The sequence below is a fragment of the Streptomyces aquilus genome (genome assembly GCF_003955715.1).
GTDB classification, from domain to species: Bacteria; Actinomycetota; Actinomycetes; order Streptomycetales; family Streptomycetaceae; genus Streptomyces; species Streptomyces aquilus.
Genome location: NZ_CP034463.1, coordinates 2,449,464 through 2,677,728, shown reverse-complemented (window position 1 = coordinate 2,677,728; position 228,265 = coordinate 2,449,464). Strand labels below are relative to the sequence as shown.

Below are 228,265 nucleotides of genomic sequence, written 5' to 3'. Positions count from 1 at the left end.
CCTCGTTGTCCATCTGCGCGTCCCGCTGAACCCAGGACCAGCCCTCGCCCATCTTGTGCCAGTCGACGGACCCGCCCTCGCCGGAGGCGCCCAGCACCCGCAGCGCGTTCTCCTCGCCGACCTTCCACTTCGCCGACTTGACGAACTGGAACACCCCGATGGGCCACCCCTGGTTCCAGGCCCGCAGCGCCAGCCCGAACGCGGCGGTGGACTTCCCCTTCCCGATCCCGGTGTGCACGACCACCAGCGGACGATTACGACGCTGACGCGTGGTCAGACCGTCGTCCGGCACCACACTCGGCTGCCCCTGCGGCATTACGCGGCCCTCCTCTGTACGTCCTTGACCAGCCCGGCGATGGAGTCGGCCCGCAACTCGTCGAGCGTCACCGCCGTACCCCCCAGCTCACCCGCCAACTGCCCGGCGAGCCCCAGCCGCACGGGCCCGGACTCGCAGTCGACGACGACGGAGGCGACCCCGTCGGCGGCGAACAACCGCGCCGCCCGCTGCGACAGCGCGACCGGCTCGGGCCCACCCGTGGCCCGCCCGTCGGTCACCACGACCACCAGCGCCCGCCGCGCCGGGTCCCGCAACCGCTCGACCCGCAGCACCTCGTGCGCCTTCAGCAGCCCGGCGGCGAGCGGCGTACGCCCACCCGTCGGCAACGACTCCAACCGGGCCGCGGCGGCGTCCACGGACGACGTCGGCGGCAACGCCACCTCACTCGCCGTCCCCCGGAACGTCACCAGCCCCACCTTGTCCCGCCGCTGATACGCGTCCAGCAGCAGCGACAGCACGGCACCCTTCACGGCACCCATCCGTTGCCGGGCGGCCATCGACCCGGAGGCGTCCACGACGAACAGCACGAGGTTGCCCTCCCGCCCCTCCCGCGTCGCCTGCCGCAGATCGTCCCGGCGCAGTACGAGCCCCGGCCCGGACCGGCCACGCGCCCGCTGATGCGGGGCCGCCGCCTGCACGGTGGCCGCCAGATGCAGCTTGGCGAGCGCACCCCGAGGACGCCGCGCCCCCGTGGTCCGCCCGTGCTCGGTCCGCGCCCGCGAACGCCGCCCGGCGGCACCGTCCCCGAGCCCCGGCACGCTGAGCACCTTGGTACGGAACGGCTCCGCAGCCCGTACGGCGGACTGCTCGCCGCCACCGGCACCGCCGGCCTGCGGCTCTCCGCCCTCCCCGGCCTCGGGCTGCGCCGCGCCCCCGGAGTCACCCTGCGACCCGTCGTCCGGCGCCGGCTGCCCGCCACCCCCGCCGGGCCCGTCCGGGTCGGGATCGTCCTCGCCCTCGCCGCTGAACTCCTCCAGCGTCTGGTCGAGCTTGTCCTCGTCAAGTCCCGGCGCGTCGAAGGGATTACGGCGCCTGCGATGCGGCAGCGCGAGCAGCGCGGCCTGCCGTACGTCCTCGGCGAGCACGTCGGTCCGCCCGGCCCAGGCGGCCAGCGCGGTGGCGGTACGCGCCATGACGATGTCGGCCCGCATGCCGTCCACCTCGAACGCGGCACAGGTCGCCGCGATCTGCCGCAGCGCCCCGTCCCCGAGTCGCACCGACGGCAGCAACTCCCGCGCCGCGACGACCCGTTGCCGTACGGCGGTCTCCTCGTCGGCCCAACGCGCCGCGAAACCCGCCGGATCGTCGTCGTACGCGAGCCGCCGCCGTACGACCTCCACCCGCTGGTCGGGCTCCCGCGAGGCGGCCACCTCGACGGTCAGCCCGAACCGGTCCAGCAACTGCGGGCGCAGTTCACCCTCTTCGGGGTTCATGGTCCCGACGAGCAGGAACTTCGAGGCATGCCGCACGGACACGCCCTCGCGCTCCACGTACGAGGCGCCCATCGCGGCGGCGTCGAGCAGCAGGTCGACGAGATGGTCATGGAGAAGATTGACCTCGTCGACGTAGAGAATCCCGCGGTGCGCGTCGGCCAGCAGGCCGGGCTCGAAGGCCTTCACGCCCTCCGCGAGCGCCCGCTCGATGTCGAGGGCGCCGACGAGCCGGTCCTCGGAGGCGCCGACGGGGAGTTCGACCATGCGGGAGGGGCGCGACGTGCCGGGACCGGGCTCGTGCGGGCCGTCCGGGCAGTCGGGGTCGGGGCGGGCCGGGTCGCAGGAGAAGCGGCAGCCGGCGACGACGTCGACCGCGGGCAGCAGCGCCGAAAGCGCCCGCACCGCCGTCGACTTGGCCGTGCCCTTCTCACCACGCACCAGCACACCGCCGACCGCCGGTGACACGGCGTTGAGCAGCAGCGCGAGCCGCAGATCGTCCTGGCCGACAACGGCCGTGAAGGGGAAGGGGGTGGTCACTGGTCGTCGCCCTCCAGGTCGCCTTCGAGCTCCAGGTACGTGGCGCGCAGCCGCTCCAGGGTGTCCGCGTCCGGCTCCGCCCACAGTCCGCGCTCGGCGGCCTCCAGGAGCCGCTCGGTGATGCCGCGCAGCGCCCATGGGTTGGACTTCTTCATGAAGTCCTGGTTCTCCGGGTCGAAGACGTACTCCGCGCTGAGCTTCTCGTACATCCAGTCGTCGACCACGCCCGCCGTGGCGTCGTAGCCGAACAGGTAGTCCACGGTCGCCGCCATCTCGAAGGCGCCCTTGTAGCCGTGCCGGCGCATGGCCGCCATCCAGCGGGGGTTCACGACACGCGCCCGGAACACCCGGTGCGTCTCCTCGCCCAGCGTGCGGGTCCTCACCTGGTCCGGGGTGGCCGAATCGCCCACGTACGCCTCGGGGTTGGCGCCCGTGAGGTGGCGCACCATCGCGACCATGCCACCGTGGTACTGGAAGTAGTCGTCGGCGTCGACGAGGTCGTGCTCGCGGGTGTCGACGTTCTTCGCGGCCACGTTGATCCGCTTGAACGCCGTCTCCATGTCCCCGCGCGCCGCCCGCCCGTCCAGCCCGCGTCCGTAGGCGTAACCGCCCCACACCGCGTACACCTCGGCGAGGTCCGCGTCGGAGCGCCAGTTGCGGGCGTCGATCAGCGGCAGCAGACCGGCGCCGTACGCGCCCGGCTTGGAGCCGAAGATGCGGGCCGTCGCGCGCCGCCGGTCACCGTGCTCGGCGGTGTCCTCGTCGGCGTGCGCCTTCACGAAGTTGCGCTCGGCGGGCTCGTCCAGCTCGGCCACCTTCCGCACCGCGTCGTCGATCAGCGCGACCACGTGCGGGAACGCGTCCCGGAAGAACCCGGAGATGCGGACGGTGACGTCGATGCGCGGCCGCCCCAGCTCCTCCAGCCCGATGATCTCGAACCCGGTCACGCGGCGCGAGGCCTCGTCCCACACCGGGCGGCAGCCCAGCAGCGCCAGGATCTCGGCGATGTCGTCGCCCTGGGTGCGCATCGCGGACGTGCCCCACACCGTCAGGCCGACGGACTTCGGGTACTCGCCGGTGTCGGCCAGGTACCGCTGGACGAGCGAGTCGGCGAGCGCCTGTCCGACCTCCCAACTCAGCCGGGAGGGAATGGCCTTGGGGTCGACCGAGTAGAAGTTCCGCCCGGTCGGCAGGACGTTGACCAGACCGCGCGTGGGCGAACCGGACGGGCCCGCCGGGACGTAACCGCCGTCGAGCGCCTTGAGGATGTGGTCGATCTCGTCCGTGGTGCGGGCGAGCCGCGGCACCACCTCGGTGCAGGCGAACTCCAACACGGCGACCCCGTCCGGGAGTTCGACCCCCAGGACGCCCCGCAGCACGGCCGGGGCGACCGCGACGTCCCAGTCCCGTGCCTCCATGCCCTCCGCGACCCGTCGGCAGAGCTGCTCCAGCAGGTCGATCGCGTCGGCGGCGCTCCGGGCCGGACCCTCGACCAGCTCCGTCAGCTCAACCGGCACCTTCACCGGCGCGCCCGGCTCGGCGAGCAACTCCTTCTCCACCAGTCCGAAATGGGCCGCGAAGGAAGCCCGGAGCCCCGGCAGCGCGTTCGCCTGCCCGCCCCACACCTGCGAGGCCCGCAGCACGGCGAGCACGAGGTTGACCCGCGCCTCACCGACCGGCCCGCCGCCGAGGATGTGCAGCCCGTCGCGGATCTGCACGTCCTTGATCTCGCACAGATAGCCGTCGATGTGCATGACGAACTCATCGAAGTCGTCGTCGTCCGGCTGGTCCTCGACATGCAGGTCGTGGTGGAGCTCGGCCGCCTTGACCAGCGTCCAGATCTGCGCCCGCACAGCCGGCGCTTTCGTCGGGTCCAGGTCCGAGACGAGCGCGTACTCGTCGAGGAGCTGCTCCAGCTTGGCGAGATCCCCGTAGGTGTCGGCACGTGCCATCGGCGGCACGAGGTGGTCGACGACGGTGGCGTGCCCGCGGCGCTTGGCCTGGGTGCCCTCACCGGGGTCGTTGACGATGAACGGGTAGATCAGCGGCAGGTCACCCAGCACCGCGTCCGGCGCACAACCCCCGCTCAGCCCGAGGCCCTTGCCCGGCAGCCACTCCATCGTGCCGTGCTTGCCCATGTGGACGATCGCGTCGGCGCCGAACGAGTTCTCCAGCCAGCGGTAGGCGGCCATGTAGTGGTGCGACGGCGGCATGTCGGGGTCGTGGTAGATCGCGATCGGGTTCTCCCCGAAGCCACGCGGCGGCTGGATCATCACGACGACGTTCCCGAACTGGAGCGAGGCGAGCACGATGTCGTCCCCGTCGACGTAGAGGCTGCCGGGCGGCTCGCCCCACGCCTCCAGCATGCCGTCCCGCAGCTCCGGGTCCAGCTTGTCGAACCACGCCCGGTAGTCGGCCAGCGGCACCCGCGCGGGCGCGGCGGCCAGCTGCTCCTCGGTGAGCCATTCCACGTCGTGGCCACCGGCGTTGATGAGCCGGTGGATCAACTCGTCGCCGCCGGACGGATATTCGGTGAGCGAGTACCCCGCCCGCTTGAGGGCGTCCAGCACCCGCACCGCCGAGGCGGGCGTGTCGAGGCCGACCGCGTTGCCGACCCGGGAGTGCTTGGTCGGGTACGCGGTGAAGACCAGCGCGAGCTTCTTCTCGGCGTTCGGCTTGTGCCGCAACCGCGCGTGCCGTACGGCGATCCCGGCGACGCGCCCGGCCCGCTCGGGGTCGGCGACGTACACGGGGACGTCGTCCGGTCCCTGTTCCTTGAAGGAGAACGGAACGGTGATGATCCGCCCGTCGAACTCGGGGATCGCCACCTGCATCGCCGCGTCCATGGGGGAGAGGGCGGCGTCGGACTCGTCCCAGGCCGCCTTGGACGACGTGAGGCAAAGCCCTTGCAGCACCGGCACGTTGAGCTCGGCGAGCGCACCGATGTCCCAGGCCTCCTCGTCGCCGCCCGCCGACGCCTGCGAGGCGTGCGTGCCGCCGGCGGCGAGGACGGTGGCGACGAGGGCGTCGGTCCGGCCGAGGATCTCGTACAGCCCGGCGTCGGCCCCGCGCAGCGAACCGCAGTACACGGGAAGGGCGTTGGCGCCGCGCGCCTCGATCGCGTCACAGAGGGTGTCCACGAAGGCGGTGTTGCCGCTGAGTTCATGGGCCCGGTAGAAGAGCACGCCGACGGTCGGACGGCCCTCGACGACGGCACGGTCGCCGTGGACGCCGTACTCCGGCATCTTCTGCGGCTCCAGGAACCCCTCACCGGTCAGCAGCACGGTGTCGGACAGGAACCGGGCCAGCTCGGTGAGGTTGCCGGGGCCGCCCTCGACGAGGTACTTCAGCGCCTCCGCGACCACACCGGCCGGCACCGACGACTCGGCCATCAACTCGGCGTCGGGCACGGCCTCGCCGCCAAGGAGCACGGTCGGCACACCGGACGCCCTCAGTGCGGCCAGCCCGTCCTCCCAGGCCCGCTTGCCACCGAGCAGCCGTACGACGGCGATGTCGGAGCCCTGGATCAGCCCCGGCAGCTCCGCGGAGACGTCCACGCGGGTCGGGTTGCCGATCCGGTAGTCCGCACCCGAGGCGGCCCGCGCCGCCAACAGGTCCGTGTCGGCGGTCGACAACAACAACACAGTGCTCATGCGGGCGCTCCCGGTGGAATGAAAGGCAGTCCTTGCGGCGCGCCCGACTCGATGAGCCGCCAGAGCGCGTCGGTGTCCGCGTGCTGTTCGATGAGGTCGCCGAGCCGGTCGAGCTGCTCCTCGCGCAGCGCGGCGAACGAGGTGTCGGGCGCCGGCACGAACCGGCGGCCCGCGGCGGCGGCCACCTGGCGGAGGAAGGCCCGCCGGAAGCCGTCCGACTCCAGCGAGCCGTGCCAGTGGGTGCCCCAGGTCTGGCCGACGCGGCAGCCGTCCAGGAAGGGGACGCCGCCGCTGACGTCGGCGACCCCGTGATGGATCTCGTATCCGTCGACGTGCTCGCCGAGGGCTTCTCCGGTGGGCCGGGTGAGGGTCTTCTCCCGGGCGAACCGCACCCGGACGGGCAGCACGCCGAGGCCGTCGACAGCTCCTGCCCGCGATTCGACCTCGTCCTCGATGTGTGCGCCGAGGACCTGGAAGCCGCCGCAGATGCCGAGGATCGGCCGCCCTTCCGCGGCCCTTCTGACGAGCGCGGCGGCCAGCCCCCGCTCCCGCAGCCACTCCAGGGCCCGCACCGTCCCGCGCGTCCCCGGGATCACCACGAGATCGGCGTCGGAGAGCTCCTCCGGCCGGTCCACGAACCGCACGACGACACCGGGTTCGGCGGCGAGGGCGTCGACGTCGGTGAAGTTGGACATCAGCGGAACGGCACAGACGGCGACCCGCAGCACGTCCTCGCCGACCGGAGGGCTCACCGCGGACTCCCGGACGGTCCCGCGCAACGACACCCGCAGCCCGTCCTCCTCGTCGATCCCGAGCCCGTGCCGGAACGGCAGCACGCCGTACGTGCGCCGCCCGGTGAGCCCGTGGAGCATGTCGAGCCCGGGTTCGAGAAGGGAGACGTCTCCCCGGAACTTGTTGACGAGGAACCCGGCGACCAGCTTCTGGTCCTCTTCGGAGAGCAGCGCGACGGTCCCGAAGAAGGAGGCGAAGACACCACCCCGGTCGATGTCGCCGACCACCAGCACCGGAAGCCCCGCATTGCGGGCGATCCCCATGTTGACGATGTCGGTCCGGCGCAGATTGATCTCGGCCGGGCTGCCGGCCCCCTCACAGATCACCGCGTCATACGTGCCCCGCAGTTCGGCCAGACAGTCGAGCACGGTCCCGAGCAGCTTCTGCTGCCGCCCGCCGTGATACCCGCGCGCGCTCATCTCGCCGACGGGCTTGCCCATCAGCACGACCTGGCTGCTCTGCTCCCCACCGGGCTTGAGCAGCACGGGATTCATGAGCGCGGTCGGCTCGACCCGACAGGCCTGCGCCTGCATGGCCTGAGCCCGCCCGATCTCCGCGCCCTCCCGCGTCACGAACGAATTGAGGGACATGTTCTGCGCCTTGAAGGGCGCGACCTTGACCCCCTGCCGCACCAGCCACCGGCAGATCCCGGCGGTGACGACGCTCTTGCCGGCGTCGGAGGTGGTCCCGGCGACGAGCAGCCCGCCCCCACTCATGAGGCACGCCCCTTCCGCAGAGCCCGCACGGCGACCGAGGCGCCGAGCGCGAGCAGCCCGACGCGCCGGGACAGCCGTACGGCGCGCTCGATGTCGTACGAGGCGACGGCGCGCCCTTGGGTGTTGAGGACGGGCCGGTGCTCGACCCGCCCCGCGTAGGACAGGGTCCCGCCCAGCCGCACCCCGAGGGCCCCGGCGAAGGATGCCTCGACGGGCCCGGCGTTGGGGCTGGGATGCTTGGCGGCGTCCTCCCGCCAGGCGCGCACGGCACCGCGAGGGGCACCACCGGCGGCCGTGGCGAGTACGGCGGTCAGCCGCGCCCCCGGCCACCCGGCGACGTCGTCCAGCCGGGCCGAGGCCCACCCGAACCGCCGGTACCGCTCGGACTTGTGCCCGACCATGGCGTCGAGGGTGTTGACGGCCCGGAACCCGAGCAGCCCCGGCACGCCACCGACCGCTCCCCACACCAGCGCACCGACCACGGCATCGGAGGTGTTCTCGGCGACGGACTCGACGACGGCCCGGGCGATCCCGTCGGCGTCGAGGGCCTGCGGATCGCGCCCGCACAGATGCGGCAGTCGAGCACGAGCGCCCTCGACATCACCGGCCTCCAGGGCTCGTCCGATACCCCGCGCCTCCCGCGCGAGCGAGGTCCCCCCGACGACGGCCCAGGTGGCGGCGCCGGTCAGTACGACGGAGGCGGTACGGGAAGGACGTACGACCCTCTGCGCGAGGGCACCCAGCCCCACGGCACCCCCGACACACACGGCGGTGTGCAGCGCACCCCATCCCCGGTGATCTCGCCACAGCACCTTCTCCACGGCACCGGCGGCCCGTCCGAACGCGGCGACCGGATGCCCCCGGCGCGGATCACCGAGCAGCAGATCCCCGACGAGCCCGGCGGCGGCGCCGTACGCGAAGACGCGATCGGCACGCATCGGCTCAGCCGGCCGTGGGGTCGGGCAGCGACCTGGTGCGGTACCTCAAACGGCAGGCGAGCATGGCGACATGTCCTCACTCAGGGTGTCCACGCCCTGGTTCGACGAGACCGGCGGTGGGAGTTCCTGGCTCCCGGGGCTACCTACCCCGGTGACAGTGGCGGGACCGCGCCGGATTCACACCGGACTTCCTCCCTGGCCGCCGTACTTGGCCCCGGCAGTCCACCACGGGCCCGGAAGAGCCGTCAACTCGCTGTTGACCTGCGAGAGCGGAGTGTGCAGAACCCCACATCGCGGGGCGGGCGAGCACGGAACACGGGGGCCCGGAGCCCGCCTGGAACGCGAGAACGCCCCGTCCCGGAAACCCCTTTGAGGGGACCCCGGAACAGGGCGTGACTCGTCGCGGCGGGTGTTACGCCACGATCAGATAGATCCCGTACCCCACAGCCGCCGCACACGCGGCGAAGCAGGCGTACGCGCCGGTCACGGCGAGGGCGGCCGAGCCGCCCGCGGCCGAGGCCCGCTCCTGGCGGGAGAGGCCCATGATGCCGAGGGTGAAGAGGGCCACGAGGGCGACGGTGACGACGAGGCTGACGCCGAAGACGGAGCCCAGTGCTTGCCAGTCGATCTTCATGTTGCTTGCTTTCCTTCGTCGCTGAGGCTCAGACCGCGGCGGCCGGCGGTACGGCCGGCTCCGTGGTGGCCGCTGCCGGGGCGGGGATCGTGGCGGTCAGGTCGTCCGCCACCGGGCCCGCCGGGGGCGGAGTCACGGCCGCGATCGCCGTGGTGACCACACCGGCCGGCTCGTCGGTGTCGTTGACGTTCGACGCGTCCACGACCTCGCGGCGCGAGATCTTCCAGATGGCCGCGCTGGAGGCGATCAGGAAGACCGCGACGAGCGCCGTGCCCCAGTCGCCGAGGTCGCACACGGACTCGGCCAGCGCACCCACCAGGGCGGCCGCCGGGAGCGTGAGACCCCACGCCACGAACATCCGCGTCGCCGTCGACCAGCGGACCACGCCGCCCTTGCGGCCGAGGCCCGCGCCCATCACCGAACCGGAGACGGAGTGCGTGGTGGAGAGGGAGAAGCCGAGGTGCGAGGAGGCCAGGATGACCGTCGCCGCGCTGGTCTGGGCGGCGAAGCCCTGCTGCGGCTGGAGGTCGGTCAGGCCCTTGCCCATCGTGCGGATGATGCGCCAGCCGCCCAGGTACGTGCCGAGCGCGATGGCCAGACCGGCGGAGAGGATGACCCAGGTGGGCGGGTCGGAGTCGGGCGCGACGGCGCCGCCGGCGACGAGGGCGAGGGTGATGATGCCCATCGTCTTCTGCGCGTCGTTCGTGCCGTGGGCGAGGGACACCAGGCCGGCCGAGGCGATCTGGCCCGCGCGGAAGCCCTTGGCGGCCGACTTGCCGTCCGCCTTCTTGCCGAGGGAGTAGGAGAGCCGCGTGGCCAGCATGGCCGCGATGCCCGCGACCAGCGGGGCCGCGATCGCCGGGATCAGGACCTTGGTGACCAGGACGTCACCGTGGACCGCGCCCGTGCCCGCCGAAGCGATGGTGGCGCCTATCAGACCGCCCATGAGGGCGTGCGAGGAGCTGGAGGGGAGTCCGACCAGCCAGGTCAGCAGGTTCCAGAGGATCGCGCCCACCAGGGCCGCGAAGATCACCTCTGGACGTATGCCGCTCTCGTCGACGAGACCCTTGGAGATCGTGTTGGCGACCTCCACGGAGAGGAAGGCGCCCACAAGGTTGAGCGCGGCGGACATGGCCACCGCGACCTTGGGCTTGAGCGCACCGGTCGAGATGGTCGTGGCCATCGCGTTGGCGGTGTCGTGAAAACCGTTCGTGAAATCGAACGCGAGTGCGGTTACCACCACAATCGCGAGGATCAGCGAGAAGTTTTCCATTTACCCAGGCAATCGTTCGAGCGTCATTGGCTCGTTGAACGTAGGTAACCAGGGTGAACGGAAGATGAACTGAGGCGGGCCGCACGGTGTCCGGAACCGAGGGTTTTCCCTCCGATGTCGCCGACGTCCGCCGCACGGCCCGTGCGCCGCACGGTCACGAGCCCCGGGCGAACTTCTTCAGCTGTGCCGCGGAGCCGTTGAAGAGATTCTGATCACCCGGCAGGCTGCCGCTGTTGTCGTACTGCCAGATCGTCCAGTACGACCATCCGCGCGGCAGCGCTCCGGCGTCCGCGGTGTTGTAACGGGCCACCCACAGCGCGTGGTTCCGGGCGAAGGAAGCGCTGCCGCCGGTGCAGACGTTCCACCAGTGGGCGGTCGTGTAGATCACCGGACGCCGGCCGGTGAGCCGCTTGACCTCGCTGCTGAAGGACTTGATCCAGCTGACCATCGCGGCCTTCTTCAGGCCGTAGCACCGGTGCTTGCCGTCGTACGGGTTGTATTCGATGTCGAGCGCCGGCGGCAGGGTCCAGCCGTCCGCGCTCCAGCCGCCGCCGTGGTTCACGAAGTACTGTGCCTGCGCCTTGCCCGACGACTTGTTCGGCAGCGCGAAGTGGTACGCCCCGCGGAGGAGTCCCGCGTCGCGCGATCCGGTGTACTGCTGGTCGAAGTACGGGTTGAGATAGGTCCGGCCCTCGGTCGCCTTGACGTAGACGAACCTGGCGCCCTTGTTCTTCGCGCTCTGCCAGTCGACGTCCTTCTGGTGCGAGGAGACGTCGTGCCCCTTCGGCTTGCCCGCCGCCGCGGCCGGTAACTCGGCCAGTGCGGTTCCCGAGAGGGTGAGCGCGGCCACGGAGGCCGCGAGGACGCGGGCGCGGTGGCGGGACGGTTTGCGATCACGAGCCATATTTCCCCCCGGAATGGCGACGTGCACGACAAATCAGGCAGCGAGATTACTGGAAGATCAGGGAACGCTCGGTGATGTCTGGCCAAGCTGCGCAAGAGGGGGATGTATCCGTATATGCGCACTTCCGGACGCTATGCCTCCGCCCTAAAGTGACCCGGCCCGGCGGTGCGCCGGAGCCCCGCCTGGCAGGATCGCGACATGGCTGAGCAGCGGCAGGAGCAGCGGGACGGACGGGACGCCGGGGAGGACGCGCGGACCGTGGGCGAACCGTGGGGGCGCGGTGTGCGCGAGGAGGAGGCCCGCGCCTGGGAGCGCCTCGTCGCCACCGCCCGCCGCACCGTCACCGACGGACTCGTCGTCGGCACCTCCGGCAACGTCTCCGTCCGCGTCGGCGACACCGTGCTGGTCACGCCGTCGGGAGTGCCGTACGACCGGCTGACACCGGACGACGTCACCGGCGTCGACCTCGACGGGCGGCAGGTCCTCGGCACGCTGGTCCCGACCAGCGAGTTGCCCATGCATCTCGCCGTCCACCGCTCCACCGACGCCCGCGCCGTCGTCCACACCCACGCCGTCCACGCGACGGCCGTCTCCACGCTCGTGCCGGAGCTCCCCGCGGTCCACTACATGTCCGGCGCGCTCGGCGGCGCCGTCCGGGTTGCCCCGTATGCGACGTACGGCACCGAGGAGTTGGCCGAGAACATGCTCCACGCCCTCGCCGACCGCACCGCCTGCCTCCTCCAGAACCACGGCACGATCGCCTACGGCGACACCCTCGACCAGGCCTTCGACCGCACCGCCCAGCTGGAGTGGATGTGCCACCTGTGGCTGACGGCATCCTCGGTGCCGGGCCTGACCCCGAGCCTGCTGTCCCCGGAACAGGTCGCCGAGGCGGGGGAGAAGCTGCGGGGGTACGGCCAGCGCCGCTGACGGACGACCGCCCTGGACATCGACGGCTCCTGAGCCCCATGGCGATTACGCCCGGTACGAGGGGCCCGACCGCGAGCCCGCCCGCCTACGACGGCGCTCCGCCGGGACGGCGCCCGGCCCCAACGGCGCCCCGTCCGGGACGCCATTCCGCGGTGACGGCACCTCATCCGGGACGCCACTCCGCCGCGACGGCACCCCGCCCGACGGCCTCCCGCCCTCACGTCGCCCCGCCCCCACGGGCGGCCCGCCCTCACAGCGCCCCGCCACAGCGCCCCGGCCCGACGCCCCGACCCCGCCCGCGCCGCCGGCAACGCGCCCCCGCTCGCCTCGGACGTCACCCTCACCCGCCCTCCCACTGGCCCCCGCCCCGCTCCACCCGGACACTGGACGGGTGCGCACTGTCAAAGCGGCGGCCGCCGCCGTCACCGTGGCCCTGGCCGCCGGAGCCGCGAGCGTCGCCGCCGGGCGGCTCGCCAGCGATGCCGCTCTCAAGGCGCCCCCGGGCCGGCCCCTGCCCAGCGAACCCCGGCTCACCGTGCACGCCACGGCCGCCGGCCAGATCGCCCTGACCCGCGACCTCGCCGCCCTGCGCCCCGGCACGTACGGCCTCGCGGGCGACGACGTCCACGCGGTCGTCGGCCCCGTCCTCGGCACCGCGTCCCACTCCGCCGACACCGTCGTACGCCGTCTCGAACGCGTCACGCACGGCACCCTCGAACCCGGCGCCAAGGTGTGGTTCACCCCCCAGCTCCACACCGGCGACCCACGCTCCGCCCTCGGCCTCGACCACGCCGACGTCGAGATCCCCGGCGAACTCGGCACCCTGCCCGCGTGGTCCGTGCCCGGCGTCCGCGACACCTGGGTCATCGCCGTCCACGGCCTCGGCACCACCCGCGAACTCTCCATGAACGTCATGCAGTTCCTCGTCGACCGGCGCTTCCCGGTGCTCGCCCTCGGCTACCGCGGTGACCTCGGCGCCCCCCGGCAGCCCGACGGCCTCAACCACCTCGGCGAGACCGAGTGGCGCGACCTGGACGCCGCGATCCGCCACGCCCTGCGCAACGGCGCCCGGAACGTCGTCCTGCTCGGCTGGTCCACCGGCGCCACCATGGCCCTGCGCGCCGCCGCCCACTCCGGCGTCCGCGAGCGCATCAGGGGCCTGATCCTGGACTCCCCGGTGCTCAGCTGGGAGACCACCCTGCGCGCCCTCGCCTCGGCCCGCCGCACCCCGGGCGCCCTGCTGCCCCTCGCCGTCCGTGCCGCCCAGGGCCGCACCGGACTGCACGGCGACCGCCTCGCCGAAGCCGTCGACCCCGACCTGCTCAAGGTGCCCACCCTGATCCTGCACGGCCCGGACGACACCGTCGCCCCCTGGGCCCTCTCCCGCCGCCTCGCCGCCACCCGCCCCGACCTCGTCGCCCTCCACACCGTCCCGCAGGCCCCGCACGGAGCCATGTGGAACGCCGACCCGGCGGGCTACGAAGAGGCGCTCCGCCGTTTCCTGACACCGCTGATGTAACGGTGTCCGCCACCGGTCGCGAAGGTTCCGTTTAAGGCCGTACCACTGGCCTGATCCCGGTCCCCGACCGCCCGCCGCGACCTGTGCGTTGGCCATCCCCGTAGCCCGCCGTTACATTCCGTTTGGGTTTTCGGACCGTCAACCGGAAGACTGCACCCGTGACGTCCCGTATCCCGCGCGACTCCAGGCTTCGACTCGTCCGCACGCGACCCCTGGCCGCCGCCCCCCGAGCGATGAACCAGCGGCGCTCGCGCCGCCCCGCACCCCGCCCCCCGGAGGGCACCCCGGCACAGGCCGAGTTGGCCAGAATGGCTCGCTCCGGCCTCGCCGGCGCGGCCCGCGTCGCCCACTGGGCCGACGCCGCCCTGGGCCCCGGCCGGGACGGCGGCCGAGCCGACGGCAAGGCCACCCTCTCCGACGAGACCGCCGAACGGGCCGCCGCCGACCTGGGCCTGACCCCGGCTCAGATCCGCGCCGACTGGGACACCGCCCGCCTCGCCGGCCTCGTCGAGGTGCACGGCGACAGCGCCCGCCCCGGCTGGCGCCTGCGCGCCTGGGACCGCGACGACAGCGCCGTCCTGCGCGGCTGGGTCGCCCTCTTCGACGCCTGGTCGCTGGCCTATCCCGAACCCGCGGACCACGAGCCCGCCGCCGTCGCCGAGGTCGTCTCGGCCATGCCGCAGGTGCTCTCCTTCCTCCAGCTCTCCGCCGGCCCCGTGCCCGTGGAACAGCTCCTGGACCTCCTGGAGCAGCGCGTCACCGAGCTGCGCACCGAGCGCTGCGAGATCCCCTACGGCCCGCAGCCCGACCCCGCCACCCAGCCCCAGCCGCAGCCCGCGGACGCCCCCCTCGAACCGCTCCTCGACTGGGCGCTGCACGCCCTGGCCTCCGTCGGTGCCCTCACCTACGGCGACGGCCAGGCCACGCTCACCCCGCTGGGCAGCTGGGCGGTGTGGGTCAAGCTGGAGCAGATCTGCGTCGCCGCGCAGAGCCCCGCCGGCAACATCGAGGTGGTCGCCGAGGAGATGCTCCGCGGCTGCGCCCAGCTGCGTCCCAACGCCGCCCGTGCCGAGTACCGGGCCTGGCTCGCCGCCCGTCCCGTCGGCAGCGCCGTCACCGAACTCCTCGACGCCGCCCGCGGCGAGGACGCCCTGCTGCGCGGCCTCGCCTTCGAGGCGCTGCGTGTCGTCGGCGCCCCCGCCGAGCCCGACGTCCGCGCCGTGGCCGACGAGCCGACGCTGCGGCCGTACGCCCTGCTGTGGCTCGCCGAGCACGACGGCCACGACCCGGAGGACGCCCACGAGGTGCTCACCCGGGAGGAGGCCACCTGGCTGTGGGTCGACACCGCGGCCGCCGTCGCCGACCACGGCGAGGCCCCCCTGCTGGTGCGGCACCTGGAGTCCGCGGTGCAGCCGACCGTGCCCATGCTGCTCGACGAGGTGCGGGCCGTCGGCCACCCCCGCACCGTCCAGGTCCTGGTCGCCCTCGCCGCCGCCCACCCCGACCCCGCCCTGGCCAAGGCGGTCCGACGGGCCGCCTTCCAGGTACACACGGGCCGGAGCTAGGAAGAGAGGGAAGAGGGGCCTAGCCGCCTATCTCCGGCGTATAGGTCCCGAAGCTCCAGATGTTGCCCTCGACGTCCCGGGCCATGTAGTCCCGCGCTCCGTAGTCCTGGTCCGTCGGGGGCATCAGGATCTCCGCGCCCTGCTCCACGGCGTGCCGGTGGTGTGCGTCGACGTCTGCCACGGCGACGTACACCCCGGTCGTGCCCGCGTCCTTCATCGCCGCGTCGAAGAGACCGCCGCGGCCCTTGGAGCCGACCATCACCGCGCCGTTGCCCTGCACCAGCTCGGCGTGCAGCACCGAGCCGTCCTCACCCTCGTACACCGACAGCTCGGTGAAGCCGAACGCCTCCGTCAGCTGCCGGATCGCCGCCTTGGCGTCCGCGTACAGCAGCGTCGGATAGATGCTGGGCCGCCCACCGCTCGTGCCTGCCATGCCGATCACTCCCTCGTGATCAAATGCTGGAAATCTGACTCACGACCAGTCTTGCAGCGACCACCGACAACGGTCCCTGACCAGCGAGAATCCCCAAGAGGGCAGCTCAGCTGAAGGTGTTGCACCGCGCCATGTCCCCGCTCTCGTACCCCGTCCGGAACCACTGCTGCCGCTGCTCCGCCGACCCGTGCGTCCACGACTCCGGCGTCACCCGTCCCTGGAACCGCTCCTGGATCCGGTCGTCGCCCACGGCCGCCGCCGCGTCCAGACCGTCGGTGATGTCGGCGGCGGTGAGGCTGGTGATCAGGGGGCGCCCGGTCGACTCGTCCTTCGTGGTGGTCGCGTGGTGCGCCCACACCCCGGCGTAGCAGTCCGCCTGGAGCTCGACCCTGACCGCGTTGCTGTTCGCGCCCGTGCGCCCGTCCTGGGACCGGCTGAGCGTGCCCATCAGGTCCTGCACGTGATGCCCGTACTCGTGCGCGACGACGTAGGCCTGCGCGAAGGCGCCGCCGCTCGCGCCGAACTTCGACCGCAGCTCGTCGAAGAAGCCGAGGTCCAGATAGACCTTCCGGTCGCCGGGGCAGTAGAACGGCCCGACCGCGGAGGTCGCCGACCCGCACGCCGTACCGACCCGCTGACTGAAGAAGACGGTGGGGGAGCGGGAGTACGAGCCGCTGCGCCGCGCGAACTCCTGGTCCCAGTAGTCCTGCACGCTGTTGACGACCGCGACCATCCGGCAGTCGTCCCGGGTGTTGGCGTCCTGCCCGGTACGGCAGGACTGCTGGACCTGCGCGAGGCCGGAGGCCGTGGCGGCGGGCTGGTCACCGCCGGTGTCGGAGAGTCCCAGCTGGTCGGGTCCCACCCCCAGGAACAGCCCCAGCAGCAGCGCGATCAGCCCGGCGATGCCCCCGCCGACGGTCGCCCTGCCTCCGGGGATGCGGCTGCCGCGCACGTCCTGGACCTCGGAGGTGTCCAGTCTGGCGTCGTCGTCGAACTGCATGCCGTCATCGTGATCCACGGCTCCGGCACCCGCACCCGGAGCGGACCGCGGACCTCGAACACCCGCACCCAGAAAAAGTGCTTGCACGCCCCCGTTAGACTTGGCCCATGGCCATTCTCCTCGCGCATTAGACGGCGGGAACGTCCTCAGCCGCCCACAACCGTCATACACACGCCCTGGAGTCTGTCCGTGATCTCCGCCACCGGTATCGAGCTGCGCGCCGGCGCCCGAGTCCTCATCGAGTCCGCCACCTTCCGTGTCGCCAAGGGCGACCGCATCGGCCTGGTCGGCCGCAACGGCGCCGGGAAGACCACCCTCACCAAGTGCCTCGCCGGTGAGGGCATCCCCGCCGCCGGCCAGATCACCCGCTCCGGCGAGGTCGGCTACCTCCCGCAGGACCCCCGCACCGGCGACCTCGACGTCCTCGCCCGCGACCGCATCCTCTCCGCGCGCGGTCTCGACGTACTGATCCGCAAGATGCGCGAGAACGAACAGCGCATCGCCAACGGCCAGGGCGCCACCCGCGAGAAGGCGCTCAAGCAGTACGAGCGCCAGGAGACGGAGTTCCTCACCAAGGGCGGGTACGCCGCCGAGGCCGAGGCCGCCACCATCGCCGCCGCGCTGAACCTGCCCGACCGGGTGCTCGGCCAGCCGCTGCACACCCTCTCCGGCGGTCAGCGCCGCCGTATCGAGCTGGCCCGCATCCTGTTCTCGGACGCGGACACGCTGCTCCTCGACGAGCCCACGAACCACCTCGACGCCGACTCGATCGTCTGGCTGCGCGACTACCTCAAGACCTACCGCGGCGGCTTCATCGTGATCTCCCACGACGTCGACCTGGTCGAGACGGTCGTCAACAAGGTCTTCTACCTGGACGCCAACCGCGCCCAGATCGACGTCTACAACATGGGCTGGAAGCTCTACCAGCAGCAGCGCGAGGCCGACGAGAAGCGCAGGAAGCGCGAGCGGCAGAACGCCGAGAAGAAGGCTGCCGCCCTGCACTCGCAGGCCGACAAGATGCGCGCCAAGGCCACCAAGACGGTCGCCGCGCAGAACATGGCCAAGCGCGCCGACCGGCTGCTCGCCGGGCTGGAGGCGGTCCGGGTCTCCGACAAGGTCGCCAAGCTCCGCTTCCCGGAGCCGGCGCCCTGCGGCAAGACCCCGCTGACCGCCGAGGGACTGTCGAAGTCCTACGGCTCGCTGGAGATCTTCACCGACGTCGACCTGGCGATCGACAAGGGATCGAGGGTGGTCATCCTCGGGCTCAACGGCGCGGGCAAGACGACCCTGCTGCGGCTGCTCGCCGGCGCCGAGCAGCCGGACACCGGTGCCGTCGTCCCCGGCCACGGCCTGAAGATCGGCTACTACGCCCAGGAGCACGAGACCCTGGACCCGGACCGCACGGTCCTGGAGAACATGCGCTCGGCCGCCCCCGACATGGACCTCGTCGAGGTCCGCAAGGTGCTCGGCTCCTTCCTGTTCTCCGGCGACGACGTCGACAAGCCCGCAGGCGTCCTCTCCGGTGGTGAGAAGACCCGTCTCGCCCTCGCCACCCTGGTGGTCTCGTCGGCGAACGTGCTGCTCCTGGACGAGCCCACCAACAACCTCGACCCCGCCAGCCGCGAGGAGATCCTCGGCGCGCTGCGGACCTACAAGGGCGCCGTCGTCCTGGTCACCCACGACGAGGGCGCCGTCGAGGCGCTCCAGCCGGAGCGGATCATTCTGCTGCCGGACGGCGTCGAGGACCTGTGGGGCGCCGACTACGCGGATCTGGTCGCCCTGGCTTGATCGAATGCGTGATCCACGGCGTATGGATCATTCGGCTTACCGGTGATCCATCATCTGTGTGAGATCTCCTCGTACCGGGGTGTGTCCTACATCCATTTCGCGGCCGATCCCTTTGTCGACAAGGGGTCGGCCGTCGCACGTCTCTGACCTGCCCGTTCACAAATGAACCCGTTCGGCGGTACGAACGCGCCGACGTGGAATCCCAGATTCCGCATGTGGGGATGCGCTCCTGTCGTCACAACCTTGTCTTACGGACCTTGCCGAATGGGTGGCCAGGAAGCCCGGGAGGGGTGATCATGAGGAGACCAGAGCGCACTTCCCATGAGGAGGCACGGGTGGCCGAGACTCTGAAGAAGGGCAGCCGGGTGACCGGCGCCGCGCGCGACAAGCTCGCGGCAGACCTGAAGAAGAAGTACGACTCCGGTGCGAGCATTCGGGCGCTGGCCGAAGAGACCGGCCGCTCGTATGGCTTCGTACACCGGATGCTCAGCGAGTCGGGCGTCACGCTTCGTGGGCGTGGCGGCGCGACCCGGGGCAAGAAGGCCGCGTCGTCCTGATTCCGGGCGGCCCCTCGGCTTCGATGGTGGCCACCCGGTCGGTCGGCTGACCGTCCGGGTGGTTACTGTGCAGTCACTTAGCCGTGCCGTGTGGCACGGCGGATGACCGCACTCATCGGAGGCGCCCCATGGGCCAGGAACTCGTTCCCCTGCTCGACAAGGACGGCGTACGGCTCACCGTCGAGGACACCCTCGCCACGGTGACGCTGACCAACCCGGCCAAGCTCAACGCGCAGAGCCCCGCTCTGTGGCGGTCGCTCGCCGAGGCGGGTCGGCTGGTGCCGGGCTCCGTCCGGGTCGTCGTGCTGCGCGGCGAGGGCAAGTCCTTCTCCGCGGGGCTCGACCGGCAGATGTTCACGCCGGAGGGGATCGAGGGCGAGCCGTCGTTCATCGACCTCGCCCGCAGTGGTGACGCCGAACTCGACGCCGCCATCGCGGAGTTCCAGGAGGGCTTCACCTGGTGGCGGCGGAGCGACGTCGTGTCCATCGCCGCCGTCCAGGGGCATGCCATCGGGGCGGGCTTCCAGCTCGCGCTCGCCTGCGACCTTCGCGTCGTCGCCGACGACGTGCAGTTCGCCATGCGCGAGACCGGTCTGGGCCTGGTCCCGGACCTCACGGGCACCCACCCGCTCGTCTCGCTCGTCGGCTACGCCCGTGCGCTGGAGATCTGCGCCACCGGGCGCTTCGTCCTGGCCGAGGAAGCCGTCAACACCGGCCTGGCCAACATCGCCGTCCCCCGGGACCAGCTCGACGACGCCGTACGCGACCTCGCCGGCGCCCTGCTGGCCGCGCCGCGGGACGCCGTCATCGAGACCAAGGCGCTGCTCCGCGGCGCCCAGGACCGCACCTACGACGAGCAGCGCGCCGCCGAGCGCGCCGCACAGGCACGCCGACTGCGCGACCTGGCCGGCATCGGCGAGTGACCGTCACCCGAAAGTGTGACCACCTCGTGGTGACCTACACCGTCACCCGACCGCGGTGACACCTCATGGCGAGCCACACCGTCATCCGACCGCGGTGACCACCTCGTGGTGACCCACACCGTCATCCGACCGCGGTGACCACCTCGTGGTGACCCACACCGTCACCCGACCGCGGTGACCAGCACCGCCACCGTCGGATGACCGGGGAGCGCCTTCCCCACCCGCTCGCGGACCGCCCGGGCCACGTCCAGCGCCCGGTGGTCCGCGTCGACCGCGACCTCCACCCGGACGTGGCCTCGCGGCAGGGCCGCCTCGCTCCGCACCGCCTGCCCCAGCGCGGCGGTGATCCCCGTGACGCCGGGCACCGCGAGGGCGGCGGCCGCCGCGGGATCGTCGGCCACCACGGCCGACGGCGGCTCGGGCTGCCGTACCGCGGCGGCCTCCGGCTCCTCGTCCAGCAGCGCCGTCACCGTCAGGTCGACCTCCGCCACCACCAGCCCCAGCAGCTCCGTGGCTGCGGTCGCCAGGCCCGTCCGCAGCCGGTCCGCCGTCGTCGGCAGCGGCTCCCGCGCGGTCGCCGCGAACTGCGCCGAGATCCGCAACGGCCCCGGCGGCAGGGCGCTCGGCGGTGGCGGTACGACGGGCTCGTGCGCCGCCGCCGGATCGGCGAGCGCGATCCGCAGCGACTCCAGGCGCACGCCGCGCACCCCCCGTACCGCACGCCGCAGCACCGCCTCGGCCGCCTCCTCCGCGATCCACGCACCGTCGCGCGCGCCCCCCAAAGGCAGCAGCCTGCCGAGGCCGAGCTGATGCCGTACGGACTGTGTCCACCGGTCGGTCATTGCTCCAGCCTGCCCCATCTCCGGCGCGCGTGGACGCAACCCCACTTACGGTGGTGGAAGGACGACGATCGAAAGGGATGTACGGCGATGACAGAGCAGACGCAGACTCCCGACGTAGAGACCGCCACGCAGCCCCGCAAGGCCGTCAAGCGCGGCGGCGGTGACCCGGCGACCCGAGGACGGACCACCATCGCCGACGGGGTCGTGGAGAAGATCGCCGGGATGGCCGCCCGGGACGTCCTCGGCGTGCACGCCATGGGCAGTGGGCTCTCCCGCACCTTCGGGGCCGTCCGCGACCGGGTGCCCGGCGGCTCGAAATCCGTGACACGCGGCGTGAAGGCCGAGGTCGGCGAGGTGCAGACCGCGCTCGACCTGGAGATCGTCGTCGACTACGGCGTGTCGATCTCCGACGTGGCCCGGGCCGTCCGGGAGAACGTCATCGCGGCCGTGGAGCGGATGACCGGCCTGGAGGTCGTCGAGGTCAACATCGCGGTCAGCGACGTGAAACTGCCCGAGGAAGAGGACGACGAGCCGGAGCCCCGGATCCAGTGAAGGGTCTCCGAACGGCTGAGGGGAGTGCGGCATGAGCATGGCCGTGGTCGGCATGATCGCCGGTATGGCGCTGGGCTTCGCCGGGTACTTCGGCGGGTTCGGGGCCTTTCTGCTGGTGGCGGCCCTGGGCGCGATCGGGTTCGTCGTCGGCCGCTTCATGGAGGGAGACCTGGAGATCGGCGACTTCTTCCGCACCCGTGACGAACGCCGCGACCGGCGGGGACCCAGATGACCGCCGAGGCCGGTGAGCTGCACAGGCCCCTGACCGTCGTACCGCCCGGCGAACGCGGTGCGACGCGGATCGCCGACCGGGTCGTGGCGAAGATCGCCTCGCAGGCGGCGCGCGAGGTGATCGGGGAGGTCCCGGACGAGGCCGCGCCCGCGCACGCCACCGTGGTGGTCCACCACGACACGGCGCGCGTCCACGTCCACCTCGAACTCGGCTACCCCACCGACATCGGCGCCCGTTGCGCCCGGGTGCGTCGACATGTGGTGGAGCGGGTACGCGCGTTGGTGGGAATGGAGGTGTCGGAGGTCGCGGTCCAGGTCGAGCGGCTGCATCTGACCCCGGCGCACGGCGCGGCACAGGGGAGGACGCGATGAGCGAGCCCCAGGGCTCCGAGGGCACGACGCAACGACTGCCGGTTCTGGAGAAGCCGACCGAACCGGACCCCGCACCACCACCACCGGTCCTCGAAGGCAGCGGCGGCAGCGGCCGTTTCTGGTCGCCCCGGCGCGTCCCCGCGGCCGTCGCCGCGGTGCTGCTCCTCGGCGTCGCCGGACTCTTCCTCTACGACATCGCGGCCGTCCGCGCCGGACAGCCGGCCATGCGCTGGCGCCGCGAACTGGCGACCCAGCTCGCCGAGCGGACCCTGGACGACACCTGGGTCCTCGTCGGCGCCGGCGTCGCCGCCGCCCTCGGCCTCTGGCTGATCGTCCTCGCCGCCACCCCCGGCCTGCGCGGCGTCCTGCCCATGCGGCGCACCCACGCCGACGTACGGGCCGGCCTGTACCGCGAGGCCGCCGCCCTGGTCCTGCGCGACCGGGCCGTCGAGGTCGCCGGTGTGCAGTCGGTGCGGGTCCGGCTGTCCCGCGCCAAGGCCGACGTCAGCGCGGTCGCGCACTTCCGTGAACTGGACGACGTACACGCCGACCTGGACGCCGTGCTCGGCGACGCGATCCGGGGGCTGGGGCTGGCCCGGCCGCCGTCGCTGTCGCTGCACGTGCGGCGGCCCGGGAAGAAGGGGTGAGGGCCGTGCTCAGGGTCGTCAATCGGGTGCTGCTGGGCCTGATCGGGCTGGTGCTGGTCGTCGTGGGCGGCGCGGTGCTGGCCGTGGGGCTGGGCGCGAACCCGCCCTCCTGGTGGATCCACGACAGCCGTCACGACGTACTCCTCGACACCGCCGAACGCACCCGCTGGCGGGACGCCGGCTGGTGGTGGCCGACGGTCCTCGGCGTGCTCGCGCTTCTCGTGCTGCTCGCCCTGTGGTGGCTGGTCGCGAACCTGCGCCGGCACCGCCTCACCGAGGTCCTGATCGACACCGGCGACGGCGAGGGCGCGCTCCTGCGCGGCCGGGCGCTGGAAGGCGTACTGGCCGACGAGGCCACGCGGTTGGACGGCGTCTCCCAGGCCCACGTGCATCTGACGGGCCGGCGCGACGCCCCGGAGACCCGCGTACGGCTCCTGCTGGAACCGCACGTGGACCCCGGGACGGCACTGAGCCACCTGACGACGGAGGCCCTGACGCACGCGAGGAACTCGGCGGGCCTGGAGTCTCTGCCGGCGGAGGTCCGCATGAAGGCGGTCAAGCATCGTGCAGAGAGGGTGAGTTAAGGCTTTTAGGGGCGCGGGGAACTGCGCGATCAACCCCCACCGGCCCGCACTCAAAAGCCGTGCCGCATCCCCCCGTCAACAGGCAGCATGATGCCGGTCAAATAGGAAGCCGCAGGGGAGAGCAAGAACGCCGCCGTACGCCCGAACTCCTCCGGCGTCCCGTACCGCCGCAACGGAATCCGCGCCTCATTGGCGGCACGGGTGGCCTCCGGATCCGCGGACAGCCCATCCAGCTCACGCACGCGATCCGTGTCGATACGCGACGGCAGCAGGCCTACGACGCGAATCCCGCGCGGCCCCAGCTCGTCCGCGATCGACTTCGCGAACCCGGCGAGCCCCGGCCGCAGCCCGTTGGAGATGGTCAGCCCCGGGATCGGCTCGTGCACCGAGCCCGACAGCACGAACCCGATGACACCCCCGGCCTCCAGCTCCTCCGCCGCCGCGCGCGCGAGCCGTACCGCACCCAGGAAGACCGACTCGAACGCGCTGGTCCACTGCTCGTCCGTGTTGTCCGCGACGAAGCCCGGCGCCGGCCCGCCCACGCTGATCAGGATGCCGTCGAAGCCGCCGAAGCTCTCCCGCGCGGCCGCGATCAGGCGGGCCGGAGCCTCCGGGTCGGCGTTGTCGACGGCCAGCCCGATGGCGTTCGGCCCCAGCTCGGCCGCCGCGTCGGCGACCCGCTTCTCGTCCCGCCCGGTCAGTACCACCTTCGCCCCGTCGGCGACCAGCTCGCGCGCGGACGCGTTGCCGAGACCGCGGGTGGCCCCGGTGACGACGTACACCCGGTCCTTCAGTCCAAGATCCATGGCCCCTATCCTGCCTCCTCGTCCCCGAACAGGGCGAGGGCGGTGTTCACCAGTCCGATGTGGCTGAACGCCTGCGGGAAGTTGCCGAGGTGGCAGTCGTGCGCCGGGTCGTACTCCTCGGACAGCAGCCCCACGTCGTTGGCCAGCCCCACGAGTCGCTCGAACAGCTCACGGGCCTCCTTCGTGCGGCCCGTCATGTGCAGGGCGTCCGCCAGCCAGAACGAGCAGACCAGGAACGTGCCCTCGTCGCCCGGCAGCCCGTCGACCGTCGTGCCGTCGGTGCTGTACCGGCGCAGGAAGCCGCCGTGGCCCAGCTCCTCGCGGATCGCGTCGACGGTGCCGATCACGCGCGGATCGTCGGGCGGCAGGAAGCCGACCCGGGGGATGAGGAGCAGGGAGGCGTCGAGCTCGCTCGAACCGTAAGCCTGGGTGAAGGTGTTGCGCTCGGCGTCGAAGCCCTTCTCGCACACCTCGCGGTGCACCTCGTCGCGCATCTTCCGCCAGCCGTCGAGGTCGCCGTGCAGCACGGGGTTGTCCTCCAGGGCGCGGACGGCCCGGTCGGCGGCCACCCACACCATCACCTTGGAGTGGACGAACTGACGGCGCCCGCCGCGCACCTCCCACAGCCCTTCGTCGGGCTGCCGCCACGCTCCGCGCAGGAAATCCATCAGGGCGCACTGGAGGGACCAGATGTGCGGCTTGGTGGACAGCCCCGAACTCCGGGCCAGCGAGAGGGAGTCCATGACCTCGCCGTACACGTCCAGCTGGAGCTGTTTCACGGCCTCGTTGCCGATCCGTACCGGCGCCGAGCCGTGGAAGCCGGTGAGCCACGGCAGTTCGAACTCGGGCAGCCGCCGCTCGCCCGCGACGCCGTACATGATCTGAAGGTCCGCCGGATCGCCCGCGACCGCGCGCAGCAGCCAGTCGCGCCAGGCCTCGGCCTCCTCGTGGTACCCCGCCGACAGCAGCGCGCCGAGGGTGAGCGTGGAGTCGCGCAGCCAGCAGTACCGGTAGTCCCAGTTGCGTACGCCGCCCAGCTCCTCCGGCAGCGAGGTGGTGGCCGCGGCGACGATGCCGCCGGTCGGGGCGTAGGTGAGGGCCTTGAGCGTGATCAGGGAGCGCAGGACGATGTCCTTGTAGGGGCCGTCGTAGCGGCAGCGGTCCGACCACGCCTGCCAGTCCTCGACGCTGGCGCGCAGGGCGTCGAGCGGGTCGGTCTGCGGCGGGCGCGGCTCGTGCGAGGGGTGCCAGGTGAGGACGAACGACACCTTCTCGCCCTTCTTGACGGTGAACTCCGAGTGCGTGCAGAAGTCCTCGCCCCAGGTGCGCACCTCGGGTTCGCTGCGCAGCCACACCGAGTCCGGGCCGGCGACGGCGACCCGGTGCCCGTCGGTCCTGCGCATCCACGGCATGATCGAGCCGTAGTCGAAACGCAGCCGGAGCGTGCTGCGGACGGTGACCTCGCCGCTGAGGCCCTCGATGACGCGTACGAGGTCGGGGGCGCGGTCGCGCTGGGGCATCAGGTCGGTGACCCGCACCGAGCCGGTGTCGGTCTCCCAGTCGGTGTCCAGCACGAGGGTGCCGGGACGGTAGGCGCGGCGGGCGCACCGGTCCGGGCCGTCGCGGGGCGCGATGCGCCAGTGTCCGTTCTCCTCGTCGCCGAGCAGCCGGGCGAAGCAGGCGGCCGAGTCGAAGCGGGGCAGGCACAGCCAGTCGACGCTGCCGTCCTTGCCGACCAGGGCCGCCGTCTGTTCGTCGCCGATGAGGGCGTAGTCCTCGATACGGGGGTGCACGGGATGCGGGTTCCCGGAGGGGTGGCAGGACAATCCGGGGTGGAGCCGCCCGAGTGATTTCGAACGGCCGGCCTCAGACCGCGGCCGGTTCCGTCTCCTCCGACTCCGCGCCCGACTCCTTCTCCGCCTTCTCCCGGCGGTCCCGCGTCTCGCGCCGCACCAGCACGACCCAGCCGATCGGCACGGCCGCGGCGAACAGCCACCACTGGTAGGCGTACGCGAAGTTCAGCGCGGCGTTCTCCATGCCGGGCTTGCTGCCCATCAGCTCCGGGATGTCGCCCTTGGGCTCGGGCGCGGTCTGGGCGATGTAGCCGCCGAGGACGTCGGCGCCGAGCCGCTTCGCCTCCTGCGCGCTGTTGATCAGCATGATCTGGCGGTCGGGCAGGCCCTTGAGGTCCTTGATGCCGCTCGCCTCGGTCGTCTCGTCGGGCATCAGCCGCCCGGTGACCGTGATCTCGCCGCGCGGGGGAGCGGGGATCTTCGGGAACGCGGTCTGGCTCGGGCCGTCCGCTGCGATCCAGCCCCGGTTGACCAGCAGCACCTTGCCGTCGTTCAGGACGAACGGGGTCAGGACGTGGTAGCCGACCTCGTCGTCGGAGTTGGTGCGGCGGCGGACGACGACCTCGTGGTCGGTGTCGAACCGACCCTTCGCGGTCACCGAGTGGTACCGCTCCTTGCTGGTCACGGTGTGCCCCGGGGACGTCAGCGTCTCCACGGGCACCGGCTTCGCGTCCAGCGCGTCGGAGACCAGCTGGTTGCGGGCGGTGCGCTCGTCGTAGCGGTGCATCTGCCAGATGCCCAGCCTGATCATCGTGGGGATGAGAAGGAGGGCGACCAGCGTGAGGATCACCCACTGCCGGGACAACAGGAAGCGGTACACCCCACGACGGTACAACTCGGGCCGTGGGGTGTTCGCACAGGGGTGTGCCGGATCCGGTCGACCCGGTGGTCAGACCCGGTCGACGATGCCCACCTTCCCCTCCGCGCGGGCGCAGTGCGCCCCGCAGAACCAGTGGCCCTCGACCTCGACGCCCTGGCCGATGATCTGGACCCGGCAGTGCTCGCAGATCGGGGCCATGCGGTGGATCGCGCAGGAGAAGCAGTCGAAGACGTGGACCGCGCCCTGGGCGTGCACCTCGAAGGTCATGCCGTAGTTGTTGCCGCAAACTTCGCAAGTCGCCATGCGCCACAGGGTGAGCTGTCCGTACGGCGCGGGCGAGCGGGCGGCGGGCGAGTCGCGGCGCAATCACCCGTCCGTACGGTCGTCTCTCCGACGCCGGTGCCACGCGTGCGTGCGATCAGTTTTCCGACGCCGGTGCCACGCGTGCGTACGGTCAGCCTTCCGACGCCGGTGCCACGTTCCCCAGGAGTTGGCCGAACGCCGCCTCGTCGACGACCGGGGTGCCGTACTGCCGGGCCTTGACGACCTTCGACGTGCCCGAGTCGGGGTCGTTGGTGACGAGGAGGCTGGTCAGGCGGGAGATGCTTGTGGCGACGTGCAGCCCGGCCTCGATCGCGCGGTCCTCCAGCAGGTCGCGCTCGGTCGAGGTGTCCCCGGAGAACGCGACCCGCATGCCCTGCTTGAGCGGTTTGCCCTCTTCGTAACGCCCCGGGTTGGGATAGGGGCATGCGGGCCTTTTGCGTGCCGGGCGCCAACTGGTCGGCCGATAGCTGCTGTAGCCGCCGTACCCACCGCCACCGCCAACGCCGCCGCTACTGCCCTGCTGCCGGGGCACCGCCCGGTCCGTCCACTCCGTCAGCGGCCGGCACTCGTGCAACGGCAGCCGGATGCTCCGCGAGGCCGCCGCCCGGAGGCTCGGCCGGAACGCCTCCGCCAGCACGCGCGCGTCGTCGAGCGCGTGGTGCGCACGCTGCTGGACGACGCCGAAGTGGGCGGCCAGCGACTCCAGCTTGTGGTTGGGCAGCGGCAGCGCCAGCTCCTTGGACAGCGCGATGGTGCACAGCCGCTGCCGCACCGGCGCCTCGCGCTCCGCGCGCGCGTACTCCCGGGCGATCATCTGCCAGTCGAAGACCGCGTTGTGCGCGACGAGCACCCGGCCCTCCAGCCTCGCCGAGAACTCCTCGGCGATGTCCTGGAACAGGGGCGCGCCCTCCAGCACGTCGCTCGTCAGACCATGGATCCACACCGGGCCCGGGTCGCGCTCCGGGTTGACCAGCGTGTACCAGTGGTCCTCGACCTCACCGCGCGCGTCCAGCCGGTAGACGGCCGCGGAGATTATCCGGTCGTCGCGGGCCAGTCCCGTGGTCTCCACGTCAACGACCGCGTATCCCTTCGGATACGCGGCCGGCCACTGGGTGGGGGAGGACGCTTCGGCGGTACGGTCTTCGAGCATGGTCCCTGAGGATACGGGCCCCCACTGACAGTCCCGCGCCCACCCGCCCCGCAACCCTGTTCCGGTGCCGGGCACTTCAGTGCTCTTCCAGCGGGCCTCGAATCCTCAGCCCAGCGCCGCCACCAGATCCCCCGCCGCCAGCGCTTCGAGCCCGCAGCCGTCGACCGGCCCCGGCAGCAGCCGGTACGCCGACCCGGTCGCGCCCGCCGGTGCCACGCCCCCGTGCACGAGCGCGAGGAACACGTGCCGGTGTGACGCGGCTTCACCCGCGAGGGCGTCGGCCGTCTCGGAGGGTTGCCGCGCCTGGGGCGGTTCGAGGTCGCGCACGCGCGCGGCGAACGCGGTGTCCGCCTCTCCTTCGTGCCGCCGGTAGCGCCACAGTTCGTCCACGGCGCGCGGATGCGGTGCGCGCCGTATCACCGCGACCTCGTCGCCGCGCGCGGCCGCCCGCCACACCGCCAGGTCCCACAGGGTCGTTCGGCCCGACGCGAAGTACTGGTGCAGGTCCTGGGCGACCCGGCCGAGGTCGGCGCCGTGCCGGTACAGGCTGTGGAAGCCCTCGTCGGCCGGGAGGTGGAGATCGGTCCACAGGAACGTACGGCGGTCGAGGTCGACCAGCATCGGGACGTGGATGCGCGAGTCGCCCACCAGGTCGTAGCGCTGACGGACCGTACGCGGGTCGTACGACGCGTTCCGGTCCTCCTCGGCCGCGGAAGGCAGCGCCATGAAGCCGGCGAAGGCGTCCAGGAGCTCGTCGAACGCGATGTCGTTGAAGCTGAAGACGACCGGCAGGGCGTAGCGCACACCGCGTTCCGCGAGTGCGGCCAGGTCGAGGTCCACGTACTCGGTCGCCCCGTCCGGCGCGGGCGCCGACACCAGGTCGCCGGAGTGGACGGCCGAGCGGCCCTCATGGACGAGGTTCGTGTAGTCGCACAGGCCCGCGAAGTTCCACTCGGCGTCGTACATCGCCACCGACAGGTCCAGGTCCACGCGCTGCTTGGCGGGCTCCATCCAGTGCAGGAAGAGCCGCAGCACCTGGCCCTCGGGCAGGGGTTGCGTGCTGCCGCGCGGGACGGTGACGAGGGCCTTGCTGGCGGCGGTCTCGGCGGCGGGCACCGCGAGGCCGGTGAGCGCCGAGTCGAGCACGGACAGGTCGAGACGGGGCGCGTCATGCCGGCCGAGGCGTCGCAGTGCCTCCGCCTCCAGCAGGTCGCAGACCGCGTCCGTCACCTTCGGCGACAGCGGCACGCGCGTGTCGTCGATCGTGAACGAGTGCGTCACCTGACCGCGCGGGAAGAACACCCGCCGCCCGCCCGGGAGATGGCGGATGCGCATCCGCCCGAGCACGGCGAGCAGCGGCCCGGGGCCGGCCTTGGGCAGCACCCGGCGCAGTACGTCGCCGAGCTCCTGCGGCAGCACGTCGAGTTCGCGCAGCCGCAGCAGATGGTCGAGGCGGCGCAGCAGCTCGCCGGGGCGCTGGGCGAGCAGGTCGAGGGCGGCCTCGAAGTCGCCTTCCTGTAGCGCCTGTTCGACGCGTGCCGCCCAGGTGGCGGGCTTGACACGGATGCCGACCGTCCGCGCGCCGACGGTCTGCTCAGCGCCCGTCCCCGCTCCTGCTGGGGCGGGTTGTTCCGTGGCCGTCCGCGCGCCGACGGTCTGCTCAGCGCCCGTCCCCGCTGCGGCGGTCCGTGCAGTGGCGGTCTGTTCCGTGGCCGTCTGCGCGCTGGCGGTGTGTTCGCCGCCCGCCGCCCCCGCTTCTGCGGTCTGTTCCGCGGCCGTCCCCGCCGCATCGCACCGTGTCACCCGTACCGCGTCGGGATGCTCCGCGGCCGTTCGCAGCAGCGCCTCGCCGAGGGCGCCCTCGGAGACGTCCGTGGCGCGCAGGACCGCGAAGGCGAGCGCGGCCTTCGGGTGGCGCGCGTGCTGCTCGTACGGGTGCAGGATCTCGGCAGCGCGCTTCCAGGCGCCCGGGTGCCGCAGCACGTCCTCGACCAGTGACGGCATCGCCAGCCCGTCGAGGATGCCGAGCAGCCGGCGCCGCAGCGCGCGCGGGACCGAGCGCATGCGCGGCGGCTTCAGCAGGTCCCCGTCGCCGCCGGACCACACGCACAGCAGCCGCAGTACGTCCGTCGCGGTCGTCAGCTGCGTGTCGAGCAGCTCGGTGGCCGTCACGCGCGTGTGCCGGTCGAGCAGCAGCATGCCGAGGGCCAGCGCCTTGGTCTGGCGCACCGGGATGTCCTGGGGGAACCAGCCCAGGTCGGCCGGTGCGTGCGCCAGCAGGATCTTCACGTCGTCGCGGTCCTGCGGCGGCAGCGGGGTCCGCCGGGCCAGCAGCCGCAGCAGCGCCCGCACCGCGTCCGCCCGGGAGTCCTTGCCGAGCGCGAGCAACTTCAGCGGGCCCACGGCGACTTCACGCGCGTGAAGCGGTGGAGCGGGCTTCAGGAAGGGGTCGTCGCGGTCGATCCGGCGGTGGCAGATCGGGCAGCCCGCGTAGTCCGCGCCGTCCCAGCACTCCCGGCACACCAGATGCGCGCACGGGGACACGGGGTGCACGCTGCCGACCGTGCCGCACAGCACGCACGGCTGCTTCGGCCACTGGAGCAACAGCGTGAAGACCCGGTCGACGAACAGCTGGAAGGTGTCGTCAGGAACCGAGGCCGGGAAGCTGCGGAACATCGGCATGTGGGTGCGGTCCGCGCCCAGTTCGGCGTCGATGTGCCGGACGAGCTGCTTGCCCGCGTCCGCGAGCCCGGCGGGCCCCAGCCAGGCGAGCGCCGCGTGCAGCTCCGCCGTCGGCGCGAATCCCCGGTCCAGCAGCTCGGCTTCGAGCGCGACGAGCCCTGGCGCCGTCGACGGGTCGCCCGGGCGCGGCCCGGCCTGGTCGACGTAGACGGTACGGAGGCGGCGGAGCAGCACGGACGACAGTACGGACAAGCGGAGGCCCCCTGGGGGAAGGTGGAGAGAAGTCTCAGAGGCGGGGACGGAGAGTGGGCGCGCTGTCGTTGTCATAGGAAAGAGAGAAGGAAGCACGCGGCGGAGCCGTCCCCGCGATCACGACTGTAGGAGGACGGTGGCGGCGGGCGCCACCCATTTATTTCCGGGCGGATTCTTCTTGCTTCCGTGCGGCTTCCTCGCCGTCGAGCAGCGACTGCGTGAGGGCGCGTACGGACCTCACGAACAGCCGTTCCTCGTCGACGGGACGGGCGAAGGCGCGGGCGAGCGCGGGGTCGTCGTAGCGGTCCTCGGTGGGCTGCTGCGCGGGCGCCCGTTCACGATTGCGCTCCACGAGGACGAAGCCCACGACCTGGAACTGCACGGCCCGCACCGCCTCCGCCGCGCGGGCACCCCGCAGCCCGGCCGCGTGCACCTCGCGCACCAGCGCCTGCTGCGCGGGCAGGAACATCCGCTCGGTCAGGCCGCGTTCGTGGACCATCGCGACGAGATGCGGATGCTCGCGCAGCCGCCGGCGCAGGATGCGGGCCACGGACACGACCCGCTCGGCCGGGGTGCGCCCGGCGGGCCTGATCTCGCCGAGCTCGGCCACGGTCCGCCGTACGAGGGCGTCCAGCAGGGACTCGCGGTTGCCGACGTGCCAGTAGATCGAGGTGACGGCGGTGCCCAGCTCGGCGGCGAGCTTGCGCATCGTCAGCGCCTCGGGGCCGTGCTGCTTCACCAGGTTCGCGGCCGTGTCCAGGACGTCGTCCCTGGTGAGCGACGCTCTCGCCATGGTGCCCCCAAGTCCCGTGCGTGCACGCGTATTTACCCCGCGGAGGGTCTGCTGTAACTGTGTTACAGGTGACGGCCCATCAGAAGAAGGGCGGTACGGCATGGCACGCGTACGGTACGGCGCGCGGACCGAGGCGGAGATCGCCGCCGCGCGCACCGCGAGCGCGCGGCTTCCCGACATCTGGTCCACCGGGGTGGTGGCCGTCTGGGAGACCGACCCGGACGCGGTCGCGGCGGTCCTGCCGCCGCCCCTGAAGCCCTCGGCCCGGCCGCTGGCCCGGGTCAACATCAGCAAGGTCGACCTGCCCGGATACCCGCTCGGCGCGGGCTCGTTCGCGGTCGCGGCGGCCCATGACGGCGTCGACGGCTGGTACCCCCTGGTCATGCCGATGACCCACGAGCGCGCCCTGATCGGCGGCCGCGAGGTGTTCGGCGAGCCCAAGAAGCTCGGCGAGGTCGTCGTGGAGCGTGAGGGCCTGGTCGTCCGTGCCTTCCTCGCCCGGCACGGCATCGCCTTCGTGGAGGTGCGCGGCGCGGTCGCCGGTGCGCTGCCGCTGCCGGAGCCCGCCCAGAAGACGGACTTCTACTTCAAGTTCCTTCCCGCGGTGGACGGTTCGGGCTTCGACGGCGACCCGGTCCTCGTGCACTGTCTGCGCAACGAGAAGGTGCGCCGCCTGGAGCGGATCACCGGCGACGTCGTGCTGCGCGAGTCGATGTACGACCCGGTGGCCGACCTGCCGGTGCGCAGGCTGGTGGAGATCACCATCGGCGAGAAGACCAGCGACCAGCGCGGCAAGGTCGTCGAACGGGTGGACGCGCGGGCGTTGCTGCCGTACGTCCATCAGCGCTACGACGATCCGGCCCAGGTGCTGGACGGCCCGCCCGAGGGGAGCACCTGATGGATCTTCTTCCGGGTCAGGTCGCCGTCGTCACCGGTGCCGCGAGCGGTGTCGGTCTCGCGATGGCCCGCCGGTTCGCCGCCGAGGGGCTGAAGGTCGTCCTCGCCGACGTCGAGCGACCGGCGCTGGACGCGGCCGTCACGGCGCTCCGCGCGGACGGGGCCGACGTGCACGCGCGCGTGGTGGACGTCGGCGAGCGCGAACAGGTAATGGAGCTGGCCGACTTCGCCTACGAGACGTACGGCGCCGTCCATGTGCTGTGCAACAACGCCGGGGTGGGTTCGGGCGCCGAGGGCCGGATGTGGGAGCACGAACCGAACGACTGGAAGTGGGCGTTCTCCGTCAATGTGTGGGGCGTCTTCCATGGTGTCCAGGCATTCGTTCCCCACATGATCAAGTCGGGTCAACCCGGTCATGTGGTCAATACATCCTCCGGTGACGGCGGCATCGCCCCGCTCCCCACCGCCTCCGTCTACGCCGTCACCAAGGCGGCCGTGGTGACGATGACCGAGTCCCTGTACGCCCATCTGAAGGCCGAGCACGCGCGCGTGGGCGCCTCGGTGCTCTTCCCGGGACCGCACATGCTCCGCACCGGCCTGTGGGAGTCGCACCGCAACCGCCCCGAGCGGTACGCCAAGGAGCGGCCCCGCAGGACGCCGTACCGCAGCCTCGACCAATGGGAGGCCGCGATGAGGGAAGCGGGCCGGGAGGTGCGCTTCACGCCGGTCGAGGAGGTCGCCGAGACCGTCGTCGACGGCATCCGCGCGGACCGCTTCTGGATGCTGCCGCCGAGCGAGCACAGCGACGCGCAGATACGCGCGCGTGCCCGGTCGATGCTGGACCGCGCGAACCCGGCGTACCTGGAGAACTTCATTCTCGACTGAGGGGGTCGACGTGACCGACCAGGAGCCCTATCTGATCATCTCCTCCGACTGCCACGCCGGGCTGCCCACCGAGGAGTACCGGCCCTATCTGGACGCCCGTTTCCACCGGGACTTCGACGACTTCCTCGCCGGGCGCGAGCGGCGGCGGGAGGAGATGACCCGGCTCGGCATCCGCAACGAGGCGTTCGCGACCAAGTGGTTCCAGGACAACGAGGAGGGTCTGCGCGGCGGTTGGGACACCGCGCAGCGGCTCAAGGAGCTGGACGGCGACGGGGTGGCCGCCGAGGTCGTCTTCCCGGACGCCGACGCGGTCGACAGCCAGACGGCGGCGCCCTTCGGGGTGGGCCTCGGGCTCTCCGGCGACCAGGACCCGGAGCTGGGCATGGCCGGCGCGCAGGCGCACAACCGCTGGCTGGCCGACTTCGTGTCCGAACACCCCGAACGGCACTGCGGGGTCGCCCTGTTGCCGGTCACGGCCCCGACCGAGCGGGTCGTCGCCGAGGTGTACCGCGCCAAGGAGTCCGGCCTCGGCGCCCTGATGATCCCGTCCATGTGGGTCGACAAGGAGCCGTACCACGACCGCCGTTACGACCCGGTGTGGGCGGCGGCCGCCGAGTGCGCGATGCCGGTGCTCACCCACTCGGGAGCGGCCCCGCGCCACGAGTACGGCGACCACCTGGGCATCTACGTCAGCGAGGTGACCTGGTGGCCCGCCCGGCCGCTGTGGTTCCTGCTCTGGTCCGGCGTCTTCGAACGCCACCCCGGGCTCAGGTTCGGTGTCGCGGAGTCGGGCTGCTGGTGGCTGCCGAACCTGCTGTGGTTCATGGACCGCCTCTACCTCGGCGCGCACGGCGGCAAGAAGCTCTCCCCGTTCCAGGAACTGAAGCGCCCGCCGCACGAGTACCTCGACCGGCAGGTCTTCGTCTGCGCCACCAACACCAAGCGCCGCGAACTCGCCCAGCGTTACGAGATCGGCGTCGACAACATCCTGTGGGGCAGCGACTTCCCGCACCCCGAGGGCACCTGGCCCGACACGCGCGCGTGGCTGCGGCGCACCTTCCACGACATCCCGGTCGCGGAGACCCGCCGCATGCTGGGCCTCGCCGCGGCCGACGCCTTCGGCTTCGACGTCCGGAAGTTGACCCCGCTCGCCCACCGCATCGGCCCCACCCCCGCCGACCTCGGCCAGAGTGCCGACCAGACGGCCGTGGAGGCGTCCTGGGCGCGCTCGCGCGAGGTGGGCCGGCACTGGCTGACCGACCACGACTTCCCTGTCCTGGGGGCATCCTCATGACCGACCGCTACACGGTGATCTCGGCCGACTGCCACGCGGGCGCCGACCTGCTCGACTACCGGCCCTACCTGGAGAAGCGGTACCACGACGAGTTCGACGCGTGGGCGGCGACATACGTCAACCCGTACGAGGACCTGCTGGCCGACACCGCCGACCGGAACTGGAACTCCGAGCGGCGGCTCGCGGAGCTGGAGGCGGACGGGATCGTCGCGGAGGTGGTGTTCCCGAACACGGTCCCGCCGTTCTTCCCGTCGGGCTCGCTCATGGCGCCCGCGCCCACCGCGGAGGACTTCGAGCGCCGCTGGGCCGGTCTGCGCGCCCACAACCGCTGGCTCGCGGACTTCTGCACCGCCGCGCCCGGTCGCCGCGCGGGTGTCTTCCAGATCCTCCTCAACGACGTCGAGGAGGCCGTCAAGGAGGTCCGGTCGGCCGCCGAAGCGGGCCTGAAGGGCGGCCTCCTGCTCCCCGGCACCCCGCCGGGCTCGGGCCTGCCCGAGCTGTACTCGTCGGCGTACGACCCGCTCTGGGCGGTCTGCGCGGAACTCGGCGTCCCCGTCAACCACCACGCGGGATCGGCGTCCCCGCCGCTCGGCGACGAACCGGCCGCCCGCGCGGTCTTCATGGTCGAGACGACCTGGTTCTCGCACCGCGCGCTGTGGCACCTCGTCTTCGGAGGCGCCTTCCGACGCCACCCGGAGCTGAGGCTGGTCCTCACCGAACAGGGCTCGGGCTGGATACCCGGCGTGCTGGAGATGCTGGACTACTACCACGGTCGCCTGGTCGCGGCGGCGACGAGGGCCTCCACCGCGGAGTCCAAGTTCGGCGCCGGACTCGCCGCCCGCATGGGCGCCGCGCCCTCACAGGTCTGGCGCGACAACTGCTTCGTCGGCGCCAGCTTCATGCGCCCGCACGAGGTGCCGCTGCGGGACCGGATCGGCGTCGACAAGATCATGTGGGGCAGCGACTACCCCCACGACGAGGGCACCTACCCGTACACGCGCGAAGGTCTGCGCAACGCCTACGCGCGCGTGCCACGCGACGAGGTCGCGGCGATGATCGGCGGCAACGCCGCGCGCGTGTACGGCTTCGACCTCGACCTCCTCGACCCGATCGCGGCGAAGGTGGGACCGACGGTGGAGGAGATCGCCGAGCCGCTGGGCGAGCCGCCGGCGGACGCGACCAGCCCGGCGTTCGCGAAGGGGGCGTCGGTACGCGTCTGGTGACACGTACGGTGCCATCCTCGCCTCTGTGACCGAACCCACGCATGACGAGACCCATGGCGGCGCCCTCGGAGCACGGCTCAACTGGCTGCGGGCCGCCGTCCTGGGCGCCAACGACGGCATCGTGTCCACCGCGGGCCTCGTCGTCGGCGTGGCCGGCGCCACCGACGACCGCTCCGCCCTGCTGACGGCGGGCCTGGCCGGACTGCTCGCCGGGTCGATGTCCATGGCGGCCGGCGAGTACGTGTCCGTCTCCACCCAGCGCGACTCGGAGAAGGCGGCCCTGGCGCTGGAGAAGCGGGAACTGCGCGAGCAGCCGGAGGCCGAACTGGAGGAGCTCACCGGGCTGCTGGAGGAACGCGGGCTGTCCCGGGAGGTGGCCCGCGAGGCCGCCGAGCAGCTCACCGCGCGGGACGCCCTGCGCGCCCACGCACGCGTGGAGCTGGGCATCGACCCCGACCAGCTGACCAACCCCTGGCACGCCGCCTGGGCGAGTTTCCTGGCGTTCACGGCGGGCGCCCTGCTCCCGCTCCTGGCGATGGTCCTGCCCCCGGCCGGCTGGCGCCTCGCGGTGACCGTGGTCTCCGTCCTCGCCGCCCTCGTCCTCACCGGCTGGAGCAGCGCCCGCCTCGGCGCGGCCGACCCGGGCAGGGCGATGCTGCGGAACGTGGCGGGCGGCGCGCTGGCCATGGGCGTCACCTACGCGGCGGGGACGCTGCTGGGCGCGGCCGGAGTCTGAAACCGCCCGTGCAGACTTTGGCGGAGATCACCAACAAGTAAGCGCGTACCGCCGGTAATACTTGTGAGTAACAACGTCTGGTCGCGGCCGACCAGCGGTTCTACGGTGCCCTCATGCCGAACCTGCCCGATGTCGTGCTGTGGTCGATACCCGCCTTCGTGCTGCTCACCGTGGTCGAGATGATCAGCGTGCGCGTCCACCCGGACGAGGACGCCGCCGGATACGAGACGAAGGATGCCGCGACCAGTGTCGGCATGGGCCTGGGAAGCCTCGTCTTCGACTTCCTGTGGAAGATCCCGATCGTCGCGGTCTACACCGCGGTCTACGAACTCACGCCCCTGCGCGTCCCGGTGCTGTGGTGGACCGTCCCGCTGATGCTGCTCGCGCAGGACTTCTTCTACTACTGGTCCCACCGCGGCCACCACGTCATCCGCATCCTGTGGGCCTGCCACGTCGTCCACCACTCCAGCGAGAAGTTCAACCTCACCACCGCCCTGCGGCAGCCCTGGACCTCGCTGACGGTCTGGCCGTTCTACGTGCCGCTCATCGCCGCTGGTGTGCATCCGGCCGCCCTCGCGTTCTGCTCCTCGGCGAACCTCGTCTACCAGTTCTGGATCCACACCGAGCGCATCGACAAGATGCCCCGGTGGTTCGAGTTCGTCCTCAACACGCCCTCCCACCACCGGGTCCACCACGCCTCGCAGGGCGGTTACCTGGACCGCAACTTCGGCGGCATCCTCATCGTCTGGGACCGACTCTTCGGCTCGTTCGTCGCCGAGACCGACCGGCCTGTCTACGGGTTGACCAAGAACATCAACACGTTCAACCCGATCAAGGTCGCCACCCACGAGTACATGTCGATCGCCAAGGACATCAAGGCGGCCCGAAGGTGGCGTGATCGTGCCGGGATCCTCTTCCGGGGTCCGGGATGGAAACCCGCTACCGCCGCGGAGCCGGCCAAGGAGATCATCGCCGCGTGACACGCCTCCTCCTCAGGGCCTTCGCCCTCGCCGCCGCCGTGGACCTCGTCTCCCTGGCCGCCGGGTGGGACATCGGGCACATGGTCGCCAAGCCGCTCCTGATGCCGCTCCTGGCCGCGTACGCGGCCTCCAGGGGCGCTCCCCGCCTCCTGATCGCCGCGCTGCTCCTCGGCTGGGGCGGCGACGTCCTGCTCCTCTTCGACGCCGATCCGGCCTTCCTCGCGGGGATGGCCTCCTTCGCGGCCGGACACGTCTGCTACATCGTCCTGTTCCAGAAGTACGGCACGGACATCGCGACGGTACGCGCGCGGGGCGGGTTCCTCGCCGTCATCTACGTCGTCGTGCTGGCGACCACGATCCAGTCCCTCTGGCCGGACCTCCCCGCCGACCTGCGCGTCCCCGTCGCCGGCTACAGCGTCCTGCTCACGGTCATGGCGTACCTCGCCGCCGCCCGCATGGGCCGTGTGGCCGGGATCGGCGGTGTGCTCTTCGTCCTCTCCGACACGCTCATCGCGAGCGGAGTCGCCGACTGGGACCAGCTGCCGCGCCCCGACCTGTGGATCATGCTCACCTATGTCGCCGCGCAGTCCCTGCTGGTCACCGGCGCACTCGGCGAGCGACGGCTGCCCGGGGCGGCGTACGGTGAAGTGCGCTCGACCACCCCCTGAGCGCACGTACCACCCCAGACGAGAAGGACCCTCGCCATGCGCGCCACCACCATCCACGCCCCCTTCGACATGCGCGTGGAGGACGTGCCCGACCCGGTCGTGCAGCTGCCCACCGACGCCGTGGTGCGCGTGCTGCGCGCCTGCATCTGCGGCAGCGACCTGTGGGCGTACCGCGGGCAGGCCACCCGGCAGCCGGGGCAGCGCATCGGGCACGAGTTCCTCGGCATCGTCGAGGAGACGGGCTCCGAGGTGGGCACCGTACGGCGCGGAGACCTGGTCGTCGCGCCCTTCATGTGGTCCGACGGCGTCTGCGACTACTGCCGCGAGGGCCTGAACACCTCCTGCGAGCACGGCGGCTTCTGGGGCTCGGTCGGCTACGACGGCGGCCAGGGCGAGGCCGTGCGCGTGCCCTTCGCCGACGGCACCCTCGTGCAGCTGCCCAAGGAGGCGGCTTCCGACGACCACCTCCTGTCCGCCCTGCTGACCCTGTCCGACGTCCTGGGCACCGGCCACCACGCCGCTCTCGGCGCCGGTGCCCGCGCGGGTGCCACGGTCGCCGTCGTCGGTGACGGGGCCGTCGGCCTGTGCGCGGTCCTCGCCGCCAAGCGGCTGGGCGCCGAGCGGATCATCGCGCTGGGCCGCCACGAGGCCCGCACCGACATCGCCCGCCGCTTCGGCGCCACCGACGTCGTCGCCGAGCGCGGCGACGCGGCCGTCGAGGCCGTCCGTGAACTCACCGGCGGCCAGGGCGCGCACGCCGTCGTCGAGGCCGTCGGCACCGAGCAGTCCATGCGCACGGCGGTCGGCATCGCCCGCGACGGCGGCACCGTCGGCTGGGTCGGCGTCCCGCACGGCAGCGGTACGGGCCTCGACCTGGGCGTCATGTTCGACCGGAACATCGCGCTGCGCGGCGGCGTCGCGCCGGTCCGCGCGTACATCCCCGAGCTGCTGCCCGACATCCTGGACGGCAGCATCGACCCGTCGCCCGTCTTCGACCTGACCGTCGGCATGGAGGGCGTACCGGCCGGCTACAAGGCGATGGACGAGCGCACGGCGTTGAAGGTCCTGGTCACCGGCTGAGATTCCGGCACGACCTGGGGTCCGTCATGCGGACCCGAGTCACCGCCTGAGGTCCGTCGCGCGGACCCGAGGCTCACCAGCGGATCGGCACCGGCAGCGCCGTCAGCAGTCCCGACACCACGACCACCACGCCCAGCAGGGCGACCTCCGCCCGCGCGGGGGAGCAGGCGGTCAGCGGGTCGGGCGCCCGGCGCAGCCGGAGCCGCGCCCACAGGGCGAGCGCGGCGACCGCGACAACCAGCAGCACCTTGGCGAGCAGCACGCGCCCGTACGCGGTCGACGTCAACTGGTCCAGGACGGTCTCCGGCGGCATCCGGCGCAGAGTGCTCCACACCCCGGTCGCCGTGATCGCGGCCAGCAGCACCGCGGCCACGCGCGCGTAGAGCCCCAGCAGGGCCGAGCCCGCCTCCGACGGCCCCCACCCCCGGAGCGTCCGCAGCGCGTACAGCAGCCCGCCCACCCACAGCGCCGCACAGGTCAGATGAACGAGCGTCAGCCCCGACCCGACCAGCGGACCGTGCTCGGTCGGCGGATGGGCCCGCAGCGCCTCCGCCACCACGACCGCGGCCAGCGGCCAGGCCTGGGAGGCCGGGCGGGCCGAACGGGCGCACAGCCCCGCCACGAGGAACGCGTTGACCTCGACGAGCGCGAGCTTGCCGTCCCGGGAGTCGTACAGGCCGCCCACGTCGATCTCGGCGAGGCTGTGCGGCACGAGGTTCCCGGTCGCCACGACCGAGGCCAGCCCCAGGGCGGCCACGAAACCGGCGCCCGCCGCGTACACGGCCCAACTGCGGGGCATGGTCCGGGGAGCGCCGGGCACCGCGCGGGCCAGCCGGTTCACGAACAGCTCGCCCACCGGAACGCACAGTGCGGCGAACAGCACCGCCCGCAGCAGCGCGATGCCGCCGTCACCGGGCGCCGCGGCCTCCCCGGTGCCGTGCAGCGCGGCGGACGGCCCGAGCAGGGGTATCAGGGCCCCGAGGGCCACCAGGACGAGAACGGCGACGGCACGACCGGTGCCGGTCCGCCGCGGCAGCGGTCCGCCGGCGTCCGGCGTCCCGGTGCTGGGTCTTATCAAGGTCACCTCAAGATCTTCACCAGCCGTCGCAGAACAGGGCAAGTCAAGAAAAACAACTGGCGCTACGCCATTCCGCCCAGGAGTACGTTTTCCGGCCGCCCACCGCTCACACCCACCGCGCGGGGTCGGCACCCCAGGGCCCCGGCGGCCGCGCCCAGTCGCCCGGCCCGCCGACGAAGGACACCGGCGACCGGGCGTACCGCAGCCGCCCGACGCCGCTGTCGGCCTCGGCGAGCCAGGCGTCCGGGCCGTCGTAGGTGGCCGACGCGCCCTGCCCAGCGGTCTCCTGCGTGTCCACACCCGTCGCGCCGAGCCCCCCGAGCCACCCGGCGGACCCGTCCGGGACCCCCTCCATCAGCCACTGCGCCGTCCGGGCCAGCGCCAGCCGCACGAACCGGCTGCCACCGTCGTACGACTGCTCGCGCACCGCCCGCAGTACCTCCGCCGCCAGCAGATACCCCGTCCCGTGGTCCAGCGCCTGCGCAGGCAGTGCGCCGGGTTGCTCCAGCGACCCCTCGACCGCCGCGATCCCGGTCGCCACCTGCACCAGGCTGTCGAAACCCCGCCGCTCGCTCCACGGCCCGTACGCGCCCCATGCCGACAGCTGTGCCACGACGATCCCCGGCCGCCGCTCGGCGAGCGCCTCCGCCGACAGCCCGAACCGGTCGAGGGCGCCGGGCCGGTACCCGGTGACGACCACGTCGGCCACCGCGAGCAACTCCTCGAAGGCACCCCGGTCAGCCGTCAGGTCCAGCGTCGCGGAGCGCTTCCCGAAGCCGGTGTCGGCGTGCTGGTCCGGGAGCTCGGGCATCCGGGGCGGATCGATGCGCAGGACGTCGGCGCCCAGCAGGGCGAACGTGCGCGTGGCGACCGGTCCCGCGATGACCCGGGTCAGGTCCAGGACCCGCAGTCCGGCGGCGGGCAGCAGGGGAGTGCCGTCGATCGGCGCGAGCCCGCGCGCGGGGGCGGAGTCGAGCCGCTCGCGCTCCACGAGCGGCCGTCTGGCCAGCTCCACCGCCTGTTCGTGGACCGCCCACTCCTCGGGCGTCCGCAGGGCGACGGCGAGGCCCCCGGCCGCGTACACGGCGTCCTCGACCTCCAGGGCGGACCGCTCGGCGAACGCCGCCTCCAGGGAATCGGCCGGTCCCATCACCTTGAGCAGCCGCTCCCGGTGATGCGGGTAGTTGGCGTGGGTGCGCACCCATCCGTCGGCGGTCCGCCAGAACCTCGACAAGGGCGCGAAGTTGACCGGAGCCCGACCATTGATCAACAGATGCCGCTCACTCGTGAACGCGGTGGCGACGGCCCCGTCGTCCACCCACACCTCCGGCACCGTGTCGAGCCCGGCCCTCAACGCCGCCAGCTCAGCGGCGGCCCGCGCACACGCGTCGACGCAGGCGTGCGCCAGCTCCCGTACGGGAAGCCGCGCCTGAAGAGCACCCTCACGCACCACGTCAGTCATGACTTCACTATGCAGTATTGATTCAATCAACCTGTGATCAACTCATGACGCGGCGGACCACCAGAGCCGCACCTCCTTGCGCACGTCGCTGGGCCGCAGCTCCCAGCCCTGAGCGAGGGCGACCTGGGCGACGTACCAGCCGCCGACGCCGCGGTAGTCGCGCACCGGTATCGCGCACTCGACCGGAGGCCGCGGCTTACCGGGCTTGCGCGGGACAGAGGCTCGCTTGGTCCAGCGACCGACCCTTTTCTCCACCCGCGCCCTGTAGTAGGCGGTGTCGCCCTCATGTCGCAGCTCCGGCCAACTCACGCACCAGGAGGGCCATTTCGCCAGCGGGTCCAGCACCCGGTCCATGGCCTTGAACAAGCCCTGTTCGTACGAGGTGCTGAGCACGGTGATGATCTCCGTGACCAGCCCGACGACCAGGAAGGCCGCCAGGGCCGCGAGCCACAGCACGATCTGCACAGGGGTGTACAGGACCGTGAGAACGAATCGGGCTGTCAACTGCCCCTTGGACCTGGACCGTTCAGGCGCCCACGTCGCGGGATCTTCGTACACATCCATGGCCGTAGATCATCCCCCACACGCAAAGGGGCCGGGGACCCGGTCCCCGACCCCTTCACGCACGCGTGCCCTTACTTGGTGACCGCGTCCAGTGCGTCAGCCGTACCCCAGCCGTAGAAGCCGTTGTAGTTCTTCGGCCCCTCGCACACCGCGTCGACCTTGCCGTCGCCGTCGATGTCGTACGGGTCGGTGCACGGCGTGGCGTCGGCCTCCGCGTACAGCAGGGCCTTCACCAGGGCCGGAGGGGCCTTCGGGTGCGTCGACTTGATGAGCGCCGCCACGCCCGCGACATGCGGCGTGGCCATCGACGTACCGGCCATGTAGCCCCAGCCGCCGCCCGGCAGCGTGCCCAGGATCAGGCCGCTGGTGGCCGGCGGGGCGGGGGTCTGGAAGCGGGTCGAGTCGCCGCCCGGAGCGGCGATGTCGATGACGCCCAGACCGTGGTTGGAGAAGGACGACTTGACGCCCTTCGCGCCGGTCGCCGCGACCGTCACGACACCCGGCAGCTGGGTCGGGATGTCGTAGCACTCGGAGGGGTCGATGACCCGGTCCGAGGGCGTGGCGTCGTTGGGGGAGACCGGGTCGGTGATCTCGTCGGCGGCGAGGTCGTAGTTCTCGTTGCCGGCCGCCGCGACGTTGACGGCGCCCTTCTTCTCCGCGTACCGCGAGGCCCGCGAGACGGCGTCGACGAGCGCCTTCTGGTCCGGGTCGTTCTTGCAGTTGAAGTACCACGGGTCGGTGTAATAGCTGTTGTTCGTGACGTCGACGCCGTGCTCGGCCGCCCACACGAAGCCGCAGACCACGGCCTCCGTGTAGAAGTAGCCGGCCGTCGTGGACACCTTGATGCCGGACACCTTCACGCCGGGCGCGACACCCGTCATGCCCACGCCGTTCTTGGCGGCCGCTATCTCACCGGCGACGTGCGTGCCGTGCGGGCTCTCGCCCGTGGTCGGCCGCCACGCCCCGTCGGTCGTGTCGGGCTTGCCCGTCACGCAGTTGACCGACGCGGACCGGTCGAAGTTCGGCGCGATGTCCGGGTGGGTGTCGTCGACGCCGGTGTCGATCACGGCGACCGTCACCTTGCTGCTGCCGAGCGACTTCTCGTGCGCCTTGTCCGCCTTGATGGCGGGCAGGTCCCACTGCAACGGCTCCAGCGGGTCCTGCCCCTCGGCGGCCTGGACGGCCGCGAGGTCCTCGGCGTCGAGCATCTTCGGGGTGCCCACGTCGGTCGTCGACTGGGCGGGCAGCGGCGCGTTGCGCGTGTTGCCGGCCGACTGGACCCCGGGCACGGTGCGCAGGATCTTCGCGAAGTCGGGGTTCGCCGAGTGGACGACGACGACGCCTATCTGGTCGTACGACGTCAGGATCGTGCCGCCGGCGTCGGCTATCGCCTTCTTCACGTGCTTCGAAGGCCCGTGCCCGGGGCTGACGTTGACGACATAGCTGAGCGCTGTCGCCTCGGCGGCCGGGGACTCCTCCGCCGCCGACGCCGTGACGTTCGGCAGGAACGCGAGAGCCGTCGCCATGGCCATCCCGACCGGGACGGCCATCACACGGCGGAAGCGCGGGTGAGGCGCTGTCATTCAGGATCTCCAGTTCGTTCGCGGTACCAGCGGTACGAGCGGACCGTGCGGGTGCTGTGCTGCGGACCGTGCGGGTGCTGTACGGGGCTGCCCGGCCGCGGTTACTTGACCGCGCGCAGCGCGTTCACGATGCCGAAGCCGTAGAACCCGTTGACCCGCTTGCCGCCCACGCAGGTCGCGTCCTGCGTGCCGTCGCCGTCCTGGTCGTAGGAGGCGGGGCAGCCCGGGTTGTCGGCCTGCGCCTTCATCAGCGCCTGGAGCTGCGCCGGAGTCGCCCACGGATGCGTCGACTTCAGCAGCGCGGCGACACCCGCGGCGTGCGGGGACGCCATCGAGGTGCCCTGGAGGAATCCGTACGAGTTGTTCGGCAGCGTCGACAGGATGCGGCCGTTCTTCGACGGGGTGTCCGGGATCTGGTAGAGCCGGTCGCCGCCCGGGGCCGCGATGTCGACGACGCCGTAACCGTACGACGAGTAGTACGACTTGAGGTTGTTGACGCCCGTCGCGCTGACCGTGACGACACCCGGCAGCATGGTCGGCACGTCGAAGCACTCGTGCGGGTCGACGGTGCGGGTGACCGGCGTGGAGTCGTCGGGGCTGGAGTCGTCGACGAGGGCGTCGGAGTCGAGGTCGTCGTTGGAGTTGCCCGCCGACGCCAGGTTGAGCGTGCCCTTGTGTTGAGCGTAGAGGGACGCTCTGTTGACCGAATCAACAATGGCCCGCTGGTCGGGGTCGTCAAGGCAGTTGTACAGCCATGGATCAACGTAGTAGCTATTGTTCGTGATCTCCACGCCGTGGTCGGCGGCGAACACGAACGCGCAGACGACGCTCTCCGGGTAGAAGAGACCGTTGCTCGGGTCGGTCACATTGATGGCCGCGACCTTCACACCGGGCGCGACACCGGCGACACCGATGCCGTTGCGGGCGGCGGCGATCTCACCGGCCACGTGGGTGCCGTGGTAGTCGTCCGCGGTGTACGGCCGCCAGGCGCCCTCGGTGGTGTCGGGGACACCGCCGTCGCAGTTGGCGGACTGGGACGCGGAGAAGTTCGGGGCGATGTCCGGGTGGGTGTCGTCGACGCCGGTGTCGATCACGGCGACGGTGACCTTCTTGCTGCCCGGGTTGATCTGCGCGGCCTTGTCGGCGCCGATCGCCCGCAGGTCCCACTGGTCGGCCTCGAGAGGCTCGCTCCCGGCCTCGGCGGCCGAGGCCTTCTCGACCTTCTCGGCCTGCTCCTTGGTGAGCGGCTGCACCGCGCCCTCGTCCGTGGTGCCGGCCGGAGTCAGCGCCGAGGTGCGGGTCGCGCCCGCCGACTGCACGCCGCGGACCTTGCGTATCTGGGGCCCGAAGTCGGGGTTGGCGGAGTGGACGACGATCACGCCGATCTTGTCGTACGTGATGACGACCGTGCCGCCGGCCGCCGCGATCGCCTTCTTGACCGACGCGATCGTGTAACGGTCCACCTTGGTGTTGACGACGTACGACAGGTTCGGTGCGTCCGCTGTCTGCGCGGTGGGCTCCGCGTAGGGGGCGGCCGACGCGGCCGCCGGCAGGAAGCCGAGCGAGGCGGTCAGCGAGAGCACGACGGGTACGGCAAGGGCGAGCCGACGTCTGGAACGCAGACGGGACATGGGGTCTCCACATCATCCGGAAACGAAACCGCCCGAGACACAGGTGGTGCTCGGGCAGGTACATGACGGGTGGTGCAGGCCCGAAGTTATCTCTCGCAGTCACTGGCCAGCAATGACCTTCCCGAGATGACTTCAAGAAGAAGCAAACCCAGTTGAACCGGTCCTCGCGTGCCGCCGTGACCTTGGGCAGGGAGCACGAGGACGATCGAGCCCCCTGACGAACCGCGAGGAACAGAGCCGCCCATGTCCGTCGTACCGAACCCGTCCCCCACCCCCGAACAGCCCCCGTCCGCCGTGGCAACAGCGCCCGCAACGCGAGGAGACTCCGTGGCTACCGACGCACCGCCCCCCTCGACAGAGCAACACAAACTCCCCAGCACCGAGGAGTTCACCGCGGTGCAGCAGAGCGCGGAGTTCGGTGAACTGCGCCGCTCCTACCGCAACTTCGCCTTCCCCCTGACCGTCGGCTTCATCGCCTGGTACCTGCTGTACGTCCTGCTGTCGAACTTCGCGGGCGACTTCATGGGCACCAAGCTGTTCGGCAACATCAACGTCGCCTTCGTGTTCGGCCTCGCCCAGTTCATCACCACGTTCCTCATCGCCTGGTGGTACTCGCGGCACGCCGCCGCGAAGCTCGACCCCAAGGCCGAGGCGATCAAGTCCCGGATGGAGGGCGGCGCATGAGCCCCGCGATCACCCTGGCCGCAGGCGAGGCCAGCGAGCACCGGCCGCTGATCATCAGCCTGTTCGCCGTCTTCGTCCTCGCGACCCTCGTCATCACCGTCTGGGCGGGCCGCCAGACCAAGGACGCCGCCGACTTCTACGCCGGCGGCCGCCAGTTCAGCGCCTTCCAGAACGGCCTCGCGGTCTCCGGCGACTACATGTCGGCCGCGTCCTTCCTCGGCATCGCCGGCGCCATCGCGCTGTTCGGCTACGACGGCTTCCTGTACTCCATCGGCTTCCTGGTCGCCTGGCTCGTCGCCCTGCTGCTGGTCGCCGAACCGCTCAGGAACTCCGGCCGCTACACGATGGGCGACGTCCTGGCGTACCGCATGCGCCAGCGCCCGGTCCGCACCGCGGCCGGCACCTCCACGATCGTCGTCTCGATCTTCTACCTGCTCGCGCAGATGGCCGGCGCCGGCGTCCTCGTCTCGCTGCTGCTCGGCATCACCTCCGACGCGGGCAAGATCGGCATCGTCGCCCTCGTCGGCCTCCTGATGATCGTGTACGTCTCCATCGGCGGCATGAAGGGCACCACCTGGGTCCAGATGGTCAAGGCGGTGCTGCTGATCAGCGGCACCATTCTGATCACGTTCCTGGTGCTGCTGAAGTTCGACTTCAACATCTCCGACCTGCTCGGCAAGGCCGCCGAGAACAGCGGCAAGGGCACCGCCTTCCTGGAGCCCGGCCTCCAGTACGGCGCGACCGGCACCTCCAAGCTGGACTTCATCTCGCTCGGCATCGCCCTGGTCCTCGGCACCGCCGGCCTGCCGCACATCCTGATCCGCTTCTACACGGTGCCCAACGCCAAGGCCGCCCGGAAGTCCGTGAACTGGGCCATCGGCATCATCGGCGGCTTCTACCTGATGACCATCGCCCTCGGCTTCGGCGCCGCGGCCCTGATCTCGCAGGACGAGATCATCGAGTCCAACCCGTCCGGCAACACGGCGGCGCCACTCCTCGCGCTCCATCTGGGCGGCGTCGACTCGGCGTGGGGCGCGATCCTGCTGGCCACGATCTCCGCGGTGGCCTTCGCGACGATCCTCGCGGTGGTGGCGGGTCTGACCCTCGCCTCCTCGTCCTCGTTCGCGCACGACATCTACGCCAACGTCATCCGCAAGGGCAAGGCGTCCGGCAAGGAAGAGGTCCGCGCGGCCCGCTGGGCGACCGTCTTCATCGGCATCGTCTCCATCGGCCTGGGCGCCCTCGCCCGCGACCTCAACGTGGCCGGCCTGGTCGCGCTGGCGTTCGCGGTCGCCGCGTCCGCCAACCTGCCGACGATCCTCTACAGCCTGTTCTGGAAGCGGTTCACCACCCAGGGCGCCCTGTGGTCGATCTACGGCGGTCTGATCGTCGCCACCGGCCTGGTGCTGTTCTCCCCGGTGGTCTCCGGCGACCCGAAGGCGATGTTCCCGGACGTCGACTTCGCCTACTTCCCGCTGAAGAACCCGGGCATCATCTCCATCCCGTTCGGCTTCCTCATGGGCTTCCTGGGCACCGTCCTGTCCAAGGAGGAGCCCGACGCCGGCAAGTACGCGGAGCTGGAGGTCCGGTCCCTGACCGGCACCGGCGCCCACTGAGTCCCCCTGGGGCGATCCTCCGAGCGGCCGCGTCGTAGTTCCCTACGACGCGGCCGCGTCGTACCTCGTGGGATCGGGCACTGTCGATGTCAGTGCGGTCACGTAGGCTCGCAAGTGACGGAAAATGAATGATCCGCGATGATCCGCAGTGTTCCGCGACGAGGGAGGGGGCCCACGTGCTCATCGACACCTACGGCCGGCAGGCCACCGACCTGCGCGTGTCACTGACCGACCGGTGCAATCTGCGCTGTACGTACTGCATGCCCGAAGAGGGCCTCCAGTGGCTGGCCAAGCCCGACCTCCTCACGGACGACGAGATCGTCCGCCTGATCGACATCGCGGTCACCTCCCTCGGTATCGAGGAGGTCCGCTTCACCGGCGGCGAGCCGCTGCTGCGCCCGGGCCTGGTCGGCATCGTGGAGCGCGTCGCGGCCCTCGCACCCCGCCCCCAGATGTCGCTGACGACCAACGGCATCGGCCTCAAGCGCACCGCGGCGGCCCTGAAGGCCGCGGGCCTGGACCGGGTCAACGTCTCCCTCGACACCCTCCGCCCGGACGTCTTCAAGACCCTCACCCGCCGGGACCGCCACAAGGACGTCATCGAGGGCCTGTACGCCGCCCGCGAGGCCGGCCTGACCCCGGTGAAGGTCAACTCGGTCCTGATGCCGGGGCTCAACGAGGACGAGGCCCCCGACCTCCTCGCCTGGGCCGTCGAGCACGACTACGAACTGCGCTTCATCGAGCAGATGCCCCTGGACGCCCAGCACGGCTGGAAGCGCGACGGCATGATCACGGCAGGGGACATCCTCACCTCCCTGCGCACCCGCTTCGAGCTCACCGAGGAAGGCTCGGAGAAGCGCGGCTCGGCCCCGGCGGAGCGCTGGATCGTCGACGGCGGCCCGCACGTGGTGGGTGTCATCGCCTCGGTCACCCGCCCGTTCTGCGCGGCTTGCGACCGCACCCGCCTCACGGCCGACGGCCAGATCCGCACCTGCCTGTTCGCCCAGGAGGAGACGGACCTCCGCGCGGCCCTGCGCTCGGGCGCCCCGGACGAGGAGATAGCGAGCATCTGGCGGACGGCGATGTGGGGCAAGAAGGCGGGCGCGGGCCTGGACGACCCTACGTTCGTCCAGCCGGACCGACCGATGTCGGCGATCGGCGGCTAGGCGCCTTCGGGGGCTTCCCATTCCTTCAGAAGGACCACGTCCTTCAAGAACCCCCGCACTCCGAGGAACTGGGACAGATGCTCCCGATGCTCCTCACACGCCAGCCAGGTCTTCCTGCGCTCCGGCGTGTGGATCTTCGGGTTGTTCCACGCGAGCACCCACACCGCGTCGGCCCGGCACCCCTTCGCCGAACAGATCGGCGCGGTCTCTTCACTCACTGGTCCGTCTCACAAACTGCGCTGAACAAGGCGACGCCGAGCAGCCACGGGGGGAGCTGCCCGGCGTCGGTCTGTCGCTCCGACGGGGGATGCGGAGCGCGTAGGAAGTATGTCACGGGTAACCCGCCGCCCGGCACTGGAACAACATGATTGATCTGAGCTTTTCTTGAGCTTGGTCCGGAGGTGACGTCCGGTTGCGGGCCCTCCGCCGAGCGTCACATCCGCTCGTGAGGCTCGCTCCGCACACCCGCCGCCGGACCGCTCGCGGCGTCTTCCGGGACGGGTTCCGCGAAGGGTGCGTCGGCCCGCGGCGGAGAGATCATCGGACGCAGCGGAGCAGCCACGAAGGTGGACGGCAGACCCGGCGCGTTCTCCCGCCCCGCGTTCGCGATCACCACCGCGATGTAGGGAAGCAGCGCCCCCAGCACCAACGCGACGATCGCGACGTGCCGTTCGACGTTCCACAGGGTGGCCGCGAGGATCACCGACAGCGTGCGCACCGCCATCGAGATCACGTACCGCCGCTGCCGGCCGCGCACGTCCTCCTGGAGGCCCGCACGGGCTCCGGTGATCCGGAACACCTGGGCGCCGCCTGCATGCTGCTTCCGCATCACATTCCACCATCCGCCCGCATCGGACTCTCCCCGGCCCGTTCCCACTCCGCTCCCGGCACGAGAACCGGGCCCGGACACGTCCTACGTTACGCCGCACCTGCGACGCCTACGAGACCGGGGCACCTCTCACGAAGGCGAACGACCTGCGCTTCGACACGTACGGGCGCCTCGACATGCGGCGTACGGCGCATGGGCCGACACTGACGGTAATGCTCACGTCGAGCCGTACAAGGAGGCAGCCATGGGCTGGTTGTGGGCGATCATCGTGGGATTCGTCCTGGGCCTGATCGCGAAGGCGATCATCCCGGGCAAGCAGCACAGTCCGCTCTGGCTGACGACCATCTTCGGCATGCTGGGCGCCCTCGTCGGCAACGCCATCGCCCGCTGGGCGGGCGTCGACGCCACCTCCGGCATCGACTGGAGCCGCCACGCCTTCCAGCTGATCGCCGCGATCATCATCGTGGGCGTGGGCGACATGCTGTACATGGCGACGCTGGGCAAGCGCAAACAGCAGGCGTGACAGGACAGCGCGTACGACGAAGGGGGCGGCTCTCTCGATGAGAGCCGCCCCCTTCGTGCCGACTACGCTCCGGTCACCTCGACCGCCGCCAGGTTCTTCTTCCCGCGCCGCAGCACCAGCCACCGTCCGTGGAGCAGGTCCTCCTTGGCGGGCACCGCGTCCTCGGCCGCGACCTTGACGTTGTTCACGTAGGCCCCGCCCTCCTTCACGGTCCGCCGCGCCGCCGACTTGCTGGCCACGAGACCGACCTCGGCGAACAGGTCCACGACGAGACCGAGCTCGGCGACCTGGATGTGCGGCACCTCGGACAGCGCCGCCGCCAGCGTCTTGTCGTCCAGCTCCGCCAGCTCGCCCTGACCGAAGAGGGCCTTGGACGCGGCGATCACGGCCGCCGTCTGGTCGGCGCCGTGCACCAGCGTCGTCAGCTCCTCGGCCAGCGCGCGCTGGGCGGCACGGGCCTGAGGACGCTCCTCGGTCGCCTTCTCCAGCTCCTCGATCTCCGCACGGGACTTGAAGCTGAAGATCCGCAGGAACTTGGAGACATCCCGGTCGTCCGCGTTCAGCCAGAACTGGTAGAAGGCGTACGGCGTGGTCATCTCGGGGTCGAGCCAGACCGTGCCGGACTCCGTCTTGCCGAACTTGGTGCCGTCGGCCTTGGTGATCAGCGGAGTGCCCAGCGCGTGCACCACGGCCTCCGGCTCGACCCGATGGATCAGGTCGGTGCCCGAGGTGAGGTTGCCCCACTGGTCGCTGCCGCCGGTCTGGAGCGTGCAGCCGTAGCGCCGGTACAGCTCCAGGAAGTCCATGCCCTGGAGGATCTGGTAGCTGAACTCGGTGTAGCTGATGCCCGCGTCGGAGTTGAGCCGCCGGGAGACGGCCTCCTTCGCGATCATCTTGTTGACCCGGAAGTGCTTGCCGACGTCCCGCAGGAACTCGATGGCCGACAGGCCCTGCGTCCAGTCCAGGTTGTTCACCATGACCGCGGCGTTCGGCCCCTCGAAGTCCAGCAGCGGGGCGATCTGCGCGCGCAGCCGCTCGACCCACTGGGCGACGATGTCCGGGGCGTTGAGCGTGCGCTCGGAGTTCGGCTTCGGGTCACCGATCAGACCCGTCGCACCACCGACCAGGCCCAGGGGACGGTTGCCCGCGTCCTGGATCCGGCGCATCGTCAGGATCTGCACGAGGTTGCCGAGGTGCAGGCTGGGCGCGGTCGGGTCGAAGCCGCAATAGAACGTGACGGGACCGTCCGCGAACGCCTTGCGCAATGCGTCCTCGTCAGTGGAGAGGGCGATCAGCCCACGCCACTTCAGCTCGTCGACGATGTCCGTCACGGTTCTCGCGTCTCCTTGATGATCTTCGGGCAGCCGAGTGACTACCGGCTACGAGGTTATACGCCCCGACTGACAGAGCTCATATTGAAGTCCGGCACCCGCAGGGCCGGCATCGCAGCCCTAGTGAACCAGTCGCTCCACTCCCTCGGCAGCGTCTTTTCCGTGCGCCCGGCCTCGGTGGCCCGGCCCAGCAGATCCACGGGCGACTCGTTGAACCGGAAGTTGTTGACCTCGCCGGTCACCTCGCCGTTCTCGACGAGATAGACGCCGTCCCGGGTCAGCCCGGTCAGCAGCAGGGTCGCCGGATCGACCTCGCGGATGTACCACAGGCAGGTCAGCAGCAGCCCGCGCTCGGTGTTCGCGACCATCTCCTCCAGGGACCGGTCGTCGCCGCCGTCGAGGATCAGGTTGTCGATGCCCGGCGCCACCGGCAGCCCGGTCAGCCCGGCGCTGTGCCGGCTGGTGAGCAGGTTGCTCAGCTCGCCCTCGCGCATCCACTCGGTGGCCGTCAGCGGCAGCCCGTTGTCGAACACCGAGGAGTCCCCGCCGGAGGAGTGCGCGAGCACGAACGGCGCGGACTCCAGACCCGGCTCGTTCGGGTCGCTGCGCAGCGTCAGCGGCAGGTCGGTGAGCTTCTCGCCGAGCCGGGTCCGGGTGTCGCCGCCCGGCTTGGAGAACACCGTGCGGCCCTCGAACGCGTCCCGGCCCGACGCCGACCACATCTGGTAGATGAGCAGGTCCGCGACGGCGGTCGGCGGCAGCAGCGTCTCGTACCGCCCGGCGGGCAGGTCGTGCTTGCGCTCGGCCCAGCCCAGGCGTACGGCGAGCTCGGCGTCCAGCGCGGCCGGGTCGACGTCCTTGAAGTCCCGCGTGGAGCGGCCCGCCCACGCCGAGCGCGTACGGTCCGGGGATTTCGCGTTCAGCTCGAGCGTGCCGTTGGGCTGGTCGTGACGCAGTCGAAGACCGGTGGAGGTGCCGAGGTAGCTGGAGACCAGCTCGTGGTTGGCGAAACCGTACAGTTCCCGGCCGCCCGCACGCGCGCGTGCGAAGGACTCACCGAGCGCCGGGGCGAAGTCCGCGAAGACGGCGGAGGACGTCTCGGCGGGCGCGTCCGTGAAGTCGGGGGAGGCCGGTACGGCCGTCACGAGCGGCTGCGCGTCCTCGGCGGGCGCGGCCCCGCGCGCGGCGGCCTCCGCGGCCCGCACCAGCGACTCCAGCTCGTCCACGGTGACGGCGGCCCGGGAGACGACACCCGAGGCGGTGCCCTCCTTGCCGTCGACGGTCGCGATGACGGTGAGCGTGCGCCCGCGCGTGACGCCGTTGGTGGTGAGCGCGTTGCCGGCCCAGCGCAGGTTGGCCGTGGACTGCTCGTCGGCGATGACGACACAGCCGTCCGCGCGGGACAGCTCCAGGGCGCGCTCGACGATCTCGTGCGGCTTGTTCGTACGAGAGCTCATCGACCGGCCTCCTGGGTGGTGTTCAGAATGTTGACGCCCTTGAAGAGGGCCGACGGGCAGCCGTGCGACACGGCGGCGACCTGGCCCGGCTGGGCCTTGCCGCAGTTGAAGGCGCCCCCGAGGACGTAGGTCTGCGGGCCGCCGACGGCGGCCATGGAGCCCCAGAAGTCGGTGGTGGTCGCCTGGTAGGCGACGTCCCGCAGCTGGCCGGCGATCCGGCCGTTCTCGATCTTGAAGAAGCGCTGGCCGGTGAACTGGAAGTTGTAGCGCTGCATGTCGATGGACCAGGAGCGGTCGCCGACGACGTAGATGCCGCGGTCGACGCCGCCGATCAGGTCCTCGGTCGACATGCCGGCCGGGTCGGGCCGCAGGGACACGTTGGCCATGCGCTGCACCGGCACATGGCCGGGGGAGTCGGCGAACGCGCAGCCGTTGGAGCGCTCGAAGCCGGTCAGCTTCGCGATGCGCCGGTCCAGCTGGTAGCCGACGAGCGTGCCGTCCTTCACCAGGTCCCAGGACTGGCCCTCGACGCCCTCGTCGTCGTACCCGATGGTCGCCAGGCCGTGCTCGGCGGTGCGGTCACCGGTGACGTTCATCAGGTCGGAGCCGTAGCGCAGCTTGCCGAGCTGGTCGAAAGTGGCGAAGGAGGTACCGGCGTAGGCGGCCTCGTAACCGAGGGCGCGGTCCAGCTCGGTGGCGTGGCCGATGGACTCGTGGATGGTCAGCCACAGGTTGGACGGGTCGACGACCAGGTCGTACACCCCGGACTCGACACTCGGCGCCCGCATCTTCTCGGCGAGCAGCTCGGGGATCTGGGCCAGCTCGCTGTCCCAGTCCCAACCGGTGCCGGTGAGGTACTCCCAGCCCCGGCCGACCGGCGGCGCGATGGTCCGCATCGAGTCGAACTCGCCGCTCGACTCGTCGACCGACACCGCGGTCAGCGCCGGGTGCAGCCGCACCCGCTGCTGGGTGGTCACGGTCCCGGCGGTGTCGGCGTAGAACTTGTTCTCATGGACGGTGAGCAGCGAGGCGTCGACGTGGTTGACCCCGTTCGCCGCCAGCAGCCGCGCGCTCCACTCCGCGAGCAGCCCGGCCTTCTCCTCGTCGGGCACGGTGAACGGATCGATCTCGTACGACGAGATCCACGTCTTCTCGGCGTGCACCGGCTCGTCGGCCAGCTCGACCCGCTCGTCGGAACCGGCCGCCTTGATCACCTGGGCGGACAGCTTCGCCATGGCCACCGCCTGCGAGGCGACCCGTGCCGCCGCGTCCATGGTCAGATCGACGCCGGACGCGAATCCCCAGGTCCCACCGTGCACGACCCGCACCGCGTACCCGAGGTCGGTGGTGTCCGAGGACCCGGCGGGCTTGGCGTCCCGCAGCCGCCAGGACGCGCTGCGCACCCGCTCGAACCGGAAGTCCGCGTGCTCGGCACCCAGCGCACGCGCGCGTGCCAGCGCGGCGTCGGCGAGGGCGCGTAGCGGAAGCGCTGTGAAGGCTTCGTCGATGGTATGAGGCACCGAGGTATCTCCCTGCTGTCGTGACCTGTGGACTCCGATCATGTCGCGTGGGCGGGTCCAGGGACCATACGTTTCCGACCGGAGCGCGCGTCCTTCTGTAGAGACCCGACAGTGAGTCCCCTTAGCCACTGTCGCTGCCCGATTGTCCGCCGGAGGCCGGGGACCGATAGATTTCCCAGGAAGCCGCCTGTCATCCAGGTGTTCGGGCGGGTATTCAGACCGCTATCGAAAGGGTGATCCGTTGAGCCGCTCGGTTCTCGTCACCGGAGGCAACCGGGGCATCGGCCTCGCCATTGCCCGCGCTTTCGCCGACGCCGGCGACAAGGTCGCGATCACGTACCGCTCGGGCGAGCCACCGGCCGGCTTCCTCGCCGTCAAGTGCGACATCACCGACACCGAACAGGTGGAGCAGGCCTACAAGGAGATCGAGGCCGAGCACGGCCCGGTCGAGGTCCTGGTCGCCAACGCCGGCATCACCAAGGACACGCTCCTGATGCGGATGTCCGAGGAGGACTTCACGTCCGTCCTCGACACCAACCTCACCGGCACCTTCCGCGTCGTCAAGCGTGCCAACCGCGGCATGCTGCGCGCCAAGAAGGGCCGCGTCGTCCTGATCTCGTCGGTCGTCGGGCTGTACGGCGGTCCGGGGCAGGCCAACTACGCCGCCTCCAAGGCCGCCTTGGTCGGTTTCGCGCGCTCGCTCGCGCGGGAGCTCGGCTCGCGCAACATCACGTTCAACGTCGTCGCCCCCGGCTTCGTCGACACCGACATGACCAAGGTGCTCACCGAAGAGCAGCGCGCGAACATCGTGCAGTCCGTGCCGCTCGGCCGTTACGCGCAGCCGGAGGAGATCGCCGCGACGGTGCGGTTCCTCGCCTCCGACGACGCCTCGTACATCACTGGAGCCGTCATCCCGGTTGACGGCGGACTGGGAATGGGTCACTGACACCATGGCTGGAATCCTCGAGGGCAAGAAGATCCTCATCACCGGTGTGCTGATGGAGTCCTCCATCGCCTTCCACACCGCCAAGCTGGCCCAGGAGCAGGGCGCGGAGATCATCCTCACCGCGTGGCCGCGGCCGACCCTCACCGAGCGCATCGCCAAGAAGCTGCCTCAGCCGGAGAAGGTCAAGGTCCTGGAGCTCGACGTCTCCAACGACGAGCACCTCGCCCGCCTGGAGAGCCAGGTCCGTGAGCACCTGGGCGACAAGCTCGACGGTGTCGTGCACTCCATCGGCTTCGCGCCGCAGGACGCGCTCGGCGGCAACTTCCTGAACACGCCGTTCGAGTCCGTGGCCACCGCCATGCACGTCTCCGCCTTCTCCCTGAAGTCGCTGACCATGGCGCTGCTGCCGCTGATGACCGAGGGCGGCTCCGTCGTCGGCCTCACCTTCGACGCGCAGTTCGCCTGGCCCCAGTACGACTGGATGGGCCCCGCCAAGGCCGCCCTGGAGGCCACCAACCGCTACATGGCGCGTGACCTCGGCAAGCACGACATCCGCTGCAACCTGATCTCGGCCGGTCCGATCGGCTCCATGGCCGCCAAGTCCATCCCGGGCTTCGCCGAGCTGGCGGCCGTCTGGGACAGCCGCTCCCCGCTGGAGTGGAAGCTGGAGGACCCGGAGCCGGCCGGCAAGGGCGTCGTCGCCCTGCTGAGCGACTGGTTCCCGAAGACCACCGGCGAGATCGTCCACGTCGACGGCGGTCTGCACGCCATCGGTGCATGATCTTTCCTACGGTGTGAGGGCCCGCGTTCTCCGGAACGCGGGCCCTCACCCGTTCGGCCCACCCGGCCGGGCGGGCGGGCGGCACAACTGGGCACTCTGGATTACGCGTTCACCGCTTCCCTCCCCAGCACGGCCGAGGAGGTCCCCTTGTGCGCCTGTCCCGCAGCCTGGCCCCGATAGCCGTCGCAGCCGTTCTGCTGATGTCCCTGCCGCACGAAGCGTCGCCCCACGCGCGCGAGGACACCGCACCGGACCTGTTCGGCGCCGCGTGCTACAGCAAGATCACCGGCTCCCGTGTGACCGCCTACTGCCACAACCCCTACCCCGACGTCGACCTGGTCCGGCTGCACATCGAGTGCGACCGCTGGTGGGACGTGGACAGCGACGGCGCCCCCGTGGAGGCCGGGCCCGCGCAGACCGTACGGCTCGACGGCCGCTGCTGGAAGGAAGTCCGTTCGGTGTGGGTCAGCCACCAGAAGAAGTGATCGGTGTGGGTCAGCCGCCAGAAGAAGTGAACAGCCCCGGCCGGCACTGGAACGGATAGCCCGCCGCCTGCGCCGCGGCAGCCTCCGCGTCGCCCGCGCGGATCGCGTCCACCACCCCCGAGTGGTCCAGATACGACTCCGGCGTCATCTCCTCGCCGACGTCGTCGCGCAGCCAGTCCCGCAGCACCTCTCCCAGATCCGCGTACATCGCCGTCATGACGTCGTTGTGGGACGCCGACACCACCGCCAGGTGGAAAGTCGCGTCCGCCGCCACGAAGGCCTCCTTGTCCCGCGCCTCCCAGGCCTCCTCACGGCGTACGAGGAGCGCGTCCAGCTGCTTGAGGTCCTTCTCCGTACGCCGCCCGGCGGCCAGCTTCGCGGCGGACGACTCCAGCGTGGAACGCAGCTCGGCGATGTGCCGGGGGTCGGCGTCGGCGAACCGGCGCTGCATCACCCCGGCCAGCTCACTGGTCGCCACGACGTACGTGCCGGAGCCCTGGCGGATGTCCAGCAGGCCGTTGTGCGCGAGCGCGCGGACGGCCTCACGGACCGTGTTGCGGGCCACCCCGAGCTGCTCGACCAGCTCCGGCTCGGTCGGGATGCGCGAGCCGACCGGCCACTCACCGGTGGTGATCTGCTGCCGCAGCGCGGCGATGACCTGCTCGGACAGCGCCGATCGACGGGGATGGCTCAGAGGCATGGCACACCTTCGCACGGGACGGGCGCCGGGAGACGCCCGGGGGATGGACAACCAATCATCCAATGATTCTATGATGGACGGCATGGCAAGCGAGGAAACCCGGACGACGACGTCCCCGCACATACGAAGCTCGGCGACCGGCGAGACTCCCGAACCGTCCACGCGCGCGTGGACGACACGACTGCTCGTGCTCGGCATCGTGCTGGCCGCCGTCAACCTCCGTCCCGCCATCACCAGCCTCGGCGCCCTCTTGGAGGAGGTCCGCGACGGACTCGGCATGAGCGGCAGCGTCGCCGGGATCCTCACCTCCGTGCCCCCGCTGTGCTTCGCCGTCTTCGGCGTCATGGCCCCACGCCTCGCCCGCCGCTTCGGCCCGGGCGCGGTCGTCTGCGCCGGCATGGCCGCCATCACCGCGGGCCTGCTGATCCGGCCCTACGTCGGTGGCACCGCCGGCTTCCTGGCCGCCAGCGCCCTCGCCCTCATGGGCATCGCCGTCAGCAACGTCCTGATGCCGGTCATCGTCAAGCGCTGGTTCCCCGACCGGGTCGGCTCCATGACCGGCCTGTACTCGATGGCCCTGGCCCTCGGCACCGCCACGGCCGCCGCGGCGACCGTGCCGGTGACCGACCTGCTGGGCGGCAGCTGGCAGACCGGGCTCGCGGTGTGGGCGGGCCTGGCCGCCGTCGCCGTACTGCCGTGGCTCCCGTTCGTACGGCAGCGGGACGGTGCACGGCAGGACGACGGCGTACGGCAGCAGGGCGGCGCACGGCAGGACGACGGCGTACGGCAGGAGGGCGGTGCACGGCAGGACGACGGCGTACGGCAGGAGGGCGGCGCACGGCAGCAGGGGGCGGCACCCGCCGGGCAGGCGTCCGCGCGTGAGGCGCAGCCCGCGCTGCGGATCACCCGGAGCCGCACCGCCTGGGCGCTCGCCGTCTTCTTCGGCCTCCAGGCCACCGCCGCCTACATCACGATGGGCTGGATGCCGCAGATCTTCCGGGACGCGGGCGTGCCCGCGAGCACGGCGGGACTGCTGCTGGCCGTCACGATGGTGATGGGCGTACCGCTCGCCTTCGTCATCCCGCGCGTGGCCACCCGGCTGCCGCAGCAGGGCCCGATCGTGCTCGTGCTCGGCGTCTGCGGCCTCGTGGGCTACGCCGGGCTGTACCTCGCGCCCGCCGCCGGAGCCTGGGCCTGGGCCCTGCTCCTCGGCATCTCCAACTGCTCCTTCCCGCTGGCCCTCACCATGGTCGGGATGCGGGCCAGAAGCGGTGCGGGCGTCGCCCAGCTGTCCGCCTTCGCGCAGAGCACCGGCTACCTCATCTCCATCCCCGGGCCGCTCCTCGTCGGCGTGCTCTACCAGCACAGCGGCGGCTGGGGGCTGCCGATCGCCCTCATGGCCGGGCTGATGATCCCGCAGATGGTCGTCGGCGTGCTGGCCGGACGCGATCGCACGGTCGAGGAGGAGGCGGTCCGCTGACGCCACCCCCACGGGGTTGCCGGCGGACGGGGGTGCGAGACTTGCCGCATGCCAGTGCTCGACCCGAACCCCCAGAACGGCCAGAAGAAGATGCTGCTCGTCTTCGGCTCGTTCCTCGCCATCTTCGTGATCATCGCCGTCATCGCGACGATCGCCTCGCCCTGAACCCGTCCGCCTCCCGGGGGCAGGGGTGGGGTTATCCCCCCGTCCCCTAGGGGGTGTGTCTCAGGGGCAACTGGGTGGATCACCGGATGGGTTGGGGGCCGCCGGATCCGTACCTTCGAGATGTGGCCGCGACCGAGCGGACCACCGGCCCACTCGGAGAGACGCGGAGGCACCCATGTCGGCCCCATCGCACACCCCGCCCCACCCGGCGACCCGGGGTCGCGCCGACATCCGGCTGCCCTGGTGGGCCCTCGCCCTGCCGACGCTCGCCTTCATCACCCTGCTCGCCCTGATACTCAACCCGGCCGACGCACAGGCCGCCGCGGGCGACCCGGCGATCACCCATCTCTTCGAGCGCATACAGCAGCTGGCCGCGCGCTGACCGGCCCGGATTCCCCGGCCCGCGGTGATCGTCAGGCACCGTCGCGGCCGCCTGTCAACTCCCTGCGCCCCATGGCCTGTTTCATGCGAAGCTGGGTCCCATGAGCGTCGCAGAACCCCGCAGGATTGTCCTTTTCCGGCATGCGAAAGCCGACTGGCCACAGGTGTCCGACCATGAGCGACCGCTTGCCGAGCGGGGACGCATGGACGCGGCCGTGGCAGGGCGGAAGCTGGCCGACTCCGACATCACCCTCGACCTGGCCCTGTGCTCCACAGCGATCCGGACCCGTGAGACATGGAAGCTCGCCGTGCACGAACTCGCGCACCGGCCGAAAACCGTCTATGAGGAGCGGGTCTACGAGGCCTCTCCCGGCGAGCTCATCGCCGTGCTCAACGAGACCCCGGACGACTCCCAGAACGTCGTCCTGATCGGCCACAACCCCGGGGTGCAGGGTCTCGCCGAGATCCTGGCGGGCTCGGCCGAGGGCGACGCCCGCGAGCGGATGAGCCGCCGCGGCTTCCCCGCCGCCGCGTTCGCGGTCCTGTCCTTCACCGGTTCCTGGAAGAGCCTGGAGCCGGGTGTGGCCACCCTCCTCGACTACTGGGCACCGTCGGAATGATCCCCGCCGAGTCATGACGGCGAGGGCCCGGCACCGCGGAGGTGCCGGGCCCTCGCCGGATGATCCGGAGGTGTCGGACGGTCCGGAGGTGTCAGAGCAGCTCGTCGTGGATGTCCGCCGCCTCGACCTCTTCGCGGGTGACGCCGAGCAGGTAGAGGACCGTGTCCAGGAACGGCACGTTCACCGCGGTGTGCGCGGCCTCCCGCACCACCGGCTTGGCGTTGAAGGCGACGCCGAGGCCGGCCGCGTTCAGCATGTCCAGGTCGTTGGCCCCGTCGCCGATGGCCACGGTCTGCGACAGCGGCACCCCCGCCTCGGCGGCGAACCGGCGCAGCAGCCGCGCCTTCCCGGCCCGGTCCACGATCTCGCCGGTGACCCGCCCGGTCAGCTTGCCGTCGACGATCTCCAGGGTGTTGGCCTGGGCGAAGTCCAGCCCGAGCCGTTCCTTCAGATCGTCGGTGACCTGGGTGAACCCGCCGGAGACGACGCCGACTTGGTAACCGAGGCGCTTGAGGGTGCGGATGAGGGTGCGGGCGCCGGGCGTCAGCCGTACCTCGCTGCGCACCTTCTCGACGACGGACGCGTCCAGCCCCTCCAGGAGGGCCACGCGCGCGTGCAGGGACTGCTCGAAGTCCAGCTCCCCGCGCATCGCGGCCGCCGTCACCTCGGCGACCTTGTCCTCGCAGCCGGCGTGCGCCGCGAAGAGCTCGATGACCTCGTCCTGGATGAGGGTGGAGTCCACGTCCATGACGACGAGCCGCTGAGCGCGCCGGTGCAGGCCCGCCGCGACGACGGCGACGTCCACGCCGAGTGCGGCGGCGTCGGTCACCAGCGCGGTGCGCAGCGGCGCGGTCTCGACACCGGACACCGCGAACTCCACGGCCGTCACCGGGTACTTGGCGAGCCGGAAGATACGGTCGATGTTGCCGCCGGCCTTGGTGATCCGGGCCGCGATCGCGGCCGTGGCCTCCGCGGTGAGCGGGTGGCCGAGCACGGTGACCAGGGAGCGGCCGAGGCCACGGGGGCGGTTGTCACCGAGGCCGGAGATGATCTCCGCCTGCATCTTCACCGACTCCGCCCAGCTGTGGACGGTCGACCGCAGATCGCCCTCGAGCCCGCGCGGCGGCTCGGTCACGAGCGCGCACAGCACCATCCGGCCACGGGTGACGACCTGCTCGATGTCGACGACGTCGACCGAGTAGGCGGCGAGGGTGTCGAAGAGACCGGCCGTGATGCCCGGCTTGTCCTTGCCGAAGATCTTGACGAGAAGAGTGGGTACGTCGGAGGTCTGCGAAGCGCTCATGGTGTACCCACCGTATCCGGCACGCAGTGCCTTCCGCCCCTGAGGTCCGCCTGGCGGACAGGGAACACTCGGTGTCCTTCAGGTGGAGCGGATCTTACGCACCGCCTCACGCCCCTCGCGGAGTCACCTCCGCCCCTTGGGCCTGCCGGGCGGGGGAGGAGGCGGGGGCGGCGGAGGCGGCGGCGGTGCCCCCTCACCGGGCGCCGACGGCGGTTTCCGCGAGGGCGGCGGCTGCATCGGCCGCACCATGGTGGGCGCGCCGTACACGTCGTCCCCGGCGGGGGGCGACTCGTCGCCAGGGTTCCCGTCGTCGGACCTGCGCGAGTCATCGGGCCGACCACCGGCCTGCCCCCGGTCACCGGCCCACCCGCCAGGCTGACCGGCGTCACCGCCGGGCTCGCCGGGACGGGGGCGTCCCCGTCCGGGCGGTGAGCCGTACTGCGGTCGTGAGCCTTCGGGTGGTGAGCCGTAGTGGGGTTGCGAGGCTTCGGGTGGTGAGCCGTGCTGGGGTTGTGAGGCTCCGGGCGGTGAGCTGTATGGCGGCCGCGACCCTCCTGGCGGGGCGTCGGCCACACCTGCTCCCCGCGCGTCGGGCGGCCGTGCGTCCTCCGGGCCTCGCAGCTCCTCCGGTACGCGCAGGTACGGATTGGTGTCGGGATTCGGCGGCCGATACGACGGCGTACCCGGCACATACGGCCCAGCCTCCCCGGAGGCTCCGCCCTGCCCCGCCCCAGAAGCCGAGGCCTCACCCGACCCCGCCCCGGAAGCCGCCCCCCGACCCGCGCCAGAACCCGAAGCCCCACCCCACCCCGGATGCGAACCCCCACCCTGACCCGCGGGCGCAGCCCCGCCTTCACCGGCGTACGGCCCGGCCCCGCCTTCACCGGCGTACGGCCCGGCCTCATCTCCGCGCGACCGCGCCCCGCCCTTACCGGCATAAGGCGCGGCCTCGCCTTCACGCGACCAAGGCTCGGCCTGACCTTCACGCGGCCACGCCCCCGCCTCCCCCTCACGCGACCACGCCCCACCCGCACCGGCCCCCACCGCCCCGGCGCCGCCGCTCACCCCCGAGACTCCGCCCTCACCCGCATACGGCCCAGCCCAGGAGCCGCCCCCCTGCGGCCCAGCCCAAGATCCGGCCCCCTGCGGCCCACCCCCCGACTGCCCGGCATACGCCCCCGGCCCACTGCCCGAACCCACCGTGACCCCAGAGCCACCCCCACCGCCCGAATCCCACGGGACCCCAGCGCCACCCCCGCCCCCCGAACCCCCCGCAACCCCCGCCAAGTCACCCAGTGCCAACGCAGCCGCCCGCTGCCCAGCCGCCCCCGTCGCCCTGGCCAGCAAGGCCCCCGCTGCGCCCGCGCCCGCGCCCCACAGGGCGCCCAGGAGCAGGGCCATGCCGAGGTGGCCGTGGAGTTCGATGCCGGCGCCGAACGCGTCGAAGCCCAGGACCGACAGCGAGGCGTCCACAGACACCTCCGTCAGCCAGGCCAGCAACGGCAGCGCCAACGCCGTCACCAAGCCCAACCGCAGCGCACAGCGCCCGGCGAAGCCGAGGGCGCCCGGATCACGTACGTACGAGGCATCCGCGCCCGAACCCGCAGCCGCTTCCTTCACCACCACCCCGACCGGCGTCCGCACCGCCGCCAGAACCCCCGCCAGCAGCATCATCACGGCCGCCGCGACCGCCAACAGCCAGACCCGGCCGTCGAGTTCGGCGAGGCGGGAGAGGGAGACGGACTCGTCGCGTTCGGAGCTGAGCAGGTCGTCCAGGGGGGCGGGGAGGAAAGCGGTCAGGGGGCCCGTCGCGCGGCCGTCCCACGGGACGAACAGGCCGATCGGGATGCCCAGCCAGGTGCCGTTGGGCGTGCCCAGCAGGGCCGCGCCCGCGATCCGCTTCGGGTGGCCGTCGCCGATCGCCGCGTACGCCGCCGCCGCGAGCCCCGCCGCGACCGCGACCAGCAGCACGGTGACGAGGGCCGACACCGCTGGGCGGACCATCCGGTGCAGGGCTTCCCAGCCGCGCGGCAACGGCGTACGGCGGGACGCCAGCAGGGCGATCAGCAGGATGCCCGCCGACCAGCCCAGCCCGCCCAGCAGCGTCGGCACCGTGTCCACCGTGAAGCCGACCGCCGCCTTCGCGTCGACCAGGTTGCCGATCTTGTCCGGCAGCAGCCCTCCGATGTCCCCGACGTCACCGAGCCCGGGGATCTTCAGGCCGCCGCCCCCGCCCCCGCCCCCGCCACCGGGCAGCTTGTCGAGCCCGAGCGCGCCGCCGTCGATCGTGATGACGTCGTGCCCCGCCCAGGCCAGCCCACCCAGCGTGGCCACGAAGAGGACGACCACCGCGCCCGCGCGCGCGAGGAGTTCGCCCGGTGCGATCACAACTCCCGCCGACCGCAGGGACCGTAGGAAGAACCATGACAAAAGGAGCGCGCCGACCAGGCTCACCCCCAGTGGCGTGATCTCGATGGCGGTCGCCGCCTCCGCGCCGGTCAGTCCGAATGCGGACACATCGCCCGACGGCGTCACCGAACCACCCGCCCCAAGCGCCACCACCGCCGCGGTCATCGGGCCCAGCGAGGCCGTCGCGTCCGCGCCCAGCAGATGCAGCCCGAGCGCCGCGACACCGGCCATGCCGATCAACGCCCAGCTCACGGCGACGATCGCGGTCAGCAGGATGTCTCCCCATGGCAGCTTCGCGCCGTACTTCGTGGTCTCGACGTGCGTGGACGCACTCATGGCAGACCCCCCGATCCGCGGCGCGGCGATTACCGCGCATGTCCCCCTCGCGTGGATTACCACTCTCCGGGTCGGTTTCAACCCCGTCAACGGGACGGGTCGATGCGTACGTACGTGGTCTTCACAAGGCCCGACTTTCGGTCAGGGGGCCGAGCCTGAAATAGTTCCCGACGATGTTCGACATCCCTAGACTCCCTGTGTTGGGGGTAACTCGGGGGACTACTCATGGGGCATGGAGTGCCGGAACTCGTACTGGAATTGAATGGACGTACCTGGACGCTCGACCCGTCCAGGCCCTACACCCTCGGACGCGATCCGCAGGGTGACATCGTGCTGGACGACGCCAGGGTGTCCTGGCGTCACGCCACGATCAGCTGGAGCGGCCGCAGTTGGGTCATCGAGGACCACGGCTCGACCAACGGCACCTTCGTGCAGGGCCAGCGGATCCACCAGCTGGAGATCGGCCCTGGCACGGCGGTGCATCTCGGCAACGCGACCGACGGACCGCGCGTGAGCGTCTCCGGCGCCGCGGTGGCTGTCACGCCGCAGCCCCAGCAGCAGCCGTACGCCGCGCAGGGCGCCGGCCCGGGCTGGGCCCAGGCGCCCCAGCAGCAGGCGCCTCACCAGCAGCCACCGGCGCAGCAGGCACCGCAGGCCGGCTGGCAGCAGCCGCAGCAGCCCGCCGCGAACATCCCGCCGCAGCAGGGCGGACCCGGCGTCGGCGCGGGGGCGCCGCCGGTCTACGGTGACCGCAGCCCGACCACGTTCCACCAGTTCTCGATCGGCCGCGTCATGCGCATCGGTCGTGCCCTGGAGAACGAACTGGTCGTCTCCGACCTCCAGGTCTCCCGTCTGCACGCCGAGTTCCGCTCGACGCCCGACGGCCGCATGGAGATCCGCGACCTGGGCTCGCACAACGGCACGTACGTCAACGGCCAGCCGATCGCCAAGGGCGGCTCGCAGCTGCTCGGTCCGGCGGACATCGTCGGTGTCGGTCACTCGACGTTCCGTATCGTCGGCGACCGGCTCGAGGAGTTCGTCGACACCGGTGAGGTCTCCTTCTCGGCCCGGCACCTGACGGTCACGGTCGACGGCGGCAAGCAGATCCTCAAGGACGTCTCCTTCGGCGTCCCGGAGAAGTCGCTGATCGCGGTCATCGGACCGTCCGGTTCCGGCAAGTCGACGCTGCTCAAGGCGCTGACGGGTTACCGGCCCGCCAACCAGGGCGACGTCCTCTACGACAACCGGAACCTCTACAAGCAGTTCGCCGAGCTGCGTCAGCGCATCGGTCTGGTCCCGCAGGACGACATCCTGCACAAGGAGCTGACCGTCAAGAAGGCCCTCAAGTACGCGGCCAAGCTCCGCTTCCCCGCCGACACCACCGGCGCCGAGCGCGAGGCCCGTATCGACGAGGTGCTGCGCGAGCTGAAGCTGGACATCCACAAGGAGAAGAAGGTCACCTCCCTCTCCGGCGGCCAGCGCAAGCGCGTCTCGGTGGCCCTGGAGCTCCTCACCAAGCCGTCGCTGATCTTCCTGGACGAGCCCACCTCGGGCCTCGACCCGGGCATGGACCGCGACGTCATGCAGCTGCTGCGCGGCCTCGCCGACGACGGCCGCACGGTCCTCGTCGTCACCCACTCGGTGGCCGAGCTGGCGATCTGCGACAAGCTCCTCGTGATGGCTCCCGGCGGTGCGGTCGCCTACTTCGGCCCGCCCGAGGAGGCGCTGAACTTCTTCGGCTACGACAGCTGGGCCGACGTCTTCTCCGCCTTCGAGAACTACCGCGACTACGACTGGGCCGGACGCTGGAAGGGCTCGCAGCACTACCAGATGTACGCCGCGGACATCGACGCCGTTGCGCCGCAGTCCGTACAGATGCCGCCGATGCAGGCGATGAAGCCGCCGAAGCCACAGGGCTGGATGTCGCAGTTCGGCACGCTGGTGCGCCGCTATGTGTCGGTGATCGCCTCCGACAAGGGCTTCCTGGCCCTGTCGATCATCCTGCCGCTCGTCCTCGGCTCGGTGAGCCTGCTCATCGACTCCGGCAAGGACCTGCTGGTCAACACGGAGATCAATCCGAGCACCGGCAAGCCCGTCGCCAACGGCACGGCCCTGACGGTGCTGCTGATCCTCGCGGTGGGCGCCTGCTTCGCCGGCGCCGCGAACTCCGTCCGTGAGCTGATCAAGGAACGGGTCATCTACGAGCGCGAGCGGGCCACCGGCCTGTCCCGCTCGGCGTACCTGATGTCCAAGGTCTTCGTGCTCGGCCTGGTCACCATGCTCCAGGGGCTGCTGGTCGGCATCATCGGCTTCTCCAGCCGCACCATCCCGGACAAGGGCCTGATCTTCGGCAGCCAGATCCTGCTGGAACTGTGCATCCCGATCATGGCGCTGGGCTTCACCGCGATGATGTTCGGCCTGATAATCTCGGCCCTGGTGAAGACCGCCGAGAAGACCATGCCGCTGCTGGTCATGTTCGCGATCGTCCAGGTCGTCTTCACCGGCTGCCTGTTCCCGCTGGCCAACTCGGTGGGCGTCAACCAGCTGTCCTACCTGATGCCGTCGCGCTGGGCGGTCGCCGCCGCGGGCGCCACGCTCGACTTCAACAAGATCAGCCCGCCGGCAAAGGGCGACAGCGACGACCCGCTATGGGCCCACAGCGTCGGCGCCTGGGGCATGGACATGGTCGCCCTGATCGTCCTCGGCGTGATCTGCGGCTTCCTCGTGGCCCGCTTCCTGCGCCGCCACGAGCCGGAGGTCATGCGCAAGTAGTCGCGGTCGTACGACGCCGAAGGGCGGCACCCCGTCAGATGGGTGCCGCCCTTCGGCGTGCTCGAGCGATGCGGCGAGCAGCGGTGTACGAGAGGTCCGCGCGGCCTCAGTACGCGCTGTTCACGTTGTCGATCGAGCCGTACTTGTCGGCCGCGTAGTTCGCGGAGGCGACGATGTTGGCGACCGGGTCGTACTGGCTCCAGGACGTGCCCGCGACGTGGTACGCGTCGAAGGTCGGCTTGATGATCTGCAGCAGACCGATCGACGGGGTGCCGTTGATCGCGTTGATGTCCCAGTTGTTGATGGCGCTCGGGTTGCCCGAGGACTCCCGCATGATGTTGCGGTACAGACCGTTGTACGTACCGGGGATGCCCTTGTCGTCCATGATGTCGAGGGCGTGCTTGATCCAGCCGTCGAGGTTGTTGGCGTAGGCCTTGGGGGCGGCCTTGACCGTGGCACGCTTGGCGGACCGGCTCGCGGCCTCCTTCGCCTTGCGCTCCTGGGCGGCCTTCTGCGCGGCCTTCTTCTTGGCGGCGGCCTCGGCGGCAGCCTTCTTCTTCGCCGCGGCCTCCACGGCGTCCTTCTTCGCGGCGGCGGCCTCGGCGGCCTGCGCCTGCAGGCTGGTCGCGGCGAGCTGCTCGCTGACGCCGGACTGGAGGTCCTTCAGCTGCTCGGAGCTGTAGGCGACCTTGGCCGAGGAGGCGGCCTCGCTCGTGGTCGTGTCCGCGTTGCTGGGCACCGCGGAGAACGCGAGGGCGGCGGCGCCGAGCGTGGCGACACCGGCGATGGCGATCTTGTGGCGCTTCGTCAGCGCGCGACTATGACCACGGGTGGGGTTCTGCGACATGCGAGTGGACCTCTTCGAATAGCGCGGAGTCGCTCTGCGTCCTTGCGGCACAAACGCCGCGGGCGGAACCCGCGGCGCTGAGCGACGGCAGCCATTCTTAGCGGCCGCAAAAATGTGTGGCAAAGGTGTGACGTACGATCCTGGATAGTGGATCAGGGAAGGGCAAAACGGGACAGACAGGAACGTCTGTCCCGCTCACCGCGCACCTGTTTATCTCCTATTGACCTTCGTACGTGATGTGCGCCCTATGCGCGGGCTCACATCGGACCCGTAACAGTCTCACCGGCAGTTGCTGAAGCAATGCTCTGCGTGAGGTCCCCTGTCCCGGCCTCCTCCGGGAGGAGGAGATGCACGTCCCCGAACTCGTGCCACAGGTAGAGCCCGCGCACCGCCTCCTCGTAACCGCGCTCGACCGCCGCCGTTCCGGCCACCGCCCGGAGCATCAGCAGATGCGAGGCCTCCGGCTCGTGCAGCCCGGTCAGCAGCCCGTCCACGACCCGCACACCGCGCTCCGGGGTCACCACGAGGTCGGTCCACCCTTCACGCGCGCGTACGACCCCGTCGGCACCGGCCGCCGACTCCACGGCCCGCACCGCGGTCGTCCCCACGGCGACGACCCGGCCGTCCCCCGCCTTCACCGCGTTGATCAGCCGCGCCGACGCCTCCGGCACCGCGAACCGCTCCGGATACGGCGGCTCGTGCGCCTCCGCCGACGCCACGCCCGTGTGCAGGGTGATCGGCGCGAACCGCACCCCCCGGCTCACCAGCTCCGCCACCAGCCGCGCCGTGAAGGGCCGCGCCGCGCTCGGCATCTCCGCACTGCCGGCCCCGCCGGGCTGCGGCAGCGCGAACACCGTCTGATACGCGGACAGCGGCTGGTCGCGCTCCGTGTAGGAGTAACGGATCGGCCGCCCGTACTCCCGCAGCAGCCCGGGGACCCCCGCCCCGGCCACCCGCGCCCACCACAGCCGCTCGCCCCGCGCGCTCAGCGGCTCCTCCAACGTCAGCCGCACCCCCTCGGGCAACCGCACCTCCGTCCCCGCGGGCCCTCCCGCACGCGCGCGCGTGGTGCCCCGCCCGTCGGGCTCCCGCAGCTCGACCGCCCAGCGGCCGTCGTCCCCGCGCGTGGAGAAGTGCACCACCACGCGCGCGTGCCCGATCCGCCCGTCCACGGCCGCCGCCAGCGTCGGTGAGGTGTTCACGACCAGCAGGTCACCGGCCCGCAGCAGACACGGCAGCCCCGCAAACGCGTGATGCGACACCTCCGTACCGCGTGACACCAGCAGCCGTACGGCGTCCCGGTCCAGGCCCGGGCCGCGCTGCTCGGCGGGGACACGGGCCGACAGCTCCTCCGGGACACGCAGCGCCAGGGTCACCGTGCCTCCAGCAGCGCGCCGGCCGTGTACCGGCCGCTTGCCGGACGCCGGTCGAGGAGCCGCATGAAGGCGGGGGCGATGTCCGCGGGCGCCGGCGTCCCCGACAGGTCCTCGTCGGGCTCGGCGGCGGCCAGCATGTCGGTGCGCATGCCGCCCGGATCGACCCACCAGACCCGCAGCGCCGGCTCCTCGACCGCCAGCACCGCCGACAGCTGGTCCAGCGCCGCCTTCGTCGCCCCGTACGCCCCCCAGGTCCGGTACGCCTCCGCGCCCGCGTCCGAGCTCACGTTGACGACCGCGCCCGAGGGAGCCACGCGCAGCTCGGGCAGCGCCTCCTGGAGCAGCCCCAGCGGCGCCACGACGTTGACCTCCAGGGCCGTGCGGAAGCCGTCCAGGGAGTGCTCGCCGAGCGGCACCAAGGGCTCGGCGCCCAGCACCCCGGCGTTGTTCACCAGCAGATCGAGACCGCCGAGCTCCCGCGCCCCCGCCACCAGCGCGGCCCGGTGCCCGGCGTCCGTGACGTCGCCCGGCAGCGCCGTCACGCGCGTGCCGTACGCCCCGACGTCGGCCGCCGTCTTCCGCAGCACTTCGGCGTTCCTGGCGTCGAGCACCAGATCCCAGCCCCGCGCGGCCAGCGCCTCGGCGAGCGCCCGCCCCAGCCCCCGCGAGGCCCCCGTGATGATCGCTACCGGCATGACACGTCCCCTCGTCGTCACTTGTCGTGGCCTCAACGTAGGAACGCGACGGCCCCGCGCGCGTCGGACGCGGGTCGCGAACAGGTGGGGCCCTTCGCCCTAAGCCCCCGGTCCGGGCCCTTGGCCCTAGGCCCACCGCCCTAGGCAGCCGCCGCCACAGGTCGGATACGGACTGTCACACCCCGCCGGTACCGTGAGGGCATGAGTCAAGGCCCCAGGTCCGGTCTGGCCGCGGTGAGCTCCGCGTTGCTGGCCATGAGCAGGCATCTGGAGGTGCGCGACGTCCTCAAGACGATCGTCGCCTCGGCCCGCGAGCTGCTCGACGCGCAGTACGCCGCCCTCGGCGTCCCCGACGACCACGGCGGCTTCGCCCAGTTCGTCGTCGACGGCGTCAGCGACCAGCAGTGGAAGGCCATCGGCCCGCTCCCCAGGCAGCACGGCATCCTCGCCGCGATGCTCCGGGAGGCCAAGGTCGAGCGCCTCGCGGACGTCCGCAAGGACCCCCGCTTCGAGGGCTGGCCCTCGGCCCACCCCGACATGTCCGACTTCCTGGGCCTGCCGATCAGAGACGGCGACGACGTCATCGGCGCCCTCTTCCTCGCCAACAAGAACTGCCCGAAGCCGGACGGCAGTTGCGGCTTCACCGCCGAGGACGAGGAACTCCTCTCCATCCTCGCCCAGCACGCCGCCATCGCCCTCACCAACGCCCGCCTGTACGAGCGCAGCCGCGAACTGACCATCGCCGAGGAACGCTCCCGGCTGGCCCACGAACTGCACGACGCGGTCGCCCAGAAGCTGTTCTCCCTGCGCCTGACCGCCCAGGCCGCCGCCGCCCTCGTCGACCGCGACCCCGCACGGGCCAAGGGCGAGCTGCACCAGGTCGCCGTCCTCGCCGCCGAGGCCGCCGACGAACTGCGCGCCGCCGTGGTCGAGCTGCGCCCCGCCGCCCTCGACGAGGACGGTCTCGTCGCCACCCTCCGCACCCAGATCCAGGTCCTCGACCGTGCCCACACCGCGCGCGTGACCTTCGACAGCTGCGGAGTGCGCGCCCTGCCCGCCGCGCAGGAGGAAGCCCTTCTGCGCGTCGCCCAGGAGGCCCTGCACAACGCCCTGCGGCACTCTGGGGCCGACCACGTCGACGTGACCCTGGCCCGCCGCGGCAGCGGAGCGGTCCTGCGCGTCACCGACGACGGCAGCGGCTTCGACCCGACGCAGACCCGCCGCGCGGGACGCCACCTCGGCCTGGTCTCCATGCGGGACCGGGCGAGCGGGGTCGGCGGCGCGCTGACCGTGGAATCGGCGCCCGGCAAGGGCACCACGATCGAGATGGAGGTCCCTGGTGGCTGACGCAATCAAGGTGCTGCTCGTCGACGACCACCAGGTGGTCCGCCGCGGCCTGCGCACGTTCCTCGAAGTACAGGACGACATAGAGGTCGTCGGCGAGGCCTCGGACGGCGCCGAGGGCGTCGCCCGCGCCGAGGAGCTGAAGCCCGACGTCGTTCTCATGGACGTCAAGATGCCCGGCATGGACGGCGTCGAGGCGCTGCGCAGGCTCCGGGAACTGAACAACCCCGCGCGCGTGCTCATCGTCACCAGCTTCACCGAGCAGCGCACGGTGATCCCGGCCCTGCGCGCCGGAGCCGCCGGCTACGTCTACAAGGACGTCGACCCCGACGCCCTCGCCGGCGCCATCCGCTCCGTCCACGCCGGCCACATCCTGCTCCAGCCCGAGGTCGCGGGCGCCCTGCTCTCCCAGGAGGAGGCCAACTCCGGGCAGGGCCGGGCGGGTTCGCTCACGGAGCGGGAGCGCGAGGTGCTCGGCCTGATCGCCGACGGCCGCTCCAACCGCGAGATCGCCCGCGCCCTCGTCCTCTCCGAGAAGACGGTCAAGACCCACGTCTCGAACATCCTGATGAAACTCGACCTGGCGGACCGCACCCAGGCCGCGCTGTGGGCGGTACGTCATGGAGTGACCGGTTGATCCACCACGCGGTCGGCAATACGGAGGGTTCCGCTCCGGAGTGAGATTCATACCGTCGTGGGAATGTCACCCGGACGGCGCATCCTTCGTGGATCTCCACCGTTCTCCAGTGCGTGCTGCGGCGACTGCCGCGGCGATCACCAGGAGGGCTCAGAAGTGAAGAACCTGAAGAAGGCAGCGGCCGTGACGATGGTGGCCGGCGGACTGATCGCCGCCGGTGCCGGGATGGCCTCCGCCACCGACGCGCACGCCGACGGCAAGGCCGTGGGTTCGCCGGGCGTCGCCTCGGGCAACCTCGTCCAGGCCCCGATCCACATCCCGGTCAACGCGGTCGGCAACAGCGTGAACGTCGTGGGCATCCTCAACCCCGCGTTCGGCAACCTCGGCGTCAACCACTGACCTCCGCCTCAGGAGCGGCAGTGACCTCCGGCCTCCCGGGCGCTCCCGGGAGGCCGGTCAGTTTTTCGTGCCAATGATCCGAACGGGCAGTTGACGTCGGATTCCCGTACCGTTCGCGCCCGCCTCCCCGTTGATCAGGCACGACCCGCGGCCGGGTCGGACACGCAAACGCAGGAGGAACGCTTCTCATGAACATCGCCAAGAAGGCCGCCGTGGCCCTCACCGTCGCCGGTATCGCCACGGGTGCCGCCGCCGGTGCCGCTGTCGCCGACGCGAGTGCCGACGGCGCGGCCGTGAAGTCGCCGGGCGTCGGCTCGGGCAACCTCGTCCAGGTCCCGGTCCACGTCCCCGTCAACGTCGTCGGCAACACGGTCAACGGCATCGCCGGCCTGAACCCCGCCTTCGGCAACTCCGGCGCGAACGACTGACGTCGGGTCTGAGCCGATCGGGCCTCTCAAGTCAACGGCGACTTGAGGGGCCCTTGGTCATGACGTCGTACCTGGCTCCGCTCAGCGAACCCCCCGCTCCCGCTCCTCCACATACGCGTTGTACGCCGCGACCTGCGCCCGCCGAGCGGTCCGCTCCACCGGCCGCAACGCCTCCGCCCGGGCCGCCATCTCGCCCGCCGTCACCGCAGCGCCGTGCCCGTTCTCATACGCCACGGAGATCAACAACCCCACCCGCTGCGCAAGCTCCAGCACCCGCACCGCCCGCGGCGGGTACCCCGGTGCCAACACCTCCCGCCCCCGCTCGGCCCGCGCCCGGTACGCGTCGATCGCCGCCTCCGCCACCGGCCCCGTCCCGGCGACATCCAGCCGCGTCAGCACCTCGGTCGCCTCCCGAAGGGCCTCCGCGAGCTCCCGCTCCGCCTCACCCAGCGACGGCACATCGGCCGGCGGCGCCTCCCGCACCGGCAGCACATGCCACACCACCTCGACATGCACATCGCCCGCGGGCCCGGCCTCGTACACCTCGGGCACCAATCCCAGCGCGGCCCCGTGACAGATCACCGCCTCCTCGGCCTCCAACGCCCGCGCGTTGAACTCCGGCGGCCCGCTCAGCCCGAGCGGATGCCCCGGCGCCGGCAGCGCCACCCGCAACCCGGTCGCCCCGAGCGCCCGCAACCGCCCCAACGCGAGCGTCAGCCCGACCGGCCCCGACTCACCGGGCAACCCCTCCACCCGATGCACGGCGTCGTCCCCGACAGCGGCGAGCATGGCGTCGTCAGGCGACACAAGTCCGGCCAAAAGGGCGTTTCCCCAAGCGGCAAGGCGTCCAGAGCGAGGTTCCGAGAGCATGCCCCCACCCTAAGGACCGGACCGATGGAATGGACCGCCCGACCGGTGGCGTAGATTTCCTTGAGGACTGCGCCCACCACGCGCACGCCACAGCCGAGACGCCGAGACCGGTCACACTGCAAGGGGAGACAACGCGCTCATGAGCGATGTTCTGGAGCTTCAGGACGTATCCGTGGTCCGTGAGGGCCGGGCTCTGGTGGACCAGGTCTCCTGGTCGGTCAAGGAAGGCGAACGCTGGGTCATCCTCGGCCCCAACGGCGCCGGCAAGACCACCCTCCTGAACGTCGCGTCCAGCTACCTCTACCCCAGCAAGGGCACCGCGACCATCCTCGGCGAGACCCTCGGCAAGCCCGGCACCGACGTCTTCGAACTGCGCCCCCGCATCGGCGTGGCCGGCATCGCCATGGCCGACAAGCTCCCCAAGCGCCAGACCGTCCTGCAGACCGTGCTCACCGCCGCGTACGGCATGACGGCCGGCTGGCAGGAGGAGTACGACGAGATCGACGAACAGCGCGCCCGCGCCTTCCTCGACCGCCTCGGCATGAGCGACTACCTGGAGCGCAAGTTCGGCACCCTCTCCGAGGGTGAGCGCAAGCGCACTCTCATCGCCCGCGCCCTGATGACCGACCCCGAGCTGCTCCTCCTCGACGAGCCCGCCGCCGGCCTCGACCTCGGCGGCCGCGAGGACCTCGTACGCCGACTCGGCCGCCTCGCCCGCGACCCGATCGCCCCCTCGATGCTGATGGTCACCCACCACGTCGAGGAGATCGCCCCCGGCTTCACCCACGTCCTGATGATCCGTCAGGGCAAGGTCCTCGCCGCGGGCCCGCTGGAACTCGAACTCACCTCCCGCAACCTCTCGTTGTGCTTCGGCCTCCCGCTCGTCGTCGAGCAGGTCGGCGAGCGCTGGACCGCGCAGGGCCTTCCGATGGCCTGACGCTCTCGCGCCCTGTCCGCGGCACGACCCGCGGTCCTACCATGACCATGTGAACGACATCGACGCATGGGTGTGGTGGCTCATCGGCGCGGCCGCGCTCGGAATCCCCCTCGTGGTGACGGCGATGCCGGAGTTCGGCATGCTCGCGGTGGGCGCCGTCGCCGGCGCGATCCTCGCAGGTCTGGGCTTCGGCGTCGTCGTGCAGGTGCTCGCCTTCGTCGTCGTCTCGGTCGCCCTCATCGGCGTCGTACGGCCCATCGCCGCCCGGCACAGCGCGCAACGACCCCAACTCGTCTCCGGCGTGGAGGCGTTGAAGGGCAAACAGGCGGTCGTACTGGAACGCGTCGACGGCTCCGGCGGCCGGATCAAGCTGGCCGGAGAGGTCTGGTCGGCCCGCGCTCTCGACGGCGGCCGCGCCTACGAAGTAGGACAAGAAGTGGACGTCGTGGAGATCGAGGGAGCGACCGCGATCGTCATCTGACCTCGTACGACTCAACTGAACCGAACAGCCCGCGAGTTGCTCGACGGTCTGTCAGACTCGTCCAGCAAGATCTTCATCAACCATAAGATCTTCCGAAAGCGCCGAGGCGGAGAAGGGTACGGGGAAGCGACGATGGAACCGGTCATCATCGTCTTGATCATCCTGGTGGTGTTGGTCTTCATCGCCCTGATCAAGACGATCCAAGTCATCCCACAGGCCAGCGCGGCCATCGTGGAGCGCTTCGGCCGTTACACGCGGACACTCAACGCGGGCCTCAACATCGTCGTCCCGTTCATCGACACCATCCGCAACCGCATCGACCTGCGTGAACAGGTCGTCCCGTTCCCGCCCCAGCCGGTGATCACCCAGGACAACCTGGTCGTGAACATCGACACGGTCATCTACTACCAGGTGACGGACGCGCGGGCCGCCACCTACGAAGTCGCCAGCTACATCCAGGCGATTGAGCAACTGACGGTCACCACGCTCCGCAACATCATCGGTGGCATGGACCTGGAGCGGACCCTGACCTCCCGCGAGGAGATCAACGCGGCCCTGCGCGGTGTCCTCGACGAGGCCACCGGCAAGTGGGGCATCCGCGTCAACCGCGTGGAGCTGAAGGCGATCGAGCCCCCGACCTCCATCCAGGACTCGATGGAGAAGCAGATGCGCGCCGACCGCGACAAGCGCGCCGCGATCCTCACGGCGGAAGGTACGCGTCAGGCGGCCATCCTCACCGCCGAGGGTGAGAAGCAGTCGCAGATCCTGCGCGCCGAGGGTGAGGCCAAGGCCGCGGCCCTGCGCGCGGAAGGCGAGGCCCAGGCCGTCCGTACGGTCTTCGAGGCGATCCACGCCGGCGACCCCGACCAGAAGCTGCTCTCGTACCAGTACCTCCAGATGCTCCCGAAGATCGCCGAAGGCGACGCCAACAAGCTCTGGATCGTCCCCAGCGAGATCGGCGACGCCCTCAAGGGCCTGTCCGGCGCGATGGGCAACTTCGGCCCCATGGGCGGCGGTTCGGGAGGCGGCGGCTCAACGGGCAACGGTGGCTCGGACCGCCGGGAGAAGCCGTCGATCGACTGAGAGCGGCAGCACGACGACGGGGCTCGCCTTCCGCAAGAAGGCGAGCCCCAAAGTCTTTGCCGGCAACGGCGTTACGCGGCGTCCACCGCCAACCAGTCCGGCAGCGCCTGGAAGTCGTCGGACCCCAGCGACAGCAGCATCGCATCGGCCGGCGTCGGCTCGAACGGCTGCCTCAGCAGCGGCATCCCGGCCTGCTCCGGAGTCCGGTCCGCCTTACGGTGGTTGTCCTCCGCGCACGAAGCCACCGTGTTCAGCCACGAATCCTGACCACCCTGCGCCCGCGGCACCACGTGGTCCACGGTCGTCGCCCTGCGCCCGCAGTACGCGCACCGGTGCCGGTCCCTGACCAGCACACCCCGCCTCGACCACGGAGCTTGTCTTCGGAACGGCACCCGCACGTACCTGCACAGCCGGATCACCCGGGGCGCCGGTATGTCGACCGCGGCTCCGCGCATGCGCAGTTCGGGGTGAGACTGCTCGACGACGGCCTTGTCCTGCAGCACCAGAACGACGGCTCGGTTCAACGTCACCGTCGACAGCGGCTCGAAGCTCGCGTTCAGTACCAGCGTGTCCCGCATGACCAGCCCACCTCCTGCGCTCACCCGCCCACCTCCGTGGCGGGCTGGGATCAACTCTGGCCGGGCACGCCGAGATGGACAACGAAATAAAAAGTGCCCGCCCCTGATCACTTCCAAGACCAGGGGCGGGCAAACGTTCCATGAACGCTCGGATCGCTCAGCTCTGTTCGGGGTTCTCGAACTCACCGACCAGCTGGGCACGCGCGATCGCGTGGAACCGCAGATTGAAGCCGACGACGGCAGGAGAGACGTCGGCATCCGGACCGAGCTTCTCCTGATCGACGGCGTACACCGTGAAGACGTACCGGTGCGGACCGTCCCCGGGCGGCGGCGCGGCGCCACCGAAGTCCTTGCTGCCGTAGTCGTTGCGCGCGTGGACGGCGCCCTCCGGCAGCCCTTCGAACTTGCCGCTGCCCGCACCCACCGGCAGCTCGGTCACCGAGGCGGGGATGTCGAACACGACCCAGTGCCAGAACCCACTGCCCGTGGGCGCGTCAGGGTCGTAGCAGGTCACGGCGAAGCTCTTGGTCTCGGGCGGGAAGCCCTCCCACCGCAGGTGCGGCGAGGTATTGCCGGCGGCGTAGACCTGAGCGTCCTTGAGCGCCGCCCCTTCCTCGATGTCGTCACTCGTCACCGTGAACGACGGCACGGGCGGGTGGAAGTCGTGGGGGAGAGGCCGCCGCTTGAGCTCGGACACCTCGGTACCTCCTGATCGATTGCCGGAATCAGCAGTTCCGAGCCTAGAACCAGTTGCGCTTGCTGCCGACCTCGGACAGCCACTGATTGAGGTAAGCCGCCCAGTCGGTGCCCTGGTAGTCGTTGAGCCCCACCTGGAAGGACCGGAAGGTGTCACTGCCCTCGCTGAACAGCCCCGGCTTCTTGTCCATCTCCAGCACGACGTCCATGACGCTCTGATCGGCCACGAAGCTCAGCTCGACCTGGTTCAGACCCCGGTACTGCTGCGGCGGGAAGAACTCGATCTCCTGGTAGAACGGCAGCTTCTGCCGCGTACCCCGGATGTGGCCGCGCTCCATGTCCGCGTTCTTGAAGCGGAAACCCAGCTGGATGAAGGCGTCGAGGATCGCCTTCTGCGCCGGCAGCGGGTGCACGTTGATCGGGTCCAGGTCACCGGAGTCCACGGCACGCGCGATCGCCAGCTCGGTCGTCACACCGATGTTCATCCCGCGCAGCGCCTGACCGTCGATCATCGTGATCGGCGTCTCCCACGGGATCTCAAGACCGAACGGCACCGCGTGCACGGCCCCGGCCTGGAGCTCGAAGGCACCACCGAGCCGCACCTTGGTGAACTCGATGTTCTGCTTGTACTCCTCGTCGCCGCTCTCGACCTCGACCTTGGCCTGGAGCCCGACCGACAGCCCCTCGATCTCCTGGTTGACGGACCCGCCCTGGATCCGCACCTCACCCTGGACGACTCCACCCGGCACGACGTTGACCTCGGTCAGCACCGTCTCGACCGAAGCCCCGCCGGCACCCAGGCTCGCGAGCAGCTTCTTGAACGCCATGACTCTCCCTATACGTCGTCCTGCTTCACGCACGTGCCACGCGCGCGTAGATCCTCGATCCCTACAAACGCGATCCGACCGTGGCCGGTTCCGCGCCCTCACCCTTGCAAGGCGAACGCCCCGTGACCACCCTGTCGCAGCGACCTGTCTGCACTACCCTCGGACGGCATGATCGCGACCCCCGACCGTACGCCCCTCCCACGCGAGTTCTTCGACCGCCCCGTACTGGAGGTCGCCCCCGACCTCCTGGGCCGCATCCTCGTACGCACCACCCCGGACGGTCCGATCGCCCTCCGCCTCACGGAGGTCGAGGCATACGACGGCCAGAACGACCCCGGCTCCCACGCCTATCGCGGCCGCACGGCCCGTAACGGCGTGATGTTCGGTCCGCCCGGTCACGTGTACGTCTACTTCACCTACGGCATGTGGTTCTGCATGAACCTGGTGTGCGGACCGGACGGCATGGCGAGCGCTGTCCTGCTCCGCGCCGGCGAGGTGGTTGAGGGCGCCGAGCTCGCCCGTAAACGTCGACTCTCGGCCCGAAATGACAAGGAACTGGCCAAAGGGCCCGCGCGCCTGGCCACTGCCCTGGGCGTGGACCGGTCCCTCGACGGCACCGACGCGTGCACCTCCGCCGACACCCCCCTGAGGGTCCTGACCGGCGCCCCGGTCCCCGCCGACCAGGTACGCAACGGTCCACGCACCGGAGTCTCGGGCGACGGGGGCGTCCACCCCTGGCGCTTCTGGATCGCCAACGACCCGACGGTGAGCCCTTATCGGGCCCATACGCCGAGGCGTCGCTCAAGTTGACGCGCCGTTGCGGGGTGCGTAATGTAGCCCGAGCCGCTTGAACCGGGTACGGCGATCGCCAGCAGCCGGAAGCGGCCAAACCACTACCTACGACATCCTCTCAGCGAGGGTGAATTCGACGTGCCCGCATGCTCGAATTCAAACTCTCGGAACTCGATTATGAGTTGGCGGGGGGGATGGGCTAACGTAGTGAATGTCGAAAGGCCGACAGGCGAAAGCCAGAAGCCTCCGGCAAATCCCGCCGACCGGGAATCGGACGCCGAAAGGATCTGATAGAGTCGGAAACGCAAGACCGAAGGGAAAAGCCCGGAGGAAAGCCTGAGAGAGTCTCTCGGGTGAGTACAAAGGAAGCGTCCGTTCCTTGAGAACTCAACAGCGTGCCAAAAATCAACGCCAGATTAGTTGATACCCCGTCTCCGGCCGGTCATCGGTTGGGGCGAGGTTCCTTTGAAACAACACAGCGAGGACGCTGTGAACCATCGGATCATTCCTCCGGTGGTTCCGCTCTCGTGGTGTTCATCCCGATTACGGGAAAACATTCACGGAGAGTTTGATCCTGGCTCAGGACGAACGCTGGCGGCGTGCTTAACACATGCAAGTCGAACGATGAACCACTTCGGTGGGGATTAGTGGCGAACGGGTGAGTAACACGTGGGCAATCTGCCCTTCACTCTGGGACAAGCCCTGGAAACGGGGTCTAATACCGGATACCACTTCCACTCGCATGGGTGGGGGTTGAAAGCTCCGGCGGTGAAGGATGAGCCCGCGGCCTATCAGCTTGTTGGTGAGGTAACGGCTCACCAAGGCGACGACGGGTAGCCGGCCTGAGAGGGCGACCGGCCACACTGGGACTGAGACACGGCCCAGACTCCTACGGGAGGCAGCAGTGGGGAATATTGCACAATGGGCGAAAGCCTGATGCAGCGACGCCGCGTGAGGGATGACGGCCTTCGGGTTGTAAACCTCTTTCAGCAGGGAAGAAGCGAAAGTGACGGTACCTGCAGAAGAAGCGCCGGCTAACTACGTGCCAGCAGCCGCGGTAATACGTAGGGCGCAAGCGTTGTCCGGAATTATTGGGCGTAAAGAGCTCGTAGGCGGCTTGTCACGTCGGGTGTGAAAGCCCGGGGCTTAACCCCGGGTCTGCATTCGATACGGGCTAGCTAGAGTGTGGTAGGGGAGATCGGAATTCCTGGTGTAGCGGTGAAATGCGCAGATATCAGGAGGAACACCGGTGGCGAAGGCGGATCTCTGGGCCATTACTGACGCTGAGGAGCGAAAGCGTGGGGAGCGAACAGGATTAGATACCCTGGTAGTCCACGCCGTAAACGGTGGGAACTAGGTGTTGGCGACATTCCACGTCGTCGGTGCCGCAGCTAACGCATTAAGTTCCCCGCCTGGGGAGTACGGCCGCAAGGCTAAAACTCAAAGGAATTGACGGGGGCCCGCACAAGCAGCGGAGCATGTGGCTTAATTCGACGCAACGCGAAGAACCTTACCAAGGCTTGACATACACCGGAAACGGCCAGAGATGGTCGCCCCCTTGTGGTCGGTGTACAGGTGGTGCATGGCTGTCGTCAGCTCGTGTCGTGAGATGTTGGGTTAAGTCCCGCAACGAGCGCAACCCTTGTCCTGTGTTGCCAGCATGCCCTTCGGGGTGATGGGGACTCACAGGAGACCGCCGGGGTCAACTCGGAGGAAGGTGGGGACGACGTCAAGTCATCATGCCCCTTATGTCTTGGGCTGCACACGTGCTACAATGGCAGGTACAATGAGCTGCGAAACCGTGAGGTGGAGCGAATCTCAAAAAGCCTGTCTCAGTTCGGATTGGGGTCTGCAACTCGACCCCATGAAGTCGGAGTTGCTAGTAATCGCAGATCAGCATTGCTGCGGTGAATACGTTCCCGGGCCTTGTACACACCGCCCGTCACGTCACGAAAGTCGGTAACACCCGAAGCCGGTGGCCCAACCCCTTGTGGGAGGGAGCTGTCGAAGGTGGGACCAGCGATTGGGACGAAGTCGTAACAAGGTAGCCGTACCGGAAGGTGCGGCTGGATCACCTCCTTTCTAAGGAGCACTTCTAGGCAGCCGCAAGGCTGTCCAGAGGCCAGTACATCGGCGAACGTTCGATGCTGGTTGCTCATGGGTGGAACGTTGATTATTCGGCACTCTCAGTCATCTCGGGCTGCCAGTACTGCTCTTCGGAGCGTGGAACGCTGATCACGAGTGGCGAGGGTGTCGGGCACGCTGTTGGGTGTCTGAGGGAATGAACCCCCTCGATGCCGGCCCCGGTGAAGCACCGCGTGAGTGGTGTGTGACGGGTGGCTGGTCGTTGTTTGAGAACTGCACAGTGGACGCGAGCATCTGTGGCCAAGTTTTTAAGGGCGCACGGTGGATGCCTTGGCACCAGGAACCGATGAAGGACGTGGGAGGCCACGATAGTCCCCGGGGAGTCGTCAACCAGGCTTTGATCCGGGGGTTTCCGAATGGGGAAACCCGGCAGTCGTCATGGGCTGTCACCCATACCTGAACACATAGGGTATGTGGAGGGAACGCGGGGAAGTGAAACATCTCAGTACCCGCAGGAAGAGAAAACAACCGTGATTCCGGGAGTAGTGGCGAGCGAAACCGGATGAGGCCAAACCGTATGCGTGTGAGACCCGGCAGGGGTTGCGTATACGGGGTTGTGGGATCTCTCTTCCACGGTCTGCCGGCCGTGGGACGAGTCAGAAACCGTTGATGTAGGCGAAGGACATGCGAAAGGTCCGGCGTAGAGGGTAAGACCCCCGTAGTCGAAACGTCAGCGGCTCGTTTGAGAGACACCCAAGTAGCACGGGGCCCGAGAAATCCCGTGTGAATCTGGCGGGACCACCCGCTAAGCCTAAATATTCCCTGGTGACCGATAGCGGATAGTACCGTGAGGGAATGGTGAAAAGTACCGCGGGAGCGGAGTGAAATAGTACCTGAAACCGTGTGCCTACAAGCCGTGGGAGCGTCGGAACACAGCTTGCTGTGTTCTCGTGACTGCGTGCCTTTTGAAGAATGAGCCTGCGAGTTTGCGGTGTGTTGCGAGGTTAACCCGTGTGGGGAAGCCGTAGCGAAAGCGAGTCCGAATAGGGCGGTTTAGTAGCGCGCTCAAGACCCGAAGCGGAGTGATCTAGCCATGGGCAGGTTGAAGCGGAGGTAAGACTTCGTGGAGGACCGAACCCACCAGGGTTGAAAACCTGGGGGATGACCTGTGGTTAGGGGTGAAAGGCCAATCAAACTCCGTGATAGCTGGTTCTCCCCGAAATGCATTTAGGTGCAGCGTCGTGTGTTTCTTGCCGGAGGTAGAGCACTGGATAGGCGATGGGCCCTACCGGGTTACTGACCTTAGCCAAACTCCGAATGCCGGTAAGTGAGAGCGCGGCAGTGAGACTGTGGGGGATAAGCTCCATGGTCGAGAGGGAAACAGCCCAGAGCATCGACTAAGGCCCCTAAGCGTACGCTAAGTGGGAAAGGATGTGGAGTCGCACAGACAACCAGGAGGTTGGCTTAGAAGCAGCCACCCTTGAAAGAGTGCGTAATAGCTCACTGGTCTAGTGATTCCGCGCCGACAATGTAGCGGGGCTCAAGCGTACCGCCGAAGTCGTGTCATTGCAGCAATAGGGCCAACGCCTGCTGTGATGGGTAGGGGAGCGTCGTCTGCCGGGTGAAGCAGCCGCGGAAGCGAGTTGTGGACGGTTGACGAGCGAGAATGCAGGCATGAGTAGCGATTCACACGTGAGAAACGTGTGCGCCGATTGACTAAGGGTTCCTGGGTCAAGCTGATCTGCCCAGGGTAAGTCGGGACCTAAGGCGAGGCCGACAGGCGTAGTCGATGGATAACCGGTTGATATTCCGGTACCCGCTGTGAAGCGTCAAACATCGAATCCAGTGATGCTAAGGCCGTGAAGCCGCCCCGGAGCCTTCGGGCAAAGGGGAGTGGTGGAGCCGCTGACCCGATCTGGTAGTAGGTGAGTGATGGGGTGACGCAGGAAGGTAGTCCATCCCGGGCGGTGGTTGTCCCGGGGTAAGGGTGTAGGCCGAGTGGTAGGCAAATCCGCCGCTCATTAAGGCTGAGACCTGATGCCGAGCCGATTGTGGTGAAGTGGATGATCCTATGCTGTCGAGAAAAGCCTCTAGCGAGTTTCATGGCGGCCCGTACCCTAAACCGACTCAGGTGGTCAGGTAGAGAATACCGAGGCGTTCGGGTGAACTATGGTTAAGGAACTCGGCAAAATGCCCCCGTAACTTCGGGAGAAGGGGGGCCACGCTTGGTGAGAGGACTTGCTCCTCGAGCTGGGGGTGGCCGCAGAGACCAGCGAGAAGCGACTGTTTACTAAAAACACAGGTCCGTGCGAAGCCGTAAGGCGATGTATACGGACTGACGCCTGCCCGGTGCTGGAACGTTAAGGGGACCGGTTAGTCAAGATTCGTCTTGGCGAAGCTGAGAACTTAAGCGCCAGTAAACGGCGGTGGTAACTATAACCATCCTAAGGTAGCGAAATTCCTTGTCGGGTAAGTTCCGACCTGCACGAATGGCGTAACGACTTCTCGACTGTCTCAACCATAGGCCCGGTGAAATTGCACTACGAGTAAAGATGCTCGTTTCGCGCAGCAGGACGGAAAGACCCCGGGACCTTTACTACAGTTTGATATTGGTGTTCGGTTCGGCTTGTGTAGGATAGCTGGGAGACTGTGAAGCTCGGACGCCAGTTCGGGTGGAGTCGTCGTTGAAATACCAGTCTGGTCGTGCTGGATGTCTAACCTGGGTCCGTGATCCGGATCAGGGACAGTGTCTGATGGGTAGTTTAACTGGGGCGGTTGCCTCCTAAAGAGTAACGGAGGCGCCCAAAGGTTCCCTCAGCCTGGTTGGCAATCAGGTGTTGAGTGTAAGTGCACAAGGGAGCTTGACTGTGAGACCGACGGGTCGAGCAGGGACGAAAGTCGGGACTAGTGATCCGGCGGTGGCTTGTGGAAGCGCCGTCGCTCAACGGATAAAAGGTACCCCGGGGATAACAGGCTGATCTTCCCCAAGAGTCCATATCGACGGGATGGTTTGGCACCTCGATGTCGGCTCGTCGCATCCTGGGGCTGGAGTCGGTCCCAAGGGTTGGGCTGTTCGCCCATTAAAGCGGTACGCGAGCTGGGTTTAGAACGTCGTGAGACAGTTCGGTCCCTATCCGCTGTGCGCGTAGGAGTCTTGAGAAGGGCTGTCCCTAGTACGAGAGGACCGGGACGGACGAACCTCTGGTGTGCCAGTTGTTCTGCCAAGGGCATGGCTGGTTGGCTACGTTCGGGAGGGATAACCGCTGAAAGCATCTAAGCGGGAAGCCTGCTTCGAGATGAGGACTCCCACCCACTTGATGGGGTAAGGCTCCCAGTAGACGACTGGGTTGATAGGCCGGATCTGGAAGCACGGTAACGTGTGGAGGTGACCGGTACTAATAGGCCGAGGGCTTGTCCTCAGTTGCTCGCGTCCACTGTGTTAGTTCTGAGGCAACGACCGTTGCCGGTTTTTTGAGCAGAACGCATCACTAATAACTACAGAGTGTGCTTGTTCGCTCGAAACCATTAGGGTTTCGGTGGTCATAGCGTGAGGGAAACGCCCGGTTACATTTCGAACCCGGAAGCTAAGCCTTACAGCGCCGATGGTACTGCAGGGGGGACCCTGTGGGAGAGTAGGACGCCGCCGAACAATCTTTGGAAGGACCCCTGGTCCCAGCGTTCAGCTGGGACCAGGGGTCCTTTTGTTTTTACAATGCTTGCAGTACCGAGACAGGAGTCACCCATGTCCACCAACTCTCCCGACGACCGACCGGAGCGCGACCAGCGGCGACGGGACAGTGGTGACCGCGGCGATCGCGGTGACCGTGGCGGATACCGCGGCGGCGATCGCGGTGACCGAGGCGACCGCGGTGGCTTCCGGCGCGACAACGACCGAGGCAACGACCGAGGCAGCGACCGCGGTGGAGACCGTGGCGGCTACGGCCGGCGCGACGACAACCGAGGCGGTGGCTACGGCCGGCGCGACGACCGACGTGACGACCGTCGAGGCGATGACCGTGGTGGTGACCGCGGTGGCTTCCGGCGTGACGACAGCCGCGGTGACAACCGCGGTGGCTTCCGGCGCGACGACAACCGTAGCGACACCCGGGGCGACAACCGCGGCGGTGGCTACGGCCGACGTGACGACCGACGCGATGACCGGCGTGGCGACGACCGTGGGCCTCGCCCGGCGTTCCGGCGCGACGATCGTCCCAGCGGCCCGCGTCGGGACGACCGGGACCGCGGCTTCCGCCGTGACGGCGACCGACCCGCCTTCCGGCGTGACGACCGGGACCGGGGAGAGCGGCGCGACGACGACCGCGGCTCCCGTCCGGCGTTCCGGCGTGACGACAACCGTGGCGACAACCGGGGCGACAACCGCGGTGGCGGTTACGGCCGGCGTGACGACCGTGGTGACCGCGGTGGCTTCCGGCGCGACGACAACCGCGGTGACAACCGGGGTGGCGGCTCCTACGAGCGCCGCGACGACCGGGGTGGCTTCCGCGGACGGGACGACCGGGACCGTGACCGCGGGTTCCGTGGTGACGACCGTGGCGGCTTCCGGCGCGATGACCGAGGTGACCGCGGGGATCGCGGGGATCGCGGCGGCTTCCGCCGGGACGACAACCGCGGCGGCGGCTCGTACGAGAGGCGTGACGACCGACGCGACGACCGCCGTGACGACCGACGCGGCGACGACCGTGGTGGTGACCGCGGTGGTTTCCGGCGCGACGACAACCGCGGTGACAACCGGGCTGACAACCGGGGTGGCGGCTCCTACGAGCGCCGAGACGACCGGGGTGGCTTCCGTGGACGGGACGACCGTGGCTTCCGCGGCGGACCCCGTCGCGACGACCGCGGTGGGCGGCCCGGCGGGTTCCGTGGCCGGGACGACCGGCGTGATGACAACCGTGGCGGCTACGGCCGTGACGACCGGCGCGGTGGCTTCCGTGGGCGCGACGACCGGGACAGGGACCGTGAGCCGATCAAGCGGCTGCCGATCCCCGAGGACGTCACGGGCGACGAGATCGACGGCGACGTACGCCAGGAGCTGCTGAGCCTGCCGAAGACGCTCGCGGAGGACGTGGCGAGGAACCTGGTGATGGTCGCCCGGCTCATCGACGAGGACCCCGAGCGCGCCTACGCCTACTCCAAGATCGCGCTGCGGCTCGCGTCGCGTGTCGCTGCCGTACGGGAGGCGGCCGGGTTCGCGGCGTACGCGAACCAGAAGTACTCCGAGGCGCTCGCCGAGTTCCGGGCCGCGCGGCGGATGACCGGCAGTGCGGAGCTGTGGCCCGTGATGGCCGACTGCGAGCGTGGGCTCGGGCGGCCGGAGAAGGCGCTGGACATGGCCGGGGCGCCCGAGGTGAACAAGCTGGACAAGGCCGGTCAGGTCGAGATGCGGCTCGTCGCGGCCGGCGCCCGGCGTGACATGGGGCAGCTGGACGCGGCCATCGTGACGTTGCAGAGCCCCGAGCTGGCCTCCAACTCGGTGCAGCCGTGGACCGCGCGTCTGCGGTACGCCTACGCCGACGCGCTGCTCGCCGCCGAGCGTGAGGGCGAGGCGCGGGAGTGGTTCGCCAAGGCCGTCGAGGCCGACCGGGACGGCAGCACGGACGCCTCGGACCGGCTCGCCGAGCTGGACGGTGTCGAGTTCGTCGACGCCTTCGCCGAGAACGACGCCGAGAACGACGGCGAGAGCGAGGCCGAGGATGACCTCGAGGTCGAGAGCGGCGGTGACGTCGAGGTTGTCGAGGTCGTAGAGGTGGAGGACGACGCGGACGTCTCCTCCGTGTCCTCGAAGGACGACGACAAGGACTGACGTACACACACGAAAGGGCGGGACCCCGGCATCGGGGTCCCGCCCTTTCGCATGTTCAGAGTTCCAGCGCGCGCAGGACCAGGCCGGAGGCCGGCTTCGGGCCGAAGGACGTCGACTTGCGGGGCATCGTGACGCCCTGGCGGGCCAGGTCGCGGACGACCTCCTCGCGGACCGGGTGCATGAGGACGGCCGTGCCGCCGTCGCGTTCCGCCTTGCGGACGGTGGCGGCGGTGTCGTGGATGTAGGCGATGCGGGTGGGGTCGTTCTCGGGGATGTGCCAGACGTGCTGGAGGAGCGTGGCGTGCAGGACGGTCGCGTCCAGGGTGCGCCAGGCCGCCGGGCGGTCGGCGGGGATCGTACGGGCGAGGAGGTCCGGGTCCGGGCGGTCGACCAGGTGGAAGGCGCCGTCGCCGGCGAGGAGGAAGGCGTTGCCCGCGCAGGCGGCGTCGGCGAGCACCTCCAGGGCGTCGGGGAGCGGGCTGGCCAGGCGTCGTACACGGAACCGGCCGTCGAGCGAGGCCAGGGCGTCCGCCACCGGCAGGCCGTGCAGGAGGCGGTGGATGGCGCGGACGCGGAGGGGGTAGCGGGCCGTGTCGACCAGGAGGACCAGGCCGTAGTCCCAGGGGCTGGGGGAGGGGTGCTCCGAGCGGAGGCGGCGGTAGGTCGCCCAGCGGTGGTGGCCGTCGGCGATGAGGGCCTGGTGGCGGGCCAGGTCGGACTGGATGCGGTCCAGGTCCGCCGGGTCGGTGATGGACCACAGACGGTGGCTGTAGCCGTCCTCGGTCGTGGTGGAGAACAGGGGCTCCTGTTCGGCCGTACGTTCGACCACGGCCGTCGTGTCGGCTGCCGTGCCGTCGCCGCGGTACGTCAGGAGCAGGGGCTCCAGGTTCGCGGAGGTGGCGCGCATGAGGGCCGCGCGGTCGGCCACGACGTGCGGCATGACGTCCTCGTGGGGCAGGACCACCTGGTCCGCGGGGTCCGAGACGCGCAGGGCGCCGATGATGCCGCGTTGCAGCATGCCGGTGCCGTCGCGCTGTTCGTAGACGTACAGGCCCGGCACCGGGTCGGCGGCGAGGACGCCTTCGGCGAGCCAGCGGCGCAGGGTCGCGGCGGCCTGTTCGTTGCGGGCGGCGGGGCTGGTGGCCTGGGGGAGGATCAGGCGGACGATGTTGTGCGGGTCGTTGGACTGCAGGTGGTACAGGCCGTCGGGGCGTACGACGACGTCGTACGGCGGTGATGTCACAGCGGCCAGGCTGCCGACCCGGTCGGGGTCGTAGCGAAGGCCTCGGAACGGGGTGAGTTCCAGGCCCCGGCGCGCCGTTGCTTCCGAGTGACCTGCGGTGTTCATCCCGGCATCGTACGTGTGTCGGTGGCGTGCGAGATGATCGGGGGAAAGCCGTCGAGCGAGGAGCGATGTGGAATGAGCCAGAGCGTCAGGACGAGGCCCGAGGGCAGTGGCCAGGCCCTGAGCGAGGCGTACGACACCGCGCTGCTCGACCTCGACGGGGTGGTGTACGCAGGGGGGAACGCGATCGTGCACGCGGTCGAGTCGCTGGCCACGGCTCGGGCCGGCGGGATGCACCTCGCGTACGTCACGAACAACGCGCTGCGGACGCCCGACACCGTGGCGGAGCATCTGACCGAGCTGGGGATACCGACCGGCGCCGATGACGTGATCACGTCCGCTCAGGCCGTCGCGCGGCTGATCAGCGAGCAGGTGCCGGCGGGTGCGCGGGTGCTGGTGATCGGCGGTGAGGGGTTGCGGGTCGCGTTGCGGGAGCGGGGGCTCGTGCCGGTTGAGTCGGCGGACGACGATCCGGCGGCCGTGGTGCAGGGGTTCGGTGGGCCCGACCTGCCGTGGGGGCGGTTCGCCGAGGCTTCTTACGCCGTCGCGCGCGGGGTGCCCTGGTTCGCGTCCAACACCGATCTGACGATCCCGAGCGGGCGCGGCATCGCGCCGGGCAACGGGGCCGCGGTGGAGGTCGTGCGGATCGCGACCGGCGCCGAGCCGCAGGTCGCCGGGAAGCCGCTGCCTCCGATGCACCGGGAGACGATTCTGCGGACCGGTGCCGTACGGCCGTTGGTGGTGGGGGACCGGCTGGACACGGACATCGAGGGGGCGTTCAACGGGGAGGTCGACTCGCTGCTCGTGCTGACCGGCGTGACGGACGGGCCGCAGCTGCTGGCCGCGCCGCCGCAGCACCGGCCGACGTACGTCGACGCCGATCTGCGGGGGTTGCTGACCGGGCAGCCCGAGGTCGTCGAGGCAGGCGGTGGCTTCCGGTGCGGCGGGTGGACCGCGACGGCCGGTGGCGAGCGGCTGGAACTGGACGGTGACGGGGAGGCGTTGGACGGGCTGCGGGCGCTGTGTGCGGCGGCCTGGACGGCGGCGGGGGACGGGACGTGCGAGCTGGACGGGGGGAAGGCGCTGGCGCGGCTGGGGCTCTGAGGCCTTCATCGCGGGGCGGCTTCCGTGCAGCAGGGCAGCCGGGATCGTAGCCGAATGCGAGGGTAGGCTAACCTAACTGCGTGTTGGTCGACAGTCCTCCCGAACAGCGCGCGGGAACCGCCCCCGCGCCCCCAACCCGCCGGGCGATACGCGCGCTTGGGTTGCTCGTGTCCGTCGTGATCCTGGTGCTCGTCGCGCTGGCGAGCATCGCGATCGGGGCGAAAGAGCTGTCGATGGGGCAGGTGTGGCACGGCCTGTTCGAGGACTCGGGGACGTACGGCGACGTCGTGGTGACCGAGCGGCTGTGGCGGACCCTGCTGGGGCTGCTGGCCGGGGCCGCGCTCGGGCTCGCCGGGGCGGTGCTCCAGGCGCTCACCCGGAATCCGCTGGCCGACCCGGGACTGCTCGGCATCAACGCGGGCGCGTCCGCGGCGGTCGTCACCGCCATGACGTACTTCGGGGTGACGAGCCTGAGCGGGTACGTGTGGTTCGCGTTCTTCGGCGCGGCCGCGGTCGGGGCGCTCGTGTGGTTCCTCGGCGGCAGCCGGGGCGCGACACCGGTGCGCCTCGCGCTCGCGGGTACGGCGATCAGTGCCGCGCTCTACGGCTATCTCCAGGCCGTGATGATCACGGACCAGGCGGCGCTCGGCAAGATGCGCTTCTGGACGGTGGGTTCGCTGACCTCGGCGAGCGAGTCGACGATCCTCCAGGTGCTGCCGTTCCTCGCGGGCGGCACGATCCTCGCCCTGGCGCTCGCCCGGCCGCTGAACGCCATGGAGATGGGCGACGACACCGCTCGGGCCCTCGGCGCCAACCTCAACCGGACGCGGGCGCTGTCGATGCTGGCCGCCGTCGTGCTGTGCGGGGCGGCGACCGCGGCCTGTGGGCCGATCGTGTTCGTCGGGCTGATGGTGCCGCACGTCGTGCGCTCCTTCACCGGACCCGACCTGCGCTGGATCCTGCCGTACGCGGCGATCCTGTCGCCGGTGCTGCTGCTCGGCGCCGATGTCATCGGCCGGGTGGTCGCCCGGCCCTCGGAGCTTCAGGTCGGCATCGTGACCGCGATCATCGGTGGCCCGGTCTTCATCTTTCTCGTACGACGGCGGAGGACGGCACAGCTGTGAAGACCAACCGTGCCGAGCGCTCCCCGCGCGCCAACCGTGCCGTCCGGACGCCCGGCGGGCTGTCGGTCCGGCTCGACGTCCGGGCCCTGGTCGTCGTACTCCTGCTGCTGGCCGCCGCGCTCGCCGCGAGTGTCGTGCTGATCGGCACCGGAGACTTCCCGATCTCGGCCGGGGACGTGCTCAAGACGCTGACGGGCGACGGCAATGCGGGGCAGGAGTTCATCGTCAACGAGCTGCGGCTGCCGCGGGTGCTCGTCGGGCTGCTGGTCGGGGCCTCGCTGGGGCTCGGCGGGGCGCTGTTCCAGGCCGTGTCGCGCAACCCGCTGGGCAGCCCGGACATCCTCGGGCTCGGGCAGGGGGCGACGGCCGGGGCGCTGACCGTGATCGTGGTGTTCTCCGGGAGTGCCGGTGAGATCACCGCCGGGGCGCTGGTGGGCGGGCTGGGGGCCGGGGTCGCCATCTATCTGCTCGCCTGGAAGCAGGGGGTGCACGGATACCGGCTGGTGCTGGTCGGCATCGGGGTGTCCGCGATCCTCACGGCCGTCAACGGCTATCTGCTGACCAAGTCCACCATCACCGAGGCCGCCCAGGCCGTCGTCTGGATGACCGGCTCGCTCAGCGGGCGGGACTGGGAGCAGGTCTGGCCGCTGCTGTGGCTGTGTGCCGTGCTGGTCCCGCTGGTCCTCTGCAACGGGCGGGCGTTGCGGATGGTGGAGATGGGCGACGACGTGTCCAACGCCCTCGGCGTGCGCGTCGAGCGCACCAGGGCACTGCTGATGGTGGCTGCCGTCCTGCTCACCGCGGCGGCGACCGCCGCCGCGGGGCCGGTCAGCTTCGTGGCGCTCACCGCGCCGCAGCTCGCCCGGCGGCTGACCCGCTCGCCCGGCCCGAACCTGCTGCCGTCGCTGTGCATGGGCGCGGCCCTGCTGGTCGCGGCCGACCTGCTCTCGCAGAAGGTCTTCGGCGCCGACCAGATGCCGGTGGGGGTCGTCACCGGTGTGCTCGGCGGCGTGTATCTGCTGTGGCTGCTGGTCACCGAGCGGAAGGCGGGCCGGATATGAGCGCCGCCGACCGTCCCGACCGCACCCTGAACAACCGAAGGAGCACCGTGAACCGCCTCTCCGCCGAGGACGTCACCCTCGCCTACGACCAGCGCGTCATCGCCGAGCAGCTGTCGGTGGAGATCCCCGACCACTCCTTCACGGTGATCGTCGGCCCGAACGCGTGCGGCAAGTCCACGCTGCTGCGGGCGCTGTCACGGATGCTGAAGCCGAGTCAGGGCCGGGTGCTGCTCGACGGGCAGGTCATCCAGTCGATGCCCGCGAAGAAGGTCGCGCGGACGCTGGGGCTGCTGCCGCAGTCGTCGATCGCGCCGGACGGGATCACCGTCGGCGACCTGGTGGGCCGCGGCCGGTACCCGCACCAGGGGCTGCTGCGGCAGTGGTCGACCGAGGACGAGCGGGTCGTCCAGGAGTCGATGGCGCAGACCGGTGTCGCCGAGCTCGCCGACCGGTACGTGGACGAGCTCTCCGGCGGTCAGCGGCAGCGCGTGTGGATCGCCATGGCGCTCGCCCAGCAGACGCCGCTGCTGCTTCTCGACGAGCCGACGACCTATCTGGACATCCAGCACCAGATCGACGTCCTCGACCTGTGCGCCGAGCTGCACGAGGAGCAGGGGCGCACGCTGGTCGCGGTCCTGCACGACCTCAACCACGCCGCGCGCTACGCCACCCACCTGATCGCGCTCAAGGGCGGCAGTGTCATCGCCGAGGGCGCACCCAGCGACATCGTCACGGCCGAGCTGGTCGAGGAGGTCTTCGGGCTGCGCTGCCAGGTCATCGACGACCCCGAGACGGGGACGCCGCTGGTGGTGCCGGCGGCGCGGAAGGCACGCGCGGTCGTCAGAGAAGCTTCCTGAGCTGGAAGAGGTCCTTGAGGCCGGCCTCCAGTTTCACCCTGCCCGAGCCCCAGGCCTTGGCGAAGTTCAGCTCCCCGTTGACCAGCGAGACCAGGTCGTCGCCCTTCATGGTCAGTCTGATCTGGGCCTTCTCCTTGGGCGCGCCCTGGATCCTGTCCTGGACGACGATCCGGCCGCCCGTCATACGGCCCACGAAGGTGATGTCGAGGTCGGTGATCCGGCAGCTGACCGAGCGGTCCAGGGCGGTCGCGGCGGCGACGTCCCCTTCGGCGTGCTGCATGGTGTCCGAGAGCTTTTCGAGTGCGGCACGGCACTCTTCGATCGTGGCCATCGCGATCGACGGTACAGCAGCCCTTCGGGGTAGCGTCGGGGCATGAGTGACGCAGCCCCGGAGACGGAGACCCTCCAGGAGCCGGCATACGACCCCGCTGCCCCGGCCCCCCTGGACGTCCCCCGCACCCCCACCGGCAACGCCGAGGTCGACGCCCAGCTGGAGCGGCTGGCCGATGCCGACCACCTCGCCACGGACGGGCACGTCGAGGTGTACGAGGATGTACACCGGGGGCTGCGTGACGCGCTGACCGCGCTCGACGCCCGCCCGGGACCTCCGGCGCCCTCACCGCCGTATCAACAGCCGTACCAGAACAGGAGCTGAACCGAACGTGGCAGGAGTCGCACGTCGTCGTCTGGACGCGGAGCTGGTCCGCCGGAAGCTCGCGCGGTCGCGTGAGCATGCCAGCCAGCTGATCGCGGCCGGGCGGGTCACCGTCGGCAAGACCGTGGCGACCAAGCCCGCGACGCAGGTGGAGACCGCGGCGGCGATCGTGGTCCAGAGCGACGACAACGACCCCGAGTACGTCTCCCGGGGCGGGCACAAGCTCGCGGGCGCGCTGGCGGCGTTCGTGCCGCAGGGGCTCGTCGTCGAGGGGCGGCGGGCGCTGGACGCGGGCGCGTCCACCGGCGGGTTCACCGATGTGCTGCTGCGGTCGGGGGCGGCGCACGTCGTCGCCGTGGACGTCGGTTACGGACAACTCGCGTGGACTCTCCAGAGCGATGAACGCGTCACCGTCAAGGACCGTACGAACGTACGCGAGTTGACGCTTGAAGCGATCGATGGGGAACCTGTGGATCTTGTCGTGGGGGATCTGTCCTTCATCCCGCTCGGGCTGGTGCTGCCCGCCCTGGCGCGGTGCGTGAAGCCGGACGCCGACCTGGTGATGATGGTCAAGCCGCAGTTCGAGGTGGGGAAGGAACGGCTGGGGAGTGGGGGAGTCGTACGGAGTCCGCAGCTGCGGGCGGAGGCCGTGCGAGGAGTTGCCGAGAAGGCGTGGGAACTCGGGCTCGGGGTGAAGGGCGTCACGGCCAGTCCGCTGCCCGGGCCCTCGGGCAATGTCGAATACTTTCTGTGGCTGCGTGCCGGGGCGCCCGCCCTGGAACCGGCCGACGTTGACCGTGCAGTGGCGGAGGGGCCTCGTTGACACAGAACCGAGCTCGTACTGTTTTCCTGCTCGCCCACACCGGCCGGCCTGCGGCGATCCGCAGCGCCGAGCTGGTCGTGAAGGGGCTGCTGCGCGAGGGCATCGGCGTGCGGGTGCTGGAGTACGAGGCCGCGGATTTGCCGCTTCCGGAGGAAGTGGAGCTCGTCAAGGAGGCGACTCCGCAGTGCCTCGACGGGTGCGAGCTGCTGATCGTGCTGGGCGGGGACGGGACGCTGCTGCGGGGCGCCGAGTTCGCCCGGGCGTCCGGGGTGCCGATGCTCGGCGTCAACCTCGGGCGGGTGGGGTTCCTCGCCGAGGCCGAGCGGGATGACCTCGACAAGGTCGTCGACCGGGTGGTGACCAAGGCGTACGAGGTCGAGGAGCGGATGACCGTTGATGTGGTGGTCCACAGCAACGGGGACATCGTGCACACCGACTGGGCGCTGAACGAGGCGGCGGTGCAGAAGGCCGGCGCCGAGAAGCTGCTGGAAGTGGTGCTGGAGATCGACGGGCGGCCGGTCACCGGGTTCGGGTGCGACGGGATCGTGCTGTCGACTCCGACCGGGTCCACCGCGTACGCGTTCTCCGCCGGTGGGCCTGTGGTGTGGCCCGAGGTCGAGGCGTTGCTGATGGTGCCGATCAGTGCGCACGCGCTGTTCGCGAAGCCGCTCGTGACCTCGCCGGATTCGGTGCTGGCTGTGGAGGTTCTGCCGCACATTCCGCCGGGCGTGCTGTGGTGCGACGGGCGGCGGACGGTCGAGCTGCCGCCGGGGGCGCGGGTGGAGGTGCGGCGGGGAGCGGTGCCGGTGCGGCTGGCCCGGCTGCATCACGCGTCGTTCACCGACCGGCTCGTGGCCAAGTTCGCGCTGCCGGTTTCCGGGTGGCGGGGGGCGCCGCACTAGGGCAGGGCCCAGGGCGGTCCACTCCCCCGGGTGACAGGGCGCCTCGCACTCTCGGGCCCTTACCTCGTAAGGTCTTCACCGTGCTGGAAGAGATGCGGATACGGTCGCTCGGAGTCATCGACGATGCCGTCGTCGAATTGTCGCCCGGGTTCACCGCTGTCACCGGTGAGACGGGTGCGGGCAAGACCATGGTGGTCACCAGCCTGGGGCTGCTGCTCGGTGGGCGGGCGGACCCGGCGCTCGTGCGGATCGGGGCCGACAAGGCGGTCGTGGAGGGGCGGATCAGCGTCCCCGCGGGCGCCACGGCCGTCGTACGCGCCGAGGAGGCCGGGGCCGAGCTCGACGACGGGGCGCTGCTGATCAGCCGTACCGTTTCCGCCGAGGGGCGCTCCCGGGCGCACCTGGGCGGGCGGAGCGTGCCCGTGGGCGTGCTCGCCGAGCTCGCCGACGAACTGGTCGCCGTGCACGGGCAGACCGATCAGCAGGGGCTGCTGAAGCTGTCCCGGCAGCGGCAGGCGCTCGACCGGTACGCCGGGGACGCGGTCGCCGTGCCGCTCGCCAAGTACGGCGAGGCCTACCGGCGGCTGCGGGCCGTCTCCGCCGAGCTCGACGAGATCACCACACGCGCGCGTGAACGGGCCCAGGAGGCCGACATGCTGCGCTACGGGCTCGACGAGATCGCCGGGGTCGAACCGCGTGCGGGTGAGGACGTCGAGCTGGCCGAGGAGGCCGAGCGGCTCGGGCACGCCGAGGCCCTGTCGTCCGCCGCCACGGCCGCGCACGCGGCCCTCGCCGGGAATCCCGAGGACCCCGAGGGCATCGACGCCGCGACGCTGGTGGCGGGCGCGCAGCGGGCTCTGGACGCCGTACGGTCGTACGACCCCGCCCTGGCCTCGCTCGCCGACCGGATCGGCGAGGTCGGGATTCTGCTGGGGGATGTCGCCGGGGAGTTGGCGGGGTACGCCGACGATCTCGACGCCGATCCCCTGCGGCTGGCGGCGGTCGAGGAGCGCAGGGCCGCTCTCACGGCGCTGACGCGGAAGTACGGCGAGAATGTCGCCGCCGTTCTGTCCTGGGCCGAGCAGGGGGCCGCGCGGCTCATCGAGCTGGACGGGGACGATGAGCGGATCGGCGAGCTCACCGACGAGCGGGACGCGCTGCGGGCCGAACTGGGTGGGCTGGCACAGGCGTTGACCGACGCGCGGGCGGAGGCGGCCTCGCGGTTCGCGGCCGCCGTGACCGCCGAGTTGGCGTCGCTGGCCATGCCGCACGCGCGCGTGTCCTTCGACATCCGGCAGACCGAGGACGCGGACGGCATCGAGGTCGGCGGGCGGACCGTCGCGTACGGGCCGTCTGGTGCGGACGAGGTCGAGCTGCTGCTCGCGCCCCACCCCGGAGCCCCGCCGCGGCCCATCGCCAAGGGGGCCTCCGGCGGTGAGCTCTCGCGCGTGATGCTGGCCGTCGAGGTCGTGTTCGCCGGGACCGATCCGGTGCCGACGTATCTCTTCGACGAGGTCGACGCCGGTGTCGGCGGCAAGGCGGCGGTCGAGATCGGCCGCCGGCTCGCGAAGCTGGCCAAGTCCGCGCAGGTCGTGGTCGTCACGCATCTGCCGCAGGTCGCCGCGTTCGCCGACCGGCAGCTGCTGGTCGAGAAGACCAACGACGGGTCCGTCACGCGCTCCGGCGTGAAGGTCCTCGAAGGGGAGGAACGGGTACGGGAGTTGTCCCGGATGCTGGCAGGCCAGGAGGACTCGGAGACGGCCCGGGCCCATGCGGAGGAACTCCTGGCGGCGGCGAGGGCGGACGCGTAGGGCTGTTGCGCCGCTCCGCGACGGGAACGAGCCCTGGGCGCGCGCCGTGTGACGGGGGCGATGTCACCGCCGCGCGTTCCGTGTGGTGGGTGGGGTGGTTGGTTCACCCGTGTGGGTGACCTGCCCTGCCTTCACCCCGAATCCGCACACCGTCGGCGTTCCCGGAACACCCGTACGTGCTGGCATCCTTGGGGGAGCACGTAGTACGCGTAGGAAGCGCGCGGTCCACCCCTCCGCTCGATACCTTCTGTACGTTTCCTCGTGACCGCCCGACGCCGAACCAGGAGCCCCGGCCACGTGAGCCCCGTGAGCAGCCACTCACCGCACGGTCAGTCGCCGTTGCGCACCGTGCAGGTGCTCGGCGGCGGCAACGCCGGCAGCAGCGCGCATGTGCGGTCCCTGGCCTCCGGGCTCGTCGCGAGGGGCGTGAAGGTCACCGTGTGCGCCCCTGTCGAGGCGGATCGCATCTACGACTTCACCGGGGCCGGTGCCGAGCACGTGCATGTGCCCAGGAGCAGCGATCCGGGGTCCGTCGCCGCGCTGCGGGCCGCCTGCGCGGACGCCGATCTGGTGCACGCGCACGGACTGCACGCCTCCTTCCGTGCCGTCCTCGCGCTCAGCGGGCGGCGCACCCCGCTCGTCGTGACATGGCACGACCGGGCGCGCGCCGAGGGCGCTCGGGCCCATCTCGTACGACTGTTGGAGCGGCGGGTCGTGAAAGCCGCCTCCGTGGTGCTGGGTGCCACCTCCGCCCTCGTCGACCGGGCCCGCACCACCGGCGCCCGGGACGCGCGGCTCGCCGCCGTCGCCCTGCCCGGGCCTCGCCGTACCGTCCGGCTGGAGGATCCCGAGCGGCTGCGGCCCAAGGTGCGGGCCGAACTCGGGGCCATCGGACGGCCGTTGCTGATGGCCGTCGGCTCGCTGGACCGGCATCGCGGGTACGACACGCTGCTGGACGCCTCGCGCGCATGGCGGGCGCTCGATCCCGTGCCGCTCGTCGTGATCGCCGGAGAGGGGCCGCTGCGGGCCGAGTTGCAGAGCAGGATCGAGGACGAGGAGCTGCCGGTCCGGCTGATCGGCCGGCGCGACGACGTCACCGACCTGCTCGCCGCCGCCGACCTCGCGCTGCTGTCGAGCAGTTGGGAGTCGCGCTCCCTGCTGGCCCAGGAGGCCCTGCACGCGCGCGTGCCGCTCGTCGCGACCGACGTCGGCAGCATGCCCGAACTCGTCGGCGACGCCGCCGAACTCGTGCCGTACGGGGACCCCCAGGCGCTCGCGGACGCCGTCGTACGGCTGCTCGGTGACCCCGCGCGATGCGAGGAACTGCGCGAGAAGGGCGTACGGCAGGCGGCCACCTGGCCGACGGAGGACGAGACCGTCGCCCAAGTGCTCAGTGTCTACGACGAGTTGACCCAGCCGCGCCCGTTGATCTAGGACACGTGCCTGCGTGCCCGCAGCGCCAGGCTCAACGCCAGTACCGTCTGCGGGTCGTCGAGGTCGGTGCCCAGCAACTCGCCGATGCGCGCGAGGCGGTTGTAGAGCGTCTGGCGGTTGAGGTGGAGCTCGCGGGCCGTCTCCGCCTTGCGGCCGGCGTGGGCGAGGTACGTCTCCAGGGTCGGCAGCAGCGGCGGCTTGGAGCGGGCGTCGTGGTCCCGTACCGGACCGATCGCCCGGTCGACGAAGGCCGCCAGGTCCGGATGGTCGCGCAGCCGCCACAGCAGCAGGTCGATGTCGAGGCGCCGGGCGTCGTACCAGGGGCGGTCCGACAGGCCCTGGGCCGCGGTCGCCGTCTCGGCCGCGTGCCGCAGCCCCGCCGAGGCCGCCGCCCAGCCGCCCGCGACGCCGACCACCACGACCGGGAGCTGGGCGCCGGGCCGCTGCATCCCGGCCCGCTCCACCCCGGCCCGCAGCGCCGCCGCGACCCGGTCCGCGACCGCCGACCGCTCCGACTCCGAACGCAGGCCCAGCAGCACCAGCACACGGCCTTCGAGGGGTCGTACGCCCAGCAGGACCGGGACCCCCACCGAGGCCAGCTCCTCCGAGACCGCCCTCGCCAGGACCGCCCAGCCGCCGCCCGGGGACAGCGTGTCGCCCAGCCGCATCACCACCGGCAGCAGCGGGCTGCTCCCCGGCTTGAAGCCCAGCACGCGTGCCTGCGCGGGCGCGTCCTCCGCCGTGATCCGGCCCTCGGCGAGGTCGGTCAGGAAGTCGCCGCGGCCCCGCGCGGCCAGCTCCTCCTCCTGGCGGGCCTGCATCAGCACGACGGCGAGAATGCCCGCCGCCCGCTCGGCCGCCATCCGGTGCACGGGGACCAGGGAGCCGCGGACCGGGAGCAGGACCAGGCGGGCCCGTACCGAGCCGGTGCCGGGCCCGCCGCCGGGCACGTCGACCAGCACGGACCCGGCCGGCGGGGTGTCCTTGTGCTGGCCGCGCAGCCCCTCCCACACCTGGAGCGGGTCCGCCCCCTCGGGCCCGGCCCCGGCCGCGTACAGGAGCTGGCCGTCGGTCGTCTCCAGGAAGACCGGGTTGTCGCTGAAGTCGGCCAGGATGCCGAGGACCTGGGGCACCCCGCCGCCGCCCAGCAGGGCCTCCGTACATCGGCGGTGGACCTCCTCGGCCCGCTGGAGCAGTGCGTAGTGGCCGTTGACGATCTCGGTGTGGATCTCCTCCGTGACCGTCACGAACGGCACCTCGCGGTGGAGTTGGACGAGCGGGAGGCCGGTCGCGCGGGCCGTGTCGACGAGGGCCGCGGGGAGCCGGGTGAAGCGGGGGCCGAGTTCGATGACGAGGGCCGCGATGCCGCGCTCGGCGAGGGTGCGGACGAACGCCCGCTGTTCGGCCGGGCGGGTGCCGAGCCCGTAGCCGGTGGTCAGCAGAAGCTCGCCGCCCTTGAGCAGGGACGCGATGTTGGGCACCTCGCCCGCGTGCACCCAGCGCACGGGCCGCTGCAACCGGTCGGCGCCCGCGAGGATCTCGGGCAGGCCACTGCGCAGGCCGGGCAGCTCCAGCGCCCGTTGAACGGTGATGCCGGCGCCCTGGCTGTCGAATCTGCTGTCCATGAGCCGGACGCTACCTGTGCGGATGCCTCGACGACATCTCCGGACGCCGGCGCTCCCCGCCGCAGCTCACGCAGGGCTGATGTTGTGGTTGAAGCGGAAGACGTTGTCCGGGTCGTACTCCCGCTTCAGTGCCGCCAGTCGGTCGGTGTTCTCCGCGCCGACCCCGGCCACGACCCGGTCGGCGCCTTCGTCGCCGATGAAGTTGAGGTAGACCGCGCCGGTGCTCCACGGCCGGGCGTCCGCTCGGACGTCCCTGACCCACTGGATCACCCGCTCGTCGTCCGCCGGGTCCTCCCACATCGCGAAGGGATGCACGGCCCATAGCGCGTCCCGGTACGGCACCGGGTACTCGCGCGGCCCGTCGGCGATCGCCCCGCCCTGCGGGAACAGGACATGGATGGTGCCGGTGGGCACCGGCATGGACGCCGCCCGCGCGCAGTAGACGTCCAGGAACGCGTCCGGCGCCTCCCTGAGATACTCCGCCGACCAGTAGTTCCGCATCCCCGGCGGATCGTCGAGCATGCACTGGACATCCGCGTACGGCATCGCCCCGACGATCTCCGTCTCGTGCGGCAGCGCCAGCAGCGGCTCGGCGACCTTGCGCATGTCCGCCTCGGACCCGGCGTACGTCAGCAGCGCACCGCACAGCAGCGTGCCGACCAGGTGCGGCGGCACGAACTCCTCGGGCGGGCCGGTGAGATAGATGACGCCGCCGCTCGCTTCGTTCGGGGCCGTGGCCATGATGTCGCGGTAGGTGCGGACGACCTCGGGGCCGTGCTCCGGGAGGAACAGCAGGAACGCGATGGCGAACTCGGGCAGTTCGTGCAGCCTCAGGGTGAGCGCGGTCGCGATGCCGAAGTTGCCGCCGCCACCGTGCAGCCCCCAGAACAGCTCCGGCTCGTCGTCGGCGCTCGCGTGCACCCGACGGCCGTCGGCGGTGACCAGGTCGACGCCGAGGAGGTTGTCGACGGCGAGCCCGCACCAGCGGTCCAGCCAGCCGGTGCCGCCACCGAGGACGAACCCGCCGACGCCGGTGGTGGAGGCCCGGCCGCCGGTGGTGGCCAGGCCGTACGGCTGGCAGGTCCGGTCCAGGTCGCTCATCGTGGCGCCACCCGCGATCCGTACCGCCGATGCGGTGGGGTCGACGGTGACCGCCCGCATGTGGCGCAGGTCGATCACCAGACCGCCGTCGTTCAGCGCCATCCCCGCCACGCTGTGCCCGCCGCCGCGCACCGCGATCGGCAGGTCCAGGTCCCGGCCGAAGCGCACCGCCCGTACGACGTCGGCCTCGTCGACACACTGGGCGATCACCGCCGGATGCCGGTCGATCATCGCGTTGAAGACGGTACGGGCCTCGTCGTAGCCCGCGTCCCCCGGGGCGAACACGTCGCCGACCAGTTCCTCGCGCAGCGCGGCGAGAGCCGTGCCGGCCTTTGATGGGGAGGCCATTGGGGCGCCCCCTTTCATGCAGGGGCAGGTGGTTCCAGCGTAGGCGGGGTGGGGGCTGTGGTCCTGCCGGGCGGGGGGACGTTCCCGAATGGTCACAAACGGGGCGTGCCGCGCCGCGCTGCGGCAGGCGCGGCACGCCCGTGACGTCGGTCAGCCCCCGTCAGCCCCCGTACGCCCCCGACGCCGTCAGCCGCAGGGCCGTGTCGATCAGCGGGACGTGGCTGAAGGCCTGCGGGAAGTTGCCCACCTGGCGCTTCAGACGCGGGTCCCACTCCTCGGCGAGCAGTCCGAGGTCGTTGCGCAGCGCGAGGAGCTTCTCGAACAGCTTGCGGGCCTCGTCGACGCGGCCGATCATCGCGAGGTCGTCCGCCATCCAGAACGAGCAGGCCAGGAACGCCCCCTCGTCACCGGGCAGTCCGTCGACGCCCTCGCTGTCGCCCTCGGTCGGGTAGCGCAGGATGAAGCCGTCCGGCGTGGACAGCTCGCGCTGGATCGCCTCGATGGTGCCGATGACCCGCTTGTCGTCCGGCGGCAGGAAGCCCATCTGCGGGATCAGCAGCAGGGAGGCGTCCAGCTCCTTGGAGCCGTACGACTGCGTGAACGTGTTGCGCTCCTTGTCGTAGCCCTTCTCGCACACGTCCCGGTGGATGTCGTCGCGCAGCTCGCGCCAGCGCTCCAGCGGGCCGTCCGCGTCCCCGGACTCGATGAGCTTGATCGTGCGGTCCACCGCGACCCAGGCCATGACCTTGGAGTGCACGAAATGGCGGCGCGGGCCGCGCACCTCCCAGATGCCCTCGTCCGGCTCGTCCCAGTGGTCCTCCAGGTAGCGGATGAGCTTGAGCTGGAGCAGGGACGCGTAGTCGTTGCGGGCCAGGCCCGTCATGTGGGCCAGGTGCAGGGCCTCGGTGACCTCGCCGTACACGTCGAGCTGGAGCTGGTGGGCCGCGCCGTTGCCGACCCGGACCGGCGCGGAGTTCTCGTAGCCCGGCAGCCAGTCCAGCTCGGCCTCGCCCAGCTCCCGCTCACCCGCGATGCCGTACATGATCTGAAGGTTCTCGGGGTCGCCCGCGACCGCCCGCAGCAGCCACTCGCGCCAGGCGCGGGCCTCCTCGCGGTAGCCGGTGCGCAGCAGCGAGGAGAGTGTGATCGCGGCGTCGCGGAGCCAGGTGTAGCGGTAGTCCCAGTTGCGGACGCCGCCGATGTCCTCGGGCAGCGAGGTCGTCGGGGCGGCGACGATGCCGCCGGTCGGGGCGTACGTCAGCGCCTTCAGCGTGATCAGCGAGCGGACGACGGCCTCGCGGTAGGGGCCGTGGTACGTACAGTGATCGACCCAGTCCCGCCAGAACTCCTCGGTCGCCTCCAGCGACTGCTCCGGCTCCGGCAGCGGCGGCGGCTGCTTGTGCGAGGGCTCCCACGAGATCGTGAACGCGATCCGGTCACCCGGGGCGACCGTGAAGTCCGAGTACGTGGTCAGGGACTTGCCGTAGGTCTCGCAGTCGGTGTCGAACCACACCGAGTCGGGGCCCGCGACGGCGACCGTGCGCCCGTCGTGCTTGTGCACCCACGGCACGACCCGCCCGTACGAGAAACGCATCCGCAGGGCCGAGCGCATCGGGACCCGGCCCGAGACGCCTTCCACGATCCGGATCAGCTGCGGCGCGCCGTCACGCGGCGGCATGAAGTCGGTGATCCGGACCGTGCCGCGCGGGGTGTCCCACTCGGACTCCAGGATCAGCGAGTCGCCGCGGTAGCTGCGCCGGGCCGCGGTGGGCGGCTCGGCGTCGGCGGCATGCGCGGGCCCCAGGCGCCAGAAGCCGTGCTCCTCGGTGCCCAGCAGGCCGGCGAAGATGGCATGCGAGTCGAAGCGGGGCAGGCACAGCCAGTCCACTGTGCCGTCCCGGCAGACCAGGGCGGCGGTCTGCATGTCTCCGATGAGTGCGTAGTCTTCGATGCGCCCGGCCACGTGCAACTCCAGTCGAACGGCCACGTCACCCCCTGGGAAAAAAGGGGGCTGTCGCTAGTGCGGTCAAGGGGTCGTTGTAATACGTCGTTGAGCGGTCAAGCAAAACAGTCGCTGTGCCGCTGGGCAAAACGACGATCTCTTCTCAACGAACTGACGAGCTCACGTTGTTCCGGGGCTTACGGGCGGGGGGTGGTGCCGTGTTGCCGGGCGCGCTCGGCAGTGAATGTCCGAGCAGGATACGACGCACGTAGATGATCTGTGTGCCGCTCCGGGCAACGCGGATGGGCCGAACGGGTGAGCAGCCGGTAAGAAACCCGTGACGGGTGAGCGTCTGTGTCGACGCGTGCGCGGAGCGTGGCCGGAAGCCATCCCCCCGAGGCGCTGATACCCTGGTAGCCCGTGGACCGGTGGTGGACAAAACCCCCGACCGCAGCGACGGCGACGCCGGGAATCTCCGGTCACAGCGCCGCCCCGCACCCCAGATCGCGACCACGGGAGCCCCCTCTTGGCCATGCCGCCGAAATCTACGACGACCAAGCACATCTTCGTCACCGGGGGTGTCGCCTCCTCTCTCGGCAAGGGCCTGACGGCCTCCAGCCTGGGGATGCTGCTCAAGGCCCGGGGCCTGCGCGTCGTCATGCAGAAGCTCGACCCGTACCTGAACGTCGACCCCGGCACGATGAACCCCTTCCAGCACGGAGAGGTCTTCGTCACCAACGACGGCGCCGAGACCGACCTGGACATCGGACACTACGAGCGCTTCCTCGACCGCGACTTGGACGGCAGCGCCAACGTCACTACAGGCCAGGTCTACTCCACGGTGATCGCCAAGGAGCGGCGCGGCGAGTACCTCGGCGACACCGTGCAGGTCATCCCGCACATCACCAACGAGATCAAGCACCGCATCCGCCGCATGGCCACCGACGAGGTCGACGTGGTCATCACGGAGGTCGGCGGTACGGTCGGCGACATCGAGTCGCTGCCGTTCCTGGAGACGGTCCGCCAGGTCCGTCACGAGGTCGGCCGGGACAACGTCTTCGTGGTCCACATCTCCCTCCTTCCGTACATCGGGCCGTCGGGAGAGCTGAAGACGAAGCCGACCCAGCACTCGGTTGCGGCCCTGCGGAACATCGGTATCCAGCCGGACGCGATCGTGCTGCGCTGCGACCGCGAGGTCCCCACCGCGATCAAGCGGAAGATCTCGCTGATGTGCGACGTCGACGAGGCCGCCGTGGTCGCCTGCCCCGACGCCCGCTCGATCTACGACATCCCGAAGACCGTGCACGGCGAGGGCCTGGACGCCTACGTCGTCCGCAAGCTGGACCTGCCGTTCCGCGACGTGGACTGGACGACCTGGGACGACCTGCTCGACCGCGTCCACAACCCCGACCACGAGATCACCCTCGCCCTGGTCGGCAAGTACATCGACCTGCCGGACGCCTACCTCTCGGTCACCGAGGCGCTGCGCGCGGGCGGCTTCGCCAACAAGGCCCGCGTCAAGATCAAGTGGGTCACCTCCGACGACTGCAAGACCCCGGCCGGCGCCGCGGCGCAGCTCGGTGACGTCGACGGCATCTGCATCCCGGGCGGCTTCGGCGACCGCGGTGTGCTCGGCAAGGTCGGCGCGATCCAGTACGCCCGCGAGAACAAGATCCCGCTGCTCGGTCTCTGCCTGGGCCTTCAGTGCATCGTGATCGAGGCCGCGCGCAACCTGGCCGACATCCCGGACGCCAACTCCACCGAGTTCGACTCCGCCACCGCCCACCCGGTCATCTCCACCATGGCCGAGCAGCTCGACATCGTCGCCGGTGAGGGCGACATGGGCGGCACCATGCGGCTCGGCATGTACCCGGCGAAGCTGGCCGAGGGCTCGATCGTGCGCGAGGTGTACGACGGCAAGGAGTACATCGAGGAGCGCCACCGCCACCGCTACGAGGTGAACAACGCCTACCGCGCGGAGCTGGAGAAGAAGGCGGGCATCCTGTTCTCCGGCACGTCGCCCGACGGCAAGCTCGTCGAGTACGTGGAGTACCCGCGGGACGTGCACCCTTACCTGGTGGCGACCCAGGCGCACCCCGAGCTGCGTTCGCGTCCGACCAGGCCGCACCCGCTCTTCGCGGGCCTGGTGAAGGCCGCGGTTCAGCGGAAGACCTCGAAGTAACACAACAGTTGTACGGTGGCCGGGGCGTTCGCATTCAAAAGGCGGCGCCCCGGCTTCTCTTTGAGCACGTGCGGAAGGACTGGGCATGACGATCAAGGACACCCCGGAGGAGTGGGAGATCCGGGCGACGGAGACCCCCTTCGTGGGCAACAAGACCTCCGTGCGCACCGACGACGTGGTCATGCCCGACGGCAAGGTCGTCCGCCGTGACTACCAGGTCCACCCCGGCTCGGTCGGCGTGCTCGCCCTCGACGACGAGGGCCGGGTGCTGCTGATCAAGCAGTACCGCCACCCGGTGCGCCAGAAGCTGTGGGAGATCCCGGCCGGCCTGCTCGACGTGCCCGGCGAGAACCCGCTGCACGCGGCCCAGCGCGAGCTGTACGAGGAGGCGCACGTCAAGGCCGAGGACTGGCGGGTGCTGACCGACGTCTACACCACGGCCGGCGGCTGTGACGAGGCCGTGCGGATCTTCCTGGCCCGTGATCTGTCGGAGGCCGAGGGCGAGCGCTTCGAGGTGGAGCACGAGGAGATCGACCTGGAGTACGCGCGCGTGCCCCTCGACGAGCTCGTGCGGGGCGTGCTGGCGGGCGAGCTGCACAACAACTGCCTGGTGGTCGGCGTGCTTTCGCTCGTCGCCGCGCAGCAGGGCGACGGCCTCGACGCGCTGCGTCCCGCGGACGCGCCCTGGCCCGCGCGTCCCTTCGAGTCCTGAACACTCCTGGTGTGACCATCGGTTGATCCGATCGGGCGACCTGCCCGCCGTGCTCCACCGGGAACGTTGCAGAGGGTGAACTACGCTCTGTAAATGCCCGTTCGGAGTCCCGGCGGGCTTGCGCGTGCGGTGGGACGGGAGTGTGGCCCGTGACGGATCAGGCGGTGGACACGAGCGGCGTTCAGCTGTCGGCCGAAGGTCAGTTCCTGGGCCGGACACGGGAGTTGAAGGAACTCCGCGCCGACATCGAACGGGCGGGCCTCGACACCCTCTCCGGCCGGAAGGCCCCCCGCGCGCGTGTGCTGCTCATCGCGGGCCGCCCCGGCTCGGGCCGCACCGCGCTCGCCGAGGAGCTCGTACGACAGGTCGCGGACCGTTACGACGGAGTGTTCAAGGCCCGCCTCAGCGAGCCCGACGGCACCCCCGTCCCCGTCGAGCGCGCCGCCCGTGAACTGCTCGCCGCCCTGGACCGGCCGACCCCGGCCGGCGCCGCCGAGGACGACCTCACGGCGGCGCTGCGCGAGGCCCTCGCCGACCGCGGCGCGCTGCTCCTGCTCGACGACGCGGTGACCGCCGACCAGGTCGACGCCCTGCTCCCGGACACTCCGGAGTGCCTGGTCGTCGCGGTGTCCGACGGCCCGCTCACCGGTATCTCCGACGTCCGCCCCTGCACGCTGGGCGGCCTCGACACCAAGTCCGCCCTGGAGCTGCTCACCCGGCACACCGGCTCGGTCCGCATCACCGTCGACCCGCGGGCCGCCGAGACCCTCGTCGAGGAGTGCCAGGGCGAGCCCGCCGCCCTGACGCTGGCCGGCGGCTGGCTCGCCGCCCGGCCGAAGGCCGCCGTCGCCGACCTCGCCAAGCACCTGCACGCCGAGGGCGACGAGGGGACGCCCCTGACCCGGGTCTTCCGCCTCGCCTACGGCTCCCTGCCCAGCCCCGCCGCCCGGATACTGCGACTGCTCTCCCTCGCCCCGGCCGGCCTGGTCGACCCGCACACCGCCTCCGCCCTCGCCGGCTGCTCGGTGGGCGGCGCCCGCACCACCCTGGACGACTTCGTCGCCCTCGGCCTGCTGCACGCCGTGGAGTCGCCCCTCCCGCTGTACGAGGTGCCGGCCTGTCTGCACCCGTTGCTGAAGTCCCTCGCCGAGTCCCAGGACCGCCCAGCCGAGCTCCAGTTGGCCCGCGCCCGGATGCTGGAGCGGACGGTACGGCTGCTCCAGTCCTGCCGCGCCATCACCGAGACCGACAGCCCCGAAGCCCGGGAGAAGCTCCAGGGCATGCCCCGCTCGCTGCGCTTCCCCAGTCCCCGGGCCGCCGAGGACTGGCTGCGCATCCGCAGGCCCGCCCTGCTGGCCTCGGCCCGCCTCGCCGTCGCCGACGGGGAGCTCGACACCCTTGCCAGGCGGCTGATGTCCCAGCTGGTCAGGGCGATGGTCGCGCACTTCGGCACCCAGGCCGCCGCCCCCGACCTGTACGGCATCCACCGGCTCGTCCTGGACGTGGCCGAGCGCCGGGAGCTGCCTCGGGAGAAGGCGGCGGCGCTGCTGAACCTGGGGGACCTGGACGCACAGACCGGGCGCACGGCCGACGCGCTGACCCGCTACCGGGCCGCGCTGGACGCCGGACGCCAGGCGAACGACCCGTATGCGACCGGCCGCGCGATGGAATCCGTAGGCGGCGCGCATCTGGAGCTCGGGGACTACGACCGGGCCGCCGACTGGTTCGGCCGCGCCCTCGCCCAGCGCCTGGCCCGGGACGAGCGCGCGGACGCCGCCCGGCTGTACGGCCGTATCGCCGCCGCGCACACCTACGCGGGCCGGTACGGCGAGGCGCTGCGGGGCTGGCGGGCCGCGGTCGCCGGATATCGCAAGGAGGGCGATGTCGCCGCCCACGCGCGGGCGTTGAGCGAGCTGGCGCGGGTCCAGGAGTACGCCGGACGCCCCGAGGAATCGCTGCGCACCTGCCAGGAGGCGGTGGAGTGGGCGCGGCGCGCGGAGGACGTACGGCTTCAGGCGGCGCTTCAGCTGAGGCTCGCCGACACGCTCGATCACCTGGGCGATCCCACCGCGGCGGCGCTGCACCGGGGGGCCGCGGAGCGGCTGCTGGGGGAGGAGGTTTCGGAGCCGGAAACGGAACCGGAGCGGCCTGATCCTTCGAAACAAGACGCTGATGCCTGCGAAATCCGTAGTACACCCGCAGAAGATTGATGCAATGAAAGGCTAGACAGCGGGAACACCTTCATTAGACTGGCTCTGCCGCACCTTCTCCTGCGGTGTCTCCCGGTGTGCTCATGCATGCCTGGGTATGTGTTGTATTGCCCCACATCCACTGAGCCAAGGACCGTGATCGACGTGAAGGTCGGCATCCCCCGCGAGGTCAAGAACAACGAGTTCCGGGTGGCCATCACCCCGTCCGGCGTGCACGAGCTGGTGCGCCACGGCCACCAGGTCGTCATCGAGCAGGGCGCCGGTGTCGGCTCGTCGATCCCGGACGAGGAGTACATCGCCGCCGGCGCCAAGATCCTCGGCACCGCCGACGAGGTGTGGGCCACCGCCGACCTGCTGCTGAAGGTCAAGGAGCCCATCGCCGAGGAGTACCACCGCCTCCGCAAGGACCAGACGCTCTTCACCTACCTGCACCTGGCCGCCTCCAAGGAGTGCACCGACGCGCTCATCGAGTCCGGCACCACCGCCATCGCCTACGAGACCGTCGAGCTGCCGAACCGCGCCCTGCCGCTGCTCGCCCCGATGTCCGAGGTCGCGGGCCGCCTGGCCCCGCAGGTCGGCGCCTACCACCTGATGCGCTCGGTCGGCGGCCGCGGTGTGCTCCCCGGCGGCGTCCCCGGCACCCAGCCCGCGCGTGCCGTCGTCATCGGCGGCGGTGTCTCCGGCTGGAACGCCACCCAGATCGCCGTCGGCATGGGCTTCCACGTCACGCTGCTCGACCGCGACATCAACAAGCTCCGCGAGGCCGACAAGGTCTTCGGCACCAAGGTCCGGGCGATCATGTCCAACTCCTTCGAGCTGGAGAAGGCCGTCCTCGACGCCGACCTCGTCATCGGCGCGGTGCTCATCCCGGGCGCCAAGGCCCCGAAGCTGGTCACCAACGAGCTCGTGGCCCGGATGAAGCCGGGAAGTGTCCTTGTCGACATCGCGATCGACCAGGGCGGCTGCTTCGAGGACTCCCACCCGACCACGCACGCCGAGCCGACCTTCCAGGTCCACAACTCGGTCTTCTACTGCGTCGCCAACATGCCCGGCGCGGTGCCCAACACCTCCACCTACGCGCTCACCAACGCGACGCTGCCCTACATCGTCGAACTCGCCAACCGCGGCTGGGTGGAGGCGCTGCGCCGCGACCCCGCGCTCGCCAAGGGCCTCAACACCCATGAGGGCAAGGTCGTTTACCGCGAGGTCGCCGAGGCGCACGGCCTGGAGCACGTGGAGCTCGAGACGCTGCTCGGCTGAGCCCCTGACCTCGACGAACGGCTAAGTCACCTTTTCATAAAGGCGATACGTCAACATGGCGTGTCAACGACGCGCACCCGGCCGGACCTTGCCCGACAAGGTCCGGCCGGATGTGTGTATGGTCACTTTGCGACTCTCGGTCAACTCGCCTCGAACGTAACCCTTTGGTCGATTCGCACACCGGTGAAACCTGCCGTGCGACGGCCGTACGCCCTTGACAGAGGGATGTTTCATTGCCGACACATCGGGCCGGGTCCGGCGGATTGTGTTGCTGCGGACGCCCGACACGCCATAGAGTCGCCGACTGTCGGCATGGTGCCACGCTGACCTGTCTAGAAGTTTCCTGGTCACCAAGGAGGTAAGACGACTTGTGAATGAGTCGACATTTACTCCCGGGGGTGGTCAACCAGGAATGCCGGTACGGGACCAGGGTCCCGCGGGGTTCGAGGCTGTCGGCTCCGTGGCGGTGCGCACCTTCGCAGCCCACCAGAGTCACCAGACGACAGGGACGACTCTGTCAGCACACCAGAGCATGGATGGCCATCACGTGAACGCCATGGCCGGCGACGGAAGTGGCGCGCCCCACAACCACTTCGCCGACTACGACGAACTGCCCGAGGGGCACTTCTACGACCCCGACGCCGAGTACGAGCCGGATCCCGAGTACGCGGCCACGCTCGCTCCCGACGCTGCCCGTCAGCGCCGTGAGCGCATCGGCCCGACCGGTCGCCCGCTGCCGTACTTCCCGATCCCGGGCCCGCTCACCGATCACGGCCCCGCGAAGATCATCGCGATGTGCAACCAGAAGGGCGGCGTCGGCAAGACCACGTCGACCATCAACCTGGGTGCCGCGCTCGCGGAGTACGGACGCCGGGTGCTGCTCGTGGACTTCGACCCGCAGGGCGCGCTGTCGGTGGGTCTCGGTGTCAACCCGATGGAGCTCGACCTCACCGTCTACAACCTGCTCATGGAGCGGGGCATGGCGGCCGACGAGGTCCTGCTCAAGACCGCGGTCCCCAACATGGACCTGCTGCCGAGCAACATCGACCTGTCGGCGGCGGAGGTCCAGCTGGTCTCCGAGGTCGCCCGCGAGTCGACGCTGCAGCGGGCCCTGAAGCCGCTCATGGCCGACTACGACTACATCGTGATCGACTGTCAGCCGTCACTCGGTCTGCTGACCGTGAACGCGCTGACGGCCGCGCACAAGGTGATAGTGCCACTGGAGTGTGAGTTCTTCGCCCTCCGTGGTGTCGCCCTGCTGACGGAGACCATCGAGAAGGTCCAGGAGCGGCTCAACCCCGAGCTGGAGCTCGACGGCATCCTCGCCACGATGTACGACTCGCGCACGGTGCACAGCCGAGAGGTCCTGGCCCGCGTGGTCGAGGCGTTCGACGACCACGTCTACCACACGGTCATCGGGCGCACGGTCCGCTTCCCGGAGACCACGGTCGCCGGTGAGCCGATCACCACGTACGCCTCCAACTCCGTCGGTGCCGCCGCCTACCGCCAGCTCGCCAGGGAGGTGCTCGCCCGGTGTCACGCCGAGTGAGTCTGCCGGGGGCCGACGAACTCTTCCGTACGACAGGGGGAATGGCGCTCCAGCCGTCCAGTCCGCGGCGGGGGGCCAACGGCGACGCCCGGGTGCCCGCTCCCGCCGGCGAGAGCGACGCGGCGGCGGCGGAGGACGCACCGCAGTCCGTGCCCGCGCAGGGCGGGGACGGCGACGGGGCGGAGCACGTGGCCACGGAGCCGGCCGAGGCCGGTGAGTCCCGCAGCCGGGGCACCGCGGCGGAGCGCTCCACGCGACGTCAGGACGCGCAGGAAGGTTCTGCCGCCGCCGCACCGCGCAAGCAGCGGGGCGGCGGCAGCAGGGCGTCCGCGCGCCGGCCCAGCGGCCGGGAGCGGCACGACGAGAAGATCACCGTGTACGTCTCCGCCGAGGAGCTCATGGATCTGGAGCACGCGCGTCTGGTGCTCCGCGGCGAGCACGGACTGGCCGTCGACCGCGGGCGCATCGTCCGCGAGGCGGTCGCCGTGGTGCTGGCCGATCTGGAGTCCCGTGGGGACGCGAGCATCCTCGTACGACGGCTGCGCGGGCGGTAGCGGTAGCCTGCGGGGGCCATGACCTCGAACGACGTCCCTGTCCCCGCTGCCGGCGCCGCTGCCGGCCGTCGGCGTGCGCTGGGCCGGGGGCCGGGGGCGCCCGAGGCACCTGCTGAGGTGCCCGAGGTGCCTGCTGAGGTGGCTGAGCCGGTCGCGGAAGAACCCGACGACGGTGTCTTCAAGGTCCGCCTCGCCAACTTCGAGGGCCCCTTCGACCTGCTCCTCCAGCTGATCTCCAAGCACAAGCTGGACGTCACCGAGGTCGCGCTGTCCAAGGTCACCGACGAGTTCATGGCGCACATCCGGGCCATGGGACCGGACTGGGACCTGGACCAGACGACCGAGTTCCTGGTCGTCGCCGCGACCCTGCTGGACCTCAAGGCCGCCCGGCTGCTGCCCGCCGCCGAGGTCGAGGACGAGGCCGACCTGGCCCTGCTGGAAGCCCGTGACCTGCTCTTCGCGAGGCTCCTCCAGTACCGCGCGTACAAACAGATCGCGGACATCTTCAACCGGCGCCTCGACGAGGAGGCCCGCCGCTACCCCCGTACCGTCGGCCTGGAACCGCACCACGCGGAGCTGCTGCCCGAGGTCGTCATCAGCATCGGCGCGGAGGGGTTCGCGAAGCTCGCCGTGAAGGCGATGCAGCCCAAGCCCAAACCGCAGGTGTACGTCGACCACATCCACGCCCCGCTGGTCAGCGTGCAGGAGCAGGCCGGGATCGTCGTCGCCCGGCTCAGGGAACTCGGCGAGGCCAGCTTCCGCGCGCTCGTCGAGGACACCGACGACACCCTCACCGTCGTAGCGCGATTCCTGGCTCTCCTGGAGCTGTACCGGGAGAAGGCCGTCGCCCTCGACCAGGAGACCGCGCTCGGGGACCTGATCGTGCGGTGGACCGGCGGCGAGGGGGACGAGACGCCGACGGTGACCGACGAGTTCGACCGACCGCCCGAGCCGCCCAAGGAGGACAAGGCGTGAGCGAGGAGACCACCGACGCACCGGCCGGGCTGCGTACCGTCGCCGACCTCGAACTCAAGCCGGCTCTTGAGGCCGTCCTCATGGTCGTGGACGAGCCCGCGACCGAGGAGCACCTGGCGAAGATCCTCCAGCGGCCCAAGCGGCAGATCGGCGACGCGCTGCGGGAGCTGGCCGACGAGTACACCGTGCAGGGGCGCGGCTTCGAGCTGCGGCTCATCGCCGGGGGCTGGCGTTTCTACTCCCGGCCCGCGTTCGCGGCGGCCGTCGAGGGCTTCGTCCTGGACGGGCAGCAGGCCCGGCTCACCCAGGCGGCGCTGGAGACGCTCGCGGTCGTCGCCTACCGCCAGCCGGTCAGCCGCAGCAGGGTCTCCGCGGTGCGCGGAGTGAACTGTGACGGGGTCATGCGGACCCTGCTCCAGCGGGGTCTGGTCCAGGAGGCGGGCACGGAACCCGAAACAGGTGCGATCCTGTACACGACGACGAACTACTTTCTGGAGCGGATGGGCCTGCGCGGTCTGGACGAGCTCCCGGAGCTCGCGCCCTTCCTCCCGGAGGCGGAGGCGATCGAGGCCGAGACACTGGAAGGGGTTCCGTCGTTCGATCCGGACGCTCCTGACGCGCCGGACGGCCAGGACGCAGACGACTAGACGGAAATTTGATGCGAAGCAGCAGCGGCAGGAACAGCAGCGGAAACAACGGCGGGAGCCGTGGTGGCAACAGCGGCGGCCGCGGCGGGAGCAGCGGTGGCCGCGGGAATTACCGCGGTGCCGGTAACTCCCGTGACGACAAGCAGGGCGGCCGGCCGAAGAAGCCGCGCCCCGAGGAGCGCCAGTACGACGTGGGTCCCGGCGCCTCTCCGCAGGGTCCGAAGTCCGGGCGTGGCGCTACGGCGCGCGGCGGCGCCAAGGGCGGACCCAAGCAGGGTGGCACCGGGCGCGGCCGCTGGGTGCCGGCGACCTCCCGTGAGTACGAGGCGCGGGCCGAGGAGCGCAACCGGGAGCGGTACGCGAACAAGAAGGACGTGAAGCTCCCCAAGACCTTCCCGGGCGCCGAGCAGGAGGGCGAGCGGCTCCAGAAGGTCCTCGCGCGCGCGGGCTACGGCTCCCGGCGGGCCTGCGAGGAGCTCATCGAGCAGGCGCGGGTCGAGGTCAACGGCGAGATCGTCCTGGAGCAGGGCAAGCGGGTCGACCCGGAGAAGGACGAGGTCAAGGTCGACGGTCTGACGGTCGCGACCCAGTCGTACCAGTTCTTCTCGCTGAACAAGCCCGCCGGTGTCGTCTCCACGATGGAGGACAACGAGGGCCGCCAGTGCCTCGGCGACTACGTCACCAACCGGGAGACGCGGCTCTTCCACGTCGGCCGGCTGGACACCGAGACCGAGGGCGTCATCCTGCTCACCAACCACGGCGAGCTGGCACACCGGCTGACCCACCCCAAGTACGGCGTGAAGAAGGTCTACCTCGCGCACATCGTGGGCCCGATCCCGCGCGACCTGGGCAAGCGGCTCAAGGACGGCATCCAGCTGGAGGACGGGTACGCCAAGGCGGACCACTTCCGGGTCGTCGAGCAGACCGGCAAGAACTACCTCGTCGAGGTCACCCTGCACGAGGGCCGCAAGCACATCGTGCGCCGGATGCTGGCCGAGGCCGGCTTCCCGGTCGACAAGCTGGTGCGCGTGGCGTTCGGCCCGATCACCCTGGGCGACCAGAAGTCGGGCTGGCTGCGCCGGCTGTCCAACACCGAGGTCGGCATGCTGATGAAGGAAGTCGACCTCTAGGCCTCTTCGGGCTCCGAGCCTCCTCGGGTCCGTCCCGCCGATGCGTTTTCGCTCCCTCGCCGGTCTGTACTCATGACCGGCGAGAGGAGTGGCCATGGGGGCGACGACGGACCGCGACGAGTTCGTGCGGCTCACCGACCCGTACCGGCGCGAGCTGCTCGCGCACTGCTACCGGATGGTGGGCTCGGCCGACGAGGCCGAGGACCTGGTGCAGGAGACCTATCTGCGGGCCTGGCGGTCCTACGACGGCTACGAGGGCCGGGCGTCCCTGCGCACCTGGCTGCACCGGATCGCCACCAACACGTGTCTGACGGCCCTGGAGAGCCGTACGCGGCGTCCGCTGCCCACGGGGCTCGGCGGCCCGTCAGAGGCGCCTGAGGAGTCGCTGAGGGCCCCCGCGACGGACGTCCCGTGGCTCCAGCCGCTGCCGGACGCGCTGCTCGACCCGGCGACGGTCGTGGCCGCGCGGGGCAGTCTGCGGCTCGCCCTGGTCGCCGCGCTCCAGCATCTGCCCGCGCGGCAGCGGGCCGTGCTCATCCTGCGGGACGTGCTCGCCTGGCGGGCGCCCGAGGTCGCGGCCCTCCTCGACACCTCCACCGCCGCCGTGAAGAGCAGCCTCCAACGCGCGCGTGCCCGTCTCGACGAGGTCGCGCCCGACGAGGATCTCGTCGTGGAACCCGACGGCGCCGCCGACCGCGAAGTGCTCGACCGGTACATGGCCGCCTTCGAGAACGCCGACATGGACGCCCTGCTCGCGCTGTTGCGGGACGGCGTCGAACTGGAGATGCCGCCCTACCTGGAGTGGTTCCGCGGCCAGAAGGACGCGCTGCGCTTCCTGGAGCCACGCGCGCGTGCCAAGCGCGGGCTGCGGATGCTGCCCACGCGCGCGAACGGGCAGCCGGCGGCGGCGATGTACGAGCGGGGCGTCGACGGCGTCCTGCGCGCGCACTCCGTCCAGGTGCTCACGCGTCACGGCCGGGAGATCGGGCGTGTGACGGTCTTCCTCGACCCTTCCCTGTTCGCCTCCTTCGGTCTGCCGGAGGTGCTGTCGTGAACGTGGGGGAGCTGCTGGAGCGTTCGCTCGCCTATGCGCTCGGGAGCGTCGCCGGGGCGGAGTCCATGGGGCTCGGCCGGGGCACGCCGTGCGCCGAGTGGGACCTGGGGGAGCTGCTCGGCCATCTCGACGACTCCCTCGACGCGTTGTACGAGGGGCTGTCCGGCGGCCGGATCGGACTGCTGCCGCACGCCGACCGGGAGTGCGGCTTCCGCACGCGCGCGTGCGCCGTGCTCGGCGCCTGGGCGGCCGGCGCCGAGGGCGAGGTACTGGTCGGCGAACGGCCGCTGGACATACGGGTGATGGGCGCGGTCGGCGCCGTCGAGATCGCCGTGCACGGCTGGGACGTCGCCCAGGCGTGCGGCAGGACCCGCCCGCTGCCGGTGGCCCTCGCGGCCGATCTGCTGCCCGTCGCCCGGTGCGTGGTCGCGGCCGAGGACCGGGGGGTGCGGTTCGGGGCGCCGGTCACGGTGGCGGCCTCCGCACCGCCCGACGTCCGGCTCCTGGCCTTCCTCGGCCGCCGCGATTCCATTCCACGATGAGCCCGGTCTGCCTTCCGTGAACGACACTCACGGAAGGCACCACGATGACCGAAGCGACCGAAGCACTCGAAGTCCCCCTCCGGGAAACCCATGCCCCACCCGCCCCACCCCATCGCGTCTGGACCGTCGCCCTCGCCGGGCTCGGCGCCCTGCTGTGCGCCCTCGACATCGTGGTCGTCTCCACCGCGCTGCCCGCGCTCCAGGCCGACTTCGGGGCGAGCCTGTCCGAGCTGGAATGGACGATCAACGCCTACAACCTCGTCTTCGCCTGCCTCACCCTGACCGGCGCCGCCCTCGGCGACCGGTTCGGGCGACGGCGGATGTACGTGACCGGGCTGGCCGTCTTCACGCTCGCCTCGGCCGCCGCGGGCCTCGCCGGCGACTCGGGCCAGCTCATCGCCGCGCGGGTGGTGCAGGGCGCCGGCGCCGCCGTGCTCCTGCCTCTCACCCTCACCCTGATCAGCGAGGCGTTCCCGGCCGAGAAGCGGGGCGTGGCGATCGGCGTGTGGGGCGGGGTCACCGGGCTCGGCGTGGCCGCGGGGCCCGTGCTGGGCGGGGCCGTGACCGAAGGCCTGTCCTGGCAGTGGATCTTCTGGCTGAACGTGCCCCTCGGGCTGGTGATGCTGCCCCTGGCCGCCCGCAAACTCACCGAGAGCTTCGGGCCGCGCCCCCAACTCGACATCGTGGGCCTGGTGTTGGCGGCGGTCGGGCTGACCGGCCTCGCCTGGGCGCCGGTGCGGGCCCCCGAGGCGGGCTGGGGGAGCGTGGAAGTGCTCGCCACCCTGGCCGTCGGGATCGCCTTCGTGGCCGCCTTCCTGAGGTGGGAGCACAAGGGCGCCCGGTATCCGATGCTGAGGCTCGCCCACTTCAAGGACCGCCGGTTCTCCACGGCCAACGCGGCGGCCTTCCTGGGCTTCGCCTCGCTGATCGGCGCTCTGTTCATGATCACGCAGTTCTTCCAGACCGGGCTCGGCTACGACCCCCTGGAGGCCGGCGTGCGCATCCTCGTCTGGACCGCCACCCCGCTGCTGATCTCCCCGGTCGCGGGCGCCCTCGCCGACCGGTACGGCACCCGGCCCTTCATGCTGGCCGGCCTGCTCCTCCAGGGCATCGGGCTCGCCCTGCTGGCCTGGCGGGTGGAACCCGGCGTCGGCTACGACAGCCTCGTCGGGCCGCTGATCGTCGCGGGCGTCGGCATCTCGATGGTGTTCCCGAGCGTGGCCAACGCCGTGACCTCCGCCGTCCCCCTGGGCGACGCGGGCGTGGCGGCCGGCGTCAACAACGCGCTGCGCGAGCTCGGCGGGGTCTTCGGGGTCGCCGTGGCCGCGGCGATCTTCACGACGTACGGCGGCTACGGCTCGCGGACCGACTTCCTCGACGGCTGCGGACCGGCGCTCTGGGCGGCGGCGGGCATCGCGGCGGTCGGCGCCGTGGTGGCGGTGTTCGCGCCGTCCCGGGCCGCCGCGGAGTGAGCCTCCCGTGCCGCCGTGACGGTGGCGTCCTGTGCCAGCAGGCGCCGCATCGTCTCGGCGGCACGGACGGCCGCGGTGCCGCAGCAGTTGTTGAACAGCACGTGCAGCTCGTCGACCCGCCCGGCCAGGGAGCGCAACCGGGGCAGCCACTCGGCGAGTTCGGCCTCCCGGTACTCGTGGCGGAAGCGGTCCTCCTTGCTCCCCGTACCCCAGGACGCGCTGCGGCCGTGGAAGCGGACGACCGACAGCCGCGGCGAGGTGACGGGAGCGACGGGCGGGATCGAGGCGGGGAGCGTCTGCGCCATGTCGACGGCCACCGCCGCCATGCCGTACCGGGCGAGCAGGGCGGCGGTCACGTCCGCCCACTCGCTGCGCCACCAGCCGGGGTGCCGGAACTCCACGGAGACGGGCCAGCCGGCGGTCCGCTCGGCGCACTCCCGCAGGAACGCCCCGGCCCGCTGCCCCGGCCGGAACCACGGCGGGAACTGGAACAGCACCCCGCCGAGCCGCCCGGCCGCCCGCAGCGGCTCGATCCCCTCGGTGAAGCGCGCCCACACCGCGTCGAGCGCCGCCGGGTTCCCGGGGTCGGCGGGCAGCCCTCCCGGCATCACCGCACTCCGGGTCGGATGACCGGTGAGCAGCGAGAACGCCTTCACGTCGAAGACGAAGCCGGCCGGTGTCCGCTCCGCCCACAGGGCGCTGGTGCGGGCGTTCGGCAGCGCGTAGTACGCCGAGTCGACCTCGACGACCGGGAACCGCTCGGCGTAGTGCCGCAGCCGTCCCTCGGCGTCCCGCCGCCCCGGCGGATACCAGCCGCTGCCGGTCAACGCCCGGTCCGTCCACGAACACGTGCCCACACGGATCTCGCCCATGCGGATGCGGTTACCCGGGTTGTGCGAACTCACCCCGGCTCTTTATAGTCTGAATGACTATTAAGAGAGAGGGGTGGATGTGGCCGAGTACGACAAGCACGCCTACGAACCCTTCGCCGTCACCGTCGACCTCGCCGTCCTCACCCTCCGCGCGGGCGCCCTGCATGTCCTGCTCGTCGAGCGCGGACAGGAGCCGTACGCCGGAAGCCTGGCGCTGCCCGGCGGGTTCGTGCAGCCCGCCGAGTCCGCGGAGACGGCCGCCCGGCGTGAACTCGCCGAGGAGACCGGCCTGTTCGACGTCTCCGGGCTGCACCTGGAGCAACTGCGCACCTACAGCGAGCCCGACCGCGATCCCCGGATGCGGGTCGTCTCCGTCGCCTTCGCCGCGCTGCTGCCCGACGCACCCGAACCGCACGGCGGCAGCGACGCGGCCGACGCCCGCTGGGTGCCGTACGACACGGCCCGGCCGCTCGCCTTCGACCACGACCGCATCCTCGCCGACGCCCACGAACGGGTCGGCGCCAAGCTGGAGTACAGCTGCCTCGCCACCGCCTTCTGCCCGGCCGAGTTCACCCTCGGCGAGCTCCAGCAGGTCTACGAGACCGTGTGGGGCACCACGCTCGACCGGCCCAACTTCCGCCGCAAGGTGCTCGCCACGCCCGGCTTCGTCGAACAGGTCCCCGGCGCCGCCCGGTTGACCGGCGGCCGCGGCAAACCGGCCGCCCTCTACCGCGCGGGACCGGCCACCGCCCTGCACCCGCCCCTCCTCCGACCGTCCCGGGAAGGACGCCCCGCATGACCGCCACCACCGTCAAGAAGCGTGCCGCGACCGGCACGCTGATCGGGCTCGCCCTGGGGGACGCGCTCGGATTCCCGACCGAGTTCAACGACGTCCCGTCGATCCTCGCCAAGTGCGGGCCGTGGCGGGAGATGCCGCTGCCGACGAAGGCGTTCGTCTCGGACGACACCCAGATGACGCTCGCTCTCGGGCACGGACTGCGGACGGCCATGGACCGCGGGCTGCTCGGGCCGCTGCGGCTGGAGCGGCCGCTGCGCGAGGAGTTCGTGAACTGGTACCAGTCCCCGGAGAACAACCGGGCGCCGGGGCGTACGTGTCTGACCGCCTGCAATCTGCTGAAGGACGAGAGCCGGCTCTGGCAGGACGCCAGCCAGATCCACTCCAAGGGCTGCGGCGCCAACATGCGCGTCGCCCCCCTCGGACTCGCCCCCGGACTGAGCGACGAACAGCGTTCTGGCGCCGCCCAGTTGCAGTCCGCGCTCACCCACGGGCACCCCACCGCGCTCGCCGCCTCCGACCTCACCGCGCACGCCGTACGGCTGCTCGCGCAAGGGGCCGAGCCGACCGGGCTGATCGGGCTGCTGCGGTCGTACGCCATCGACAACCGCACCCGCTACCAGGAGCGTTGGCTCGGCGACCTGTGGACGCGGAGTCAGGACCCCACGCCCGAGCACTTCATCGCGCGCGGCTGGGACGAGTGCCTGGCGATCCTGGACCGGCTGCGGGACGCCGTCCGTACCGTCTCGCCGGAGACCGACCCCTGTCTGGCCACCGGCGCGGGCTGGATCGCCGAAGAGGCCCTGGCGACCGGGCTGTTGTGCTTCCTGCTCTTCGTGGACGAGCCGGTGACGGCGCTGCGGCGGGCCGCGTGCAGCTCCGGCGACTCCGACTCCATCGCCTGTCTGACGGGCGCGTTCGCGGGGGCCTACCACGGGGCCGACGCCTGGCCCGTGGAGTGGGCGGACCGAATCGAGTACCAGAGCGAACTGGTGACCCTCGGAGCCCTGTGGGACTAGCGGGACTAGGCGAGCCGGATCGAGTCGCCCTCGACCGTGATCTTCTTCTCGGCCAGCGGCTGGGTCGCCGGCGGGTGGGCCACCGAGCCGTCCTTGATGCTGAACTTGCTGCCGTGGCAGTTGCAGTTGATGGTGCCGCCCGAGACGCTCGCCACCGGGCACTGCTGGTGCGTGCAGATGTTGGTGAAGGCCTTGAACTCGCCCTTCTCCGGCTGGGTGACGACGACCTTCTCGTCCTTGAAGATCGTGCCGCCGCCGACCGGGATGTCGCCCGTCCGCGCCAACTCCGTACCGGGGGAGGCCTCCACGGTGTCGGAGCCCGAGCCGTTCTCGTCGCCGTACTCGCTGCACCCCACGGTGAACGCCGCCGCGCCCGTCGCGAGGAGCACCGAACGCCGCGTCGGGCCTTGCATCGTCATGTCGTCACTCCGAAAGTGCGGAAGAACCAGAGGGCGGAGGTCAGCCAGATGATCGTGAGCGCGGCGAAGACGAGCCCGCCGACGACCGGCAGCAGCCAGTTGGGAAGGCGCTCCGAGCGGAGCAGGAGCATCTTGGCACTGAAGGCCCCGAAGAAGAAGCAACCCAGGAGGGAGTGCCAGAAAACGCGCGTTTCGTACGTCTGATAGCCGAGCGCGTACAGGCAGTGCACCGCCACCGGCACCGCCACCAGGAAGGCCGCGCGGCCCGACCAGCGGTGCAGCGTCGAGGACCAGCCGGGGCCCGGAAGCTTGCCGTACATCATCAGCGCCGAGGTGAACTGGACCAGCGCGAAGAAGACCGCGACCGTCGCCAGCCAGGACTTCACCGCACCCGTGCTGCTGAAGCCGGCGAGGTTGAAGGCGGTGCCCGCCGGGTCGTGGACCTTGCCGTACACGCCGAGGGCGACCGCCACCGCGGCGGCGACCAGGGCCGGGACCAGATAGCGGGCCGCGCTCGGCCGGTGGTGGTCGGGGGGCGGACTCGGGAAGCCCTGCGTGGCGGCGTTCGGGTCGGCGGTCATGGTCGGCTCCCTGGGACGGGCTGGCTGGCGGTCAGGGCGTGACGGGGCGGGCCGTGAGCTGCTGTCCGTCGACCGTCACCGCGCCGGTCTCCGGGTCGATCTCGGGTGCGGGGGAGGGCTTGCCGTTCTTCGTGAGGATGCCGACCTGGGTGCCGTCCTTCAGGACGATCCAGCCGCCGTCGAACTTCGCGCTCCGCACGGTCGCCGTCGCCCGGTACAGCCCGGACGGCTTGATCGCCTTGTCCGCGGTGAACGTGTAGTGCCCGCCGCCGATGTCGACCGTGCCGCTGATCCGCTTGCCCTGCTTGAGCGTGCCGTTCAGCTCGGCGCCGGCCTTGCCGGTGAGCTTCATCGTGCCGTCGTCCTCGACGTCGCCCTTGAGCCACGACTCCTTGTCCCGGCCGTCGCAGAAGTACGCGATCGCCCGGCCGTCCCGCAGGGACACGGCCACCGCGGAGGAGTCGTCGTCGGTGCGGCCGGCGTAGTCGGCGTTCGGGATCGCCGACTTCGAGGGCGAGGGCGACGGAGAGGGGGACCGAGTCGTGGGCGGCGGTGACGCCTTGGGGCTCGGTGACTCCTCGACGTACGCCGAGGATTTCTTCTCGCCCGTCGTCGCGTTGAGCGACAGCATGAACAGGCCTACCAGCAGACCCGCGAGAAGAGTGAGCAGCGGTCCGGAACGCTTCATGAAAGGGGCCTCCCCCGAGGCGAGCTTCCTGTCATGAGAGCGGAACACCGGCCCCGAGTCCAGGGGCGCATCGGTGTGTTTTCTCCCCAAGTAGCGGAGCTGTGACATTCGGGTGACATTGTCAGGGTCCGCACTCCCGAAAGGCTTTTGATCATGGCGGGAAACGATCTCGGCGGCCTGCTGGGCACTCTGCTCGGCTCGGGCAGCAGCTCCGGCGGGGGCAACATCCTGGGCGCGCTGCTCTCCGCCCTCGGCAAGCAGGGCGGCAACGGCGGCAACCCGCTGGGCGGGCTGCTCGACACCCTCGCCAAGTCCGGTCTCGCCGAGCAGAAGGAGTCCTGGCTCGGCAGCGGCGAGAACCAGTCGGTGACCGGCACCCAGATCCAGCAGGCGCTGCCCGACGACACCCTCCAGCAGGTCGCCAAGGAGGCCGGCGTCTCCCCGGACCAGGCCGCCGACGCGCTCGCCCAGGAACTGCCGCAGGCCGTCGACCGGCTGACCCCGAACGGCGAGGTGCCCGCGTCCCTGGAGGAGCTCATCAAGCAACAGTCCCCGTGAAGGGCCCCGGGTGTCTCAGGGGGCGGGCGCCGCACACCCGCCCCCCGCGGGCTGACTAGGCTGGATGTACCAAGAGCCGTACATCAGCAAGGAGCATCGCCGTGGCGGTACGAGCGGTCCGGGGCGCCGTCCAGCTCGAACGGGACGAGGCCGGTCACATGGACGAGCAGGTCGGAGCCCTCCTCACCGCCGTCCTGGAGCGGAACGACCTCACTGCCGACGATCTGATCAGCGTCTGGTTCACGGCCACGCCGGACCTGCACAGCGACTTCCCGGCCGCCGCGGCCCGCAAGCTCGGCGCCGGATTCGCCGACGTACCGCTGATCTGCGCCCAGGAACTCGACATCGAGGGCGCCATGCCCCGCGTCGTACGGATCCTCGCGCACATAGAGTCCGACCGGCCCCGCGCCGAGATCAACCACGTCTACCTCGGTGCCGCCGCCGCTCTGCGCAAGGACATCGCCCAGTGAGGACCGCACTCGTCATCGGCACCGGACTCATCGGCACCTCCGCCGCGCTCGCGCTCGTCAGCCGGGGCGTCACCGTCCACCTCTCCGACCACGACCCCGAGCAGGCCCGTACCGCCGCCGCGCTCGGCGCCGGCACCGACGAGGCGCCCGACGGGCCCGTCGACCTCGCGATCGTCGCCGCCCCGCCCGCCCATGTGGCCGGCGTGCTCGCGGACGCCATGCGGCGCGGCCTCGCCCGCGGCTACATCGACGTGGCCAGCGTCAAGGGCGGTCCGCGCCGCGAGCTGGAGGCGCTGGGCCTGGACCTCACGTCGTACATCGGCACGCACCCCATGTCCGGCCGGGAGAAGTCCGGCCCGCTGGCCGCCACCGGCGACCTGTTCGAGGGCCGCCCCTGGGTGCTGACGCCGACCCGGGACACCGACACCGAGGTGCTGAACCTCGCCCTGGAGCTGGTCTCGCACTGCCGTGCCGTGCCGGTGGTCATGGACGCCGACGCCCACGACCGCGCGGTGGCGCTGGTCTCCCACATGCCGCACCTCGTCTCCAACATGGTCGCCGCACGCCTGGAGAACGCCGAGGAGTCCGCCGTACGGCTGTGCGGGCAGGGCATCCGTGACGTGACCCGGATCGCCGCCTCCGAGCCCCGGATGTGGGTCGACATCCTGTCCGCCAACCCGGGACCGGTCGCCGACCTGCTCTCCGACGTCGCCGCCGACCTGGAGGAGACGGTGCAGGCCCTGCGCGCGTTGCAGTCCTCCGACGCGGCCAAACGGGACGTGGGCGCCGTCGGCATCGAGGACATCCTGCGGCGCGGGAAGGCCGGCCAGGTGCGGGTACCCGGCAAGCACGGCTCGGCGCCCCGGGCGTACGAGGTCGTGGCCGTCCTCATCGACGACCAGCCCGGTCAGCTGGCCCGCATCTTCGCGGACGCGGGACGGGCCGGGGTCAACATCGAGGATGTACGCATCGAGCACGCGACCGGGCAGCAGGCGGGCCTGGTGCAGCTCATGGTGGAGCCGCAGACGGCGCCGGTGCTGACGGCGGCCCTCCGGGAGCGGGGCTGGTCCATCCGGCAGTGAGCGCCCCGGCCCTCCGCCCGTAAGGAGGCCGCCGGCGAGCCAGTACCCTGGTGCGGGGCACTTTCATGCCCCGCCACCCCACCACACCGCACCAGGAAGGTGTCCTCCCGTGGAAAACGGCGCCGCCCAGCCCGTGATCGTCGCCATCGACGGTCCCTCCGGCACCGGCAAGTCGAGCACGTCGAAGGCCGTCGCCGCGCAGCTCGGTCTGAGCTACCTGGACACCGGCGCCCAGTACCGGGCGATCACGTGGTGGATGGTGACCAACGGGATCGACATCGAGGACCCGTCCGCGATCGCCGCCGTGGCGGGCAAGCCCGAGATCGTCTCCGGCACCGACCCGGCCGACCCGACGATCACCGTCGACGGCACGGACGTCGCCGGACCGATCCGCACCCAGGAGGTCACCTCCCAGGTCAGCGCGGTCAGCGCGGTGCCGGAGGTGCGGGCCCGGATCACCGAGCTCCAGCGGTCGATCGCGGCCGGCGCGGAGCGGGGCATCGTGGTCGAGGGCCGGGACATCGGCACCACCGTGCTGCCCGACGCCGACCTCAAGATCTTCCTCACCGCCTCGCCGGAGGCGCGCGCCGCCCGCCGCAGCGGTGAACTCAAGGGCGCCGACGTCAACGCCACCCGCGAGGCCCTGGTCAAGCGGGACGCGGCGGACTCCAGCCGGAAGACCTCGCCGCTCGCCAAGGCGGACGACGCGGTCGAGGTGGACACCACCGAGCTCACGCTGCCGCAGGTCATCGAGTGCGTCGTCACCCTCGTCGAGGAGAAGCGGGCCGGGAAGTGACCGCACCTTCACTGCGCGGCGCCGAGGTCGGGCGGCGCATCGGCGTCGGCCTGATGTACGGGCTGTGGAAGCCGCGCGTGCTGGGCGCCTGGAAGGTGCCCGCGTCCGGCCCGGTGATCTTCGCCGTCAACCACTCGCACAACATCGACGGCCCCATGGTCATGGGCGTCGCGCCCCGGCCGACCCACTTCCTGATCAAGAAGGAAGCGTTCGTCGGCCCGCTGGACCCGTTCCTGCTCGGCATCGGCCAGGTCAAGGTCGACCGCTCGGGCACCGACCGCACGGCCATCACCCAGGCCCTGGACGTGCTGTCCGCCGGGGGAGTCCTCGGCATCTTCCCGGAGGGCACCCGCGGCGAGGGTGACTTCGCTGCGCTGCGCGCCGGGCTCGCGTACTTCGCGGTCCGCAGCGGTGCGCCGATCGTCCCGGTCGCCGTGCTGGGAAGTTCCGACAAGCGGGGACGGTTGATAAAGGCGCTGCCTCCGCTGCGCAGCCGCGTCGACGTGGTCTTCGGTGACCCGTTCGAGGCGGGCGACGGCTCCGGGCGGCGCACCCGCAAGGCGCTCGACGAGGCGACCGAGCGCATCCAGAAGCAGCTCACCGCGCACCTGGAAAACGCCAGGCGGTCAACCGGCCGCTAGGCGACACTGAGTAGTGGATCAAACCGACAGAAACCGGCTGGTCCACCGATCACCACGATGAACGACGAGGTACCGACTTCATGAACGACCACATCCACTCCGACGGCTCGGGCGAGCAGCACGACCACGGAGCGCTTGGCGACGCCGAGTACGCGGAGTTCATGGAGCTCGCCGCGGAAGAGGGCTTCGATCCCGAGGACGTCGAGGGCGCGATCGAGGCGGCCGGTCACGGACCGCTGCCCGTCCTCGCCGTCGTCGGCCGCCCGAACGTCGGCAAGTCGACCCTGGTGAACCGCATCATCGGCCGCCGCGAGGCCGTCGTCGAGGACAAGCCCGGCGTCACCCGCGACCGCGTCACCTACGAGGCCGAGTGGTCGGGCCGCCGCTTCAAGGTCGTCGACACCGGCGGCTGGGAGCAGGACGTCCTCGGCATCGACGCCTCCGTCGCCGCCCAGGCCGAGTACGCGATCGAGGCGGCCGACGCCGTCGTCTTCGTCGTCGACGCCAAGGTGGGCGCGACCGACACCGACGAGGCGGTCGTACGACTGCTGCGCAAGGCCGGCAAGCCCGTGGTGCTCGCCGCCAACAAGGTCGACGGGCAGAGCGGCGAGTCCGACGCGGCCTACCTGTGGTCCCTCGGCCTCGGCGAGCCGCACCCCATCTCCGCGCTGCACGGCCGCGGGACCGGCGACATGCTGGACGCCGTCCTGGAGGCCCTGCCGGAGGCCCCCGAACAGACCTTCGGCACCGCGGTCGGCGGCCCGCGCCGCATCGCCCTCATCGGCCGCCCGAACGTCGGCAAGTCCTCGCTGCTGAACAAGGTGGCCAACGAGGAGCGCGTCGTCGTCAACGAACTCGCGGGCACCACCCGGGACCCGGTCGACGAGCTGATCGAACTCGGCGGCGTCACCTGGAAGTTCGTCGACACCGCCGGCATCCGCAAGCGGGTCCACCTCCAGCAGGGGGCCGACTACTACGCCTCGCTGCGCACCGCGGCCGCCGTCGAGAAGGCCGAGGTGGCGGTCATCCTGATCGACGCCTCCGAGAACATCTCCGTCCAGGACCAGCGCATCGTCACCATGGCGGTCGACGCGGGCCGCGCGATCGTCCTCGCCTACAACAAGTGGGACACCCTCGACGAGGAGCGCCGCTACTACCTGGAGCGGGAGATCGAGACCGAGCTCGGCCAGGTCGCCTGGGCACCCCGGGTCAATGTCTCGGCGCGCACCGGCCGGCACATGGAGAAGCTGGTCCCGGCGATCGAGACGGCACTGGCGGGCTGGGAGACGCGCGTCCCGACCGGTCGGCTGAACGCCTTCCTCGGTGAGCTGGTCGCCGCCCACCCGCACCCGATCCGCGGCGGCAAGCAGCCCCGCATCCTCTTCGGCACCCAGGCCGGCACCAAGCCGCCGCGGTTCGTGCTCTTCGCCTCCGGCTTCATCGAGGCCGGCTACCGCCGCTTCATCGAGCGCCGCCTGCGCGAGGAGTTCGGCTTCGAGGGCACCCCGATCCATATCTCGGTGCGGGTGCGCGAGAAGCGCGGCGCCAAGAAGAAGTAGGCGCGGCAGGCGTACGACATGCCGAAGGGCGGCCCCCGTGGAGACGGGGGCCGCCCTTCGTGCGCGCTTCCTCAGAAGCCCCGGCGCTGACCCGGTGGCAGCGCCGGTACGTGCTGCACCATCGTGCCGTGCTGTCCGACCTGGCCGACGCGCTGCCACTGCGACTGCTGCCCGACCCGGGCGCTGTGCGCCCCCGCGCTGTAGGCGCTGTACGAGCTGCTGAACGACCCCGGGCGGTACCCGCCGTACGACTCCGAGCCCTGCGGAAGGTTCCCGAAGGCCGTGAAGTCCAGCTCGTCCTCGCCGCTGCGGTCACCCGGAAGAGTCCGGAAGGACCTGACGTACTCGGCGTAGAGCGCGTCGTAGATCGGCGTGGCCGATGGGCCGCCCAGCGGGTCCGGGGCCGACCGCGACGACGGGATCGACTGGAAGGACGGGCGGCGGGGAACGTCGTATGCGTGCACGTATGTCCAAACGACCGCGGTGTTCAGGAGATGCGGTCGCGTTCAGGCGCACAGAGGGGTGTCGGGCTCAGGTCCCCGCGAGCGGGAGGGCCGAGGCGACCAGCTTGCCGTTGGCCGCGGCCTTGTCGATCGCGCCCCGCAGCAGGTCCTCGCGCGGCTGACGGCCGATCGACCCCACCGGCGCCGCGAACATCAGCACCTGCTGGTGCTTGTTGGCGGCGGCCCGCCAGCCCTCCGTGACCTGCAACGGCTGGTGTGCCTGCCACCAGGCCACCGGCTGGCCGCCATTGGCCGAGGGCTGGAGCACCGCGTGCAGCTGGCCCATGGCGAGCAGCACCGACCAGCCGTGCAACACCGGGGGCACCTCGGACAGTTCGGTGACCGGCATGAACCCCTGCTCGATGAGGAGCGGCAGGAAGTCGTCGCCGGCGCCGGTCGCGCCCGGGCGCACGATGGGGCCCGTCGGCTCGATGACGAGCGCCGGGTGCAACTCCCCGGCGATCAGCACCAGTCCGCTGGTGACGCCGAGCACCGCCTGCTCGGGGACGACCTTGTCGGGCTCCAGGTCGACGGTGTCGCCGGTGATGGACCGCACGGCTCCCTGGAGCTGCTCCTCGGTGACCTGGACGACCTGGGAGGGCAGGCAGGTCGCGTGGGCGAAGGCGAGGACCGCGGTCTCGTCGCCGATGAACAGGACGGTGCTGGTGCGCTCCGCTTCGGAGTCGCCCGGGGTGCGGCAGGACGTGCAGTCGTAACTGCCGGGGGCGTTGTCTCCGGCGAGCAGCCGGTCGGCTTCTTCGTCGCCGATCTCGGCGCGAACTTCGTCGCTGACGTCGAGCAAGCGCGGCACGGGTGACTCCCTCAGGAAGCGGTGCCCGGGTGGGTCCCGGGCTCATGAAGAAGACAACGGGCGATCTGTGGCGGGAGTCACGCCCCAGAGCGAACGGAATCGAACCATCCGGCGCAACGGGTCACCGGCGGCCCGGAATCAGGCACTCAGGGTCAAGTACTAGGGAACCAAAGGAAGTTGGTTGCGTGAAGTGGCTCACAGATCACTGGGCCGACTGGTCGACAAATCAGGAAATCGGGGAATGAAGTAGGTGTCCGAAAAAAGTCGATACCGGGGGTAACGGTTAACTGGCCTGGAATGACGAGGAGTTGGTTGATACCGGGCGGTCACCCTCTCTAGATTCCTCCGCCGTGTGCAACGAGCACCGCTCGGGTTCGTCCGCCTTGGGCGGCCCCGGGTCCTTCGAGAGGGAACTTCATGTCCGAATGTTCCGATATCGCTCACGACAACGCTCGTAGAACTCCGGCCCGTACGACAGCCCGTACGACGGCGGTTCTCGCCGGGGCGGCCCTGCTCGCCCCGCTCGGACTGCTCGCCGCGACCGGCAACGCCGCAGCGGCGGACGACGGAGTGTGGGACCGCATCGCCCGGTGCGAGAGCGGCGGCAACTGGCACATCAACACCGGCAACGGCTACTACGGCGGGCTCCAGTTCTCCGCCGGCACCTGGCGCGCGTACGGCGGCACCGCCTACGCGGCGACGGCCGACCGGGCCACCAGGGCCCAGCAGATCGCGATCGCCACCAAGGTCCAGCGCGCCCAGGGTTGGGGGGCCTGGCCGACCTGTTCCGCCCGGGCCGGGGCGCACGGCAGCGCACCCTCGGTGTCCGCCGGCGCTCCGGCCTCCGGCACCTCGTCCAAGCCGTCGAAGAAGCCGGCCCGTACCCAGAGCCACACCGGCCGCGGCGCCTCCCGCGGCGACTACACCGTCCGCGCGGGCGACACGCTGAGCACGATCGCCGCCCGCCACGGGACCACCTGGCAGCGGATCTACGCCGCCAACAAGGCCGTCATCGGCGGTGATCCCGACCTGATCGTGCCCGGGCAGCGACTCGCGCTCTGAGCCGCTCCCCCCTCCCGGGCACGTCCCGGGTACGGGGCTCCACCCGGACGGTCCGCCGACCGGGTGGAGCCCCTGGTCGCGCCGGTCGCGTATCGACGGCGGCACGGGGCGAGCCGCTTAGCGTGGGCCGATGTACCGCACGCCGCTCCAGCTGCTCCTCGCCGTCTGTCTGCTCGCCGGGGCGGCCCCGGCCCTCGCGTACGCCGCCCCGCCGCCCCCGGCCCCCGGCCCGCCCCCGACGACCGTGCCGTACGACTGCGCCCGCGACGGCTGGCCCTGGAGCTGTGTCGCCGAGTGCGAGAGCAGCGGCCGCTGGCATGTCAACACTGGCAACGGCTTCTACGGCGGACTCCAGTTCTGGCAGCCCACCTGGGAGGAGTTCGGCGGTCTGGCGTACGCCCCGCGCGCGGACCTCGCCACGCGGGAACAGCAGATCGCCGTCGCCCAGGAGGTGCTGGCCGTTCAGGGCTGGGAGGCCTGGCCCGTCTGTGCGCGCCGGTACGGGCTCCAGGGCCGGATGCACACGGTGAAGCCCGGCGACACCCTCTCCGCGCTCGCCCGCGAGTACGGCGTCCAGGGTGGGTGGCGGGCGCTGTACGAGGCCAACAAGGACATGATCGGGCGCTCTCCGGGCCGGCTGAACCCGGGGACGTTGCTGGTCATTCCGAAGGGTTCGGGGAGTGCGAAGGGCGGCGACCGGGCCGGGGCCGTGTTCGGGGCGCCGCTCGATCCGGGGTCCGCTCGGCCGCCTCTCCGCTGAACACGACCGCGCCGCGGCGCAGTTCGTAGGCGAGGACGGGTGCGTGCGCGGCTGTGCCGTCGCGCAGGGCCGGTGGCAGGCGTTGTTCCGCTACGACCACACAGGCGTCGAGACCGGCCAGCAGGGCGTACGTGCGGGCGGCCGCCGTGGGGGACATGCCCTGCGTGGGCTCGTCGACGAGGAGTACGCGCGCGCGGGTCAGCAGGGCGCGGGCGAGGGCGAGCATGCGCTGCTCGCCGCCGGAGAGGGTGCCGGCGCGGCGCTGGAGGAGGGCCTCCAGCTGGGGGTACGCCTCGAAGGCGGGGGCGAGGGCGGGCGCGGCCAGTTCGAGGTTCTCGCGGACGGTGAGGGAGCCGAACACCGCCTGGCGCTCGGGGACCAGACGGAGGCCGCGGCGGGCGCGTTCGTGCGCGGGGACACCGGTGATGTCGGCGCCGTCCCAGACGACGGCACCGGCCGACAGGGGGACGGTGCCGGCGAGGGCGCGCAGGGCGGTGGTACGACCGGAACCGTTGCGGCCGAGGAGGACGGTCAGGCCGGGGGCGGGGGCGGCGAGGGTGATGCCGTGGAGGGCCTCCAGGGGGCCGTAGCGCACGCGCGCGTGGCGTAGGGCGAGGGTGGTCATGCGGAGGGCTCCTGGGCGGCGAGGGTGTCCAGGACGTGTTCCGGTGGGCCGGAGGCGATGATGCGGCCCGCGGCCATGACGTGGACGACGTCCGCGAGGTCGGCGACGAGGTCGAGGTCGTGCTCGACGACGAGCAGGGCGGTGCCGTCGGCGGCGAGGGCCTTCAGGACACGGGCCAGTGCGGCCACTTCGGGGGTGTCGAGGCCGGCGGCGGGCTCGTCCAGGAGGAGGACGCGGGGGCCGCCGGCGAGGGCTCTGGCGAGTTCCACGCGGCGGAGGGTGCCGGTCGGGAGGTCCGCGGCGGGGAGGGTGCCGAGGGGGCCGTCCAGGGCGAGGAGTCTCAGGGCGTGGTGGGTGGCGGTGGACGGGTCGGGGGTGTGGGTCTGTTCGGCGCCCACGAGGACGTTCTCGGTGACGGTGAGGGTGGGGAAGACGGCGAGTTGTTGGAAGGTGCGGGTGATGCCGAGGCGGGTGCGGGCGTGGGCGGGGAGGTGGGTGATGTCCCGGCCGGCGTAGCGGATCTGACCGTGGGTGGGGTGGTGGGTGCCGGCGAGGCAGTTGAACAGGGTGGTCTTGCCGGCGCCGTTGGGGCCGATGACGGCGGTGATGCGGCCGGGAGGGAGGGTGAGGTCGATTCCGTCGAGGGCGGTGAAGGTGTCGTAGCGGGCTTGGAGGCCGTGGGTGGTGAGCACGCGGCCTGCGGCCGCGTGGTGTTTCCCACCCGGACCGCCCGTGCGGGTTTCGTGGTCGGGTGCGGGTGGCCCTGGTGGGGGTTGGGCGCCGTCGGCGGTTGCGGCTCTATCGGTGGGTGTGGCCTTGTCGGCGGGTGCGGGTGCGGGTGCGGGTGCGGTTGGTGCTTGTGAGGGCGCCGCGGTGGCTGCCCACCGTCGTGTCCGTGCCGTCGCCCGCACGCGCCCCCGTACCTCCATCCCCACCGCCGTCAGCCGCACCCCTCTCCGCAGCCGCAGCCGCAGCCGCCCCGCCCCCGTCCTCAGCGCCTCGTACGGCCCTCCCGGGAACCGGCCCACCAACACCGCCAGCACCCCGATCAGGGCCGCCGCCACCCCGCCCCTCGCCCCCGCGTCCAAACCGACCAGCAACGCCGCCGCGGTCAACGCGCCCAGTGTGCTGTCGGCGCCCAGGACCGTGACCGCGGCGAACCAGAGCAGGCCGCGGACGGGGTCGAAGGCGCCGGGGTCGAAGGCGCGTACACCCATGCCGAGCAAGCCGCCGCCCAGGGCCGCCAGCGCCGCGCCCGCCACGAACGCCAGGAGTTTCAGGCGCGGTACCCGGACGCCCGCCGCCGACGCTCCCGCCTCGTGGTCCCGCATCGCCGCCAGCGCCCGGCCGGTACGGCCCGTGCGGAGCAGGCGGGTCGCCCACAGGGCCGCCGTGAGGAGAACCAACTCCAGGACGTAGTAGGCGCGGTCCCCCTCGAAGCCCGCCGGGCGGCCCAGTGTCAGGCCCGCCGTGGCGTACGGCTGGGCGAAGACGAAGCGGCTCACCCCCACGCCCACCGCGAACGTCGCCAGCGCCAGCGCCAGGCCGCGGCGGGTGATCGCCGGCCAGCCGGTGAGGAGGCCCAGAGGGGCCACCAGGAGCACCGCCAGGGCCAGTGCCGCGAGTTCGGGGAGCCGCGGCAGCCCTGGGAAGCGGCCCGCCGCCAGCAGCGCCGTGAACAGGGCGCCCAGGCCCGCGTACGCCGCCTGGCCGAGCGAGATCTGGCCGCCTCGGCCGGTGACCACGACCAGCGACAGCAGCACCACGCCCAGCGCCGGCACCTGCACCGACGTGTGCAGGTCCGAGCCCGCGAAGCCCAGGGGGAGGAGGAACAGCACCACGGCCACGATCCACGCGCCCGGCGGCGTCGGCACCCGCGCGGTCGCCGTGCGCGGCAGCGCGTCCCGGGTGCCGATGCGCGGGAGGACCAGGGCAGCGAGCAACAGGGCCACCACGAAGAGGTTCGCGCCCAGCGACTGGAGCACCTGTTCGGCCCACCCGGAAGGGTGCAGCCGCGTCAGTTGGCTCTGGCCCACTCCGATGGCGAGGGCCACCAGGACCGCCACCGGCAGGCTGCGCATCCGCGCCGCCACCGCCACCGCGACGACCTCCATGACCAGCAGCGGCAGGCCGTACGGGTCCAGGCGGACGTACGGCGCCAGCAGCACGCCCGTCAGGCCCGCCGTGAACGCACCGAACGCCCAGCCCGCCGCCGCCACCCGGTCCGCGTCGATCCCGCCCAGCACGGCCAGCCGCCGGTCGTCCACCACCGCGCGCAGCTCACGTCCGAAGCGCGTCCAGCGGATGACTGAGCCCACACCCGCCGCCAGCACCAGTACGACCGCCAACTGGCCCCACGGGTCCGACGACACCAGCACCGGCGCGTCGTCCCGCGCGCCCTGGCCCCACAGCAGCGCCGCCCCGCCCACCAGCAGCACGAACACCCCGATGGAAGCGACCAGGGTCTGGGCGGGGTCACCGCCCAGTACCGACAAGGGGCGGAAGACGAAACGTTCCAGGACCACCCCCAGCCCCGGCGCCAGCAGCAACAGCGTCACCGCCGCCCCCGCCCACAGCGGCCAGCCCCACTCCACCACGCACTGCCGCAGCACGTACGCGCACACCATCGCGATCGCCCCGTGCGCGAAGTTGAGGACGCCCGTCGCGCGGTACGTCACGATCAGACCGATCCCGGTCAGCGCGGCGGCGCTGCCCACCGAGAGGCCGGCGAGCGTGAGGTCGTAGGTGAGGGACGACATCGGCCGCGGGGCTTCAGTCGGTCTCTTCGGCGGGCTCGCAGATGGGGCAGGCACCCAGCTCGCCGCTCGCCACCAGCTTCGCGTCCACCGGCACGGCCTCCACCTTCCCGGCCACCAGCGGGCAGTCCGCGCGGTGCCACAGCGTGCCGCCCGGCACCATCAGCAGGTCCCCGCTGATCGCGAGGGGAGCCGTCGCCGGCTCCTGGGGAGTCTCCGGCTCGGCGGCCACCAGGAGGCCGTACAGCTCCTCCACGCGCGCGGCGGCGATCGTGTCCCGGCCGTGCGTCAGCAGGACCGCGGCCGCGACGATCAGCGCGGCGCCGGGAACCGTGCAGGAGGCCAGGTAGGGGAGCTGGCGTTCGGCGAACCGCTCGCCGGAGACGCCGTACCAGCCGAGGACGCACAGCACCGCGCCCGCGGCGAGCGCGGCCCAGCCGGCCCTCTGGGCGGGGTGCACGGTCCGCAGTCGGGCTGTCCGCATCTCCGGCTCCCACATGTCGCGTGCCTGTCCATGTAAGCCAATCTTTTGCACTATGCACTCTGGAAGCTGACCCTGAAAGCACCGGGCGCACATGGCCCGGACCGACACCCGGTGGTGAGCCAGATGGTTCTCGGGAGCGACCGCACATGGGGGAACGGCAGCCGAGGGCTGGTGGCGGTGGTGTTCGTCCTCGCCGCGTCCCTCACGGCCTGTAGTGATGACAGCGGAGGCGGCAGCGAGAGCCCGCCGCCCACCCCGACCCCGGAGACGACGACGAGCGCGCCCGCCAGTCCCTCCGTGAGCGGGCCGGCCGACAAGGCGACGGCCGAGAAGGAGGTCAAGCGGAACTGGCAGAAGTTCTTCGACCCCAAGACGTCCACCAAGGACAAGCAGGCCGTCCTGGAGAACGGCGACAAGATGGGCCCGGTGCTTGCGGCCTTCAGCGGCGACGACCGGGGCGGCCAGGTGAAGGCCCAGGTCACCAAGGTCCAGTTCACCTCGCCGACCGACGCGACCGTGACGTACACCCTCCTCCTGAACGGCGCCACCGCCCTGCCGGACGCCTCGGGGAAGGCGGTCGAGCAGGACGGCACCTGGAAGGTGTCCGTCACGACGCTGTGCGCGCTGGTCCAGTTGAGCGGGAATGCGTCGGCGTCGGCCCTGCCGGGCTGCTGAGGCCGCGGCCGCGGTGCTGCTGCTCGCCCTGACGGCGGCGTGCGGCAGCAGGCTCCCGGAGAGCGACTTCGAGCACCGCGGCGACCGGACCACCCCGGCCCGGGAGGCGACCCCGATCCGCGTGGGCATCGTCAGCAGCGCCACCAGCCCGGTCGGCGGCGACACCTTCACCGGCCCCCGCGACGGCGCCAAGGCCTACTTCGACCGTCTCAACGCGCGCGGGGGCATCGACGGACGTCCGGTCGAGGTGCGGGAGTGCGACGACGGCGGCAGCGGCGTCGGCAACAACACCTGCGTCCACCGGCTGATCGACGAGGACAAGGTCGTCGCCCTCGTCGCCACCACGTCCCTCGACTACGCGGGCGCCTCCCGCGTCTCCCACGCGCGCGTGCCCGACATCGGCGGCCAGCCCATCGGGAACGCCTACGACACCTGGCCGCACCTCTACGGCATCTACGGCAGCCTCGCGCCCCGCGACGGCACCACCGGCTGGGACGGGCGGCAGTACGGCGGCACCGAGGTCTACCGGTACTTCAAACGCGAGCAGGGGGCCCGTACGGCCGCCGTCGTCTCGTACAACCAGGCCGCCTCCGCCGCCTACGCCCGGCTCGTCGTCCAGGGGTTGAAGGCCGAGGGGTACGAGGTGGTCAACGAGCAGGTCGACTTCGCGCTGCCCAACTTCCGTGCCGTCGCGGCCGACCTGAAGGACCGGGGCGTCGACCTCGTGTTCGACGCCGTCGACACGCATGGCAACGCCCAGCTGTGCAAGGCGATGGACGACGCCGGCGTCCAGGTCACCGCCAAGGTCACCAACGTGCAGAACTGGACCTCCACCGTCCCCGCCGACTACAGGGACTCCCCGCGCTGCCGCAACGCCCTGTGGGCCACCGGTTCCAGCCGGAACCACGAGGACACCGGCCAGGCGGCCGTACGGGAGTTCCGGGACGCCACCAAGGGCCTGGAAACCCACTCGCAGTGGCAGCTGGAGGGCTGGGCGGCGGCGATGTGGTTCACGGACGCCGCCAAGGCGTGTGCGGAGGCCGGAAGCGGCGTCACGCGCGCGTGCGTCGACGACCGCATGAACCACAGCGAGGACTACACGGCAGACGGACTGCTGCTCCCGGTCCGCTTCGAACGGCTGGCCGCGCCGCCGCAGACCCGCCGGACCTGCCTCTCCGTGGCCCGCTGGCAGGACGGGAAGGGGTGGGTCTCGCAGGGGGACATGAACGACACCTGCTTCGACGTGCCGCAGCTTCCCTACCGGCAGTAAGGCCACCAAAAGCCTCGACAGCAAGGCAACCAATGGGCAAAGTCGCGGGTCTAACCAGGCAGCACAGCCGAGGAAGGATCCGTACCGCATGACAACGTTGGCTCGGCCGACGGCGCCCCTGCGGGCCGACTGCATCGCCGACTCCGCGGGCGGGCTGACCTTCGACGTCACGGTGGACGGAGGGGGCGGCGCCGCTCATCTCGTGCTGCGCCGACGCGACGGGCACGAGGAGGTGTTCCTGCCGCTGACCCCGGCCGCCGACGGCAGACTGCGCGCGGCCCTGCCGAGCAGCGTCGGACTGCCGGTGGGCTGCTGGGACGCCTACGCGCGCGTGGACGACGACGAGCGGCGCCTGATGCCCGGCCTGATGGACCTGCGGGCCGCCGACGGCCGGGTGCCGTACGAGACCCGGCACGGCAACCTCAGCCTGCGCTGCGGCCGGTAGAAGGCATTGCGGACAGTGGCTGTCCGCGATCGCTGGCAGACTCGGCCCCATGTTGGAGACCTCGGCACGACTCCTGCGCCTGCTCTCGCTCCTCCAGGCCCACCGCGAATGGTCCGGCGCCGATCTCGCCGACCGCCTCGGCGTCACCCCGCGCACCGTGCGCCGGGACGTCGACCGGCTGCGTGAGCTGGGCTATCCCGTCAACGCCAGCCCCGGCACCGGCGGCGGCTACCAACTGGGCGCGGGCGCCGAGCTGCCGCCGCTGCTCCTTGACGACGACGAGGCCGTCGCCGTGGCCGTCGGTCTGCGCACGGCCGCCGGGCAGGGCATCGAGGGCATCGGCGAGACCTCCGTCCGTGCCCTCGCCAAGCTGGAGCAGGTCCTGCCGAACCGGCTGCGCCGCCGGGTGGGCGCCCTCAACGCCTTCACCGTGCCGATGCTCCGCGGCCCCCAGCCGTCCGCCGTCGACCCGGCCGTGCTGACCGAGCTCGCCCACCTGTGCCGGGACGCCGAGCGGCTGCGCTTCGAGTACAGCGACCACGGCGGCACGCCGACCCGTCGTACCGTCGAACCGCACCGCCTGGTGTGCACCGAGCGCCGCTGGTACCTGGTCGCCTGGGACCTCGACCGCGACGACTGGCGGACCTTCCGCGTCGACCGCATCACGCCCAAGCCGCCGCACGGCCCCCGCTTCGCCCCGCGCACCCCGCCCGCCGAGGACCTCGCCGCGTACGTCTCCCGAGGCGTCTCCACGCGCGCGTACGCCGCCCATGCCGTCGTCCGGCTGCTGGTACCGGTCGAGGAGGCCGCCGAGCGGATCTCACCGAGCGCGGGGCAGCTGGAGGCGGACGGGCCCGACGCCTGCATCCTGCGCACCGGGGCCGCGAGCCTCGACGTGATGGTCATTCACGTGATGATGACCGGCTTCGAGTTCGAGGTGCTGGAGCCCGCCGAGCTGACCGAGGCGATCAGGACGGCTCACGGCCGGCTTGCTCGCTCTCTGGCTCGGGCTGCGGAGCCAGCGCCGCGTACTCCGGGTGGTGCAGATCGAACGCCGGGGACTCGGAGCGGATCCGCGGCAGCGTCGTGAAGTTGTGCCGCGGGGGCGGGCAGGCCGTCGCCCACTCCAGCGAACGGCCGTAGCCCCAGGGGTCGTCGGTGTCGACCTTCTCGCCGTACTTGGCGGTCTTCCACACGTTGTAGAGGAACGGCAGCGTCGAGATGCCGAGCAGGAACGCGCCGATCGTCGAGATCGTGTTGAGGGCGGTGAACCCGTCGGCGGCGAGATAGTCGGCGTACCGGCGCGGCATGCCCTCCGCGCCCAGCCAGTGCTGCACCAGGAACGTGGTGTGGAAACCGACGAACAGCGTCCAGAACTGGATCTTTCCGAGGCGCTCGTCGAGCATCTTGCCGGTGAACTTGGGCCACCAGAAGTAGAAGCCGCCGAAGATCGCGAAGACGACCGTGCCGAACACGACGTAATGGAAGTGGGCGACGACGAAGTACGAGTCGGAGACGTGGAAGTCCAGCGGCGGCGACGCCAGGATCACCCCGGTCAGACCGCCGAACAGGAACGTCACCAGGAAGCCGCAGGCCCACAGCATCGGCGTCTCGAAGGACAGCGAACCCTTCATCATGGTGCCGATCCAGTTGAAGAACTTCACTCCCGTCGGCACGGCGATGAGGAACGTCATGAACGAGAAGAACGGCAGCAGCACCGCGCCGGTGACGAACATGTGGTGCGCCCACACCACGATCGACAGACCGGTGATCGCCATCGTCGCGCCGACCAGCGTCAGATAGCCGAACAGCGGCTTGCGGCTGAAGACCGGCAGGATCTCCGTGATGATCCCGAAGAACGGCAGCGCGATGATGTAGACCTCGGGATGCCCGAAGAACCAGAACAGGTGCTGCCACAGCAGCGCCCCGCCGTTGGCCGACGCGAACACCTGCGAGCCGAACCGGCGATCCGCCTCCAGCACCAGCAGCGCCGCCGCCAGCACCGGGAACGCCATCAGGATCAGGATCGACGTGAACAGCGTGTTCCAGGTGAAGATCGGCATCCGGAACATCGTCATGCCGGGCGCGCGCATCCCGATGATCGTGGTGATGAAGTTGACCGCGCCGAGGATCGTGCCGAAGCCGGCCAGCGCGAGCCCCATGATCCACAGGTCGGGGCCGACGCCCGGCGAGCGTTCCATGCTGTTGAGCGGCGCGTAGGCGAACCAGCCGAAGGCGGCCGGCCCGGACGGCACCAGCAGCGAGCCCATCACGATGAGCCCGCCGAACAGGAAGAACCAGTACGACAGCATGTTCAGCCGGGGGAAGGCCACGTCCGGCGCGCCGATCTGAAGCGGCATCAGCTCGTTGGCGAAGCCCGCGAAACTCGGCGTCGCGAACAGCAGCAGCATGATCGTGCCGTGCATCGTGAACAGCTGGTTGAACTGCTCGTTGTCGAGGAGCTGAAGCCCCGGCCGGGCGAGTTCGGCGCGCATCAGCAGCGCCATGACGCCGCCGGCCAGGAAGAACACGAACGACGTGATCAGGTAGAGATGCCCGATCTTCTTGTGGTCGGTGGTGGTCAGCCAGTCGACGACGACCCGGCCGTGGTTCCTGCTCCGCACGGGTCGCACCGTCGTCTGCACGGTCTCGGTACCCATCGCTCGCTCGCCCCTTCGCTCGTCGCGTCCCGGGTAGCCGTCATGATGCTCGCGTCGCCGCGCACCGCGACAGGGGGCGTGCGTGGGTTCTGTGCGGGAAGCGTGTTTTCCTATGTGGCGTCAGCTTCCGCGGCCCCGTGCCGAATCGGAATGGAAAGGCCCCGGAGGTACATCTCCCGGAACCTTTCCGTCTCGCTATTCGAGGAGCGTCAGCGACACGCGGGAATTACGTTCGATTACGCGCGGAAGGCCTAGGGAACCGCTCGTACGTGTGAAGCGAACCCGGGGAAACGGCTGTCGGGATCTTGTGACAGAAGCGTGACCGGAGCCGGATCAGTAGCCTAGCGTGGCCGTATGGCACCGATACCGACACCGCCCGCCGAACCCCACGACAACCCGGACGCCTATGTAGGTCTGGAGCAGGGCCGCGCCGAGCGGCTCGCGCGCGAGAAGGGCTGGTCGACGGTCCGCTCGCTGCCGCCCGGAGCGATCATCACGATGGAGTACCGCAGCGGTCGCCTGAACTTCGAGGTGAAGGACGGGCGCGTGGCGCGCTCCTGGAAGGGCTGACCCTACGACGACGGCCCCCACTCGGTGAGGAGTGGGGGCCGTCGCTGCGGGGTGGGTGTGTGCGTACCGTCCCCGCTGTCCGCCGGTGGCCTTATCCGCCTGTCAGGGGGCGGGCCGCCGAGGCTGTGCCGCGTGCGACGCGGTCGGGATGGGGTGGCCGGCGCGGCCCGACCGGGGTGACCGGGGTGCGCTCCGAGCGGGTCGTGTGCGGGCCCGGCGCCAGATAGGCGGGCGCCCGGCCGGAGCGGGCCGCGGGCTCGCTCTGCGGCGCGGTGCGCGGCTTGAGGGGCACCGGGACCTCGACCGGCTTGACGGCCGTGGGGAGCGCGCGGCGGGCCCGCCAGCGGTCGCGCAGGTCGAAGATCGCGGTCTCGGCGCGGGTGATGAGGGGCTCGCACCAGGGCAGGGCCAGCAGGACCAGCAGACCCGCGGTCCAGCCGAGCATGACGTCGCTCAGCCAGTGCGTACCGAGGTAGACGGTGGCGAGGCCGACGCCGAGCGAGGTCACCGCGGAGACGGCGGACAGCCATCTGCGGGCTCTCGGGGTGGAGGCCAGATAGGCCAGGATTCCCCAGGTCACCACCGCGTTCGCGGTGTGGCCGCTGGGAAATATATCGCCGCCCAGACCCATCTCGTTCGACCCGATGGTGGTCGCGTAGTGCGGTCCGAGGCGGCCCATGCCGATCTTGGCGGCGCCCACCGTGATGTTCAGCAGGAGCAGCGAGGCGCCGAGGGTGAGCAGCGGGCGCAGGGTGTGCTGCCGCCAGGAGCGCCAGCCCAGCCAGGCCGCGACCATCACCGCGGTCGGGCCGCGCTGGCCGAGCACCACGTAGTAGTCCACGAACCAGTGGATCTCCGACCACTGCTGGTACGGCCGGAAGAACATGACCTGCCAGTCCAGTCGGACCAGCCACGACGTGTCCACCACGAGCCACACGATCGCCAGGTAGAACAGCAGGGTTCCGGCGAGCAGCGCGACCCGGTGCCGGGACATCCGCGGCACGTCGAGATGCGCCGGTCGTTCCGGCTCTCGGTCCAGCCTGGCGAACACCCGGTCCAGACGGGTGAGGTTTCGTTCGGTACGCACCCAATCGACGTTACAGCGAGTGAGCTCAGTTCCCGGTCGAATCCACGGCTTTGTGATGACGATGTGATGTGGGATTCCTCTCAGGAAGAGGTTTATTTCCGAGGAATCCACTATCCGGTCCCGCCCGCCCCTTCAATTCCTTTGATCATTCCGGGTTGCGGTTTATTGCCGCTTATGAATTCGTTCACCGAATCATGGGGCGGAATTCTCCCGGCGCTCATCGGGCGCCGCGAGTCGATCATGGCGGGCCCGAGCCGTTCAGCCAGAACGCCCCGTACACCGCCGAGGTCAGGGCGACACCGGCCACCACCAGGGCCGCCCTGGAGGTCCGCGACCGGGCCAGGGCCAGGGCGAGGGGCAGCAGCAGCGGGAAGGCGGGCAGCAGCAGGCGCGGTTTCGAGCCGAAGTAGCTCGACGCGCACAGCGCGAGGGCGGTGACGACACCGGCGTACACGAGGAGCGGCAGCGGCTGGCCCTGGCGTACGCAGACGACGTACAGCCACACCACCAGCCCGACCCCGACGATCAGACCGATGCCGGCGAGGGCCGACGGGAACGACGTGAACTTGTCGGCGACGAAGCGGGCGAAGGCGTAGCCGCCGTCGAAGCCGTTGCGCCAGCCCGCCTGGACGTCGAGGTAGCCGAGGGGGCCCTGGCCGGTGCGGTGGCCGACCCACAGGACGTAGCCGGCGGCGCCGAGGGGGGCGAGGAGCATGCCGAGGGCGCGGCGCCAGGCCGGTGCGCCCCCCGCCGGTCCGTCGCCGGTGGGGGAGGGGGCGCGGGTCGCCTCCCGGGCGCCCTGCGCGGCGGCCGCGCTGCGGTCCCGCACGAACGAGGGAGCGCGGGCGGCGGCCCGGTCCCGCAGGAAGGCGGCGATGCCCGTCACCCACACCGCCGCGACCACCGCGAGCCCCACCGGCCGGGTCAGGCCCGCCAGCGCCGCCAGGGCGCCCGCCGTCAGCCAGCGGCCCGTCAGGACGGCGTACAGCGACCAGGCGGCCAGCGCGGTGAACAGGGACTCGCTGTACGCCATCGACTGCACGATCCCGACCGGCAGCACCGCCCAGACCAGCACGGCACAGACCCCGGCCCGGCGCCCGTACACGTGGTCCGCGACCGCGAAGATCCCCCAGGCCGCGGCGAGCGAGGCGAGCAGGCTGACGACGAAGCCGGCGTCGGCGTACGACAGCGGTGTCACCGCCGCGATGCCCCGCTCCAGCCACGGGAGGAGCGGGAAGAAGGCGAGGTTCGAGTGCACGTCCCCGTTGGGGAGGCGGACCTCGTAGCCGTACCCCAGCTCGGCGACCCTCGTGTACCAGAGGGCGTCCCAGCGGGCCGTCAGCAGCGTGTACGCGCTCTTGTCGCGCGCCGCGCTCCACAGGGCCAGCGCGAGCAGGCCCAGGGCGCGGACGGCCGCGTACCCGAGGAGGGCCGGGGCCGCGCGGCGCAAGGCGTTCCCGGGGGGCGCCACGCGCGTCTCAAGATCGGTCACGGGCCCGATTATTGAACGCCCGGTGAACCGCGAGCGCCGCAGGGGCGTGTTCGGGAGTGAGGGGGAGTGGCGTACGCCACACGAGTTCTCCGCGGAGTGTGAGAGGTCCACCACTTGGCCGAGACGTGAACTCGCGTACGCTGACGTGTCACTCGCCTTCGTTGCGCGGGCCGGAGACCGCTCCTCCGGCCGAGATCACGGGGAGTCCCCACCCCGTGTGCCCGCCGAACGCGAGGGAACATCTGGGAGGTACGTACATGTCCGGGACGACCACGGCCGCCGCAGCGCTGCGCCGTCGGGCGGCCGGGGCCGGTGCCAACCGCTGGGTCGTCCTCGTCGTCCTCTGCGTGAGCCTGCTCCTGGTCGCGGTCGACGCGACCGTGCTGCATGTGGCGGTTCCCGCCGTCACCGAGGACCTCAGGCCCGGCGCGATAGAGCTGCTCTGGATCGTCGACGTCTACCCCCTCGTCTGCGCCTCGCTGCTGATCCTCTTCGGCACGCTCGGCGACAAGGTCGGCCGCAGACGCGTCCTCCTGCTCGGGTACGCCCTCTTCGGCGTCGCCTCCGGGGTGGCCGCCTTCGCCGACAACGCGCAGGTGCTGATCCTCGCGCGGGCACTGCTCGGGGTCGGCGGCGCGATGATCATGCCCGCGACGCTGTCGATCCTCCGCCAGGTCTTCCCCGACCGGCGCGAGCGGGCCCTCGCCATCGGCATCTGGAGCGCGGTGGCCGCGGTCGGCGCGGCGGTCGGCCCGCTGCTCGGCGGCTTCCTCCTCGAACACTTCTGGTGGGGCTCGGTCTTCCTGGTCAACATCCCGCTCATGCTGGTCAGCCTGCCGGTCGGGCGGCTGCTGCTGCCCGAGTCGAAGGGCAGCGGCCAGGGACCCTGGGACGTGGTCGGCGCGCTGATGGCCGCGGCCGGACTCTTCGGGGTCGTCCTGGGCGTGAAGCGGCTCGGCGGCGGCGAGCTCGACGGGATCACCGCGGTGCCGCTGGTGGTGGGCGCGGTGCTGCTGGTCCTTTTCGTACGGCGGCAGAGGCGCCGTACGCATCCGCTGGTGGACCTGCGGATGTTCGCGCGGCCCGCGTTCTCCACCGCTGTCTGCTGCATCGTGCTGGCGATGCTGGCGCTGGTGGGCCTGGAGCTGATCGCGGCGCAGTATCTCCAGCTGGTGCTGGGGCTTTCCCCGCTGGAGACGGGGTTGCGGCTGCTGCCGCTGACCGTCGCCGCGATGGCGTCCGGTCTCGCCGGGGCGCGGATGCTGCGGCGGTTCGGGCCGCGGCGGATGGTGTGCTTCGGGTTCGGCCTGACGGCCGTCGCGGTGCTGACGCTGCTCGGGATGGGCGGCGAGGACAACGCGCCGCTGCTGCTGTTCGGGTTCGTGCTGCTGGGCTTCGGTCTGGAGACGACGCTGTTCGGGGCGTACGAGTCGATGCTGAGCGAGGCTCCGCCGGAGCAGGCGGGTGGGGCGGCGGCGATCGGGGAGACGTCGTACCAGCTGGGCGCGGGGATCGGGATCGCGCTGCTCGGCAGTGTGATGAACGCGGCGTACACGCCTGGACTGTCGTCCGTGCAGGGGGTGCCGGCGTCGGCATCCGCCGCGGCGGGGCATTCGCTGGGCGAGGCGTACGAGGTGGCCGGGCGGCTGGGTGGGTCCGCCGGGGAGGCCCTGCGCCGGACGGCTCGGGACTGTTTCGTGCACGGGCTGCATGTGACGTTGCTGGTGAGTGCGGGGTTGTTGCTGCTGGGGGCGGTGATGGCGTTGCGGTTGCCGCGGGTGATGCAGTGCGAGGCGGTGGCTGTGGAGGTTCCGGCGCCCAGGGACGTCATGGAGTCCCGCGTCTCCGCGTAGTTCTCCCACCCGCGCACCGCCCGTGACTGTCGGCTGGACGGTGGGCGTTTCCTGTGGGGGTGCTTCGCCGTTGGCGGCTGCGGGTGCTTCTACTGGACGGGCGTCACACCGCCCCGTAACGTCTGAACCCAGTTCTGATTAGCGGTGCTAGTTTTCTGTGTCGGAGGGTGTTGTCATGTCTGGGGCCTCGAAGCTGCCGCCGTTCGATCCCGCCGATCCCCTCGGTATCGATGATCTGCTGGAGCCCGAGGACCTCGCCGTGCGGGACACCGTACGCGCCTGGGCCGCGGATCGCGTGCTGCCGTATGTCGCGGAGTGGTACGAGAGCGGGGAGCTGCCCGGGATTCGCGAGCTCGCCCGGGAACTCGGCGGGATCGGGGCGCTCGGGATGTCGCTCGACGGGTACGGGTGCGCCGGGGCCAGCGCGGTGCAGTACGGGCTCGCCTGTCTGGAGCTGGAGGCCGCCGACTCCGGGATTCGCTCCCTCGTCTCCGTGCAGGGGTCCCTCGCCATGTACGCCGTCCATCGCTTCGGGAGCGAGGAGCAGAAGCAGGCCTGGCTGCCGCGCATGGCCGCCGGTGAGGTCATCGGCTGTTTCGGGCTGACCGAGCCCGACCACGGGTCCGACCCCGCGTCCATGCGGACCTACGCGAAGCGCGACGGCTCCGACTGGGTGCTCAACGGGCGGAAGATGTGGATCACCAACGGGTCCGTCGCCGGGGTCGCCGTGGTGTGGGCGCAGACGGACGAAGGCATTCGCGGGTTCGTCGTCCCCACCGACAGCCCCGGGTTCTCCGCGCCCGAGATCAAGCACAAGTGGTCGCTGCGGGCATCCGTCACCAGTGAGCTCGTGCTCGACGACGTACGGCTGCCCGCGGACGCCGTGCTGCCGGAGGTCGTCGGGCTCAAGGGGCCGCTGAGCTGTCTGTCGCACGCCCGGTACGGGATCGTGTGGGGCGCGATGGGGGCCGCGCGGAGCTGTCTGGAGGCCGCGGTCGAGTACGCGAAGACGCGGGAGCAGTTCGGGCGGCCCATCGGCGGCTTCCAGCTGACCCAGGCCAAGCTCGCCGACATGGCGGTCGAACTGCACAAGGGGATTCTGCTCGCCCATCATCTGGGGCGGCGCATGGATGCCGGCCGCCTGCGTCCCGAGCAGGTCAGCTTCGGCAAGCTCAACAACGTGCGGGAGGCCATCGAGATCTGCCGGACCTCGCGGACCATCCTCGGTGCCAACGGGATCTCCCTCGAATACCCCGTCATGCGGCACGCGACGAATCTGGAGTCGGTGCTGACGTACGAGGGGACCGTCGAGATGCACCAACTGGTACTGGGCAAGGCGCTCACCGGGTTGGATGCCTTCCGGTGAACCCTGCGCGGGGCAGGGCCGGTGAGCGGCCCTGCCTCAGCTCTGGTTGAAGAAACCGTCCGTGCGGTGCGCGGCCGGGTCGCCGTTCACGATCTCCGTGTTGGCGGGGGTCAGCAGGAACACGCGGGTCGAGACACGCTCGATCGAACCGCGCAGTCCGAAGATCAGGCCGGCCGCGAAGTCGACGACGCGCTTGGCGTCGGCCGGCTCCATGGCCGTCAGGTTCATGATGACGGGAACCCCGTCCCGGAAGAGCTCGCCGATGGCGCGCGCGTCCCGGAAGCTGTCCGGGGTGACCGTCCCGATCCGACGGCCCTTCTCCTCGGCCACGTCCGAAGCCACCTTGACCCGGGGGTCGGTGACCCAGGCATCCCCGGCCTCGGTCCCTTCGGAGTATCCGTCGTCGTCGTAGTAACGCTCGTCATCGTTGTCGTCAACGAGGCCCAGCCAGGCACTCGCCTTGCGCACCGATCCCATGGACGCCTCCTCTCACAGCGGTCTGTTCTGCTTTCCGCATCCCTATGGTCATCCATGATGCGGACGTCGCGCCAAGTGGATAGACGCCGCGCGGGGGGTTTGTGACGGTACTGGTGCACAGCGAATCCGTACAGAGCCCGGGTGCCCCAAGGGTCGTTTCCCATACGGCTGCTGACTGTGAGTGAAATATGATTCTTCGCGGCGTATGGGTGAGGCACGGAGCGTACGGGTGAACGAGGCGATCGGCGCGATCGATACGATGCCCGCCGCTGAACGTCGTACGCACCACGGGGGATCGCCATGTTCGGAATCGTCAGGCCCTGCCGCCATCGGCTCGGTGAGCATCTCAAGACCCAGTGGATGGCGCATCTGTGCGGGCTGTGTCTCGCGCTGCGCAAGGACCACGGGCAGTTCGCGCGGATCGTCACCAACTACGACGGGCTGCTGATATCGGTTCTGACGGAGGCTCAGGCGACGGCGGGCGGTGGTGGACGGCGTACGGCGGGGCCCTGCCCCTTGCGCGGCATGCGTACCGCTTCCGTCGCCGACGGCGAGGGGGCACGCCTCTCCGCCGCCGTCTCGCTGGTGCTCGCCTCGGCCAAGGTCCGGGACCATGTCGCCGACGGGGACGGGCTGCTGGCCCGCAAGCCGGTCGCGCTCGCGGCGCGCCGGGTGGCGTCGAGCTGGGGTGCGGCGGGGGCCCGCAGTGGATCGGCGGTCGGGTTCGACACCGCCGTGCTCGTCGACGCGGTCGACCGGCAGCTCGGCATCGAGACGCTCGCCGGGCCGGGGACGCCGATCCTGACCGTCACCGAACCGACCGAGACCGCGACCGCCGCCGCCTTCGCGCACACGGCCGTGCTGGCCGGACGGCCCGGCAACGCGGCCCCGCTCGCCGAGGCCGGGCGGCTCTTCGGACGCCTCGCGCATCTGCTGGATGCCGTGGAGGACCGGGAGACCGACGCCACGGCGGGCGCCTGGAACCCGCTGACGGCCACGGGGACCTCGCTGACGGAGGCGCGGCGGCTCGCCGACGACGCCGTGCACGGGATTCGGCTGGCGTTGCGCGAGGCCGAGTTCACAGATCCCAAGTTGGCGCATGTGCTGCTCGTGCACGAGCTGCGGGGGTCGGTGGACAGGGCCTTCGGTTCGTCGTCGTGCGGGCACGCGGGGCACACGGCCGCCATGTCGTCGCCGTACGCCCCGCCCGGCCCCGGTGGCCCGGGCGTCCCGCCGCCCCCGGAGCCGCCCCGCCGGGACCGGCGCGGGCTGCTCGCGGGGTGTGCGGTGTGGATGGGGCTCGCCTGTACCTGCCAGATGTGCTGCGGGGAGTTCGAGGACCCGTGGAGCCGGCAGCGGCGGGAAGGGCTGTGCAATCAGTGCGACTGCGGTGATTGCGGGGACTGCTGCGACTGCGGTCAGTGCTGCGGCGACTGCTGTGACGGGTGCGACTGCTGCGACTGCGGCTGCGACTGCTGATCCGGTACCGCAGGGGTCGTATACGGAATGCGCCGCGCGAAGTGGCCACCTGGCGCTTTCCGAAGATCCTGTGTCCACAACGTAAAAGAAGAAGATGATCTGGTGACCGGTGCCCCCGTGAGGTCGTTGGGCGGAAGCAGAACCATTTCTGCCCCTGTCCCGACTCGCCACCCACATAAGGCACTTCAGTGGACGTCACAGCAAAAGCGACCACCACCATTCGCACCAGGCTGCTGCGGATCCTGATCCTCGCCCTAGCGGTCCTGCTCACGCTGCTCGGCGTCGCGGCCGCCGAGCAGATCTCCGCCTATCGCAACGCATCGGCCACCGAGAAGAACGCACGGCTGGAGATCACTCTCCAGGGCCTGGTCCACGAGCTGCAGAAGGAGCGCGGACTCACCACTGGATACGTGGGCGGGGTCGGGCAGTTCAAGGCCAAGCTGCCCGCCCAGCGCAAGGCCACCGACACCGCCCGCGCGGCGCTCGACAGGGCACTGGAGGGGCGCGACGACGTGGCCGCCGACTCCGTGCGCGAGTCCCTCGGACGGCTCGGCGGCCTCGCGGGCATCCGCGGGCACGCCGACGACGGGACCGGCGTCGTGAAGGACACCTTCAACTACTTCACCACCACCATCACCGTCCTCGACCGGCTCGACCTCGGCCTCGACGCGGTGCGCGACGGCACTCTGCGCGACGCCTACCAGGCGCTCCAGGTCCTCGGCAACGCCAAGGAGTTCACCGGTGAGGAGCGCGCCATCGTGCTCGGCTCGGTGCGCGCGTCCGGCGGCCGCTTCCGCGGTGACGACTACAGCCGCTTCATGCAGATCCGTGCGGGGCGTCAGGCCGCCCTCGCCGCCTTCCCGCGCTCGGCGACCGCCGACCAGGAACGGCGCGTGAACGAGGCCCTGACCACTCCGGACGCGGAGCGCATGCTGGCGTACGAGAGCGTCGCCGTGCACGGCGGCTCGAAGCTGAGTTCCTCCAGCATCCCGCCCATGGACTGGTGGGACACCGCGACCTCGACCATCAACGGGCTGCGGGCGGTGCAGATCTCCCTCGGCGCCGACGTCGAGCACCGCGCTGCCGCCCTGGAGAGCACCGCCCAGCGCGACCTGCTGCTGTTCCTGCTGCTCGCGCTCGGCACCGTCGCCGCACTCGGCGCGCTCGCCCTCGACTGTGTACGGTCCGTGTCCGCGCCGCTCGCCGAACTCGCCCAGCAGGCCCGGGAGGTGGCGGGCGAGCGGCTGCCGCGCGCCGTCGCCGCCGTACAGGACGCGGACTCCGGGGAGAGCCCCGAGCCACCCGCCCCGCTCGCGGTGAGCAGCAGGGCGGGCGCCGAGGTCCGGGAGGTCGTCGAGGCCTTCGACCGCGTCCAGCGGGCCGCCTTCGACCTTGCCACCGAACAGGCCGTGCTGCGCCGCAACGCCACCGACTCGCTGGTCAGCCTCGGCCGCCGCAACCAGAACCTGGTACGCCGCCAGATCAGCTTCATCAACAAGTTGGAGCACGAGGACGCCGACCCGGCCACCCTCGCCAACCTCTTCGAACTGGACCACCTCGCCACGCGGATGCGCCGCAACGCCGAAAGCCTCCTCGTGCTCGCTGGGGAGTCCAGCCCGCGCCCCTGGGCCACCCCGCTGGCCGTCACCGACGTGCTGCGCGCCTCGCTCGCCGAGGTCGAGGAGTACCGCCGGGTCAACCTGCGCCGGATCGAACCCGCGCACATCAGCGGCGCCGTCGTCGCCGAAGTCGCCCATCTGCTCGCCGAGTTGGTCGAGAACGCGCTGAGCTACTCGCCGCCGGACTCCGCCGTGGAGATCGAGGGGCGGCGTACCAGCGCCGGCTATCTCGTCGCGATCGTCGACAACGGTCTCGGCATGGACACCCAGGCGCTCGCCGAGGCGAACGTACGGCTGTCCGGCACGGCCAGCTTCATGGCGGAACCCACCCGCTTCCTCGGCCACTTCGTGGTCGGCGCGCTCGCCCGCAAGTGCGGGATCGAGGTACGGCTCGGCGAGGCGCCGGCGGCCGGAGTGGTCGCCCGGGTGCTGATTCCGTTGCAGCTGCTCACGGAGGCTCCGCAGGGCAAGACCGCCGACAAGCCGGTGCTTCCCGCTCCCCGGAAGGAGAAGGACGTGGACGTTCCCCCCGCGGAGCTGGTGACGGTCCAGGCAGAGGCGAAACCTGCCGAGAACGCCGGCCACCAGGCCGCGGGCGGCAAGGGCACCTCCGCCGCGCGGACCCGCAACGGGCTGGTCAAGCGACCGCAGCGCAGCGCCATCTCCGACGCCGTCAGCGAGACCGACCGCCCCGAGCGCCCGGCCCCCGCCGAGCCCGCACCCGACCGCAGCCCGGAGGAGATCTCCGGGATGCTCTCCACTCTGCGCAGCGCCCATATGCGGGGCGGGATCAGCGCGGAGAAGGAAAAGGCGAAGGAGGGCGACAAGGACGACCACAAGGGCGCCGAGCAGAAAGAGGGTGACGCCAAGTGACCGCCGTCGACGCCCACAACGACTCGCAGACCTTCAACTGGCTGCTCGCCAACTTCGTCAAGAGCACCGACGGGGTACGGGACGCGGTCGCCGTCTCCTCCGACGGGCTGCTGATCGCCGTGTCCGACGGGCTCGGGCGGACCGAGGCCGACCATCTCTCCGCGATCGTCTCGGGGCTCAGCAGCCTGGCGCGCAGCGCGTCCAAGCGGTACGGCTTCGACGGGGTCAAACTCATCATGATCGAGATGGGGCGGGGTTTCCTGCTCGTCTCCGCGATCCGCGACGGCAGTTGTCTGGGTGTGCTGGCCGACAGCAGCGGTGAACTGGGGCTCGTCGGCTACGAGATGGCGGTCCTCGCGGAGCGGGCGGGCGATCTGCTCACGCCGACCCTCATCGCCGATCTGCGGCAGGCGTTGCCGCGGTGAACGACGAAGAGCCCGTGGACGTAGAGCCTGTTGAGGACGCGACGTTCGTCCGGCCGTTCATCATCACCGGCGGCCGGGCCGAGCCGCTCCAGGCCGACCTGCGGCTGGAGACGCTGGTCGTCGCCGTCGGTGAACCCGACGAGTCGCTGACGTTCGAGCGGCGGCACATCGTCGCGGTGTGCGAGCAGCCGACGACGGTCGCCGAGGTGGCGTCGCGGGTCGGCATCCCGCTGGGCGTCGCCAAGGTGCTCGTGTCCGACCTCGTCGTCGCCGGCCGGCTCGACTGCCGGGAACCCGAGGAGCTGCCGCTCCACATGCTCGAAAGGATCAGGGACCATGTCCGGGCGCTCTGACAGGATCGTGCCGCTCGCCGTGAAGATCGTGGTGAGCGGTGGGCTCGGCGTCGGCAAGACCACCTTCATCGGGGCGATTTCGGAGATCGAGCCGCTGGACACGGAGGCCGCGATGACGCAGGTCTCCGTGGGGGTCGATTCGCTCGACGGGGTCGAGTCGAAGACGACCACGACCGTGGCGCTGGATTTCGGGCGGATCACTCTTGATCCGACGATCGCCCTCTATCTGTTCGGGACGCCCGGGCAGGACCGGTTCTCGTTCCTGTGGGACGACCTGGTGGAGGGGGCTCTGGGGACGGTCGTCCTCGTGGACACCCGGCGCATCGAGGAGTGTTTTCCGGCCGTCGACTACTTCGAGTCGCAGGGGGCGCCGTTCGTCCTTGCGGTGAATCGGTTCGACGGGGCGGAGCGGTTCGAACTGGATGAGGTGCGGGAAGCACTCGGTCTGGGGGCCGAGGTGCCGGTGCTGGAGTGTGATGCTCGGGAGCGGGGGTCTGTGCGGGATGTTCTGGGGGCGTTGATGGATCGGGTGATCGGGGTTCGGTCTCTTGCGCCCAAGAGGCGGGTGGCGATGGTGCGTTAGCGACTTCACAGGTGCTTGTTCTCCTCCAGCGTGGCCTCGAAGGTGCTGGGGGCTGTCAACCTGTTTCGGGCGCGCGAAGGCGTACGCATGGCGGGACTGTCTCCTGTGAGCGAGAAAGAGCGCTGGGTGAGGGGAAGGCGCGTGTGAAGGCGGCGAAGGAGAAAGAAGAGGGTGGAGCAGGGGATGCGCAAAAGGCGCCCCGGTCGTCGGGGCGCGCAGGGGGTCAGCTCAACAGGAAGAGGACCACACGCGACCGAAGTCGATGTGGGAGCGCTTGACCAGCCACTGCTGTGGATGCATGGGCCAAGTGGAACAGGCATCCGGTGGTGCGTCAACTGACTTGAGACGTACCGCTCACAGTTTGGACAGCCTTGACAGTGAGGGGAAACCGGCCCGTAGTCTCAAGGAGCGGCCCTGCTGAGGGGCTCGGCCGTATGTGAAGGCGCCCGTCCACACGGAGCTTCCGCATGTCCTCCGACACCCTCGTCAAAGCCCCCGCCGCCCCGGACATACCCGAGGACGCGGATTCCCCGCGGATCGTCCCGCAACGCCGTCCCGGCCAGTGTTCCGTGGAACGCTCTTCCGCGCACGGTTCGGAGACGGCGCGATGAGCCGGGGCACGCTGGTGATCGTCGGGGCCGGGCCGCGGGGGACCGGTCTGATCGAGCGGATCGCCGCCAACGCGCCCGAGCTGTACGCCGGTTCGGGGCTGTCCCGCGAAGGCTTCGACATCCACCTGGTGGACCCGTATCCGCCGGGCGCCGGACGCATCTGGCGGGAGGCGCAGTCGCCGCTGCTGTGGATGAACTCGCACGCCGAGGACGTCACCATGTTCACCGACGAGACGGTGACCATGGAGGGGCCCGTGCGCCCGGGGCCCACCCTGCACGAGTGGGCCGGCATCGACGGCGCCACCTTCGCCGACCGGCAGCTCCAGGGCGCCTACCTGCGCTGGGTGCACGAGCAGGCGGTGGCGGCGCTGCCCGACGGTGTCCGCGTCCACCACCATCCGAGACGGGCCCTGCGGATCAGCGGTTCGCGCGACGGACGTCAGCAGGTGTGGCTGGAGGACCGCCCGCGCCCGCTGCTCGCCGACCTGGTGGTGCTCTCCCTCGGTCATCTCGACGCCGAACTCGACGCGGACCAGGGCGAGTTGGCGGCATACGCCGAGACGCACGGCCTTGTCCACCTCCCGCCCGACTTCACCGCCGACAGCGACCTGTCCGCGCTCGCGCCCGGCGAGCCGGTCCTCGTGCGCGGCTTCGGGCTGGCCTTCGTCGACCTGATGGTGCTCCTCACCGAGGGGCGCGGCGGACGGTACGAAGGGGACACCTATGTGCCCTCGGGGCGGGAGCCGGTGCTGTACGTCGGCTCGCGGCGCGGAGTGCCGTACCACTCGAAGATCGGGTACGAGTGGACCGGCGAACGCCCGCCGCTGCCCCGCTTCTTCGGGCCCGCCGAGGTGGCGGAACTGCTCGCGCGTCCTGGCGGGTTCGACTTCCGACGGGACGTGTGGCCGCTGGTGGAGAAGGAGTTGGGGTTCGCCCACTACCACCGGCTGTTCGACGTCCACCCTGAACGTACCTCCGGCGCCTGGGCGGACTTCGAGGAGAAGTACGCGGCGGCCGAGGGCGAGGCGGAGATCCACGCGCTGGTGGCGTCCGCCGTGCCCGACCCCGCCGACCGGCTGGACCTGACGGCGCTCGACCGGCCGCTGGAGGGGGTGCGGTACGGGTCGTACGAGGAGTTCCAGGAAGGGCTTCGGGGGTACGTCGAGCAGGACCTGAGCAGACGTCATGATCCGTCGTACAGCCCGGACTTGGCGGTCTTCCTCGGACTGCTCTCCGTCTACGGGCAGTTGATCCGGCTCGGTGGCGCGCCGCCCTGGTGGCACGGGTTCTTCAGCTATCTGGCCTCCGGGCCGCCCGGGCCCCGGCTGCGGCAGCTGCTGGCGCTGTCGCGGGCCGGTGTCCTGAAGTTCGTCGGCGCCGACATGAGCGTCAGCGCCGAGGGCGGGGTGTTCCGGGCGACGAGCGCGACCGTGCCGGGAGCCTTCGTCGAGGCGCGGGCGCTGGTCGAGGCACGGTTGCCGGAGCCCACCGTCGGGCGGGCCAGGGACACGCTGCTGCGGGAACTGCACGCCGACGGGGCCGCCGAGACGCCCGACGGGCTGCTCCGGGTCGACCCCGCCGACGGGCGGATCCTCGACCGGAACGGCCGGCCGCACCCCCGGCGGTTCGCGCTCGGCCCCTACACCGACGGCCGCACTCCCGGCGCCTTCACCCGGCCCCGCACCGGCGGGCCCGCCTTCCGGCAGAACGACGCGACCGCGCGGGCGGCGCTGCTGTTCCTGGGGGCGGCGGCCGGACGTGCCGCGGCCTGAGTCCCCCGTCACTACTTTCGCGAGGAACCCCACCCATGACCGTGATGGTCGACATCAGGCCCGTCCACAAGAGCTTCGGCTCCCTGGAGGTGCTGTGATGCTGCATCTCTCCGCCGCCGTCGACCAGCCGTCCGTGTACGACGCCGCCTCCTACGTCGACCTGGCCCGCCTCGCCGAGCACGGCGTCCTCGACTTCGTGACGCTGGACGACACCTTCGCCCGGCCCGGGCTCGACGCGCTGTCCGTGCTGTCGCGGGTGGCGCCCGCCACCCACCGCGTCGGTCTCGTCCCGACCGTCACCACCACGCACACCGAGCCCTTCCATGTGCAGGCCGCCGTCGCCACCCTCGACTGGGTCAGCCGGGGCCGGGCGGGCTGGCGGCTCGACGTCTCCACCACCGAGGGCGAGGCCCGGCTCTTCGGCCGCCGGCACGCCGCCCCCGCCGAGGAGCTGTGGCGGGAGGCCGGTGAAGTGGCCGATGTGGCGGCGCGGTTGTGGGACAGCTGGGAGGACGATGCCGAGATCCGGGACGTGCCGACCGGCCGCTTCATCGACCGGGACAAGCTGCACCACGTCGACTTCGAGGGCTCGGGCTTCTCGGTCAGGGGCCCCTCGATCGTGCCCCGGCCCCCGCAGGGCCACCCCGTCCGGGTCGTCGACGCGACCGAGGGGCCGGCCCGGCGCACCGCCGCCCGGTACGCCGACGTGGCGCTGGTGCGGGTGGCGAACGCCGCGCAGGCCGGTGCCGTACGGGACCAACTCCGCAAGGACGCCGCCCGGTTCGGCCGGAACCCGGACGGGCTGCGGGTCTTCGCGAGCCTTCTCGCCGACCTCGGCGACGGCGAGCACGCGGCCGAGCCCGGCCATGGCGGAGGAGGGCCCCGGCAGACCGCGCAGGGCCCGCTGTACCGGGGCGGGCCCGTCGACCTCGCCGAGCTGATCGCCTCCTGGCACGGGTCCGGTGCCGTCGACGGCTTCCACCTCACGCCCGCCGCGCCGCGCCGCGACCTGGAGCGGCTGGTCAACGGCACGGTTCCGCTGCTCCAGCACCGGGGCCTGTTCCGCACCTTCTATCCGGGCAGCACGCTCCGGGACCACCTGGGCCTCGCGCGGCCCGCCAACCAGTACGCGGGGGAGGCCTCATGACGCGGCAGCCGAAGGTGAAGCGGATCCATCTCGCCGCCCACTTCCCGGGCGTCGGCGACACCACCGTACGGGCCGATCCGCGGTCGAAGCCGCAGATCGGGTTCTCCTCCTTCGAGCACCTCGCCCGCACCGCCGAGCGCGGGCTGTTCGACTTCTTCTTCCTCGCGGAAGGGCTGCGGCCGCGCGAACACAAGGGTCCTGTCCAGGACTTGGACGTCGTCGGCCGCCCGGAGTACCTCACCGTGCTGAACGCGCTCGCCGCCGTCACCGAACGGCTCGGGCTCGCCGCGACGGTCGACGCGACCTTCAACGAGCCCTACGAGCTGGCCCGCCGGCTGGCCACCCTCGACCATCTCAGCGGCGGCCGGGCCGCCTGGAACGTGGTGACCTCCTCCGACGCCCTCACCGGCGAGAACTTCCGGCGCGGCGGCTTCCTCGACCGCGCCGACCGGTACACCCGGGCCGCCGAGTTCGTCGCCACGGCACGGGAGTTGTGGGACTCCTGGACGCCGGAGGGGGTGTCCCGGCCGTTCGCGCACCGGGGGCCGCACTTCGACATCGCGGGCGAGTTCACCGTGCCGCGCTCCCCGCAGGGGCATCCGGTCGTCATCCAGGCCGGCGACTCCGACGAGGGCCGGGAGTTCGCGGCCGCCACCGCCGACGTGGTCTTTTCCGGCTGGGGGGCCGGGGGTTGTCCCCCGGGAAGACACCGCACGCGGCAGAGCTCACTGGAGGCGGGGAAGGCCTTCTACGCCGATGTGAAGAGGCGGCTGGCCAAGTACGGCCGCGCGCACGGCGATCTGAAGATCCTGCCCGGCGTCTCCGTCGTCCTCGGCGACACCGCCGCCGACGCCCGGGAGAAGGCCGCCGAGATCCGGCGCCAACAGACCTCCCCGCAGACGGCGTTGCTCACCCTGGAGCAGATCTGGGGCACCGACCTGTCCGCGTACGACCCCGACGGACCGCTCCCCGACTTCGACCCCGTGCCGGAGTACGGCATCACCCAGGGGCGGACCCGGCGCGGCGACACGGTCGTGATCGCGGAGAAGTGGCGGGCGTTGGCCGAGGAGAAGGGGCTGTCGATCCGGGAGACCGTCATCGAGGCGGGCGGCCGGCAGTCCTTCGTCGGCACCCCGCAGGCGGTCGCCGACGAGCTCGACGCGTTCGTGCGGGCCGACGCCGCCGACGGCTTCATCCTCGTACCGCACCTCACCCCCGACGGGCTCGACGAGTTCGTGGACCGGGTGGTGCCGCTGCTCCAGGAGCGCGGGGCGTTCCGCACGGAATACGAGGGCAGCACCCTGCGCTCCCACCTGGGGCTCGCAGCACCGGAACAGAAAGGCTGACCAAGATGACCTCGGACGCGTTCGACGCGTGGAAGCAGTGGCACGAGGAGCGGGTCGAGTCGGTGTCCGCGCCCTACGGGCCGCTCTCGCTCACCGGCACGTACTGGCTGGAGGACTATCCGGACGGCCGACTTCCGGACATCCCCGGGACCTGGCGGACCGACGGCGACGGGGTGCTGCTGACGGCCGACGAGGCCGACGGGCTGACCCTGGACGGGCGGCCGGTGAGCGGTGAGACGCGGCTCACCGCGGCCGCGGGCCCCCTGGCGCTCGGCGAACGGCAGCTGGTGGTGCTGGTCCGCGAAGGGGTGTGGGGCGTACGGGACTTCGACCCCGCCTCCGAGGCGCGCCGCGCCTTCCGCGGCATCGAGGCCACGCCGTACGACCCGCGCTGGTCGGTGCCCGGGCGCTTCACGCCGTACGACGAGGACCGCACCGTACGCGTGCCGAACGCGGACGGCCGGGAGCGCGGCCTCGGGCTCGGCGGGGAGCTGGCGTTCACCCTCGACGGGCGGGACCACACGCTCCGGGTGACGGTCGAGGCGGACGGCTCGCTGTGGGCTGTTTTCGGCGATACGACAAACGGGACGAGCAGCTTCCGATTCCGGTTCCTGCGGCCCGCCGCGCCGGACGCCGAGGGGCGTACGACGGTCGACTTCAACCGGGCGCTGCTGCCGCCCTGCGCCTTCGCCGACCACTTCATCTGTCCGTTCCCGCCGCCCGGGAACACCCTGGACGCGGCCGTCGAGGCGGGGGAGCGGAACCTGCTCTGAGGGATTGGCCAAGTCTTGGCCGACACATGGGTGATGCACAGGTTGACGGCCGAAAGGCGCCCTTGCGTCTACCGGTCGTTCGGCCGAATACTCCCCCCAGCGCTTGTCAGGGGCACGGCTTGTTCGGAATCCGGACATACGGGCCCCCGGCTGCGCCTCACGGGCCCCGACCCCACGCGGGCCCCCGACTTCCCATGTGGAGGAACGACAAGTGAGGATCAAGCGCACCACCCCCCGTAGCGGTATCACGAGACGGACCCGGCTGATCGCCGTTTCCACCGGACTCGTGGCCGCCGCCGCGATCGCGATCCCCAACGCGAGCGCATCGGACGTGTCCACCTTCAGCGCCACCCAGCTCAAGAGCGCCGGCAACTCGGTGCTCAAGGCCGACGTCCCGGGCACCGCCTGGGCGGTCGACAGCAAGACCAACCGTGTCGTCGTCACCGTCGACAGCACGGTCTCCAAGGCGGAGATCGCCAAGATCAAGCGGCAGGCCGGCGCCAACGCCGGTGCGCTGACGATCAAGAAGACACCGGGCAAGTTCCAGAAACTGATCTCCGGCGGCGACGCCATCTATGCGAGTAGCTGGCGCTGCTCGCTGGGCTTCAACGTCCAGGACAACAGCGGGAACTACTACTTCCTGACCGCCGGTCACTGCACCGACGGCGCGGGCACCTGGTGGTCGAACTCGTCCCACTCGACCACGCTCGGCACCACCGCCGGCTCCAGCTTCCCGACCAACGACTACGGCATCGTGCGCTACACGAACTCGTCGGTCACCAAGTCGGGCGCCGTGGGCAGCCAGGACATCGCCAGTGCCGCCACGCCTTCCGTCGGCACCACGGTGTACCGCCGCGGCTCCACCACCGGCACGCACAGCGGCCGCGTCACCGCCCTCAACGCGACCGTCAACTACGGCGGCGGCGACATCGTCTACGGCATGATCCAGACCACGGTCTGCGCCGAGCCCGGCGACTCCGGCGGCCCGCTCTACGGCGGCACCGTCGCCTACGGTCTGACCTCCGGCGGCAGCGGCAACTGCTCCTCCGGCGGCACGACGTTCTTCCAGCCGGTCACCGAGGCGCTGAGCGCGTACGGGGTGCATGTCTACTAAGCCTGGCCGGTAGTCACCCCGCGTTCACGAGCCCCCGTGCGCTGCTCGCGTACGGGGGCTCCCCCTTGGTCGGGCGGCGGAGTTACCTTCGGACCACAGGCAGAACTCCCTGTGGACGCCCACGACGGACCCTGGGGGCCGTGATGGTCGAGGAGCTGGTGGCGGCGGGAGTGACCCTCGTGTCCGCCGGAGCCGTGTACGCGATGGCCGCGGCGCGGGTCGTCAAACAGTACGAACGGGGCGTGGTGTTCCGCCTCGGCAAGCTCCGCTCGGAAGTGCGCGGGCCGGGGTTCACGATGATCGTTCCGGGCATCGACAAGCTCCGGAAGGTCAACATGCAGATCGTGACGATGCCGGTGCCCGCGCAGGAGGGCATCACCCGGGACAACGTCACGGTACGGGTCGACGCCGTCGTCTACTTCAAGGTGACCGCGCCGGCCGAGGCGGTCGTACGGGTCGAGGACTACCGGTTCGCGGTCTCGCAGATGGCGCAGACCTCGCTGCGGTCGATCATCGGCAAGAGCGAGCTGGACGACCTGCTCTCCAACCGCGAAAAGCTCAACCAGGGGCTGGAGTTGATGATCGACAGCCCGGCCGTGGAGTGGGGCGTCACCATCGACCGCGTCGAGATCAAGGACGTCTCCCTGCCCGAGACCATGAAGCGCTCCATGGCCCGGCAGGCCGAGGCCGACCGGGAGCGGCGGGCCCGGGTCATCAACGCCGACGCCGAGCTCCAGGCGTCGAAGAAGCTCGCCGAGGCGGCCAAGGAGATGTCCGAGCAGCCGGCGGCGCTGCAACTGCGGCTGCTCCAGACGGTGGTGGCGGTGGCCGCGGAGAAGAACTCCACGCTGGTGCTGCCGTTCCCCGTGGAGTTGCTGCGGTTCCTGGAGCGGGCGCAGTCGGGGGGTGCGGCGGTGCCGCCACCGGTCGCGCAACCGGTGCAGGAGCAACTTACGGCTCCGCAGCCCCGCTTGGATCCGGACCCGGAAGGGTCGAATTCAAGACAGGACTAGACCTCACAGGCTGGTGGAGAGTTACTCGCTCGTAGTGTTTGCAGTGTGAATTCCCCTGGCCTGACTGTTCGCGGTCAAGTCCACGGGGGCGCGCAACCGCGTTCTACGCGCGTCCGGAAGTCAACCTTGTGCACTCCCTGTGGGGTTCGGAAGAGTAGGTGCTCGTCAACCAGCCTTCCGGCCCGCGAGGTCCCCACAACCGACCGGGCCGACCCCCCACAGGAGGACGCGAGTTGAAGCACCGACGCATACCCAGGCGGCGGGTCGCCGTGGCAGGTGCGGGTATCGCCGCACTGGTCGCCGCGGGAGTCACCTTCCAGACTGCGAACGCCAGCGAGCCCGCGAACGACCCCACGCCGAAGGTCCTTTCCGTCCTCGCGGCCGGAAACCTCGCCTCGTCGCTCGACAAGGAACTCGGCGCCGACGCGGCGGGAACGTACTACGACGCGAAGAGCAAGGCGCTCGTCGTCAACGTCCTCGACGAGGCCGCGGCCTCGGTCGTCGAGGAGGCCGGCGCCAGGGCCCGGGTCGTGGAGAACTCCCTCGCCGAGCTCAGAAGCGCCCGTACGACGCTCAAGGACGACGCGACCATCCCGGGCACGTCCTGGGCGACCGACCCGACCACCAACAAGGTCGTCGTCACCGCCGACCGCACGGTCTCCGACGCCGCGTGGGCCAAGCTCACCAAGGTCGTCGACGGGCTCGGGGCGACGGCGGAACTCCAGCGCACGAAGGGGGAGTTCAAGCCCTTCATCGCCGGCGGCGACGCGATCACCGGTGGCAGCGGGCGGTGCTCGCTCGGGTTCAACGTCAGCAAGGGCGGCGAGGCGTACTTCCTCACCGCCGGTCACTGCACCGAGGCGATCTCCACCTGGTCGGACTCCAGCGGCACGCAGATCGGCACCAACGAGGTGTCGAGCTTCCCGGACAACGACTACGGGCTCGTCAAGTACACCGCGGACGTCGACCACCCGAGCGAGGTGGACCTCTACAACGGGTCCGCGCAGGCGATCACGGGGGCGGCTTCCGCGACGGTCGGGATGAAGGTGACCCGGAGCGGGTCGACCACGCAGGTTCATGACGGGACCGTCACCGGGCTGGACGCCACCGTGAACTACGGCAACGGGGACATCGTCAACGGGCTGATCCAGACGGACGTGTGTGCGGAGCCGGGGGACAGCGGTGGGTCGCTGTTCTCGGGGAGCAGCGCGATCGGGCTGACGTCGGGGGGTAGTGGGGACTGCACCTCCGGTGGGGAGACGTTCTTCCAGCCGGTGACGGAGGCGCTGTCGGCCACGGGGACGTCCATCGGCTGACGGTTCGTTGGGGTGCGGGTGGGGTTTGGTTTCCCGCCCGCACCACCCGTGCAACTTTCGTCGTCGGGTGCGGGTGGCCCCTGTGGGGGCGCCCGCCGTCGGCGGCCGCAGGTCCTACTGGAGGGACGAACTCTCCCGTCTCCGCCGCAGTACCGACGCCCCCATCGTGATCGCGATCCCGGCCGCCGCCCATGCCGACAGGACCAGCAGGGCGGCGGTCGTGTCGTTGCCCTCGAAGTACGCGATCGAGCGGGCCACCCAGGTCCCCGCGCCCGGCGGCAGCGCCGGGCCGATCGCCTTCCAGAACGGTGGCAGCATCGGCAGCGGGAAGGCGCCGCCCGCGCTCGGGTTGCCGGCGATCACCACGAGCAGGATCGCCAGGCCGATGCCGACGATCCCGAAGACGCCCTGGAGGGCGAGGGTCGCCGCCCCCACCGCGAACGTGACCAGCGCGCCGAGCCCCCAGAAGGCCATGACGCTGCCGGGCAGCGCGTCCAGGATCGGGCCCACGATCACCGCGCCACCGATCCCGCCGGCGATCGACACCAGCGCCATCACGGCCAGCCGGATCGCGGCGCGGCGCGGGTTGGCGGGCCGGGCGCCGGTGCTGATGGCGAGGATCGAGGCGGTCAGATAGCCGCCGACGCACCAGCCGACGACGACATAGAACGAGGACAGTCCGTCGAAGTCGGTGGCGGAGGCGGGGGCCACGTCCACCGTACGGAGGCTCCGCTGCTGGGAGGCCTCCAGCGCGGTCAGGTACTTCTCCAGGGTGGTGGCGAGGACGGTGCCGCCGCCGCTCGCGACGAGGAGCGTGTCCTTCGGCCCGGTCACGTCGATGATCAGTGCCCCGTCGATGTCCCGGTTCATGATCTGCTTCCGGGCCGTCGCCTCGTCGGCCACCGCGCGCGGGTCCAGGGGCGAGCCGGGCAGCTGATCGAGCCGGGTCACCGCCTGCTGGGCGGCGGCCCGTGGCGCCACCACCCCGAAGGGCACGTCCTTCGGGGTGGGATTGTGCAGCGCCCCCACATAGGAGGCGATGAACAGCAGCTGGAGGGCGAGCACCCCGAGGACGAGGAGCGTGGCCCGTGGCGTGACCGCGTCCTTCACCTCGGCGAGGAAGCCGCCGTTCTGGGTGCCGTTCTGTGTCATGTCCCCACAGTCCGAGGCGGCGGGCGTTTTCGCAGGTGGGAGGCGGCCGAACGGTTGTCGTACAGATGTTCGGGATTGGGGGTATGGTGGGGGTGAGGCAGTTGGGAACTGATGTTCGAAAATGGAGGCGCGGGTGCCCGGGTTCACGCATCTGCACACCGTCTCCGGGTTCTCCCTGCGCTACGGCGCCTCGCACCCGGAGCGGCTCGCCGAGCGTGCCGCCGAGCGGGGCATGGACGCCCTCGCCCTCACCGACCGCGACACCCTCGCGGGCACGGTCCGCTTCGCCAAGGCCTGCGCCAAGGCGGGGGTGCGGCCGCTGTTCGGCGCCGAGCTGGCCGTCGAGGAGTACGAGCCGGTACGACAGGAGCGGCGCCGCGCCCCTGTCCGCGGCGGCGCCTTCATCGACGAGTCGACTCCCCGCGTCACCTTCCTCGCCCGGGACGGCGCCCGTGGCTGGGCCGACCTGTGCCGCCTGGTGACCACCGTCCACACCGCAGCCGACACCCCTCTGCTGTCCTGGGCCGGAAACCACGGCGACGGTCTGACCGTCCTGCTCGGCCCCGACTCCGACGTCGGCCGCGCCCTCGCCGCCGGACGTCCCGACCGGGCGGCCCGGCTCCTCGTCCCCTGGCGGGAGCGGTACGGCGACGCCCTGCGTCTGGAGGCCGTCTGGCACGGCCGCGAGGGAACCGGCCCGGGGTCGCTGCGGCTGGCCGCCCGTACCGTCGGCTTCGCCGCCGAGCAGCGGGTACGTCCCGTGCTCGGCAACGCCGTCCGCTATGCCGACCCCGGTCAGGGCCCGGTCGCCGACGTCCTGGACGCCGCCCGCCGGCTCGTCCCCGTCGGCGCCGCCAAGGAACTGGACTCCGGCGAGGCCTGGCTCAAGGACGCGCCCGCCATGCTGGCGGCGGCCGAGCGGATCGTGGAGGCCGCGGGCTTCCGGCGCGACACCGCGCACCGGCTCCTGGAGCAGACCCGGGCGACGGCCGCCGAGTGCCTGGTCGACCCCGAGGACGACCTCGGCATCGGCACCGTCCACTTCCCCGAACCGCATCTCGTCGGCGCGGGCCGCCGCACCGCCCAGCGCACGCTCGCCTCCCGGGCGGCGGCCGGGATGCTGCTGAAGGGATACGACCGTTCTTCGAAGCGGCGGCTCTACTGGGAGCGGATGCACCAGGAGCTGGACATCATCGCCCACCACGGCTTCGCCTCCTACTTCCTGACGGTCGCTCAAGTGGTGGACGACGTAAGGGAGATGGGCGTCCGGGTGGCCGCACGCGGCTCCGGAGCGGGGTCCCTCGTCAACCACCTCCTCGGCATCGCCCACGCCGACCCGGTCGAACACGGGCTGCTGATGGAGCGGTTCCTGTCCAAACGGCGGCTCGTGCTGCCCGACATCGACATCGACGTGGAGTCCGCGCGCCGCCTGGAGGTCTACCGCGCGATCATCGACCGGTTCGGCACCGAGCGGGTCGCGACGGTCGCCATGCCGGAGACCTACCGGGTGCGGCACGCGGTCCGGGACGTGGGCGCGGCCCTGTCCATGGACCCCGCCGACATCGACCGCATCGCCAAGTCCTTCCCGCACATCCGGGCCCGCGACGCCCGCGCGGCGCTGGAGGAGCTGCCCGAACTCCGGGCGCTGGCAGGGGAGCTTCAGCGGGAAGGGGACAGGTACGGGCGGCTGTGGGAGCTGGTCGAGTCCCTCGACGCCCTTCCGCGCGGTGTCGCCATGCACCCGTGCGGGGTGCTCCTGTCCGACGCGTCCCTGCTGAGCCGTACGCCGGTCATGCCGACCAGTGGCGAGGGCTTCCCCATGTCGCAGTTCGACAAGGACGACGTCGAGGACCTCGGGCTGCTCAAGCTCGACGTGCTCGGCGTGCGGATGCAGTCGGCGATGGCACACGCGGTCGCGGAGGTGGCGCGCGCGACGGGGGAGGAGGTCGACATCGACGCGATCGCCCCCGGTGACCCGGCGACGTATCAACTCATCCGGTCCACCGAGACGTTGGGCTGCTTCCAGATCGAGTCGCCGGGCCAGCGGGACCTGGTCGGGCGGCTCCAGCCGGCCACCTTCCACGACCTCGTCGTCGACATCTCGCTCTTCCGACCCGGTCCGGTCGCCGCCGACATGGTGCGGCCGTTCATCGAGGCGCGGCACGGGCGGGCGCCCGTCAGATACCCGCACCCGGACCTGGAGGAGCCGCTGAAGGGGACGTACGGGGTCGTCGTCTTCCACGAGCAGATCATCGACATCGTCGACATCATGACCGGCTGCGGACGCGGCGAGGCGGACCGGGTGCGGCGCGGGCTGTCCGACCCGGAGTCGCAGGGACGGATCAGGTTCTGGTTCGCGCAGCACGCGGCGGCCCGCGGCTATGACGCGGAAACGATTCAGCGGACCTGGGAGATCATCGAGGCCTTCGGGTCGTACGGCTTCTGCAAGGCGCACGCCGTCGCCTTCGCCGTCCCCACCTACCAGTCGGCGTGGCTGAAGGCGCACCACCCGGCCGCCTTCTACGCCGGCCTGCTCACGCACGACCCCGGGATGTATCCGAAGCGGCTGCTGCTGGCGGACGCGCGGCGGCGCGGGGTGCCGATCCTGCCGTTGGACGTGAACAAGTCCGCGGTCGCCCACCGTATCGAACTGGTGTCTGATTCAGGGGTGTGGGGGCTGCGGCTGGCACTCTCCGACGTGCACGGCATCAGCGAGGCCGAGGCGGCACGGATCGCGGACGGGCAGCCGTACGCCTCGCTGCTGGACTTCTGGGAGCGGGCGCGGCCCAGCAGGCCGCTTGCCGGGCGGCTCGCGCAGGTCGGGGCGTTGGACGCCTTCGGCGCCAACCGGCGTGATCTGCAACTGCACCTGACCGAGCTGCACCGGGGCGCCCGGGGTGGGGGCGGTGGCCAACTGCCGCTGTCCGGCGGGCGGAAGACCGCGTCCGCCGGGCTGCCCGACCTCTCCTCCGCCGAGAAGCTCAGCGCCGAACTGGGTGTGCTGTCCATGGACGCCTCGCGCAACCTCATGGACGACCACCGGGAGTTCCTGGCCGAGTTGGGCGTGGCCAGCGCGCGCCGGCTGCGGGAGGCGCGGCACGGGGAGACGGTCCTGGTCGCCGGTGCCAAGGCGGCCACCCAGACGCCGCCGATCCGGTCCGGCAAGCGGGTCATCTTCTCCACCCTGGACGACGGCACCGGCCTGGTCGACCTCGCCTTCTTCGACGACTCCCACGACGCCTGCGCCCACACCGTCTTCCACTCCTGGCTGCTGCTGGTGCGCGGGACGGTGCAGCGGCGCGGCCCGCGCAGCCTCAGCGTGGTGGGCACCGCCGCCTGGAACCTCGCCGAACTCGTCGAACTCCGCGCCGAGCAGGGCCTCGACGCGGTGGCGGCACGGCTGGCGGAGCCGATGCCGCAAGCCGACGGGGACTCCACCGGCGGCCGGCGCATCCACCTGCCGACGGGATACGAACTGCATCCGTGGGCCGATCTGCGCCCCGCGGGTCAAGAGCCTTCACAGGTACGGAAGTTGTGGCACCAGAGTCCGGGGAGTGCGGGATGACCATCCTCTGCGTACGTTTCCAGCTGCCGCCGGCGCGCGAGGCGGCCCTGCCGGGGCTGCTCGGCCTGCTCGAGGACTTCACGCCCGTCGTGGAGGCGCTGCCACCGGACCGGGCGCTGGCCGATCTGCGGGGCGCCGAACGGTACTTCGGGCGTGACGCCGTCGAACTGGCCTCGGTGATCCGGGTCCGCGCCCTCGCCCTCCACGGCGTCGACTGTCTGATCGGCGCCGGTCCCGGCCCGATGCTGGCCCGCATGGCACTGCGCGACGCCCGGCCCGGGGTGACCCGCGCGGTGACCGAGGAGGAGGTCGCGGACTTCCTCGCCGAGAAGCCGGTGGCCGCGCTCCCCGGCGTCGGCACGGCCACCGCCCGCACCCTGTGCGAGTACGGCCTCGACACCCTCGGCCGGGTCGCCGCCGCCCCCCTGTCCACGCTCCAGCGCCTGGTCGGCGCGAAGGCGGGCCGCGAACTGCACGAGAAGGCGAGCGGCGTCGACCGCGGCCGGGTCGTCCCGAACGGGGTCTCCCGCTCACTTGCCACCGAACGGCCCTTCACCCGCGACGAGCTGGACCCCGACCGGCACCGCCGCGCCCTGCTCTCCGCCGCCGGCGAACTGGGCGCCCGGCTCCGCGCCCTGGACAAGGTCTGCGGCGCCCTCACCCTCACCGTGCGCTACGCCGACCGCTCCTCGACGACCCGTACCCGCACCCTGAAGGAACCGACCGCCCACTCGGCCGCGCTGACCAGGACGGCCTACGAGATGTACGAGGCGCTCGGCCTCCAGCGGGCCCGGGTCCGGGTGATGTCCCTGCGCGCCGAGGCTCTCGGCCCCGCCGAACAGGCCTCCCACCAGCTCACCTTCGACCCCACCGACGACAAGCTCCGCCGCATCGAGGAGGTCGCGGACCGTGTGCGGGCCAAGTTCGGCCCGCACGCGGTGATGCCGGGGACGCTGGCGGCGTAACTCCCTTTGCGGGGATGGTCAGTTGGCCCACGGCGGAGTGATGACCGTGCCGTCGGCCAGCTCCGCCGACAGGCCGATGGACGTGGTGACCCAGGTGACGGCGGTCCCGTCGGTCGGGTTCTCGACGCTCAGGGTCGCGCCCGGGTTGACGATCACGGTGTCGCCCGCGGTGACGCGGTGGGTGTCGCCGTCGAGGGTGATCAGCAGCTCGCCGGCGAGGAGGTGGAGGATCTCCTCGCGGTTCACCGTGTGCGCCGGGGCCTTGGTCCCCGCCGGGATCTCCCCGCGCCAGGCGCACAGCTCCTTGCTGCCGCTGAGGGGAGTGGCGAACGAGACGAAACGGGCGCCGTGGATCTCGTGGGTGACGGCTTCGGACGGGTGGATGACTGGCATGGGTACCCCCGGGAGAGATGGTCAAGCAGCTTGACTATATGGCTCTATGGTCAAGCTGCTTGACCACTTCGTCAAGGGTGTTTCAATGCATCCGTGCAGAACTCCGAAGCCCTCGCCCTGACCGCCGTCCTGCTCGCCGCCGCGGGCGAACTGACCCAGCGCATCAACGACGGTGTCGTCGCACGGGGATTCGACGCACGGCCCGCCTACGGGTTCGCCTTCACCCGGCTCTCCGCGGGCGGCGCCACGGCCACCGAGCTCGCCGGGCATCTCGGGGTGACCAAGCAGGCCGCCAGCCAGCTCGTCGACGAGCTGGTGCGCAAGGGGTATGCGGAACGGAAGCCGCATCCGGGCGATGCGCGGGCCCGGCTCGTGGTGCTGACCGAGCGGGGGTGGGCGTGCACACGGGCCGCCGAGGAGGCCGCCGCGGATGCCGTCCGGCCGTGGGTCGAACTGCTCGGTGAGAGTGAAGTGCGGGCGTTGCGTGATCAATTGGCGCGCATCGCGCCCTATGGTCCGATCAGGCCCGCCTGGTGACGGTTCATCTACAGCCCCGCTCGTCTTTGGCTAGCACTGGAAGTTTTTACTGACGCGTAACTTCACACTTCCACTACCCGTCCGTAACTTGACGAATGAACAGCATCCTCGTGATCCGGATCACAGGGCGTAAAGCCGTCGCAACTCCCTTGAGCCGCAAGGAGATCACCCGATGCTGCCCTGGAAAAGACTGCTCAGACCCCTGACCGCGCTGCTGCTGACCGCCGCGGTCGCCGTCGTCCCCGCCACCACCGCCCGCGCCGCCGACGCTCCCCACTCCGGCTGGAACGACTACTCCTGCAAGCCCTCCAGCACCCACCCCCGCCCGGTCGTCCTGGTGCACGGCACCCTCGGCAACTCCGTCGACAACTGGCTCGGCCTCGCGACCTACCTGAAGAACCGGGACTACTGCGTCTACTCCCTCGACTACGGACAGCTCCCCGGCGTCCCCGTCTTCAACGGCCTCGGCCCCATCGACAAGTCGGCCGAACAGCTCGCCGCCTTCGTCGACAAGGTCCTCGCCGCGACCGGCGCCGCCGAGACCGACGTCGTCGGCCACTCGCAGGGCGGCATGATGCCCCGCTACTACCTCAGGTTCCTCGGCGGAGCCGCCAAGGTGAACGCCCTCGTCGGCATCGCGCCCGACAACCACGGCACCACCCTCAACGGCCTCACCCAGCTGCTGCCGTACTTCCCCGGCGCCGCCGACCTGCTCTCCGCCAACACCCCCGGCCTCGCCGACCAGGTCGCCGGATCACCCTTCCTCACCAAGCTCAACGAGGGCGGCGACACCGTCCCCGGCGTCACGTACACGGTCCTCGCCACCAAGTACGACGAGGTCGTCACCCCGTACCGGAGCCAGTTCCTGAGCGGCACCGGCGTCCGCAACGTCGTCCTCCAGGACCTGTGCCCGCTCGACCTCTCGGAGCACGTGGCGATCGGCCTGTTCAGCCTGATCGCCTTCCACGAGGTGGCCAACGCGCTCGACCCGGCCCACGCCACGCCGACGACCTGCGCCTCGGTCCTCGGCTGACACGGTCGGGGTCTGTCCGACCTGAGCCGCCGGACAGACCCCGACCTCCGTGGCTAGCGGCCGTCTCGGCCGCCGCTCACCGCGCGCCGCCGCACCGATCCGAAGAGGATCGCCGCGCCGGCCGCGAGGACGGCCGCGCCGCCCATCGCGACGTACGCCGTGCTGCTGTCGCCGCCCGTCTCGGCGAGGTCCTGGGCGGCGCCGGCCGCCTTCACGTCGGTGACCGGGGCCGACTCCGGGGCCGGTGCCGTGGCCGGCTCGGCCGACGTGGACGCGTCCTGGTCGCCGTGCCCGCCGTGCTCGACCGTCGACTTGTCCGCGCCCTCCTCGATCTGCTCCTCGGACGGGGCGGAGGCGCTGGGAGCGGGCGACTCGGTGCTTCCCGCACCGGAACCACCGCTGCTGCTGCTGCCGCCGTACGTCACGTCCGAGCAGGAGTAGAACGCCTCCGGGCTGTCCGAGCGCTGCCAGACCGCGTACAGCAACTGCGCGCCGGAGCGCTTGGGGAGGGTGCCGGAGAACGTGTAGTAGCCGTTCGTCGCGACCGGGTCGGTGGCCGTCGCCACCGGGTTCGCCAGATCCAGGTCGTCCCAGGCGAGCGGCCGCGTCGGGTCGTAGCCCTCCTTGGTCAGGTACACCTTGAAAGTGCCCTTGTGCGGGGCCGTCACGCGGTACTTGAAGGTGTACGACCCACTGCGCACGCTCGTCGCCGGCCAGTCCGCGCGGGCCAGGTCGAGGCCCTTGAACTCGTCGGCGTTCGCGCTGCACAGCTTGCCGTCCGGGATCAGCGCCTGGTGCCGTCCGTTCGCGTCGCCGACGCGGACGCCGTTCCAGTCGTAGAGCGCCTGCGTGCCTCCCCCAGAGGGGGTACCCCCAGCCGCGACCGCCGCCTTGCAGGCGGCCGACTTCGGGTTCTCGGGGCCCTCCGCGTAGCACTGGGCGACCCGGCTGACCGGATCGCCCAGCGTGCCGTGCGCCGACGCGGGCGCCGCGGCGAGCGCGGTGAGGGCGAGCGGGGCCAGGCCGAGGGCGGCGGCGGTGGCGGCCGTACGGCGTGCGGGCATGGCGGAACTCCTCGGAAGCGGTGCTGACGGGTGCCGGATCCAAGAAACCGTGAAATCGCCCGCTCGGGGCGGTCGGGAACGATCTTTATGGCCCGCTTAAGGGACTGCTGAGACTGAGATCAGGTAGGTAGCGTGCGCGCATGACGAACGAGGAGATTCGGCTCGCCGGCCCGGCCGACGTGCCGAGTGTGAAGGCCGTGACCGATGCCGCCTACCACCACTACATCGAGCGCATCGGTGTGGTGCCGCAGCCCATGGAGCGGGACCACGCCGCGGCCGTGGCGGCGGGGCGCGTGTACGTCACGGGCGATCCCGTGACCGGCCTGGTGGTCGTCGAGGAGCACCCGGACCATCTCCACCTCGACAACATCGCCGTCCACCCCGACGCCCAGGGCACGGGCGTGGGGGGACGGCTGCTGCGGTTCGTGGACGCACACGCGCGTGCGCTCGGCCTGCCCGAGGTCAGGCTCTACACGAACGCGTTGATGTGGGAGAACCAGAAGATCTATCCGAAGTACGGCTACGAGGTCGTGGAACGGAGAGTGGATGGGCCGTATGACCGCATCCACTACCGCAAGCGACTGGGCTGAGGCTGCCGTCAGCCGTCCGGCCACCAGGTGCGTGCGATGTCCTTTCGCACCTCCGGACGTCCTGCGGGGCGCTCTTCGGCCTCCTCGCGGATCCGGCGGGCGTCCGTCCTCTTCAGGGGCTTCTGCACGGTTGTACGGCGCATGGCTGCCTCCTTCAAGGCCTACCGAGTTCCGCGTTCTCACGGAGGTAGACCCTTTCGGGGAGAGTTACTCATCGACGGCGATCTGTCAGTGGCGGTCATCACGATTTCGACTGACTTTCGAGCCGGCTTCCAGTGCCGTCTGATTGTCAGTGGCGGGTGCCAGTCTGGTGACCATGACCGATCACAAGGGATTCGAAGTCGACGCGGGTGCGGATGGGGTGGATTGGAATGCGCAGGCCGCTTCCTTCGACCAGGAACCCGACCACGGCCTGCGCGACCCGCGCGTGCGGGCCGCCTGGGCCGAGCGGCTGCGCTCCTGGCTGCCGGGCCGTGCCTGTGACGTACTCGACCTCGGCTGCGGCACCGGCAGCCTGTCGCTCCTCGCGGCCGAACAGGGACACCGCGTCACCGGAGTCGACAGCGCCCCGGCGATGGTGGACCTCGCCCGCGCGAAACTCGCGGGCCGTGACGCCGCGTTCCTCGTCGGTGACGCGGCGACACCGCCGGTGGGGGAGCAGCGCTTCGACGTCGTCCTCGTACGGCACGTGCTGTGGGCGCTGCCCGACCCCGGCCGCGCCCTGCGCCACTGGCGGCAGCTGCTGCGCCCCGGCGGCCGACTGGTCCTCGTCGAGGGCGTCTGGGGCACGGTCAGCCCGGTCGGCATACCCGCCGCCCGCCTCACCGCCCTCGTCGAGCCGCTCGCCGGACAGGTGCGGGTGGAGCCGCTGTCCGACGATCCGGCGCTGTGGGGGAGGGCGGTGGAGGACGAGCGGTACGTGGTGGTGGCTACGGCGGCTTAGGCGAGCAGCGCGGTGAGGCCTCCCTCGGCGCGGGCCTGCTTCTCCAGTTCGTCGAGGGCGGCCACCGCGGCCGTCGCCCCCTCGGGGTCCCGTTCGGCGAGACCGCTCTCGGCGAACTCGTCCTCGTCCAGGCGCAGTACCTCCGTGCCGTCGGCGGAGCGCCACAGGTCGAGGTCGAGGTCCTCCACGACCAGTTCGGCGCCGTCGCGCACGGCCGGGCGGGTCACGTCGCAGTACCAGCCCTTGAGCGTGCCGTCGCCGGCGCGGACCTCCTTCACGGCGTACCAGCGGTCCCGCCAGTAGTGCTCCGTGAACACGTCCCCGGGCTCGAAGCGGACGAAGCCGAAGTCACGGACGCCCTCGCCCGCCCAGGGCGCGCGGACGGCGACGTGGTTGCCGTCGTCCAGCAGGAGCTCGCTCCGGTAACGGATCTTCGTCCGGCCCGCCTTGACCAGGACGACCTCCAACTCGCCCGCCCGCTCAGCCGAGTTCCCGGACATACCGCACCTCCGTCGCCGCCGTCTCGTACCCGAACCACTTGTTGATCGCGATCATCGGGCCGTTGCCCGCGTCGTTGCCGGTGACGGCCTCCGTGAACCCCGCGGCGCGGGCGCGGTGCAGGGAGTCGTTCTTGGCGAGCTTGGCCAGGCCCCGGCCACGGAAGTCACGGGCCGTGCCGGTCATGACGGTGCCGTAGCGGGAGCGTCCGTCGGTGCGGGCCAGGCTGAAGGCGGCGGGCCGGCCGTCGACGACGGCGACCGTGGTCAGCTCGTGGTTGATCAGGGGGTGGTGCCAGGTCTCCCGCAGCCAGGCCTCGTAGTCGGTGAACTCGTTGTCGACGTCGCTCGGTTCGTCGGCCACGGTCGCCGCGTCCAGCTCGAAGAGGGGGCGCGGGTCGGCCTCGAAGTCGGCGCCCGTGCGCAGTTCCACGCCCGGCGGCGGGGTCTCGAGCGGGGGCAGGGTGCCGTTCGCGAGGTCCAGGAGGAGGAAGTGCGCGGAGCGGCTCGCCCGGTAGCCGCGGCGTTCGGCGAAGGCGCGGTTGGCCGGTGCGTCCAGCACCCACGCGTACAGCCGGCTCACGCCGAGCGCGGCGAGATGCTCCTCGGCGGCGTTCACCAGCAGCGTGCCGGCACCGCGGCCGGTCCGCTCCGGATGCACGTACACGTTGACGTAGCCCTGGCCGGGCTCCGGGCTGTCGTACACGAGGCCGACCTGCGCGGTGCCGATCACCTCGCCGTCCTCCTCCGCGACGAGGGGGCGGTAGTGGGCGTCGGGATGCATGTGGGTCAGGTCGTAGGCGAGGGAGTCCGGGGAGTACAGCATGAACGGGAGGGCCAGGTCACGGACCCGGACATAGGCCTCCAGGTCGGCTCGGGCGTCGGCGCGGAGCTCGCGCACGGTCACAGTCATGTGAGCGGACGCTACGGGGCGGGCGGGCCGGGCTGCCTCCCATTTTCCGGCGGGCTTGCGGCGGGGTGACGGGGCGGTGCGGAAGAATCGGGGGCGTGACCTTGAAGATCGACATCGACGACAGCGCGCCGCCGTACGAGCAGGTGCGGGCGCAGATCTCCGAACAGGCGCGGTCGGGGGCGCTGCCGGTCGGGTACCGGCTGCCCACGGTGCGTGGACTGGCCGAGTCCCTGGGGCTCGCCGCGAACACCGTGGCCAAGGCGTACCGGGCGCTGGAGAGCGACGGGGTGATCGAGACGCGGGGGCGCAACGGGACGTTCGTCGCGGCGGCGGGAGCGGCCGCGGAGCGTGAGCTGGCGTCGGCGGCGCAGGCGTACGCCGAGCGGGCGCAGCGGCTGGGCGCGGACCGGGACGCCGCGCTGGCCGCGGTGCGGGACGCGGTGCGGGCCGCCTACGACGCGTAAGTCTCAGCCGCCTACGACGCGTAAGTCTCAGCGGAGCAGGGTCTCGAAGGTCCGCGCGTTCTCCACCGCCGCCGCGTTCGGGTCGTTGTTGAAGTACGCGTACACGTCCTCCCCGGCCGACCAGGTGTCCTCGACGCGGGCCGCCCAGGTCTCCAGCGACCGCCTGCCGTAGCGCGGCCAGTCCTTCGCCCGGCCCTCGTGGAAGCGGACGTAGCCCCAGTCCGTCGTCCGCCACAGCGGGGTGACCGGGCGGGCGCGGACGTCGGCCCAGCACAGGGCGGCGGAGCGGGACTCCAGGACCTCGCGGACCTCCGGCGTCCACCAGGACGCGTGCCGGGGTTCGACCGCCACCCGCGTCCCCGAGGGGAAGCAGGCGAGACAGGCGTCCAGGAGCCGCGCGTCGGCCTTCAGCGTCGGGGGGAGCTGGAGGAGCACCGGGCCGAGGCGGGCACCCAGCCCTTCCGCGTGGCTCATCAGCCGGTGGACCGGCTCCTCGGGGTCCTTCAGACGCTTGACGTGGGTGAGATAGCGGCTCGCCTTCACGGCGACCACGAAGTCCGCCGGCACCCGTTCCCGCCATGCCGCGAAGTTCTCGCGGGACGGCAGCCGGTAGAAGGCGTTGTTGATCTCCACGGTCGGGAAGTGCGCGGCGTACTCCTCCAGCCAGCGCCGCATCGGGCAGCCGGCCGGGTAGAGGGCGCCGCGCCAGTCCTTGTACTGCCAGCCCGACGTACCGACGTACCGGGTCATACCTCCATCAAAGCACCGTCACAGGTACAGGCCCGCGTCCACCCCGTCCCGAGGCTCCGGCAGCGCGGTCGGGGAGGTGCCCCGGCGCAGCGCGTACAGCTCCGCCAGCGTGGCGCCGTCGCGGCCGATGCCCTCTTCCGAGCCCAGCCAGCCCGTCGCCTCCGCCCGGGTCAGCCGGCCGACCTCGATCCGGGCCAGACAGCGGCCGGGGCGGACCACCGCGGGGTGCAGGCGCTCCAGGTCCTCGTTGGTGGTGACCCCGACCAGGACGTTGCGCCCCTGGCCCAGCAGGCCGTCGGTGAGGTTCAGCAGCCGCGACAGGGCCTGGCCGGCCGTGTGCTTGGCCTCGCCGCGGATCAGTTCGTCGCAGTCCTCCAGGAGCAGCAGCCGCCAGCGGCCCTTGCCCGTCGCGTCGTCCTCGCCGATCGCGATGTCCATCAGATAGCCGACGTCGGAGAAGAGCCGCTCGGGGTCGAGGACGCAGTCGACCTGGCACCAGTCCCGCCAGGAACGGGCCAGCGTGCGCAGCGCCGAGGTCTTGCCGGTGCCCGGCGGGCCGTGCAGCAGGAGCAGGCGGCCCGCGATGTCCTCCGGGGTCGTCTTCATGAGCCGGGTCATCGCGTCCGCGACCGGCGCGGTGTAGTTCTCCCGCACCTCGTCCCAGGTGCCCGCCGAGATCTGCCGGGTGGTGCGGTGCGGGCCGCGGCGCGGGGAGACGTACCAGAACCCCATCGTCACGTTCTCCGGCTGGGGTTCGGGCTCGTCGGCGGCGCCGTCCGTCGCCTCGCCGAGCACCTTCTCGGCCAGCTCGGCGCTGGTCGCCGTCACGGTGACGTCGGCGCCACGGTTCCAGCGGGAGATCAGCAGCGTCCAGCCGTCGCCTTCCGCGAGCGTCGCGCTGCGGTCGTCGTCCCGGGCGATGCGCAGCACCCGGGCGCCGGGCGGCAGCAGGGACGCACCGGACCGCACACGGTCGATGTTGGCCGCGTGCGAGTACGGCTGCTCGCCCGTCGCGAAGCGGCCGAGGAACAGCGCGTCGACGACGTCGGACGGCGAGTCGCTGTCGTCGACGTTGAGCCGGATCGGCAGAGCGTCGTGTGGGTTCGCAGACATGCCGCCATGATCCGGCACGAGCACGCCGATCGCACCCGGTTTCCGTAGTGCGTCCGGAGTGTCGGATGGGACCTTTTGCGTCCGCTCCGTCCTGTTACAGAGCTGTGCAATGACAAGACCTGCCCCAGGTGCGCATCCCGCGTCTACTGTTGCCCTTGATGGGACGTCATGGGTGGAATTCGGGGGCACTGCGGTGGCGGCTCACCGCGCTGCTCGGCGTGGGCGCGGCCGCTCTGGCCCTGGCCGTGACCCTCCTCAACACGCTGCCCGGCAACGGGGCGAGCACCGACGGCACCACGAGCAACGGCAGCAGGGCGCACGGCACGCCCACCAGCACACCGGACGCCGGGACCCCGGACGTCGGCTGGGGCTTCACCCACACCCAGCACAGCGCCGACGAGGGCAACTCCACCGCCGTCGAGCGGGTCGAGGGGCGGATCGCGGACGTCGGCGGGCTGCCGCAGAACCAGCACCTCATGGGCTGGGGCGCCGACAACCCCGAGCCGGTCAAGGGGCGTTACGACTTCGCGGACATGGACCGGCGCATCGACTTCATCCGCGCCTCCGGCTCCACCCCGGTCGTCACGCTGTGCTGCGCCCCCGACTGGATGAAGGGCGGCGAGCCGGGCGTCGGCAACACCGACTGGAGCCAGTCCGCGCTGGAGACCGCCCCGCAGCCCGCGCACTTCGAGGACTTCGCCGCGCTCGCCGCGACCGTCGCGAGGCGCTACCCGGACGTCCGCCACTTCATCGTCTGGAACGAGTTCAAGGGCTTCTGGAACGACTCCGAGGCCCGCTGGGACTACGAGGGCTACACCAAGCTCTACAACCTCGTCTACCGGGCGCTGAAGAAGGTCAACCCGGACATCATGGTCGGCGGCCCGTATCTCGTGATGGACAGCGTCGACCCGCGCTCGGAGGACGCGTCCACGACCTTCAAGGGGCCGTGGGGCGCCATGGACCAGCGCATCCTCGACGCCTTCGACTACTGGAACAAGCACAAGGCCGGCGCCGACTTCGTGGTCGTGGACGGCTCCAGCTACACCAACGACGACGAGATGCTGCCCGACGAGTTCGCGGCGACCGACAAGTTCACCGCCGTCAGCCAGTGGGTGCGGCAGCGGACCGGGAACCTGCCGCTGTGGTGGGCCGAGTACTACGTCGAGCCGGCCGACGCCCAGGACGAGCGCGAGGGCTGGTCCGAGAACCGCCGTGTCGCCGTCCAGGCCGCCGGCATGATCGCCCTCGCCAAGGGCGGCACCACGTCCGCCCTCTACTGGAACCCGGAGAACGAGAAGGGCACGGACTGCGCGGGCTGTCTGTGGACGCCGACGAACGGGACGGACGGCGGGCAGAAGCTGCCCATGTTCGACCTGGTCAGCCGGTTCGGCAAGGCGTTCGGGCCGGGCACCGACTTCGCGACGGTGTCGGTCGCCGCGGACGACGTGCCCAACGTCCGTGTCCTCGCCACCGACAAGACGGTCCTCGTGGTCAACACCCTGGACCGGCAGATCAGCGCGAAGGTCGACGGACAGCGCTTCGACATGGCGGCCTACGAGGTCAAGTGGCTCACCCGGTCCGCCGGATGAGCCGCTGCCCCCTCACTTCATCGTCAGGAACCGCTGCACCAGCGAAGCGAACAGCACCGCCAGCAGCGGCAGCGAGAACCAGAAGCTGCTCTGCAACCAGCGCAGTTGCCGCACCCCCGGCCGCACCGCGACCCGGACCACCTCACGCGCGGTCAGCAGCACGATCAGCGCCAGCGCCGCGAGCCCGCCGACCACCGACCACGGCGTCCAGGTCACCTGCGGCCCGATCGGCCCCGGGTCCGCCTTCGCGACCTTGCCCGGGGGCTGCTTGGCCAGCGCGTACATGGTGACGTCCGCGTTGACGAAGACCTTCTTCAACTCGGTCCGCTTGTCGAGGTTCTCGACCAGCCGCGGCTCCCAGGACGTCGAGTAGCCGACGTCCGTCTCCAGATACGTGACCTGACTGCGGTTGATCATCAGATACGAGTTCGGGCCCGCGTCCTTCAACGCCTTGACCAGGCTGGACACCAGCACCGGGTCGGCCGGCGCCAGCGTCGGCACGTACTCGACCTTCTCCATGTCCCGAGCGCCCCACGGCATGGCCGGCGTCACGTTGTCGACCGTGTCGTTGCTCAGCCACAGCAGGCGTACCGTCGGATCGTCGTGGGCGTACACGTACTCCATGGCGGTGACCTCGCCGGGTCTGATCCGCTCGAACGGCTCGTTGCCCCAACGGGCCACCAGGAAGCCGAACATGAGCAGCAGACCCGCCAGCACCGCGGCCATGGGCGCCAGGCTCACCCGGTCCTTGTCGCGTTCCTTCGCCGTGACGCCGGTGCGCGGGAACAGCGCGAGCCCCATGAGGAGGGCGGCGCCCGGCAGGGCGAACATGAAGACGCGCAGCGCCATCTCGCCGCCGTACGACTGCATGCCGAAGCCGAGGAACGGCACGAAGGTCAGGACGAGCAGCGAGCGCTCCCGGTAGTGGTGGTCGCGCCGCCGCCACCAGCCCCAGCAGGCGAACGCCAGCACACCGCCGGCGAGGGCCACGCGCGTGTAGAGGACGAGCTTGTGCGAGGAACTGCCGCCCTCGATACGGCCCGACACCGACGACGACACATTGCCGCCGACGCCGCCGACCCCGCCGAACAGGTCGTCGAAGTGCCCCGACCAGTACGGCTCGGCCATGAAGCCCACCCACACCGCCACCAGCACGGCGAACAGGATGGGCAGGCCGCGCAGTTCGGACCTGCCGATCAGGACGAGGGCCGCCAGCACGCCCAGCATCACGAACGGGGTGAGCTGGTGGGCCGGGACGCTCGCCGCGAACAGGCCGATGACCACCATGAGGAGGACGGCCCGCTGGCGCCGGTCGGTCGGTTCGACCTCCACCTCGCCGGGGCGCTTCTTCGTCCAGATCACGCGCGGGGCGCGGAAGTAGACGAGCAGGATCGCCGCGAAGACCAGATAGAGGAGGTAGGTGAAGCCCTGCGGGGAGAAGTAGTCCTGGCCGACCCAGCCGGACAGCACGAACACCCACAGGCCCGTCCACTTGGCCTTCCAGCTCGCCCGCATCGAGCGCACCAGCAGGAACATCGGGGCCAGGTAGAGGAGCTGGATGGCCAGCGGCCACCAGCGGATGAGCTCCGTGAAGTCCGTGACCCCGCAGGCCTGGGCGACGAACGCGGCCGCCGCGAAGAAGCCCGGCCAGCTCCAGCGGGCGTCCAGGTCGGGCACCGCCGACCCGGTCCGGTCGATGTAGTCGAGGAAGCCGAGGTGCTGCCAGGCGGTCGCGAAGCGGGGTTCCGTCTCGATCACCGCGGGCAGCGCGTGCAGGGACACCACCGTCGCGAGCAGCGCGATCAGCAGCAGCGCCTTGTGCTCGCGGTCCAGCCACAGCAGCGAGCCGAAGGCCACCACGAGCAGGCCCGCGCCGAGCAGGGTGGTCATCGGCAGCACCGAGATCAGCCCGAGCCCGCCCATCCGGTCCAGGTCGGCCTCGCCGAGCCCCAGCACGGGCACCCAGTAGAGCAGGAGCGCGGCGGTCAGCAGACAGCCGACGATCACCCCGACCCGGCTGGGGTGGAGCCGGTCACGCCAGGACAGCGGCGGGTCGGCATCGGGCTCCGGTCCCTCTTCGGGCAGGTCCGCGCCGAGCCGTACGGTGCCTTCCTCCCGTACCCCCGCCTCGGACGGCTGGGGAGGCGCGTACGGCTCGTAAGGCTCGAACGGCGCGTCCACCTCCGCCTCCGGTGTCTGTACCGGGCCCAGGGACGCCTCCGAGCCGGGTTCCCGTTCCTCCACCGGCAGCCCCACCTCGGGCAGCTTCTGCGCCCAGGTGGGCCGGTGCGGTGCCGGGCGGACGACGGGGATGCCGGTGGGCGGGGTGCCGGGGCCGGGGCGGACGTCCGGGCGGCGTTCCAGGTGGTCGAAGTCGACGTGGATGCCGAGGGTGAGGGTGTCCTGGTCGAGCGCCCAGGCCGGCCCGCGCCTGCGCGTGCCCGACGGCACCGGAGCCTCGCGCGCCCCCAGATCGGCGAGGTCGCCGTCGGGTGCCGTGTCCTCGGGGACGGCACCGGCCGGTGCGGCCCGCACGGTCTTGTACAGCTTCGGCGCGGCGATCGCCACGATCACCGCGAGCGAGGAGATCTCGGCGACGCCCGCGCCGGTCAGCCCCATGCGGGGGAGCAGGATCAGCGTCAGGCCGAGCACCAGGGCGCACAACAGACCCTGCAACCAGGCGAGTCCCGCGGTGCGGCTCTGCGCGCGCAGCACCGCGAAGTACGTCTCCATGACGACCCGCAGCACCGCGCCGACCGCGAACCAGCGCAGCAGCGGGGTGGCCGCGTCGGCGTACCCCGAGCCGAAGACGCCGAGGATCCAGGGCGCGCCGAAGAACAGCACCCCGGCCACCGGCAGCATGATCCGCGCCATCCGCCTGAGCGCCGCCCGGGTGTTGGCGGCCAGCCGCCCCGGGTCGTGCGAGCCCTCGACCGTCAGCGAGGCGCCCATGTTGATGGCGAGCAGGTTGCAGGTGCCGCCGATGGTGGTGGTGATGTAGAAGTACGCGTTGTCCTCGGAACTGACCTGCGAGGCCACGATCACCGGGACGAGATAGACCACGGCCAGCGAGAACAGCGAGCCGGTGTAGTCGCCCGCGAGGAACCGGCCGACCTCCCTGAGCGTCGGCGGGCGGGCGTGGTCCTCGGTGGCCTTCACATGCCGGGGCACCAGCCGCCGGAACACCAGCCAGCCCAACGGCAGCACGGACACCGCGATCGCCGCGACCCACGACACGAAGACACCGGCCGTCGGGATCGCCACCGCGAACGCGACCAGCAGCCCCAGCTTGACCGCGGAGAACACGGTGTTGCCGAACGGCACCCAGATGGCGTTGCGCAGCCCGGTCAGCACCCCGTCCTGGAGGGTGAGCAGGTTCCAGGCGACGACGGCCGCGATGAAGCCGAGCCCGTTCACCGTCCCGTGCAGGAAGCGGTACGAAGGACCCCACACGTCCAGCGTCAGCAGGAAGACCCCCGCGGCGAGCGCCACGAGCACCGAACTGCCCGCGTACGTACGGAAGATGAGCCGCCCGGTGGCGCGCCCGGCGACCGGGATGAAGCGGGCCAGGGCGCCGGTCAGGGTCACCGCGGTCAGCCCCGCGAGGAACTTCATCGCGGCGATCGCGGCGGAGCCCTGGCCGACCGCGGACTCGGAGTAGTAGCGGGCGGCGGCCAGCCAGAAGCCGAGACCGAGCACGGCGGAGATACCCGTGTTCAGCATCAGGGCGTAGGCGTTGCGGAACAGCTGGTTGCCGCCGGACGAGCGCCCCATGCCGGGCAGGCGCAGCCGGCGCCCCGACTGCTGGGGCGCCTCGGTCGCGGGCTCGGTCGACTCGGTGGTGGTCGTCGTGTCAGACACGGGAACGGATGGCCTTCCGGCGGACCTGGCGTGCTCTTCGGACCATGGCGTACCCCTTGGTGAACGCGCGGTCCCGGGCGAAGGTACGGGCGATGGCCCGGCCTTCGATCAAGCGCTGGAACTCCTCGGCGTCCGTACCGCGGCGCACGGTGACCCGCAGCAGCGCGTACGGCCCCTGCCGGCGCCGCGCGAGTCCGTTGCCGACGGCGAGGGCCTGGGCGTACCCCGTCTCGCGGACCTGCTCGCGGACCCGGCGGCTGGAGTAGCCGTAGGGGTAGGCGAACGAGACCGGGGCGGTGCCGAGTTCGTCGGTGACGATCTCCTTGCAGAGGATCAGCTCGCGGCGCAGGTCGTCGTCGTCGAGCTGGTCGAGCTGCGGGTGGGTGTGGCTGTGCCCGCCGATCTCCACGCCCTCGGCGGCGAGTTCCCGCACCTGCGGCCAGTCCAGCATGGTGTCCAGCGCGTGCCCGTTGTCGTGCGGGCCGCGCAGCCACGCCGTCGACACGAACAGGGTGGCGGCGAAGCCGTGCTTGGCGAGCACGGGCAGGGCGTGCCGGTGGACGCCCTCGTAGCCGTCGTCGAACGTGACCAGGACGGGGCGCTCGGGCAGCGGGCGGCCGTCGCGCCAGTGCGCCGCCAGCTGGGCCGTGGTGATCGGCGTGCGGCCCAGGTCCGCGATGAGGTCCATCTGCCGGCCGAAGGCCTCGGGCGTCACCGAGAGGTCTCGGGTGGCATCGCTCGGGTCGGTCGCGATGGCGTGGTACATGAGGATCGGCACGCTCATCCCGTTCCCCCCTCGATCGGCGCCACCTGGAACGTGGCACCCCCCTTCCGGGTCCGTACGCTCCCCACGACGTACCCACCGGCGGCCGTCAGCACCCCCGCGACGATCGCGCCCGCCCGCCCCGCGCCGCCCGGCCGGGCCAGCAGGGCGTCGCGCAGCCCGCGGGCCACCCCGGCGGGCAGCACCCGGGTGGCGTACCGGCGTTCGGACTCAAGTCCCTTGTCAGCGCCCACACTTCGAGCCACCAGCGCCTTCGACAGGCCCTCGGCGTAGGCGCGCGTGCGGAAGTACCCGAAGTGCTCACGCGCCTCGGGCACCCGGTGGTGGATCACCGCACGGTCGTCGATCAGCAGCACCGCGTCCGGTCTGGCCCGGCTGAGCCGGATGCACAACTCCGTCTCCTCGCAGCCCAGCGGCCGCTTGTCGCCGTCGCGCCCGATGCCGGTGGCGAACCCGCCGGCCGCGTCGAACGCCGTACGCCGGAACGAGGCGTTGCCGCCCAGGACGTTGCGCACCCGCACCAGGCCCCGCGGCAGGCCCTTGTAGGTGCAGCCCACCACCCAGTCGAACTCCGCCGGGAACCAGGCGGGACGGCGGCCCGACGCCCAGATCGGCAGGGTCCGCCCGCCGACCGCCATCACCTTCGGGTCGGCGTACCCGGCGGCGAAGTGGCGCAGCCAGTCGCGCTCGGCGACGGCGTCGTCGTCGAGGAAGGCGATCACCTCGCCGTGCGAGGCGGCGATGCCGGTGTTGCGGCCCGCGGACAGGCCCCGGGGGCCCGCGTTGGCGAGCACCCGTACCTCCGCGACCTCCTTGTACTCCTTGGCCAGCCGGTCCAGGAGCGCCGGATTGTGGTCGACGACCAGCAGCGTCTCCCGCGCCGGATACGACTGCGCCCGCACCGAGGAGACCGCCGCGAGGATGTCCTCCCAGCGGTCCTCGGTGTAGACGCAGATCACGACGGAGACGTCGGGACCGCTCAAGACACCTCTCCCCGGACCGAGTCGAGCAGCGGGGAGTGGTGGGCCTGGCGGCGCAGCTCACGCCGGTTGGAGCGCTCGCCGAGGATCACCTTGAGCACCCGGAACCCGTCGCGCACCGCGCGCAGATTGCTCGCGCCGTGGATGCGGAGGTACTCGTAGCTCGGTATCTCCTGCACCTTCAGGCCCGCCTTGACCACCCTGATGTTGATGAGGGTCTCGATCTCGAAGCCCGTGCAGTCGAGGTCGATCTTGTCGAGGCAGTGCCGCCAGAACGCGTTGTAGCCGTAGCAGAGATCGGTGTAGCGGGCGCCGAACTTGCGGTTGACGATCGTGCACAGCGCCCAGTTGCCGAGCTTGCGGATGAAGGTCATGTCGTCGGTGCCGCCGCCGTTGGCGAAGCGGGAGCCCTTGGCGAAGTCCGCGCCCGAGAGCAGCGCGGAGACGTAGCTGAGGATCTCGTGCCCGTCGGCCGAGCCGTCCGCGTCGACCATGACGATGATGTCGCCGGTGCACGCCTCGAACCCGGTGATCAGCGCGTCGCCCTTGCCCTTGCCGGACTGCCGGACGACCTTGACCTCCGGCCACAGCTCGCGGGCCACTTCGACGGTGTCGTCCGTGGAGTTGCCGTCGACCAGGACCACTTCGTGGATCCAGTCGGGCAGCGTCTTGAAGACGTACGGAAGGTTCTCCGCCTCGTTCATGGCGGGGATCACGACGCTCACCGGCGGCGCGATGGCCAGGTGAGTGGAGACGGGCCGGTACTTGCCGGCGGTGGACACGTCCTGGCCCGTTGCCGCAGGGCGCAGAGCTGAGCTCATGAGTCTGGTTCCCTCTCGTCCGGCTGGACCGCCCGCCCCTGGGCGGCCCGGCTGCTGTCCGGTTCGAAAGGGGGGTTGTTTCACCTACGGCATGCCGAAAGGGATCTCCGAGCACGCCCGGGTGAGCTGGCAAAGCCGGCCGACGACGAAAACAGCCGACGGTCGCGCGGCACGACCCGGTCACCAGTGCGGTCACCGAGTACGGCACCCCCCTACCGCGCCCCGCCCCGATCTGTCGCGGTCCTTGAGCCCTCCCCTAGTACCGCTGACGACGGACCGATGCGGGTGAGATGTACGACGGTATTGACGATTGAACCCCTATGGCAAGACCTGGAACCAGGCCTCACGTTTTTGATGGTTTGACCGTTACGGAGCCTTATTGGTTGTACGAACGGAGCCTTCCGACTTTCTTGAGCATCCGGTCCGCCGGCGCGAACAGCTCCGGCCGCGACTGGACGGTGTTGCGCAGCGCCCGGACGGGGGCGCGGCGCGCCCGGTGCCCGAGCGCGACCGGGTGACGCCGGGTCACCCACCCCTCCGACACGGTGATCTCCCGTGTCTTCAGGGAGTCCTTGTACTCCTTCTGCCCCCGGCCGAGATCGAGGTACGCGATCCCGTCGGCGGCGGCCGCCTCGGCCATCCGCAGATGCAGCACCAGCCCCGGCGAGTACTTCGCGTAGGCCGGGTCGTACGCCGGGAACCAGCACGCGAGCACCCGCTCGGTGCGCAGCCCGAAGTGCGCCGCGACCGGCCGGTCGTCCGCGTAGAGCACCGACAGGATGCCCGCGAACGGCTCGGAACGGGTGTGGAACAGCTGCTGCGCGAGATGGCTGATCCAGTCATGGGCGAACCGGTCGCTGCGCCCGGTCCTGCGGTACTGCGCGGACTTCCAGTCCATCAGGGTGCGCAGCACCGCCGGGTCCCGCTCGTCGTGGACGTACCGCACCCCGCCGGCGTCCCGGCCGAGCCTGCGTTCCTTGGCGAGCGTGGTCCGGGTGAACTTCGGTGCCTGTGACCGCAGATGGCGCAGATAGGCGTCGTAGCCCTGGTCGACGTCCATGACCGGGGACGGGAAGCTGCCCCGGGTCCCCGTGGCGAACGGCTCCTGGCCCTCCACCAGGTGGTCGAACTCCCAGACGGCGAGCCCGCAGGCACGCAGCAGCTCCCGCGCGTCCCAGCCGAAACCGGGCCGGTGGACGAGCCCCTGGGCGTCCGAGACGCCGAGGCCGACGGCCCGGCCGACTCCGGCCGCGGTCCGCTGGAAGGGGAAGAAGGCGGCGGGCTCGCCGTCCTCCCGTACGACCGCGATCCGCACGCCCCGCCGGCACCGGCCGACGGCGAGCGCGAACTCGGGGGACAGGAACGGGTTCGCCAGCTCGGGCGAGCCCTGTAGATGTGCCTTGGACTGCAACGACGTCCACGCCGCCCGGTCGGCCGCGGTCAGCTCGCCGGGGCGGTACACGCTGATGTCCACGTCAGGGAGTCCGTCCCGTCGTCGTACGGCCGCGTCGCCGCCGTACCCACAGCAGCAGCAGGAGCAGCGCGCTGATCGTGGTCACCGCCACGACGCCGCCGCGGTAGGACCACCGGTGGGTGGCCAGCATGCCCTGCGCCACCAGCATGTTCACGACGACCGAGCCGGCCAGGGCGGTGAGTACCCGGGCGAGCGGTTCGAGGCCCCGCAGCGCGACGGCGAGCGCGACGGCGGGCGCCGCCAGCAGGAAGAACAGGGTGAACGGGCCCCGCAGCGGCGAGTCCGCGCCGATCAGCGCGAGGAGCGCACCGAACCCGCCGACGGCCGTCGCGGCGCCCGCGAGCAGCGGTGAGAGGTCTCTCTCCGAGCCTCGATCCTTTGAGGATGTCCTGATGCGTATGGTCTGCATGGGCGACTTTGCCCCCCGAAGCGCCGGATGCCGGGCTTCAATGTGACCCAGGCGCGTGGCGGCCGTCAAGGGTCCGAGGGCCCTGTGCGGGGGATGGTACGGACCATGGGACAAGTGTTCCCCGGAGGCTCAAGTAGCCTCCGGGGAACGGAAGTTCAAGTGCGCGCGCTACGGGACGAGCTTGAGGAGCTTGTTCGGCGAGCCGCTGCCCGCGCTGGTGACCACGCCGGAGGTGGCGCCGTTCACCAGGGCCGAGGCGACCGTGGCCGGGGTGGCCGAGGTGTGGCTCGCCAGGTAGACCGCCGCGGCGCCCGCGACGTGCGGGGTGGCCATCGACGTGCCGGAGATGGTGTTGGTCGCGGTGTCGCTGGTGTTCCAGCCCGCCGTGATGGAGGAGCCGGGCGCGAAGATGTCCAGGACGGAGCCGTAGTTCGAGTAGCTGGCCTTGGCGTCCGTGCTGGTGGTGGCGCCGACCGTGATCGCGCTGGCCACGCGGGCCGGGGAGTACGAGGAGGCGTTGGCGGAGCTGTTGCCCGCCGCGATCGCGTAGGTCACGCCGCTCGCGATGGAGTTGGATACCGCGGTGTCCAGCGAGGTGGAGGCCCCGCCGCCGAGCGACATGTTGGCGACGGCCGGGGTGGTGTGGTTGTTGGTCACCCAGTTGATGCCCGCGATCACACCGGCCGTGGTGCCCGAGCCGCTGTTGTCGAGCACCCGCACCGCCACGATCTTCGCCTTCTTGGCGACGCCGTAGGTGGTACCCGCGATCGTGGTGGCCACATGGGTGCCGTGGCCGTTGCCGTCGGAGGCGGTGGTGTCGCCGTCGACGGCGTCGTAGCCGTAGGAGGCGCGGCCGCTGATCTGGGTGTGGGTGATGCGTACGCCGGTGTCGATGACGTAGACCGTCACGCCGCTGCCCGCGCTGTCCGGGTAGGTGTACGTGCCGGAAAGCGGAAGGGCCGCCTGGTCGATGCGGTCGAGGCCCCAGGGGGCGCTGGACTGCGTGGTGTCGGTCAGCTTCACGACCTGGTTCTGCTCGACGTGGGCCACGGCGGGGTCGGCCGCGAGTCTCCTGGCCTCGGTCGCGGAGAGGGTGGCCGAGTAGCCGTTCAGCACGGTGCCGAACGTCTTCCTGACCGTGCCGCCGTACTCCTTGACCAGGTTCTTGCCCGCGGCCGAGGTCGCCTTCAGGCCGGCGGACCCGGTCTTGAGCGTGACGATGTAGCTGTCCTTGATCGCGGTGGGGGAGTCGGCGGCAAGGACCTTGCCCTCGGCCGGGGCGGCCTGGGCGGGAAGGGCGGTGAGCCCACCGACGAGGGCGGCCGTCGCCAGGCCGGTTATCGCGGCGAACCGGAGTTTCTTGCTACGCAGTTGTGCCATTACGAGGGAGTCCTCCTCATAGGCGACGCGCGCCGGGGTCGGGCGGGCGTCTGTGGGGGGTGCGCGCGTGATCGCGCACACGACCCGGAACGTCGCGTTCCCGTCTCGGGCTGAGTAAAGAGTGGGTCATCTACGGGTGTGGAACAAGGGAGTTGAGCACCCGTCAACAAATCTGTCATGCCCACGTAATCAAACACGCCGCGAACATGCCGGGTCGCGGTGTGCAAGCCCTGAAAAGTCTTGGCATGGACACTTCCCGTCAACACGCGTAGTTGCTACGACGGTTGTGGCAGAGATCCTGCTAAAGGGAGGTTCCATGAGACGTTCCCGATTTGCCGCTTACGTCACCACGCTCCTCCTCGCCGCCGGCGCCGCCCTCACCGGGGCGACCTCGGCCCAGGCGGCGACCGGCCCCTATGTGGCCCTCGGCGACTCCTACGCGTCAGGGGTCGGCGCCGGCAGCTACATCTCCTCCAGCGGCGACTGCAAACAGAGCACGAAGGCCTATCCCTACCTCTGGGCCGCCGCCCACTCACCCTCGTCGTTCAGCTTCAAGGCCTGCTCGGGCGCTCGAACGGGTGATGTTCTGGCGAACCAGCTGGGCACCCTCACCACCAGCACGGCGCTCGTCACCATCAGCATCGGCGGCAACGACGCCGGCTTCTCCGACGTCATGACGACCTGTGTGCTCCAGTCCGACAGCTCCTGCCTGTCCCGCATCAACACCGCCAAGGCGTACGTCGACTCGACGCTCCCCGGACAGCTCGACAACGTCTACTCGGCGATCCGCAGCAAGGCCCCCAACGCCCATGTGGTCGTCCTCGGCTACCCGCGCTTCTACAAGCTCGGTACCACCTGCGTGGGCCTGTCCGAGACCAAGCGCTCGGCGATCAACGGCGCCGCCGACTACCTCGACGCCGCCGTCGCCAAGCGCGCCGCGGACCACGGCTTCACCTGGGGAGACGTCCGCGGCACCTTCACCAACCACGAGATCTGCTCCGGCAGTTCCTGGCTGCACAGCCTGAACTGGCTCAACATCGGCGAGTCGTACCACCCCACCGCGGCCGGCCAGTCCGGCGGCTATCTGCCCGTCATGAACAGCGCGGCCTGAGCCCTACTCGGTAGGAGTGGGAGAGGGGGAGGCCCCGCCCGTCGGGGTCTCCGTCTCACATGTCACCGAGAAGGGAACGGAGTTCGACGTCCGGTGCTGCGGATCGCGCACCTCGACACTGATCTCGTTCTGATACGTCCCGCTGTCGTCGTACGTCGTCACGAACGCCGTGTCCTGCTTGGACTTGCCGCCCCCCTCCGAGAACACCAGCGTCTTCCAGCCCTGGTCCATGACCTTGCCGTCCTTGGACTTCCAGCGGTACGTCACCTGCGCCGGCAGCCGGCCGACCGTGATCGTCGCCGTGAAGGTGGGCGCCTCGGCCTGCGCCGGCGGACAGCTCCCCGCGTACTCCGTGTTCGTGCCGGACAGCACGACCTGCACGGTCTGCGGCGCGGGCGCGCTCGTGGTGGGGGTGGCCGACTTGGACGACGAGGGCGGCGGCGCCTGGGGGTTCTGCTCGGACCTGCTCGGCGTGGTCTCGCTGCGGCTGGTGCTGCTGCCGCTGTCGGCACTGCCCCCGCCGTCGTCCCGGTTGAGCAGGGCGTACGTCAGTCCCGCGACCGCCAGCGCCAGGGCGGCGACGCCCGCGATCAGGGCGACCGCGGCACGGCGGTTGCGGTCGGGAGGCTCGGGCGCCGTCGTCGGCGCGGGCCGCGTGGGGGCCGTGGGCGGCAGCGGTGCCGTCTGCGGCTCCTCGCGGTACCCGGCGAACGTCGGTGTATACGGAAGGGGAGCGGTGGGGACCGCGCCGGTACGGAGGGTGCCTCCCGCCCCGATGATCCGCAGGTCCTGCTCGGCACGGTCGGCGGGCAGCCGCTCGGCCGGGTCCTTGCGCAGCAGCCCCTCGATGACAGGGGCGAGGGGACCGGCCCGGTGCGGGGTCGGCAGCTCCTCGTCGACGATCGCGCGCAGGGTGCTCAGCGGGGTGTTCTGTCGGAACGGGGAGTTGCCCTCGACCGCCGCGTACAGCAGCACGCCCAGCGACCACAGGTCCGACTCCGGACCCGGCGTTCGCCCCAACGCCCGCTCCGGGGCCAGGAATTCGGGCGAGCCGATCACCTCGCCCGTCATCGTCAGCGCCGAACTGCCCTCGACCATGGCGATGCCGAAGTCGGTGAGCACCACCCGCCCGTCGTTCGACATCAGCACGTTGGCCGGCTTCACGTCCCGGTGCAGCACCCCCGCCTCGTGCGCCGCCCGCAGCGCGGAGAGGATCTCGGCGCCGATGTGCGCCGCGCGCTGCGGTGACAGCGGGCCCTCGGCGTCCAGCACGTCGGCGAGCGAGACGCCCCTGACCAGCTCCATGACGATCCAGGGGCGGCCGTCCTCGGTGGCCACGTCGTACACCGTCACCACGTTGCGGTTGGCGACCCGGGCCGCGGCCCACGCCTCCCGCTCAAGGCGGGCGTACATCCGCTCCACCTCGGAGGCCGGCAGTCCGGCCGGTGCCCGCACCTCCTTGACGGCGACCTCGCGGTGCAGCACCTCGTCGCGGGCGCGCCACACGGTTCCCATACCGCCCTCGCCGAGCGGGGACAGGAGGCGGTACCGGCCGGCGATCAGACGTTCACGGCCCGGTTCTTCGGACACGGGCGTCCCCCATTCGCAACGTTCGCAGCGTTCGCGACTCCGCGTGACTTCGCGTGATTTCTCCCCAAAAGTAGCTCAGCCGAGTGCGGATGCCGCCCCCTTGAGCACCAATCCAGCCCCGAGCGCCACCACGAGGAACGCCGACAACAGGGGCGCGTGCCGGCGCACGAGTGCCGTGACCGGATGCGTGGTCCAGCGCGGACGCCGGTCCAGCAGCCGATTCATCCCGGTACCCAGCCTGACGACGGCGAACCCCGCCGCGCTGAGCGTGAGGGCGAGCCCGACGCCGTACGCGACGACGAGCAGGAACCCGAACCAGGCCTGCCCGAGCGCCATCGCGCCGACGAGCACGACGACCGCGGAGGGGCTGGGGACGAGCCCACCGGCGAAGCCGAGGAGGATCGTGCCGCGGAGGGTGGGGGCGGTGGAGTGGGTGTGGGTGAAGCCGCCGTGCGTGTGCGTATGCGTGTGGGAGTGACCGTGGTCGTGGTCGTGGTTGTGGTCATGGCCGTGCGCGTGGTCGTGGGAGTGACCATGTGCGTGACCGTGGTCGTGATCGTGGTCATGTGTGGGGCCGTGATCGTGGCCGCCGACCAGCGCCAGCTCGCGCCGGGGGGCTGGGGCGGGCGCATGCGCGTGCCCGTGTGCGCGCTGGTGCCAGGCCCGTCGTACGAGGGTCAGCCCCGCCCCCGTCACCAGCACCCCGCTCGCGACGCCCAGCCAGGTGATCACCGAGGGCGCCGCTCCCGAGCCCGCCGTGACGAGGAGGCCCAGGGCGACCACGCCGAGGGTGTGGGTCACCGTGACCGACGCGGCCAGGGGCATGACGTCCTTGAGGCGGGCCTTGCCGCCGCGGGCGGTGGCCACCGCCGCCATGAGGGTCTTGCCGTGGCCCGGTGCGAGCGCGTGGAGCGCGCCGAGGGCGACGGCGATGAACAGGGCGAGCGCGGCGAAGCCGACGGTGAGGTCGTGGCGGGCGACCAGGGAGTCCAGCGCCCGCGTCCAGCGGTCGGCGCCGCGCGGGAGGACGGAGGCGGCCGGGGCGTCCTCGCGGTCCTCGGCCAGCGCGGGGCCGCCGGGGCGGACGCGCACGGAGGCGGTGGTGGTGTCGGCGGGGGAGGAGAGCAACTTCCCTGGATAGCTGGTCAGTTCCCGGGAGACCGACGTCTTCGGTACGTCCGACGCGGCGAGTGTCATCCGGTCGCCGCGCGCGGTGATCTCCCGCCAGCCGGGCCCGGAGTCCGTCCCCGCGCTGTGGAAGGTCAGCGCCACGGTCGCGGCCTTCGGGAGCGGCGCCGTCAGCTCGCACTCCACGCGGAGGGTGTGCAGCCCGGCCTGACCGGGCCGGACCGTCGCCTTGCTGCTCTTGACGCCGAGGGTCGCCGCACGCCCGTCGACCGTGACCTCGCTGCCGTCCGCCGCCGCCGCGCAGCGCTGCCGGGCCCACCCGGTCATGCCCTGCTTCTCGATGTCCGGCTCGGCCTGGGTCGCCGGGATCTCGGCGAGGTCCTCGACATGGTCGACGCGGAGCTGACCGGGGGCGGCGACGAGGCCGTCGTAGCGGTTGACGGTGAAGTTGCCGAGGGGGTGCGCGCCCGCGCTGCTGGAGGGGACGAGCACGAGCGCGCACACGGCCGTCAGGACGGCCGCGCCGGAGGCGAACAGGCGACGGGACCTCACTTGGCCGCCTCCAGGGTCTTCAGGGCCTTACGGGCCTCGGCCGCGCCCAGGGTCGAGAAACCGGGGTTCAGCTTCAGGGCGGCCTTGAGGTGGGAGCGGGCGTCCTTCGCATGGCCCGTGGCCCGCTCGATCATGCCGCGGTGGTAGAGGAACGCGGCGTTGCGGTACCCGGTGGCGGTGGCCCGGCGGGCGTAGGGGAGGGCTTCGGTGTCCTTGCCGTTGACGTGCAGGGCCCAGGCGAGGGCGTCCGCGGTGTGCACGGTGTGCCGGCGTTTCCACTCGGCGCGGGCCGCGCGCAGCGCCGAGGCCTTGTCGCCGTGGTCGGCGGCGGCGAGGGCGGTGTCGAGGTCGGCGTTGACGCCGTTGGCGCGGGCGAGGGCGGTCCAGGCGTCGACGAGCGCGTACTGGTCGTCGGCCTTCTCCTGGTCGCCGGCCTGCTGGTACAGCTCGCCGAGTTCGACGAGCGGGCCGGGCAGCGGGTAGCGGGCGACGACGTCCGCCATGTTCTTGACGGCGGCGGCCCGGTCGCCGCTCGCGGCCTGGGCGCGGGCCCGGCCCTCGAGCGCCGGGATGTAGTCCTCGTCGGCGGCGAGCGCGCGGGCGTAGTAGGTGAGGGCCGCCTTGTAGTCGCCCTGGTTCCAGGCGAGTTGGCCGAGCTGGGCGGCGACGTACGCCACGTCGCCCGGGGTGGTCGCGGAGGCGAGGGCCTGCTTCAGCACCCGCTCGGCGGTGCTGACGTCGCCGCGCAGCTCCCGTACGTACGCGTACCGCGTGAAGACCGGGACGCCGGGCTTGCGGGCGTCGGCCGTGTCGGCGGCCTTCGCGGCGTCGTCGTAGCGGCCGAGTTCGACGAGGGCGTCGACGCGGGAGGACAGGGCCCGTTCGTCGTAGGGGTTCTGCCGCAGCACCTGGTCGGCGTACTTCAGGGCGTCGGCGAAGTCGTGCCGGGCCGCGGCGAGGGCGGCGCGGCCGGCGAGGGCCTGTTCGTTGTCGGGCGCCAGCTTCAGCGAGCGCGCCAGGGCCTTGTCGGCCTGCGGGTAGCGGGACGGGTCGCCCTTGGTGCGGGCCTGCTCCACGTAGGCGAGACCGAGGGTGGCCCAGCCGCCGAAGTCCTTGGGCTGGGACCGGAGATGGTCCTGGAGGGAGGCGATGCTCGTGTCGAGGTCGCCACCGGTGAGCAGCGCCGGCGACACGGCACTCGGCGCGGCGGCGGCCGTCGTCGTGGTGCCGCCGTCCCGCAGCGCGCCGACGGCGATGGACCCGGCGGTCAGCGCGATGGCCAGCAGCACGGCCGACCCACCGAGCCGCACCCGCCGCGCGACGGCACTCTCGGCCGACGTCTCCGACTCATCGGCGTTCGTACGCGAGGCCATGCCCTCTCCTAGTTACGAGGCTTGCTGTGCAAGGAAGTTGATGAAACGTGCGGCGCGGCCCGCACCGTGGGGGACGAGTACGTGCGGGCCGCGCCAGTCGTCGGGGCGGAGGGGCTAGTACGCCCGGGTCCGCATCCGCCGCCACCACATGAGGCCACCGCCGATGAGCAGGATGCCCGCGGCACCCGCGCCCGCCGACGCGGCGATCAGCGTGGTGTCGTCCGAGCCCGAGGCGCCCGCCGGCTGGAGCGCGTCGCCCAGCTGGTTGCGGACGTCGGCGCCGTCCGTCGTGCCCTTGGCGAGCGGGCCGCGGGAGCCCTCGGTCGGCAGGGCGACGTACGGGAAGGACTTCTCGAAGTCCTTGTCGTTCTTGTCGACCGCGTCGCCCAAGTCGTTCTTGGAACCGACCAGTTCACCCTCGACGACCTGGAGCGACGCGTCGATCACGTCGTCGGTCAGACGGCGCCCGTTCGGGAACCCGGCGTTGTCGCCATCAAGCACACCGAGCCGCTTCGGAGAATCGGTGGGCTTGATGGACGTGTTGAGGCGCAGCTCTTCGGCCGCGCGGACATGGGGCGGTTGGTTCAGCCCCTTCACTCCCTTGAGGAACACGTCCACGAGGTCGTTGCGCGGCTCGGCCGGCGCCTTGATCTTGTAGATGGCCTCGATGAGCTTGGGCAGCTCGGGGTTGGTGACGTTCTTCAGGAACTGCCCGTCGTACCAGGGCGAGGACGCGTTGAACTTGTCCTTGTCCTTCAGCGGGTTGACGACCTCGTTGACCAGCGGGTTGCCGAGCCGTGAGACCTGGGAGTAGTACCCCTGCGCGTTCCGGCGCTGGGTCGTCGACCATATGCCGACGATCGGCTGGTGCTTGGACTCGGTGATCATGTCCGTCGGGACCTGGAGGGCTATGGAGTTGACGTTGTAGCCCTTGAGGGTGTCGTTGCCGACCTCGGTGAGGTTCCCGCCGTACAGCAGGTCGAAGACGCGCAGGTCCAGGAAGAACGGGTCGTCGGCCTGGCCCGCGAACGAGGTCGCGCCGCCGGGCAGCTTGTAGACGGCCTGGTCGCGCAGCTTCTCGTAGTTCGGCATCGACGCCTTGCCGACGTTCGACGGCGCCACCGGAACGTCGTCGGCGACCTTCGTCTTGTACTCGACCTTCTGGTTCTTCAGCCGGAACAGGTCGATGTCGTACGTCTGCGTGATGTTGAGGTCGGGGTCGTCGAGGCTGTCGACGGCACCCGTGTTGTACAGGAACGTCTTCTTGTTCTTCGTGTGTGTCTTGAAGGTGAAGCGGTAGAGCAACTCGCCCTGGCCGTCACCGTTGTTGTCGATGTGGATGTCGTACTGGGCGTCCTCGGCGAACTGGTAGAAGTTCGGCCCGCCCGCCGGGTCCTCGAAGGGGATCCAGTTGGCTACGATCGTCGTGGTGTCCGGCTTGTCCGGGCTGACGAACGCGTACACGTCCGTGTTGTCGTACTGCGGGTCGCCCGAGATCAGCGGGGCCTCCCGGTGACTGGAGGCGGAGGCCGCCCCGGGTTCCAGCGTGGCCACGCCGGCGGCGGCGAGCCCGCCGGCGGCCAGCGCAGCGCAGACGAGGGTCGCGAGGCTCCTGCGCCCCGCACCGCTCCTGGAGTTAGGTGTCATGCCGTCCGTCCTCAGTCCCAACGTTCCTGACGCTGGGGGATTCGGAGCGGGGGCCGGGCCGGATTGGTCGAACCTGAAAACTTATTTCCTCGCAGTTCGACCCGCGTTTTCGGCCTTCTGATCCGTAACCCCATCCGGAGGTGTGTTCGTTGCGAATACCTCGTGAGACGGGGCGGCCCAGATGTGGACTCGCGGGAGGGGGAGACGAGTTGGAGGCGGACGAGCTTCTGGTACTCGTGGCCGGCGGTGACCAGAAGGCATTCGAGAAGCTGTACGGACTGGTGTCCGGGCCGGTGTTCGGCCTCGTACGGCGTGTGGTGCGCGATCCGGCGCAGTCCGAGGAGGTGTCCCAGGAAGTGCTGCTGGAGCTCTGGCGGTCCGCCGCGCGGTTCGACCCCGGCCGGGGCAGCGCCCTGTCCTGGGTCCTCACCCTCGCCCACCGGCGGGCCGTGGACCGGGTGCGCAGCGCCCGCGCGGCCGGCGAGCGCGAGCAGCGCGAGGCCTGGCGGGCCCACCACCCCGCCTTCGACCAGGTGACCGAGGAGGTGGAGGCGGGCCTCGAACGCGAGTGGGTGCGCCGCTGCCTGGAACGGCTCACCGACCTCCAGCGGCAGTCCGTCACCCTCGCCTACTACGACGGCTACACCTACCGTGAAGTGGCCGAGCGGCTCTCGCTGCCGCTGGGCACCGTCAAGACCCGGATGCGCGACGGTCTGACCCGGCTGCGCGAGTGCCTGGGAGGTGTGGCGTGAGCCTGCTCGACAAACTGCTGCGCCGCGACGACCCGCACTCGCTGGCCGCCCCCTACGCCCTGGACGCGCTGGAGCCGGCCGAGCGGACCCGCTTCGAGAAGCACTTGAGGAACTGTCCGGTCTGCGCCGCCGAGGTCCGCGCGCTGTCCGAGGACGCGGTCCGGCTGGCCTGGTCGACGGCCGCCCCGCCGCCGCCCGCGATGCGCGACCGGGTGCTGGCCGCCGTACGCACCACCGCGCAGGAGCCGGCCCGGGCGCGCGAACCGCAGGCGCGCGCCCGTGAAACGCAACTGCCACCGCACGTCTGGGGCACGCAACGACCGCCGTCGCGCTCCCACGCGCCCCGTGCGCGCCGCCCGCTGTTCGTGCCCTTCGCCACCGCCACGGCGGCCGCCGCCCTCGTCGTCGCCTCCCTGTTCGCCGTACAGGCGAACCAGACGCAGGACCAGCTGAACGCCGAGCGCGCCCAGGCACGTGAGATCGCCCACGTTCTCGCAGCTCCGGACGCCCGGGCCAGCACCGGCAAGGACGCGCGGGGCCGCAGCATCGGCGTGGTCGCCTCGGCGGCGGAGGGACAGGCGGTCATCACCCTGAGCGGATACGACGACATCCCGAGCGACCGCGTGAACCAGTTGTGGCTCATGCGCCCCGGCGCGCAACCGCGCTCCCTCGGGCTCTTCGACGCCGACACGCCCTTGGTCGCAAACGGTCTCGACAAGTCCGCCACGTCACTCGCTGTAACCGTCGAGCCCGATGGTGGCTCAGCGCAACCCACCAGCCAGCCGGTTGTCCAACTCGCCCTGAAATCGGTTGGATTCGGAGAGTAATCAAAGAGGGGTCGTCAACGCCCTTACGGGGAAGGTGAATCCTGTGACCTCGATACACGAGTGCCCCGTGAGGGCGATAGGGTTACCCTGCCCGGGCCGGGTGGACTCGTACGGGTGGGGAGTGACATGGAACAGATAACAGTGCGGAGCAGGGCCAGGGTCCCTGCGATCACCTGCGGGAGCAGCGCGACCAGTTCGCGCCTCGACCGCCATCTCGCGGTGCTCGGGGGTCCCGTGGTGCCGCAGCAGAAGACGGCCGAGGCCACCACGCTGATGCGGGAGCTGACAGCGCGTGAGCCCGTACCCAACCACAGCGACCAGAAGGCGCGGGTCCGTCGGGTCTCGCTCTTCGCGCCGCTGCGCCGACTGCGTCGTTCGCTGTTCGGCGGGCACTGAAGCTCCCGACTCGCGCTCGGGCGGTCGCACCGGTCCGGCACGGCGCCGCGACCCCGTCGTCCGTCATCCCCACGGCATGCGGCACCCTCCGGGGTGACCGCCCGACGCGAGCACACACCTTCCCCCCACCCCGCACGAACTCGTCGGCGACGCCCACCCGTTGACGAAGAAGCCCCGGGGTCACCCGGGGCTCCTCTGTGGCATGACCGCTCAACTCACCCTTCAGCCGCCGGAGTTCACCCCTCACCGCGCGCGTACCGGCGCACCCCGAGCGGCACGAACACCGCCAGCAGCACCGCGCACCAGGCCAGCGACCCCGCGACCGGATGCGCCACCGGCCAGGCGGCACCCTCCGGGACCGGCGCGTTGCCGAACAGGTCCCGCAGGGCCGTGGTGAGCGCGCTGATCGGATTCCACTCGGCGATCGTCCGCAGCCAGCCCGGCAGGTTGTCCGTCGGGATGTAGGCGTTGGACAGCAGCGGCAGCATGAACGTCGCGCTGCCCAGCTGGCCGGCCGCCTCCTCGCTCCGCGTCAGCAGCCCGAGGAAGATCCCGGCCCAGGTGCACGCGAACCGGAACAGCAGCAACAGCCCCACGGCCGCCACCGCGTCGAGCGCCGACCCCTCGATCCGCCACCCCACCGCGAGCCCGACGAGCAGGAACGGCACCGTGCCGACGGCCGTGACGATCACGTCCGCCGTCGCCTGTCCCACCGGTACGGCGGCCCGGCTGACCGGCAGGGTGCGCAGCCGGTCCGTCACGCCCCGGTGGACGTCCTGCGCGGCCTGGAACATGCCGGTCATGATCCCGTTGGCGGCGGTCGCCACAAGGAGGCCCGGAACCAGGAACGAGCGATATTCCGCGCCCGGCATCGCCAGCGCACTGCCGAAGACGTAGCCGAAGAACAGCAGCATGCTGATCGGCATGGTCTGGGTCAGGATCACCAGCGCCGGGTTGTTGCGGACCCGCAGCAGCTGGCGGCCCAGCATGGCCGTCCCGTCGAAGGCGAGGGTGCTCATGCGGCGACCTCCTGCTCCTGCTCGGCCGTCAGACGCAGGAACACGTCGTCCAGCGTGGGTGGTTCGATGCTCGCGTCGAGCAACGGCACTCCGGCCGCGTCCAGTTCACGCACCAGCCGGGGCAGCGTGAGCGTGGTGTCCCGGGTGACCGCGCCGACGGCCAGCCGCTCGTGGTCGAACGTCGGCTGTCCGCCGGTGAGCCGGTCGAGCACGCCCGCCGCCTCGACGAGCACCTCCGGGTCGGCGACGACGACCTCGACGTAGGTGCCGATGACCGCCTTGAGCTGGGCCGGCGATCCGGTGTGCGCGACCAGGCCCCGGTCCACCAGGGCGATGTCGTCGGCGAGCTGGTCCGCCTCCTCCAGGTACTGCGTGGTCAGCAGGACCGTCGTGCCGTCCTGCTTCAGCTCGCGCACCGCGTCCCAGATGGCGTTACGGCTCGCCGGGTCGAGGCCGGTCGTCGGCTCGTCCAGGAAGAGGATCTCGGGTCGGCGGACCAGGCTCGCCGCGAGGTCCAGCCGGCGGCGCATCCCGCCCGAGTACGTGGACGCGGGCCGGTCGGCGGCCTCGGTCAGCCCGAAGCGCTCCAGCAGCTCGGCGGCCCGCTCGTTCGGCGCCCGCATCCGGTGCAGCCGGGCGAACAGCCGCAGGTTCTGCCGGCCGGTGAGATCCCCGTCGACCGACGCGTACTGCCCGGTCACGCCTATGGCGCGGCGTACGGCCGCGGCCTCGCGGACCAGATCGTGCCCCGCGACCCTGGCCGACCCGGCGTCCGGGCGCAGCAGCGTCGTCAGCAGCCGTACCGCCGTCGTCTTGCCCGCCCCGTTCGGCCCGAGCACCCCGCAGACCGTGCCCCGCGGGACGGCCAGGTCGAGCCCGCGCAGGGCACGCACCTCACCGAACCGCTTCTCCAGACCCTCACTAAGTACAGCGTACGTAGTAGTCATGGGTCGACCATAGCGCACTACGTACGCTGTACGTAACTAGGATGGTGGCCGAGGTGATGATCGATGGCGGGCCGAGCGGCCGTACCCGAAGTGATCTGGGCGCGCCCCGAGCGCACCGGCCGTGGGCCGAAGCCGGCGTACACCCGCGCCGACATCGCGGCGGCGGCGGTGCGGATCGCCGACGCGGAGGGCCTGGACGGGGTGTCGATGCGGCGGGTCGCGGCCGAGCTGGGCTGCGGGACCATGTCGCTGTACAACTACGTCCCCCGCAAGGAGGACCTGTACGAGCTGATGATCGACGCGATCGGCGCCGAGCACGAGATCCGGGAGCCCTCGGGCGACTGGCGGGCCGACATGCTCCGCAACGCGATGGAGACGCGCGGGATCATGCACCGGCACACCTGGGTGCCGCGGCTGATGTCAGGGGTCTACGGGTTCAGCCCCAACAGCCTGCGCTACCTGGAGCACTGCCTGGAGTGCCTGGAGCCGCTCGACCTGCCGTACGCCACCAAGACGGAGCTGGTCGCGCTGCTCAACGGGGTGGTGACCACGTACACCGCGAACGAGATCGCCACGGCCGAGCGGACGCGGTCGATGCCCTGGTCCGAGGACGAGGAGAACGCGGTGCGGATCGCCTACCTCGGCAGTCAGGTGGCGACCGGCGCGTATCCGAGGCTGGCGGCGGCGTTCATGGAGCAGAGCGGGCCGATCGATCTGGAGGGGGTGTTCCGGCGGGCGTTGGAGCGGGTGCTGGACGCGTTCGATCCGGAGCGGCGCTGAAGCAGGGTGAGCTAGAGCAGGGTGAGTTGACCCTCGGGGCCCTCTTCGTGACCGCCGAGAACCGACGCCGGCCCCCGTGCCCAGTCCGGCACCGGCAGCACGCCCGCCCGGCGCAGGTCCGCCGCCCTGATCACGGACGTCAACTCCTCCTGGGGCGGCTCGACTTCCGCCAGCAACGCCAACACCGTGATCAGCTCCAGCAGTTCCGATGTCCACGTCTGGGGCCAGGTCGCCGGGCGGATCGCCGCCAGCGTGCCCGGCTCGGGTTCCGCCGTCCGGGCCGTGAACCACTCCTCCAGGACCCGGACCCCGCCCGCCTCGTAGTCCCACGCCTCCGGCGGTACCGGGGAGATGCGGCCCTCGTCCAGGTGGAGGGTCTCCTCGTCGCGGTCGTAGTGCAGGGTGAGGGGGCGGGACGGCAGGGGAGCGCGGACGTAGGGGCGGCGGCCGCCCGGCAGCCTGGGGCGTTCGCCGTCGCGGCGCATCAGCCACAGCAGGCGGTGGCCCGACTCCACGCCCCGCGCCCAGAGTTCGGGGTCGTCGGTCAGCGGGACGGCAAGGTCGGGGCGGACCGCCGTCATGATCCAGGCGAGGACGTCCAGGGGGGAGGGCCGATGGCCAAGACGCTCGCCCAGCAGGGCCAACAGCCCCGGTGCCAGGTTCGGTTCGGTGCCGCCGGGGCGGCGGTACAGCGGGCGGACGCGGCCGGGCCGCAGCAGCGGGAACAGCGACGTGGCGACCAGCAGCGGGCCCGGGGAGCCGCCCGCCGTCTCCGCCACGAACACCTGGTCGTCGTCCGCCACCCGCCACAACTCCGGGCGGGCGGTGTCGATCAGCCGGTGGTCGGGGATCAACCACTGTTCGTCGAAGGGGGCGTACAGGACGCGGACGGGCTCGGCGCACGGGCCGGTCGCCCGCACCAGCTTCTCGGTGCCGCCGGTCCGGCCCGGCAACTGCCCCACCGCCGAGCGCAGGGTGCGCGAGCGTGTCAGCTCGAACAGGGCCTCGCGGTCCGGCCCCTCGGCCTTCAGCAGCGCGTCCCAGCGGGCTTTCAGGGACGGGGCGTCGGGGCCCGCCGGCCACCCCCGGCCGAGCCGCGGCGGTGCGACGGACCACGGCATGAGGTCCGCGAGCAGCGGAGCGTCGTCGTGCGTCACGCTGGGCATCGTACGACTTGGAAGCGACACCGGGGGCAGGGCCTGTCCGGCGGATCAGGTCGCGGGAAAGCAGCGGCACCTTATATGGCGCGGTGAGCGGGGGCTGGTGCGTCGAGCTGCAAGGCGGAGGAGGGAGTCGACGCGGAGCGTCGGGGACCGACGACAACGCGGCAGATCGGCGTGCCAGCCCCCGCGTCTGCGGCAGGATCCGCTGGGCAGGCCCTAGGTCGCCTCCAAGGTCACCGTGAAGGAGAAGCGGTCGCCGCGGTAGTGGATGACCGCCGCGTCCAGCACCTGCCCCTCCGGGTCGTAGGTGACACCCGTGTAGTGCAGGATCGGGCTGAGCAGCGGGACTTGGAGCAGTCGGGCCGTCTCCGGGTCCGCGAGCCGGGCCTCCACGGTGTCCGTGATGCGGCCGATGTCCGCGCCGACGACGTCGCGCAGCACCTTGGTCATGGGCCAGCGGACGAGGTCCTCGGGGTCGATGCGGGCGGCGAGTTCGGGGCGGACCCAGTTGCGGGCGTGGTTCGTCGGCTCGCCGGTCTTCTCCTCGGAACGCAGCCGGTGGTACGTCCCCACCTCGTCCAGCCCGGGGAAGTACTCGGCGAGTTCGGGCGGCACCGGGCCCTTGCCGTGCCCGAGCAGTTCCGTGGTCATACCCGACTGCTGGGCCACGATCGCGTCCACCGAGCCGAGCAGCCGCACCGGCGCGGTCCGCAGCGCCTTGGGCTCGATGAACGTGCCGCGCCGGCGGTGGCGGGTGATCAGCCCCTCGTCCTCCAGCTCCTTCAGCGCCTGCCGCATGGTCAGCACGCTCACCCCGTAGTGCCCGGCCAGCTGCTCCTCGGTGGGCAGCCGCAGCGGGTCCCGGGGCGAGCGGCCCAGTATCGAGGCGCGCAGCGACTGCGACACCTGATACCAGAGCGGCAGCTTGCGGTTCAGGACGATCGAGTCCGGGGCGAAGGAGGTCACAGGGCCATCCGTACCGGTCGGGGATCTTCAGTGCAAGGGGCGGAAGTGCCGCTCCATGCCCTGCCACACGTCGTCGTAGTGCCGTTGGAGGTGGTCCGCCTGGGCCGCGTGCGCGGTGAGCGTCACCGGCCACCGCGTCTCGAACATGAACGCCAGCCCGTCGTCCACCTTCTGCGGCTTCAGCTCGGCCGCGCTCGCCTTGTCGAAGGTGTCCCGGTCGGGGCCGTGCGCCGACATCATGTTGTGCAGCGAGCCGCCGCCGGGCACGAAACCCTCCGCTTTCGCGTCGTAGGCGCCCTCGATCAGGCCCATGTACTCGCTCATCACGTTCCGGTGGAAGTACGGCGGCCGGAACGTGTCCTCGCCCACCAGCCAGCGCGGCGCGAAGACGACGAAGTCGACCCCGGCGAGCCCGGGGGTGTCGCTCGGCGACGTCAGCACCGTGAAGATCGACGGGTCCGGGTGGTCGTACGAGATCGTCCCGATGACGTTGAAGCGGCGCAGGTCGTAGACGTACGGCACGAGGTTGCCGTGCCAGGCGACCACGTCCAGCGGGGAGTGGTCGTAGGTGGCCGTCCACAGGTTGCCGCAGAACTTGTTCACCACCTCCACCGGGCCCTCGACGTCCTCGTACGCGGCGACGGGTGCCTTGAAGTCGCGGGCGTTCGCCAGGCCGTTGGCGCCGATCGGGCCGAGGTCGGGGAGGCGGAAGGGGGCGCCGTAGTTCTCGCACACGTAGCCGCGGGCCGACGCGTCGAGGAGCTCCACCCGGAAGCGGACGCCGCGCGGGATCAGGGCGACATGGCCGGGCTCGGCGTGCAGCAGCCCGAACTCGGTGCGCAGCAGGAGGCCGCCGCGCTCCGGGACGATCAGCAGCTCGCCGTCGGCGTCGCTGAAGACCCGGTCCATGGAGTCGGTGGCGTGGTAGAGGTGCACGGCCATGCCGGTGCGCTGGGCCGCGTCGCCGTTGCCGCCGAGGGTCCACAGGCCGGCCAGGAAGTCAGTGCCCTGAGTGGGCTCGGGGAGGGGGTTCCAGCGCAGCCGGTTCGGGTCGGGGACGGACTCGGTGAAGGGGGCCGTACGGATCCAGCCGTTGTGGGTGTGGGTGAACGCCGGGTGGGCGGCCGAGGGGCGGAGGCGGTACAGCCAGGAGCGGCGGTTGTGCGCGCGGGGCTCGGTGAACGCCGTGCCGCTCAGTTGCTCCGCGTACAGGCCGAGGGGGGCGCGCTGCGGTGAGTTGCGGCCCTCCGGCAGGGCCCCCGGGACCGCCTCCGAGCTGTGCTCGTTGCCGAACCCGGAGAGGTGGGTCAGTCCCTCCGCGGTCTTCCGCGCGTCCCCGATCATGATCGCTCCCTTGCGGTCCGATTCCTATGGACCACCGTAGGATTGCGTTTTCGCCTCCGCAAGGGGTAGGGCCTCCTCATCAGGGAGGAGGAGAACCCACCTCCAGGGGGATCCGACTTCCGGACGGCTGTTCTACTCTCGCCGTCATGACGTGGACGCGGGCCCTCCCGGCCGCGCTCGCGGTCTGTGTCCTAGTGCTGACCGGAACCGCGAGCTGCGACGCCGGCGATGCGGGGCACAAAGGGAAAGCGGTCTCGCCCTCACCGGTGGGCAAGGTCCTCAAGGACACCGACGAGGAGGGGCGGCACTACCGCGAGGTGGACGGCAAGGACGCCCCCGAGGTCGGCATCGAGGTCCAGCCCGACACCGACGCCGGCTGGGACGTACGCCTGACCCTCACCCACTTCCGCTTCTCCCCGCCGGACGCCAGGGCGACACCGGTGGAGGGGCGCGGGCTCGTCTACCTGTACGTCGACGGCGACCTCGTCACCCGGCTGCGCACCCCCGGGTACCGCATCCCCGACAACCTCGTCCCGCGCGGCACCCACACCGTCACCGCCCGGCTCTACGCCGACGACGGCACCGTGTGGGCGGTCGACGGCGACCCGGTGGAGAGCACGGCGGACATCACGGTGTCGGGCGCGGAGGGCTCACCGGACGCGTCGGTCTCCCCGGACGCACTGAGTGCACCGGGCACGTATGCGCGTACTGGGGGGCGAGGTTCACCGGACCGCGCCGGAAAGGCATCATGAAGCCCGTGCCCCACGCGACACCCGCGACCCCCGAGACATCGCTGCGCCGAGCGCCCGTGCAGCGGCGCAGCGCCGAACGGCTCACCAGGATTCTCGACGCCTGCGCCGACCTCCTCGACGAGGTCGGCTACGACGACCTGAGCACCCGGGCCGTCGCCCAGCGGGCCGGCGTCCCCATCGGCTCCGTGTACCGCTTCTTCGGCAACAAGCGGCAGATGGCCGACGCCCTCGCCCAGCGCAACCTCGAACGCTTCAGCGAGCAGGTCGGCGAGCGCCTCAAGGGTGCCGACGGAGGCTGGCGGGAGGCCCTGGACGCCGTCCTCGACGAGTACCTCGCCATGAAGCGCACCGCGCCCGGCTTCTCCCTCGTCGACTTCGGCAACCAGATCCCCGTGGGCGCCCGCGCCGAACCCAACCACCGCGTCGCCGACCGCCTCACCGAACTCCTCTCCGGCTACCTCGACCGCGACCCCGACGACGACCTGCGCCGCGCCTTCCTCATCGCCGTGGAGACCGCGGACACCCTCGTGCACCTGGCCTTCCGGATGACGCCGGACGGGGACGAGCGGATCATCGCGGAGGCCCGGGAGATGCTCCGCGCGTACCTCGGGCGCGTGCTGGACTGACCGAGGTCCGCAGGGCTCCCGCGCAGGGGCTCCCCACCATGCCTACTGGTCGGTATGCTCCGCCAGGACAGGCACCGCTGCCCCGGGAGGACCCGTGTCCCGCACCGCCCTGCGTATCTGCCCCCTGTGCGAGGCCACCTGCGGCCTGACCCTCACCATCGAGGGGACCCGGGTCACCGGCGCCCGCGGCGATCGCGACGACGTGTTCAGCCAGGGCTTCATCTGCCCCAAGGGCGCCTCCTTCGGCGCCGTCGACGGCGACCCCGACCGGCTGCGCGGCCCGCTGGTCCGCAAGGACGGCGAGCTGCGCGAGGCCACCTGGGAGGAGGCCTTCGACGCGGTCGCCGCCGGCATCCGGCCGGCCGTCGAGCGGTACGGTCCGAACGTCGTCGGCGTCGTGCTCGGCAACCCCAACGTGCACACCATGGCCGGCGCCCTCTACCCGCCGGTGCTGCTCGCCGGCCTCGGCACCCGCAGCGTCTTCACCGCCTCGACGGTCGACCAGATGCCCAAGCACGTCTCCAGCGGGCTCCTCTTCGGCGACGCCAACGCGATCCCGGTGCCCGACCTCGACCACACCGACCATCTGCTGCTCATCGGCGCCAACCCCCTGGAGTCCAACGGCAGTCTGTGCACCGCCCCCGACTTCCCCGGCAAGCTCAAGGCGCTCAAGGCCCGCGGCGGCACCCTCACCGTCATCGACCCGCGCCGCACCCGCACCGCCAAGCTCGCCGACCGCCACCTCGCGATCCGCCCCGGCGCCGACGCGCTGCTGCTGGCGGCGATGACGTACACCCTCTTCGAGGAAGACCTCGTCGACACGGGGGAGTTGACCCCGCATCTCCAGGGGATCGACGAACTCCGGGACGCCGTACGGGACTTCACCCCCGAGGCGGTCGCCGACGCCTGTGACGTCGACGCCGACACGATTCGCAGCCTCGCCCGGGAGCTCGCCGCCGCGCCCACCGCCGCCGTCTACGCCCGCATCGGCAGCTGCACCGTCCCGCACGGCACGCTCGCCAGCTGGCTGGTCGACGTGCTGAACATCCTGACCGGGAACCTCGACCGGCCCGGCGGCGCGCTCTTCCCGCAGGCCGCCACCGACCGCACACCCCGGCCCGCCGGACCCAGCCACGGCTTCGCGCTGGGGCGCTGGCACTCCCGGGTGAGCCGGTATCCCGAGGCCAAGGGCGAGCTGCCGATCTCCGCGCTCGCCGAGGAGATCGACACCGCGACGGAGGAGGGCGAGCCGATCCGGGTGGTCGTCACCGTCGCCGCCAACCCCGTCCTGTCGGTGCCCGACGGCGACCGGCTCGACAAGGCCCTCGACGGGCTCGACTTCATGGTCAGCGTCGACCCCTACCTCAACGAGACCTCGCGCCACGCCGACGTCGTGCTGCCCCCGCCGCCGCCCTCGCAGAGCCCGCACCACGACTTCGCCTTCAACACCCTCGCCGTCCGCAACCAGCTCCGCTACACCCGCCCCGCCGTCCCGCTGGAGCCCGGCCGCATGGCCGAGACCGAGATCCTCGCCCGGCTGGTCCTCGCCGCGACCGGAATGCACGGCGCCGACCCGTCGGCCGTGGACGACCTGGTCATCGGGCAGACCCTCGGCAAGGCGGTCAAGGAGCCCTACTCGCCCGTGCACGGCCGGGACGCCAAGGAACTCGCCGGGCTGCTGACCGGCGTCTCCGGCCCCGAGCGGCGGCTGGACATGATGCTGCGCCTCGGTCCCTACGGCGACGGCTTCGGCGTACGACCGGACGGGCTCGGTCTGGAGAAGCTGCTGGCGCATCCGCACGGCATCGACCTCGGGCCGCTCGCCTCCCGGCTGCCGCAGCCGCTGAAGACCCGCAGCGGGAAGGTGGAGCTGCTGCCGCAGCCGATCGCCGACGATCTGCCGCGTCTGCGGCAGGCCATGGCCGAGCGTGCGGAGGGGCTGGTCCTCGTCGGCCGCCGTCATCTGCGCTCCAACAACAGCTGGATGCACAACGTCCCCGCCCTCACCGGCGGCACCAACCGCTGCACGCTGCACATCCACCCCGAGGACGCCGCCGGCCTCGGGCTCGTCGACGGGCAGCAGGTCGGGGTGAAGGGCGCCGGGGGAGCGGTGACCGCGCCCGTGGAGATCACCGACACCGTGCGCCGGGGCGTGGTCAGCCTCCCGCACGGCTGGGGCCACGACCGCCCCGGGACCCGGATGAACCATGCCGCCCAGGACCCCGGTGTCAACGTGAACCAGCTGCTCGACGGCCGTCTCCTGGACCCGCTGTCAGGCAACGCGGTCCTCAACGCCGTACCGGTCGAGTTGATCACAAAGCCGTGACCTGCAGTTTTGCGCTTATTGCTCGCGCGTCAACGTCTTGTTAACACCGCTTGACGGCACCTAACGTCCATCGCACCGCCGGCCCTGGTGGGAGTTCAAGGGCGAACGTTAGGTATCCACTCATGCTGACCATCCTCGGCTTCGCCATGATCGCGACCTTCCTGGTCCTGATCATGATGAAGAAGATGTCGCCGATCGCGGCGCTCGTACTGATCCCGGCACTGTTCTGTGTGTTCGTCGGTAAGGGCGCCAAGCTCGGTGACTACGTCATCGACGGCGTCACCAGCCTCGCCCCCACCGCGGCGATGCTCATGTTCGCGATCGTCTACTTCGGTGTGATGATCGACGTCGGCCTCTTCGACCCGATCGTGCGGGGCATCCTGAAGTTCGCGAAGGCCGACCCGATGCGGATCGTCGTCGGCACCGCGATCCTCGCCGCGATCGTCTCCCTCGACGGCGACGGCTCGACCACCTTCATGATCACCGTCTCGGCGATGTACCCGCTGTACAAGCGCCTGAAGATGAGCCTGGTCGTGATGACCGGTGTCGCCGCCATGGCCAACGGCGTGATGAACACCCTGCCGTGGGGCGGCCCGACCGCCCGTGCCGCCACCGCGCTCAAGCTCGACGCCAGCGACATCTTCGTCCCGATGATCCCGGCCCTCGCGGTCGGCCTGGTCGGCGTGTTCGTCATGTCGTACTTCTTCGGGCTGCGCGAGCGCAGGCGCCTGGGCGTGCTCACCCTGGACGAGGTCCTGGTGGAGGAGAAGGAGTCCGAGACGGTCCTCGTGGGCGCCGGCTCCGGTAACACGAAGGCCCCGGTGACCTCCGGAGGAGCCGGCGGCACCGACGCCGAGGACGACGAGGAGCAGGAGCGCTTCACGGTCCTCGACCCCCAGCGCGCCACCCTGCGCCCCAAGCTGTACTGGTTCAACGCCCTGGTCACCGTCACCCTGCTGACCGCCATGATCATGGAGTGGCTGCCGATCCCGGTGCTGTTCATGCTCGGTGCCGCGCTCGTCCTCACCGTCAACTTCCCGCACATCCCCGACCAGAAGGCCCGGCTCGCCGCCCACGCCGACAACGTCCTCAACGTCTCCGGCATGGTCTTCGCCGCCGCCGTCTTCACCGGCGTCCTCCAGGGCACCGGCATGGTCGACCACATGGCCCGCTGGATGGTCGACGTCATCCCCGAGGGCATGGGTCCGCACATGGCCCTCGTGACCGGTGTACTGAGCCTGCCGCTCACCTACTTCATGTCCAACGACGGTTTCTACTTCGGCGTCCTGCCGGTCCTCGCCGAGGCCGGCGCCGCCCACGGCGTCTCGCCGCTGGAGATGGCGCGCGCCTCCCTCGTCGGCCAGCCGCTGCACATGTCGAGCCCGCTCGTCCCGGCCGTGTACGTCCTGGTCGGCATGGCCAAGGTGGAGTTCGGCGACCACACCCGGTTCGTGGTCAAGTGGGCCGCGCTCACCTGCCTGTTGATCCTCGGGGCAGGAATCCTCTTCGGCATCGTCTGATCCGCTTCTCGTGTCCACGGAGGACTCGCCCATGGCGCCCGGTGGGAACCGCGGCTGGCTGCTCCGCCTCGTCATCGCCTTCAGCTTCGCGCAGGGGGCGGTGTCGATGGCCCGGCCCGCCGTGTCCTACCGGGCCCTCGCGCTGGGTGCGGACGAACAGGCCATCGGCGTCATCGCGGGGGTCTACGCCCTGCTCCCGCTGTTCGCCGCGGTCCCGCTGGGCCGGCGCACCGACCACGGCCGCTGCGCACCCCTGCTGCCCGCCGGCGTGGTCCTGATAGCGGGCGGCTGCGCACTGAGCGGTGTCGCCGGCTCCCTGTGGGCGATGGCGATCTGGAGCGGGGTGATGGGCCTCGGCCACCTCTGCTTCGTGATCGGCGCCCAGTCCCTGGTCGCCCGCCAGTCCGCGCCGCACGAACAGGACCGCAACTTCGGCCACTTCACCATCGGCGCCTCCCTGGGCCAGCTGGTCGGCCCGATCGCCGCGGGCGCGCTGATCGGCGGCAAGGACATGGCGGACACCAGCGCGCTCGCCCTGCTCGTCGCCGGGGCGGGCGCCGCGGTCGCGTTCACCTCGCTGTGGCGCATCGAGGACCGTACGGCGGTCAAGTCCCGTACGGAGCAAGGCGACCGGGTCCCCGTCGGCCGCATCCTGCGGGCTCGGGGGGTCCCGGCCGGCATCTTCGTCAGCCTCGCCGTCCTGTCCGCGACCGACATCCTCACCGCCTACCTGCCGGTGGTCGGCGAGCACCGCGGCATCGCCCCGTCCGTGATCGGCCTTCTGCTCAGCCTCCGCGCGGCGGCCACGATCGCCTGCCGGCTGGTGCTGACCCCGCTGCTGCGGCTGCTGGGCCGCGCCGTGCTGCTGACGGTCACCTGTCTGCTGGCGGCCGTGCTGTGCGCCGGCATCGCCCTGCCGGTGCCGGTGTGGGCGCTCGCGCTGATGCTGGCCGTGCTCGGCTTCTGTCTCGGCGTCGGACAGCCGCTGTCGATGACGACGGTCGTGCAGGCGGCCCCCGACGGTGCCCGCTCCACCGCCCTCGCCCTGCGCCTGACCGGCAACCGCCTCGGCCAGGTCGCCGCACCGGCCACGGCGGGCCTGGTCGCGGGCGTCGCGGGCGTGGCGGCACCCTTCGTGATGCTGGGCGCGCTGCTGCTCCTGTCGGCGGGGGTGGCGCTGCGGTCGGCGGTGCGGCCGGCCGGGGAGGCGGGGGCGGTGCCGGGGGTCCGCCGTTCGGGAGCGGCGGTGGGCCGTAAGGGGGATGCCTGACGGAGTGTCGGGCCGGGTTCTCGTGCATGGGGCAGCGCATGTGACACAGAGTCAGACGCGATGCGATTTGTATGAAAATCGCCTGACTCGGAGGAACTACGCATGCCCATCGCCGTCCGCCCCCGCCGCGCCCGCGGCTGTACCGCAGCCCTCGCGGCGCTCACCGTCGCAGGCGTCGCACTGACCGGCGCCCCCGCCGTCGCGGCTCCCGAGGACAACGGGGACGTCAAGATCCACGAGGTCGGCACGCCCTTCACCGACCAGCGGGACGAGCCGAAGGTCTGCGACTTCTACCTCGCGGCCTTCAACTTCGACGACAGCGAGCACTTCACCTGGACCATCGACGGACAGGGCAACGGCCCGAACGCCGGCACCGGTCATCTCTCCGGCACCCTCACGGCCGACACCAACGGCGACGCGCACAGCATGCCTCTGGGGCTGCCCAACGGCCTGTACAAGCTCGTCTGGAAGGGGACCGACTGGCAGGGCGCCGGCAAGCAGAAGGTGTTCACCGTCGACTGCGCGAGCCCGAAGCCGACGCCGAGCATGCCGGGCGGCGGCCCCGGCGGCCCCGGCGGCCCCAACGGTGGCCCGCCGGCCGGCGGTGGCGGACTCGCCCGGGACGCGGCGATGGGGCCGGTCGCCGGTGCGGCGGCAGTGGGCCTGGCCGCGGCCGGCGGCGCGGTGTGGTTGCGCCTTCGCCGTCGCCCGCATGGCGCGTAGCAGTCCCAGGCGTGCGCCTCGGCGCGGGCACCGGCCCGGGCCATGGCGCCCGACGCGTGCCTACCGGCTGGCGCGGACGGCGGCGGTGGCCGGGTGTCTGATCCTGGCCGGCGTGCTGTGGACGCACGACGAGGATCCCGGTGGGGCGGCGGCGCCCGACGAGACGGTCGCCGCCGCCGGGCGGGGGGCCGCGGGCGGGGCGGGGGCCGGTGGTGGGCCGGGTGCCGTGAGTGAGACGGGTGAGGCGGGTGCGGCCGGTGGGCCGGGTGCCGCCGGAGCCCCGGGCGTACGGGGCGAGGTGGGCGCTGCACCGCAGGAGCTGCCCGCCAGAGGCACCGGCCTGCACCTGTCGCCGGCCGCCTCGACCGCCCCCGGGGCTCCCGGCGCTCCAGGCGCCGGCAGCGCCGGCCCCCGGTCGACCGCTTCCGGCGCGCCCAGCGGAGGGCGCCCGCCGGCCGCCACCGGCGCGCGCCGTCCCGGGCAACCGGCGACCACTCCCGGCGCCCGCCGGGCACCGGCCCCACCGGCCCGTCCCGGCGCGCCGGGTGTGCGTCCGCCCCGCCACCGGACGACTCCGGCGCTCCGCCCCCTGCCGCGCTCCCGGGCCACCCGCATCCTCATCCCGTACCTGGACGTCGACGCCCCGGTCACGGACCTGCGCCTCGACCGGCACCGGCGCCTGGGGGCACCGCCGGGTGACGATCCGAACCTCGTGGGCTGGTACCGGGACGGCCCCGCTCCCGGCGGGCAGGGAACCGCCGTGGCCGTGGGCCATCTGGACACCGACACCGGCGGCGCGGTCTTCGCGGGCCTGTCCGAGCTGAAACGCGGACGCCTGATCGAGGTGCGGCGGGCGGACGGTCGTACCGCCGTATACGCCGTCGACGCCCTCCGGGAGTTCGAGAAGGCGCACTTCCCCGACCGGGAGGTGTACGGCGCCCGGGGCCGCCCCGAGCTGCGGCTCATCACCTGCGGTGGCGACTACGACCGCAGAAAGGGCTACTCGGGCAACCTGGTCGTCTTCGCCCACCTGGTCGCGACCCGGGAGGCACCCGCCCGGCACTGAATCTGGCCGTCCGGTTTCTCACCTGCTGGACCGTGCCGTCCGATCCTGCCCATTCCCTTCCCCCGGCCGCACACATTCCGTTAACTTCCGTGACCCATAGGCCCCGTGCGACTCGCCCGGGGCATTCGGCCACGGAGCAACAGCGCTCAGTCAGCCCCCGGGGGCACCTGCCATGACACGCGCCATCTCTCTGCACGACGTGAGCAAGAGCTATACGCGAGGCACCCGGGTGGTGGACCGGCTGACGCTGGACATCGCCCCGGGCGAGTTCCTCGTGCTGCTGGGACCCTCCGGCTGCGGCAAGTCGACGGTGCTGAGAATGATCGCCGGCCTGGAGGACATCGACGAGGGCGACCTGCTCCTCGACGGCGAGTTCGCCAACGATCTCCCGCCGTCCGGCCGGGACATCGCGATGGTCTTCCAGAACTTCGCCCTGTACCCGAGCATGACCAGCCGCGACAACATCGGCTTCCCGCTGCGCATCGAGACCCCCGGCGCGGACCCGCGACCGCGCGTGGACGCCACCGCCCGCATGCTCGGCATCGAGGACCTCCTCGACCGCTTCCCGGCCCAGCTCTCCGGCGGTGAACGCCAGCGCGTGGCCATGGGCCGGGCGATCGCCCGCCACCCCTCGGCGTTCCTGATGGACGAGCCGCTGTCCAACCTCGACGCGAAACTCCGCAATCATCTGCGCGCCGAAATCTCCGCGCTCACCAGGGAGTTGGGCGTCACCACGGTCTACGTCACCCACGACCAGGCCGAGGCCATGTCGCTCGGCGACCGGGTCGCCGTGCTGCGCGGCGGCGTCCTGCAACAGGTCGGCAGCCCGCGTGAGGTCTACGCGCTGCCCCGCAACGTCTTCGTCGCCGCCTTCATCGGCACCCCGCGGATCAATCTCCTCCAGGGCCTGGTCCGCGCCCCGTTGGACGGCGCGATGACCATCAGCCTCGGCAAGCAGTACCTCCGGCTGCCTGAACCCCTGTCCCTGGACCACCAGTTGCTCCGCGTCCAGCAGGGCCGCGAGGTCATCGTCGGCCTGCGCTCGGAGGCGGTGCGCATCGCCAAGCCGTCGGCGGCCCGCCCCGGCGAGATGCCGCTCACCGGTCTCGTGGAGCACGTGGAGTTCCAGGGCCACGAGAACCTCGTCCACTTCAACACCGGCTCCCGCCCTGCCGTCGTACCCGACCTGGAGGCCCCGCGCCCCGCGGCCCGTCCGGCCCGGCGCCGCCGCCGCGAGGGCGGTTCCGGCGTCCTGGACCGGCTGCGGCAACGCGCCGACGCCCTGCGCGCGGGCCCGGTCGTGGTCCTCGACCACCCGGCCGAGCCGGCGCCGGCAGTGGCGCCCGCGGAAGGTCGGCTCCCCGGCGACCTGATCGTCCGCACCACCCCCGACCTCCAGCTCCGCCACGGCATGCACGTCCCCCTCCTCGTCGACCTCGCCCACCTCTTCGTCTTCGACCAGCACGGCGAACGCATCAGCCCGGCCCCGGCCCGCCTGCCCGACCTGGAGGAGTGAGTCGGCTTCCGACGGGCAGGGGGCGGGAGCGTCTGGCATTCGAAAACTAACGTCGCTAGTTTATGAGCCGGACGACGACAAGGTCACGCCCCCGCCGGGAGGACGCACGATGAAGGCACACGACGGCATGTACATCGACGGCACATGGCGGCCCGCCGCCGGCCGGGACACGATCGAGGTCGTGAACCCGGTCGACGAGCAGGTGATCGGCCGGGTCCCGGCCGGCACCGCCGAGGACGTCGACACCGCCGTACGGGCCGCCCGTGCCGCGCTCCCGGCCTGGGCCGTCACCCCGCCCGCCGAGCGGGCCGCGCGCCTCGCCGCGCTCCGGGACGTGCTCGCGGCCCGCAAGGACGAGATCGCCGAGACGGTCACCGCCGAACTCGGCTCACCCCTGAAGTTCTCCGAGAACGTGCACGCCGCCGTCCCGATCGCGGTCGCGGGCTCGTACGCCGAACTGGCCACCACCCACGCCTTCGAGGAGAAGGTCGGCAACTCGACCGTCTTCCACGAGCCCATCGGCGTGGTCGGCGCGATCACCCCCTGGAACTACCCCCTGCACCAGATCGTCGCCAAGGTCGCCCCGGCGCTGGCGGCCGGCTGCACGGTGGTCCTGAAGCCCGCCGAGGACACCCCGCTCGTCGCCCAGCTCTTCGCCGAGGCGGTCCACGAGGCCGGGGTGCCGGCGGGTGTCTTCAACCTCGTCACCGGCCGCGGACCGGTCGCGGGCCAGGCCCTCGCCGAACACCCGGGCGTCGACCTGGTCTCCTTCACCGGCTCCACCGCGGTCGGCCGCCAGATCGCCGTCACCGCCGGCGCCGCGATCAAGAAGGTCGCCCTCGAACTCGGCGGCAAGTCCGCCAACGTGATCCTGCCGAGCGCCGACCTGGCCAAGGCCGTGAACGTCGGCGTCGCCAACGTGATGTCCAACTCCGGCCAGACGTGCAGCGCTTGGACACGCATGCTGGTGCACCGGGACCAGTACGACGAGGCCGTGGCGCTCGCCGCGACCGCCGCCGCCAAGTACGGCGACCGCATCGGCCCGGTCGTCAACGCCAAGCAGCGGGCGCGGGTGCGCGGTTACATCGAGAAGGGTGTCGCGGAAGGCGCCCGGCTGGTCGCCGGAGGCGCCGAACCCCCGCGCGAACAGGGCTACTTCATCGCCCCGACCGTCTTCGCCGACGTCACCCCGGAGATGACCATCGCCCAGGAGGAGATCTTCGGCCCGGTCCTGTCGATCCTCCGCTACGACGACGAGGACGACGCCCTGCGCATCGCCAACGGCACGGTGTACGGCCTCGCGGGCGCGGTCTGGGCCGGGGAGGAGGCGGAGGCGGTGGCCTTCGCCCGCCGGATGGACACCGGGCAGGTCGACATCAACGGCGGCCGCTTCAACCCCCTTGCCCCGTTCGGCGGTTACAAGCACTCCGGCGTCGGCCGCGAACTCGGCGCGCACGGACTCGCCGAGTACCTCCAGACCAAGTCCCTCCAGTTCTGAGGAGCGTTTCCATGGTTCGCGCAGCAGTCCTTCCGGCCGTGGGTGCCCCGCTGGAGATCACCGACATCGAGCTCCCGGACCCCGGCCCCGGCCAGGTCCGCGTCAGGCTCGCGGCCGCCGGCGTCTGCCACTCCGACCTGTCCCTGTCCAACGGCACCATGCGGGTCCCGGTCCCGGCGGTCCTCGGCCACGAGGGCGCGGGCACGGTGGTCGCCGTGGGCGAGGGAGTCGCGGACGTGGCGCCCGGTGACGGCGTCGTCCTCAACTGGGCTCCGTCCTGCGGCAGTTGCCACGCCTGCTCGCTCGGTGAGGTCTGGCTGTGCGCCAACGCCCTCAGCGGCGCCGCCGACGTGTACGCCCGCACCGCGGACGGCACCGACCTCCACCCCGGCCTGAACGTCGCCGCGTTCGCCGAGGAGACGGTCGTGTCGGCGTCCTGCCTCCTGCCGCTGCCCGACGGCATCCCGCTCACCGACGCGGCCCTGCTCGGCTGCGCCGTCCTCACCGGCTACGGCGCCGTCCACCACGCGGCACGCGTCCGCGAGGGCGAGACGGTGGCGGTCTTCGGCGTCGGGGGAGTGGGCCTGGCGACCCTCCAGGCCGCCAGGATCGCGGGCGCGTCGAAGATCGTCGCGGTCGATGTCTCCCCGGAGAAGGAGGAGTTGGCGCGCGCGGCCGGGGCCACCGACTACGTGGTCGCCTCCGACACCACCGCCCGCGAGATCAGGGGCCGCACCGGCAAGCAGGGCGTGGACGTGGCCGTGGAGTGCGTGGGCCGCGCCGCGACCATCCGCACCGCCTGGGATTCCACCCGTCGCGGCGGCCGTACGACGGTCGTCGGCATCGGCGGCAAGGACCAGCAGGTCACCTTCAACGCCCTGGAGATCTTCCACTGGGGCAGGACCCTGTCGGGCTGCGTCTACGGCAACTCCGACCCCGCCGCGGACCTGCCGGTGCTCGCCGAACACGTCCGCACCGGCCGCCTGGACCTGGGCACCCTGGTGACGGAACGGATCGCCCTGGACGGCATCCCGGCGGCCTTCGAGAACATGCTGGCGGGCAAGGGCGGCCGGGCCCTGGTCGTCTTCTAGCGCACCCCGCCCGTGCGTCAAGGTCCTTGCGGGCAGGGCGCGTTCACACCGAGTCGGAGAGCTTCGCGGGCTGCGGCGCCGCCGCCGCCGCGGCCCGCGAACGGGACACCGCGACCCCCGCGAGACACAGCACCCCGCCCACCAGGGTGAGCAGCCCCGGCACCTCCCCGAGCACCACCCAGGACATCAGCACGACCAGCGCGGGCACCGCGTAGGTGGTCGCGCCCATCCGGCTGGCGGTCGTACGGGCGAGGGCGTAGGCCCAAGTGGTGAAGGCGAGCGCGGTGGGGAAGACGCCCAGATAGACCATGTTGAGCGTCGCCGACAGGGGCGCGTCGGACACCTGCTGGACGAGTTGTCCGGTGAACGGCAGACAGACCACAGCGCCCACGAGACAGCCGTACGTGGTGACTTGCAGCGCGCTCGCCGACCCGAGGGCGGGCTTCTGCGCGACGACCCCGCCGGCGTACGCGACCGCCGCCAGCAGACACAGCACCACCCCGAGAACGGACGACCCACCCCCACCCGACATCGACAGCCCCACGGTGACGGCCCCCGCGAACGACACCGCCATCCCCGCCAGCAGCCGCGGCGGCATGGCATCCCCGAGCAACCGCGCCCCGAGCAGCGCGATGAGGATCGGCCCGATGTTCACGACCAGCGCCGCGGTACCGGCGTCCACCTGCTGCTCGCCCCAGTTCAGGACGACCATGTAGACGCCGAACCAGAGCAGCCCGGACACGGCGATGCCGCGCCAGGCGGCTCGGGGCGGGGGCCCTTCACGTCGTATGAGACACAGGACTCCCAGCGCGATGACGCCGGAGAACAGCCGTCCGAGAGCGAGTGCGCCAGGGGAGTACGCGTCCCCTGCGCTGCGAATGGAGACAAAGGCGGAAGCCCAGAGCAAGACGGTTGTGACGGCAGCACCGGTGGCGAGGAGGTGGGGACGGCGAGAGGGGAACATCATGCTCCTGAGGCTAGGGAGAGGCGGAGAGGAGGGCTGGCGCATTTCGGACCCGGCACTGCGGTGCCGCCAAGGGGCGCGGGGAACTGCGCGACCAGCCCCGACGAACCCGCAGCCGCATATGAACCCATGCGGTTACCGCAGTGCGCTCGACTCGATCCCCAAGAGCTCCCGCAACGCCCGTTCTCCCTCCGCAGTCACTCGAACCGCACGTTCCGTTCCGATCCGCACACACCACCCCACCTCCAACGCATGCCGACACAGCGCGGCTCCCGCAACCCCCGCAAGATGAGGCCGCCGCTCTGTCCAGTCCAGGCAAGCCCGCACCAAAGGTCGCCGACTCTTCCGGTCAAGCCCGATACCCGCTGCGGCGAACCACGCCAACCCCGCGTCCGTCAGGGCGAACCCGGCGTCCTGGCTGAGCAGCAGACGTGTCGTCATCGCATCCGTGACCACAATTCCGAGCCGCCCCGCAAGATGGTCGTAACAGGTCCGCCCCCGGGCCATGGCCGAGCCCGCGCTCGACTCCCGCAGATTCCGCGCCCGAGGCTGCGCCCCCACCTGCGCCGACAGCTCCTCGACCACCTGCGCCACCCGCGCGTCGGCGAGCCGCACGTACCGGTGCCGCCCCTGCCGTTCCTCCGCGAGCAGTCCGCCCGCGACGAGCTTGCCCAGATGCTCGCTCAGCGTCGACGCGGCGACGCCCGCGTGCCGGGCGAGCTCGCTCGCCGTCCACGCCCGCCCGTCGAGCAGCGCCAGCAGACACGCGGCCCGCGTCTCGTCGGCGATGAGGCCGGCGAACCGGGCCAGCTGGGTCGCCTGGGGGTTCCTGGGGGCCGTGGAGGTCATGCCTCCCAGCATGGGACACGAATACTTCGGCGCCCACCGAAGCGTTCTACGCGGGCCGCCTGACCTGCTCGTACTGCATCGCCAGCCCGTCCAGCAGCGCCGCGATCCCTGTCTCGAAGGCCCGCTCGTCGATCTTGTCCTGCTGCTCGGCGAGGAGGTGGGCCTGGCCGAGGTGCGGATAGTCGGTGGGGTCGTACGCGCTCTGGTCGTCCACGAAACCCCCGGCGAAGGAGCCGAGCGCGGAGCCCATGATGAAGTACCTCATCAGCGCGCCGATGGAGGTGGCCTGCGCGGGCGGCCAGCCGGCGTGGACCATCGCGCCGTAGACCGCGTCCGCGACCCGTAGTCCGGCGGGGCGTCGGCCCGGCCCGTGGGCGAGGACGGGGACGATGTTCGGGTGCTCGCGCAGGGCGGCGCGGTAGGAGACGGCCCAGTCGTGCAGCGCGGTCCGCCAGTCGCGGCCGTCCTCGAACATCGACAGGTCGACCTGTGCGCTCACCGAGTCGGCGACGGCCTCCAGGATCTCGTCCTTGGTGCGGAAGTGGTTGTAGAGGGAGGGCCCGCTGACCCCGAGCTCGGCGGCGAGTCGCCGGGTGGAGACGGCCGCGAGGCCCTCCGCGTCCACGAGGGCCCGAGCCGTCTCGACGATCCGGTCGGTGCTGAGGAGGGGCTTGCGCGGTCGGGCCATGGCGCACATAGTAGGGCTGCACCTGGAAACTAGCAGTGCTAATTTAAATGTACGCCTTTCAAGTGGGGTGATCTCGTGGTGAACCTGGGACTCAGCGAGGAGCAGGAGGCCGTACGGCAGCTCGCCCGGGACTTCGTGGCACGCGAGATCGCCCCGCACGTCATCGCCTGGGACCGTGCCGAGGAGGTCGACCGGGGCATCGTGAAGAAGCTCGGCGAGGTCGGCTTCCTGGGGCTGACGATCGACGAGGAGCACGGCGGCTCGGGCGGCGATCATCTGGCGTACTGCCTGGTGACGGAGGAACTGGGCCGGGGCGACTCCTCCGTGCGCGGGATCGTCTCCGTCTCGCTCGGCCTGGTCGCCAAGACGATCGCCGCCTGGGGGAGCAAGGAGCAGAAGCGGCAGTGGCTGCCGGGGCTCACCTCCGGGGAGTGCGTCGGCTGCTTCGGCCTCACCGAGCCCGGCACCGGCTCCGACGCCGGGAACCTCACCACGCGCGCGGTGCGCGACGGCGACGACTACGTCATCAACGGCACCAAGATGTTCATCACGAACGGCACCTGGGCCGACGTCGTGCTGCTGTTCGCCCGCTCCACCGACGCCCCCGGCCACAAGGGCGTCTCCGCCTTCCTTGTCCCGACCGACACCCCCGGCCTCGGCCGCCGCACCATCCACGGCAAGCTCGGCCTGCGCGGACAGGCCACCGCCGAGCTCGTCCTGGAGGACGTGCGCGTCCCCGCCTCCGCGCTGCTCGGGGAGGAGGGCAAGGGGTTCACGGTCGCCATGTCCGCGCTCGCCAAGGGGCGGATGTCGGTCGCGGCGGGCTGCGTCGGCATCGCGCAGGCCGCCCTGGACGCGGCCGTGCGGTACGCCGGTGAGCGGGAGCAGTTCGGCAAGCCGATCGCGAGCCACCAGCTCGTCCAGGAGCTGATCAGCGACATCGCGGTCGACGTCGACGCGGCCCGGCTGCTGACCTGGCGGGTCGCCGACCTCGTCGACCGCGGCCTGCCCTTCGCCACCGAGTCGTCCAAGGCCAAGCTGTTCGCCTCGGAGGCCGCGGTCCGCGCCGCCAACAACGCCCTCCAGGTCTTCGGCGGCTACGGCTACATCGACGAGTACCCGGCGGGCAAACTGCTGCGCGACGCCCGCGTGATGACCCTCTACGAGGGCACCAGCCAGATCCAGAAGCTCGTCATCGGCCGTGCGCTGACCGGGGTTTCGGCCTTCTGAGTAGGTGCGTCGGCCGGCCTGAGTATCTCGGCGGATGTGGTGGGCGCCGCGTCCGCCGAAGCTGTCCCCATGAGTGACACACCGGTCAAGCAGCAGAGCACGGCGGCCTTCTACGGCCAGGCCGTCGCCTCCTTCGCCGTCGCCATGGCGGCGACCGCCATCGGCATCTTCCGCCTCGACGCCAACGCCTGGGTGCGCGGCTTCCTCGCCATCGCCGTCCTGTACCTCGTCACCTCCGCCTTCACCCTGGCCAAGGTCATCCGGGACCGCCAGGAGGCCGGCCAGATCGTCAGCAGGGTCGACCAGGCCCGCCTGGAGAAGCTGCTGGCAGAGCACGACCCGTTCGAGAAGCTCTGACACCGTGCTGCTCGACTGCGGCCACGCGGGTCTCTCGTTTAGGGCCTGTCCGGCGGATCATGCCGCAGACGCGGGGTCTGGCACGCCGGCCTGCGGCGTTGTCGTCGGTTGCCGACTCCCCCACGCTCGAACAACCTCGCGCGGGAGGCGCCCCCATCGCGTCGCCGCCCTCCTCCGCCTTGCATGCCGACGCACCAGACCCCGCTCACCGGCGCTGATGAGGTGCCGCGGCTTTCCTGCGACCTGACCCGCCGGACAGGCCCTAAGCGGTTGCTCACCTTCGGCGGTATGGTGGTCCCTCGATCAGTGGAGAGGGGCGAGCAGGCGATGAGTACGGCGGAGGAGACGGCCGGCGGCGAGACGTCGGCGTGGGGCGAGGTCACGCCCGACGCGGCACGGCGGCTGCTGATCGCCGCGGTGGAGGCCTTCGCCGAGCGCGGCTACCACGCCACGACGACGCGGGACATCGCGGGCCGCGCGGGCATGAGTCCCGCCGCGCTCTACATCCATTACAAGACCAAGGAGGAGCTCCTCCACCGCATCAGCAGGATCGGCCACGCCAAGGCGCTGGAGATCCTCCAGACCGCGTCCCGCCGCGAGGGCACCGCCACCGAGCGGCTCGCCGACGCGGTCAGCTCCTTCGTCCGCTGGCACGCGGGCGGCCGTACCACCGCCCGGGTCGTCCAGTACGAACTCGACTCCCTCGGCCCGGACGCCCGCGAGGAGATCCTCGCGCTGCGCCGGCAGTGCGACGCCGAGGTGCGCGCGATCATCGAGGACGGCGTGGCGTCCGGCGAGTTCGACGTCCTGGACGTCAAGGGCACCACCCTCGCCGTCATGTCGCTCTGCATCGACGTCGCCCGCTGGTTCAACGTCGACGGCCCCTGGACCCCCGACGAGGTCGGCGCGCTCGACGCCGACCTCGTGCTGCGGATGGTGGGGGCCAAGTAGCGCGGAGGGCCCGGGGCGGGGCGCTCAGAGGTAGTAGCGCGACACCGACTCGGCCACACACACCGGCTTGTCGCCGCCCTCACGCTCGACGCTGAAGGCGACGGTCACCTGGACGCCGCCCGCCACGTCGTCCACCCCGGTGATCGTCGCCGTGGCGCGCAGCCGGGAGCCGACGGGGACGGGGGCCGGGAAGCGGACCTTGTTGGTGCCGTAGTTCACGCCCATCTTCACGCCCTCGACCTTGATGAGCTGCGGTCCGAAGAGCGGGAGCAGGGACAGCGTCAGATAGCCGTGCGCGATGGTCGTGCCGAACGGGCCGGCGGCGGCCTTCTCCGGGTCGACGTGAATCCACTGGTGGTCACCCGTGGCCTCGGCGAACAGATCGATCCGCTTCTGGTCGACCTCCAGCCAGTCGGTGTACCCCAGCTGCTCGCCCACCGCCGCCTTCAGCTCGTCGGCGCCCGCGAAGATCCTCGGCTCTGCCATGTCCCGCCTCCTCGTCCCAAACTCTAAGCGACTGCTTAGCATGGTCGTCCTCGGGGGCCGTGTCAACGGAGGCCTGGGTAGGGTTCGAGGGGTGCCCCAGATTCCTGAGAAGATCCATGAGCTCACGGTCGGCCAACTCGCCGCGCGCAGCGGTGCCGCCGTCTCCGCCCTGCACTTCTATGAGTCCAAAGGCCTGATCAGCAGCCGCCGCACCACCGGCAACCAGCGCCGCTACTCCCGCGACGCGCTGCGCCGGGTCGCCTTCGTACGGGCCGCACAACGCGTCGGCATCCCGCTCGCCACGATTCGCGAGGCACTCGCCGAGTTGCCGGAGGAGCGGACGCCTACGCGGGAGGACTGGGCGCGGTTGTCGGAGGCGTGGCGGTCCGAACTCGACGAGCGGATCAAGCAGTTGAACCGGCTGCGGGATCACCTCACGGACTGCATCGGGTGTGGCTGTCTGTCGTTGGAGTCGTGTGTGCTGTCCAATCCGGATGACGCGTTCGGGGAGCGGCAGGGGGCGGGGTCGCGGCTGCTCGTTGAGAAGCGGCGCGATGAGGCAGGGCGGTGCGGCTGAGGGGGCGGGGGCTTGTGCGCGTTGCCGGGTGCGGGTGGCTCGTGGCTGATCGCGCAGTTCCTCGCGCCCCTCAAGGTCCGCCTACTCGTACTCTGTTCCGTTCTTCCTGGTCAGATACGCCGGACTCACCGCCTTCGCTATCGCCCTGCCGCCCGTCACCGCGCTGTACCGCTCGACGGTCGGGCGGATGACCACGCCCTCGCGGAGATGCAGTTCACGTCCGGACACCGTCTCCCTCCCGCTCGCCACCTCCAGCACCCGCGCGATGTCGTACGGCCCCTCGAAGAGGCGCGGCACCAACGGCAGGTCCCCGTCCAGGAGTTCCTGCGCGTTCAGCCACCGCACCTCGCCGTCGATCTCCGCGGAGACGTCGAAGACCGCGTACCCGAGGGTGTCCCGGCGGCCGTCCGCGCCGTAGGTGAGGTCCTGGACGCCCGCGCCGTAGACCTCGCCGAAGATGCCGACCCGGCTCGCGCCGAGGCGGGTGGCCAGGCGGGCGGCCGCGTCGGCGACGCCGTGCCCCTGTACCGCCCGCCAGTACAGGTTCCGTGGGTCCGCCTTCAGTGCCAGGGACTTGGCGCCGAAGCCCTTCGAGGAGACGTACACCCGCTGGTCGGCCGCGACATAGGTGACCAGGCAGGCCGAGCCGTGCAGCTTCTCGGTCAGGACCACCGGCTCGCCCGGGGTGAAGACGTCCGGGTAGCGCTGGATGTTCTCGATGTCGACCCAGGGCAGCAGGTCGGGCGCGGATTCCACCTCGCCGCTCATCGTGGGCGGGATCGGGGGCACCCACTTGGTGATGCCGAGCAGTTCCGCGAAGTCGGTGCCGTCCTTCGCCGCCCGCGCCAGGTCGACGCCGTTCAGCGCCGCGGGCCGGCACACGATGCCCTGTGAGAGCTCGCCGCGCAGCCGCACCGCCTTGACCCGGTCCGCGTTGCCGCCGGCCAGCCGTCCCGTGAGACCGAGTTCCTCGATCAGGGCGGCGGGCAGCACGGACTGCTCGGGGATGTACACGGCCGCGTCGCCGGTGCGATAGGCGCCCTTGGCGACGACGGCCCGGTACAGGCCCACCTGGGCCAGTTCGAGCGCGTCGGCGTTCGGGTGTTCATGGACGGTCAGCACTTCGGCGGTGACGCGCAGCGTCGACATCGGGGTTCCTCGTTCCTGTGCTCAGGTGCGTTTCATCGCCTCCAACTGTCCGTGCGCGAAAGGGGTGGAGCGAGGGGATTTGTGGCTGGTACCGTCACCGGTCCGATCACGACGAGCGTCTCGCCGACCCGTACTGGACCAGCCCCGCCGCCACCAACCGGGCGTTGGACAGCGCCGGTTCGCCGTCCGGGAGCAGCAGGGTGTCCTCCAGGCCGATGCGCGTCGCCAGGCCCAGGCGTCCGGCCAGTCGCAGCACCGGCCATGCCCCGCCGTCCTCGCCGTGCAGCAGCACCGGGCGGCCGTGCGGTGCCGTGCCGAGGTCGGACAGCAGGGCGCGGGCCGTGTCCTGGGCGGTGTCCGGCGAGGTGTCCGTCACCTCGGCCAGCACCCGCAGCACTCCCGGGCCGAGCGGCGACTTGGCGAACCGCGCAGCCCCGTCCGTACCGGACCAGATCCCGGCCTCCACGCCGACACCCCGGTCGATCAGCGCGGCGGCCAGCTCCTCGGCGCCCGGCTCGTGCCAGTTGACCGAGGCGTGGTCGGGGAGGACCGTCCAGCTCCGGATCCGCTCCAGCCGGGCCGCCGGGTCCGGTTCCGCCCAGGCGCCCGTGGTGACGCCGACCGGGACCGACACCCGCGCCCGTATCGCCTCCAGGGTCGTCGTGAGGACGCGGGGTGACAACGAGTCGCCACCGCACGGGGTCTTGGGGTGGACATGGATGTCCGTCGCCCCGGCTGCGACGGCCGCCGCCGCGGACTCGGCCAACGCTTCCGGCGTCAGCGGAACCACCGCTCCGTCGGCCGCCCCTCGGGGCCCGTTGAGACACACCTGAATCATGACTCGATGGTGCCAGCCGGCACCGACATCGGCCCGGGCGCGAGCCGTTCCTGTGGACAACTGGCCCGCTGTGGAAAACGCGGGCGGCGCTCACGACCGTCACACGCCGTCAAAGAGGGGGTGCGGCATCCCCGGCGCACCCCCGGTCGCACCACTCAGGCGGACACCAGCAGCCGTCCACGCTTGGACGACGCCAGGGCCTCGGGTGTCAGCACCGGACGGGGGACCACGATCCCGCAGTCCGTGCAGACCGGGCCCGAGGAGGGTTCGTGGGCCAGGTCGTACTTCCAGATCAGTCGCTCTCCGCGGCACACCGGGCACACCACTCCCGGTTCGCGCTCCAGCGCGGAGATCAGTTTGCGCAGCACCTCGGCCAGCGGTTCACGGGGGTGGAGCCGCGGGTCGTCGCACCAGGCGACACCGAAGCCGCCCCAGGTCAGCCGGTGCCAGTCGTCGACACTGCCCGGCCTGCGCAGACCGTCGTGCTTCTCCTTCTTGCGTCGCTCGGCGAACTCGACCTCGTAGGCGAGCCAGACCGAGCGCGCCTCCTCCAGCTCGTCCAACGCGGCCACGAGCCGCGCCGGATCGGGGGACCGGTCCTCAGGACCGAATCCGGCCCGGGAGCACAAGTGGTCCCAGGTCGCCCTGTGCCCGTAAGGAGCGAACCGCTCCAGGCACTTGCGCAGTGAGTAGCGTCGCAGCGCCAGATCACACCGCGGATCTCGCACCTGTCTCGCCAGACTCCGGAAACCGGCCATCGCCCTGCACCTCCGTCACACCTGCACCTGTACTTCGGTCACTTCGGCGTCGTCGAACGGACGTCGCCGAATAGACGTATCGACAAGCGATTTGGCTCCATCCGATTTCCGATGACCCCCATTCGCCTCCGGATCGGCTACCAAAACTTGACGCATGTTCATCTTCAATCCCGGGGATACCGGCGGTAACGTCCGGCCCACCCCCGTCGGTAGGAGCTGCCATGCCTCGGCGCACCTCACGCACCGCTCTCGACAGACTGAGAACTCCCGGCAGACTCACCGGGTTCCTGAAGACCGCATCCGTATGCGCCCTGATTGCCGGTCTTTTGTCCCCTCTTGGCCAAGTCGCGGCGGCAGCCGAGACCGCGGCCGCCAACGACTACTGCGGCAGCCAGTGCTCCGACATCCTGCCGCCCGGCGAGAACGGCAACGCCACCCTCGCCCAGATCCTCCTCAACCAGGCCTTCGGCACCCAGCCCGACCACGCCGAGGACCAGCTCGGCCCCTACGCCAACCTGGCCAAGGGCTACTCGTCGCTCACCAACGCCACGATCAACACCTTCTTCAACGACGCCTCGTTCGGCGTGGCCTCCGACCAGGTCGCCTCCACCCTGAAACCCGCCGGCCGCACCGACGTGACGATCGTCCGCGACAAGAAGACGGGTGTGCCGCACATCACCGGTACCACCAGATACGGCACCGAGTTCGGCGCGGGCTATGCCGCGGCCCAGGACCGGCTGTGGCTGATGGACGTCTTCCGGCACGTCGGGCGCGGCCAGCTCACCACCTTCGCCGGCGGCGCCCCCTCCAACCAGGGCCTGGAACAGCAGTTCTGGCGCAACGCCCCCTACAGCGAGGCCGACCTCCAGGCACAGATCGACAACGCGGTCGCGGCCAACGGCACCCGGGGCCAGCAGGCCCTCGCCGACGCCAACGCCTACCTCGCGGGCATCAACGCCTACATCGACGCCTCCGACAGCGGCCGCTACTTCCCCGGCGAGTACGTCCTCACCGGTCACAAGGACTCCGTCACCAACGCCGGCACCATCGAGCACTTCAAGATCACCGACCTGGTCGCGCTGGCCTCCGTCATCGGCGCCCTGTTCGGCTCCGGCGGCGGCGGTGAGGTCAACAACGCGATATCGCTGCTCGCCGCCCAGGAGCAGTACGGCGTGACGAAGGGCACCGAGGTCTGGGAGTCTTTCCGCGAGCGCAACGACCCCGAGGCCGTCCTCACCGTCCACAACGGCGAGAGCTTCCCGTACGCCACCAAGCCCACCACCCCGCAGGGCGAGGCACTCCCCGACGCCGGCACGGTGGCCACCGAGCCGCTGGTCTACGACCCGACCGGCACCGGCGGCGACCAGAGCGCCTCCAAGGCCGCCGCCACGGCCACCGCGAACGCCCTCACCTCGGCCAAGCGCGGCATGTCGAACGCCCTCGTGGTCAGCGGCGCCCACACCGCGAGCGGCCACCCGGTCGCCGTCTTCGGTCCGCAGACCGGCTACTTCGCCCCCCAGCTCCTCATGCTCCAGGAGATCCAGGGCCCCGGCATCAGCGCACGCGGCGCCTCCTTCGCGGGCCTGAGCATGTACGTCGAACTCGGCCGCGGCCAGGACTACTCGTGGTCCGCCACGACCTCCGGCCAGGACATCATCGACACCTACGCCGTCGAGCTGTGCCAGGACGACTTCCACTACCTGTACCACGGCACCTGCACGGCCATGGACAAGATCGAACAGAAGAACTCCTGGGCCCCGACCACGGCCGACGGCACCGCCGCCGGCTCGTACACGATGCGGGTCTGGAAGACGAAGTACGGCCCCGTCGCCTACCGGGCCACCGTCGGCGGCAAGAAGGTCGCCTACACCACGCTGCGCTCGTCGTACATGCACGAGGCCGACTCGATCATCGGCTTCCAGATGCTCAACGACCCCGACTACGTGAAGAGTCCGCAGACCTTCCAGAGCGCGGTGCAGCACATCAACTACACGTTCAACTGGTTCTACGCCGACTCCACGCACACCGCGTACTACAACAGCGGCGACAACCCGGTACGCGCGAGCGGCGTGGACGCGGAGTTCCCGGTGTGGGCGCAGGCGTCGTACGAGTGGAAGAACTGGAACGCGACGACCAACACCGCCGACTACACGGCGGCTTCGGCCCACCCCAACTCCATCGACCAGGACTACTACATCTCCTGGAACAACAAACAGGCGAAGGACTACACGACCGCGCCCTGGGGTGACGGCTCGGTGCATCGCGGCAACCTCCTGGAGGACCGCGTGAAGAAGCTCGTCGCCGCGGGCGGAGTCACCCGGGCCTCGCTGGTGAAGGCGATGGCCGACGCGGCCCTCGCCGACCTGCGCGCGGAGGACGTCCTGCCGGATCTCCTCAAGGTGATCAACAGCAGTACGGTCACCGACTCCACGGCCGCGGCGGCGGTGACCAAGCTCCAGGCCTGGCTCACCGCGGGCGGCAAGCGCACGGAGACGTCGGCGGGTTCGAAGACGTACGCCGACGCGGACGCGATCCGCATCCTGGACGCGTGGTGGCCGCTGCTGGTGGAGGCCGAGTTCGAACCGGGCCTGGGCAGCGGCCTGTTCACCGCCTTCCAGGCCAACCTGCCGGTGGACGAGTCGCCCTCGGCCGCGCACGGCCCGACCGGCTCGCACGCGGGCAGCTCCTTCCAGTACGGCTGGTGGTCCTACGTCGACAAGGACATCCGCGCGGTGCTCGGCGAGTCCGTGCAGGGACCGCTGGCGAACAAGTACTGCGGCGGCGGCAGCCTCAGCGCCTGCCGGGACATCCTGATCAGCACCCTGAAGACGGCGGCCGGCAAGACCGCGGCCCAGGTCTACCCGGGTGACGACCTGTGTTCCGCGGGCAATCAGTGGTGCGCCGACTCGATCGTCCAGCGCACCCTGGGCGGCATCAAGCACTACAACATCAGCTGGCAGAACCGGCCGACCTACCAGCAGGTCGTGGAGTTCACCTCACACCGGTGACCTTCGGGTGGCGGCGGGTCAGCGGATGCGGCCCGCCGCCACCACCACCTGCGCCAGCTCCCGGTGCACGATGTCGCTGTGCGCCCCGGCCGGCGCCTTGCCGTCCTTCACCACCGACGCCGCGTCGATGTTCACGCACCCGGACGTCGGCAGCGTGGTGGTGAGCGCCTCGGCGAGCTTCCACGCGCGCGTGCCGGGCACCGCCTGCACCCCGTCGTGCCCCATCGCCCCCCACTTGGCGCCCAGCATCCGCCCGATGTCCATGGCGGCCCCCTCCGCGTCCCCGGCCATGCGCGAGGCCAGTGGATACATGGTGCTCAGCGCCTTGTCGAAGCGGGAGTAGCAGCACACCAGCGGGCCGTCGATGCGGTTCTGCTGCCCGTGCAGCACCCCGCCCGCGCGCGCGTCGTGCGGCAGCCGGGCGGCGAACGCGTAGTGGGAGAAAGCCCCTTGGAGCAGCGTCACCGACTTCACCGTGCGCACCCCCTCGGGCAGCCCGCGCAGCGCGAACGACACCAGGCGCCCGCCGAAGCTGTGCCCGACGAGATGCACCCGCACTTCCGGGCGCTTGGCGGCGAGCTGCCCGATGACCCGCCCGAGCCCCCGCTCACCGACCGTGCCGGCGCGCCGTTTCATCGCGTAGTACGTCGCCTGCCGGAGCAACTCGTGCGCCCCGTCCCAGGGATTGGGGATCGAGAACCCCTCCGTCACGCCGTCCGGCGCCTCGGCCTCGGCGAGCCCCCGCGCGAAGGCCTCGCACACCCCGACCGGAGACCCGGAGAACATGTCCGGCTCGCTCTGCGGCACCCCCTCCGCGAGGGTGTCCGCCCCGAACAGCGCCTGCGGCCCCGCGGGCACCACCTCGACCAGCAGCCGCACCAGCCGCCCGAACTCCTCCAACTCGGCGTCCTCGCGCGGCTGCTGGTCCAGCAGCCGCGCGAGCTGGTCGATCACGGTGGCCCGGCCGGGGAAGGTCTCCAGCAGCGCGTGCCGGGTGTCCTTGTCCAGCGCCGGCCGCCGCGTGGTCTCGGCCGCCACCGACCTCGGGAAGTCCGGGATCGGCTCGTCGCAGAACCGCATCGACGGCCACACCACTCCCACGTACCCGAGCTTCGCGTGCGGCGCGAACTCGGGGATCGGCGCGAAGAAGCGGCTGTAGAGCCTCGTCGCCCCCGAACGGTCGTTGTTCCAGCCGTGCGCGAAGACGATCAGATCCTTGACGCCGTGCTCCGCGACACCGGCCAGCAGCCGGTCCCGCCGTGCGCCGTCCGGGTCACCGTCCGCGTCGAAAGTCAGTTCCCAGTACGGGCTCACACTCATCGCCGGCTCTGCCATGACAGGCCCCCTTGTCCCCCGAAGTGGTGCGATGCCGTCGCATCGTCCTCCCGTGGGGCGAAGTTGGCCATACTTCGCGAGTCAACTGCCCTGTTCGGCCCAGGGGATCATCTGTACAGCAGGTACTCCTTGCGAGTGCGGCGGAACACGGCCAGCTCCTCCCGCCAGCCCGCCACCACGTCGTCGACGTCCGCGCCCGCGTCGATCGCGGTCCGCACCTGCGTGGAACCGGTGAGCTTGTCGATCCAGTTGTCGGACCGCCACGCGAACCCGGCCCACCCGCGCTTGGCGGTCACCAGCAGCCCGATCCCGGTGCGGACCGGGTCGTACGCCGCCCGGTCGTGCACATGGATCTGCACCCCGCCGACCGTCTTGCCCTGGAACTTGGAGAACGTCGGCGCGAAGTACGCCTCCCTGAAGTGCACGCCCGGCAGCCCGAGTTCGTTCGCGGCGGCGGCCCAGCGCCCGTCGATCCCCTCCGCGCCGAGCAGTTCGAAGGGGCGGGTGGTGCCACGGCCCTCGGACAGGTTCGTGCCCTCGAAGAGACATGTCCCCGAGTACACGAGCGCGGTGTCGGGGGTCGGCATGTTGGGGCTCGGCGGCACCCAGGGCAGCGCGGAGGCGTCGTAGAACTCCGCACGCCTCCATCCCGTCATCAGGACGGTGTCCAGCGCGACGGGCGCGGTCAGGAACTCCCCGTTGAACAGCCGCGCCAGCTCGGCGACCGTCATGCCGTGCGCCTGCGAGATCGGCTGCCGGCCCACGAAGGTCGCGAACTCCTTGTGCAGGACCGGCCCTTCGGCGGAGCGTCCGGTGACGGGGTTCGGGCGGTCGAGCACCACGAACCGCTTCCCGGCCAGCCGGGCCGCCTCCATGCAGTCGTAGAGCGTCCAGATGTACGTGTAGAAGCGGGCGCCCACGTCCTGGATGTCGAAGACGACGGTGTCGACGCCGGACGCGGTGAAGACGTCGGCGAGAGGCTGACCGCTCTTCAGGTACGTGTCGTAGACGGGCAGTCCGGTGGCGGGGTCGTCGTAGCGGCCCTCGGAGCCGCCGGCCTGCGCGGTGCCGCGGAAACCGTGCTCCGGGCCGAAGACGGCCACCAGGTTCACCCGACGGTCGGCGTGCATGACGTCGACGATGTGGCGGGCGTCCCGGGTGATGCCGGTGGGGTTGGTGACGATGCCCACGCGTCGGCCGTCGAGGAGGGCGTAGCCGTCGGCGGCGAGGCGTTCGAAGCCGGTACGGAGTTTTCCGTGGCGGTCGGCCGCGGA

At 71.1% G+C, this 228,265-nt stretch carries 203 protein-coding genes, 3 rRNA genes, 5 pseudogenes and 1 riboswitch (2 of these 212 only partly in view); of the genes and pseudogenes, 122 read left to right on the top strand and 89 right to left on the bottom strand.

Annotated features, from left to right (window positions below):
* From cobO to EJC51_RS12345, 8 genes are all read right to left on the bottom strand, one after another.
* Positions 1-316, bottom strand: the 5' portion of a protein-coding gene (cobO, locus tag EJC51_RS12380; protein ID WP_126271115.1) for a cob(I)yrinic acid a,c-diamide adenosyltransferase. The gene continues 284 nt to the left of window position 1, outside the view; 316 of the gene's 600 nt are visible here — the first part of the coding sequence; the start codon lies at positions 314-316; its stop codon lies beyond the left edge, outside the window.
* The gene (locus tag EJC51_RS12375; RefSeq protein ID WP_126271114.1) at positions 316-2,307 is read right to left on the bottom strand and encodes a putative cobaltochelatase; all 1,992 of its coding nucleotides are present in this window, start codon (positions 2,305-2,307) and stop codon (positions 316-318) included. Before EJC51_RS12375 ends, cobO begins: the two co-directional genes overlap by 1 nt.
* On the bottom strand, positions 2,304-5,960 hold the full coding sequence (gene cobN / locus EJC51_RS12370; protein ID WP_126271113.1) for a cobaltochelatase subunit CobN: 3,657 nt from the start codon (positions 5,958-5,960) through the stop codon (positions 2,304-2,306). Before cobN ends, EJC51_RS12375 begins: the two co-directional genes overlap by 4 nt.
* A complete protein-coding gene (locus EJC51_RS12365) occupies positions 5,957-7,468 on the bottom strand; it encodes a cobyric acid synthase (RefSeq protein WP_126271112.1) in 1,512 nt (503 codons plus the stop codon). The genes cobN and EJC51_RS12365 overlap by 4 nt, the downstream gene beginning before the upstream one ends.
* Complete coding sequence (locus EJC51_RS12360; RefSeq protein WP_126271111.1) at positions 7,465-8,406, bottom strand: cobalamin biosynthesis protein; 942 nt, start codon at positions 8,404-8,406, stop codon at positions 7,465-7,467. The genes EJC51_RS12365 and EJC51_RS12360 overlap by 4 nt, the downstream gene beginning before the upstream one ends.
* Positions 8,407-8,507: 101 nt before the next feature.
* Positions 8,508-8,648: riboswitch (cobalamin riboswitch) on the bottom strand.
* A 170-nt stretch (positions 8,649-8,818) separates the two neighbouring features.
* A complete protein-coding gene (locus tag EJC51_RS12355; RefSeq protein ID WP_059197252.1) occupies positions 8,819-9,040 on the bottom strand; it encodes a hypothetical protein in 222 nt (73 codons plus the stop codon).
* A 28-nt stretch (positions 9,041-9,068) separates the two neighbouring features.
* The gene (locus EJC51_RS12350) at positions 9,069-10,313 is read right to left on the bottom strand and encodes an inorganic phosphate transporter (RefSeq protein WP_126271110.1); all 1,245 of its coding nucleotides are present in this window, start codon (positions 10,311-10,313) and stop codon (positions 9,069-9,071) included.
* A 154-nt stretch (positions 10,314-10,467) separates the two neighbouring features.
* A complete protein-coding gene (locus EJC51_RS12345; protein ID WP_126271109.1) occupies positions 10,468-11,217 on the bottom strand; it encodes a lysozyme in 750 nt (249 codons plus the stop codon).
* Positions 11,218-11,415: 198 nt separating this feature from the next.
* Here EJC51_RS12345 and EJC51_RS12340 point away from each other — a divergent pair, with 198 nt between their 5' ends.
* The 3 genes from EJC51_RS12340 (at position 11,416) to EJC51_RS12330 (ending at position 15,231) form a co-directional block, all read left to right on the top strand.
* Positions 11,416-12,147 (top strand): class II aldolase/adducin family protein, encoded by a 732-nt coding sequence (locus tag EJC51_RS12340; protein ID WP_126271108.1) that lies wholly within the window; start codon positions 11,416-11,418, stop codon positions 12,145-12,147.
* Between the two features lie 391 nt (positions 12,148-12,538).
* Positions 12,539-13,666 carry an alpha/beta hydrolase family protein gene (locus EJC51_RS12335; protein WP_126271107.1) on the top strand — a complete coding sequence of 376 codons (1,128 nt, stop codon included), beginning with the start codon at positions 12,539-12,541 and terminating at the stop codon, positions 13,664-13,666.
* Positions 13,667-13,824: 158 nt separating this feature from the next.
* Entirely contained in the window at positions 13,825-15,231 is a 1,407-nt protein-coding gene (locus tag EJC51_RS12330; RefSeq protein WP_165951124.1) for a hypothetical protein, read from the top strand.
* A 19-nt stretch (positions 15,232-15,250) separates the two neighbouring features.
* Here the strand turns inward: EJC51_RS12330 and EJC51_RS12325 are convergent, their stop codons facing one another.
* Positions 15,251-15,664: a VOC family protein gene (locus EJC51_RS12325; RefSeq protein WP_079308267.1), complete on the bottom strand. Its 414-nt coding sequence runs from the start codon at positions 15,662-15,664 to the stop codon at positions 15,251-15,253.
* 106 nt (positions 15,665-15,770) lie between these two features.
* Positions 15,771-16,664 carry a KPN_02809 family neutral zinc metallopeptidase gene (ypfJ, locus tag EJC51_RS12320; RefSeq protein WP_126271106.1) on the bottom strand — a complete coding sequence of 298 codons (894 nt, stop codon included), beginning with the start codon at positions 16,662-16,664 and terminating at the stop codon, positions 15,771-15,773.
* 189 nt (positions 16,665-16,853) lie between these two features.
* Here ypfJ and EJC51_RS12315 point away from each other — a divergent pair, with 189 nt between their 5' ends.
* From EJC51_RS12315 to EJC51_RS12305, 3 genes are all read left to right on the top strand, one after another.
* Positions 16,854-18,452 (top strand): ABC-F family ATP-binding cassette domain-containing protein, encoded by a 1,599-nt coding sequence (locus EJC51_RS12315; protein ID WP_126271105.1) that lies wholly within the window; start codon positions 16,854-16,856, stop codon positions 18,450-18,452.
* A 335-nt stretch (positions 18,453-18,787) separates the two neighbouring features.
* Entirely contained in the window at positions 18,788-19,009 is a 222-nt protein-coding gene (locus EJC51_RS12310) for a helix-turn-helix domain-containing protein (RefSeq protein ID WP_004002281.1), read from the top strand.
* A 128-nt stretch (positions 19,010-19,137) separates the two neighbouring features.
* On the top strand, positions 19,138-19,932 hold the full coding sequence (locus EJC51_RS12305) for an enoyl-CoA hydratase/isomerase family protein (protein ID WP_126271104.1): 795 nt from the start codon (positions 19,138-19,140) through the stop codon (positions 19,930-19,932).
* A 161-nt stretch (positions 19,933-20,093) separates the two neighbouring features.
* Here the strand turns inward: EJC51_RS12305 and EJC51_RS12300 are convergent, their stop codons facing one another.
* Positions 20,094-20,774: a nucleopolyhedrovirus P10 family protein gene (locus EJC51_RS12300; protein WP_126271103.1), complete on the bottom strand. Its 681-nt coding sequence runs from the start codon at positions 20,772-20,774 to the stop codon at positions 20,094-20,096.
* Positions 20,775-20,861: 87 nt separating this feature from the next.
* Between EJC51_RS12300 and EJC51_RS12295 the strand changes: the two genes are divergently transcribed.
* Genes EJC51_RS12295 through amaP form a run of 5 tightly spaced genes read left to right on the top strand, consistent with a single transcriptional unit; the run spans position 20,862 to position 23,160 of the window.
* On the top strand, positions 20,862-21,326 hold the full coding sequence (locus EJC51_RS12295; protein ID WP_126271102.1) for an Asp23/Gls24 family envelope stress response protein: 465 nt from the start codon (positions 20,862-20,864) through the stop codon (positions 21,324-21,326).
* Positions 21,327-21,357: 31 nt separating this feature from the next.
* The gene (locus EJC51_RS12290; RefSeq protein ID WP_097262302.1) at positions 21,358-21,558 is read left to right on the top strand and encodes a hypothetical protein; all 201 of its coding nucleotides are present in this window, start codon (positions 21,358-21,360) and stop codon (positions 21,556-21,558) included.
* Complete coding sequence (locus tag EJC51_RS12285; RefSeq protein WP_126271101.1) at positions 21,555-21,929, top strand: Asp23/Gls24 family envelope stress response protein; 375 nt, start codon at positions 21,555-21,557, stop codon at positions 21,927-21,929. Before EJC51_RS12290 ends, EJC51_RS12285 begins: the two co-directional genes overlap by 4 nt.
* Positions 21,926-22,576 carry a DUF6286 domain-containing protein gene (locus tag EJC51_RS12280; RefSeq protein ID WP_126271100.1) on the top strand — a complete coding sequence of 217 codons (651 nt, stop codon included), beginning with the start codon at positions 21,926-21,928 and terminating at the stop codon, positions 22,574-22,576. The genes EJC51_RS12285 and EJC51_RS12280 overlap by 4 nt, the downstream gene beginning before the upstream one ends.
* A complete protein-coding gene (amaP, locus tag EJC51_RS12275) occupies positions 22,573-23,160 on the top strand; it encodes an alkaline shock response membrane anchor protein AmaP (protein ID WP_126271099.1) in 588 nt (195 codons plus the stop codon). The genes EJC51_RS12280 and amaP overlap by 4 nt, the downstream gene beginning before the upstream one ends.
* 50 nt (positions 23,161-23,210) lie before the next feature.
* On the opposite strand, the gene EJC51_RS12270 is transcribed toward amaP, so the two are convergent.
* The 7 genes from EJC51_RS12270 to EJC51_RS12240 all read right to left on the bottom strand — a co-directional run bounded on the left by EJC51_RS12270 (position 23,211) and on the right by EJC51_RS12240 (position 31,840).
* Positions 23,211-23,966 carry an SDR family oxidoreductase gene (locus EJC51_RS12270; protein ID WP_126271098.1) on the bottom strand — a complete coding sequence of 252 codons (756 nt, stop codon included), beginning with the start codon at positions 23,964-23,966 and terminating at the stop codon, positions 23,211-23,213.
* A gap of 5 nt (positions 23,967-23,971) precedes the next feature.
* A complete protein-coding gene (locus EJC51_RS12265; protein ID WP_126271097.1) occupies positions 23,972-25,759 on the bottom strand; it encodes a glycoside hydrolase family 15 protein in 1,788 nt (595 codons plus the stop codon).
* Positions 25,760-25,832: 73 nt separating this feature from the next.
* The gene (locus EJC51_RS12260; RefSeq protein ID WP_126271096.1) at positions 25,833-26,639 is read right to left on the bottom strand and encodes an SURF1 family cytochrome oxidase biogenesis protein; all 807 of its coding nucleotides are present in this window, start codon (positions 26,637-26,639) and stop codon (positions 25,833-25,835) included.
* Between the two features lie 69 nt (positions 26,640-26,708).
* Positions 26,709-26,942 carry a hypothetical protein gene (locus EJC51_RS12255; protein ID WP_079083468.1) on the bottom strand — a complete coding sequence of 78 codons (234 nt, stop codon included), beginning with the start codon at positions 26,940-26,942 and terminating at the stop codon, positions 26,709-26,711.
* Positions 26,943-27,093: 151 nt separating this feature from the next.
* A complete protein-coding gene (locus tag EJC51_RS12250; protein ID WP_126271095.1) occupies positions 27,094-28,113 on the bottom strand; it encodes a DEDDh family exonuclease in 1,020 nt (339 codons plus the stop codon).
* A gap of 105 nt (positions 28,114-28,218) precedes the next feature.
* Entirely contained in the window at positions 28,219-31,047 is a 2,829-nt protein-coding gene (locus EJC51_RS12245; RefSeq protein WP_126271094.1) for an MXAN_6230/SCO0854 family RING domain-containing protein, read from the bottom strand.
* A 157-nt stretch (positions 31,048-31,204) separates the two neighbouring features.
* A complete protein-coding gene (locus tag EJC51_RS12240; RefSeq protein ID WP_126271093.1) occupies positions 31,205-31,840 on the bottom strand; it encodes a TetR/AcrR family transcriptional regulator in 636 nt (211 codons plus the stop codon).
* 100 nt (positions 31,841-31,940) lie between these two features.
* On the opposite strand from EJC51_RS12240, the gene EJC51_RS12235 reads away from it, so the two are divergent.
* The 8 genes from EJC51_RS12235 (at position 31,941) to EJC51_RS12200 (ending at position 39,603) form a co-directional block, all read left to right on the top strand.
* The gene (locus EJC51_RS12235; RefSeq protein WP_126271092.1) at positions 31,941-32,738 is read left to right on the top strand and encodes an acetoacetate decarboxylase family protein; all 798 of its coding nucleotides are present in this window, start codon (positions 31,941-31,943) and stop codon (positions 32,736-32,738) included.
* Entirely contained in the window at positions 32,738-33,622 is an 885-nt protein-coding gene (locus EJC51_RS12230; RefSeq protein ID WP_126271091.1) for an SDR family NAD(P)-dependent oxidoreductase, read from the top strand. The genes EJC51_RS12235 and EJC51_RS12230 overlap by 1 nt, the downstream gene beginning before the upstream one ends.
* Before the next feature lie 10 nt (positions 33,623-33,632).
* On the top strand, positions 33,633-34,916 hold the full coding sequence (locus tag EJC51_RS12225; RefSeq protein ID WP_126271090.1) for an amidohydrolase family protein: 1,284 nt from the start codon (positions 33,633-33,635) through the stop codon (positions 34,914-34,916).
* Positions 34,913-36,139 (top strand): amidohydrolase family protein, encoded by a 1,227-nt coding sequence (locus EJC51_RS12220; RefSeq protein ID WP_126271089.1) that lies wholly within the window; start codon positions 34,913-34,915, stop codon positions 36,137-36,139. Before EJC51_RS12225 ends, EJC51_RS12220 begins: the two co-directional genes overlap by 4 nt.
* A 25-nt stretch (positions 36,140-36,164) precedes the next feature.
* Positions 36,165-36,875 carry a VIT1/CCC1 transporter family protein gene (locus EJC51_RS12215; protein ID WP_126271088.1) on the top strand — a complete coding sequence of 237 codons (711 nt, stop codon included), beginning with the start codon at positions 36,165-36,167 and terminating at the stop codon, positions 36,873-36,875.
* A gap of 113 nt (positions 36,876-36,988) precedes the next feature.
* Positions 36,989-37,855 (top strand): sterol desaturase family protein, encoded by an 867-nt coding sequence (locus tag EJC51_RS12210; RefSeq protein ID WP_126271087.1) that lies wholly within the window; start codon positions 36,989-36,991, stop codon positions 37,853-37,855.
* Positions 37,804-38,523, top strand: a complete 720-nt coding sequence (locus EJC51_RS12205; protein ID WP_126271086.1) for a lysoplasmalogenase — start codon at positions 37,804-37,806, stop codon at positions 38,521-38,523. Before EJC51_RS12210 ends, EJC51_RS12205 begins: the two co-directional genes overlap by 52 nt.
* Positions 38,524-38,559: 36 nt before the next feature.
* The gene (locus EJC51_RS12200) at positions 38,560-39,603 is read left to right on the top strand and encodes a zinc-dependent alcohol dehydrogenase family protein (RefSeq protein ID WP_126271085.1); all 1,044 of its coding nucleotides are present in this window, start codon (positions 38,560-38,562) and stop codon (positions 39,601-39,603) included.
* A 73-nt stretch (positions 39,604-39,676) separates the two neighbouring features.
* On the opposite strand, the gene EJC51_RS12195 is transcribed toward EJC51_RS12200, so the two are convergent.
* From EJC51_RS12195 to EJC51_RS12175, 5 genes are all read right to left on the bottom strand, one after another.
* Positions 39,677-40,687: a CopD family protein gene (locus tag EJC51_RS12195; RefSeq protein ID WP_126271084.1), complete on the bottom strand. Its 1,011-nt coding sequence runs from the start codon at positions 40,685-40,687 to the stop codon at positions 39,677-39,679.
* 100 nt (positions 40,688-40,787) lie between these two features.
* A complete protein-coding gene (locus EJC51_RS12190; RefSeq protein ID WP_126271083.1) occupies positions 40,788-42,143 on the bottom strand; it encodes a CoA transferase in 1,356 nt (451 codons plus the stop codon).
* Positions 42,144-42,185: 42 nt separating this feature from the next.
* Positions 42,186-42,647, bottom strand: a complete 462-nt coding sequence (locus EJC51_RS12185) for a hypothetical protein (protein ID WP_244362595.1) — start codon at positions 42,645-42,647, stop codon at positions 42,186-42,188.
* Positions 42,648-42,778: 131 nt separating this feature from the next.
* A complete protein-coding gene (locus EJC51_RS12180) occupies positions 42,779-44,290 on the bottom strand; it encodes a S8 family peptidase (RefSeq protein ID WP_126271081.1) in 1,512 nt (503 codons plus the stop codon).
* 101 nt (positions 44,291-44,391) lie between these two features.
* A complete protein-coding gene (locus tag EJC51_RS12175) occupies positions 44,392-45,921 on the bottom strand; it encodes a S8 family peptidase (protein ID WP_126271080.1) in 1,530 nt (509 codons plus the stop codon).
* Between the two features lie 327 nt (positions 45,922-46,248).
* On the opposite strand from EJC51_RS12175, the gene EJC51_RS12170 reads away from it, so the two are divergent.
* The 3 genes from EJC51_RS12170 (at position 46,249) to moaA (ending at position 49,387) form a co-directional block, all read left to right on the top strand.
* Positions 46,249-46,605: a DUF485 domain-containing protein gene (locus EJC51_RS12170; protein WP_126271079.1), complete on the top strand. Its 357-nt coding sequence runs from the start codon at positions 46,249-46,251 to the stop codon at positions 46,603-46,605.
* A complete protein-coding gene (locus EJC51_RS12165; protein ID WP_126271078.1) occupies positions 46,602-48,221 on the top strand; it encodes a solute symporter family protein in 1,620 nt (539 codons plus the stop codon). The genes EJC51_RS12170 and EJC51_RS12165 overlap by 4 nt, the downstream gene beginning before the upstream one ends.
* Before the next feature lie 176 nt (positions 48,222-48,397).
* Positions 48,398-49,387, top strand: a complete 990-nt coding sequence (moaA, locus tag EJC51_RS12160) for a GTP 3',8-cyclase MoaA (RefSeq protein WP_425276788.1) — start codon at positions 48,398-48,400, stop codon at positions 49,385-49,387.
* Here the strand turns inward: moaA and EJC51_RS12155 are convergent.
* Both EJC51_RS12155 and EJC51_RS12150 read right to left on the bottom strand, forming a co-directional pair.
* Positions 49,384-49,605, bottom strand: a complete 222-nt coding sequence (locus tag EJC51_RS12155) for a hypothetical protein (protein ID WP_126271076.1) — start codon at positions 49,603-49,605, stop codon at positions 49,384-49,386. The genes moaA and EJC51_RS12155 overlap by 4 nt on opposite strands.
* A gap of 215 nt (positions 49,606-49,820) precedes the next feature.
* Positions 49,821-50,216 (bottom strand): DUF3099 domain-containing protein, encoded by a 396-nt coding sequence (locus tag EJC51_RS12150; RefSeq protein WP_126271075.1) that lies wholly within the window; start codon positions 50,214-50,216, stop codon positions 49,821-49,823.
* A gap of 244 nt (positions 50,217-50,460) precedes the next feature.
* On the opposite strand from EJC51_RS12150, the gene EJC51_RS12145 reads away from it, so the two are divergent.
* Entirely contained in the window at positions 50,461-50,739 is a 279-nt protein-coding gene (locus EJC51_RS12145) for a GlsB/YeaQ/YmgE family stress response membrane protein (protein WP_126271074.1), read from the top strand.
* Positions 50,740-50,801: 62 nt separating this feature from the next.
* Here the strand turns inward: EJC51_RS12145 and tyrS are convergent, their stop codons facing one another.
* Genes tyrS through EJC51_RS12130 form a run of 3 tightly spaced genes read right to left on the bottom strand, consistent with a single transcriptional unit; the run spans position 50,802 to position 55,047 of the window.
* Positions 50,802-52,070, bottom strand: a complete 1,269-nt coding sequence (gene tyrS, locus EJC51_RS12140) for a tyrosine--tRNA ligase (protein WP_126271073.1) — start codon at positions 52,068-52,070, stop codon at positions 50,802-50,804.
* 56 nt (positions 52,071-52,126) lie between these two features.
* Positions 52,127-53,527, bottom strand: a complete 1,401-nt coding sequence (locus EJC51_RS12135; RefSeq protein ID WP_126271072.1) for a metallopeptidase TldD-related protein — start codon at positions 53,525-53,527, stop codon at positions 52,127-52,129.
* The gene (locus EJC51_RS12130) at positions 53,524-55,047 is read right to left on the bottom strand and encodes a TldD/PmbA family protein (RefSeq protein WP_126271071.1); all 1,524 of its coding nucleotides are present in this window, start codon (positions 55,045-55,047) and stop codon (positions 53,524-53,526) included. The genes EJC51_RS12135 and EJC51_RS12130 overlap by 4 nt, the downstream gene beginning before the upstream one ends.
* A gap of 241 nt (positions 55,048-55,288) precedes the next feature.
* Here EJC51_RS12130 and fabG point away from each other — a divergent pair, with 241 nt between their 5' ends.
* The 3 genes from fabG to EJC51_RS12115 all read left to right on the top strand — a co-directional run bounded on the left by fabG (position 55,289) and on the right by EJC51_RS12115 (position 57,259).
* A complete protein-coding gene (fabG, locus tag EJC51_RS12125; RefSeq protein ID WP_126271070.1) occupies positions 55,289-55,993 on the top strand; it encodes a 3-oxoacyl-[acyl-carrier-protein] reductase in 705 nt (234 codons plus the stop codon).
* A 4-nt stretch (positions 55,994-55,997) separates the two neighbouring features.
* Positions 55,998-56,774: an enoyl-ACP reductase FabI gene (gene fabI / locus EJC51_RS12120; RefSeq protein ID WP_126271069.1), complete on the top strand. Its 777-nt coding sequence runs from the start codon at positions 55,998-56,000 to the stop codon at positions 56,772-56,774.
* Positions 56,775-56,923: 149 nt separating this feature from the next.
* Positions 56,924-57,259, top strand: coding sequence for a hypothetical protein (locus EJC51_RS12115; protein ID WP_126271068.1), 336 nt, complete (start codon positions 56,924-56,926; stop codon positions 57,257-57,259).
* A gap of 10 nt (positions 57,260-57,269) precedes the next feature.
* Here the strand turns inward: EJC51_RS12115 and EJC51_RS12110 are convergent, their stop codons facing one another.
* Positions 57,270-57,959, bottom strand: coding sequence for a FadR/GntR family transcriptional regulator (locus EJC51_RS12110; protein ID WP_126271067.1), 690 nt, complete (start codon positions 57,957-57,959; stop codon positions 57,270-57,272).
* A gap of 70 nt (positions 57,960-58,029) precedes the next feature.
* Between EJC51_RS12110 and EJC51_RS12105 the strand changes: the two genes are divergently transcribed.
* The 4 genes from EJC51_RS12105 (at position 58,030) to EJC51_RS12090 (ending at position 60,605) form a co-directional block, all read left to right on the top strand.
* Positions 58,030-59,439, top strand: a complete 1,410-nt coding sequence (locus EJC51_RS12105; protein WP_126271066.1) for a CynX/NimT family MFS transporter — start codon at positions 58,030-58,032, stop codon at positions 59,437-59,439.
* Between the two features lie 48 nt (positions 59,440-59,487).
* Positions 59,488-59,604 (top strand): SGM_5486 family transporter-associated protein, encoded by a 117-nt coding sequence (locus EJC51_RS49150; protein WP_097262240.1) that lies wholly within the window; start codon positions 59,488-59,490, stop codon positions 59,602-59,604.
* A 175-nt stretch (positions 59,605-59,779) separates the two neighbouring features.
* Positions 59,780-59,986 (top strand): hypothetical protein, encoded by a 207-nt coding sequence (locus tag EJC51_RS12095; RefSeq protein WP_059197204.1) that lies wholly within the window; start codon positions 59,780-59,782, stop codon positions 59,984-59,986.
* Positions 59,987-60,086: 100 nt separating this feature from the next.
* Positions 60,087-60,605 carry a SixA phosphatase family protein gene (locus EJC51_RS12090; RefSeq protein ID WP_097262235.1) on the top strand — a complete coding sequence of 173 codons (519 nt, stop codon included), beginning with the start codon at positions 60,087-60,089 and terminating at the stop codon, positions 60,603-60,605.
* A gap of 91 nt (positions 60,606-60,696) precedes the next feature.
* Here EJC51_RS12090 and serB read toward each other — a convergent pair whose 3' ends face one another.
* Both serB and EJC51_RS48655 read right to left on the bottom strand, forming a co-directional pair.
* Positions 60,697-61,908: a phosphoserine phosphatase SerB gene (gene serB, locus EJC51_RS12085; RefSeq protein ID WP_126271065.1), complete on the bottom strand. Its 1,212-nt coding sequence runs from the start codon at positions 61,906-61,908 to the stop codon at positions 60,697-60,699.
* A gap of 1,221 nt (positions 61,909-63,129) precedes the next feature.
* Positions 63,130-64,653: pseudogene (locus EJC51_RS48655) on the bottom strand (streptophobe family protein); the annotation flags it as partial.
* A 237-nt stretch (positions 64,654-64,890) separates the two neighbouring features.
* Between EJC51_RS48655 and EJC51_RS12070 the strand changes: the two are divergent.
* A complete protein-coding gene (locus EJC51_RS12070; protein WP_126276918.1) occupies positions 64,891-67,425 on the top strand; it encodes an ABC transporter ATP-binding protein/permease in 2,535 nt (844 codons plus the stop codon).
* 106 nt (positions 67,426-67,531) lie between these two features.
* On the opposite strand, the gene EJC51_RS12065 is transcribed toward EJC51_RS12070, so the two are convergent.
* The 3 genes and pseudogenes from EJC51_RS12065 to EJC51_RS12055 all read right to left on the bottom strand — a co-directional run bounded on the left by EJC51_RS12065 (position 67,532) and on the right by EJC51_RS12055 (position 70,343).
* Complete coding sequence (locus tag EJC51_RS12065) at positions 67,532-68,272, bottom strand: transglycosylase SLT domain-containing protein (RefSeq protein ID WP_126271064.1); 741 nt, start codon at positions 68,270-68,272, stop codon at positions 67,532-67,534.
* Positions 68,273-68,532: 260 nt separating this feature from the next.
* A pseudogene (locus EJC51_RS12060) lies at positions 68,533-69,648 on the bottom strand (S-adenosylmethionine:tRNA ribosyltransferase-isomerase); the annotation flags it as partial.
* A complete protein-coding gene (locus EJC51_RS12055) occupies positions 69,645-70,343 on the bottom strand; it encodes an SDR family NAD(P)-dependent oxidoreductase (protein ID WP_126271063.1) in 699 nt (232 codons plus the stop codon). The gene EJC51_RS12055 and the pseudogene EJC51_RS12060, both read right to left, overlap by 4 nt.
* Before the next feature lie 201 nt (positions 70,344-70,544).
* Here EJC51_RS12055 and EJC51_RS12050 point away from each other — a divergent pair, with 201 nt between their 5' ends.
* The 4 genes from EJC51_RS12050 (at position 70,545) to EJC51_RS12035 (ending at position 73,151) form a co-directional block, all read left to right on the top strand.
* Positions 70,545-71,690, top strand: coding sequence for a GAF domain-containing sensor histidine kinase (locus tag EJC51_RS12050; protein WP_126271062.1), 1,146 nt, complete (start codon positions 70,545-70,547; stop codon positions 71,688-71,690).
* On the top strand, positions 71,683-72,324 hold the full coding sequence (locus tag EJC51_RS12045; protein WP_059197196.1) for a response regulator: 642 nt from the start codon (positions 71,683-71,685) through the stop codon (positions 72,322-72,324). The genes EJC51_RS12050 and EJC51_RS12045 overlap by 8 nt, the downstream gene beginning before the upstream one ends.
* Before the next feature lie 156 nt (positions 72,325-72,480).
* Complete coding sequence (gene chpE, locus EJC51_RS12040; protein WP_059197195.1) at positions 72,481-72,723, top strand: chaplin ChpE; 243 nt, start codon at positions 72,481-72,483, stop codon at positions 72,721-72,723.
* Positions 72,724-72,911: 188 nt separating this feature from the next.
* Complete coding sequence (locus EJC51_RS12035) at positions 72,912-73,151, top strand: chaplin family protein (protein WP_126271061.1); 240 nt, start codon at positions 72,912-72,914, stop codon at positions 73,149-73,151.
* Between the two features lie 81 nt (positions 73,152-73,232).
* On the opposite strand, the gene EJC51_RS12030 is transcribed toward EJC51_RS12035, so the two are convergent.
* Positions 73,233-74,021, bottom strand: coding sequence for a hypothetical protein (locus EJC51_RS12030; RefSeq protein ID WP_126271060.1), 789 nt, complete (start codon positions 74,019-74,021; stop codon positions 73,233-73,235).
* Positions 74,022-74,160: 139 nt separating this feature from the next.
* Between EJC51_RS12030 and EJC51_RS12025 the strand changes: the two genes are divergently transcribed.
* The 3 genes from EJC51_RS12025 to EJC51_RS12015 all read left to right on the top strand — a co-directional run bounded on the left by EJC51_RS12025 (position 74,161) and on the right by EJC51_RS12015 (position 76,522).
* Entirely contained in the window at positions 74,161-74,958 is a 798-nt protein-coding gene (locus EJC51_RS12025) for an ABC transporter ATP-binding protein (protein ID WP_059197192.1), read from the top strand.
* Between the two features lie 49 nt (positions 74,959-75,007).
* Entirely contained in the window at positions 75,008-75,439 is a 432-nt protein-coding gene (locus EJC51_RS12020; RefSeq protein WP_059197191.1) for an NfeD family protein, read from the top strand.
* 132 nt (positions 75,440-75,571) lie between these two features.
* Complete coding sequence (locus EJC51_RS12015; protein ID WP_126271059.1) at positions 75,572-76,522, top strand: SPFH domain-containing protein; 951 nt, start codon at positions 75,572-75,574, stop codon at positions 76,520-76,522.
* A gap of 71 nt (positions 76,523-76,593) precedes the next feature.
* Here EJC51_RS12015 and EJC51_RS12010 read toward each other — a convergent pair whose 3' ends face one another.
* The 3 genes from EJC51_RS12010 to EJC51_RS12000 form a co-directional block, all read right to left on the bottom strand.
* Entirely contained in the window at positions 76,594-77,100 is a 507-nt protein-coding gene (locus EJC51_RS12010; RefSeq protein WP_079312520.1) for an HNH endonuclease, read from the bottom strand.
* 157 nt (positions 77,101-77,257) lie between these two features.
* A complete protein-coding gene (locus EJC51_RS12005; protein ID WP_126271058.1) occupies positions 77,258-77,797 on the bottom strand; it encodes a YbhB/YbcL family Raf kinase inhibitor-like protein in 540 nt (179 codons plus the stop codon).
* Positions 77,798-77,840: 43 nt separating this feature from the next.
* Positions 77,841-78,623, bottom strand: coding sequence for a sporulation protein (locus EJC51_RS12000; protein WP_126271057.1), 783 nt, complete (start codon positions 78,621-78,623; stop codon positions 77,841-77,843).
* A 168-nt stretch (positions 78,624-78,791) separates the two neighbouring features.
* Between EJC51_RS12000 and EJC51_RS11995 the strand changes: the two genes are divergently transcribed.
* The 6 genes from EJC51_RS11995 to EJC51_RS11965 all read left to right on the top strand — a co-directional run bounded on the left by EJC51_RS11995 (position 78,792) and on the right by EJC51_RS11965 (position 87,321).
* Positions 78,792-79,433, top strand: coding sequence for a DNA-3-methyladenine glycosylase (locus EJC51_RS11995; protein ID WP_126271056.1), 642 nt, complete (start codon positions 78,792-78,794; stop codon positions 79,431-79,433).
* 538 nt (positions 79,434-79,971) lie between these two features.
* Positions 79,972-81,497 (top strand): 16S ribosomal RNA (locus EJC51_RS11985).
* A gap of 301 nt (positions 81,498-81,798) precedes the next feature.
* Positions 81,799-84,919, top strand: a 23S ribosomal RNA gene (locus EJC51_RS11980).
* A 113-nt stretch (positions 84,920-85,032) separates the two neighbouring features.
* Positions 85,033-85,149, top strand: a 5S ribosomal RNA gene (gene rrf, locus EJC51_RS11975).
* Together the 16S, 23S and 5S rRNA genes form the textbook arrangement of a ribosomal RNA operon.
* Positions 85,150-85,300: 151 nt before the next feature.
* The gene (locus EJC51_RS47680) at positions 85,301-86,557 is read left to right on the top strand and encodes a hypothetical protein (protein WP_166682775.1); all 1,257 of its coding nucleotides are present in this window, start codon (positions 85,301-85,303) and stop codon (positions 86,555-86,557) included.
* A complete protein-coding gene (locus EJC51_RS11965) occupies positions 86,494-87,321 on the top strand; it encodes a hypothetical protein (protein WP_208870819.1) in 828 nt (275 codons plus the stop codon). The genes EJC51_RS47680 and EJC51_RS11965 overlap by 64 nt, the downstream gene beginning before the upstream one ends.
* Before the next feature lie 55 nt (positions 87,322-87,376).
* On the opposite strand, the gene EJC51_RS11960 is transcribed toward EJC51_RS11965, so the two are convergent.
* Positions 87,377-88,669: a DUF1015 domain-containing protein gene (locus EJC51_RS11960; RefSeq protein WP_126271055.1), complete on the bottom strand. Its 1,293-nt coding sequence runs from the start codon at positions 88,667-88,669 to the stop codon at positions 87,377-87,379.
* A gap of 72 nt (positions 88,670-88,741) precedes the next feature.
* Here EJC51_RS11960 and EJC51_RS11955 point away from each other — a divergent pair, with 72 nt between their 5' ends.
* The 4 genes from EJC51_RS11955 (at position 88,742) to EJC51_RS11940 (ending at position 92,812) form a co-directional block, all read left to right on the top strand.
* Positions 88,742-89,770 carry an HAD hydrolase-like protein gene (locus tag EJC51_RS11955; protein ID WP_126271054.1) on the top strand — a complete coding sequence of 343 codons (1,029 nt, stop codon included), beginning with the start codon at positions 88,742-88,744 and terminating at the stop codon, positions 89,768-89,770.
* 80 nt (positions 89,771-89,850) lie between these two features.
* Positions 89,851-90,894: a FecCD family ABC transporter permease gene (locus tag EJC51_RS11950; RefSeq protein ID WP_126271053.1), complete on the top strand. Its 1,044-nt coding sequence runs from the start codon at positions 89,851-89,853 to the stop codon at positions 90,892-90,894.
* Positions 90,891-91,955 (top strand): FecCD family ABC transporter permease, encoded by a 1,065-nt coding sequence (locus EJC51_RS11945; RefSeq protein WP_126271052.1) that lies wholly within the window; start codon positions 90,891-90,893, stop codon positions 91,953-91,955. The genes EJC51_RS11950 and EJC51_RS11945 overlap by 4 nt, the downstream gene beginning before the upstream one ends.
* Positions 91,952-92,812: an ABC transporter ATP-binding protein gene (locus EJC51_RS11940; RefSeq protein WP_126271051.1), complete on the top strand. Its 861-nt coding sequence runs from the start codon at positions 91,952-91,954 to the stop codon at positions 92,810-92,812. Before EJC51_RS11945 ends, EJC51_RS11940 begins: the two co-directional genes overlap by 4 nt.
* Here the strand turns inward: EJC51_RS11940 and EJC51_RS11935 are convergent.
* Positions 92,796-93,143 carry an SCP2 sterol-binding domain-containing protein gene (locus EJC51_RS11935; RefSeq protein WP_126271050.1) on the bottom strand — a complete coding sequence of 116 codons (348 nt, stop codon included), beginning with the start codon at positions 93,141-93,143 and terminating at the stop codon, positions 92,796-92,798. The two genes, EJC51_RS11940 and EJC51_RS11935, sit on opposite strands and share 17 nt — an antisense overlap.
* A gap of 42 nt (positions 93,144-93,185) precedes the next feature.
* Between EJC51_RS11935 and EJC51_RS11930 the strand changes: the two genes are divergently transcribed.
* The 5 genes from EJC51_RS11930 to EJC51_RS11910 all read left to right on the top strand — a co-directional run bounded on the left by EJC51_RS11930 (position 93,186) and on the right by EJC51_RS11910 (position 98,437).
* Positions 93,186-93,467: a hypothetical protein gene (locus tag EJC51_RS11930; RefSeq protein ID WP_126271049.1), complete on the top strand. Its 282-nt coding sequence runs from the start codon at positions 93,186-93,188 to the stop codon at positions 93,465-93,467.
* Positions 93,468-93,474: 7 nt separating this feature from the next.
* Entirely contained in the window at positions 93,475-94,290 is an 816-nt protein-coding gene (locus EJC51_RS11925; protein ID WP_059196708.1) for a TlyA family RNA methyltransferase, read from the top strand.
* Entirely contained in the window at positions 94,287-95,192 is a 906-nt protein-coding gene (locus EJC51_RS11920; protein WP_059196707.1) for an NAD kinase, read from the top strand. The genes EJC51_RS11925 and EJC51_RS11920 overlap by 4 nt, the downstream gene beginning before the upstream one ends.
* A 92-nt stretch (positions 95,193-95,284) precedes the next feature.
* Positions 95,285-97,003, top strand: coding sequence for a DNA repair protein RecN (gene recN / locus EJC51_RS11915; RefSeq protein ID WP_126276916.1), 1,719 nt, complete (start codon positions 95,285-95,287; stop codon positions 97,001-97,003).
* A gap of 297 nt (positions 97,004-97,300) precedes the next feature.
* Entirely contained in the window at positions 97,301-98,437 is a 1,137-nt protein-coding gene (locus EJC51_RS11910) for a glycosyltransferase family 4 protein (protein WP_126271048.1), read from the top strand.
* Here the strand turns inward: EJC51_RS11910 and EJC51_RS11905 are convergent.
* The 3 genes from EJC51_RS11905 to EJC51_RS11895 all read right to left on the bottom strand — a co-directional run bounded on the left by EJC51_RS11905 (position 98,434) and on the right by EJC51_RS11895 (position 103,474).
* Entirely contained in the window at positions 98,434-100,062 is a 1,629-nt protein-coding gene (locus tag EJC51_RS11905; RefSeq protein ID WP_126271047.1) for a PucR family transcriptional regulator, read from the bottom strand. The genes EJC51_RS11910 and EJC51_RS11905 overlap by 4 nt on opposite strands.
* Positions 100,063-100,128: 66 nt before the next feature.
* A complete protein-coding gene (locus EJC51_RS11900; RefSeq protein ID WP_126271046.1) occupies positions 100,129-101,511 on the bottom strand; it encodes an FAD-binding oxidoreductase in 1,383 nt (460 codons plus the stop codon).
* A gap of 160 nt (positions 101,512-101,671) precedes the next feature.
* Complete coding sequence (locus EJC51_RS11895; RefSeq protein WP_126276915.1) at positions 101,672-103,474, bottom strand: glycoside hydrolase family 15 protein; 1,803 nt, start codon at positions 103,472-103,474, stop codon at positions 101,672-101,674.
* 511 nt (positions 103,475-103,985) lie between these two features.
* Here EJC51_RS11895 and EJC51_RS11890 point away from each other — a divergent pair.
* The 12 genes and pseudogenes from EJC51_RS11890 to EJC51_RS11835 form a co-directional block, all read left to right on the top strand.
* Positions 103,986-105,635, top strand: coding sequence for a CTP synthase (locus tag EJC51_RS11890; protein WP_126271045.1), 1,650 nt, complete (start codon positions 103,986-103,988; stop codon positions 105,633-105,635).
* An 85-nt stretch (positions 105,636-105,720) separates the two neighbouring features.
* Complete coding sequence (locus EJC51_RS11885; protein WP_079310588.1) at positions 105,721-106,347, top strand: NUDIX domain-containing protein; 627 nt, start codon at positions 105,721-105,723, stop codon at positions 106,345-106,347.
* Positions 106,348-106,496: 149 nt separating this feature from the next.
* A complete protein-coding gene (locus EJC51_RS11880; protein WP_126271044.1) occupies positions 106,497-108,557 on the top strand; it encodes a tetratricopeptide repeat protein in 2,061 nt (686 codons plus the stop codon).
* A 135-nt stretch (positions 108,558-108,692) separates the two neighbouring features.
* Positions 108,693-109,817, top strand: coding sequence for an alanine dehydrogenase (gene ald, locus EJC51_RS11875; RefSeq protein ID WP_165951297.1), 1,125 nt, complete (start codon positions 108,693-108,695; stop codon positions 109,815-109,817).
* A gap of 412 nt (positions 109,818-110,229) precedes the next feature.
* Complete coding sequence (locus EJC51_RS11870) at positions 110,230-111,366, top strand: ParA family protein (RefSeq protein WP_059196697.1); 1,137 nt, start codon at positions 110,230-110,232, stop codon at positions 111,364-111,366.
* Positions 111,351-111,920: a hypothetical protein gene (locus tag EJC51_RS11865; protein ID WP_244362589.1), complete on the top strand. Its 570-nt coding sequence runs from the start codon at positions 111,351-111,353 to the stop codon at positions 111,918-111,920. The genes EJC51_RS11870 and EJC51_RS11865 overlap by 16 nt, the downstream gene beginning before the upstream one ends.
* 18 nt (positions 111,921-111,938) lie before the next feature.
* Entirely contained in the window at positions 111,939-112,895 is a 957-nt protein-coding gene (locus EJC51_RS11860) for a segregation and condensation protein A (RefSeq protein WP_126271043.1), read from the top strand.
* Positions 112,892-113,542, top strand: a complete 651-nt coding sequence (gene scpB / locus EJC51_RS11855; RefSeq protein ID WP_126271042.1) for an SMC-Scp complex subunit ScpB — start codon at positions 112,892-112,894, stop codon at positions 113,540-113,542. The genes EJC51_RS11860 and scpB overlap by 4 nt, the downstream gene beginning before the upstream one ends.
* A gap of 11 nt (positions 113,543-113,553) precedes the next feature.
* Positions 113,554-114,672 carry a pseudouridine synthase gene (locus EJC51_RS11850; protein ID WP_126271041.1) on the top strand — a complete coding sequence of 373 codons (1,119 nt, stop codon included), beginning with the start codon at positions 113,554-113,556 and terminating at the stop codon, positions 114,670-114,672.
* Positions 114,673-114,766: 94 nt separating this feature from the next.
* Entirely contained in the window at positions 114,767-115,726 is a 960-nt protein-coding gene (locus tag EJC51_RS11845; RefSeq protein ID WP_126271040.1) for a sigma-70 family RNA polymerase sigma factor, read from the top strand.
* Positions 115,723-116,268, top strand: coding sequence for a TIGR03086 family metal-binding protein (locus tag EJC51_RS11840; RefSeq protein ID WP_126271039.1), 546 nt, complete (start codon positions 115,723-115,725; stop codon positions 116,266-116,268). The genes EJC51_RS11845 and EJC51_RS11840 overlap by 4 nt, the downstream gene beginning before the upstream one ends.
* Positions 116,269-116,312: 44 nt before the next feature.
* Positions 116,313-117,653 (top strand): annotated as a pseudogene (locus EJC51_RS11835) (MFS transporter); the annotation flags it as partial.
* Here the strand turns inward: EJC51_RS11835 and EJC51_RS48650 are convergent.
* Complete coding sequence (locus tag EJC51_RS48650; RefSeq protein ID WP_126276912.1) at positions 117,620-118,612, bottom strand: DUF72 domain-containing protein; 993 nt, start codon at positions 118,610-118,612, stop codon at positions 117,620-117,622. The pseudogene EJC51_RS11835 and the gene EJC51_RS48650 overlap by 34 nt on opposite strands.
* 79 nt (positions 118,613-118,691) lie before the next feature.
* Here EJC51_RS48650 and EJC51_RS11825 point away from each other — a divergent pair, with 79 nt between their 5' ends.
* Both EJC51_RS11825 and EJC51_RS11820 read left to right on the top strand, forming a co-directional pair.
* On the top strand, positions 118,692-119,411 hold the full coding sequence (locus EJC51_RS11825; RefSeq protein ID WP_126271037.1) for an NUDIX hydrolase: 720 nt from the start codon (positions 118,692-118,694) through the stop codon (positions 119,409-119,411).
* Positions 119,408-120,427, top strand: a complete 1,020-nt coding sequence (locus tag EJC51_RS11820) for an ADP-ribosylglycohydrolase family protein (RefSeq protein WP_126271036.1) — start codon at positions 119,408-119,410, stop codon at positions 120,425-120,427. Before EJC51_RS11825 ends, EJC51_RS11820 begins: the two co-directional genes overlap by 4 nt.
* Positions 120,428-120,432: 5 nt before the next feature.
* Here the strand turns inward: EJC51_RS11820 and EJC51_RS11815 are convergent, their stop codons facing one another.
* From EJC51_RS11815 to EJC51_RS11805, 3 genes are read right to left on the bottom strand one after another with little or no spacing between them, the layout of a single operon-like run.
* Positions 120,433-120,846, bottom strand: coding sequence for a Rieske (2Fe-2S) protein (locus tag EJC51_RS11815; RefSeq protein WP_126271035.1), 414 nt, complete (start codon positions 120,844-120,846; stop codon positions 120,433-120,435).
* Positions 120,843-121,427, bottom strand: coding sequence for a DUF6529 family protein (locus tag EJC51_RS11810; RefSeq protein ID WP_126271034.1), 585 nt, complete (start codon positions 121,425-121,427; stop codon positions 120,843-120,845). Before EJC51_RS11810 ends, EJC51_RS11815 begins: the two co-directional genes overlap by 4 nt.
* A gap of 31 nt (positions 121,428-121,458) precedes the next feature.
* On the bottom strand, positions 121,459-122,115 hold the full coding sequence (locus EJC51_RS11805) for a hypothetical protein (RefSeq protein ID WP_126271033.1): 657 nt from the start codon (positions 122,113-122,115) through the stop codon (positions 121,459-121,461).
* 153 nt (positions 122,116-122,268) lie between these two features.
* On the opposite strand from EJC51_RS11805, the gene EJC51_RS11800 reads away from it, so the two are divergent.
* From EJC51_RS11800 to der, 6 genes are all read left to right on the top strand, one after another.
* Positions 122,269-122,673, top strand: a complete 405-nt coding sequence (locus EJC51_RS11800; RefSeq protein WP_126271032.1) for a YidB family protein — start codon at positions 122,269-122,271, stop codon at positions 122,671-122,673.
* A gap of 101 nt (positions 122,674-122,774) precedes the next feature.
* Positions 122,775-123,143 (top strand): chorismate mutase, encoded by a 369-nt coding sequence (gene aroH, locus EJC51_RS11795; RefSeq protein ID WP_079310578.1) that lies wholly within the window; start codon positions 122,775-122,777, stop codon positions 123,141-123,143.
* The gene (locus tag EJC51_RS11790; protein ID WP_126271031.1) at positions 123,140-124,225 is read left to right on the top strand and encodes a prephenate dehydrogenase; all 1,086 of its coding nucleotides are present in this window, start codon (positions 123,140-123,142) and stop codon (positions 124,223-124,225) included. The genes aroH and EJC51_RS11790 overlap by 4 nt, the downstream gene beginning before the upstream one ends.
* Before the next feature lie 109 nt (positions 124,226-124,334).
* Positions 124,335-125,021, top strand: coding sequence for a (d)CMP kinase (cmk, locus tag EJC51_RS11785; RefSeq protein WP_126271030.1), 687 nt, complete (start codon positions 124,335-124,337; stop codon positions 125,019-125,021).
* A gap of 53 nt (positions 125,022-125,074) precedes the next feature.
* A complete protein-coding gene (locus EJC51_RS11780) occupies positions 125,075-125,662 on the top strand; it encodes a lysophospholipid acyltransferase family protein (protein WP_244363374.1) in 588 nt (195 codons plus the stop codon).
* A gap of 80 nt (positions 125,663-125,742) precedes the next feature.
* Positions 125,743-127,221: a ribosome biogenesis GTPase Der gene (gene der, locus EJC51_RS11775; protein ID WP_126271028.1), complete on the top strand. Its 1,479-nt coding sequence runs from the start codon at positions 125,743-125,745 to the stop codon at positions 127,219-127,221.
* A 71-nt stretch (positions 127,222-127,292) separates the two neighbouring features.
* Here der and EJC51_RS11770 read toward each other — a convergent pair whose 3' ends face one another.
* Together EJC51_RS11770 and EJC51_RS11765 are read right to left on the bottom strand one after the other, a co-directional pair.
* Positions 127,293-127,685 carry a hypothetical protein gene (locus EJC51_RS11770; RefSeq protein ID WP_126271027.1) on the bottom strand — a complete coding sequence of 131 codons (393 nt, stop codon included), beginning with the start codon at positions 127,683-127,685 and terminating at the stop codon, positions 127,293-127,295.
* A 67-nt stretch (positions 127,686-127,752) separates the two neighbouring features.
* On the bottom strand, positions 127,753-128,535 hold the full coding sequence (locus EJC51_RS11765) for a hypothetical protein (protein ID WP_126271026.1): 783 nt from the start codon (positions 128,533-128,535) through the stop codon (positions 127,753-127,755).
* Between the two features lie 417 nt (positions 128,536-128,952).
* Here EJC51_RS11765 and EJC51_RS11760 point away from each other — a divergent pair, with 417 nt between their 5' ends.
* Together EJC51_RS11760 and EJC51_RS11755 are read left to right on the top strand one after the other, a co-directional pair.
* Positions 128,953-129,597, top strand: coding sequence for a LysM peptidoglycan-binding domain-containing protein (locus EJC51_RS11760; protein WP_126271025.1), 645 nt, complete (start codon positions 128,953-128,955; stop codon positions 129,595-129,597).
* 130 nt (positions 129,598-129,727) lie between these two features.
* Entirely contained in the window at positions 129,728-130,357 is a 630-nt protein-coding gene (locus EJC51_RS11755; protein WP_126271024.1) for a LysM peptidoglycan-binding domain-containing protein, read from the top strand.
* Here the strand turns inward: EJC51_RS11755 and EJC51_RS11750 are convergent.
* Genes EJC51_RS11750 through EJC51_RS11740 form a run of 3 tightly spaced genes read right to left on the bottom strand, consistent with a single transcriptional unit; the run spans position 130,257 to position 134,222 of the window.
* Entirely contained in the window at positions 130,257-130,982 is a 726-nt protein-coding gene (locus EJC51_RS11750; protein WP_126271023.1) for an ATP-binding cassette domain-containing protein, read from the bottom strand. The genes EJC51_RS11755 and EJC51_RS11750 overlap by 101 nt on opposite strands.
* A complete protein-coding gene (locus EJC51_RS11745) occupies positions 130,979-133,741 on the bottom strand; it encodes an ABC transporter permease subunit (RefSeq protein WP_126271022.1) in 2,763 nt (920 codons plus the stop codon). Before EJC51_RS11745 ends, EJC51_RS11750 begins: the two co-directional genes overlap by 4 nt.
* A gap of 13 nt (positions 133,742-133,754) precedes the next feature.
* The gene (locus EJC51_RS11740; protein ID WP_126271021.1) at positions 133,755-134,222 is read right to left on the bottom strand and encodes a hypothetical protein; all 468 of its coding nucleotides are present in this window, start codon (positions 134,220-134,222) and stop codon (positions 133,755-133,757) included.
* A gap of 123 nt (positions 134,223-134,345) precedes the next feature.
* Here EJC51_RS11740 and EJC51_RS11735 point away from each other — a divergent pair, with 123 nt between their 5' ends.
* The 4 genes and pseudogenes from EJC51_RS11735 (at position 134,346) to EJC51_RS11720 (ending at position 137,702) form a co-directional block, all read left to right on the top strand.
* Positions 134,346-134,897: an MTB12 C-terminal domain-containing protein gene (locus EJC51_RS11735; RefSeq protein ID WP_244362587.1), complete on the top strand. Its 552-nt coding sequence runs from the start codon at positions 134,346-134,348 to the stop codon at positions 134,895-134,897.
* Entirely contained in the window at positions 134,866-136,167 is a 1,302-nt protein-coding gene (locus EJC51_RS11730; RefSeq protein ID WP_126271019.1) for an ABC transporter substrate-binding protein, read from the top strand. Before EJC51_RS11735 ends, EJC51_RS11730 begins: the two co-directional genes overlap by 32 nt.
* An 88-nt stretch (positions 136,168-136,255) precedes the next feature.
* A pseudogene (locus EJC51_RS11725) lies at positions 136,256-136,600 on the top strand (hypothetical protein); the annotation flags it as partial.
* A 61-nt stretch (positions 136,601-136,661) separates the two neighbouring features.
* On the top strand, positions 136,662-137,702 hold the full coding sequence (locus EJC51_RS11720) for a helix-turn-helix transcriptional regulator (protein WP_126271017.1): 1,041 nt from the start codon (positions 136,662-136,664) through the stop codon (positions 137,700-137,702).
* On the opposite strand, the pseudogene ctaD reads toward EJC51_RS11720, so the two are convergent.
* Positions 137,701-139,272 (bottom strand): annotated as a pseudogene (gene ctaD, locus EJC51_RS11715) (aa3-type cytochrome oxidase subunit I); the annotation flags it as partial. The gene EJC51_RS11720 and the pseudogene ctaD sit on opposite strands and share 2 nt — an antisense overlap.
* 354 nt (positions 139,273-139,626) lie before the next feature.
* On the opposite strand from ctaD, the gene EJC51_RS11710 reads away from it, so the two are divergent.
* Positions 139,627-139,842 carry an I78 family peptidase inhibitor gene (locus tag EJC51_RS11710; protein WP_097262091.1) on the top strand — a complete coding sequence of 72 codons (216 nt, stop codon included), beginning with the start codon at positions 139,627-139,629 and terminating at the stop codon, positions 139,840-139,842.
* A 91-nt stretch (positions 139,843-139,933) separates the two neighbouring features.
* Here EJC51_RS11710 and EJC51_RS11705 read toward each other — a convergent pair whose 3' ends face one another.
* Positions 139,934-140,929: a phosphatase PAP2 family protein gene (locus EJC51_RS11705; RefSeq protein ID WP_126271016.1), complete on the bottom strand. Its 996-nt coding sequence runs from the start codon at positions 140,927-140,929 to the stop codon at positions 139,934-139,936.
* A gap of 238 nt (positions 140,930-141,167) precedes the next feature.
* Positions 141,168-142,421 (bottom strand): mannosyltransferase family protein, encoded by a 1,254-nt coding sequence (locus EJC51_RS11700; RefSeq protein WP_126271015.1) that lies wholly within the window; start codon positions 142,419-142,421, stop codon positions 141,168-141,170.
* Between the two features lie 257 nt (positions 142,422-142,678).
* Here EJC51_RS11700 and EJC51_RS11695 point away from each other — a divergent pair, with 257 nt between their 5' ends.
* Both EJC51_RS11695 and EJC51_RS11690 read left to right on the top strand, forming a co-directional pair.
* Positions 142,679-144,274, top strand: a complete 1,596-nt coding sequence (locus EJC51_RS11695; RefSeq protein ID WP_126271014.1) for an MFS transporter — start codon at positions 142,679-142,681, stop codon at positions 144,272-144,274.
* A gap of 175 nt (positions 144,275-144,449) precedes the next feature.
* The gene (locus tag EJC51_RS11690; RefSeq protein ID WP_126271013.1) at positions 144,450-145,640 is read left to right on the top strand and encodes an acyl-CoA dehydrogenase family protein; all 1,191 of its coding nucleotides are present in this window, start codon (positions 144,450-144,452) and stop codon (positions 145,638-145,640) included.
* Positions 145,641-145,676: 36 nt separating this feature from the next.
* Here the strand turns inward: EJC51_RS11690 and EJC51_RS11685 are convergent, their stop codons facing one another.
* Positions 145,677-146,117, bottom strand: a complete 441-nt coding sequence (locus EJC51_RS11685; protein WP_079312542.1) for a cell division protein SepF — start codon at positions 146,115-146,117, stop codon at positions 145,677-145,679.
* A 300-nt stretch (positions 146,118-146,417) separates the two neighbouring features.
* Here EJC51_RS11685 and EJC51_RS11680 point away from each other — a divergent pair, with 300 nt between their 5' ends.
* The 12 genes from EJC51_RS11680 to EJC51_RS11620 all read left to right on the top strand — a co-directional run bounded on the left by EJC51_RS11680 (position 146,418) and on the right by EJC51_RS11620 (position 160,541).
* Entirely contained in the window at positions 146,418-147,596 is a 1,179-nt protein-coding gene (locus tag EJC51_RS11680; RefSeq protein ID WP_126271012.1) for a DUF5685 family protein, read from the top strand.
* Positions 147,597-147,784: 188 nt separating this feature from the next.
* Positions 147,785-150,088 (top strand): sensor histidine kinase, encoded by a 2,304-nt coding sequence (locus tag EJC51_RS11675; RefSeq protein WP_126271011.1) that lies wholly within the window; start codon positions 147,785-147,787, stop codon positions 150,086-150,088.
* Complete coding sequence (locus tag EJC51_RS11670) at positions 150,085-150,513, top strand: roadblock/LC7 domain-containing protein (RefSeq protein ID WP_097262076.1); 429 nt, start codon at positions 150,085-150,087, stop codon at positions 150,511-150,513. The genes EJC51_RS11675 and EJC51_RS11670 overlap by 4 nt, the downstream gene beginning before the upstream one ends.
* Positions 150,510-150,866: a DUF742 domain-containing protein gene (locus tag EJC51_RS11665; RefSeq protein ID WP_126271010.1), complete on the top strand. Its 357-nt coding sequence runs from the start codon at positions 150,510-150,512 to the stop codon at positions 150,864-150,866. Before EJC51_RS11670 ends, EJC51_RS11665 begins: the two co-directional genes overlap by 4 nt.
* Complete coding sequence (locus EJC51_RS11660) at positions 150,850-151,449, top strand: GTP-binding protein (RefSeq protein WP_126271009.1); 600 nt, start codon at positions 150,850-150,852, stop codon at positions 151,447-151,449. Before EJC51_RS11665 ends, EJC51_RS11660 begins: the two co-directional genes overlap by 17 nt.
* A gap of 607 nt (positions 151,450-152,056) precedes the next feature.
* Positions 152,057-153,832 carry an FAD/NAD(P)-binding protein gene (locus tag EJC51_RS11650; protein WP_126271008.1) on the top strand — a complete coding sequence of 592 codons (1,776 nt, stop codon included), beginning with the start codon at positions 152,057-152,059 and terminating at the stop codon, positions 153,830-153,832.
* Between the two features lie 97 nt (positions 153,833-153,929).
* Positions 153,930-154,979, top strand: coding sequence for an LLM class flavin-dependent oxidoreductase (locus tag EJC51_RS11645; RefSeq protein WP_126271007.1), 1,050 nt, complete (start codon positions 153,930-153,932; stop codon positions 154,977-154,979).
* A complete protein-coding gene (locus EJC51_RS11640; RefSeq protein WP_208870698.1) occupies positions 154,976-156,325 on the top strand; it encodes an NtaA/DmoA family FMN-dependent monooxygenase in 1,350 nt (449 codons plus the stop codon). The genes EJC51_RS11645 and EJC51_RS11640 overlap by 4 nt, the downstream gene beginning before the upstream one ends.
* A gap of 5 nt (positions 156,326-156,330) precedes the next feature.
* Entirely contained in the window at positions 156,331-157,098 is a 768-nt protein-coding gene (locus tag EJC51_RS11635; RefSeq protein WP_126271006.1) for a DUF1684 domain-containing protein, read from the top strand.
* Between the two features lie 211 nt (positions 157,099-157,309).
* Positions 157,310-158,212, top strand: coding sequence for a S1 family peptidase (locus EJC51_RS11630; RefSeq protein WP_126271005.1), 903 nt, complete (start codon positions 157,310-157,312; stop codon positions 158,210-158,212).
* Between the two features lie 143 nt (positions 158,213-158,355).
* Entirely contained in the window at positions 158,356-159,225 is an 870-nt protein-coding gene (locus EJC51_RS11625; protein WP_126276910.1) for a slipin family protein, read from the top strand.
* A 233-nt stretch (positions 159,226-159,458) separates the two neighbouring features.
* Entirely contained in the window at positions 159,459-160,541 is a 1,083-nt protein-coding gene (locus EJC51_RS11620) for a S1 family peptidase (RefSeq protein WP_126271004.1), read from the top strand.
* Between the two features lie 114 nt (positions 160,542-160,655).
* On the opposite strand, the gene EJC51_RS11615 is transcribed toward EJC51_RS11620, so the two are convergent.
* Positions 160,656-161,693, bottom strand: a complete 1,038-nt coding sequence (locus EJC51_RS11615; RefSeq protein WP_126271003.1) for an ABC-2 transporter permease — start codon at positions 161,691-161,693, stop codon at positions 160,656-160,658.
* Positions 161,694-161,826: 133 nt separating this feature from the next.
* Between EJC51_RS11615 and EJC51_RS11610 the strand changes: the two genes are divergently transcribed.
* Positions 161,827-165,258: a DNA polymerase III subunit alpha gene (locus tag EJC51_RS11610; RefSeq protein WP_126271002.1), complete on the top strand. Its 3,432-nt coding sequence runs from the start codon at positions 161,827-161,829 to the stop codon at positions 165,256-165,258.
* Entirely contained in the window at positions 165,255-166,223 is a 969-nt protein-coding gene (locus EJC51_RS11605) for a DNA polymerase Y family protein (RefSeq protein WP_126271001.1), read from the top strand. Before EJC51_RS11610 ends, EJC51_RS11605 begins: the two co-directional genes overlap by 4 nt.
* A gap of 18 nt (positions 166,224-166,241) precedes the next feature.
* On the opposite strand, the gene EJC51_RS11600 is transcribed toward EJC51_RS11605, so the two are convergent.
* Positions 166,242-166,616 (bottom strand): cupin domain-containing protein, encoded by a 375-nt coding sequence (locus tag EJC51_RS11600; RefSeq protein ID WP_126271000.1) that lies wholly within the window; start codon positions 166,614-166,616, stop codon positions 166,242-166,244.
* A 93-nt stretch (positions 166,617-166,709) separates the two neighbouring features.
* Between EJC51_RS11600 and EJC51_RS11595 the strand changes: the two genes are divergently transcribed.
* Both EJC51_RS11595 and EJC51_RS11590 read left to right on the top strand, forming a co-directional pair.
* Positions 166,710-167,153, top strand: a complete 444-nt coding sequence (locus EJC51_RS11595; protein WP_126270999.1) for a MarR family winged helix-turn-helix transcriptional regulator — start codon at positions 166,710-166,712, stop codon at positions 167,151-167,153.
* A gap of 172 nt (positions 167,154-167,325) precedes the next feature.
* Positions 167,326-168,186: an esterase/lipase family protein gene (locus EJC51_RS11590; protein ID WP_126270998.1), complete on the top strand. Its 861-nt coding sequence runs from the start codon at positions 167,326-167,328 to the stop codon at positions 168,184-168,186.
* Positions 168,187-168,239: 53 nt separating this feature from the next.
* Here EJC51_RS11590 and EJC51_RS11585 read toward each other — a convergent pair whose 3' ends face one another.
* Positions 168,240-169,250 carry a lytic polysaccharide monooxygenase auxiliary activity family 9 protein gene (locus EJC51_RS11585; protein WP_126270997.1) on the bottom strand — a complete coding sequence of 337 codons (1,011 nt, stop codon included), beginning with the start codon at positions 169,248-169,250 and terminating at the stop codon, positions 168,240-168,242.
* Positions 169,251-169,390: 140 nt separating this feature from the next.
* On the opposite strand from EJC51_RS11585, the gene EJC51_RS11580 reads away from it, so the two are divergent.
* A complete protein-coding gene (locus EJC51_RS11580) occupies positions 169,391-169,840 on the top strand; it encodes a GNAT family N-acetyltransferase (RefSeq protein WP_126270996.1) in 450 nt (149 codons plus the stop codon).
* An 8-nt stretch (positions 169,841-169,848) separates the two neighbouring features.
* Here the strand turns inward: EJC51_RS11580 and EJC51_RS49145 are convergent, their stop codons facing one another.
* Positions 169,849-169,983 (bottom strand): hypothetical protein, encoded by a 135-nt coding sequence (locus tag EJC51_RS49145; protein WP_020139373.1) that lies wholly within the window; start codon positions 169,981-169,983, stop codon positions 169,849-169,851.
* Positions 169,984-170,156: 173 nt separating this feature from the next.
* Between EJC51_RS49145 and EJC51_RS11570 the strand changes: the two genes are divergently transcribed.
* Entirely contained in the window at positions 170,157-170,783 is a 627-nt protein-coding gene (locus EJC51_RS11570) for a class I SAM-dependent methyltransferase (RefSeq protein ID WP_126270995.1), read from the top strand.
* Here EJC51_RS11570 and EJC51_RS11565 read toward each other — a convergent pair.
* Both EJC51_RS11565 and EJC51_RS11560 read right to left on the bottom strand, forming a co-directional pair.
* The gene (locus tag EJC51_RS11565; RefSeq protein ID WP_126270994.1) at positions 170,780-171,283 is read right to left on the bottom strand and encodes a ribonuclease FAU-1 family protein; all 504 of its coding nucleotides are present in this window, start codon (positions 171,281-171,283) and stop codon (positions 170,780-170,782) included. The genes EJC51_RS11570 and EJC51_RS11565 overlap by 4 nt on opposite strands.
* Complete coding sequence (locus tag EJC51_RS11560; protein ID WP_126270993.1) at positions 171,264-172,193, bottom strand: GNAT family N-acetyltransferase; 930 nt, start codon at positions 172,191-172,193, stop codon at positions 171,264-171,266. Before EJC51_RS11560 ends, EJC51_RS11565 begins: the two co-directional genes overlap by 20 nt.
* 95 nt (positions 172,194-172,288) lie before the next feature.
* Between EJC51_RS11560 and EJC51_RS11555 the strand changes: the two genes are divergently transcribed.
* Entirely contained in the window at positions 172,289-172,657 is a 369-nt protein-coding gene (locus EJC51_RS11555; protein WP_165951298.1) for a GntR family transcriptional regulator, read from the top strand.
* 27 nt (positions 172,658-172,684) lie between these two features.
* On the opposite strand, the gene EJC51_RS11550 is transcribed toward EJC51_RS11555, so the two are convergent.
* Together EJC51_RS11550 and EJC51_RS11545 are read right to left on the bottom strand one after the other, a co-directional pair.
* On the bottom strand, positions 172,685-173,407 hold the full coding sequence (locus EJC51_RS11550; protein WP_126270991.1) for a DUF72 domain-containing protein: 723 nt from the start codon (positions 173,405-173,407) through the stop codon (positions 172,685-172,687).
* An 18-nt stretch (positions 173,408-173,425) separates the two neighbouring features.
* A complete protein-coding gene (locus EJC51_RS11545; protein ID WP_126270990.1) occupies positions 173,426-174,520 on the bottom strand; it encodes a DUF5925 domain-containing protein in 1,095 nt (364 codons plus the stop codon).
* A gap of 158 nt (positions 174,521-174,678) precedes the next feature.
* On the opposite strand from EJC51_RS11545, the gene EJC51_RS11540 reads away from it, so the two are divergent.
* Positions 174,679-176,109 (top strand): GH39 family glycosyl hydrolase, encoded by a 1,431-nt coding sequence (locus EJC51_RS11540; RefSeq protein ID WP_126270989.1) that lies wholly within the window; start codon positions 174,679-174,681, stop codon positions 176,107-176,109.
* Between the two features lie 12 nt (positions 176,110-176,121).
* On the opposite strand, the gene EJC51_RS11535 is transcribed toward EJC51_RS11540, so the two are convergent.
* The 7 genes from EJC51_RS11535 to EJC51_RS11505 all read right to left on the bottom strand — a co-directional run bounded on the left by EJC51_RS11535 (position 176,122) and on the right by EJC51_RS11505 (position 185,818).
* Positions 176,122-179,970, bottom strand: coding sequence for a lipopolysaccharide biosynthesis protein (locus tag EJC51_RS11535; protein ID WP_126270988.1), 3,849 nt, complete (start codon positions 179,968-179,970; stop codon positions 176,122-176,124).
* Positions 179,963-180,754 (bottom strand): polysaccharide deacetylase family protein, encoded by a 792-nt coding sequence (locus tag EJC51_RS11530; protein ID WP_126270987.1) that lies wholly within the window; start codon positions 180,752-180,754, stop codon positions 179,963-179,965. Before EJC51_RS11530 ends, EJC51_RS11535 begins: the two co-directional genes overlap by 8 nt.
* The gene (locus tag EJC51_RS11525; protein ID WP_126270986.1) at positions 180,751-181,737 is read right to left on the bottom strand and encodes a glycosyltransferase family 2 protein; all 987 of its coding nucleotides are present in this window, start codon (positions 181,735-181,737) and stop codon (positions 180,751-180,753) included. Before EJC51_RS11525 ends, EJC51_RS11530 begins: the two co-directional genes overlap by 4 nt.
* A complete protein-coding gene (locus tag EJC51_RS11520; RefSeq protein WP_126270985.1) occupies positions 181,734-182,555 on the bottom strand; it encodes a glycosyltransferase family 2 protein in 822 nt (273 codons plus the stop codon). The genes EJC51_RS11525 and EJC51_RS11520 overlap by 4 nt, the downstream gene beginning before the upstream one ends.
* A gap of 376 nt (positions 182,556-182,931) precedes the next feature.
* Entirely contained in the window at positions 182,932-184,029 is a 1,098-nt protein-coding gene (locus EJC51_RS11515) for a GNAT family N-acetyltransferase (protein WP_126270984.1), read from the bottom strand.
* Position 184,030: 1 nt separating this feature from the next.
* Positions 184,031-184,438 (bottom strand): hypothetical protein, encoded by a 408-nt coding sequence (locus tag EJC51_RS11510; RefSeq protein ID WP_166682850.1) that lies wholly within the window; start codon positions 184,436-184,438, stop codon positions 184,031-184,033.
* Positions 184,439-184,606: 168 nt separating this feature from the next.
* The gene (locus tag EJC51_RS11505) at positions 184,607-185,818 is read right to left on the bottom strand and encodes a S8 family peptidase (RefSeq protein ID WP_126270983.1); all 1,212 of its coding nucleotides are present in this window, start codon (positions 185,816-185,818) and stop codon (positions 184,607-184,609) included.
* A gap of 316 nt (positions 185,819-186,134) precedes the next feature.
* On the opposite strand from EJC51_RS11505, the gene EJC51_RS11500 reads away from it, so the two are divergent.
* On the top strand, positions 186,135-186,929 hold the full coding sequence (locus EJC51_RS11500; RefSeq protein WP_126270982.1) for an SGNH/GDSL hydrolase family protein: 795 nt from the start codon (positions 186,135-186,137) through the stop codon (positions 186,927-186,929).
* A gap of 3 nt (positions 186,930-186,932) precedes the next feature.
* Here EJC51_RS11500 and EJC51_RS11495 read toward each other — a convergent pair whose 3' ends face one another.
* The 4 genes from EJC51_RS11495 to EJC51_RS11480 all read right to left on the bottom strand — a co-directional run bounded on the left by EJC51_RS11495 (position 186,933) and on the right by EJC51_RS11480 (position 193,219).
* The gene (locus EJC51_RS11495; protein WP_126270981.1) at positions 186,933-188,519 is read right to left on the bottom strand and encodes a serine/threonine-protein kinase; all 1,587 of its coding nucleotides are present in this window, start codon (positions 188,517-188,519) and stop codon (positions 186,933-186,935) included.
* 75 nt (positions 188,520-188,594) lie between these two features.
* Positions 188,595-190,199 carry a HoxN/HupN/NixA family nickel/cobalt transporter gene (locus EJC51_RS11490; RefSeq protein WP_126270980.1) on the bottom strand — a complete coding sequence of 535 codons (1,605 nt, stop codon included), beginning with the start codon at positions 190,197-190,199 and terminating at the stop codon, positions 188,595-188,597.
* Positions 190,196-191,572 (bottom strand): tetratricopeptide repeat protein, encoded by a 1,377-nt coding sequence (locus EJC51_RS11485; protein ID WP_126270979.1) that lies wholly within the window; start codon positions 191,570-191,572, stop codon positions 190,196-190,198. The genes EJC51_RS11490 and EJC51_RS11485 overlap by 4 nt, the downstream gene beginning before the upstream one ends.
* 114 nt (positions 191,573-191,686) lie before the next feature.
* The gene (locus tag EJC51_RS11480) at positions 191,687-193,219 is read right to left on the bottom strand and encodes a DUF4331 domain-containing protein (RefSeq protein WP_207924858.1); all 1,533 of its coding nucleotides are present in this window, start codon (positions 193,217-193,219) and stop codon (positions 191,687-191,689) included.
* A 209-nt stretch (positions 193,220-193,428) separates the two neighbouring features.
* On the opposite strand from EJC51_RS11480, the gene EJC51_RS11475 reads away from it, so the two are divergent.
* The 3 genes from EJC51_RS11475 to EJC51_RS11465 all read left to right on the top strand — a co-directional run bounded on the left by EJC51_RS11475 (position 193,429) and on the right by EJC51_RS11465 (position 195,194).
* Entirely contained in the window at positions 193,429-193,971 is a 543-nt protein-coding gene (locus EJC51_RS11475) for a sigma-70 family RNA polymerase sigma factor (RefSeq protein WP_126270978.1), read from the top strand.
* The gene (locus tag EJC51_RS11470) at positions 193,968-194,798 is read left to right on the top strand and encodes an anti-sigma factor (protein WP_126270977.1); all 831 of its coding nucleotides are present in this window, start codon (positions 193,968-193,970) and stop codon (positions 194,796-194,798) included. The genes EJC51_RS11475 and EJC51_RS11470 overlap by 4 nt, the downstream gene beginning before the upstream one ends.
* Positions 194,799-194,924: 126 nt before the next feature.
* Positions 194,925-195,194 carry a hypothetical protein gene (locus EJC51_RS11465; RefSeq protein WP_126270976.1) on the top strand — a complete coding sequence of 90 codons (270 nt, stop codon included), beginning with the start codon at positions 194,925-194,927 and terminating at the stop codon, positions 195,192-195,194.
* Positions 195,195-195,430: 236 nt separating this feature from the next.
* On the opposite strand, the gene EJC51_RS11460 is transcribed toward EJC51_RS11465, so the two are convergent.
* Positions 195,431-196,213, bottom strand: a complete 783-nt coding sequence (locus EJC51_RS11460; RefSeq protein ID WP_126270975.1) for an ABC transporter permease — start codon at positions 196,211-196,213, stop codon at positions 195,431-195,433.
* Positions 196,210-197,160: an ATP-binding cassette domain-containing protein gene (locus EJC51_RS11455; protein WP_126270974.1), complete on the bottom strand. Its 951-nt coding sequence runs from the start codon at positions 197,158-197,160 to the stop codon at positions 196,210-196,212. Before EJC51_RS11455 ends, EJC51_RS11460 begins: the two co-directional genes overlap by 4 nt.
* 63 nt (positions 197,161-197,223) lie before the next feature.
* Between EJC51_RS11455 and EJC51_RS11450 the strand changes: the two genes are divergently transcribed.
* Positions 197,224-197,940 carry a TetR/AcrR family transcriptional regulator gene (locus EJC51_RS11450; RefSeq protein WP_126270973.1) on the top strand — a complete coding sequence of 239 codons (717 nt, stop codon included), beginning with the start codon at positions 197,224-197,226 and terminating at the stop codon, positions 197,938-197,940.
* A gap of 11 nt (positions 197,941-197,951) precedes the next feature.
* Here EJC51_RS11450 and EJC51_RS11445 read toward each other — a convergent pair whose 3' ends face one another.
* From EJC51_RS11445 to hmgA, 3 genes are all read right to left on the bottom strand, one after another.
* A complete protein-coding gene (locus EJC51_RS11445) occupies positions 197,952-199,106 on the bottom strand; it encodes a type ISP restriction/modification enzyme (protein WP_126270972.1) in 1,155 nt (384 codons plus the stop codon).
* 213 nt (positions 199,107-199,319) lie between these two features.
* Positions 199,320-200,069 (bottom strand): GntR family transcriptional regulator, encoded by a 750-nt coding sequence (locus EJC51_RS11440; RefSeq protein WP_126270971.1) that lies wholly within the window; start codon positions 200,067-200,069, stop codon positions 199,320-199,322.
* Positions 200,070-200,096: 27 nt separating this feature from the next.
* Positions 200,097-201,413, bottom strand: a complete 1,317-nt coding sequence (hmgA, locus tag EJC51_RS11435; protein WP_126270970.1) for a homogentisate 1,2-dioxygenase — start codon at positions 201,411-201,413, stop codon at positions 200,097-200,099.
* 146 nt (positions 201,414-201,559) lie between these two features.
* Between hmgA and EJC51_RS11430 the strand changes: the two genes are divergently transcribed.
* The 10 genes from EJC51_RS11430 to EJC51_RS11385 all read left to right on the top strand — a co-directional run bounded on the left by EJC51_RS11430 (position 201,560) and on the right by EJC51_RS11385 (position 213,801).
* Positions 201,560-202,165 carry a hypothetical protein gene (locus EJC51_RS11430; RefSeq protein ID WP_126270969.1) on the top strand — a complete coding sequence of 202 codons (606 nt, stop codon included), beginning with the start codon at positions 201,560-201,562 and terminating at the stop codon, positions 202,163-202,165.
* Complete coding sequence (locus EJC51_RS11425; protein WP_126270968.1) at positions 202,162-202,791, top strand: TetR/AcrR family transcriptional regulator; 630 nt, start codon at positions 202,162-202,164, stop codon at positions 202,789-202,791. The genes EJC51_RS11430 and EJC51_RS11425 overlap by 4 nt, the downstream gene beginning before the upstream one ends.
* A 94-nt stretch (positions 202,792-202,885) precedes the next feature.
* On the top strand, positions 202,886-205,117 hold the full coding sequence (locus EJC51_RS11420; RefSeq protein WP_126270967.1) for a molybdopterin oxidoreductase family protein: 2,232 nt from the start codon (positions 202,886-202,888) through the stop codon (positions 205,115-205,117).
* A 122-nt stretch (positions 205,118-205,239) separates the two neighbouring features.
* Positions 205,240-206,637 (top strand): CitMHS family transporter, encoded by a 1,398-nt coding sequence (locus tag EJC51_RS11415; protein WP_126270966.1) that lies wholly within the window; start codon positions 205,240-205,242, stop codon positions 206,635-206,637.
* A gap of 31 nt (positions 206,638-206,668) precedes the next feature.
* A complete protein-coding gene (locus EJC51_RS11410) occupies positions 206,669-207,907 on the top strand; it encodes an MFS transporter (RefSeq protein WP_126270965.1) in 1,239 nt (412 codons plus the stop codon).
* Between the two features lie 102 nt (positions 207,908-208,009).
* On the top strand, positions 208,010-208,630 hold the full coding sequence (locus tag EJC51_RS11405; RefSeq protein ID WP_126270964.1) for a hypothetical protein: 621 nt from the start codon (positions 208,010-208,012) through the stop codon (positions 208,628-208,630).
* Entirely contained in the window at positions 208,620-209,696 is a 1,077-nt protein-coding gene (locus EJC51_RS11400; protein WP_126270963.1) for a class F sortase, read from the top strand. The genes EJC51_RS11405 and EJC51_RS11400 overlap by 11 nt, the downstream gene beginning before the upstream one ends.
* A gap of 172 nt (positions 209,697-209,868) precedes the next feature.
* Positions 209,869-211,212, top strand: coding sequence for an ABC transporter ATP-binding protein (locus EJC51_RS11395; RefSeq protein WP_126270962.1), 1,344 nt, complete (start codon positions 209,869-209,871; stop codon positions 211,210-211,212).
* Positions 211,213-211,321: 109 nt separating this feature from the next.
* A complete protein-coding gene (locus tag EJC51_RS11390; RefSeq protein ID WP_126270961.1) occupies positions 211,322-212,710 on the top strand; it encodes an aldehyde dehydrogenase family protein in 1,389 nt (462 codons plus the stop codon).
* Positions 212,711-212,721: 11 nt separating this feature from the next.
* Positions 212,722-213,801, top strand: a complete 1,080-nt coding sequence (locus EJC51_RS11385; protein ID WP_126270960.1) for a Zn-dependent alcohol dehydrogenase — start codon at positions 212,722-212,724, stop codon at positions 213,799-213,801.
* Between the two features lie 43 nt (positions 213,802-213,844).
* On the opposite strand, the gene EJC51_RS11380 is transcribed toward EJC51_RS11385, so the two are convergent.
* From EJC51_RS11380 to EJC51_RS11370, 3 genes are all read right to left on the bottom strand, one after another.
* Positions 213,845-214,768 (bottom strand): DMT family transporter, encoded by a 924-nt coding sequence (locus tag EJC51_RS11380; protein WP_425276787.1) that lies wholly within the window; start codon positions 214,766-214,768, stop codon positions 213,845-213,847.
* A gap of 132 nt (positions 214,769-214,900) precedes the next feature.
* Positions 214,901-215,626, bottom strand: coding sequence for an ArsR/SmtB family transcription factor (locus tag EJC51_RS11375; protein ID WP_126270959.1), 726 nt, complete (start codon positions 215,624-215,626; stop codon positions 214,901-214,903).
* 34 nt (positions 215,627-215,660) lie between these two features.
* Positions 215,661-216,302, bottom strand: coding sequence for a TetR/AcrR family transcriptional regulator (locus tag EJC51_RS11370; protein ID WP_126270958.1), 642 nt, complete (start codon positions 216,300-216,302; stop codon positions 215,661-215,663).
* A 78-nt stretch (positions 216,303-216,380) separates the two neighbouring features.
* On the opposite strand from EJC51_RS11370, the gene EJC51_RS11365 reads away from it, so the two are divergent.
* The 3 genes from EJC51_RS11365 to EJC51_RS11355 all read left to right on the top strand — a co-directional run bounded on the left by EJC51_RS11365 (position 216,381) and on the right by EJC51_RS11355 (position 218,840).
* On the top strand, positions 216,381-217,532 hold the full coding sequence (locus EJC51_RS11365) for an acyl-CoA dehydrogenase family protein (RefSeq protein WP_126270957.1): 1,152 nt from the start codon (positions 216,381-216,383) through the stop codon (positions 217,530-217,532).
* A 69-nt stretch (positions 217,533-217,601) separates the two neighbouring features.
* The gene (locus tag EJC51_RS11360; protein WP_059196614.1) at positions 217,602-217,889 is read left to right on the top strand and encodes a YiaA/YiaB family inner membrane protein; all 288 of its coding nucleotides are present in this window, start codon (positions 217,602-217,604) and stop codon (positions 217,887-217,889) included.
* 327 nt (positions 217,890-218,216) lie between these two features.
* On the top strand, positions 218,217-218,840 hold the full coding sequence (locus EJC51_RS11355; protein ID WP_126270956.1) for a TetR/AcrR family transcriptional regulator: 624 nt from the start codon (positions 218,217-218,219) through the stop codon (positions 218,838-218,840).
* A gap of 24 nt (positions 218,841-218,864) precedes the next feature.
* Here EJC51_RS11355 and EJC51_RS11350 read toward each other — a convergent pair whose 3' ends face one another.
* Complete coding sequence (locus EJC51_RS11350) at positions 218,865-219,326, bottom strand: MaoC family dehydratase (RefSeq protein WP_126270955.1); 462 nt, start codon at positions 219,324-219,326, stop codon at positions 218,865-218,867.
* Between the two features lie 91 nt (positions 219,327-219,417).
* On the opposite strand from EJC51_RS11350, the gene soxR reads away from it, so the two are divergent.
* Positions 219,418-219,903, top strand: coding sequence for a redox-sensitive transcriptional activator SoxR (gene soxR / locus EJC51_RS11345; protein ID WP_126270954.1), 486 nt, complete (start codon positions 219,418-219,420; stop codon positions 219,901-219,903).
* A gap of 81 nt (positions 219,904-219,984) precedes the next feature.
* Here the strand turns inward: soxR and EJC51_RS11340 are convergent, their stop codons facing one another.
* The 3 genes from EJC51_RS11340 to EJC51_RS11330 all read right to left on the bottom strand — a co-directional run bounded on the left by EJC51_RS11340 (position 219,985) and on the right by EJC51_RS11330 (position 222,648).
* Positions 219,985-221,052: an RNA ligase (ATP) gene (locus tag EJC51_RS11340; protein WP_126270953.1), complete on the bottom strand. Its 1,068-nt coding sequence runs from the start codon at positions 221,050-221,052 to the stop codon at positions 219,985-219,987.
* 106 nt (positions 221,053-221,158) lie between these two features.
* Positions 221,159-221,890, bottom strand: coding sequence for a 3-keto-5-aminohexanoate cleavage protein (locus EJC51_RS11335; RefSeq protein ID WP_166682849.1), 732 nt, complete (start codon positions 221,888-221,890; stop codon positions 221,159-221,161).
* 155 nt (positions 221,891-222,045) lie between these two features.
* The gene (locus tag EJC51_RS11330; RefSeq protein ID WP_126270952.1) at positions 222,046-222,648 is read right to left on the bottom strand and encodes a hypothetical protein; all 603 of its coding nucleotides are present in this window, start codon (positions 222,646-222,648) and stop codon (positions 222,046-222,048) included.
* A 221-nt stretch (positions 222,649-222,869) separates the two neighbouring features.
* Between EJC51_RS11330 and EJC51_RS11320 the strand changes: the two genes are divergently transcribed.
* On the top strand, positions 222,870-225,656 hold the full coding sequence (locus EJC51_RS11320; RefSeq protein ID WP_126270951.1) for a penicillin acylase family protein: 2,787 nt from the start codon (positions 222,870-222,872) through the stop codon (positions 225,654-225,656).
* An 18-nt stretch (positions 225,657-225,674) separates the two neighbouring features.
* Here EJC51_RS11320 and EJC51_RS11315 read toward each other — a convergent pair whose 3' ends face one another.
* Both EJC51_RS11315 and EJC51_RS11310 read right to left on the bottom strand, forming a co-directional pair.
* Entirely contained in the window at positions 225,675-226,991 is a 1,317-nt protein-coding gene (locus EJC51_RS11315; RefSeq protein WP_126270950.1) for a serine-threonine protein kinase, read from the bottom strand.
* Positions 226,992-227,098: 107 nt separating this feature from the next.
* Positions 227,099-228,265 carry the 3' portion of an exo-beta-N-acetylmuramidase NamZ family protein gene (locus EJC51_RS11310; protein ID WP_126270949.1) on the bottom strand. The gene runs 72 nt beyond the window's last position, so only the last 1,167 of its 1,239 coding nucleotides appear in the window; the start codon falls outside the window, past its right edge; the stop codon is at positions 227,099-227,101.

Excerpts from the sequence above, each read along its gene's own strand:
- cobN (WP_126271113.1), bottom strand. The coding sequence starts at position 5,960 with ATGAGCACTGTGTTGTTGTTGTCGACCGCCGACACGGACCTGTTGGCG.
- EJC51_RS12365 (WP_126271112.1), bottom strand. The coding sequence starts at position 7,468 with ATGAGTGGGGGCGGGCTGCTCGTCGCCGGGACCACCTCCGACGCCGGC.
- EJC51_RS12360 (WP_126271111.1), bottom strand. The coding sequence starts at position 8,406 with ATGCGTGCCGATCGCGTCTTCGCGTACGGCGCCGCCGCCGGGCTCGTC.
- EJC51_RS12355 (WP_059197252.1), bottom strand. The coding sequence starts at position 9,040 with ATGAAGATCGACTGGCAAGCACTGGGCTCCGTCTTCGGCGTCAGCCTC.
- EJC51_RS12350 (WP_126271110.1), bottom strand. The coding sequence starts at position 10,313 with ATGGAAAACTTCTCGCTGATCCTCGCGATTGTGGTGGTAACCGCACTC.
- EJC51_RS12345 (WP_126271109.1), bottom strand. The coding sequence starts at position 11,217 with ATGGCTCGTGATCGCAAACCGTCCCGCCACCGCGCCCGCGTCCTCGCG.
- EJC51_RS12340 (WP_126271108.1), top strand. The coding sequence starts at position 11,416 with ATGGCTGAGCAGCGGCAGGAGCAGCGGGACGGACGGGACGCCGGGGAG.
- EJC51_RS12325 (WP_079308267.1), bottom strand. The coding sequence starts at position 15,664 with ATGGCAGGCACGAGCGGTGGGCGGCCCAGCATCTATCCGACGCTGCTG.
- ypfJ (WP_126271106.1), bottom strand. The coding sequence starts at position 16,664 with ATGCAGTTCGACGACGACGCCAGACTGGACACCTCCGAGGTCCAGGAC.
- EJC51_RS12305 (WP_126271104.1), top strand. The coding sequence starts at position 19,138 with ATGGGCCAGGAACTCGTTCCCCTGCTCGACAAGGACGGCGTACGGCTC.
- EJC51_RS12300 (WP_126271103.1), bottom strand. The coding sequence starts at position 20,774 with ATGACCGACCGGTGGACACAGTCCGTACGGCATCAGCTCGGCCTCGGC.
- EJC51_RS12295 (WP_126271102.1), top strand. The coding sequence starts at position 20,862 with ATGACAGAGCAGACGCAGACTCCCGACGTAGAGACCGCCACGCAGCCC.
- EJC51_RS12290 (WP_097262302.1), top strand. The coding sequence starts at position 21,358 with ATGAGCATGGCCGTGGTCGGCATGATCGCCGGTATGGCGCTGGGCTTC.
- EJC51_RS12285 (WP_126271101.1), top strand. The coding sequence starts at position 21,555 with ATGACCGCCGAGGCCGGTGAGCTGCACAGGCCCCTGACCGTCGTACCG.
- EJC51_RS12280 (WP_126271100.1), top strand. The coding sequence starts at position 21,926 with ATGAGCGAGCCCCAGGGCTCCGAGGGCACGACGCAACGACTGCCGGTT.
- EJC51_RS12270 (WP_126271098.1), bottom strand. The coding sequence starts at position 23,966 with ATGGATCTTGGACTGAAGGACCGGGTGTACGTCGTCACCGGGGCCACC.
- EJC51_RS12255 (WP_079083468.1), bottom strand. The coding sequence starts at position 26,942 with ATGGCGACTTGCGAAGTTTGCGGCAACAACTACGGCATGACCTTCGAG.
- EJC51_RS12250 (WP_126271095.1), bottom strand. The coding sequence starts at position 28,113 with ATGCTCGAAGACCGTACCGCCGAAGCGTCCTCCCCCACCCAGTGGCCG.
- EJC51_RS12240 (WP_126271093.1), bottom strand. The coding sequence starts at position 31,840 with ATGGCGAGAGCGTCGCTCACCAGGGACGACGTCCTGGACACGGCCGCG.
- EJC51_RS12235 (WP_126271092.1), top strand. The coding sequence starts at position 31,941 with ATGGCACGCGTACGGTACGGCGCGCGGACCGAGGCGGAGATCGCCGCC.
- EJC51_RS12230 (WP_126271091.1), top strand. The coding sequence starts at position 32,738 with ATGGATCTTCTTCCGGGTCAGGTCGCCGTCGTCACCGGTGCCGCGAGC.
- EJC51_RS12220 (WP_126271089.1), top strand. The coding sequence starts at position 34,913 with ATGACCGACCGCTACACGGTGATCTCGGCCGACTGCCACGCGGGCGCC.
- EJC51_RS12210 (WP_126271087.1), top strand. The coding sequence starts at position 36,989 with ATGCCGAACCTGCCCGATGTCGTGCTGTGGTCGATACCCGCCTTCGTG.
- EJC51_RS12205 (WP_126271086.1), top strand. The coding sequence starts at position 37,804 with ATGGAAACCCGCTACCGCCGCGGAGCCGGCCAAGGAGATCATCGCCGC.
- EJC51_RS12200 (WP_126271085.1), top strand. The coding sequence starts at position 38,560 with ATGCGCGCCACCACCATCCACGCCCCCTTCGACATGCGCGTGGAGGAC.
- EJC51_RS12190 (WP_126271083.1), bottom strand. The coding sequence starts at position 42,143 with ATGACTGACGTGGTGCGTGAGGGTGCTCTTCAGGCGCGGCTTCCCGTA.
- EJC51_RS12180 (WP_126271081.1), bottom strand. The coding sequence starts at position 44,290 with ATGACAGCGCCTCACCCGCGCTTCCGCCGTGTGATGGCCGTCCCGGTC.
- EJC51_RS12175 (WP_126271080.1), bottom strand. The coding sequence starts at position 45,921 with ATGTCCCGTCTGCGTTCCAGACGTCGGCTCGCCCTTGCCGTACCCGTC.
- EJC51_RS12165 (WP_126271078.1), top strand. The coding sequence starts at position 46,602 with ATGAGCCCCGCGATCACCCTGGCCGCAGGCGAGGCCAGCGAGCACCGG.
- EJC51_RS12150 (WP_126271075.1), bottom strand. The coding sequence starts at position 50,216 with ATGCGGAAGCAGCATGCAGGCGGCGCCCAGGTGTTCCGGATCACCGGA.
- EJC51_RS12145 (WP_126271074.1), top strand. The coding sequence starts at position 50,461 with ATGGGCTGGTTGTGGGCGATCATCGTGGGATTCGTCCTGGGCCTGATC.
- EJC51_RS12135 (WP_126271072.1), bottom strand. The coding sequence starts at position 53,527 with ATGAGCTCTCGTACGAACAAGCCGCACGAGATCGTCGAGCGCGCCCTG.
- fabI (WP_126271069.1), top strand. The coding sequence starts at position 55,998 with ATGGCTGGAATCCTCGAGGGCAAGAAGATCCTCATCACCGGTGTGCTG.
- EJC51_RS12110 (WP_126271067.1), bottom strand. The coding sequence starts at position 57,959 with ATGCCTCTGAGCCATCCCCGTCGATCGGCGCTGTCCGAGCAGGTCATC.
- EJC51_RS12105 (WP_126271066.1), top strand. The coding sequence starts at position 58,030 with ATGATGGACGGCATGGCAAGCGAGGAAACCCGGACGACGACGTCCCCG.
- EJC51_RS49150 (WP_097262240.1), top strand. The coding sequence starts at position 59,488 with ATGCCAGTGCTCGACCCGAACCCCCAGAACGGCCAGAAGAAGATGCTG.
- EJC51_RS12095 (WP_059197204.1), top strand. The coding sequence starts at position 59,780 with ATGTCGGCCCCATCGCACACCCCGCCCCACCCGGCGACCCGGGGTCGC.
- EJC51_RS12090 (WP_097262235.1), top strand. The coding sequence starts at position 60,087 with ATGAGCGTCGCAGAACCCCGCAGGATTGTCCTTTTCCGGCATGCGAAA.
- serB (WP_126271065.1), bottom strand. The coding sequence starts at position 61,908 with ATGAGCGCTTCGCAGACCTCCGACGTACCCACTCTTCTCGTCAAGATC.
- EJC51_RS12065 (WP_126271064.1), bottom strand. The coding sequence starts at position 68,272 with ATGTCGCAGAACCCCACCCGTGGTCATAGTCGCGCGCTGACGAAGCGC.
- EJC51_RS12055 (WP_126271063.1), bottom strand. The coding sequence starts at position 70,343 with ATGCCGGTAGCGATCATCACGGGGGCCTCGCGGGGGCTGGGGCGGGCG.
- EJC51_RS12050 (WP_126271062.1), top strand. The coding sequence starts at position 70,545 with ATGAGTCAAGGCCCCAGGTCCGGTCTGGCCGCGGTGAGCTCCGCGTTG.
- EJC51_RS12035 (WP_126271061.1), top strand. The coding sequence starts at position 72,912 with ATGAACATCGCCAAGAAGGCCGCCGTGGCCCTCACCGTCGCCGGTATC.
- EJC51_RS12030 (WP_126271060.1), bottom strand. The coding sequence starts at position 74,021 with ATGCTCTCGGAACCTCGCTCTGGACGCCTTGCCGCTTGGGGAAACGCC.
- EJC51_RS12025 (WP_059197192.1), top strand. The coding sequence starts at position 74,161 with ATGAGCGATGTTCTGGAGCTTCAGGACGTATCCGTGGTCCGTGAGGGC.
- EJC51_RS12015 (WP_126271059.1), top strand. The coding sequence starts at position 75,572 with ATGGAACCGGTCATCATCGTCTTGATCATCCTGGTGGTGTTGGTCTTC.
- EJC51_RS12010 (WP_079312520.1), bottom strand. The coding sequence starts at position 77,100 with ATGCGGGACACGCTGGTACTGAACGCGAGCTTCGAGCCGCTGTCGACG.
- EJC51_RS12000 (WP_126271057.1), bottom strand. The coding sequence starts at position 78,623 with ATGGCGTTCAAGAAGCTGCTCGCGAGCCTGGGTGCCGGCGGGGCTTCG.
- EJC51_RS11995 (WP_126271056.1), top strand. The coding sequence starts at position 78,792 with ATGATCGCGACCCCCGACCGTACGCCCCTCCCACGCGAGTTCTTCGAC.
- EJC51_RS11960 (WP_126271055.1), bottom strand. The coding sequence starts at position 88,669 with ATGAACACCGCAGGTCACTCGGAAGCAACGGCGCGCCGGGGCCTGGAA.
- EJC51_RS11955 (WP_126271054.1), top strand. The coding sequence starts at position 88,742 with ATGAGCCAGAGCGTCAGGACGAGGCCCGAGGGCAGTGGCCAGGCCCTG.
- EJC51_RS11940 (WP_126271051.1), top strand. The coding sequence starts at position 91,952 with ATGAGCGCCGCCGACCGTCCCGACCGCACCCTGAACAACCGAAGGAGC.
- EJC51_RS11935 (WP_126271050.1), bottom strand. The coding sequence starts at position 93,143 with ATGGCCACGATCGAAGAGTGCCGTGCCGCACTCGAAAAGCTCTCGGAC.
- EJC51_RS11930 (WP_126271049.1), top strand. The coding sequence starts at position 93,186 with ATGAGTGACGCAGCCCCGGAGACGGAGACCCTCCAGGAGCCGGCATAC.
- recN (WP_126276916.1), top strand. The coding sequence starts at position 95,285 with ATGCGGATACGGTCGCTCGGAGTCATCGACGATGCCGTCGTCGAATTG.
- EJC51_RS11905 (WP_126271047.1), bottom strand. The coding sequence starts at position 100,062 with ATGGACAGCAGATTCGACAGCCAGGGCGCCGGCATCACCGTTCAACGG.
- EJC51_RS11900 (WP_126271046.1), bottom strand. The coding sequence starts at position 101,511 with ATGGCCTCCCCATCAAAGGCCGGCACGGCTCTCGCCGCGCTGCGCGAG.
- EJC51_RS11890 (WP_126271045.1), top strand. The coding sequence starts at position 103,986 with ATGCCGCCGAAATCTACGACGACCAAGCACATCTTCGTCACCGGGGGT.
- EJC51_RS11885 (WP_079310588.1), top strand. The coding sequence starts at position 105,721 with ATGACGATCAAGGACACCCCGGAGGAGTGGGAGATCCGGGCGACGGAG.
- EJC51_RS11870 (WP_059196697.1), top strand. The coding sequence starts at position 110,230 with ATGCCGGTACGGGACCAGGGTCCCGCGGGGTTCGAGGCTGTCGGCTCC.
- EJC51_RS11860 (WP_126271043.1), top strand. The coding sequence starts at position 111,939 with ATGACCTCGAACGACGTCCCTGTCCCCGCTGCCGGCGCCGCTGCCGGC.
- EJC51_RS11850 (WP_126271041.1), top strand. The coding sequence starts at position 113,554 with ATGCGAAGCAGCAGCGGCAGGAACAGCAGCGGAAACAACGGCGGGAGC.
- EJC51_RS11845 (WP_126271040.1), top strand. The coding sequence starts at position 114,767 with ATGGGGGCGACGACGGACCGCGACGAGTTCGTGCGGCTCACCGACCCG.
- EJC51_RS48650 (WP_126276912.1), bottom strand. The coding sequence starts at position 118,612 with ATGGGCGAGATCCGTGTGGGCACGTGTTCGTGGACGGACCGGGCGTTG.
- EJC51_RS11820 (WP_126271036.1), top strand. The coding sequence starts at position 119,408 with ATGACCGCCACCACCGTCAAGAAGCGTGCCGCGACCGGCACGCTGATC.
- EJC51_RS11815 (WP_126271035.1), bottom strand. The coding sequence starts at position 120,846 with ATGACGATGCAAGGCCCGACGCGGCGTTCGGTGCTCCTCGCGACGGGC.
- EJC51_RS11810 (WP_126271034.1), bottom strand. The coding sequence starts at position 121,427 with ATGACCGCCGACCCGAACGCCGCCACGCAGGGCTTCCCGAGTCCGCCC.
- EJC51_RS11805 (WP_126271033.1), bottom strand. The coding sequence starts at position 122,115 with ATGAAGCGTTCCGGACCGCTGCTCACTCTTCTCGCGGGTCTGCTGGTA.
- EJC51_RS11800 (WP_126271032.1), top strand. The coding sequence starts at position 122,269 with ATGGCGGGAAACGATCTCGGCGGCCTGCTGGGCACTCTGCTCGGCTCG.
- EJC51_RS11780 (WP_244363374.1), top strand. The coding sequence starts at position 125,075 with ATGTACGGGCTGTGGAAGCCGCGCGTGCTGGGCGCCTGGAAGGTGCCC.
- der (WP_126271028.1), top strand. The coding sequence starts at position 125,743 with ATGAACGACCACATCCACTCCGACGGCTCGGGCGAGCAGCACGACCAC.
- EJC51_RS11760 (WP_126271025.1), top strand. The coding sequence starts at position 128,953 with ATGTCCGAATGTTCCGATATCGCTCACGACAACGCTCGTAGAACTCCG.
- EJC51_RS11755 (WP_126271024.1), top strand. The coding sequence starts at position 129,728 with ATGTACCGCACGCCGCTCCAGCTGCTCCTCGCCGTCTGTCTGCTCGCC.
- EJC51_RS11750 (WP_126271023.1), bottom strand. The coding sequence starts at position 130,982 with ATGACCACCCTCGCCCTACGCCACGCGCGCGTGCGCTACGGCCCCCTG.
- EJC51_RS11745 (WP_126271022.1), bottom strand. The coding sequence starts at position 133,741 with ATGTCGTCCCTCACCTACGACCTCACGCTCGCCGGCCTCTCGGTGGGC.
- EJC51_RS11740 (WP_126271021.1), bottom strand. The coding sequence starts at position 134,222 with ATGCGGACAGCCCGACTGCGGACCGTGCACCCCGCCCAGAGGGCCGGC.
- EJC51_RS11735 (WP_244362587.1), top strand. The coding sequence starts at position 134,346 with ATGGTTCTCGGGAGCGACCGCACATGGGGGAACGGCAGCCGAGGGCTG.
- EJC51_RS11730 (WP_126271019.1), top strand. The coding sequence starts at position 134,866 with ATGCGTCGGCGTCGGCCCTGCCGGGCTGCTGAGGCCGCGGCCGCGGTG.
- EJC51_RS11720 (WP_126271017.1), top strand. The coding sequence starts at position 136,662 with ATGTTGGAGACCTCGGCACGACTCCTGCGCCTGCTCTCGCTCCTCCAG.
- EJC51_RS11710 (WP_097262091.1), top strand. The coding sequence starts at position 139,627 with ATGGCACCGATACCGACACCGCCCGCCGAACCCCACGACAACCCGGAC.
- EJC51_RS11695 (WP_126271014.1), top strand. The coding sequence starts at position 142,679 with ATGTCCGGGACGACCACGGCCGCCGCAGCGCTGCGCCGTCGGGCGGCC.
- EJC51_RS11690 (WP_126271013.1), top strand. The coding sequence starts at position 144,450 with ATGTCTGGGGCCTCGAAGCTGCCGCCGTTCGATCCCGCCGATCCCCTC.
- EJC51_RS11685 (WP_079312542.1), bottom strand. The coding sequence starts at position 146,117 with ATGGGATCGGTGCGCAAGGCGAGTGCCTGGCTGGGCCTCGTTGACGAC.
- EJC51_RS11680 (WP_126271012.1), top strand. The coding sequence starts at position 146,418 with ATGTTCGGAATCGTCAGGCCCTGCCGCCATCGGCTCGGTGAGCATCTC.
- EJC51_RS11660 (WP_126271009.1), top strand. The coding sequence starts at position 150,850 with ATGTCCGGGCGCTCTGACAGGATCGTGCCGCTCGCCGTGAAGATCGTG.
- EJC51_RS11650 (WP_126271008.1), top strand. The coding sequence starts at position 152,057 with ATGAGCCGGGGCACGCTGGTGATCGTCGGGGCCGGGCCGCGGGGGACC.
- EJC51_RS11645 (WP_126271007.1), top strand. The coding sequence starts at position 153,930 with ATGCTGCATCTCTCCGCCGCCGTCGACCAGCCGTCCGTGTACGACGCC.
- EJC51_RS11640 (WP_208870698.1), top strand. The coding sequence starts at position 154,976 with ATGACGCGGCAGCCGAAGGTGAAGCGGATCCATCTCGCCGCCCACTTC.
- EJC51_RS11635 (WP_126271006.1), top strand. The coding sequence starts at position 156,331 with ATGACCTCGGACGCGTTCGACGCGTGGAAGCAGTGGCACGAGGAGCGG.
- EJC51_RS11625 (WP_126276910.1), top strand. The coding sequence starts at position 158,356 with ATGGTCGAGGAGCTGGTGGCGGCGGGAGTGACCCTCGTGTCCGCCGGA.
- EJC51_RS11615 (WP_126271003.1), bottom strand. The coding sequence starts at position 161,693 with ATGACACAGAACGGCACCCAGAACGGCGGCTTCCTCGCCGAGGTGAAG.
- EJC51_RS11605 (WP_126271001.1), top strand. The coding sequence starts at position 165,255 with ATGACCATCCTCTGCGTACGTTTCCAGCTGCCGCCGGCGCGCGAGGCG.
- EJC51_RS11600 (WP_126271000.1), bottom strand. The coding sequence starts at position 166,616 with ATGCCAGTCATCCACCCGTCCGAAGCCGTCACCCACGAGATCCACGGC.
- EJC51_RS11590 (WP_126270998.1), top strand. The coding sequence starts at position 167,326 with ATGCTGCCCTGGAAAAGACTGCTCAGACCCCTGACCGCGCTGCTGCTG.
- EJC51_RS11585 (WP_126270997.1), bottom strand. The coding sequence starts at position 169,250 with ATGCCCGCACGCCGTACGGCCGCCACCGCCGCCGCCCTCGGCCTGGCC.
- EJC51_RS11580 (WP_126270996.1), top strand. The coding sequence starts at position 169,391 with ATGACGAACGAGGAGATTCGGCTCGCCGGCCCGGCCGACGTGCCGAGT.
- EJC51_RS49145 (WP_020139373.1), bottom strand. The coding sequence starts at position 169,983 with ATGCGCCGTACAACCGTGCAGAAGCCCCTGAAGAGGACGGACGCCCGC.
- EJC51_RS11570 (WP_126270995.1), top strand. The coding sequence starts at position 170,157 with ATGACCGATCACAAGGGATTCGAAGTCGACGCGGGTGCGGATGGGGTG.
- EJC51_RS11565 (WP_126270994.1), bottom strand. The coding sequence starts at position 171,283 with ATGTCCGGGAACTCGGCTGAGCGGGCGGGCGAGTTGGAGGTCGTCCTG.
- EJC51_RS11560 (WP_126270993.1), bottom strand. The coding sequence starts at position 172,193 with ATGACTGTGACCGTGCGCGAGCTCCGCGCCGACGCCCGAGCCGACCTG.
- EJC51_RS11550 (WP_126270991.1), bottom strand. The coding sequence starts at position 173,407 with ATGACCCGGTACGTCGGTACGTCGGGCTGGCAGTACAAGGACTGGCGC.
- EJC51_RS11545 (WP_126270990.1), bottom strand. The coding sequence starts at position 174,520 with ATGTCTGCGAACCCACACGACGCTCTGCCGATCCGGCTCAACGTCGAC.
- EJC51_RS11540 (WP_126270989.1), top strand. The coding sequence starts at position 174,679 with ATGGGACGTCATGGGTGGAATTCGGGGGCACTGCGGTGGCGGCTCACC.
- EJC51_RS11530 (WP_126270987.1), bottom strand. The coding sequence starts at position 180,754 with ATGAGCGTGCCGATCCTCATGTACCACGCCATCGCGACCGACCCGAGC.
- EJC51_RS11520 (WP_126270985.1), bottom strand. The coding sequence starts at position 182,555 with ATGAGCTCAGCTCTGCGCCCTGCGGCAACGGGCCAGGACGTGTCCACC.
- EJC51_RS11510 (WP_166682850.1), bottom strand. The coding sequence starts at position 184,438 with ATGCAGACCATACGCATCAGGACATCCTCAAAGGATCGAGGCTCGGAG.
- EJC51_RS11505 (WP_126270983.1), bottom strand. The coding sequence starts at position 185,818 with ATGGCACAACTGCGTAGCAAGAAACTCCGGTTCGCCGCGATAACCGGC.
- EJC51_RS11500 (WP_126270982.1), top strand. The coding sequence starts at position 186,135 with ATGAGACGTTCCCGATTTGCCGCTTACGTCACCACGCTCCTCCTCGCC.
- EJC51_RS11485 (WP_126270979.1), bottom strand. The coding sequence starts at position 191,572 with ATGGCCTCGCGTACGAACGCCGATGAGTCGGAGACGTCGGCCGAGAGT.
- EJC51_RS11480 (WP_207924858.1), bottom strand. The coding sequence starts at position 193,219 with ATGACACCTAACTCCAGGAGCGGTGCGGGGCGCAGGAGCCTCGCGACC.
- EJC51_RS11465 (WP_126270976.1), top strand. The coding sequence starts at position 194,925 with ATGGAACAGATAACAGTGCGGAGCAGGGCCAGGGTCCCTGCGATCACC.
- EJC51_RS11460 (WP_126270975.1), bottom strand. The coding sequence starts at position 196,213 with ATGAGCACCCTCGCCTTCGACGGGACGGCCATGCTGGGCCGCCAGCTG.
- EJC51_RS11455 (WP_126270974.1), bottom strand. The coding sequence starts at position 197,160 with ATGACTACTACGTACGCTGTACTTAGTGAGGGTCTGGAGAAGCGGTTC.
- EJC51_RS11450 (WP_126270973.1), top strand. The coding sequence starts at position 197,224 with ATGGCGGGCCGAGCGGCCGTACCCGAAGTGATCTGGGCGCGCCCCGAG.
- EJC51_RS11445 (WP_126270972.1), bottom strand. The coding sequence starts at position 199,106 with ATGCCCAGCGTGACGCACGACGACGCTCCGCTGCTCGCGGACCTCATG.
- hmgA (WP_126270970.1), bottom strand. The coding sequence starts at position 201,413 with ATGATCGGGGACGCGCGGAAGACCGCGGAGGGACTGACCCACCTCTCC.
- EJC51_RS11430 (WP_126270969.1), top strand. The coding sequence starts at position 201,560 with ATGACGTGGACGCGGGCCCTCCCGGCCGCGCTCGCGGTCTGTGTCCTA.
- EJC51_RS11425 (WP_126270968.1), top strand. The coding sequence starts at position 202,162 with ATGAAGCCCGTGCCCCACGCGACACCCGCGACCCCCGAGACATCGCTG.
- EJC51_RS11415 (WP_126270966.1), top strand. The coding sequence starts at position 205,240 with ATGCTGACCATCCTCGGCTTCGCCATGATCGCGACCTTCCTGGTCCTG.
- EJC51_RS11410 (WP_126270965.1), top strand. The coding sequence starts at position 206,669 with ATGGCGCCCGGTGGGAACCGCGGCTGGCTGCTCCGCCTCGTCATCGCC.
- EJC51_RS11405 (WP_126270964.1), top strand. The coding sequence starts at position 208,010 with ATGCCCATCGCCGTCCGCCCCCGCCGCGCCCGCGGCTGTACCGCAGCC.
- EJC51_RS11400 (WP_126270963.1), top strand. The coding sequence starts at position 208,620 with ATGGCGCGTAGCAGTCCCAGGCGTGCGCCTCGGCGCGGGCACCGGCCC.
- EJC51_RS11395 (WP_126270962.1), top strand. The coding sequence starts at position 209,869 with ATGACACGCGCCATCTCTCTGCACGACGTGAGCAAGAGCTATACGCGA.
- EJC51_RS11390 (WP_126270961.1), top strand. The coding sequence starts at position 211,322 with ATGAAGGCACACGACGGCATGTACATCGACGGCACATGGCGGCCCGCC.
- EJC51_RS11385 (WP_126270960.1), top strand. The coding sequence starts at position 212,722 with ATGGTTCGCGCAGCAGTCCTTCCGGCCGTGGGTGCCCCGCTGGAGATC.
- EJC51_RS11380 (WP_425276787.1), bottom strand. The coding sequence starts at position 214,768 with ATGATGTTCCCCTCTCGCCGTCCCCACCTCCTCGCCACCGGTGCTGCC.
- EJC51_RS11375 (WP_126270959.1), bottom strand. The coding sequence starts at position 215,626 with ATGCTGGGAGGCATGACCTCCACGGCCCCCAGGAACCCCCAGGCGACC.
- EJC51_RS11370 (WP_126270958.1), bottom strand. The coding sequence starts at position 216,302 with ATGGCCCGACCGCGCAAGCCCCTCCTCAGCACCGACCGGATCGTCGAG.
- EJC51_RS11360 (WP_059196614.1), top strand. The coding sequence starts at position 217,602 with ATGAGTGACACACCGGTCAAGCAGCAGAGCACGGCGGCCTTCTACGGC.
- EJC51_RS11355 (WP_126270956.1), top strand. The coding sequence starts at position 218,217 with ATGAGTACGGCGGAGGAGACGGCCGGCGGCGAGACGTCGGCGTGGGGC.
- EJC51_RS11350 (WP_126270955.1), bottom strand. The coding sequence starts at position 219,326 with ATGGCAGAGCCGAGGATCTTCGCGGGCGCCGACGAGCTGAAGGCGGCG.
- EJC51_RS11340 (WP_126270953.1), bottom strand. The coding sequence starts at position 221,052 with ATGTCGACGCTGCGCGTCACCGCCGAAGTGCTGACCGTCCATGAACAC.
- EJC51_RS11335 (WP_166682849.1), bottom strand. The coding sequence starts at position 221,890 with ATGATTCAGGTGTGTCTCAACGGGCCCCGAGGGGCGGCCGACGGAGCG.
- EJC51_RS11330 (WP_126270952.1), bottom strand. The coding sequence starts at position 222,648 with ATGGCCGGTTTCCGGAGTCTGGCGAGACAGGTGCGAGATCCGCGGTGT.
- EJC51_RS11320 (WP_126270951.1), top strand. The coding sequence starts at position 222,870 with ATGCCTCGGCGCACCTCACGCACCGCTCTCGACAGACTGAGAACTCCC.
- EJC51_RS11315 (WP_126270950.1), bottom strand. The coding sequence starts at position 226,991 with ATGGCAGAGCCGGCGATGAGTGTGAGCCCGTACTGGGAACTGACTTTC.